A 200425-nucleotide genomic window follows, 5' to 3' on the forward strand; every position below is an offset into this window, starting at 1 on the left:
TTGCGGCAAGCCGTCCTCAAGCATCACCCAGGGCTGTTTCGAGGCGGTCCACATATGCATCTGTGGGCTGAAGAACGACGGGTCGTCCAGCGAACCGGTGGTCACGCCGATGATGCCGGCGGAGTCGCGCCGCGAAAACATCGTTGTGCCGCAGTTCGGGCAAAACCCGCGCTTGAGGTCCGGCGAGGTGTTGACCGTGGCCAACGGGCCCTCGACCGTCACATCGTCGATGCGGAACAGAACACGCGCATTGAAGGCCGCGCCGATCGCCTTCTGGCAGAGCCGGCAGTGACAGATGCGCTCGTTGATGGGGTCGGCGTCGGTGCGGTAGCGCACCGCCTTGCACAGGCATCCGCCTTCGTATTTTGCCATCGCCTGAATCCGTTGGTGGAGTGAACAGGCGGCAAGGTAGCGGCGACGCCGATTGGGTCAATTGAAAAGCTTTGATACAAGGTCATCGATTATCGTGATGCGGCAGGACCCTCATGACACCGGACATCGAAACAATCGGCATTGCGGACCTGTTCGGGCCGCCCTCGCCCGCCCGCGACCGCGCCGACGCCAGGATCATGGCTGCCGCGGCAGGCATCGGTTTCCTGGCGGTCCGGGATTTTCCCGGCGATGACTGGCTGACGCCGGAAAAGCGCGCGCGATTGCTGCGTATCTTTGCGCTTCCCGATGCCGGCAAGCAGGAATTGCTGCGCTGGAATTTCGATCACACGAAGAAGAATTTCTACCGCGGCTGGTTTCCGCTGCAGCCGCAAGACGTTTCCTACAAGGAAGGCATCGATATGGGGCCGGACCTTGCCGATGCGGCGCGAGTCTCGACCTCCGACGATCCCCTGTGCGAGCCGACACCACTACCGGCCGAAAATGCCCTGCCCGGCTGGCGCGCCGCCGCGGCCGACTACTATCGCGCGATGGAGACGGTCGGCACCATGCTGATGCGGTCGATCGCCCGCGGGCTTGGCCTGCCTGAGACGATCTTCGATGCCTATTTCGACGGTGGCATCTCGACGCTGCGGCTGATCCGCTATCCCCTGCGCGACGCCAGTGCCGGCGTCGAGACAAGCGGGCCGGAGTTTTCCGTGATCCACAATGGCGAGACGCGCACCATCATCGGCCGCGAACATGCCGATTCAGGCTTCGTCACCTTGCTGGCGCAGGACGGCGTCGAGGGCTTGCAGGCAAAGAACCTCGCCGGCGAATGGATCGACGTGCCTCCAGCCAATGGCACGCTGGCGGTCAATTTCGGCCAGTTGCTGGAGCGCTGGACCGGTGGTCGCGTGCGGGCGACACGGCACCGGGTCATTGCACCGAAAACGGTGCGGTTCTCGATCCCGTTCTTCTACGAGCCGCGCGTCGATGCGGAAATCTCGCCCCTGCCATTGGAGGGCGCCGAGCCGTTCGAGCCGTTTCTCTACGGCGACTATCTCTGGGAGTCGGCGACGAACTTCGTCGAGATGAGCGGCATCAAGCATCTGAGGCAGCCGCGCCGGGCCAAGGCTTCCTGAGCAGCACGCCGGCCGTCTCGCTGGAGACGGCCGGCGGCGATCGCAGGGTCATTCGGCTTCGCCGACCACCTCGTCCCAGCTCTTCACCTTGGTCTGGCCATCGAGGAAAGGCAGTGCGGCGGCCGTCAGTTCCGGAGCGAAGAAGACGTCGTAGTGGGTGCGGTTGGGCAGGATGGCGAGACGGTTCTGCGACAGGTTCTCACGCATCCAGCCGGCATCCTTCAGGCCGCCACCGAGCATCTGGTAGAACTTGATCTCATGCTCGGGCTTGTACATGTCGCTGTCGCCGTAAGCGAGCATGACGGGCATCTTCAGCTTGGGAACGTCGGCGGAGAAGTCGTAGTTCTGGCGCATGAAATTGCCGAGCGCGTCGAGCAGCTTCGGGAAGTCCTCTGGATGTGGCGCGACGGCGACGTAGGATTTGTACATCGGCGTATCCTTCATGAACGGAGCGGCGGCGGCACTCACCTGCGCCTGCTGCAGGCGCATCTCGTCATAAAAGCCGTCGGCGGCGTAGCCGGTCGAGACAAGGACCAGCCGGCGCACAACCTCGGGATGCTGGACCGCCATGCGGAAGGCAACGCCGCCGCCCAGCGAATAGCCCATGACGTCGACCTTGTCGTAGCCGAGTGTCTTGACGATACCAGCCATATCATCGCCGATCGCCTCCAGGGTGAATGGCCGGTCGCCAAGCGCGGTGCGGCCGTGCCCCTGCAGGTCGACCCCGATGACGGTACGGTTCTCGGCAAGCTTGGCCAGGATCGGCGCGAACATGTCGATGGAGCCGAGGCCGCCATGCAGCAGAAGCAGCGGCTCACCCTTGCCATAGATAGCGTAATAGTAGTTCACGCCGTTGATCGGCAGCAGGCCGGATTTTTGCGGCTTCGGACGAGCTTGGTGGCCACTATTTTCTCCTCGGGATTCGGCTTGATCTGGCTTCCGTCCCAAGGACGAGCCAATGCAACGCAACCCGACATGCCAGGTGAAAAATTCTGGAGATTGTGCGTGCTTCGGGCGAAGGCGCGCGTCAGTGGCGCTTGGCTTGCACCAGATAGGCGTCGATCTCTGACTCGCCGAGCCACTTGGCTGCTTCCAGACGATGCAGTCCTTCGACAAGTATGTGCCGCTTGCCATCGTGGCGGACCTGGATCGGCGTCTTCATGCCGTTTTCCAGGATATCCTCGGCGAGATGCCGGACGGTCTCGGGATGCAGCGTCTTCTTGCGTGCGGTGGGCACGTAGATGTCGTCGACCTTGACCTTTTGCACCCTGAGCATGCCTGTCCCCATGGCGGAACTGCCGCCGTCTTTCTGAGATAGTCGGTTTGCTCGGGAGGGCCAAGGGCCCGGCTAAGGAATGTCGACCTACAGGCCATCGCCGGCTCGAAAGCCCTCACCCAAGTCATCCGCCGGTTTGCCTGCAGCCACGTGTTTCGATAAGGCGTCTCGCGATCCAAACAAAGGCCACGGAACAATTCACATGAGCAAATCCCTCGTCACCTTCGTGGGCATCGCCCATCCCTGGATGTGCGACGTGATGGGGCACATGAATGTGCGCCATTACGCCGCGATGTTCGACGATGCCAGTTTCCAGCTCCTCGGCCATATCGCCGGACAGGAGGGCGGCCAGGGCTCCCAGAACGGATGGGCCGACGTGCGCACCGAAATCGACTACCGGCATGAAACGAAAGCCGGCTCGCTCCTCACCATCCGCTCGCATGTGGTCAAGGTCGGTCGCACCTCCATCACCTTCGAACAGGTGATGTCCGGATCGATCGATGGCATCGTCCATGCATCGAGCCGGACGACCAGCGTGCGCTTCGATCTCACCGCCAGGGCCTCGGTGGCGCTGGATGAGCCGATGCGCGACCGCGCCGCGGCCTTCCTTGTCGAATAGACCCGCGTCGACCCGTCAATCGCTGTAGATTCGATCCTGCAGGGGCGTTTCGGCGATCAGGGCCTGAATTCCGGACAAAAGCGCCTTCTCGGCCCGATTCATCGCCTTGTCGGGATTGGTCAGCAGGAAGATGTCGATGGCCGGCGGCGCATCGTAAGGCGGCAATCGCCACAGCATACCATCGGCCACGTCGCGCCGCGCGACATGCAGCGGCAGCGGGCCGATGCCGAGCCCTGCCACGATCATGCGCCGCACCTCCTCCAGGCTGGACGACACGCCGACGACATCGGCATTCAGCTTGGCCTCGCTGCGCAGCAACGCCACCGGCCGCAAGGCGTCCGAAATGTGATCGGTCTGGAAGGACACGGACGGCTCGCCCCGCAGATCCGCAAGCGTCAATCCGGTCTTCCCGAACAGCCTGTGCTGCGGGCCACAGAAGAAGCCGAAGAACTCGCGATAAACCATCGTGTAGTCCAGTGCCGGATCGCGCTGGCTGACCAGGCAGATGCCGAAGGAAGCGCGGCGCTCCCGCACCTGCTTGGCCACTTCCGTGCTTGCCGCGACCGAGATGGTGATGGAGCCGCGCGGGTAGTTGCGGTGGAATTCCGCAAGTGCCCGGTCAAACAGCGGCGACACGACATGGCTGGCGGTCGCGATCATGACGTGACCGGTGACGTCGTCGCTGATCCCGCGCATCAGCAGCGGCAGTTGCGATATGGTGCCGAACACCTCCACGCTCTGCTCATAGATCAGGCGCCCGACCTCGGTGAGTTCGAAGCGTGTCGCATCACGCTCGACCAGGCGCCGGCCAACGCGATCCTCCAGGCGCCGCAACGCGTTGCTGACGCTGGGTTGCTTGAGGTTCAGGCGCTCGGCTGCCCGGGTGATGCTTTTCACCTCCGCGATGACGACGAATGTGCGCAGCAGGTTCCAGTCGAGGTCCCAGACCAGCCGTTCGGGGCGAGGCAATGCCATTCCTGATATCTATGCTCCCTATTCCCATTATCTATTTGCGCAATGCTGGAGCAAAGGCAATCATTGACATCAGGAAAGCGCCCCAACGCCTCCCAAGAACAAGCCTTCGCGCTCCATCCAGAGGACAGAAATTCAGATGAACAAGGTATTTTCCGGCATCGCGGTTGCCGCACTGCTGCTTGCTTCGGCCTTCACCGCCGTTTCGGCCAGCGCCGACGATCTCGAAACGATCAAGTCGGCAGGCGAACTGAAGATTTCGATGAGCGGACAGTATCCCCCCTTCAACTTCGTCAACGACCAGAACGAGGTTGTCGGCTTCGACGCCGACATCGGCAAGGCCATCGCCGATCGCATCGGCGTCAAGGGCACCATCATCACCACCGCCTGGGACGGCATCATCGCCGGCCTGCTCGCAAACAAATACGACACCGTGGTCGGCTCGATGACGATCACGCCCGAGCGCGAGAAAGTCGTCGATTTCGTCGGCCCCTACTATCACGCCGGCCGCGCGGTCTTCGTGAACCAGGATTCCAAGGTGCAGAGCCTCGACGACCTCAAGGGCAAGACCCTTGGCGTGACGCTGGGCGAGACGCACGAGAAATGGGCGCGCGCGCAGGGTGGCTGGGATGTCCGCACCTACAAGGGCTTGCCGGAATTGTTGCTGGAATTGAAGGCGGGCCGTGTCGATGCCATCGTCGTCGACAACATTCCGGTCATGGTCGCCGTCAAGGAAACCGGCGAGAAGGTGCGCAAGCTCGACACGCCTGACATCGAAGGCGGCAGCGTCGCCATCGGCATAGCCATCCGCAAGGACAATCCGGAGCTCAAGGCCGCCATGCAGAAGGCATTGGACGGGATGATGGCAGACGGCACCTACGAGAAGATCTCCAAGCAGTGGGTCGGCACCGACATCCGCTAATCCATCCGGTTTTCAGGCGGCCAGGTCGCCTGAAAACCAAACGACATTCCTGCCGGGACGACCCCATGGATTTCTCCTTGATGAGCCGTGTCTTCCCGTTTTTCGCGGAAGCGGCGCTCGTGACGCTGGAACTGACAGTGCTGGCCCTGGTTCTGGGGCTGGCGGCCGCGGCGCTGGCGGCGGCCGCCCGGATGTCGAGATCGGCGATGCTGCGTGCCGTCGGCACTGTCTATGTCAGCCTGTTTCGCGGCACACCCTGCCTGATCCAGCTGTTCGTGTTCTATTTCGGCGGGCCGCAGATCGGCATCAATCTGGAGCCGTTCACGGCTGGTGTGATCGGCCTTGGCCTCAACATCGGCGCCTATATGGCGGAATCGATCCGGGGCGCGGTGATGGCGGTCGACCGCGGCCAGACGGAGGCTGCCCGCACCATCGGATTCAGCCGTTTGCAGACCTTGCGCAAAGTCGTGCTGCCGCAGGCCGCGAGGCTGATGATCCGCCCGCTCGGCGTCAACACGGTCGCCTTGCTGAAGGGGTCCGCGCTGGTGTCCACCATTTCGGTGGTGGAGTTGACCTATACGGCCCAGCGTTTCATCGGCTCCACCTACAAGCCGTTCGAGATTTTCGGCGTCGCGGCCCTGCTTTACATGATCATGGTCTACGCCATTGCCCGCATTGTCGACATGCTCGACAAGCGCTTTGCCATCATCTGATCGGGGAAGTGTGATGCAAGGTCTCGATTTCAGCGTCGTCGTGCCGTACTGGGACCTTCTTCTGACAGGCGCCTGGTGGACATCGGTGCTGACGGTCTCGGCTGGAGCCCTCAGTTTCGCCTTCGGCATCCTGTTCGCCGTCATCGTCCTCTACGCACCGGCGATGCTGGCCTACCCCGTGCGCGCCTTCATGTGGGTGTTCATGGGTACGCCGCTGTTGCTGCAACTTTTCCTGATCTATTTCGGGCTGGTGCAGATCGGCATCGACATCCCTGCCCTTGCCGCCGGCATCATCGGGCTTGGGCTGCATTTTGCCGTCTACAATGCCGATGTCATTCGCGCGGGCATCGTGGCGGTCGACGTCGGCCAAACGGAAGGCGCGCGCAGCATCGGCTTCGGCAAATGGCAGGCGCTGCGCTACGTCGTCATACCGCAAGCCATCCGCAACACGGCGCCGCCGATCGGCGGCAACCTGATCGCGCTGCTGAAGGAATCCTCCATCGTCTCGGTCATCGGTATCGCGGAGCTGGTCCACTCGGCGCAACTGGCGATCAGCGAAACGTTCCGCCCGTTCGAATTCTACATTACGGCTGCCGTGCTCTACTACATTCTCAACCTTGTGCTCGAGGCGGCCTTGCATCGGTTTGAACGGCATGTGGAGGTTTCCCGATGAGCACGCAGAGGCCAATGGTGGAGGTGCGCGGGGCACGCAAATCCTTCGGCGCCGTCGAGGTTCTCAGGGGCATCGACCTGTCGGTCGAGCGTGGGCAGATCGTGGCGATCATCGGGCCGAGCGGCTCCGGGAAGAGCACGCTGCTGCGCTCGATCAATCATCTCGAGACATTGAACGGTGGCGAAGTCTGGCTGGACGGCGTGCAGGTCAACCAGCCACTGCATGGCCAGGCCTTCGAGCGGCACATCAACAAGGTGCGCCAGCAAATGGGCATGGTGTTCCAGCACTTCAACCTGTTCCCGCATCTGACGGTGATCGAGAACATCACCATGGGGCCGGTGATCCTGAAAGGCATGCCGAAAGCCGATGCCAAGGCGCTCGCGCACGAGCTCCTCTCCAAGGTCGGGCTCGCCGACAAGATCGACGCCTACCCCTCACGGCTTTCGGGCGGCCAGAAGCAGCGTGTGGCGATTGCCCGTGCTCTGGCCATGCAGCCCAAGGTGATGCTGTTCGATGAAGCCACTTCGGCGCTCGACCCGGAACTGGTCGACGAGGTCAACGCGGTGATGAAACAGCTTGCCGCCGAACACATGACCATGCTCATCGTAACGCATGAGATGCGCTTTGCCGGCGAGGTGGCCGACCGAGTGCTGTTCATGGATGGCGGGGTGGTTGTCGAGGAAGGCCCGCCAGCCGAGATCTTTCGCGCGCCGCGAAAGGAACGCACGCGCGGCTTCCTCAAGAAATATCTTTCCGCCTGAGCATGATGATGACCAGATATCCCACGGAATTCCCCGATTTCGGACTGACGGCGGAGCAGCGCCGCCACGCGGTTCGCGGCCACTATTACGAGTGGCCAGGCATGGATGGCGAGCGCGGCGAGATCTGGTGCTACAGCGACCGGTTTTCGTATCGCGCCGGCGAGACGGTTACGCTGCATGTCAGTTCCACAGCTCCGTCATTCAGCATGACCATCACCCGAGACGGCGGCACCGAGGCGAAAGTGTTCGAGACATCCGGCATCGCGTCGCGCTGGCAGGACAGCCCGGACCAGTGCTCGGCCGAAGGCTGCGGCTGGGAATCCTCCTTTGAATTCCGTGTGGAAAACGACTGGCCGTCCGGCGCCTATCGCGTGACTCTGACCGCCGACGGGCGCGACGGCAAGCCGATCCGAAGTCACCACATCTTTATCGTCTCGCCCCAACCGGGCAAGAAGCCGGGCCGAGTGCTGCAGGTGGCGGCGACGGGCACCTGGCTCGCATACAACACCTGGGGCGGTTCCAACCATTATCAGGGCATTACCGGGCCCGACCGCGACCAGTACTCGCCCATCGTGTCGACGCAGCGCCCCTGGTGCCGCGGCTTTGCCGTGCTGCCTGCGGACGCGCCGCGCGTGCCGCTGGAAGTCGCGGTGCCGCCGAAGACGGTGCCGCGCTATCCGCACATGGAATGGGCGCTCGCCACCGGCCATTCGAAGAAATACGCCTCGTCGGGCTGGGCCAGCTACGACAGCCATTTTTTTCGCTTTGCCGAACGGGCGGGCTATGATGCCGATCTGACCAGCCAGCACGACCTGCATTTCTCGCCCGAGATTCTCGACGGCTACGACTGCGCGGTCTTCGTCGGCCATGACGAATACTGGACCTGGGAAATGCGCGATGCCGTCGACTTCTATGTCGAGCGCGGCGGCCATGCGGCGCGCTTTGCCGGCAATTTCATGTGGCAAACCCGGCTGGAGGATGAAGGCCGCCGGCAGGTTTGCTACAAATACCGCGCGCGGGCCGAAGACCCCGCCTATCGCGGCGGCGACGTGACACGCGCCACCAATTCCTGGGAAGCGCCCGAAATCGGCAGGCCGGGTGCCGCGACCTTCGGGCTCAACGCCACCCGTGGCCTTTACGCGGGCTGGGGCGGCTGCGCGCCGCGCGGCGTGCGCGGGTTTCCGGTCTACCGGCCAGAGCACTGGGCCTTTGCCGGGACCGGCATCTATTATGGCGACCTGCTGGGCGCCGACAGCCATGTCTATGGCTATGAGGTCGACGGGCTCGATTTCGAGATCCGTGGCGGCCTGCCCTACCCGACCGCGACCAGCGGCGCGCCCGATGGCTTGCAGGTGCTGGCCGTCGGCATGGCCAGCCAGGTCGAGGAAACCGCCGACATCCCGGTCGAGGACCAGTTCCTCACCGACGAGGATGGCCGCTTCAGCGCCGAGACGCTGTTCGGCGACAGGAGCGACGCCAATCTCGAAAAGGTCAAACGCAGCAATGGCATGATCGTCAATTTTCCACGCGGCAAGGGCGAGGTGTTCCACGCCGGAAGCTGCGAATGGGTCGCCGGCCTGCTAAGACAAGACCCGATGGTCGAACGGGTTACCCAGAATGTCCTCGATCGCTATCTTGGAAAGTCCTGACATGTCGAAAGTCCAGCATGCCGCCGAAACTCGGCGAGAATCGCATCTCTTCTATCTGTCCAGCCTACGCCGACCGCTCATCGATCGCGCCGAAGGCATCTACATGTGGACGCAGGATGGCCGCCGTTTCATCGACGGATCGAGCGGCCCGATGGTCGCCAATATCGGCCATTCCAACCGCAATGTGCTCGATGCCATGAAGCGGCAGATGGACCGCGCCACCTTCGCCTACCGGCTGCATTTCGAAAACGAGCCAGCGGAAGAACTGGCGCGAGAACTTGCCGGCAAGCTTCCGCAAGGCATGGACCGCATCTTCTTCGTCTCCGGCGGCTCGGAGGCGACGGAATCCTGCATCAAGCTGGCCCGGCAATGGGCCGTCGCCACCGGCCAGGCCGGCCGCTGGAAAGTGATCACCCGCTTTCCTTCCTATCATGGCGGCACGCTGGGTTCGCTTTCGATCACCGGCGACGATGCGCTGGCCGAGACTTTTACGCCGATGATGCGGGTGATGCCGACCGTGCCGGCACCAACCGCCTGGCGCGACCGCGACAATTTCTCGATGGAGCAGCGCGGCGTCCGCTATGCCGACATGCTGGAGGAAAAGATCCTCGCCGAAGGCCCCGAAAGCGTCGTCGCCTTCATCATGGAGCCGATCGGCGGCGCGGCGACCGCCGCGCTGGTGGCGCCCGACAGCTACTATGCGCGCATCCGCGAAATCTGCGACCGCTACGGCATCCTGCTCATCCACGACGAAGTGATGAGCGGTGCGGGCCGCACCGGCAAATTCCTCGGCGGCGACCATTGGAACTGCAAGCCGGACATCGTCGCGCTGTCGAAAGGGCTGGGATCGGGCTACGCGCCGCTCGGCGCGCTGGCGGCGCCGATGCGGCTGGTCGAGCCGCTGCTCGCCACCGGCGGCTTCCAGCACGGCCACACCTATGCCGGCAATCCGCTGGCCTGCGCCGCCGGGCTTGCGGTGCTGGGCGAAATGGACCGGCTCGACCTGATCGCCAATGCGGCTGCCATGGGCGATGTGCTGATGGACGGCCTGAAGGCACTTGCGAAACGCTTTCCATTCATTGCCGATGTGCGCGGCAAGGGGCTGCTTACGGGCGCCGAAATGGTCGCCGATCCGGAAACTCTGAAGCCGATCGACCAGCCCAAGAAAGCGACGCAACGGCTGCTCGACCTCGCCTATGAGCGCGGACTGATCATCTACGGCCGCAGGGTCAAGGGCGGCGTCGACGGTGACAATTTCATGGTGGCGCCGCCGATGATCGTCACCAGCGAGCAGGTCGGCGAGATCATCTCCATCATCGGCGACTCGCTCGAAGTCCTGGCCGGCGAACTGGACCTGCCGGTCGAAGGCCGAGGGTAGAAGAAATGGCGCCGCGAAAAGTCATCATCACCTGCGCCGTCACCGGTTCGGTGCATACGCCGTCCATGTCGCCCCATCTGCCGGTGACTCCGGACCAGATCGCGGCGCACGCCATCGCCGCGGCCGAAGCGGGGGCCTCGATCCTCCATCTGCATGCCCGCGATCCCAGGGATGGCCGCCCGACCGCCGACCCCGAAGTGTTCATGCAGTTCCTGCCGCGCATCAGGCAGGCAACCGATGCGGTGATCAACATCACCACCGGCGGCTCCTCTTTGATGACGCTGGACCAACGGCTGGCGGCACCGCTGCGGGCTGAACCCGAAATGTGTTCGCTCAACATGGGTTCGATGAATTTCGCGCTGTTCCCGATGCTCGACAAGCCAAGGGAATGGCAGCACGAATGGGAGCCGAAGCTACTCGAAGCAACCCGCGACACCATCTTCAAGAACACCTTTGCCGACATGGAAGGCGTGCTCGAGCGGCTTGGCAAAGGCTGCGGCACCCGCTTCGAGTTCGAGTGTTACGATGTTGGCCACCTCTATTCACTGGCGCATTTCCGCGACCGGGGGCTGGTGTCCGGGCCGCTGTTCATCCAGTTCGTACTTGGCATCCTGGGCGGTATCGGCGCCGACCCGGACAATCTCGTCCATATGAAGCGCATCGCGGACAAGCTGTTCGGCGACAGCTACCAGTTTTCGGTACTGGCCGCCGGGCGGAGCCAGATACCGCTGATCTCGATCGCCGCCGCGATGGGCGGAAATGTGCGTGTCGGGCTGGAGGACAGCCTCTACGACGGCCGCCAATTGGCGAAATCCAACGCCGACCAGGTGCGCCGCATCCGTGGCATTCTCGAAGGGCTGTCGCTGGAGGTTGCCACACCGGCGGAAGCGCGCGACATGCTGGCGCTCAAGGGCGGCGACCGCGTGGCTTTTTGAAAAGATGACTGAGATGCTTGCGCCCAGTCCCGCCCCCTCTGTCCCACCGGACCTACAATGACTATCCGTTCGCCCGAGATCATCCTCCGCCCCGGCACCATCGATGATGTCGAAACCATCCATGCGGCGATCCTGAAACTCGGCACCCATATCGGCGCGCCCGAGGAAATCATCTCGACGGCGGACGATCTCAGAACCTGGGGCTTCGGCGCAAAGCCCGCTTTCTCGACGCTGATCGCCGAAGTGGATGGCGAGTTCGCCGGATTGTGCCTGCATTTCCCGATCTTCTCGACCTGGATGGGGCGGCCTGGCGTCTATGTGCAGGACCTCTATGTCGAAGACCGGTTCCGTGGCCGCAAGATCGGCGAACGCCTGCTGCGCCGCGTGGCGGCGGAATGCCGCAGGGATGGCGGCGTTTATCTGAGGCTGTCCGTCGACACCGACAATGAGGGCGCCAAGGCTTTTTACGAGAGGCTGGGCATTGCCTGGTCGAGCTACGAGCAGACGCAGAAAATCATCGGCGAGGCGTTTTTCGCCTTCGCCGACACGCCGAAAAATGGGGACCAGCCATGAAAGCCTTCTACGCGCAGGAGCAGAAGCGGCACGACCCCAAGGCTTTCCTTTCCAGCGGTGCCGCGCAACCAAATCCTGAAAAACCGGAACGCGTCGAAAGATTATTAGCCGGCGCAAGGTCTGCGGGTTGCACCATCGAAAGACCCGGGAATCATGGGCTCGGCCCGGTCTCCGCCGTGCATACGCCCGAATATCTCGACTTCCTCGAACATATTTTCGAGCGCTGGCAGCGGATCGACGGAGCGTCGGCGGAGGTCATCCCCAATATCCACCCGATCGCCCGCAACGGCTCCTATCCGGCCTCCGCTGTCGGCCAGGCCGGTTATCATATGGCAGACACGGCCTGCCCGATCTCGGGCGAGACATGGCAGAGCGCGCTGTGGAGCGCCTGGAGCGCCGTCGAGGCGGCGGAAACGGTGATGGCAGGCGCTTCCGGCGCCTATGCGCTGTGCCGGCCGCCTGGCCATCACGCTTTTGCCGATGTCGCCGGCGGCTTCTGCTTCATCAACAATTCGGCCGTCGCGGCACAGGTGCTGCGTAGACAGGCGGCCCGCGTGGCGATCCTCGATGTCGACCTGCATCACGGCAACGGCACGCAAGGCATCTTCTATGCGCGGTCCGACGTGTTGACCGTCTCGCTGCATGCCGATCCGGTGCGCTTCTACCCGTTCTTCTGGGGCCATGCCGACGAGCGCGGCGAAGGTCCCGGCCTCGGCTACAATTTCAACCTGCCGCTGCCGCGCAAATCCGCGGATGCGGCATTTCTGGAAGCGCTCGGCGTGGCGTTCCAGCGCATCCGCGCCTTCTCTCCCGATGCGCTGGTCGTGGCGTTCGGCCTCGACGCGTTCGAGGGCGATCCGTTCGGCGGGCTTTCGGTGACGACGCCAGGCTTCTCGCGCATCGGCGAGGCGATCGCCGGGCTCGACCTGCCGACGGTCATCGTCCAGGAAGGCGGCTATCTCTGCGACGAACTCGGCGACAATCTCACCGCCTTCCTCACCGGTTTTGGCGGCAAGGCGCGCTGAGAGCTCAAGCCCGCGTCAGGACCGTTGCTGCCTGAGCATGGCAATCACTCGGTGTACGCTTTCCAGCGTCTCGTCGATTTCGGACGCCGTGTTGTAATGCGCGATGCCGATGCGCACGACGCCTTGCTCGGCCGGAATGCCGAGCAGGTGGACGATCTCCCAGGCATAGTTGTGACCCGACCACAGGAAGATGTTTTCGGCGTTCATCTGCCGCACGATCGTTTCGGGCACTATGCCGTCCACGGTGAAGGAAACAGTCGGCACGCGATCGCCGAGCCGGTTCGGATCGGTGATGCCATGGATCGCCAGCCCTGAAATATCGGACAGACCATCGATCAACCTTTGCGCCAGCGGGTTTTCATAGGCGATGGAGACTTCGAACGCCTTGGCAATCCTGCGCCTTCTCGATCCGCCCTCGCCGGCGCCGAGGTCGGCAAAATAGTCAATTGCGGCGGTGAGGCCGGCCATCAGTTCGATCTGCGGCGTGCCGAGTTCGAAGCGCTCCGGCAGACCGTTCGAGGAACAGCGGCACTTATAGGCCTTCAGACCTTCGAGGACGTCGCGCCGGCCCCACAGGATGCCCATATGCGGGCCGAAGAATTTGTAGGCCGAGCAGATCAAAAAATCGCAACCGAGCTCCTGCACGTCGATCAGGCCATGCGGCGCGAATTGCACGGCATCGACATAGACCAACGCTCCGGCCTTTTTTGCAAGTTGGGTCAAGGACTTGACCCGGTTGATCGAGCCGGTGAGATTGCTGGCGTAGTTCAACGCCACCAACCGTGTTTTCCCAGACAGCAGACCAGCAAGCGTCGCCTCCTCGACCTGCCAGGTCTTTTGATCGAACGGCAGCCAGCGCACGACGAGGCCGAGGTCCTCGGCCAGTTGCAGCCAGGGCGACACATTGCCCTCATGGTCCATGCGGGTCAGGATGATCTCGTCGCCTGGCTTCATCGTGCGGCCGAGCGTCCGCGACATGTGATAGGTCAGCGTCGTCATGTTGGCGCCGATGATGATTTCCTGGGGGCTCGCCGCGCCAAGGAAATCGGCCATCGCCTGGTGCGCCTCGTCGACGACCTGCTGTGCCGCGATCGTCGTTTCAAAATAGCCGCCTAGATTGGCGTTGGTCGTCAAAAGGCAGCGCGAGACCGCATTGGCGACGGCCTGAGGCACCTGCGTCCCGGCGGGATTGTCGAGATAGATGCGCCGGCGCCCTTTGTCGGTCAGCGAGAGAGCGGGAAATTTTCCACGCACGGCCTCGATCGAAAAGTCCACCACCGTCTCCACCCCTTTGCTGTTGCTCGACAATTCCGCACCCGGCCCGGTCACGGACAGGGATTGCCGACCCGCTGGTGAATGGCGTCCACCGCCTTCTGCATCTCTTCGGTCCAGACGACATCCACCGAGGACAGCGCCATCTCCAGCTGCGAAACGGTTGTCGCGCCGACGATGTTCGATGTGACGAAAGGCCGGCTCGATACATAGGCATTGGCAAACAGCGCCGGCTCCAGGCCGAAAGAGCGCGCCAGTTCATTGTATTCGAGCTGCGCTTCAGCGGCATTTGGCGTCTCATAGCGCTGACCGCGGTTGAAGAGCTGCGAGCGCGAGCCCTGCGGGCGGGCGCCGTGATCGTACTTGCCGGTCAGATAACCCTGCGCCAGCGGCGAATAGGCAAGCAGCGACACTCCTTCGCGTTCGCAGACCTCGGCGAGGTTCACCTCGAAGGTCCGGTTGACGAGGTTGTAGGCGTTCTGGATCGAGGCGACGCGCGGACCGATCCCTTTGTCGGCCTCGGCGAGGAAGCGCATCACGCCCCACGAACTCTCGTTCGACAGGCCGAAATGGCGGATTTTTCCTGCCTTCACCAGTTCCTCGAATACCGCAAGCGTCTCGGCGATCGGCGTCTCGCCGACTGGCGCGCCGACAGAATCGGCACGCCGCGCCACCGCGCCGACGCGCGTCGGGTTGGCGCCCCATGGGATGTCCCGTTCCGGCCAGTGGATTTGATAAAGGTCGAGATAGTCCGTGCCGAGCTTGGTCAGCGACTTGTCGATGGCATCAAAGATATCGGCCCGCACCAATTGCGAGGGTCGGTCGCCGCGAAACCAGCTGTTGGCGGTTCGGCCGACCACCTTTGAGGCAAGGATCACCTTGTCGCGATTACCCTTGGCCTTCATCCAGCTGCCGATGATCTTCTCGGTCCGCCCTTGCGTCTCCGCCTTGGGCGGGATCGGATAGAGTTCGGCGGTGTCGATGAAATTGACGCCACGCGAGAAGGCCAGGTCCATCTGGGCATGGCCCTCGGCCTCGGTGTTTTGCTGGCCCCAGGTCATCGAACCGAGGCAAATCTGGGTGACAAGAAGATCGGTCCGGCCGAGACGGCGTTTGTGCATGGAATTCTGCTCCGGAGGGAAAAACATGCGCGGCTGCGCGGGAGGAAACCGCATCTTATAGGAAAGCGGAGGCGCTCTCCAAGCCTTGCCAGGCCGACTTTTGCGTGAGCAGAGACGGTTAGCGGCGTGCGGCGGCCACGGCGCGGCGCTTGGCCTCGTCGATCAGCATGTTGGCCACTTGCATGCGGATCATCGCGCGCTGGCGCAAATGCGGGGCAACCCGGTCAGGATGGTTGGCAAAAGCAAAGCTGCGGCGCATGCGACTGAAATCGGCAACGACCTTGGGCTGATTCAGTCCCAGTTCGACCGCAATCGATTCAGGATCGATTGGCGGCAATTCGTCTTCCGGCTTCGGTTCTTCGCCAGCCAGGGCCAGCCTTGCCTGTTCAAGCAGGGCGGCAAATTCGCTGGCCAGATCAGCACCAGCCTCGCGATATTCCGCGGCGGATACCTTGATGCGGCCGGAATGGAGTTCATCGGCGACCGAAAGATAGTCGAACGGGATGGATGGGCGCGCGCCGGTCTCGTCGCCCTCGATGCCGTCGCCCTTGTCGGAGGCAACGAAGAGGTCGTCGAGCAACGAAGCGAAATCACGCTTGGCGCTGGTAGCGATGTCAGCCTCCCCCTTGCCTGACTGTCTGGACTACAGAGCATAGAACCGGCTCGTTAAAAATACATGCCACCGGTCTTAACGAATTTAGCCGTTGCGAGGATTGCTATCGAGGATCAATGGCTCCTCGACCAAAAGCCGGACTGCACTTTCATGCAGTCCGGAAATTCGCCAGGAGTGGCGAGGAAAAACTGGCCACGTGCCAGCGTCGAAGCCTACGAGTCGCGCTGCGCGAAAGTTTCACGGAGCCGAAAAAAAAAATTTATGAAAATCATTCGGACATGGCAGGCATGCAAATGCTGCACTGCACAATTGTCACGATTCACGTATATTGTGTGGTGTGGAGGACCAACCAGGAGCCTGAATCATGGGTTTCTTCACGGAAATGTTTGCCCGGCCGCGCCCACAGGAACATCAGAGATATCGTGCGGCGCTGGCGCTGCTTCATTCGATGAGCAGCGCCGAGCGTGCCGACATCGGCATCAAGCCCGCCGATTTCCCGCGTATCGCCCGCGAAATGTCCATCCGCTAGGCTGCATCCCGCGAGATGTCCCGCATCGATCCAGGACATCTCGAACCTCACGCCTCAACGCGATCCCAGGAACGTCGCCTTGCCCAACGGCACGCCATTGTGGCGAAGGATGTCGTAGGCGGTGGTGAGGTGGAAATAGAAGTTGGGCATGGCCACATGCAGCAGATACTGCATGCCGCTCAATGTGGTTTCCCGGCCCCCCAGCTTCAACTCGATCATCCTATCATCCGACCCGTCGATATCGGCGGCCGAAAAAGTCGCCAGATGGGCCAGTGTCTTGGCGATCCTCGCTTCGAGATCGGCGAAGCTTGCCTCATTGTCTTCGTATTTCGGCACTTCGCGGCTGGCTAGCCGTGAGGGTGCCCCCTTGGCATGGTCGGTGGCGATCTGCACCTGTCGGGTCAAAGCGAACATGTCGGGCGCAAGCCGCGCCGTCAAAAACACCTGCGGGTCGATCTTGCGGTCAAGCGCGTTTTGTTCGGCTGCCGCGAGCACATTGGAAAGTGCTTTCAGCCTGGCTGAAAACACGGGCACGGATGCCTCATACATCGATATCGTCACGTCAGATCTCCTGTCCGGCAGGAACGCCGGCGGGAGGACGTAGCGCCCTCAAGCGCGATTCTTCAAGCTGTAGCCGCACAGCGTCACCACGTCGCCGCAATCGCCATGGTAGAATCTTCGTTATCGAGCGGAGATTCCCGATGAGACGCGCCCTTCTCGCAGCGACAGCCCTTCTCTCCCTTGCCACAACAGCTCAGACGGCATTGGCCGCCAGCGATACGCCCGAAGCGCCTTACGTCGATGATCGCTCGAGCGCCGATGCGGTCGTCCACTCGCTCTATAGCGCCATCAACCGGCATGAATTCGCCCGCGCCTGGGGCTACTACGGCGATACAAAGCCGGCAAAGGATTTCGATACGTTCGTCAAAGGCTATGACGGCACCGATACGGTGGAGGTCAAGACCGGTCCGATTTCGGACGAGGGCGCGGCGGGCAGCATCTATTACAATGTCCCGGTCGCCATCCAGGCAACCGACAAGAAGGGCGAAGCGAAGGTCTTCGCCGGTTGCTACACGCTGCGCCAGGTCAATGCCCAGATCCAGGCGCCGCCCTTACAGCCGATCTTCATCGACAAGGGGGCGCTGAAGCCCTCCACCGTGGATTTCGACGATGCGTTGCCGCCAAGCTGCGGCGATGGTCCGCCGCCGCCGAAGAAGGATACCGCACTGGAACAAGTCAAGAAGGCCTTCCTGGCGACCTATGGCGACCAGTGCGACAAGCAACTCCTGGCCAATGAGCCGGAGGTCTTTTCGATCAAATACAGGGACAAGAATGCTCAGCCGGGCGACCCGGACAAGGAAACGCGGCTGTTCCATTTCTCCTGCTCGGCCGCCGCCTACAATGAAAGCTCGGTCTACTACATGACCGACGAGGTGGACGGCGTCCGGCAATTGCAATTCGCCGAGCCTGAGACCGATATACGCTACGAGAACAACGACAGCGACGGCAAGCTGTTGAGCGTGACGGTGATCGGCTTCCAGACCACAGGATGGGCGGTCAATTCCGACTATGACCAGGACACCCACACGATCACCACCTTCAACAAATGGCGGGGCGTCGGCGATGCCTCGGATTCCGGGACCTACCTGTTCCGCAACGGCGATTTCTCGCTGGTCCAGTATGACGTCGACGCGTCGTATGACGGCGAGGAAAATCCGCAGACGATTGTCGACTACAACACCGCGCCTTAGTCCAAATGGCGCGTCGGGCGCTATGGTGCCTTCGACAGCATCCAGTTGAGCGTGCCGCGCCAGTCGACCATGCGGATCGGCGTGCCATGCGTGCCGGTCTCGAAGCGGACGAAGCGGGTCGGATAGGTCTTCGACCTGGCTAGGATGGAGCGGAAGAACGCTTCCTGGTTGGCCACGGGAAAGACCACGTCATGGCTGCCCTGGCCGAAGAATACTGGCACGCGACGCTTGAAGGCGGGGCTAGCGAGAAAGCTCTCGTCCCACAGCGATCCGAGCAGCAGCAATCCATTGATGCGCCCGCCCGTATCCTTGCGGGCGGCAAGCTTCCAACACAGCGCACCACCCATCGAGCCGCAGGCGACGAAGATTTTCGCGCCCGGGGACTGTTCGGCATAATGGTCGATCAGGGCCGCGACCAGTGCTGCGCCCTTGTCCCCGAAATCAGGAAAATCCGGAGAGATATAGAGCCCGCCATTGCCGGCCATCAGGTTCTTGAGGCGGTTGAAATTCCCACCGAAGGTGAAGTCGTCGATGCCTTGCTTGCGGCTGCCGCCCTGCCCGTGCAGATAGAGCACGATGACGGCAGCCCCTTGCGTCTTGCCGACGGCGACATGCCTGACATCGCCGGCGTCCGTCTTCAGCATGAGATCCTGCTGCATCTTGCGCACGCCGGTGTCGGCATACTGGGCGTGCACGCGCTTTTCCGGCACCTCGTCACGCTGGTTGATGTCGCGCATTTCACGGTAGTCGAGGACCGTGTAGGCACCATTTGTGTCGGATGAGAGCGTCGCCGGATAGGCGAAGAGATCGTCCTTGAAGGATTTCAGTTCGAGCGCATTGGCGTGGGCGGCGGAAAACAGGAAAAGCAAGGCCATGAAGGCAGCGCGGCACGCCCCCCTCTGGCCTGCCGGCCATCTCCCCCTCAAGGGGGGAGATTGGACACGCGTTCGGCTTTCGCCATGCTCCAAAGTTGCACGGTGGACACCGTCATCGAAACTGCTGATCTCCCCCCTTGAGGGGGAGATGGCCCGCAGGCCAGAGGGAGGTAGAAGCGCAAACGCTGGTGAACTGAAAAACATCACTCAGGCATGCGTAATTCGGCTCGGGTTTGTCAATCCTGCAGCACGCCGCCAGCGTCTTCGAGAGCCTCCTGGGTGTCGACGTCGACGGACGCGCCTTCGCCGATCTCGACATCGATGACATCGAGCCCCTCGGCCTCGACCAGATGGCGTGCGCCGGTATCGCCTTCGAGGTGGGCGACGGCCGCTAACAGCGAACGCGGCAGAAGCACCGGATTGCCGCGTTTGCCTTCATGCGAGGCGCGGACCACTGAGTTGCCGCCGGCCTTGCGGAACGCATCGATCAGCCGGTCGAGGTCATCGGATGCGACGCCCGGCATGTCCCCAAGAACGATCATCGCACCCGCGACGTCTTGAGGCAGATAGGCAATTCCGGCCTTCAGGGAGGTCGACAGGCCATCGGCAAAGTCGGGATTGTCGGCGAAGGTGACGTCGAGGCCCGACAGTGCCGCGCGCACCCGCTCGCGCTGATGGCCGGTGACGACGATCGTGCCCGAAGCCTTCGAGGCGAGCGCGCGTTCGGCGGTGCGGCGCACCAGCGGCTGGCCGTCGAACAGCGCCATCAGCTTGTTCGGTCCGCCCATGCGGCTCGACCGGCCCGCCGCCAGAAGCACGATTGCAACCTTGAGCCGGTTTTTCGCCGGCAACGGCTCGCGCGGCTGCGGCCGCGTCGGTATCTCCATCAGCAGGCCGCCGACGCCCATGCCGGCGATGTCGCCGGCCGTAACGTCAAGGCCGGCAATCAACCGGTCGAGCACCCAGTCGAAGCCGTTCTCCTTGGGGCTGCGGGCGCAGCCAGGCGCGCCGATGACGCGCTTGCCGCCGAGTGTGCCGAGCACCAGAAGATTGCCTGGATCGACCGGCATGCCGGCACGGACAACAATCCCCCCGGCCCTCTCGATCGCCGCCGGAACGACATCGGCGAAATCGCTCATGGCGGAAGCGCCGAAGATCACCACCATGTCGTTGTCGCGCGCGAGCGCGATGGCGGCCTCGGCGACAGGGCCGATCTCATGCGGCGTGCGGCGCTCCGCCGTCAGCCTGCCGCCCGAGCGCGCGAGCCGGGCTTCGGTGACGCGCAAGGTCTTGTCGAGCACACCGGGCTTGGTGCCCGGCAGCACCGTCTGGATGACGCCGACACGCACCGGCCGATAGGCGTTGACTGCGAAGATTTCGCCGCCTGCGCAGATCTTCATCACGGCGTCGACCAGCGATGAGGCGACCGCGAAGGGGATGATCTTCACCGTCGCAACCATCTGACCCTTCTCGACCGCCGCATGCTGAGCCAGCGTGGCGATGGTGATGGCCGGATCGACGGCATTGATGGCGTCGATGACAGCGGCCTTGACCGTGAAGATACCGGCCGCCTTGGCGTGAAGATTGACCCGACCCGTGGCGGCGGGCCTTGCCTCGATGCCGCCAAAGGTCATGCTCTGCGCAATCGTTTGCGCGGCGGCGTCCTCGCCGAGATCGTCGGAGGCCAGCACGGCGGCGACAACCTGCAGGATACCCGCCCCTTTGAGCGTGGAGACATCTTCGGCGCTCAACCTGTGCGCCTTGCGAAACCGCCTTTCGCCGGCGGTGGTGGCATGGGCCAGCACAGCCCCCTCGGCCTGATCGATCGGAACCGGCCCGAATTTCACGCCGCGGCGCCCTTTGCTTCGAGGCCGCGCGAGCGGAAGGCATGGATGGTCTGCGCGAGAATGGCGACGGCGATCTCGGCGGGGCTTGCCGCCCCAATGTCCAGCCCGATCGGCGCGTGGATACGCGCGATCTGGTCGGCACTCGCGCCCAGCGCCAGCAGGCGCTCGACGCGCTTGGCGTGCGTCTTGCGGCTGCCGAGCGCCCCGACATAGAAACAGTTGGCGTCGAGTGCCGCCTTCAGCGCGAAATCATCGATCTTCGGGTCATGGGTGACGGCGGCGAGCGCGGTGTAAGCGTCGAGCGGCTGGCGCTCCAGCACATCCTGCGGCCAGTCCGCATGCAAGGCGACATCTGGAAAACGGTCTGATGAGGCAAAGGCGGTGCGCGGATCGATGATCTCCAGCGGATAGCCGGCGATCCGGGCCATCGGCGCAAGCGCCTGGCTGATATGGACGGCGCCGATCACCACAAGGCGCGGCCGCGGCAGATGCGCATTGAGAAAGAAGGTCCGACCTTCCGCCTCGACGGAGCCGGAATTGCCGGATCGAAACGCCTTGGCGATCGCCACTCCGAGATCGCCGGCGACGTTGTCCCCCTCGCGCACGATACGGTCGCGACCATCACCGAGATCGGTGACGAGGATCGCCGCGCGGCGGGCGCGCCGCTCGGCATTGAGCGTTTTCAGCGCATAGGGATCCATCCGAGGTCAGCCCAATCGCTCAACATAAACCTTGATGCGGCCGCCACAGGACAGGCCCACCTGCCAGGCCGTCTCATCGGCGACGCCGAACTCAAGCATCCTGGCCTTGCCGGAGCCGATGACGTCGACCGCCTCGGTCACGACGGCGCCCTCGACGCAGCCGCCCGAAACCGAACCGTGGAAATTGCCATCGGCATCGATGACAAGGTGGCTGCCGACCGGACGCGGCGCCGAACCCCAGGTCTCGACCACGGTCGCGATGGCGACATCCTTGCCGTCCTTCATCCAGGCTTCCGCGATGATCAGCGGGTCGCGGGCCTCATCGAGATAGATGCTGTCGCTCATCGTTGCTTCTCTCAGGGTCTGTTTTTTCAAGGAGCCGGGAAACATATGGCTATGCGGCGTGCCTGGCGCCAGCATCCATCCACCGCCGCGGATCGACCGAAAGCGCCGATTTCTTGTCCAGCGAGGCGCAGAGATCGGCGAGCGCGTCGAGATTGTGCACCGAGCGGAATTCGTCGACATGCGGCAGCATCGCCTTCACACCGCGGGGCCGCGCCTGAAAACCGTCGAAGCGCAGCAAAGGGTTCAGCCAGATCAGCCGCCGGCAGGATTTGTGCAGCCGCTCCATCTCTTCCGACAAGCCCACGACATCGTCACGCTCCAGCCCGTCGGTGATCAGAAGCACCACGGCGCCCTGCCCCAGCACGCGCCGCGACCATACAAGGTTGAACTCGGCCAGCGTATCGCCGATGCGCGTGCCGCCGGACCAGTCCTTGACCGCCGCCGAACAGTCGGCAAGCGCGGCATCGGGATCGCGGTGGCGCATCTGCCGGGTGAGATTGGTCAGCCGCGTGCCGAAGACAAACGTGTGCACGCGCCGGCGCTTTTCCGTCAGCGCATGCAGGAAATGCAGGAAGATGCGCGTGTACTGGCTCATCGAACCGGAAATGTCGGCCAGCACCACCAGAGGCGGGTGGACTTCGCGGACCGAGCGGAATTTCGGCAGGATCAATTCACCGCCGGTGCGCGCGGCCGCGCGCATCATGGCGCGCGGGTCAATGCGATGGCCGTGCGCATCGGCCTTGAAGCGCCTGGTCCGCACCATGTCCACGGGCAGCCGCAACGCCGCGATCGCCTTCCTGGCGTCGGCCATCTCGGCTGCGTTCATCTGCGCGAAATCCTTGCCCCGCAACAGCTCGTTGCCGGAGAAAGTGAAGCGGGCGTCGACCTCGATCTCCGGAATTTCCCGAGGCGGCTGGTTCTTCTGGTGACCCTCGAACATGGCCTGGCTGACACGGCTTTCGGCCGCCCGCGGCTTCTGCTTCTGCCTGACGTCAGGCGCCACCGGCGAAAACATCGCCAGCAGCTTCTCGATCAGTTCGCGCGATTTCCAGAACAGCCTGAAGGCTTCGTCGAAGATGGCATGATCCTCGTGCCGGGACACCAGCACGGCGTGCAGCGTCCAGTAGAAATCGTCGCGCGAGCCGATGCCGGAGACGAGTACCGCCTCGATGGCGTCCTTGACCGAGGCTGGCCCGACCCGCATGCCGGCCTTGCGCAAGGTGCGGGCGAAATAGACGATGTTGTCGGCGATCCGGCCGTCGGCCGTCGCCTCTCTGGGGTCGAGACGCGGCGCGTTCACTCTTGCTACTCCGCCGCCGCGAGCTCGGCCTTGACCTCGTCGAGGATGCGCCGGCCCTCGCCCGCACCGATGCGAGCAATGTCGTCCTGGTATTTCAGCAACACGCCGATCGTGTCGGACACGGTCTCCGGATCGAGCGCCACCTTGTCGAGTTCGGTCAGCGCCCCGGCCCAGTCGATGGTCTCGGCGACGCCCGGTACCTTGAACAGTTCGATCTGGCGCAGTTTCTGGATGAAGGAGACCACTTCTGCGGAAAGCCGCTGGTTGGCCCGCGGCACCTTGCGGCGCACGATCTCCAGCTCTCGTTCCGCATTGGGATAGTCGACCCAGTGGTAGAGGCAGCGCCGCTTCAGCGCGTCGTGAATCTCGCGTGTGCGGTTGGTGGTGATGATGACGATCGGCGGCTCTTCCGCCTTGATGGTGCCGAGTTCAGGCACCGTCACCTGGAAGTCGGAGAGGATTTCGAGCAGGAAGGCCTCGAAGGCTTCGTCGGTACGGTCGAGCTCGTCGATCAGGAAGACCGGGGCCGCATCCGTCTTGCCGGTCAGCGCATCGAGCACCGGCCGGCGGATCAGGTATTTTTCGGAGAAAACGTTACGCTCCATGGCGGAGCGCTCGACCTTGCCGGCCGCCTCCTCCATGCGAATCTCGATCATCTGCGCGGCGTAATTCCATTCATAGACGGCCGAGGAGACATCGAGCCCCTCATAGCACTGCAGGCGGATCAGCCGGCGGCCGAGCGCCTCGGCCAACACCTTGGCGATCTCGGTCTTGCCGACGCCGGCCTCACCCTCGAGGAAAAGCGGCCGTTTCATGCGCAGCGACAGGAAAAGCACCGTTGCCAGCGACCGGTCCGCGACATAGTCCGCGTCGGTCAGGAGATCGAGCGTCTCGTCGATCGTCCCCGGCACGGGGCGCGGTTTCAAGTCGCTCATTCCTTCTCCGTGGGTGCGGCCGCCCCACTTTCCAGGACGTGGTAACCGCGCGCGTGGTAAATCAGCGGCCGCAAATTATCGCCCATTCGCAGGCCTGTCACCTTGCCAAAAAGCACACGATGGGTGGCCAGGTCCTTGGTATCGATCAACTCGCAGTCAAACACGGCGAGCGCGCCCTTCAACGTCGGCGCACCGGTGGAAATCACATCCCATTCGCCGAGCGCGAAGCGCTCTTCGACCGGCAACCCAGTCATGCCGGAGAATCCAATCGACAGCGGCTCCTGGTGCGAAGCCAGCGTGTTCAGGGCAAATCTGCCGTTCTTCACGAACAGCTCATTCTTGGCATTTTCACGATTGAGGCAGACCAGTATGGTCGGCGGCGTGTCCGACACCGAACAGGCCGCTATCACCGTCGCCCCACGCTTGCCGGCGGGTCCGTCGGTGGTCACCACATGGACGTGACCGGCAAAATGGCTCATCGCGTCGCGATAGGCTTGCGGTCCAATATCGTTCTTCTTCAGCACTGGAAGTTTCCGTGGCCATTGTTCGCCTGACATATATGGCCAGACATGACATGCCACAAGCGAAGTGCTTGGCTCATATCCCGAATTCGCGTGTTGCACCAAGGCCGGACAGCCTTTAGGTCTTGGCGGGAATTGGTGCCCACGCGACGTCGCGGGCTTGGAGGGACGGTTCGGCAGGATGGGATCCGGGGCAACGATATCCATCGCACTGGCCTGGCTGTTGCTGACCGGTGCCGCTGGCGCACAGACGCTCACGATCGGGGTCGCCGCGCCCCTGTCGGGACCGTCGGCCATCCTGGGCAAGCAGATCGAGGCTGGCGCCGGACTCGCCGCGGAGGCGGACGGCATCCAGCTCAAGACCGTGGATGACGCCTGCACCGGCGACGGCGGCGCCGCGGCGGCCAGGGAGTTCGCGGCAGCCAAGGTCAATGTCGTGATCGGCTTTCTCTGCACGGAGGCGATCGAAGCGGCGATGCCTGTCCTGAAGGACGCCAACATCCCGGTCATCACCGTCGGCGTGCGAACCGAAAGCCTGACCGACCGCCGCGCCAAGACCGGCTGGCCGGTCTATCGCCTCGGGCCGCGCGGCGATGACGAGCGCAACGCCGTCGCCTCTAACCTGACCCGCCTGTGGCGTGATGAATTGTTCGCCATCATCGACGACGGCACCATCTATGGCCGCGAGATCGCCGAGACATTTCGCGCCGCGGCGGAGCAGGCAGCGTTGAAACCGGTCTTCGTCGACACGTTCCGGCCGCAGCTCGACAACCAGATCGGCCTGATCGGACGGCTGAAGAAGGCTGGCGCCACGCATGTCTTTGCCGGCGGCGACGGTGACGACATCGCCATCATGGGGCGCGATGCCGCCCAGCTCCAGGCCGGCATCGTCCTTGCCGGCGGCGAAAACCTGCGCACGCCGCCCGGTGACGTGCCCTATGCATCCGGTACGCTGATGATCGCCCAGCCGGAATGGGCGGATATCGCGAGCCCTAAAGTGCTGGAGAGCTTCGCCGCGCGAAAGATCGTGCCGGACGGCTATACCTTGTCAGGCTATGCCGCAGTTGAGATCGCCAAGGCGGCGGCAGCCTTGTCCGAAAGCTCCGGCAAGCCGCTGACCGACGCACTCACCGGGCATGATTTCACCACGGCGATCGGGCCGGTCCGCTTCGACGCCAAGGGCGACCTCAGCCGGAGCCCCTACCGTGTCTTCCGCTTCGACGGCACCCGCTTCGTGCCCTTGGAAAACAACTGATGTTCCGCACCGGCCCGCGCAATCTCATATCGGACGTTGCCGGCCTGCGCGTCGGCAACGCTTCCGATGCCAGGCTGAAGTCCGGCGTGACGACCGTGCTTTGCGACGAGCCGGCGGTGGCGGGTGTCCAGATCCTGGGCGGCGCGCCCGGCACCCGCGAGACGGATTTGCTGGAACCGCACAATTCCGTCGAGACAATCCATGCCGTTGTGCTGTCGGGCGGTTCGGCTTTCGGCCTCGATGCCGCGTCCGGCGTGCAGGCCGCGCTGCGCGAGCGCGGCATCGGCCTCGAGGTGGGCGGCTTCCGGGTGCCGATCGTGCCAGCGGCGATCCTATTCGACCTGCGCAATGGCGGCGACAAGGACTGGGGCCGTTATCCGCCCTATCGCGACCTCGGCTACGAGTCGGTGCAGGCTGCCGCTGCCGATTTCCTGCTTGGCACGGCCGGCGCCGGCACCGGCGCACTGACTTCGGGCCTGAAGGGCGGCCTTGGCTCCGCCTCGACGCTGCTGGACAATGGCATCACCATCGGCGCCCTGGCCGCCGTCAACCCGACCGGCTCTGTAACCGTTGGCCGCACCCGCCATTTCTGGGCGGCGCCCTTCGAAATCGGCGATGAATTCGGCGGGCTCGGCTATCCCTCGCCCATGCCCGAAGACGCCAAGCGGATCTTGCTGAAATACCGCGACAAGGAACACGGGCGGCAGATGGAAACCGGCGGCAACACGACCATCGCCGTCATCGCGACGGACGCGGTCCTCACCAAGGCCGCCGCGAAACGCCTGGCGATTGCGGCGCATGACGGCTTCGTGCGCGCCATCTGGCCGACCCATACGCCGGCCGACGGCGATCTGGTGTTCGCGTTGGCGACCGGCAAGAGCGGGATCGAACTCACCACCGACGCCGCGGTCGACCTCTACGCCGTGGCCGGCGCGACCATGGCACGCGCCATCAGCCGCGGGGTGTTTGCCGCGACGCCAGCCGATAATGATTTGTTCCCCGTCTGGTCGTCGCGCCCGGGCTAAGGCCTTCGATCAAACCGGATCGGATTTCTCTTCCTCGAACGTCACCGCGACATCGGAATTCGCCGACAGCCAAACCTTCTTGCCATCGACCTCGGCAACCAGGGCCAGGGAAATATAATGATGATGGCCCTTGTGAGCGCCCTCGCCGCTATCGGCCTTGGTCAGCTTGATGCGCTGGCCATCGACCTTGTCGACCGTGCCGATATGCACGCCATCGGCGCCGACGACTTCCATGTGCTCACGAATCTTGCTGGTGTCGGTCATGGTAGCTTCTCCATTGGGGATTGCCGACAATAACAAATGACGAGCGGATTGGATGCATCGGCTTTGGTCCGCACGACGTTTTGATTTCGTCGTGCTAGGGATTGAAACGATCACGGCTGCCGGGGTGAAAACGATGCGAATGCTTTTCCTGTTTGCCGTTTTCCTGGCAGCGCAGCTCGCGGCGTCGATCGCCGCCCAGGCCGGCGATGTCGCGGAACTTGAAATTCTCGGCTTCACCCGGGATGGCAGCGTCTTCGCCTTCGAGGAATACGGCGTCCAGGACGGGTCGGGCTTTCCCTATGCCAACCGCTATTACATCGACACAAGCAGCGACAGCTTTCTCAAGGGCACGCCGATCAGGGTCCGGCTCGACGATGAGAATGCAACGTTCGACGCTGCCCGCGTCCAGGCCCGGCAAAAGGGCGAAGCCATTGTCGGCCAGGCCGAGCTGAATGCCAATCGCGGCATCACCGCCGGTTTCAACCCGGTGACCGAGCTTTCAGCCGATCCGCATCGCATGGCGGTCAATCCGAGGCCGATCTTCTCCCCGGTCGATCAGCCGCTCGAGTTCCGGTTGGACGAGATCGGCATGAACAACACCGAAGGCTGCGACAGCCAGGGCGAGATCAATGGCTTCCGTCTGCTGCGAATCGAGGCGCAGGATGGCGGCACCACCAAATTGCTGCACGAGGACAAGGCGATCCCCAAGAGCCGGGGCTGCCCGAACGGCTACCGCATCGGCGCGGTGCAGACATTCTCAATGGACAGCCTCAGCGCCTATGCGGTTCTGATCGCGGTGCGCCAATATGGTTTCGAGGGGCCGGACTTTCGCTGGATCGCCGTGACCGGCCGCCTGTGACAGGGCTTGTCCGACCCGTCAGGCGCAATCGCGCCCTGCGCCGCCTTCGCGACGCGATGCCGAGACCGCGCGCGGCGCTTCTCGGCGCCCTGCTGTGGGCAGCCGCGATGGGCGCCAGCGCACTCGTCAACCTGTTTCTGGACAATTGGGTGACGCCGGGCAAGATCCGCACAGTGTCGCTGCTGTTCGCCGCAGGCGGCGCCTTGGCGTTTCCGGTTGGCCTATTCGCGGCGCGGCTGGTCTCGCTCGGAAGAGGCTCCGAGGTCGCCTTCGCCGCGGCATTGGTGTGCCTCGCCGCGGCGACGATTGGCCTGACCGCCGGGCTGTATGCAATGCAGTACCGGTCCTATTATGCCGAATGGCATGCGCCCGCATTCACCCTCACCTGGGGCTTTCAGCTTGTCTTCACGGTGGCGGTGGCGTCCTACCAGTTCGTGGTGCTGGGCATCCGGCTCTATTTTCCGCTTGGTTTTGTCGCCTTGTTCGCTGCCGGCCTCTGGTTTGCGCGGCATCAGCGTTGAGCATTTGGTCCACCTCTGGTAGGAGGCGGGCCAACCTGGAGCGGTTCAGCGTTTGATAGAATCGCCGATCCGCTCTAACTTTTTCTTTTTCGCAATTCCGGACGGAAAACCGCTGCGCACTTTTCCTGGAATTGCTTTAGACACATCAGGACAGACCGATGATCCCTCGCTACTCCCGGCCGGAAATGGTCGCCATCTGGTCGCCCGAAACCCGGTTTCGCATCTGGTTCGAAATCGAGGCCCATGCCTGCGACGCGCTGGCCGAACTGGGCGTCATCCCCAAGGAAGCGGCCAAAACCATCTGGGAAAAGGGAAGTGCTGCGGAATTCGACGTCGAGAAGATCGACGCGATCGAGCGCGTCACCAAGCATGACGTCATCGCCTTCCTCACCCATCTTGCCGAATTCGTCGGACCCGATGCGCGCTTCATCCATCAGGGCATGACGTCATCTGATGTGCTCGACACCTGCTTTGCGGTGCAACTCACCCGTGCCAGCGACATTCTGCTCGCCGACATCGATGCGTTGCTTGCAGCGCTCAAGCGCCGCGCCTTCGAGCACAAGGACACCGTCACCATCGGCCGCAGCCACGGCATCCATGCCGAGCCGACCACCTTCGGTATCAAGCTGGCGCAGGCCTATGCCGAATTCTCGCGCTGCCGCGAGCGGCTGGTGCACGCGCGCGAAGACATTGCCACCTGTGCGATTTCAGGGGCAGTCGGCACCTTCGCCAACATCGAGCCCTATGTCGAGGAACATGTGGCCCAAAAGCTGGGGCTGAAGCCGGAACCGGTATCGACGCAAGTGATCCCGCGCGACCGCCACGCCATGTTCTTCGCCACGCTCGGCGTCATTGCCTCCTCGATCGAGCGGCTGGCGATCGAAGTCCGGCATCTGCAGCGCACCGAAGTGCTGGAAGCGGAAGAGTTTTTTTCGCCGGGCCAGAAGGGCTCGTCGGCGATGCCGCACAAACGCAATCCGGTGCTGACCGAAAACCTCACCGGCCTTGCCCGCATGGTGCGCTCCATGGCGTTGCCGGCGATGGAGAACGTGGCCCTTTGGCACGAACGCGACATTTCGCATTCGTCGGTCGAGCGCATGATCGGCCCGGACGCCACCGTGACGCTCGATTTCGCGCTGTCACGTCTGACCAGCGTCGTCGACAAACTCGTCGTCTATCCCGAGAACATGCTGAACAACATGAACAAGTTCCGAGGACTGGTGCATTCCCAGCGCGTGATGCTGGCGTTGACGCAGGCCGGCCTGTCGCGCGAGGACTCCTACCGGCTGGTGCAGCGCAACGCCATGAAAGTATGGGAACAAGGCGCTGATTTCCTTGAGGAACTTCTGGCCGACAAGGAAGTGACCGCAGCGCTGCCAGAGGCGCAAATCCGCGAGAAATTCGACCTAGGTTATCACACCAAGCACGTCGACACGATTTTCAAGCGTGTGTTCGGGGAGGCGTGAGCTTTCCTTCTCCCCGTTCACGGGGAGAAGGTGCCGGCAGGCGGATGAGGGGCAGCGCCAACTTCGACGGGTAAAGCTACTCATCGCATTGTGTCAGAAGCGATAACCTTGCAACCTCGGCGCCGCCCCTCATTGCCCTGCCGGGCATTTCTCCCCGTAAACGGGGAGAAAGAAGCTGTGTTGACGCCAATCACGCCTTGCCAGGAACAGTCCTGATCACCGTGCCCCAGGGGTCCTCACGGGTCGTTTCACTCGCCACATTGTCCGAGCGCATTTCGACCCAGGCGAGGCCCGAACGAGACGGGTCGCGGCGACCGGCGCCGGCGCTCTGCCAGGCATTGGCGCCGATGTGGTGGTGGTAATGGCCTGACGACAGGAACACCGCCTGGCCGCCATATTTGGCGACCGTGTCGAAGCCGAATTCCTGGTTCCACCAGGCTTCGGCCTCTTCCGGCCTGCCGACGCGGAGGTGGACGTGGCCGACAATGCTGTTTTCCGGCGCGCCCTGCCAGCCCGCATCGCCGGCCGGCACTTCGGCAACGACAGAAGGAATGTTCATCCGCTCGGTCGCCATGGCGATCTTGTCGCCGCTCCATTTCCAGTCCTGCGGGCGGCGATCGGCATAGATCTCGATGCCATTGCCCTCGGGATCGGTCAGATACAGCGCTTCGCTGACCAGATGATCCGAAGCCCCCTCGATGGCGATCTTGTCTGATATGGCGTGGTTGATCCAACGGCCGAGATCGGCGCGGCTTGGCAGCAGGAAAGCCGTGTGGAAGAGGCCGGCGCTGCGCGGATCGTCCGGCTTGGCGGACGCGTCCGGCTCAAGAACCAGCAGCGGACGGTTGGCAGCGCCGAGCGTGATCGCGCCATCGGCACGGCTCAGTTCCTGCAGGCCGACAACCCGGCGGTAATAGGCCGCGAGGCTTTCGGCATCACGCGCCTTCAGCCCGACCCGGGCGACGCTCACCGGCGTGGTGGCGGCAAATGGCAGTTCGCTCATCATTGTCTCCGTTGCGGCGACGTTTCGCGAAGCCCCCAAAGCCAGGAGCCCGGCGCCACCAATCATTGTACGTCGTGTCAGCACCAAAATCCCGGCCCTCCACGGCTGTTTCTTTCCCCACAGAGATCGTCGATCGCCATCGTTCACACAAGACGGCGAAAAGCGAACATGGTGTTCACCATTGCGTGCAAAGAGCGCAGCCATCAACGGTTGCATGAGACAATCGCGCTCGCTATCTCAGCGCCATGAAAGTCAAAGACGCAGATATCCTGATCATTCCCGGATACACCAATTCCGGACCCGAGCATTGGCAGACCCGCTGGCAATCGAAGCTGTCGACCGCGCGCCGTGTGGAGCAGGCCGAATGGTCGAAGCCGGTGCGCGAGGACTGGACGGCGAGCGTCGCCAAGGCGGTCAACGAGGCCGAGAGACCTGTCGTTCTCGTCGCTCACTCACTGGGAGTGGCCGCGGCCGTACAGGCCATTCCGAAATTTCAGAAGCCGGTCGCCGGCGCCTTCTTCGTGGCACCGCCCGACGTCGCCAATGCCAAGATCAAGCCGAGGCATCTGATGACCTTCGGCCCCTATCCGCGCGAGCCGCTGCCATTTCCCTCCATCGTGATCGCCAGCCGCAACGATCCCTTCTGCCCCTTCGATGTTGCCGAGGACATCGCCGGCGCCTGGGGCTCGCTGTTCATCGACGCCGGCGAGACCGGTCATCTCAGCGAGGATTCAGGCTTTGGCCCGTGGCCCGAGGGATCGATGACCTTCGCCAAGTTCCTGACGGACCTGAAGGCTTAGCGTCCGTGGTCGCGCTGCATCAGGCGCCGATGGAATCCTTGATGCCCTTGAGCAGGGTCTTTGCCCCCAGCGAAATCAGCGCATGCTCGGAGCCCGTGGCGAGCAGGCGGTAGCCCATCGACACGACGCGGCCGGCGATAGCGGGTTCGACGACGTAGATCGCCGCATGCTTGCCGGCCTTGCGGGTGCGCTCGGCAACCGAGGCCACTGTCTCCATCATGCTTTCGAGCGTCGAGTTGACTGTCGCGCCGTTCGACCAGGCGATCGAGAAATCCGATGGGCCGAGGAAGATGCCGTCGATGCCGGGGGTATCCAGTATGCCGTCAAGCGCATCGAGCGCCGCGCGCGTCTCGACCATCGCAAAAGCCATGGTGCGCTGATTGGTGTCGCGCAGCCATTCGGCATAGTCGCCCTTGCCATGACGGGGAAAGGCATAGGTCGGGCCCCACGAGCGCTCTCCGAGCGGCGGATATTTCATGGCGGCGGCGAACAGCTTGGCATCGGCCACCGAGTTGACCATCGGGGCAATGACCGCTTCGGCGCCGAAATCGAGGGCACGGCTGGCCATGTCGAAACGGCCAACAGGGATGCGCACCAGCGCTGGCTTGCCCAGGGCCAGTACCGGCGCCAGGCCGCGCAGGACGCTGTCCTCGTGATGGCCGCCATGCTGCATGTCGAGTGTGACGGCATCGAAGTCCTGCCTGGCGAGGATCTCCACGGTCAAGGCGTCCGGCACGCCAGACCAGGCGGTGACCAGCGTTTCATCTGCGGCAAGACGGGACTTCAGGGACATCTAATCTCTTTCCTTATTGACGTCGCCAGTTTCAGCCGGAAACCGCCGCGAAGGCAAAGAAAAACCGCCCGGATCGGCCGGGCGGTCGATTGGTCCAGTAAGAGGCCGATCAGGTATTCCTGATCTGCTCGATCGCCTGCGCCATCAGTTCGTCCATGGTGCGGCGGATCTGATGATCGGACTGCTCCACGCCTGCAGCGTCGAAATCCTTGCGGATCTTGCGGAATACGTCATGGTCGCCGGCTTCCTCGATGTCGGAAACAACAACTTCCTTGGCGTAGGCGTCGGCGTCGGAACCGGATTTTCCGAGCTTTTCGGCGGCCCACAGACCAAGCGCCTTGTTGCGCCGCGCCGAAGCCTTGAACCGAAGCTCCTCGTCGAATGCAAATTTGCGCTCGAAGCCCTCTTCGCGGTCTTTCATGCTGCTCATGGCGTCCCTCCGGGTCAAATCCGATTCGTTGGCAGGTGAATATGTGTGTTGCCGAAGCACAAACCAAAAGGTCGCGGGCCGGTCAATATGCTTCGTCATATGCTGCGCTGCGGCATTTCAGTCCCGAAAGCGGTTGATTCGAAGGATTTGCCGATTGAGCAAACGATGTGATTGGGATAGACCCGGCATTGAACGTCACCGTCGCCGCGCTAATTCAGGCGGACGGACAGGAAGTGGTCCCTTACCGCCTGCCCGCAAATCCAGAGAAAAATTCAAATGAAAAATCGCCGCCGCATTTATGAAGGCAAGGCCAAGATCCTCTATGAGGGACCCGAGCCGGGCACGCTTATCCAGTTCTTCAAGGACGACGCCACCGCGTTCAACAAGAAGAAGCACGAGGTCATCGACGGCAAAGGCGTGCTCAACAACCGCATTTCCGAATACATTTTCAATCATTTGAACCGCATGGGCATTCCGACCCACTTCATCCGCCGGCTCAACATGCGCGAGCAGCTGATCAAGGAAGTCGAGATCATCCCGCTCGAAGTGGTGGTGCGCAATGTCGCCGCCGGTTCGCTGTCCAAGCGCCTCGGCATCGAGGAAGGCACCGTCCTGCCGCGCTCGATCATCGAATTCTACTACAAGGCCGACGCGCTCGACGATCCGATGGTTTCGGAAGAGCACATCACGGCGTTCGGCTGGGCAAGCCCGCAAGAGATCGACGACGTCATGGCGCTTGCCATCCGGGTCAACGATTTCCTCTCCGGCCTGTTCATGGGCGTCGGCATCCAGCTCGTCGACTTCAAGATCGAGTGCGGCCGCCTGTTCGAGGGCGACATGATGCGCATCGTCGTGGCCGACGAGATTTCGCCGGACTCCTGCCGCTTGTGGGACGTGGCGACGCAGGACAAGCTCGACAAGGACCGTTTCCGCCGTGACATGGGCGGCCTCGTCGAGGCCTATCAGGAAGTCGCCCGCCGCCTCGGCATCATGAACGAGAACGAGCCGCCGCGTCCTACCGGCCCGGTGCTGGTCGCCTCGACCGACGGCCTCAAAGGCAAGCCGCACTGATTGCGGCTTGCAACCCGACATTCAGAACAGGAGCATGTCCAGCGTGATCAAGGCCCGCATTACCGTCACCCTCAAGAATGGCGTTCTGGACCCGCAAGGCAAGGCAATCGAACACGCGCTGTCGGGGCTGGGATTCGATGGCGTCGGCGCGGTGCGGCAAGGCAAGGTGTTCGACGTCGAACTGGCGGAAAGCGACAGGGCCAAGGCTGAAGCCGATTTGAAGGCCATGTGCGACAAGCTGCTGGCGAATACGGTGATCGAGAATTATAGTGTGACACTTACCTGAGGTTGTGTCGGAGGCACTATGCCGGAAGTCACGAATGAGTTGATGTACGAGTTGCTGAAGCGCGTGCATCACGAAATTGGTGAGCTTCGTCAGGATGTTTCCGAAACGAAACGGGAATTGAATGTAATGCGAGGTCACATGGTGGCAACGCAAAGTGACATCCACAACATCTATGGCATTCTCGCCCGCCAGGATGATCGACTTGAACGCATAGAACGCCGTCTCGACCTGCGCGATCTTGCCGAAGCACAGAGGCCTTACGAACCAAAATGAAAACAGCCGTCGTCCTCCTGCCTGGCCTCAATCGCGACCGCGACATGATCGCGGCGCTGACCAAGATTTCCGGACAGGCGCCGGCAACCGTCTGGCAGACCGATACCGAAATCCCCGATGTCGATCTGATCGCCATTCCCGGCGGCTTTTCCTTCGGCGACTATCTGCGTTGCGGCGCGATCGCGGCGCGCATGCCGGTGATGCGGGCAGTGGCTGAGAAGGCGGCCAAGGGCGTGATGGTGATCGGTGTCTGCAACGGGTTCCAGATCTTGGTCGAGGCGGGATTGCTGCCGGGTGCGCTGATGCGCAACACCTCGCTGAAATTCGTCTGCCGGCAGGTCAAGCTCGAGATCGCCAACGCCAATACCATGTTCACCCGCCGTTACCAGCCGGGCCAGATCATCCGCTCGCCGGTGGCCCATCATGACGGCAATTACTTCGCCGACGCCGAGACGCTTGCCCGCCTCGAAGGCGAAGGCCAGGTGGTGTTCCGCTATGCCGAAGGCACCAACCCGAACGGCTCGATCAACGACATTGCCGGTATCATCAACGAACAAGGCAATGTGCTCGGCCTGATGCCGCACCCCGAGAACCTGATCGAAGCAGCGCATGGCGGCAGTGACGGCAGGGCGTTGTTCGAAGGCGCCTTGGGCATTGCCGCTTGAAGTTTGCAACCGCAACCTTAAGAATTGCGGCAATTCAAAATCATAGGGTGAGGGAGAGACGGTCATGAAACTCTATTCGCGGCCGTTGTCGCCCTACTCTTCGATCGTGCGCGCACTGGCCTATATCAAGGACGTGCCGCTCAAGATCATCGCGCCGCCGCCGGGTTTTCCGATCCCCGAAGAGTTTCGGGCCATCTCGCCGATGAACCGCATTCCAGTGCTGATCACCGGCTCGGGCGAAACCATCGTCGAATCGGTGGTCATCGCCGAATATCTCGAGGAGCGGTTTCCGGAACCGGCGCTGTTGCCGCCCGATTCCAAGGACCGCGCGCTGGTGCGCATGTTCGCCCGCATCACCGACCTCGACGTGTTGACGCCGACAATGAAGCTTTTCGAGCTGCATTTCATGCCGAAGCGCAACAATGCCGAGATCGAAGCCCAATTCGCCCGTCTCCACCATGGGCTGGCGGCCATCGAGGCGCGGATGGCGCAAGGCCCCTTCGCGCTCGGCAGCGACATCAGCTTTGCCGATGCCTGGCTGACGCCGACGCGGTTCATCTTCAACAATTTCCGCGCCATGACAGGTCGCCACGACCTGCTCGACGCCTATCCCAAATTCGATGCCTATGAGCAGATCGCCTCGCAGCATCCCGCATTGTCCAGGGTATGGGGCGAGATGACAGACGGCCTGAAGATCTTCCTGTCCGAACTCGAGATGGGTGCCGCTTGATCAAGAGCAAGACGGTCGCCTTCGTCGCCGCGGCAGGCTTTGCCCTGGCATCGTGCCAATCGACCCCGAAGAGCACGCCTGTGCCCTCGGGCAAGAGTGCTGCGCTGCTGGCCATGGAACAGGTCGCGATAGCAGCCCACAAATGCTGGATCGCCAGCAAGGATCCGGCTTTCAAGCAGTATCAGATGGCCAATGAGCTGAACTCGTTCAGCGGCACGCCGCGCTTCCTTCTGGTGCCGGCCAAGCACTATGGCGGCAAACCGTTGCTGGTCGTGCAGGCGCAGGGGAATTCAAGCCGTGTCGACGTCTTCGGACCGTTGATGAACGACCCGCTCGGCGCCCGCATCAGTTCTGATATCGCGCGCTGGCAGGCGGGCAATCCGACCTGCGCAGCCACCGCTTGAGCCAGCCATGGGCCGGTTCCTGCAGATCGCGGGATTGGTTGTTGGCCTGATCGCGCTCGTCCTGCAGTTCTCGATCACCATTCCGGCATCGATGGAAGCGGGCCGCGGCCTGCTCGGCTCGATCGTGTTCTATTTCAGCTTCTTCACCATCCTGACCAACATTGGCGCCGTGCTGGTCCACATCTCGCTGTTGTCATCCAGCGGCTATGCCTGGCTGCCTGCCTTTGCCGGCCCCCGGATGCGCGCGTGCGTCGCGGTCTCGATCACCCTGGTCTTCATCGTCTATGCCACGGTACTGGCGCGGCTCTGGCAGCCGCAGGGCCTGTTCCTGCTCTGCGACGTCCTGCTGCACTATGTGACGCCGGTGCTGTTCGTGCTGTGGTGGCTGATATCAGGCGCCGACGGCAGAACGCGATGGAGCGACGTCTCCTGGTGGGTTGTCTATCCCATCGCCTATCTGGTCTATTCGCTGGCGCGGGCGCCGCTGGCGGGCGAGGTGCCCTACCCCTTCCTCGATATCGCCAAGAACGGCGTCGGGAGCGTCACTGTCGCGGCGCTCGCCATCACCGCGCTGTTCCTGGTGATATGCGTCGTCGCCGTTTTCGTCGATCACGGTGTCGGGCGCCTCAGGAGAAAAGGCCACCGATAGACCGGTCGCTATTCCCACAGCGGCTTGATGCCCTCGCGGTGGGCGTCGCAGCGCGAGATGCCGATGTCCTTGAGCTGATCGTCGGTCATCTCCAGCAATGCCAGCCGGCCGCGCCGGCGCTCCAGCAGATGGCCGATCCATTTTGCCAGCGACCTGACCACTTGCACAAGCCGGCTGGCGAAGCCGCGCTGCCCGGACGGGCGGGTCGGCTGGCCGAGCAATTCGGTTGCCGAGTGGCGGAATGTTGCGATTGTATCCATTTTCTGTCTGCCAAAATTATCGATTGCACCCTTTTTAGTGCCTCATTGATATGTATTGACTCCCGAAACGGTGCAATATAGAAAATTGTCACCATGACAAATTGGATTCCAGATCTCACGGGTTCAGGTCCGCTGTATCAGCGCCTCGCGGATTCCATCGAGGCGGATATCGACCGGGGAGTGATCGGCGCGGGGGCAAAACTGCCGCCACAGCGCGATCTCGCCTACGACATCGGCGCCACTGTCGGCACGGTCGGTCGGGCCTATCAATTGTTGCGTGAGCGCGGCCTCGTCAGTGGCGAGGTCGGACGGGGGACCTATGTGCTCGGCGAAAACATTGCCATTACAAAGCCAGAGGCGCCCGACGCCAGCGTGGAAGGCACGCGTTATGTCGACGCCCCCACGGACAAGCTGCGGTTCGACAGCACGGCAGCCCCCGACATTGGCCAGGGCGCCATTGTCGCTGACGTGCTCTCGCGTGCCGCACAGGACCATCCGCATGAGATTTCGAGCTACACGCGCGATTTTCCTGATCGCTGGTACGAAGCCGGCGCCCGGTGGCTGTCACGAAACTCCTTCCGGCCAACGACCGATACAATCGTCCCCACCCTCGGCACCCATGCCGCGGTGATGGCCGCTATCGCGGCCCTGACCACGCCCGGCGACTATGTCGCCTTCGAGCACCTCACCTACTCGCAGATTTCCCGCAGCGCAGGCCTGATCGGCCGGCGCACCGCGCTGGTGGCATCGGACGATGAAGGCCTCGATCCGGCGGATTTCGAGCGCGTCTGCGCGCAAAAGCACCCCAAGATGATCTTTCTGATACCGACGGCGCAGAATCCGACCCTGGTGACCTTGTCACCGGCGCGCCGCGAAGCGATCGCGCGTGTCGCCCGTGAATACAACGTCATCCTGATCGAGGATGACCTCTACGGCCATCTGACCGACGACCCGACACCGCTGCTTGCCGAATTTGCGCCCGAACGCACCATCATTGCCGGCGGCCTGTCGAAATCGGTCGCCGCCGGTCTGCGTGGCGGCTGGCTGTCCTGCCCGCCCGCCTATCGCCATCGCATCCGCGTCGCCCACAAGATGATGACCGGCGGCATGCCGTTCCTGTTGGCGGAGGTGAATGCCCGGCTGGTGCTTTCCGGCCAGGCCAGCGAAATCCGCAAACGCAGCATCGCGGAGATCGGCGCCCGCATGTCCATTGTGCGCGAAAGCTTGGCAGGCTTCTCATTCAAATCGCACGACAAAGTTCCGTTCGTCTGGCTCACCCTGCCCGATCCCTGGCTTTCCGGCACGTTCAAGAATGCCTGTCTCGAGCACGGCGTGCTGATCGATGACGAGGATGAGTTCAAGGCGGGGCGCTCGGAGTGGGTTTTCCATGGGGTGCGCTTCGGCGTTTCGCAGCCGAGGCGGCGCGAGGATATTGCCGGCGGCGTCGCGGTGATCAGGCGGCTGCTGGACGAGGGCCGCGCGGGCTACGACAGTTTTTCCTGAACCGTTCGCGGCCACCCGCCCCTGCTTGCCTCAATATGCCGCCCTGCGAAACCGGGACTTGTCAGCACCGGACCCGGATCAGCCTTCGGCCTTGAAGTTCTTGGCTTCCTTCTCGGCCTTGTCCTTGCCGTGCTTCTCAGCCAATTCCTTGGCCTGCCGGGGCGAAACGTCGGTGGTCTCCGCGATATGGAGGGCCTCCTTGTCCGAGAGGCGATTGTCGTTCTTGCCTTGCTTGGTAGCCATCGTGCTGTCTCCTGGGTGATAGGGACCTAACGGCTGGGACATCATGGCGTTCCCCATTTGACTTTGCAGGGCTGCAATAGCTGGCGGCGTCTTTCGTCGCGTACGAAAGACCCATCGGGGTCATCACCCTGTTGCTTTCTGCCTTTTTCCTCCGCCGACGGGTGTATCGGCCGCAAAGCTTGCGATAAGAGGAGACTCAAAATCCCTGCTCCATGGACATAAATCGCCGCCCATGACCATTTCCAATTCCGTACCGATCACATCAGAGCTCATCGCCGCGCATGGGCTGAAGCCCGACGAATATCAGCGCATCCTCGACCTCGTCGGACGCGAACCGAGCTTTACCGAACTCGGCATCTTCTCGGCGATGTGGAACGAGCACTGCTCCTACAAATCCTCGAAGAAATGGCTGCGCACCTTGCCGACCACAGGTCCGCAGGTCATCCAGGGCCCGGGCGAGAATGCGGGCGTGGTCGACATCGGCGACGGCGACTGCGTCGTCTTCAAGATGGAAAGCCACAATCACCCCTCCTTCATCGAGCCCTATCAGGGTGCGGCGACCGGCGTCGGCGGCATCTTGCGCGATGTCTTCACCATGGGCGCGCGGCCGATCGCGGCGATGAACGCGCTGCGCTTCGGTGCTCCCGACCATCCCAAGACCAGGCATCTCGTCGCCGGCGTGGTTTCGGGCGTCGGCGGCTACGGCAATTCCTTCGGCGTGCCGACGGTTGGCGGCGAGGTCAATTTCGACGCCCGCTACAACGGCAACATCCTGGTCAACGCCTTCGCCGCAGGCCTTGCCAAGACCAATGCCATTTTCCTGTCCGAAGCCAAGGGCGTCGGCCTGCCTGTCGTCTACCTCGGCGCCAAGACCGGCCGCGACGGTGTCGGCGGCGCCACCATGGCGTCGGCCGAGTTCGACGACAAGATCGACGAGAAGCGCCCGACAGTGCAGGTCGGCGACCCCTTCACCGAAAAATGCCTGTTGGAGGCCTGCCTCGAACTGATGGCCTCGGGCGCCGTCATCGCCATCCAGGACATGGGTGCGGCCGGCCTTACCTGTTCTGCCGTCGAAATGGGTGCCAAGGGCGACCTCGGCATCGAGCTCGACCTCGACAAGGTGCCGGTGCGCGAAGAGCGCATGAGCGCCTACGAGATGATGCTGTCGGAAAGTCAGGAACGCATGCTGATGGTGCTGCGTCCCGAAAAGGAAAAGGAAGCCGAGGCGATCTTCCACAAGTGGGGCCTCGACTTCGCCATCGTCGGCAAGACCACCGACGATCTGCGCTTCCGCGTGCGGCACCAGGGCGACGAGGTCGCCGACCTGCCGATCAAGGACCTTGGCGACAAGGCACCGGAATACGATCGTCCGTGGGTCGAGCCGAAGAAGCGGGCGCCGCTTGCCGCCAACGATATCCCGCAGGCCGATCTCGCCGATGCACTGTTGAAGTTGCTCGGCGGATCGGACCTGTCGTCACGCCGCTGGGTGTGGGAACAGTACGACACGCTGATCCAGGGCAATTCGCTGCAGCTTCCGGGCGGGGATGCCGGCGTGGTGCGGGTCGAGGGCCATCCGACCAAGGCGCTGGCTTTCTCCTCCGACGTGACGCCGCGCTATTGCGAGGCCGACCCTTATGAGGGCGGCAAGCAGGCGGTGGCCGAATGCTGGCGCAACCTGACCGCCACCGGCGCGCTGCCGCTTGCCGCCACCGACAATCTCAATTTCGGCAATCCCGAACGGCCGGAGATCATGGGCCAGCTGGTCGGCGCGGTGAAAGGCATCGGCGATGCCTGCCGGGCGCTCGGCTTCCCGATCGTCTCCGGCAACGTCTCGCTGTACAACGAAACCAACGGCCAGGGCATCCTGCCGACACCGACCATCGGCGGCGTCGGCCTGATATCGGACTGGTCGAAGATGGCGCGGATCGGCTTTGCGGCGGAAGGCCAGATGATCCTGCTGGTCGGCGCACCGGCTTCCTGGGGCACGCATCTTGGCCAGTCGGCCTATCTCAGGGATATCCACGGCCGCAACGATGGCCCGCCGCCTCCGGTCGATCTCGAGCACGAGAAGCGCGTCGGCGACCATGTGCGTTCGCTGATCGCGTCCGGCATCGTCACGGCGGCACATGACGTCTCCGACGGCGGCATCGCGGTGGCCTTGGCCGAAATGGCGATGGCGTCCGGCATCGGCGCGACCGTCCCTGGGCTTGTCGGCACTGATCCGATCCCGGTCTGGTTCGGCGAAGACCAGGGCCGCTATCTCCTGACCCTGTCGATCGATCCGCATGGCGAAGAATGGGATGCTATCCGCAAGCAACAGGGCGAACTCGGCATCTTTGCGCCTTGGATCGGTTCGACGGGGGGCAACGCGCTGAAGCTCGGCGATGCCAGGGCAATTCCGGTCAGCGATCTGACCGCCGCCCATGAAGGCTGGTTCCCCCGCTTCATGGACCAGGCCAGTTGAGGAGAGCATGATCCAGAAAAGTGGAAACCGGTTTTCGGCAAAAGATCCTGCCCAACCATAACAAACTGGCCGTACGGGCGCTGCTTGCAGTCGTCTTCTGGCCGTCGCTGTTCTTCTTCTGGTGCCTCGGGCCGTTCGTCTTCTTCCTGCTGTCGACGACCTCGAGCGAGGTTTGTCCCAGGCTGGAAACACGCGCCGAGTTTCTCGCCGCGGCCAACGATACGCTTCCGATGCTTGTCCTGCAGGACCTCATCTATGGGGTTCCGATCGTTTGCCTGGTGCTTTGGAACCGGCTCCTGCCGGAACCAGCGCGGGCAAGGCACGTCGTTACCTGCATCAAGCTTTTCGCCGTCTCGGCTGTTTTGGGAGCCTTGTGGGAGTATGGTTCTTCGCTTGTCTGCGATGGTTACGGCCAGCCGTTCTTCTCGCCCGCCTGGCGAATGACCAGCTATCTGCCGATTGCCAACCTGGCGGTCAACATCCCGCTCTACGTGCTGGTCTTCAGCCTCGGCCGCGCCTTTTCGATGCGCGAGGACGAGCCGGCGCAGCGGCCGGGCGAAACCATCTCCTGAACGCCAACAGAACGGACACTGGACGGAACCGCTTCAATCCGGATTGGAAAGGCTCTAGGCTTGGCCGACTCTCATCGCACGGGCCGCCGCGCCGCCGCCCTCCCGAAACAGGAAATTCTGCAATGGCAATGGACGCGCACGACATCGAAAAACTGATCAAGGACGGCATCCCGGACGCTCGCGTGACGATCCGCGACCTCGCCGGCGATGGCGACCATTACGCGGCCGAAGTGGTGGCCGAGAGCTTTCGGGGAAAAAGCCGCGTTCAGCAGCACCAGATGGTCTATGACGCGCTGAAGGGCAATATGGGTGGCGTACTGCACGCGCTGGCGCTGCAGACCAGCGTTCCCGACTGAGGCATTTCCCGCCGACACGCTTGGCCCAAAACGGCCCATTCTTTGCGCCATTCGGGTGATGGCATGGCTAAAGTCTTGTTTCGGGCAACCTATGGGTTTATTTGAAAGACATGCTTCGAGCCTGACTCCCACGGGCGTGAAAGGATATTCCATGAGCGGTATCAACGACTACATCGACAATGAAGTGAAGGGCAACGACGTCGTCCTTTTCATGAAGGGCACGCCCGGCTTTCCGCAATGCGGGTTTTCCGGCCAGGTCGTCCAGATCCTCGACTATATCGGCGCCGACTACAAAGGCGTGAACGTCCTGGATTCCGCCGAATTGCGCCAGGGCATCAAGGACTATTCCAACTGGCCGACGATCCCGCAGCTCTACGTCAAGGGCGAATTCGTCGGCGGCTGCGATATCATCCGCGAAATGTTCCAGGCTGGCGAATTGCAGACCTTCCTCGTCGAGAAGGGCGTGAGCGTCAAAGGCGCCGCCTGACTTCGGTTTGGGCCATGTCGATATCGACATGCCCCCGACCACCAGGGCTGCCCCACCCCGGCAGTTTTTACATCCCGGATTCCGGGATCAGCACGAGCCAATGCGCCGGCCCGCCGGCGCGTTTTCGTTTGAGAGATCGGACTTGCCGTGGACCAGCAGAAATCAGCGCCGCAAGGGGCAAGCACCTTGCCCGGGGCAAGCCAATTGCCCATTCCGCGCTGGGAGTTCATCGCGCTCTGCGCGGCGCTGATGGCGCTCAATTCGCTGGCTATCGACATCATGCTGCCGGCGCTGCAGCAGATCGGCGCCTCGCTCGGCGTCGAGAATGAAAACCACAGGCAATATGTGGTCACCGCCTACATACTGGGTTTCGGCGGCGGCCAGTTGTTCTTCGGGCCGATCTCGGACCGTTACGGGCGCCGTTCGCCGCTCGTCGCCGGCCTGATCATCTACGTGGCGGCCGCCGCCGCGGCCGCAATCGCGCCGAGCTTCGAGACACTTTTGATATGCCGCGCCGTGCAAGGCATCGGCGCGGCCGCCACGCGCGTGATCGCGGTCTCGATCGTGCGCGATACATTCGACGGCCGGCGTATGGCCGAAGTCATGTCGCTGATCTTCATGGTGTTCATGGCCATTCCGGTCGTGGCGCCAGGCATTGGCCAGTTCATCATGCTGTTCGCGACCTGGCACTGGATCTTCGTCACCATGGCCGTCGGCGCGCTGGTCGTGTCGGCATGGTCGCTGCTGCGCCTGCCCGAGACGCTGCATCCCGAGTATCGCCGGCCACTGACGGTTTCCTCCATTCTCGGAGGCTTCCGCATCGTGCTCACCAACCGCATCGCGCTCTGCTATGCCTTCGCCAGCACGTTCATCTTCGGCGCCATGTTCGGCTTCATCGCCTCGGCGCAGCAGATCTATGTCAACATCTTCAACGTCGGCGAGATGTTTCCCGTCATCTTCGCCGGTGTCGCCGGCGTGCTCGCCTTCTCCAACTATCTCAACTCGCGCCTCGTCGGACGTATCGGCATGCGCCGCCTGTCGCAAGGCGCGCTGCTGCTGTTTCTGGTGATCAGCCTGGCCTGGCTCGTGGTTTCACTGGAAATGAAGATGCCGCTCTGGCTGTTCATCACTTTCTTTGCCGGTGCCATGCTGCCGTTTGGCTGCCTAGGCGCGAATTTCAACGCGTTGGCCATGGAGCCGCTCGGCCAACTGGCCGGCACGGCGTCGTCCATCCTGGGTTTCATGCAGACGTTTCTGGGCGGCATTCTCGGCACGCTGATTGGCCAGGCTTTCAACGGCACGGTGACGCCGCTGGCCGCCGGCTTCTGCAGCGTCTCCGTCGCGGCACTGCTGATGATCCTGATCGCCGAGCGCGGCAAGATGTTCCAGCCGCACAACGCCCCCGTCTCAGGGCACGTCACCGACCTGCACTGAATTGTCGGCGGCGTAGTAGCGGCACAAGACGCCCGTCTAGTCGGCAGACCAGCGATACTCAAATGCTTCAGGTGGCAAGGCAGTTGCGTCATTCAGCTTCTTCCTAATCTCGGTCCCGCTTGGCATCATCGGCAGCATGCTAAAATAATTGCGCACTGCGCCGTTGATACCAGCTAGGCAGGCTTTCGTTTTAATCCAGTTTTGCGGGCTAAATACTCTGTTGACCGCTTGAGGCTCATTGGCTGCGGCTTCAAGCGCCATGTTCAAACTTGTCCCGGCAACCTTTACAATCTCACCGATCATGTTGAATTTGTTAGCTGCCTCGAACGACTTGCTCGGACTAGGGACGCGCTCGGACTGGTTGTTCGAAATGGCAAAACACATCGCGACGGCATACAGGTGATGATATGGCGCGTAAGCTTTCATCGCCAATAGTGACTCATTCAAACTCAAAGGGTTTGTGGCAACCCAGGTTGCCTGAACCTCATGCATCCACGCGTTCAACGCAAAGATGCTTTCGGGCGGATAATCCTTGTTTTTAAACAGTGTCTCAAAATATTTGTCGAAAATTTTTGTTTCACCATATGACAGGTTTGGACGCAAAGTTTGCCAAGCAACAAGGTTCTTAGCGAATGATGACAGATCGATAACGTGATTTTTGTTCCTCTCGGCCGGCGCTATTTCACCACGCTTGGTGATGAAATAACCGGACGGATATTTGAGTTCATACGCCTTCTTGATCGCCAGAACCCTTTTGTCATTGCTACGAAGATCCCTTGCCTTCACCGCGCTTTGTGAGTTCGTATAAATCGATATTTTATCAGCCCTATCCCTTTGGGGGATTTCGTAAAACCGGAACAGGATGAAAGCGTCATCGACCTTCTTGACCGTTTCGCTGCATGACAGAATGGTGTTCAACGATTGGCATCCGTTGACGATACTAAGACCCGACAAAGACAGCGTGTCGCCATCCATTTGCATCTTGTTACAAAGCGCCGTCACGCCATTGTGAAAGAAAAAGAAGTCGCTACGCTTGTCGCCTAAAATCGAACTACGGATGCCCTTATTGACCGCATTGCTTGAGCCAAGACTTTGACGGACGTTCTTCTGGAAAAGCGTACCGTCTTTGATTCCCGGAAATTTAATGCATTCTTTCAATGGCAATGCGACAATCAGAACTGGCGTTCCGGCAATTTCATGAAACATATATCGCAGACCGGCAAGCTGGAACTTGTAATTGATGCTTGGATTATCTGTCTCAATTGCATAGTCATAACGCCGCTTCAATTCTTCTGCATCGATCACATGGATCGTGGCGTCGAAATCTTCATTTTCGCCGATCCTTGCTAATTCCTCCTGAAAAGCTCGAAGATCATGCTTAGCAGCTTCGGTTAGTTTCCCAGTTGTTATCAGCTCAAAGGAGATCTCATAATCCTCATCGAGAGCCGCCGCCAATTCTGACAATTTCCTTGCCAAACGCGGGTTGGAAACGTTTTGCAGTCGAGCCAGATCCTTGATCTGTATCCAGGATGAAAGAACTTCCCGCAATGGCTCCGCGTCAACCGTGCCACCTTGAGTAAATTTTCCCTGGACAATACGAACCAGGGATTTATCGTCATCTATGATGAGTGCATCAATTTGCTTGTCGTCCGCACCATCGGTGATGTCGTCGCGCGTTTCATTCATGTCGCGGAAAAGAATATTGCGCAAATACCATGCGACGAAGCGCTGGCCATCGTTAGAAAACCGCTGTTGAAAATAGTCGGTCGCGATCTGTTGCTTGATCGATTCGTACATATGCCCCCCCTATTGCCTAACCCCGTAAGGCGTCTATCAGCGCCGAGGGTCTAGCGATAGAGAAAATTGCGCCTCAACTTGCGCAGCACCGACACGTCGCGTTTGAAAGCGGGCCGCGCCTTCACGAAACTATCCAGAATAGTTTCAACGCCGAGGCACGCGCTCACCGTGAAGGGCGATCTTTAAGAAACAAAATGAATACCAATTTGAACTAAGACGACTCATAGTACACGTGCGACCCCGCACATTATCTACTCGGCCCACAGCTTGCGGCGGAGTTCCTGCCAGCTGTCCTGGTCCGGTGCGACAAGCAGGCCGCCATCGACATGCGACGGCAGATAGGCGCTGCCGTCGATGCGCGCGGCATGGCCGCCGGCTTCCTGGTGGATCAGCACGCCTGGCAGATGATCCCAGGGCATCAGCTTGTTGTAGACGACAAAATGCGCATGTCCGCTGGCCAGCAAGCGATATTCGTGGGCGGCGCAGCGATAGGCGAATTGCGACAGTGCCTTGGTCTGGTTGCGCGCGAGGCGTGAGCGCTCCGGCTCGTCGAGATATTGCCAGGAGACCGCGCCCGTCATTTGCGAGATCGGCACGGGCGCCGCCACATGCACTTTCTCCAGGCTGCCATGGGCATGCCTGATATGGCTGCCGGCACCCTTGGCGGCGATGAGCCAATCCTTGCCCACCGGATCATGGATGATGCCCGCGACCGTCTCGCCCTTGACCACGACGCCAAGCATGACGCCGAACAGCGGCACACCGGAAGCGAAATTGAAGGTGCCATCGACCGGGTCGATGACGAAGGCCAGGTCGACATCGCCCAAGCCATCGAGCAGCGCCGGATTGTCGGAGCAGGCCTCCTCGCCCACCACCATGGCCGAGGGATAGCGCTCGCGCAGCCTGGCGGTGATCAGCCGCTCGGCGTTGACATCGGCTTCCGTCACCAGATCGGCGGCGGATGTCTTCTGCCTGATATCGCCATCGCCCAATCGGCGAAAGCGCGGCATGATTTCGGCGTGGGCTGCCTCTGCCAGAATGCCGGCCAGCCAGTCGATCGCGGTATCGTCAAATGTCATCGGAAATGTCTTGCCTGATCGCGAGGGTTTCATTGAGGGCGGCGAAATCGAACAGCTTTCGGTCGAGCAGATGCGACGGCCTGGTGTTGGACAGCGCGCGCAGCATCGTGTCCTTGCGGCCGGGCATGCGCTTTTCGAGGTCATCGAGCATCGCCTTCATAGCGTTGCGCTGCAGCCCTTCCTGGCTGCCGCAGAGATCGCAAGGGATGATCGGGAATCGCATCGCGGCGGCGAATTTCCCCAGATCGACCTCGGCGCAGTAGCTCAGCGGCCGCAACACCATGACGTCGCCGTCATCGTTGAGCAGTTTTGGCGGCATGGCGGCAAGCCGGCCGCCGTGGAACAGGTTCATGAAGAAGGTTTCGAGGATGTCCTCGCGATGGTGGCCGAGCACCAGCGCCGAGCAGCCCTCCTCGCGCGCGATGCGGTAGAGATGGCCGCGCCGCAGCCGCGAGCAGAGCGAGCAATAGGTGCTGCCTTCGGGGAGCTTGTCGGTGACGACCGAATAGGTGTCTTGATATTCAATGCGGTGCGCAATGCCGTTAGCGTCGAGATAGTCGGGCAGGATGTGCTTGGGAAAATTCGGTTGGCCCTGGTCGAGATTGCAGGCCAGCAATTCGACCGGCAGCAGCCCACGCCATTGCATGTCGAGCAGCAAGGCGAGCAGGCCGTAAGAATCCTTGCCGCCGGACAGCGCGACCAGCCAGCGCTCGCCGGGCTTCACCATCGAAAAGTCCTCGATCGCCTGGCGGGTCTGCCGCAGCAGCCGCTTGCGCAATTTGTTGAACTCGACCGACGACGGCACCTCGGCGAACAGCGGATGGGAGCCGCCTTCGGCGGCTGGTTCAAGCGTTTCGATGTCTGGCTGCAAGTTCATGGCACGGCGGCCCCTGAATGTGACTTCCGCCCGGATTAGCGCATCGGCCGCAAAATCGAAACGGCAAAGCGGATGCCCGAAACAAAAAGGCCGCCTCGAAGGCGGCCTTTCCGATATCGCAGAAAGACGTTCGCTTAGCGCGAATAGAATTCGACGACCAGGTTCGGTTCCATCTGCACGGCGAACGGAACGTCCGCGAGGCCGGGGATGCGCGAGAAGGTCGCGACCATCTTGTTGTGATCGGCTTCGATGTAGTCCGGCACGTCGCGCTCGGCGAGGCCCACCGATTCGAGGACGATGACCAGCTGCTTCGACTTTTCGCGCACTTCGACGACATCGCCCGGCTTGCAGCGGTACGAGCCGATGTTGACGCGCTTGCCGTTGACGTTGACGTGGCCGTGGTTGACGAACTGGCGGGCGGCGAAGATGGTCGGCACGAACTTGGCGCGGTAGACGACCGCGTCCAGACGCGACTCGAGCAGGCCGATCAGGTTCTCGGAGGTGTCGCCCTTGCGGCGATCGGCCTCTTCATAGACCTTGCGGAACTGCTTTTCCGAAACGTCGCCATAGTGACCCTTCAGCTTTTGCTTGGCGCGCAGCTGCAGGCCGAAGTCGGAAAGCTTGCCCTTGCGGCGCTGGCCATGCTGGCCGGGGCCGTATTCACGTTTGTTGACCGGGGACTTCGGGCGGCCCCAGATATTTTCGCCGAGACGGCGGTCGATCTTGTATTTCGCGGATTCGCGCTTGCTCATCGCATTCCCTTTTCAAAACGACACACCCGGCACCTCATGGTCCGGGTGAAGGAAACGCGCCCTCCTCTGGCCTCCGTTTTCGAGACCTGACAGGATTTTCCCACGCAACGCGGCGGAAAACCCACGGGACACGTCAGTTCAAACAAGATCGGAAACAGCTATCGTGACAGATCTTGCGTATACAAAACAAACACCGGACATCGCTGCCCGGCGTTGGCGGCTGATTAAACCGAGATTTAACCGATGTCAAGTTCGTGAGTGGCGCGGCGCGGCGCAAACAGTATAGCGTTCAAGGCGTTGATGCGATGCCGGATGTGGCGGGAGGTTTTGCGCCAGCGGCACCAGGAAAGGACTGGAGCTAGAGAGCCTGATTGCATGAAGAAGTTCTTCCTTACCCTGGCAGGTGCCGCGGTGCTTGCAGGGTCGGTGGCGGTCGGCCCGGAACGGGCATGGCGCGCCACTGGCACGGCCACAAACAGGTCCGCCGGGTCATCGTCAACAAGCGAGTGGTGTGGCGGCATGGTCATCGCAGGGTGATCGTCGAGAGAATACCCGGCTGCCACCGCTGGCAGCTGCTCCAAACAACAATCCCACGGGCAGCGCATGTCGCTGGCCCTTTTTCATTCCAAGGTAGTCGAGCTCGAAGCGCTCAAGCCTAGGATTTTTTCTCCGGTAGTCCCTTGCGCTTCGTCTCGGCGAATTCCTCGAGCTGCTTTTCATTCATCGATTCATACATGCCCTTGGAAGCGCCTTTGAGCTCGCTTTTCTTGGTCTCGCCGCGCTTGGCGGAGAGTGCGGCGCCGGCGGCCTTCTGCTGGGCTTTCGAGGTGGCTGGCATGGCGAGGTCTCCTTTTGCTGTCAGGAGAAACGCCGCGCTTCGGCGGCGGTTCCAGCGCCAATGGCTCATTCCCGATCCGCTCGGCGCCAGCCGATGGACGCCCTTGGCGATTTTCGTTGGCAGCTTCCCGTGTCCGGAACCCCAGTGTAGGACGGCTGAATGAAATCTCTGACCGATCCCTCACAGGCTCTCTCCACTGGCCTGGCGAAAATCCGCACCGAATTGCACGTGCCGGCTGGATTTCCGGCTGATGTCGTTGCCGCAGCGGATGCGGCGGCCAAACGTGTGCCCGACCAGCATGCCGATCGAAGGGCGATGCCCTTTGTCACGCTCGACCCGGCTGCCTCCACCGATCTTGATCAAGCATTCTCGATCGAGGCGAGCGGCAGTGATCTTCTGCTGCATTATGCCATTGCCGACGTGGCCTGGTTCGTCGAGGACGGCGACACGGTGGATCTCGAAGCCTGGACGCGGGGCGAGACACTTTACTTGCCGGACGGCAAGGCCGGGCTCTACCCGCCGGTGATTGCCGAGGGTGCGGCAAGCCTGTTGCCTGATGGACCGCGTCCAGCTGTCATCTTCACGGTTCGGGTTGCGCAGGATGGTGCGACGAAGCTGGACGGCGCGGAGCGGGCAATCATTCAAAGCCGCGCCAAGCTCGCCTATGACAGCGTGAAGGCTTCCGACGTTCCGGCCGGCTTTGCCGAAATGGCGCGGCGCATGGCAATGAACGAAAAGCGTCGCGGGGCTTCCCGCGTCGATCCACCCGAGCAGGAGGTGGAAAGGCTTGCCGATGGCACATACCGGCTTTCGTTCAGACCGCTGCTGCAATCCGAGCAGGACAATGCCGCGCTTTCGCTGGCCGCCAACATGGCGATTGCCGATGCCATGCTTGCGCATCACACCGGTTTGTTCCGGGTGATGTCGGGGCCGGATGCGTTCAAGGTTCAAAGACTGCGCAACGCGGCACAGGCTCTCGGACTGTCCTGGCCGGCCTCCACCGGTTTGCGAGACTATCAGCGAACCCTCGATCCCACCGATCCGCGACAAGCAGCGTTGATGCTGGAAATCCGCCATGCAAGCCCCGGCGCGTCCTACCAGCCCTATCAGGACGGCGTTGTCCCCTGGCATGAGGCCATGGCCGCCACCTATGCCCATGCGACAGCGCCACTCAGGCGACTTGCCGATCGCTATGTCGTGCGCTGCGCGCTGGCGATCGCCAACGGCCAGCCCGTGCCCCAGGCTGTCACGGACGCGTTCGCCAGGTTGCCGAAGGCGATGGGACGTGCCGATAGCCGCGCTTCGCAGATCAACCACGCGGCCATCGACCTTGCCGAGGCGGTCATGCTGGAGGGGCGCGAGGGTGAGACGTTCAAAGCCGTCGTCACCGACGTCGTCGACCATGGCGTGCGCGTTCAGCTTGCCGACATGCCTGTCGTTGCAAACGTAAAAGCCTCGGGGCTCAGACAGGGCGAAAATCTGAAGCTAAGGCTGGTCCTGGCTGATCCGGATCAACGCAGCATCGTCTTCGAACCTGTTTGACAGGCAGACGTTGCCCACTGTCTAGCGCACGGTCAGTCCAAAGCCCTGCATCAGGCGGCTGACGGCGAAATCCGCCTTGCCCGAGGTGAACACCGCTATATCGGGTTCGCCTTGCGGCAGCGCCCCATCGATGGGCGGCAGCAGCGAGAGGGCTCGCCGTGCGATCGCTTCGGCCGGATCGATCCAGTCGACCGGCCAGGGCGCGGTCTTGCGCATGCGATTGACCAGAAAGGGATAGTGCGTGCAGGCCAGCACGACGATATCGGTGCGCATACCGTCGCGCTCGATGAAGCATGGCGCGATCTCGGCGCGTACGGCCTCCTCGTCGACGAAGCCCTCGCGCATATAGGCTTCGGACAGGCCCGCCAACCTGTCGCTGCCGACCAGGCGGACATGGCATTTCTGCGCCCATTTGCTGATCAGGTCGCGCGTGTATTGCCGCTTCACCGTGCCCGGCGTCGCCAGCACCGAGACCAGGCCGGATCGCGTGCGCTCGGCCGCCGGCTTGACCGCAGGCACGGTGCCGACGAACGGATGACCGGGAAATCTTTCACGCAGCGCGTCGATCACCAGCGTCGAGGCGGTGTTGCAGGCGATGACCGAAATCGCCGGCGCGAAGCGGTCGAGCAATTTGGCGAACAGCTCCAGTATATGGGTCCGCAGTGCCGGCTCTTCCCAGGCGCCAAAGGGAAAAGCGGCATCGTCGGCGACATAGATGAAGCGCCGGTCGGGCATCAGGACGCGCGCCTCGCGCAGCACGGTGAGCCCGCCGACGCCGGAATCGAACATCAGGATCGGCTGGTCAGTCATTGTCTGTTCCCTTGCCGCCCAGCGGCGGCGTGTCGGTATCGTCGCCATTGGCGTCGGGGAGTTGATCAGCCGCATCCACCTTGCGAGCACGCGCGGCCGCCGCCGGCAATCGCCGGGGATCGTCGCCCGGAGAGCCGTCGCCGCGCGGCATGGCCGGCGAGAACCTGTCCAGCGACGAGATGATGCCGCGCAGCACCTTGAGCTCCGGTTCGGCAAAGCCCGCCCGCGTCAGCACGGCGCGCAGATTGTCGACCATCTTCGGCTTCTTCGGCGCAGGGCGGAAATAACCGCGCGCTTCCAATGCGCCTTCCAGATAGGCGAACAGGCCGTGCAATTCTTCCTTGCTTGCCGGCTTCATCTCCGGCCCCGAAAAATTGGTCCTGGTTTCGTCCTCCAGACCCGACTTCATCCACTCATAGGACATCAGCAAGGCCGCCTGGGCGATGTTGAGCGAGGAGAAATCCGGATCGACCGGGAAAGTGACGATTTCGTCGGCGAGGCCAACCTCGTCATTGTAGAGACCGAAGCGCTCGCGTCCGAACAGGATGCCGGTGCGCTGCCCCATTCCGTGACGGGCACGGAGCACCTTGCCCGCTTCCACCGGGCCGCGCACGGATTTGAAGCCGTCGCGCTGCCTGGCGGTGGTGGCGAAGACGAAGTTCAGGTCGGCGAGCGCCGAGGCCAGATCCTCGTAAACGGTGACGGCGTCGATGACATGGTCGGCACGGCTGGCGGCGGCGCGCGCCTTCTCACTCGGCCAGCCGTCACGCGGATTGACCAGGCGCAGCTCGACCAAGCCGAAATTGGCCATGGCGCGGGCGACCATGCCGATGTTCTCGCCGAGCTGCGGCTCGACCAGGATGATCGCCGGGCCGACGGCTGCGGGGTTAGCGGAATCTTTGGAGATGGGCATGATTGTCAATGAACTGCTGTTTGCGGCATTTCAGCGTCCCCTGCCATATTCGGCCGCGAAAATGAAGCATTCGCAAATGACGGCGGCCATGCCCTTACATTCGTGACCGATCGCCGTTTGCGTGGCCAAAAGCGCTTTGATATACGGGCGGCATCCCCCGGCCAACGCCACGCGGGCAAGGCCGTCCCAATCCCAGCAACGAGGCATTCTTTCCATGGCGAAGATCAAGGTGGCGAACCCGGTCGTCGAACTCGACGGCGACGAGATGACCCGCATCATCTGGCAGTTCATCAAGGACAAGCTGATCCACCCTTATCTCGACCTCAAGCTCGAATATTACGACCTCGGCATCGAGCACCGCGACGCAACCAACGACCAAGTGACCATCGATTCGGCCAATGCCATCAAGAAATACGGCGTCGGCGTCAAATGCGCGACCATCACCCCCGACGAGCAGCGCGTCGAGGAATTCAAGCTGAAGAAGATGTGGAAGTCGCCGAACGGCACCATCCGCAACATTTTGGGCGGCACCATCTTCCGCGAGCCGATCATCATGAAGAACGTGCCGCGACTGGTGCCCGGCTGGACCAAGCCGATCATCGTCGGCCGTCACGCCTTCGGCGACCAGTACCGCGCCACCGATTTCCGTTTCCCCGGCAAGGGCAAGCTGACGATCAAGTTCGTCGGCGAGGACGGCCAGGTGATCGAGCACGACGTGTTCGACGCGCCCGGCGCCGGTGTCGCCATGGCCATGTACAATCTCGACGAGTCGATCCGCGAGTTCGCCCGGGCGTCGCTGAACTACGGCCTGCTGCGCAACTACCCGGTCTACCTGTCGACCAAGAACACCATCCTCAAGGCCTATGACGGCCGCTTCAAGGATATCTTCCAGGAGGTCTACGAGCAAGAATTCGAGGCCGAGTTCAAGTCGAAGAAGCTGTGGTACGAACACCGCCTGATCGACGACATGGTGGCGTCGAGCCTGAAATGGTCGGGCGGCTATGTCTGGGCCTGCAAGAACTATGACGGGGACGTGCAGTCCGACACGGTGGCGCAAGGCTTTGGCTCGCTCGGCCTGATGACCTCGGTGCTGATGACGCCGGATGGCAAGACCGTCGAAGCCGAAGCCGCGCACGGCACCGTCACCCGCCACTACCGCCAGCACCAGAAGGGCGAGGAAACCTCGACCAATTCGATCGCCTCGATCTTCGCCTGGACGCGGGGTCTCGCGCACCGCGCCAAACTCGATGACAATTCCGAGCTGAAGCGTTTTGCCGAGACGCTGGAAAAGGTCTGCATCCAGACCGTCGAGTCCGGCTTCATGACCAAGGACCTGTCGCTCCTGATCGGCCCCGACCAGCCCTGGCTCTCCACCACCGGCTTCCTCGACAAGATCGACGAGAATTTGCAGAAGGCGATGGCGTAAGTACCGCGGTTCCAAATGCCGAAGGCTCCGAAAGGAGCCTTTGCTTTTTGGGGCCGGCGCATGCGAAGGGCTGACAGCATGACCAAGCCAATCCTCTACGGCGCGGACTACAGTGTGTATGTGCGCATCGCGCGGATGGCGCTGGAGGAGAAAGGCATCGACTACGAGCTGGTGCCGCTCGATGTCTTCGCCACCGACGGCATTCCCGCCTGGTATCTGGAACATCACCCGTTCGGCCGCATCCCGGCCTTCGAACATGACGGGTTCCGGCTCTTCGAGACGAATGCGATCGCGCGCTATGTCGATGAGGCTTTCGAGGGGCCGGCGCTGCAGCCGGCCGATGCGCGGGGCCGAGCGAGGATGGGCCAGATGACAGGTATGCTCGATGCCTATGGCTACAGGTCGATGGTCTGGGATGTTGCCGTCGAGCGGCTGGAGAAGGAGGCGCCCGACGAGGCGCTGATCGCCGACGGGCTGCGCCAGGCCGAAACGGTGCTCGGGGTGCTGACGTCGCTGAAGGCACAAGGGCCTTGGCTGCTTGGCGACCAGCTGACGCTGGCCGACCTGCATGCGGCGCCGATGATTGGCTATTTCGTCAAGGTCATCGAGGGGCGGGACTTGCTGGCGCGGTTTGCACTGGTCCAGGAGTGGTATGCGCGCGTGGCTGCCCGCCCAAGCTTTGCCCACACCGAAAAGGTTGGTTGACAAGTATCGGGATAACCGCTGGACAGCACCCCTCGGTCCGGCAGGACAGAGGCAGGCGCTGTCCTGCCAGCCTCGGACTAGCTCGTTGGCACGCCTAGCGCCTACCTAAATTCGCTAGGCTGCTTCCAGCGCCGCCTTCACCGCCGCTATCGCATCATTGGCCTTCGAGGCATCCGGACCACCGGCCTGGGCCATGTCGGGGCGGCCGCCGCCGCCCTGCCCGCCCAATGCGGCGGAGGCAACGCGCACCAGGTCGACGGCGCTGAAGCGGCTGACGAGATCATCGGTCACGGCGACCACGACGCTCGCCTTGTTGTCCTCGCCGGCGCCAACGAACACGACGACGCCAGAGCCCAACGAAGTCTTGCCTGCGTCGGCCAGCGGCTTCAGGTCCTTCGGCGAGACCCCTGAAACCGCCTTGCCGAGGAAGCCGACGCCAGCCACGATCTCGTTGGCGGCCGGGGCATCGGCAGGCGACCCGCCGCCCAGCGCCAGCTTCTTGCGCGCTTCGGTCAGGTCCTTCTCGAGCTTCTTGCGCTCTTCGAGCAGCGCTTCGACACGCGCTGGCACATCCGCCGGCGAGATCTTCAGCGTGGCGGCGGCCGCTTTCAGCCGCCGGTCCTGCTCGTCGAGATGTTTGCGCGCGGCTTCGCCGGTCAACGCCTCGATGCGGCGCACGCCAGCGGCGACCGCACCGTCCGAGACGATGCGCACCAGGCCGATATCACCGGTCGCCCTGACATGCGTGCCGCCGCAGAGCTCGACCGAGTAGGGCCGGTTGGCCTTGGCGCCATGGACGCCCGTGCCCATCGACACGACCCGCACCTCATCGCCATACTTCTCGCCGAACAGCGCCATGGCGCCTTCGGCGATGGCGTCGTCGACCGACATCAGGCGCGTGGTCACCGGGCTGTTCTGGACGACGATCTCGTTGGCCATGCGCTCGACCTCTTCGAGCTCCTCGGCTGAAATCGGCTTGTTGTGCGAGATGTCGAAGCGCAGGCGCTCGGGCGCGACCAGCGAGCCTTTTTGCGCGACATGGGTGCCCAGCACCTCGCGCAGCGCCTCATGGATCAGATGTGTCGCGGAGTGATTGGCGCGCAGCCTGGAGCGCCTGGCATGATCGACCTTCAGTTCGACCGCGGCCCCCAACTTGACCGTGCCTCTCGCCACCTTGCCCAGATGCACGAACAGACCATCGGCCTTTTTCTGCGTATCGGAGATCTCGACCGAGAACCCCTCACCCGAGATGACGCCGGTGTCGCCCATCTGGCCGCCGGATTCGCCATAGAACGGGGTCTGGTTGACGACCACGACGACCGCATCGCCCTTGGCGGCGCTGTCGACGGTCTTGCCGTCCTTGACCAGCGCCTGAATGAGGCCTTCGGCCTGCTCGGTTTCGTAGCCGAGGAATTCGGTGGCGCCCGTCTTTTCACGCACGGAGAACCAAACCGTCTCGGTGGCGGCCTCGCCGGACCCGGCCCAGTGCTTGCGCGCCTCCGCCTTTTGCTGCTCCATCGCATTCGTGAACCCGGCAAGATCGACCGAAATGCTGCGCTGCCGCAGCGCGTCCTGCGTCAGGTCGAGCGGGAAGCCATAGGTGTCGTAGAGCTTGAATGCGGTCTCGCCATCCAGCATGTCGCCGGCGCCGAGCTTCTCCGTCGCCTCGGACAGCAGTCCGAGGCCGCGCACCAGCGTCTTGCGGAAGCGGGTCTCCTCGAGTTTCAGGGTCTCGGTAATCATCGTTTCGCCGCGGACCAGTTCCGGATAGGCCTGGCCCATCTCGCGCACCAAGGCCGGCACCAGTTTCCACATCAACGGATCGCGGGCGCCGAGCAGCTGCGCATGGCGCATGGCGCGGCGCATGATGCGGCGCAGCACATAGCCGCGGCCTTCATTCGACGGCAGCACACCGTCGGCAACCAGGAAGGAGGATGAGCGCAGGTGATCGGCAATGACGCGATAGGACGCAACCGTTTCCGCGTCGGGCGCGCGCCCAAGCGCGGAGGACGCCGCATCGATCAAATGACGGAACAGGTCGGTCTCGAAGACGCTTTCCACCCCTTGCAGGATGGATGCCATGCGCTCCAGGCCCATGCCGGTGTCGATCGACGGACGCGGCAGGTCGACGCGCTCCTCTTTCGTCACCTGCTCATACTGCATGAACACCAGGTTCCAGAATTCGAGGAACCGGTCGCCGTCCTCCTCCGGACTGCCGGGCGGGCCGCCCCAGATGTGCTCGCCACGGTCGATGAAGATTTCCGAGCAGGGGCCGCAGGGTCCCGTGTCGCCCATCGCCCAGAAATTGTCCGAGGTCGCGATGCGGATGATGCGATCGTCGGAAAAACCGGCGATCTTCTTCCAGAAGCCGGCCGCCTCATCGTCCGTGTGATAGACGGTGACCAGCAGCTTGTCCTTCTTCAGTCCGAACTCCCTGGTGATGAGGTTCCAGGCAAGCTCGATGGCGCGCTCCTTGAAATAGTCGCCGAAGGAAAAATTGCCGAGCATCTCGAAGAAGGTCAGGTGGCGCGCGGTATAGCCGACATTGTCGAGATCATTGTGCTTGCCGCCGGCGCGAACGCTTTTCTGGGCCGTGGTGGCACGCGAATAGGGCCGCTTCTCCAAACCGGTGAAGACGTTCTTGAACTGCACCATGCCGGCATTGGTGAACATCAAGGTCGGATCGTTGCGCGGCACGAGCGGGCTCGAGGCCACGACCTCGTGGCCTTCCTTGCGGAAATAGTCGAGAAAGGTCGACCGGATCTCGTTCACGCCACTCATGGATACTGCCTTTTCAAGAGAGCCGCCGGCCAGACCGGCGGGAGATGGCTCAGTGTTTTCTAGAAGATGGAGTTGGCCTTTTAGCCGTAGCTCTTGACCCTGTCCAGAAACACGGAATTGGGCCAATTCACGCTTCGCACCGGCATTTGCGCGGGCACGCAAACGAAAACCGCCGGCGCGAAGGCCGGCGGTTTTGAACGCGGTACTAAAGAACTCTGTTACTTAAGCATCGGATAATAGGCTGGATTTATGGCCAAACTCTGGCGCTGCCCTACATCGCGCCGGCTTCGTCCTCAAAACCGTCATCGCCATTGCCCTCTGAACCACCATTCTCGAGGAATTTTTCGGCGATCAGTCCGGCATTCTGCCTGAGCGCCAGTTCTATCTCGCGCGCAGTGTCCGGATTGTCGCGCAGGAACAGTTTCGCATTCTCGCGGCCCTGGCCGAGACGTTGCGAATTGTAGGAGAACCAGGCGCCCGACTTCTCGACCACGCCGGCCTTGACGCCGAGATCGACCAGTTCGCCGGTCTTGGAGACGCCCTCGCCATACATGATGTCGAATTCGACCACCTTGAAGGGCGGCGCCAGCTTGTTCTTGACCACCTTGACGCGGGTCTGGTTGCCGACGACTTCGTCGCGATCCTTGACCGAGCCGATACGGCGGATGTCGAGGCGTACGGAAGCGTAGAATTTCAGCGCGTTGCCGCCGGTCGTCGTTTCGGGCGAGCCGAACATGACGCCGATCTTCATGCGGATCTGGTTGATGAAGATGACCATGGTGTTGGAGCGCGAGATCGATGCGGTGAGCTTGCGCAGCGCCTGGCTCATCAGGCGGGCCTGCAGGCCAGGCAGCGAATCGCCCATCTCGCCCTCGATTTCGGCGCGCGGCGTCAGCGCCGCCACCGAATCGACCACCAGCACATCAATGGCGCCGGAACGCACCAGCGTGTCGCAGATCTCCAGCGCCTGCTCGCCGGTGTCGGGCTGCGAGATCAGCAGGTTTTCAAGATCGACGCCGAGCTTGCGGGCATAGACCGGATCGAGCGCGTGTTCGGCATCGACGAAGGCGCAGATGCCGCCCTTCTTCTGGGCTTCGGCCACGGTATGCAGGGCCAGCGTCGTCTTGCCCGAGCTTTCCGGCCCGTAGATCTCGATGATGCGGCCGCGCGGCAGGCCACCGACGCCGAGCGCGATGTCGAGGCCGAGCGAACCGGTAGGCACCGTTTCGATCTCGACGACCTGCTCGTTGGCGCCGAGCCGCATGATCGAGCCCTTGCCGAAAGCCCGCTCGATTTGCGACAGCGCCGCATCCAGAGCCTTTGATTTGTCCACTGCCTTATCCTCTACCAGCCGCAAAGAATTCTGAGCCATGATACATCACCCCTTGGTCGTCAATGAAGGCCGGACAATCCGTAATCCCTGGCATTTTGTACCTTTTTTGTTCTCATTTGGCAAGGGGTGACAACCAATTGAAAAACAATCGATATCCGGATTTGTTCTTTTTTTGTCTTGCCAAGCCGGTCAGGAACTGGCTCCGCATTGGGCCAGCCGGCCCCGGCATTCCGCCCGGCCGAATCGCCGTCTTGCGTGCGAAGCTCTGTCGCGCACTCCAGCGCTTGTGCGGCTACAACAACAAAGGTCATATCGCCGCCATGGTGAAATCAGCGAAGATACTGGCCGTGGGCGGCGCCCATATCGACCGGCGTGGCCAGGTATCCGGTCCTTACGTGCCGGCCGCCTCCAATCCCGGCACGATGCGCGAGGATGTCGGCGGTGGCGTCTTCAACGCCCTGCGCGGCATGGTGCGGCGCGGCCTCTCCGCGTCCCTGCTTTCGGTGCGCGGCGGCGATGCGGCGGGAGATACGGTTTCACGGGCCATCGCCGAGGCGGGCGTCGCCGATCTGTCGGCGGTGTTTCTCGACCGTACCACGCCGAGCTACACGGCTCTGATCGACCGCGAGGGCGAATTGATCGTCGGCTTTGCCGATATGGCGCTGTACGACCTGGCCTTTCCCAAACAGATCAAGCGTTCCAAGATCCGCCAGGAGGTGGCTGCCGCCGATGCCATCCTGTGCGACGCCAATCTGCCGTCGGCAGCGCTGGAGCGGCTGCTTTTGCTCGCCGCCGGCAAACCGGTTTTCGCCATCGCGATTTCGCCGGCCAAGGTGACGCGGCTGATACCGGTGCTCGACGGGCTGGCCCAGCTCTTCATGAACCGGCGGGAGGCCGTGGTGCTGGCTGGCGTCCATGCAGATGCCGCCGAGCGGGAGATGATCGACGGGTTGCGATGCAGCGGTCTTGCCAGCGGCGTGGTCACGGCAGGCGGTGGCCCTGTGCTGGGTTTCGACAGCACAGGCGCTTTTTCGATCATGCCTCCAGCTCCCAGAAAAGTCGCCGATGTCACCGGCGCCGGCGACGCGCTCGCGGGTGCGACGGTCGCGGCGCTGCTGCGCGGCCTGCCGCTGCGCCAGGCCCTGCGCGAAGGCGTCGCGGCGGCGACGCTGACCATCGAGAGCGCCAACGCGGTGCCCGAATTCTCCGCGGCGAGCTTCGCGGAAGCGCTGGCCCTTGTGCCGGATGCCAGGGAAGTGGCATGAGACCGGCAAATTCATGACGCAGCAAAGCTTGCGCTGTCCTGATGGATGCGCCGCATTCCGGATTGGAGATCAGAAATGACGCCAGAGACCGCCCGCCCTTTCATCGATATCCATGCACCGGTGGCGCAGGCCCTGGCCGCCGGGCGTCCTGTGGTGGCGCTCGAAAGCACCATCATCACCCATGGCATGCCCTATCCCGACAATGGCGCCATGGCGGCCAATGTCGAAAAAATCATCGCTGACGGCGGCGCCGTGCCAGCGACGATCGCCGTGGTCAACGGCCGCATCAAGGTCGGGCTTTCGGACGGCGAACGCGAATCGCTGGCGATGACGGGTGACGCCATGAAGCTGTCGCGCGCCGATCTCGGCTTCGCCGTCGCGCAAGGCCGCACCGGGGGCACCACGGTCGCCGCGACCATGATCGCGGCTGACATGGTCGGGATAAAGGTGTTCGCCACCGGCGGCATTGGCGGCGTGCACAAGGGCGCGGAAAAGAGTTTCGACATCTCGGCCGACCTCGACGAACTGGCGCGCACGCCGGTCATCGTCGTCTCGGCCGGCGCCAAGGCCATTCTGGACATCGAAAAGACGCTGGAAGTGCTGGAGACGCGCGGCGTGCCCGTCGTCGGCCATGGCTGCGAGACGATGCCGGCCTTCTGGTCGCGGCAGTCGCCGTTCCGCGCGCCATTGACCTTGCACAGGCCGGAAGACATCGCGCATTTCTACCAGACGCGCCTGGCTCTGGGACTTAGCGGCGGCTTGCTGGTCGCCAATCCGGTGCCGGAAAACCACGAAATCCCCGCTGAAGAAATGGCCGGCTACATCGAAGCCGCACAAAAGGCCGCCGAAGCCCTTAACGTCACCGGCAAGTCGGTGACGCCGTTCCTGCTGGGAAAAATCCTCGAACTCACGGGCGGCCGCAGCCTGAAGACCAACATCGCGCTGGTCGAGAACAATGCACGGCTGGCGGCGGAGATTGCGAAGGCGCTGTAGGTCAGCGCCGCGAAGATCCCCCTCAGCCGGATTGCCAAGACCGAATTGCCAAGAGAAATTCGGGGCAATCCTACCTCTCCCCGAGGGGAGAGGAGTTGGCGCCGCCGACGTCGACCTCTTCTCCCCTTGGGGAGAAGGTGGCCGCGAAGCGGCCGGATGAGGGGGCGGCCTGGTGCCCTGCCTATATCTACTTTCCCGCCCGTCGTCCGGCCTCGTAAGCCCGCCGCGCCCACACCGTCATCTCGTCGGGATCGTCGAAGGCACTGTCGGGAATGCTCCAGTAGGGCATGGCGACGAGCTTGCCGTGGCGCGTTCCGGTATAGGTCCATTGCCGGCAGCCGGCGGCCTCGAAATCGGGCACGCTCTGCTCGTCGGCTTTCAGCATTAATTCACCGCGAATGACAACGGCGATGATGACATCGTCGAAATAGATGCCCTTGCCGCCGAAGAGTTTGCGGATGCTGACCGGGCCCAGGCCTTCGAAAAGTTCGGCGATGCGTTCATTGTCCATGCCGCGATCATGTCACCGGCATTTGACATTGTCATCGCGCAGCCGAAATCATGCTGACAGGTTGTGAACATTCCGTCGGAGTCGTTTCGTCATGCCGCTTCTGCTCAAAGGATCCTGTCGCTGCAACGCCGTGCGTTTCGAGGTGGAAAGCCACACGCCCGTTCCGTTCATGCTCTGCTACTGCTCGATCTGCCGCAAGCAGCAGGGTGGCGGCGGTTTCGCCATCAATCTCGGCGCCGATTACGCAACGTTGAACATCCGGGGCAAGAGAAATCTTGGCGTCTACCGGGCCGAGATCGAGGACGATGAGCATCCCCGTTGCGAGGTCTCGACCGGCGAACGCAATTTTTGCCGCAAATGCGGGTCGGCGCTCTGGCTCTACGATCCGACCTGGCCGGAACTGGTGCATCCCTTCGCCTCGGCGATCGACAGCGACCTGCCCGTTCCGCCCGAGAAGGTGCATCTGATGCTGAAGTACAAGGCGAACTGGGTCGAGCCTGATGTTGGGCCGAAGGACAAAGTCTTCGACGTCTATCCCGAAGAATCGATCGCCGACTGGCACAAGCGGACAGGCATGTGGGGTGGATTAGCTTCCTTCACCCAGTTTAAGGGGCGAAGGGAAGATCAGGCCGAAGCGCGTGCTTCGGCCAGCGCCTTCAGATCGGCCGGCTTCAGTTCGACGGATTCACCGCAGCCGCAGGCCGAGCTCTGGTTCGGATTGTGGAAGGTGAAGCCGGTGCGCAGCGTCGTCTGCTCGAAATCCATTTCGGTGCCAAACAGGAACAGGGCGGCCTCGGGCGCGACATAGACATTGGCGCCGTCGCGCTCGATGTGGTCGTCCTTGGTGTTGGGCTCGGTCACCAGATCGACCGTGTATTCCATGCCGGCGCAGCCGCCCTTCTTGATGCCAAGGCGAATGCCATGCGCGTTCTCGCGAGTCGCGACGATCTCGCGCACCCGGTCGGCGGCCTTTTCGGTCATCGTAATGACGGCAAAGCGTCCCATGTTTTTCCTTCTCCATTCCATGCAGGTTCAAGGCCTGCCGAATGATTCCTCACCTAAAATGGTGAAGTTTTACCACTGGCGCAAGTGTACCAGGCTCAGCGCTAGTACCAGCCCACCGCGACCTGCGCCTCTTCCGACATGCGGTCGGGCGTCCAGGGCGGATCGAAAGTCATGTTGACCTCGACCCCGGACACGCCTTCGATGGCGCCCACCGCGTTCTCCACCCAGCCGGGCATTTCGCCGGCCACCGGGCAGCCCGGCGCGGTCAGCGTCATGTCGATCTTGACCGAGCGGTCGTCCTCGATGTCGATCTTGTAGACGAGGCCGAGCTCGTAGATGTCGGCCGGGATTTCCGGGTCGTAGACCGTCTTCAGGGCAGAGACGATGTCGTCGGTCAGTCGCGCCAGTTCGTCCGCGGGGATGGCCGAGGCGGAAACGACGCTGTTGCCGGCCGATACGGTCTCTGCGGTGGTGCTCACATCATCCATCGTCGTCACCCGAAAAACTTGCGCGCTTTTTCAAGCGCCTCGGCCAAAGCGTCGACTTCGGCCCTGGTATTATACATGCCGAACGATGCCCTGCATGTGGAGGTTACGCCAAAGCGTTTCAACAGCGGTTGCGCGCAATGGGTGCCTGCGCGGACAGCCACGCCTTGCCTGTCTATCACCATCGAGACGTCATGGGCATGAATACCTTGCAGCTCGAAGGAGATGATGGCGCCCTTGCCAGGCGCATCACCGAAGATGCGCAGCGAATTGATGGCGCGCAGCCGTTCGTGGGCATAGATCTTGAGGTCTTCTTCGTGCGCCGCGATGCGCTCGCGGCCGACAGAGTCCATGTAGTCGAGCGCCGCACCCAGCCCGATCGCCTGCACGATCGGCGGCGTGCCCGCCTCGAAGCGGTGCGGCGGATCGTTGTAGGTGACGATGTCTTCCGTGACCTCCTCGATCATCTCGCCGCCGCCCATGAAGGGCCGCATGCCGGCGAGACTATCCTTCTTGCCATAGAGCACGCCGATGCCCGAGGGGCCGTAGACCTTGTGGCCGGTGAAGACGAAGAAATCGCAATCGAGATCCTGAACGTCCACGGCCATGTGCACGGCGCTCTGGCTGCCGTCGACGAGTACGGGAATGCCGCGCGCATGCGCGATCCGGACAATCTCCTTGATCGGCGTCACCGTGCCAAGCGCATTCGACATCTGCGTGATGGCGACCAGCTTCGTCCTGTCGGTCAGGCGCTTTTCGAATTCCTCGATGTGGAAGACGCCGAGGTCGTCGACCGGCACCCAGACCAGCTTGGCGCCCTGCCGTTCGCGGATGAAATGCCAGGGAACGATGTTGGAATGATGCTCCATGATCGACAGCACGATCTCGTCGCCCTCGCCGATATTGGGCATGCCATAACCATAAGCAACGGTGTTGATCGCCGAGGTCGTGTTCGAGGTAAAGACGATGTTGTCGGTGCTTGGCGCGTTGAGGAAACGGCGCACCGTTTCCCGCGCCTTCTCATAAGCGTCGGTGGCGGCATTGGAGAGGAAATGCAGGCCGCGATGAACGTTGGCGTATTCCTGGGAATAGGCGTGCTGGATCGCATCGAGCACGACCTGCGGCTTCTGTGCCGAGGCGCCGTTGTCGAGATAGACCAGCGGCTTGCCATAGACTTCACGCGACAGGATCGGGAAATCATGGCGGATCGCCTCGACGTCGTAGAAATCTCCGATCTTGCCTGGAGCGTTCATCAGGATCACCCGTGCGTCACAAACCACTCATCAAGCCGCGCTTCCAGCGCCTCGACGATCGCTTCGTCGTCCAGCTCCTCGATCACTTCCGCCACGAAGGCTTTGACGAGCAACCCCCGCGCGCTCTTTTCGTCGACGCCGCGCGCCATCAGGTAGAACAAATGGTCGTGGTCGATCTCCGTGACAGTCGCGCCATGGCCGCAGATGACGTCGTCGGCGAAGATTTCAAGCTCCGGCTTGGTCGAGAACTCGCCATCGTCCGACAAAAGCAGCGTGTTGCAGGCCATCTTGGCGTTGGTCTTCTGCGCATATTGGTGAACGTTGATGCGACCCTGGAACACGCCCCGCGCCTTGCCCGTCACCACATTGCGGATGACCTCCGTCGATGTCGTATGCGGCACGGCATGGTCGAGCACCATGGTGACATCGGTATGGGTGTCGCCGGCCAGAAGATTGATGCCGCGCAGCTTGAAGTCGGCGCCTTCGCCCGTCGTCTTGATCATGATCTCCTGGCGCACCAGCCTGCCGCCGGCGTTCATGACGAACAGCGTCAGTTTCGCATTCTTGCCGATATGGGCCTTGAACTGCGCCAGGTGTGTCGCCGTCTCCGGCTGCTCCTGGACGATCAACCAGGTCACCTCGGCGCCCTCGCCGAGCACGAGCTGGCTGACCGAGCTCGTCAGCGCAGCGCCCTCGCCGGCCTGACGCTCGACGATGACCGCCTTGGCGCCGGCGCCGACACGCACCGGCAAGCGCACATGGGTCTGGCCACCCGCCTGCAGGTTCTGCAGCTCGACCGGCCTTTCCAGTTCGGCGCCATCGGCGATGTCGACGAAAAAGCCGTCGGCGACGAAAGCGGTGTTCAGCGCACCAATGGCATCGTCACTGCCATAGGGGTCGAGCCCCGGCGCGATGCTGCCGTCGGTCAGCTTTTCGGACAGACGCTGGACGCTGACACCCTCGACGTCCGGCGCCTTGGCGCTCGACACGCCGTTCAACAGAGCGAGAACCGTCGAACCGTCGACGATTGGCGCGATGGCTTTCGCTGCGGCGGCCGGATCGAAGTCCGGCACCGCATTCAAAAGCCGGCGCAGATCGGTGTAGTGCCAGGACTCGATGCGACGCGTCGGCAGGCCGTGCTTGATCGCTTCGATGGCGTCGTCGCGCTTCAGCATCACCGCGCCGTCGCCCGGCAGCAGCGACAGCCGGTCGCCGAAGGCGTCGATCAACGCTGTCTCGGCCGGTGTCCGCTGCGGTTGTGTGTGCATATTCATCAGTCTCGCCTGTCTTTTGGAACAAAATGACTTGGCATCTCAAGCGGCTTCGCCGATCACACCGGCATAGCCATTGGCCTCGAGGTCGAGCGCCAGCGACTTGTCGCCCGACTTGATGACCTGGCCCCTGTAGAGCACGTGCACGCTGTCCGGCACGATGTGTTCGAGCAGGCGCTGGTAATGGGTGATGACCAGGAAAGCCCGGTCCGGCGAACGCAGCGCGTTGACGCCATCCGAGACAATCTTCAGCGCGTCGATGTCGAGGCCGGAATCGGTCTCGTCGAGCACGCAGAGTTTCGGCTCCAGGAGCTTCATCTGCAGGATTTCGGCGCGCTTCTTCTCGCCGCCGGAGAAACCGACGTTGAGCGGCCGCTTCAGCATCGCCATGTCCATGCTGAGCGATGCGGCGGCTTCCTTCACGCGCTTCAGGAATTCCGGGATTTTCAGCGGTTCCTCGCCACGCGCCTTGCGCTGCTCGTTCATCGCTACTTTCAGGAATTCCATGGTGGCGACGCCCGGTATCTCCATCGGATACTGGAAGGCGAGGAAGATGCCTGACGTGGCGCGCTCGGCCGGATCCATTTCGAGGATCGACTGGCCGTTGTAGAGGATGTCGCCCTCGGTCACCTCATAGTCCTCGCGGCCGGCGAGGATATAGGACAGGGTCGATTTGCCCGAGCCGTTCGGCCCCATGATGGCGGCAACCTCGCCGGCTTTCACCGTCAGGTTCAAGCCACGGATGATTTCGGTGCCGTCATCGACGATGCGGGCATGCAGGTTCTTGATCTCAAGCATTTTCGTTTCCTGAATATTTGTCTGGGCCGGTCAGCCCACCGAGCCTTCCAGCGAGATGCCGATCAGCTTCTGCGCTTCGACCGCGAATTCCATCGGCAGCTGCTGGATGACGTCCTTGACGAAGCCGTTGACGATCAGTGCGATCGCCTCTTCCTCTGGGATGCCGCGTTGCATGACGTAGAACTTCTGGTCCTCGGAGATCTTCGAGGTCGTCGCTTCGTGCTCGAATTGCGCGGTCGAGTTCTTGGCTTCCATGTAGGGCACGGTGTGCGCGCCGCACTGGTCGCCGATCAGCAGCGAGTCGCAGTTGGTGAAGTTGCGGGCGTTGGTCGCCTTGCGGTGCGCCGAGACCTGGCCGCGATAGGTGTTCTGCGAGAAGCCGGCGGCGATGCCCTTGGAGATGATGCGGCTCGACGTGTTCTTGCCGAGATGGATCATCTTGGTACCGCTATCGACCTGCTGGTAGCCGTTCGAGACGGCGATCGAATAGAACTCGCCCGAGGAATCGTCACCGCGCAGGATGCAGCTCGGGTATTTCCAGGTGATCGCCGAGCCGGTCTCGACCTGCGTCCACGAAATCTTCGAACGGTCGCCACGGCAGTCGCCGCGCTTGGTGACGAAGTTGTAGATGCCGCCCTTGCCTTCGGCATCGCCGGGGTACCAGTTCTGCACCGTCGAATATTTGATCTCGGCATCGTCGAGCGCGACCAGTTCGACCACTGCGGCGTGAAGCTGGTTCTCGTCGCGCTGCGGCGCCGTGCAGCCCTCGAGATAGGAAACGTAAGCCCCCTCCTCGGCGATGATCAGCGTGCGCTCGAACTGGCCGGTGTTCTTCTCGTTCATGCGGAAATAGGTCGACAGCTCCATCGGGCAGCGCACGCCCTTGGGCACGAAGACGAACGAACCGTCGGTGAAGACGGCCGAATTCAGCGTGGCGTAGAAATTGTCGGAGGTCGGCACGACCGAACCGAGATATTTCTGCACCAGCTCCGGATGTTCGCGGATCGCTTCCGAGATCGAGCAGAAGATGACGCCGGCCTGCGCCAGTTCCTTCTTGAAGGTGGTGACGACGGAGACGGAATCGAACACGGCGTCGACGGCGACGCGGCCTGATTTGTAGACGTTGTCGCTGACTTCCTCGAGGTCCGAGGCGTCGGTCTTCTGCACGCCGGCGAGGATTTCCTGCTCCTTCAACGGAATGCCGAGTTTCTCGTAAACCTTCAATATCTCGGGATCGACGTCGCTGAGCGAAGTCGGTCCTGGCGTGCTCTTGGGCGCCGCGTAATAGTAGATGTCCTGGAAATCGATCTTGGGATAGTCGACGCGCGCCCAGGTCGGCTCTTCCAGCGTCAGCCAGCGGCGATAGGCTTCGAGGCGCCATTCCAGCATCCAGGACGGCTCGTCCTTCTTGGCCGAAATGAAACGGATGATGTCTTCGCTCAGGCCCTTGGGAGCCTTGTCGACGGCGATCTCGGTCTGGAATCCGTATTTGTATTGGTCGACGTCGATCTTTCGGACCCGATCGATCGTGTCCTGCACAGCAGGCATATGCGTTCTCCATCCACGCCGGGGTCAAGGCCCGACAGTTTTCAAACTATGGCACCACCAAATGAACGCCCGAGCAGCGTCCGCGGCAGCGTAAGTTCCATATAGTGCGCCTCGACCGGAAATTCACCCGGCCAATATGAAACGCACGGCTCTACCAGGCCGAAGCCCAAATCCGTTTTTCTCAAGCATCGGATTCCGATGCTCCAACCGCTACGCGGCCTTCTCTCTGCCCGCCCTCCGCGCGGCGATGCCTGCCAGCGCGGCGCGGAACAGTTCGATGTCCTCGGCGCCGGTCTCTGCACCGACCGATACGCGCAGGGCGCCAAGGCTGTCACCGTGCCCCATGGCCTTGAGCACATGGCTCGGTCCGACCTTGCCCGACGAGCAGGCGGAGCCGGCGGAAAGCGCCACGCCCGCCAGATCGAAGGCGATCTGGGCGGTTTCGGCTTTGACCCCGGGAATAGCGAAGAATGTCGTGTTGGCAAGCCTTGGTGCACCGGCTCCGAAGATTTCGACGTCCGGCACCAGGGTCTTGATGATGGTTTCAACCTCGTCGCGACGCTGACGCACGGCACCGATGGTGTTCAGCCGGGCCAGGGTTTCCCGCGCAGCGGCGCCAAAACCGACGATGCCAGGCAGGTTTTCGGTGCCGCCACGGTGGCTCTTTTCCTGGCCGCCACCATTGATCAGCGGCCTCGGCATCATCAGGTCGGCAGCGGCAACGAAGGCGCCAGCGCCCTTGGGGCCGCCGAGCTTGTGCGAGGACAGAATCACATAGTCGGCATATCCAGCCGACATATCGATGGAAACGCGGCCCGCGGCCTGGACCGCGTCGACGACAAGAATGCCGCCCGCCGCCCTGACGATCTCCGCGATGCGATCGGTCGGCTGGATGACGCCAGTTTCGTTGTTGGCGGCGTGGATCGCGACCAAGGGCAAGCCATCGGCCTTGTCGTGACCGGCCAACGCCGCCATCAAGGCGTCGAGATTGACGATGCCATCGGCGCCGACACCGATCCGCGTCACCAGGTCTGCCGGGAAGCGTCCACCATTCAGCAGGCACGGATGGTCGGCCTCGCACACGTAGAGCCGGCTCATGCGAATGGCGCCGCGCCCCATCTGCCAGTCCGGCCTCAGAAGCGTCGATGCGGCCTCGGTCGCGCCCGAAGTGAAGACGACATGTTCGGCCTTGCCGTTGACCAGCGCCGCCACGTCGCGCCTGGCATTGTCGATCAGCCTGCGCGCGGCGCGCCCTTCGGCATGGACCGACGAGGGATTGGCCGCATCAAACGCCGCGACCATGGCCTCGCGCGCCGCAGAAAGCAGCGGCGCACTGGCATTATAGTCGAGATAAGCGCGTATCGCGGCCATTTTCGTCCAGTTCTTCCCGTCAGAAGCCATTCCGCCGACGTATGGCGTTATTTCCTTGAAATTCCAAGGCAAGCCGTCCTATTTACGCGGCTTGCGGCGAGGCGATCGGGCGATTGCGTTTCGGCCACCCAGTTTTGAACAATTCTAAACTAGCTTCTAGGAAGACGCTCGCCCTGCGTCAAGGTCTGTGGAAGCGGAGCCAGAGGAAGAGTGTTCCGGGCGCCGCGCACTTGTATATGTCACGTGGAGTATTTCATGCCTGAGGTCATTTTCACCGGTCCTGCCGGCCGTCTGGAGGGACGCTACCAGCCCTCGAAGGAAAAGAGCGCGCCGATTGCCATCGTGTTGCATCCGCATCCGCAGTTCGGCGGCACGATGAACAACAAGATCGTCTATGACCTCTTCTACATGTTCCAGAAGCGTGACTTCACCACGCTGCGCTTCAATTTCCGCGGCATCGGCCGCAGCCAGGGCGAATTCGACCATGGCACCGGCGAGTTGTCGGACGCAGCGGCGGCGTTGGACTGGGTGCAGTCGCTGCATCCGGATTCCAAGAGCTGCTGGGTGGCCGGCTACTCCTTCGGATCCTGGATCGGCATGCAGCTCCTGATGCGCCGGCCCGAGATCGAAGGCTTCATCTCGATCGCGCCGCAGCCCAACACCTATGATTTCTCGTTCCTGGCGCCCTGCCCGTCCTCGGGCCTGATCATCCATGGCGATGCCGACAAGGTGGCGCCGCCGAAGGACGTGCAAGGCCTGGTCGACAAGCTGCACACGCAAAAGGGCATCACCATCACGCAGAAGACCCTGCCCGGCGCCAACCATTTCTTCGCCAACGACGCCGATGTGCTGATCGAGGAATGCGCCGACTATCTCGATCGCCGGCTAGCCGGTGAATTGTCCGATCCGCGACCGAAGCGGCTGAGGTAAGACATCGGGCGATCCGTATTCGCCGGGCTAAGGGCGGGCGGGCAATGCCCGCCTCCTCTGCGTAAGGCTGCCGCGGCGTGGTTTATCCGGCACCGACCTATTTTTCCGGGGCGACCAGCCGGAACGATGCCTTGCGGACCGGCAATCCTGAAGGTGCCGGCCGGAAGATGAAGCCGAGCCTGGCAAAGACCAGTCCGCACGCCAGCGCGAAGGCGCAGCCGAGGCCGAAGCCGGCAACGGTGTCGCTCGGATAGTGCGCGCCGACGAAGACCCTGGTCGAGGCGATGCAGGCCGTGACCACCAAAGCGATGTACCAACGCCGCGGAAACAGAAGCAGCAGGATACCGAACACGGCGCCCATCGTCGTGGCATGGCCGGAGGGAAAGCCGGCAAAGCGCGCATCGAAGGCAAAAGGGTGCAGCGCAAGGACGCCAAAATCCTGGAAGTAGAGCGGGCGGGCCCTGCCAATGGCATATTTCAGGACATTGACGGTGAGGCCGGACAGGCCAACCGCGCTCAGCACCAGGAAAGCCAGACAGGTCCAACTGTAGACCAGCATCAGCGCGCGCCGCGAAAGGCTTCGCCAATCCGTCAGGTTGGCCGCGACAAGCAGAAGCGCGGACGGAATAAGATACCAGCCGCCCAGCCCGAACTGCGTGAAGAACTCGGCAAGCCTGGCCACATCGGGCGACCATTGACCATGCGCCACCCCCGCCGGCGTATCGAGACGAACAAAGGCTGCTGCCGTCAGAAAGACCCAGACCAGGCCCCACGCCCACCATGAGATGTTGGGATAGCGAGCGGGGCGAACGGCAAGGCGCCGTCTTGCGAGTTGCAGGGTGTCGCGAAAATTGCCGAGGGATCGGCGTCCTATCCCGAGGAGCGAGCTGGAAACGGGTGGGCGCGATTTCACGAGCATTGGGAACACGACGCCATCATCGAAGTCATTGGCTCACACGATAAAGACCGAGCGACAGTTTGTCTCCCGATGAGTAGTTGAGGCCGTCGACTTCGGCGACGCGGTTGGCCGACTTGCCTTGCACGGACAGCATGCCATTCAATTTCTGTTCGTCACCGATCGGCACCAGGCCCAAGGAGCAAGCAGGATCGGCGAGCAGATGCTCCGCCACGCCACCGACATCGGTCAGCACCGTCTTCGTGCCGACCAGGAATACCAGGCTAGGCTCCTGATAGCGCGCCGAGGCCAGCACGGTCGTGTCGCAAGGTTTGTTGGCGCGCACGGCTTCCTTGATCGCCGGGCTCAGCCAGATCGGCTTCAGGGACGGGGCGATGACACCGAACAGCAAGGCATAGGTGATGCCCGCACAGGCGGCGGTTGCGCCGATGCGGGGCAGCGGCACCTGCAACTGTCGTGAGAAGGCGAGGTAGCCGGCGCAAAGCGCTGACGCTGCCGCCGGGATGCTCCACCACGAGAAGCTGTGCGTAAGGTAGATCGGTGCCCCGATGCAGACCGCCGCCAAGCCGAGGCTGACCACCACCAGACCGAATGCGGTCGACCACCACAGCCACTGCTGCCAGCGCTTGAGCGGCGCATTGGCGTCCTGCGGCTGCAGGGTCAACAGCCAGCCGATCAGCAGCGCCATGCCGGGATAGGCCGGCAGGACGTAGTGCGGCAGCTTGGTCGGGATGAGTTCGAACACGAGCCAGAACGGAATGTACCATGCCAGGCAAAAGCGCAGCCTGAAATCGTCGCGCACCCGATTGAGGGCCTGCAGCCCGGCGCCGACCGCGATCAGGCCGAACGGCCACATGAACAGCGAATAGGTCAACATGTAGAAACCCGGTGGCAGGCCGTGCGATTCCTCGCCCGAAGCGACCTTGTTCAGCATATCCTTGCCAACGGCTTCCTGGAAAAAGGCGCCACCGCTCTTCCAGCCGATAAAAGCGACCCAGGGCAGCACGATGAGCAATACCAGCGCCACGCCGCGCACGAATTTCAGCTTCAAAAGCCAGCGCCAGTCGCGTTCGAAAGCAAACAGGGCCGCCGCCGTCAGCAGCGACAGGAGCGGAGCCACGGGCCCCTTGATGAGGATCCCCACGCCTTGCGCGAACCAGAATATCCACGGCAGATGGCCCGCCACCGGCTCGTTGCGGCGCGCCGCCAGATAGACCTGCGCCAGCGCGCCCTGCGCGGCCACGCAGCAGGCCAGAAGCATGGCGTCGGTTTTGGCGTCGCGTCCCTCGAAGGCGGTCGCGAAAATCGCCGCCATCATCAGGCCGGCGGCAAGTCCGGCATTGGCGCCGAACATTTTTGTGCCCGTCCAGGCGATGCCCAGAACAGCGAGCGCGATTCCGAGCATCGAGACAAGGCGGTACACCCAGATCGGCGCGGCCGCGCCCTCGCCGCTCAATGCGACAGCTGCCGATTGTAGCCAGTAGATGCCGATCGGCTTCTTGTAGCGTGAGACATCCTGGAAGCGAATGTCGATATAATCGCCAGTTTCGACCATCTGCTTGGTCGCCTGGACAAAACGGGATTCGTCGCGGTCGATCGGCGGAAGGCTCGCCAAGCCGCTGAAACTCATTAGCAAGCTGAACAGAAAGAGGAAGAGGTAGTTTCTGTTCATCGCGGGAGCTTTCCGGATCTGATCTGCGGGACGACCCCGTCGCGGCGTGCGGGCGCTGCCCTTGCGCGGCGCCTCATTACGCCAGCGGCATGAATGAGGCAAGGATTCGCAATTGCCATCCGCGGGCAGCAAGACCAGGTTCCGCCTTTGCTGATCGCGAACTCTTGGTTGGCGCGCGATCCGGCGCAAAACCGGATTCCACTTTTGCTGATGCCACTTGAGTGCTAAACGCGCGCGTTCACATATGCCCGCGACGGACCGGGCGTACGCTTTCGGGAAAGAAAACATGCCTGCCTTCAAATCCGATTTCCTGCGCACGATGAGCGAGCGCGGCTTCATCCACCAGACCTCGGATGATGCCGGCCTCGACGCTATCTTCGCCAAGGAAACCGTGACGGCCTATATCGGCTTCGACGCCACGGCCAAGAGCCTGCATGCCGGCTCGCTGATCCAGATCATGATGCTGCACTGGCTGCAGCAGACCGGACACCGGCCGATCGCGCTGATGGGTGGCGGCACCTCGATGATCGGCGACCCGTCCTTCAAGGACGAGGCGCGCAAACTTTTGACGCCCCAGGACATCGACGACAACCTGGCCGGTATCCGCCGCAACTTCATGCCATACCTGAAGTTCGGCAGCGGTTCCAGCGATGCGGTGATGGTCAACAATGCCGACTGGCTGATGGAGATCAACTACGTCAATTTCCTGCGTGATGTCGGTCGGCATTTTTCGGTCAACCGGATGCTCGCTTTCGATTCCGTCAAGTTGCGGCTCGACCGCGAGCAATCGCTGTCGTTCCTTGAATTCAACTACATGATCCTGCAGGCCTATGATTTCGTCGAACTCTACAAGCGCCTTGGGTGCCGTCTGCAGATGGGCGGCTCCGACCAATGGGGCAACATCATCAACGGCATCGATCTCGGCCGCCGCATGGAGGATGCGCAACTCTACGCACTGACCACGCCGCTGCTCACCACCTCGTCCGGCGCCAAGATGGGCAAGTCCGCCTCGGGCGCGGTCTGGCTCGATCCAGAGATGTTGAGCCCCTACGAATTCTGGCAGTACTGGCGCAACACCGAGGATGCCGACGTTGGCCGTTTCCTGAAGCTCTACACCACGCTGCCGCTGGACGAGATCGCACGGCTCGAGCGGCTGGGTGGTTCCGAGATCAACGAGGCGAAGAAGATCCTCGCAACGGAGATCACCGCCCATCTGCACGGCCGCGCGGCCGCCGAACAGGCCAGCGAGACGGCGCGCAAGACCTTCGAGGAAGGCGCTCTCGCCGACACGTTGCCCACGGTCGAGACGGACAGGGCCGCGCTCGAATCCGGCGTCGGCATCCTGTCGCTATTGGTCAGCGCGGGGCTGGCATCGTCCAATGGCGAGGCAAGGCGGCACGTCCAGGGTGGCGCCGTGCGCCTGAACGACCAGCCGGTAAGCGACGACCGTCGACTGGTCACGCTTCAGGATTTGAGTCCGGAAAATGTCGTGAAGCTTTCATTGGGCAGGAAAAAGCACATCCTGGTGCGGCCGGCCTGAGGACCCTCACCGGTACTCGAAGATCGACCTGAATATGCCCGGCGCGATCACCGACAGCGGATTGACGTCGAGCACCGGCTTGTTGGCATTGCCCCTGAGCCGGTAGGTGACGCCGATCAGGCCGCGGTCGCGGCCATTGCCCAGAAGCGCGCCGACGATGGGCAGTTCGCCGAAAATACGGTTGAGGCCGTAGACCGGCATGAAGGTGCCGGTCATGTCCATATTGTTGTTCTGGTCGTAGAGGATGCCCTGGAACGTCGTGCCGATGCGCGGGCCACGCAGCACGCCATTGGTCAGCTTCAGGTAGCCGCTACCCTTGTCGATCTCGGCGTAACCCCGTTCGAACTTCACTCGCGACGTGTCGAGCTTGCCCTTCACCGCCTGGTTGAGGCTGCGGCTATCGCCGGCCGGCGTGGTCGAGACGATGGAGGCGAGTTTGGGTTCGTTGACGACGAAGAAGTTGCTGGTGTCGACCTTGCCCTTCATCGGTCCATCGCTGGCTCCCGACAGGGCCAATGTGATCGCGCCACCTTCCATGTGCTCATAAATGTTGAGGAACCGCAGGATGGCGCCGGCGTCCGCCGACTGCACGTTGAGCGAGCGTCTGTCGTCGCCGGTGGTGTTGCTGATGACGATGGCGGCGCCGGAACTCGCCGTCGCGCTCACCTTCAGTCCGTTCACCCTTGAACCGGCCGCACTGTAGTCGAGCTTCAGGTTGGACAGTTGCTCATCGTGGAAACCGGTCAGCTGATTGACATCGGCGCTGACGGAAATGTTGTCTGTTCCCGTCGTCTTCGTTGCGGTGTCCACATCGGACGTAAATTGCTTGATGAGCGAACGAGCGTCGAGCGCATTGCCATTGATGTCGACCGCGTAGCCCTTGCCCGATCGCTTGACCGAAACAGCCACGTCGTCGCCCCTGTTCAAGGTGACCTTGTTGAACTTGGCCGAAGACAAGGCGCCGTTGACCAGCACGATACTGCCGTCGACGGAGAACGTCTTGCCGTCGAGCTCGAAGTCGGACAGCGTCGTGGTGTCGCCGGACTTGGTCATGACGAATGTGGCGCTGGCGGGAACCCCCGCCCCCTTGCTCCAGCCGGCCCAGGGAATGTCCAGCCTGGCGTTGGTCAGGTCGGCCGAGACGTTCTGGTTGCCGTTGCCGCTCTTGTCGATCGCGACCTTCACCGTTCCGCCAAGCAGCGGCGTCAGGCCGGGCATGGCAACGGCGCGGATCTTGTCGTCGAGCACCAGGGCTACCTTGCGGCTGCGCGCCGGCCCGTCATCGGCCAGCGGCTCGACCAGATCGAGTTCGGCCGGAATGCCATTCAGCGATGCCTTAGCCGAAATGACAGCCTTTTGCGGGTCGACGGTGATCGAGCCATCGGCATTGGTTACGGCCTGTCCCTCGAACGGCTTGGCCAAGGACAGGCCTGTATAGTCGAGCGACACCAGCCAATCGAGCCTCGCGGTATCGACGCCCGACTGCAGCGGAATGTCCGCCTTGACGTGGCCGGTAACGCTGCCGGAAAGATCCTCCGGCAGAAGGCCGACATGGCGCATGGCATTGATCGGTTCATAGGATGCAAGTTCGGCGACAGCGGACGCATCGCCGGCAACGTCGATATCGAGAGCGCCGATGACCGGCGGGCGGTTGGCCGCCTTGACGGTCAATGTCCCGTTGCTGGCCGCAACCACGCGGCCACTGGGCATGAAGACGGTGCCCGAGGACAATGAAATGTCGACGTCGTTGCCGTGGAATCCGACGACGCCCACCGCGTCGCGGATCGGCGGAATGCGGCCGGCCGTGTCGAAGCGCGCCCCCTCGATCTGGAAGCGGCCGAAGACCTCGTCGGCGGAAAGCGGTACCCCATTGCCGAGGCGGTCCGGCACCACCTGGAACTGGAGATTGGCGTCGACCACGCGGCCGCCGAACAAATTGTTCAGCACCCAGAGCCGCGCATTGCGCGCCGAAAACCATGGCCAAAGCTGTTTGACGTGCGAGACCGGCATGTCATGGACGCTGAGCGCCAGATTGATCCCGGGAGCCTTGCCGTCAACGAATTCCACTGTTGAGGTACCAAGCACCTCGCCGGAACCAGAGGACCGAACCGCGATCTGCTCGGCCACCAGTTTACGGCTTTGCGGCTGGTAGACGCCGGCAATCCGCGCCAGGAAGATCAATGCGGGTTCAGGCGATTCCGACGGTGCCAAGGTCGAACCGTCGCTGGTCAGATCGTAACGGTAGGACGGTTCCTCACCCGCTACCCCGGTTGCCGGTTTTGGCCCGATCGAGCCGCCGAAATCGAATGAAGACCGGCCGGTTTTCAGCAGCAACCTGTCCACCTGGATCTTGTTGGAGCCGTAGACAAGCGTCGCATTGACATCGGCATCCGCCGGCAGCAGCCCGCGCGCGCCAAGATCGAGCACCGAGCCGGTGGATGAAAGGGCGGCGGCCAGGCGTGATGCGGTGGTGCCTGAGCCTTCCGATCCCGTCAGCTTCAACGCGACGGCACCAAGCTTCCCGGAGCCGGCAGCGGTGGCGCCGGCATCCGCCAGATTGATGCTGGCATCCAGGCTTGTTACCCGGTGCGCCGCGACATCGCGGATGGCGGCGGCGGCAACCGTGACTGTCCTGCCGTCGACATCCGCCTCGGCGGTGAACTTCATGCCCCCCGGCCCCGACTGAACCACGGTGGCGTCGGCGATCTTGACCAGCTTGATCGATCCGGCGTCGGGCAGCACGAACTCGACATTGCTGAGATCGATCCGGCGCATCGAATCTTCCCGCACGGCATCGAGCGCGCGATGGATATTGCCGAACACCGCGTCCGACAGTTTCTCCGGATCGACGAGGCCGTCCTGGTTGCGCAGCGCCGCGGTCCAGTCGCCGCCGGACGGCATCGCCGCCATGACGACACGGGCATCCGAGATCCTGGCACTGGTCAGCCGCACCTCACCCCATAGCAGCGGCACCAGACGCACGCCAAAGCGCACACGACCGGCATCCGCCATCGGCTTGCCGTCTGATGTCTTCAGGCTGACATCGCTGACCTGGAGGGCGACGAAGCTCGAACTGTCGAGCGTAATGCGCGCGGGCCCGACCGCGACATTGACGTCGACGCCCGCCAGCCTCTCTATGGCGCTCTCCGCCTCGACGCGCAGCCGGTCCGAGCCGATGCCGGAAAGGCCGATGAGATAGACGGTCACCGCGACCAGCAGCATGAACGCGACCAGGCCGGCAAACAGGCGTGAAAGGATGCGAACGCCGCGGCCGATGGCAGCCTGACCGAGAGGCGGGACGCGGCACGCGGACGGCAAAGCCCCCAGGTCGGTGATCTCGTCCCGCCTGAACCTGATCTTCTCGTGCTGCGGTTGCTCCTGATCCACGCAATCTTCCGTTGTACGAATTCGCTCGTGGACGAATCCCCGCTCGACACTATATCGGTGTGGCTTCGCGCGTAACCTCAAACAAGGGCATCGATATGGCCGACCTCGACGTAGGCGATCCCGCGCCGCAATTCGACCTGCCGCGGGACGGTGGCGGATCGCTCAGCCTGGCGGCATCCGCCAGCAAGCCGGTGGTACTCTATTTCTATCCACAGGACGACACGACAAGCTGCACGCAAGAGGCGATCAGCTTCTCACGGCTGAAGCCGGAATTCGAGAAGGCCGGCGCCGTCGTCATTGGCCTGTCGCCCGACAGCGCCAAGAAACACGACAAGTTCAAGTCGAAATACGATCTCACCATCGATCTTGCCGCCGACGAGGAGCGCAAGGTGATCGAGGCCTACCATCTGTGGGTCGAGAAATCGATGTATGGCCGCAAATACATGGGTGTCGAGCGCGCGACGTTCCTGATCGGACGCGACGGACGGATCGCCAGGATTTGGCGCAAGGTCCGCGTCAAGGGCCATGCCGAGGCCGTGCTGGAAGCCGTTCGCGCGCTCTGAACGTCGCCAAAGCCCACCAAAGCAATCGACAATTATGACGCTACTCGTCAGGGGCCTCAGCCTTCGGCTGCCGCCGCGTCCTCCAGGATTTCGAAGCATGGCTCACTTGATCGGCCAGCGCGGCAAGATGGCCACGCAAGCCGCGCGCGCCCATCATCGACGACAGCGTGACTGATTGCGTGGCGAAGCGCCGCTTGAAATCCTCGCCGCCGCAGAGAAAATCAATCGTGGCAAGGCCACGGTCGAACGACCACTGAATATAGTCCATCATCAGCACCATACCCGGCGAGGCGCGCTCGTATTCGGGATCATAGGTGGTGACGAAAGCCATCATCGTGCCGCGCTGCTCGAAATTGATCGAGACGGCGGCGATCTTGTCGTCAAGCTCCAGCACGAAGATGCGCAACAGCCCGAGGTCGGCCAGCACCGAAATAAGCGCGGCGAGAACGGGCGAGCCCTTGTCGAACAGATCCGAGGCGCGACCATGGCGGGCGAGCCAGAGGCGCTTCAACGTCGCGACCCGCTCGAGCACCGGTTCGCGCGGCTCATCCGGATCCAGCAGCCGGAAACGCAATGCGCCGCTTTCTTCCATGAACTTGCGGCCACGACGATAGTTCTGCCGGCCCTTCTTGGACAACGTCTCGAACCATTCCGCCCCACGCTGCCAGGAGCCGCCGACACGATAGCTGATTTCAGTGCGGTGGTTGGGCCGAAGCGCCTTGCCATGGGCCGGTTCCAGCAGGGCATGAACACCGGCATCCGGCAGCAGACGGTTGAGATAGATCAGGTCGAAGCCGCCCTGGTCAAAAACATGCTGCCAGAGGCGGGAGATCGCCCGCGGGTCGCTGTCAGGTGCAACCAGCGCGTCGCCATAGTCACTGTGATCCTTCGCTGCCCATTCGAGTATGCGGATGCCGGAGCGCCTGAAGGTCGCGAGCGCTATCACGCCGTCGAGCCGGTCGCCGTTCCAGGCAAGGCCAATCCTGAGCGCGCGCCGTTCCTGATGCGGGGTGGTTCGCCACCAGGCCGCGATCCAGTCCGGGTGCTGGAAGACAAGCCCGCCGGCCCGCTGCCAGAGCGCGCTCCAGGCCGGTGCGATCTCGGCCAGGCGCACCGCCGATGTCACGATTTCGAAGGTGCGTGTCCGCGGGATGGCGAGCACAACGGGAGCGTTCATGGCCGTGTCCCTTCCGAGGATCGCGAGGTGCGTGAGCGTGACTTTCCGGGCCGGATGCGCCTGGCGATATGCCCCCACATCCGCTTCAACGGCATGACGTAAAGGCCGGCGAGCGACTGGTAGTCACGTACATCGCGGTCAACCAGCCCGAACTTGAAGTCCTCGTCGGGCCTCGGCACACACAATGTCCCAAAGAGCCGATCCCAGAACGAGAAGAGCAGCCCGAAGTTCTTGTCGTAGTGGCGCGGATCGGTGCTGTGATGCAACTGGTGCCAATGAGGACACAGGATCAAATTGTTGAGCGGGCCGAACGAGATCTTGAAATGCGTGTGCCTGACGAAATCCATCATCAGGATGTTGCGCATGACATAGACGTTGACGCCAAAAACGGTCAGTTCGACAAGGTTCAGCGAAATCAGCGACCAGATGCCGAAGCAGAGCCCCACGATGAGGCCGTCCCAGGCCCGGTTCATCAACTCGTCGAGCGGATGGACCCGGTCCTTGGTGATCCCGACCATCACCTCGGCCGAGTGATGCACCTTGTGCAGTTCCCAAAGCAGCGGATAGCGATGCTGGGCGACGTGATAGAGATAATAGGAAATGTCGTAGGCAAGCAGCATGCTGACGGTGAAGATCAGCACCGTCACCGGCCCTGCCGGCCCCTCGATCAGAGGCGGCTGGAACTGGAACAGTGTGGAAAACAGCCAGTTGGTCCCGTAGCCCACCGCCGTGACGAAGACGATTCCGGCGGGCAGCATCAGGAAGGGCATCAGGGCCTTCTTCGTGACCCAGAACAGCAGGTCGGCCTTCGCGGACGGATGGGTGATGACCTCATGCGGGATGACGAACTCGAAAAACTCCTTCCAGCTCTTCTCCTCGACCGTGCGCCAATAGGCCACGAGGGCGCTGACAAAGGCCGTCAGCAGCAAAAGCCCGGTCGCCAGCAGACTGGTGCCCGAAATCTTGTCGAGGATCTTGCCAACCAGATCGTCCAGCATTCCTACCGCCACGGTGAATCCCAAATACCAACACGCCTTTACTCGAAAAGCGTCAACTAAATGCGATCGAAGACAGTTAAAAAACCCGAGCCTTGCTCTGCGAGCTACTGGATGCTCCCGACAGAACATGAGTGTTCATCGCCAACGATTCCGCGGCATAGGGTCCGTGTCCTGGAGATTTTCGCGCAACCTCGTGCCCGCGCTGCGTGCATTCGGCGCCGCGCGGCCGATAGGGCAATCCTTTGTTAACCCTAATAATGTGTAATCAAGCTCTCGTGGTGTCGTAAACGAAAGCTTGGTCCCGTGAACGCAACCGGTCAGTCCGCAGTCTTCGGCAGGCGCAAGGAACCACATACGGTCATCATCGCCCGAGGCAACGAGATCAGGCACTTCACGGTCCGCCCCTGGCTGGCGGCATTCATCGGTTCAGCACTCGCCGCCATTGCCATCGGCTACCTCCTGGCCACATCCTATCTCGTGCTGCGCGACGACCTGATCGGCGCCACCACCGCACGCCAGGCGCGGATGCAGCAGGCGTACGAGGACCGCATTTCGGCGCTTCGAGCCCAGGTCGACCGCATCACCAGCAGGCAGCTGCTCGACCAGCAATTGATGGAAACCAAGGTCAGCGAACTGCTTCAGCGCCAGACGCAGCTCAGTCAGCGGCATGGCCGTCTCGGCCCGCTGCTCCAACGCGCCGAAAACGACGCCGGAACGGTACCCGCCGACGATCCAGCCGCGGCCGCCAAGACGGACAAGCGCGCCGAGGTGACCGGCAGCATCAACCAGCCCGCGCAGACCTACGCGGTTGCCAGCCTGGGCGCCGACCTCGGCACCGCCGACACCAGGCCCTTCTCCTTGTGGTCGACCCGCACCGATCCGCTGCCCAGCGATTCAGCGGCAGATCGTGCCGACAAGCTGTTCGTCTCGATCAACCAGTCGCTGAAATCCATCGAGAATGAGCAGCTCAGCCGCATCAGCACGCTCGCGGACAATGCCTACAAAAGCGCGGATGCCATCCAGCAGGCGCTGCAGGCAGGCGGACTGCCGGTCGACAGTGATTTCGGCAAGAACGAAAGCGATGTCGGCGGACCGTTGATCCCGCTCGACTCGTCGATGATCTTCGACAGCAAGGTCAAGGAGCTGGACGAGGCGCTGGACACGCTCGACCAGCTGAAAAAGGAAGCGCGCCGGCTGCCGCTTGCCAATCCCGCCCCCGGCCACTCCGTCACCAGCCCGTTCGGTGTGCGCACCGATCCCCTTCTCGGCACGGCCGCGCTGCATTCGGGCATGGATTTCAGGGCGCCCATCGGCATGGCGGCGCGGGTGACAGCGCCCGGCGTCGTCACCAAGGCCGGCTGGAATGGCGGCTATGGCCGTATGGTCGAGATCGACCATGGCAATGGTTTTGCCACGCGCTACGGACATCTCAGCGAGATCGACGTGACGGTAGGCGAAAAAGTCGACGCCGGCGCCATCATCGGCAAGACCGGCAGCAGCGGACGCTCGACTGGCCCGCATCTGCACTACGAGGTGCGCCACAATGGCGAGGCGATCGATCCGCTGCGTTTCCTGACCGTCGGCAAGAAAGTCGCGCAATATCTGTAGTAGGGGCAACCGCTCGCCTGCCCGGTGAATCGGCGCCGGGTCCGGCGAAGCCACGCCTCCCCTCGCCAGACGCCGTTCCGCACCTCGTCCATCAAACCGGCAATCGCCATCCGTCATCGTAGCGGCTTGGCCGTCACACTTTGCCTGTTGACGATTTGACCGCGTCAACGCGGGTCCGTTGACTCCAATCAAGTTGTAGGATGATATGTATATCCCTACTCTTCAATCTCGCCAGGCATTGGAATGACGGTTCCCGGTATCGCCTCACCAGTTCTCGACGCGCTGCAAAACATAGTCGGCGCGAGGGGCGTGATCGCCGATACGTCCGGCATGGCGGGATATCTGCGTGACTGGTCGGGCGATTATCGCGGCACCGCGCTCGCGGTGCTGAGGCCAGGCACGGTCACCGAAGTCCAGGCGCTGGTGCGGCTTTGCGGCTCGCTCGGGCTCGGCATCATTCCGCAAGGCGGCAACACCGGCCTGGTCGCCGGCGCGATCGACATCAACGCGGGCAGCGCTGTGATCGTCAGCCTCGAGCGGCTGAATGCCATCCGCCTGGTCGACGCCGAGAATTTCATCCTGCAGGCCGATGCCGGCTGCGTGCTGCAGACGATCAAGGACGCCAGCGAGCAGGCAGATTGCCTGTTTCCGCTGGCGCTCGGCGCGCAAGGAAGCTGCCGGATCGGCGGCAATGCCGCGACCAATGCCGGCGGCGTCAACGTGCTGCGCTACGGCATGGCGCGCGACCTGATCCTCGGGCTGGAAGTCGTGCTTGCCGACGGCGAATTGTGGGACGGCTTCTGCGGCCTGCGCAAGAACAATACCGGCTATGATCTGAAGCAGTTGTTCATCGGCGCCGAAGGAACGCTCGGCATCATCACCGGCGTCGAGGTCAAGCTGTTCCCGAAACCGGCGCGCGTCGAAACCGCCTATCTCGGCCTTGCCTCGTTCGAAGCCGCGGTCGCGCTGTTTGGCCAGGCGCGGCGCGACTGTTCGGACCTGGTCTCGGCCTTCGAGATCATCGGCGACGAATGCATCGAGCTGGCGCGCCTGATCGACCCCGAGACGGTTGCGCCGGTGGCGGCGCCGGTCCAGGTACTGATCGAACTCTCTTCCAGCGCGCTGGTCGATCTCAACGCCGTCCTGGTTGGCTTCCTCGCCGGCGCGATGGAAAAAGGTCTCGTCAGCGATGCGGTTCTCGCCACCAGCGGCGCGCAGGCGAAGGGCTTCTGGGCGATCCGCGAGGGGCTGGTCGAAGGCCAGGCGAAACGTGGCTACCACGTACGTACCGACCTTTCGGTGCGCATCTCGGACATTCCCGCGCTGATCGAACGCGCCCGGCGCTTTGTCGCGGCGGAGCATCCCGGCTGGACCCCGCTCGCCTATGGCCATGCCGGCGACGGCAATATCCATTTCAACGTGCTGCCGCCACTCGATCTCCCCGATGCAAGGGCCCGCGCCCGGGGCGCCGGCATCACGGCAGGCCTCTACGACATCGCCGTCCGCCTCGGCGGCTCGATCAGCGCCGAACACGGCATCGGCCGCAGCCGCGGCCGGGAATTCTGGAGCGGCCTGTCGCCCGTCCATCGGCGGCTGGTGGCGACCCTGAAGGATGCCTTCGATCCGACGGGGCTGATGAATCCCGGCTGCCTGCTGCGTTCGACGGAGATGCACTCATGAAGCAAAGACTGGCCGCTATCGGCACCGTGGAGACGCTGCCGCACCGGGTTGCCGCGTTCATGAGCCGGGAGATCGAATCCGGCGAGCTCAATCCCGGCGCGCGGCTGCCGACGGAACAGGAGCTGTCGGCAAAATTCGGCGTCAGCCGCAACGTGGTGCGCGAAGCGATCGCCCAGCTCCGGGCCGATGGCATGATCGAGGCGCGGCAAGGCATCGGCGCTTTCGTGCTGGCGCCCGAGCAGCGGGCCTCGATCCGCATCGACCGCGAGGCGCTGAAAGACACGAACAATATGGAGCGGCTGTTCGAGCTGCGCTGCATTTTGGAAGCCGAATCGGCCGCACTTGCCGCCGCACGGCGCGGCCAGGAGCATCTCGACGCGATCAAGGCGGCACTCGACCGCATGGGCGGCGAAGAGCGCTGGGAAGACGGCAGCATCGACGCCGACCTGCTCTTCCATCGCGAGATCGCGCGGGCGACCGGCAACAGCTACATCCACACCTTCATTTCCTTCGTCTGCGAGCAGATCCGCCAGTCGATCCACTATGCCCGCCTGACCAACCCGCTGCATGACCTGGTCGAGGTCAATGTCGGCGAGCATGTGCGCATATACGAAGCGCTGGTCGCCGGCGACGCGGCAGCGGCGGAAGCGGCGATGCGCGCCCACATCATCGGCGCCGCCAACCGGGTCGGCGTCAGGCTGGCGCGCGGCGAACGCACCGACGGAGGACGATGACCATGCCGATCGCCAGCCTGAGCCGCATTTCCGACGTCTGCCTGCTGGTCGCCGACATCGAGCGGACCGTCGAATTCTATGTCGAGAAGCTTGGCTTCCGCCTGCGCCGCCGCGCCGAGGGCTTTGCCGATTTCCATGGCCAGGGCGTCACCCTGGCCGTCTGGGAACTCGACCACATCAACCGGCATACGGGCGTGTCGAATCTGAAATCGCCGCGCCATGCGCACAAGGTCTGCGTCGCCGTGCTGCTCGACAGCCCCGGCGAGATCGACCAGCTGCACGCGGAACTCAGCGCCAGAGGCGTGCCCTTCTATGGACCGCCCGAAAACTACGTCTGGAACGCGCGCTGCGCCTATTTCACCGACCCGGACGACACGCTCTGGGAACTCTACGCCTGGCTCGACGGCGGCCCTGGCGACTACCACGACGAACAGCCGTAGACGCCGCCGCCGCGCCGTGGGAGCGGCGCGCGAAAAGAAACAAGAAGTCTGCAACAGGAGCGAAAAATGAGTGGGAACCAGGATTTCAGTCTTAACCGCCGCACCTTCGTCAAAGGCGGCCTCGCCGCCGTCGCCGCGGCATCGGCGGGGGTACAGCTCGTGCTGACCCCGGGCGCGAAAGCCGCCGGCAAGGTCGTCATCCAGTATGACTGGCTGATATCCAACGGCCAGATCGGCGACATCGCCGCCGTCGCCAATGGCTATTTCAAGGACGCCGGACTGGAGGTGGAATTCAGCCCGGGCGGTCCCAACGCGTCGACCGTGCCGCCGGTGATCTCGGGCGCGGCACAACTCGGACAGTTTTCGGAGACGCCGCAACTCTACGCGGCGCGCGCCAGCGGCGTGCCGGTCAAGATCATCGCCTGCGGCTTCCGCACCGGGCCCTATGCGCTGACCTCCAAGGCCACCAATCCGATCAAGGGCGTGGCCGACCTCAAGGGCAAGAAGATCGGCATCCAGCCGACAGCGCGCTTCGTCATGGACGAAATCCTGTCGAAGAACGGCATCGATCCGTCCGAGGTGACGATCGTCAATGTCGGCTTCGACAAGGGACCGCTGGTGCGCGGCGATGTCGATGCCATCGGCGGCTGGATCACCAACACCCAGGCGCTGAGCGTCGTCGGCGACGACCGCACCGACCTTCTGGTGCGCGACCTCGGCCTCGCCTCCTACGCCGATGTCTATTTCGCCACCGACGCGGCGATCGAAAAGGATCCCGAGACGCTGGCGAAGTTCATCGGCGCCGTCGCCAAGGGCTGGGGCTGGGTGCACGCCAACCCGCAGGAAGCAGTGAAGAAGATGGTCGCCGCCTACCCCGAAATGGACCTCGGCTGGGAAGAAAAGACCGTCAATCTGGTGCTGAAGCTGTCCTTCGACGGCGCAACCGCCAAGGACGGCTGGGGCACCTTCGATCCCGCCTCGATCGAGGAGCAGCTGGCGCTGCTCGACAAGGTCGGCCAGTATCCGAACGGGCGCCCGAAGGCGGCCGACGTCTACACCACCAAGATTCTCGAACTTTCGGCCGCCGACCGGCCGAAGCTCGACGCGCCCGCCGCCTGATGGCGAACGCGATCGAAGCCACCAGGCTCGATGTCGGCTATGGCGGCCGGCAAGTGGCCGTCAAGGTGCTTTCCGGCCTCGACCTCACGGTCGAGACCGGCTCCTTCCTGTCTATCCTTGGACCGTCCGGATGCGGCAAGTCGACCTTGCTGCGCGTGGTCGCCGACCTGCTCGATCCGCTTGGCGGCACGATCAATGTTCTGGGCGATACGCCGCACGCGGTGCGTTCGCGCCGCGACGTCGGCTTCGTCTTCCAGGATTCGACGCTGCTGCCCTGGCGCACCGTGCGCGACAATGTGCGGCTGCCGCTCGGCATCGGGCAAGGCAGCCTGACGCGCAAGATCGAGGATCGCGGCGATGAATTGCTGGAGTTGATGGGGCTTGGCGGATTCGGCGGGCGGCTGCCGCACCAGCTTTCCGGCGGCCAGCGCCAGCGGGTGGCGATCGCCAGGGCGCTGCTCGGGCAGCCGAAACTGCTGCTGATGGACGAGCCGTTCGGGGCGCTCGACGAGATCACCCGCGACCGGCTCAATGACGAGCTTCTCAACCTCTGGCGGCGCACCGGCACGACGATCCTGTTCGTCACCCATTCGATCGCCGAAGCCGCCTATCTCGGCGAGCGTGTGATCGTTCTCGCCGCCAATCCCGGGCGGCTGGTCAAGGACCTCGACATGCGGCCGCTCAAACAGGACGGCAACCGCTGCACGCGCGAAGATCCGGGCATCGTCGCCGCCATGGCCGAACTGCGCACCGCGCTGGAGCGTGCATCGTGAGGCCGGCGCCGCTCTCTCCGCGATTGTCCGTCGCTTTGCCCGTTCTGGGTGCCGCTTCGATCCTGCTCACCTGGCAGTTCCTGCTGCCCTTGCTCGGTGTGCCGGCCTACATCGTGCCGACACCGACGGCCATAGCAGGCGTCTTCCAGAAGAACCTCGCGCTGTTGCTCGACAATCTGCGCCCCACTCTCATCGAGGCCCTGGCCGGCTTCGTCATCGGCAACCTTGCCGGCGTGCTGCTCGCCATCCTGTTCGTGCACAACCGCATCCTGCAGGCGGCCTATTTCCCGGTCGTGCTGTTCTTCAACACCATTCCCATCCTGGCACTGGCGCCGATCATCGTGCTGATTTTCGGGCTCGGCATGACGCCGAAGATCGTCATAGCGGCGGTGATCTGCTTCTTCCCGACGCTGGTAAACATGATCCGCGGACTGGATGGCGCCAGCGACAACGAGCACGAACTGTTCCGGGTGCTGTCGGCGACGCGGTGGGAAGTTTTCTGGAGCCTGCGCCTGCCGCGCGCGCTGCCGATGCTTTTCTCCTCGCTCAGGATAGCCTCGGCCACCGCGGTCATCGGCGCCATCGTCGGCGAATGGATCGGTTCGGACAAGGGGCTCGGCGCGCTGATCATCCAGGCGTCCTTCAATTATCAGTCGGACCGGCTTTACGCCGCCATCGTCTTGTCCTCGTCACTGTCGATCGCACTGTTCTGCGCCGTGGTGTTGGTCGAGCGCAGGATCATCAAATACTGATCCACTGAAGGCGAGACGCCACAGGATCGGCTCCGCCATCCGCATTCCGGATTATTTTTGAATTCCATTTGACTGAATAAATATTTGATGCGAACCTTACGTCACGTGAGGGCGCAAGGCATGGCATTGCGGGGGACCAATCAGGAGTTCGGGCGGCCGTACAACCGGCGCATCGTGCTGGAGTCCATCCGCCGTCATGGCCCGATCGCACGTAGCGACATCGCCAGGCATGTCGGGCTCACCGTCCAGACCGTGTCGACCATCGTTCGCGAACTGGAGGAACAGGGCTACATCCTTTCCGTACGCGAAGAGCCGAAGGGCCGTGGCCTGCCACCCGCGACGCTGCGCATCAACCCGGAAGGCGGCTATGCCGTCGGCATCCACCTGACGCCGCTTGGAATAGACGCCGCACTGATCAATCTCAGCGGCGACGTTATCGAGAGTTCACGCCGCGAAGCCCCCAACGCGGCGCCTGATCATGCGTTCGACCAGATTGGCGCCATGGTTCGCGACCTGACGGGCAAGCGGCCCGGCGGCCGCGTCATCGGCATCGGCATGGCGCTTCCCGGTCCGTTCGACGTGGACTCCATGAGCTTTGTCGGCCCGACCACGATGACCGGGTGGAAGCACGTGGCGCTGCGTGAACGGCTGACGGCCGCGACGGGATTGCCGGCGTTCTTCGAGAGCGACATGGCCGCCGCCGCGATGGGCGAGAGGCTTTATGGCATCGGAGCCCGCCATTCCGATTATTACTATCTCTATTTCGGCGTTGGGCTCGGCGGCGCCATGATGCATGACGGCAGCGTTCTGCGCGGCGCTTGGGGCAATGCGGGCGAGATCGGCCACATTCCCGTGGTCCCTGATGGCGAGCTTTGCCCCTGCGGCAACCGCGGCTGCCTCGAGCGATACCTCTCGCTCGAAGCGCGGGGCCGCCGGGCCGGCGGCGACGCCGATTGGGTGGCGCAGGTCGGCCCGATCTTCCGCAATGCCATCGCCATCATCGAGAACCTTTTCGACCCAGAGACGGTCGTGCTCGGCGGCCTGGCGGCGTCGGAGTTGCTCGAACGCCTGGCGGACGCGGCCGAACCGCTGCACAATTCGGTTTCGGCTCGCGCTGATCGCAAGACGCCGCGTGTCATCGTCGCCAGCGGCGGCCAGCATGCCGTGCTGCGCGGCGCGGCGGCACTCGCCGTCTCAGGGGTGTTGTCGCCACGCTTCGGCCAGATGTTCGCCGCCGAACGCGGGCGCGGCCGCGACATCCTTTCGGCCAGGGAGATTGCTGCATGAGCGAACCCCTGCTGGTGCTCGACAACGTGACCAAGAACTATGGCGCGATCGAAGCGCTGAAGGGGATCAGCTTTTCCATCGGCAAGGGCGAGGTGGTGGCGCTGCTCGGCGACAACGGCGCCGGCAAGTCGACGTTGGTCAAGATCATTGCGGGCGGTCTCGAACCGACATCCGGCCGCATGCTGTTCGAGGGCAAGGAGTTCCTGGCCCGTTCGCCGGCGGAAGCCAAGGCGGCCGGCATCGAGACCGTCTACCAGGACCTGTCGCTCTGCACCAATGTCGACGTGGTGGCCAATTTCTTCATGGGCCGCGAGATCACGAGGAAGGTGCTCGGCATTCCCGTGCTCGACGAACGCGCCATGGAGGCTGTCGTCGGCAAGGCGCTGGCCAGCGCCGGTACCCGCATTCCTTCACTGCGCACCAATGTCGAGCACCTCTCGGGCGGCCAGCGCCAGGCCATCGAGCTCAACCGCTTCGTCCACTGGGGCGGCAAACTCGTGCTGCTCGACGAACCGTTCGCCGCACTTGGCGTCGAACAGACGCGGCGCGGTCTCGACATGATCCGCCAAGTGGCGAGCCAGGGTATCGGCGTCGTCATCATAACCCACATCATGCAGCAGGCTTTTCAGGTCGCCGACCGGATCGTGGTGATCCGGCAAGGCGTCGTGGCGGGCGATGTCGCACGCAACAAGACAAGTCCCGATGCGGTGATCAACATGATCACCGGGGAGACGCTTGCCGGTGCCGGACCGGCGGGCTGAGGGACAAAGAGGGGTCCGGCTTAACAGGGAGCCAACGACATGAAGCGAATACTTCTTGCTGTCTTCGGTATCCTGGCACTGGCCTTTGCCACGCTCACGCCGGCATTCGCCCAGTCCAAGGGTATTGTCTACTACTTGGTGCCGACATTGCTCGACGAGTTCCAAACCGGATCGGTGAGCGCGCTGGAGCTGTTCCTGAAACAGACCGGCTACGAGATGAAGACGCTGAACGCCGACAACAAGACCGACGCGCAGCAATCGCAGATGAACGACGTGATCGCGCTGAAGCCGGCGGCGATCATCCTGGCCGCCGTCGATTTCAATGCGCTGAAACCATCGATCGAGGCCGCCCGCGCCGCCGGCATTCCGGTGGTCGAATTCGATCGCCAGATCACGTCGACACCGTCCGATTTCACGTCGGTCGCGGGTACCGTCGAGATCGGCTATGTCGCCGCCGATCAGGCCGAAAAGCTTCTGAAAGCCAAGAACGGCTCGGTGAAGGGCAAGGTCCTTCAGGTGCTTGGCGACCCCGGCGATCCTTACACGCTCGACATCCAGAAGGGTTTTGAAGAGAAGATGAAGGCGTTCCCGGACGTCAAGATCATCTCGCTGCCGGCCATGCAATGGGAGGCCAGCAATGCCGGCACCATCGTTGCCGACCAGATGCTGGCCAATCCCGACATCGACCTGATCTTCAGCCATGCCGCGCACCTGTCGGTCGCCGCCGTCGCTTCGCTAGAGGCCGCCGGCAAGAAGCCGGGCGACGTGATGCTGATGAGCTCGAACGGCGCGCCGGTCGGCCTCGACCTGATCCGCAAGGGCTGGCTCAATGTCGAAGTAGAGCAGCCGCTTTACGCACAGGCCGCGGCCGTCGCCATGTTCATGGACAAGGTCGCGAAGAAGCAAGAGATCAAGCCCGGCGAATACGACGTGCTTGGCCTGAAATCGACCGTCACCAAGGAAGCGTGGGGCCCGAACATCAAGATTCCGGGTGCCGCCATCACCAAGGAGAACGTCGACAACCCGGCCTTCTGGGGCAACCAGAAGCCGCCGACCGATACGGTCAAGTCGGTCGAATAGGCATGTCGCCTGAACGCTCCGGGCCATACCTGGCCCGGAGCCCATCCCTGCCCGCATGAAACGAGACGCAGACAATTCGCTGCGGCCTTGATTGCGCACGCCAACCGGATCGACACATGAACCCTCGCACGCGTCACGCCCTGGAGTTCGTCCTCGACAACCTCGTCTGGTTCATGCTGCTCCTTGTCCTGGTCGTCTTCTCGCTGTTCATCCCGAACTATTTCCAACTCGGCATCTTCGCCAACATCATCGAGGCGTCGAGCGTGCTCGGCGTCATGTCGATCGGCCTGGCGCTGGTCATCATTGCCGGCCACATGGACCTGTCGGTCGAATCCGTCGCCGCACTCAGCGCCATGGCGGTGGGCATCCTGTTTTGCTCCTCGGGCATCGGCCTCGGTGTTCAATTGCACCCGGAATGGCTGATGGTTCCGGTCTCGCTGCTGCTGGCGCTGGTCGTCGGCGGCCTCATCGGCGCCTTCAACGGCTATCTTGTGGTCAAGGTCAAGATGAGCGCCTTCATCATCACGCTCGCCTCCTACATCTGGGTACGCGGCCTCGTGCTGGTCATTTCGGGCGGCCGCTCGGCACAGGATCTGGCACCCGCCATCCGGTGGTTCGGCATCCAGCGCCTGATCGGCCTGCCGCTTACCGCCTGGATCGCGGTGGCCTGTTTCGTGGTCTTCTCGCTGATCATGGCCAAGACGCCGTTCGGCAGGCACCTGGTGATGATCGGCGGCAATGAAACCGCGACCTTCCGCGCCGGCATCCGGGTGAACCGCAACCTGATCATCGCCTTCGTGCTCGCCGGCGCCATCGCAGGGCTCGCCGGCTGGCTGCTGGCGATCCGCACCTCCGGCGCCACCGCCAATCTTGGCGTCGGCCTGCTGTTCAATGCCTTTGCAGCCGTGGTTATCGGCGGCGTCAGCCTGAAGGGCGGCGTCGGCACCTTGCCGGGCGTCTATGCCGGCGTGCTCCTGCTCTCGGCCATCAACACGGCGATCAACCTGATGGGCCTGCCCGCCAATTTCACCCAGGTCATCCACGGCCTGCTGGTTCTGGCCGCGGTGCTGCTCGACGCATTCAAGCAAACCATTCGCCAAAGACTGGCGTGAGAGGGCGTGAGGCGAGGATTGGCATGACAGGACGACTGAAAGACAAGGTAGCGCTGATCATCGGCGCCGCGCGCGGCATCGGCAAGGGCATCGCGCTGCGCTTTGCGGAAGAAGGCGCACGGCTCGTGCTGGCCGACAGCGAGGCGGAGGCGGGGCAAGCAAGTGCGGATGAACTGGGCGTCCCCTTCATCCGCACCGACATCTCGCAAATGAGCGACGCCGAGGCCGCGGTGGCACTTTCGCTGAAACAGCACGGCCGCCTCGACATCATCGTGCAGAATGCCGGCATCTATCCCTGGCAGTTGATCGAAAACACCAGCGCCGACGACTGGGACCGCGTCATGGCCGTCAACCTGCGCGGCACTTTCAATGCCAGCCGCGCCGCCCTCGTGCCGATGAAGGCGCAGCGCTCTGGCCGCATGCTCTACACCTCATCGATCACCGGCCCCCACGTCACCAGCCCTGGCCACGGCCATTATTCGGCGACGAAAGCAGGCATTAACGGCTTCATTCGCGCGGCGGCGCTTGAATTCTCCGGCTACGGCATCACCGTCAACGGCGTCGAACCCGGCAATATCCTCACCGAAGCCATCCAACAGCATCGCGGCGCCGCCTATATCAAGAACATGGAGGATTCGATCCCGCTCGGCCGGCTCGGCAGCCCGCGCGATGTGGCCAACGCCTTCCTGTTCCTGGCCTCGGACGACGCCAGCTACATCACCGGCACCACCATTGTCGTCGACGGCGGGCAATTGCTGCCCGAGGGCAAGGATTTCCGGATGGTGCCGCCGTGAGCGGGCAGCCATACGCCAAGAAGCGTGTGCCTGTTGAGTTGCGATTCGGGCTCCAGCGCTTCAGCGAATTCCAAGCGTCCGGCCGGCTTCATGCCCTTACGGATGGCTGAGAGCAGGCAAGGCTTTCGTCTTGCCGGACAATCTGGCTCCTAAGGTCAGGCTATTCGGGAACCAACCCACGAAAGTCTTCATCGCCGTATTAGAGTTGGGGAGGACGGCAATGCGCGCCAACAGTGCGGCGGCATGAATGCGAGTGGCGAATTGCCGGCTCCACGCTCTTGAATAGCGTTTGCCGACGGCGATGCGCGCCGTCCGGTCCCATTGTTCGAACCTTGCCAATTCGCCAGCGAGAAGCCAGCTGGACTGCAGGGCCATGGAGATGCCTTCAGCGATGATTGGATGAGACTCGCCGGCGATGTTGCCGACCCGAAATATGTCGTCGGCAAATCGTGGGCGCATCCCCGGACGTATGGGACCGGCGGCAAGCCATTCACCTTCGAGGCTGGCGTCGCCGATCGTGGAAACCGCGGCCGGACACGATGCCAGTATGTGCGCGTGAACGGCTTGGGCCGCGGACATCGCACCGCCCTCTTTGCGCAGCCTGGTCAACACGTCGCGGCGTATGCAGCACGACAGCGATATCCTGTCCTGATCCGCCCACACCATGCCACCATAGCCGCCCGGAAACACCAGGAGCGGCATGAGGTCTCGAGCGAGCGACGCTCCCCTGAAATGGGCCTTGAAGCCAAACAGATCGGATGCCGCGCTGCTCTTCGGGAGATTGGTTGGCAACCTGCCCTGCCCCCAGGAGCCATGCGCCGCAATCACCACCTGCCCGCTAAGACTTGTCTGACCCTCCCTGTTGGCAATCCGGACGATGGCACGATCGCCATTGCTGGCGATCTCCACCGCGCGCCACGGCTGAAAAACGTCGGCTCCGGCATTGCGCGCCGTGTCCAAGAGGATGCCATCCAGAACGTCCCGTCCAAGCGCCCGCCCGAAAGCATTTCCCGCGGCGCGCGGCATGCCCGCTAAGATGCCAGGGCCCGACGCGAACAAGCCAACCCGCTTGACTTCCGGCCCTGCCTTGGCACGAACCGCCACGCCCGCCTCCAGACGGTCCAACAGCTCCAGATTGACCGCCGACATGAATTCGCCGCAGACCTTGCGGCGTGGAAACTCGCTTGCTTCGATGATGGCCACAGAACGACCTTGGCCGCGCAAGGCCAATGCTGCCGACGAGCCGCTTGGGCCGGCACCTATGACGATGGCATCGTACATCGCGCAAGTCCTTCCTTGGGGAAAACGCGGAAGGCGTGGGTAAACGGGCCTATTCTGCGCTCTTCACACTGCTGCGCGGAACCGAGAGGCCACAAACCGGAAAGTTCCTTGCCAGCGAAACCTGCGCGGACGCTTGCCGCCGCATCGTGCATGGTGACCTGGTTTGCACCGACAAGGCGCAGGAGCGGGCATGCTTTTAAAGCGACAATGTTTCGGCTCGGCTCGGCGGCGAGGAATACCGGCGCCAGACGGCATAGGGCTTCGAACAGGATCTTTAAGGCGGTGTCGGAAAAATGGTGCAGGAACAGATTGGCCGAGACAACGTCGTAGGCGGCACCCCCGGGTTTTGCGATCCAGTCGAAGATATTGTCGGTAACGGTTTCAACCCGCCAGCCCAGAGCCGCGAAATCGGCGCGCCGCCGGTCGGTGACGAGGTCAACCTGGTCGAGCATGACCAGCTCCACGTCGATCCACTTCGTGGCGAGGCGCCTTGCAACCGAGAGCATGAATGCACCGTCGCCGGACCCGACTTCCAAGATTCTGATCGAACCCTCGCGCACGCTGGCCTTCAGGAGGTTGGACATGATCGCATGTTGAAACATCAGCGAATTTATCCAAATCAGATCACGTCGGGAGCCAATCGCCCTGGGATCGTCGGGAGGCAAATGATCGAGCAGTTCCGGCTGGATAAGACGGCTGTCGAGACCGGTGGCCATGTCAGGCACGGCCGGCCGTGTGGAACATCATCGTCTCGGCCGTGAGGCCGGGGCCAAATGCCATTGCACAGCCCACGTCATCATCCGTGAACCCGCGAAGCATCCGCTCCAGCACGAACATGACTGTGGCGGAAGACATGTTTCCGTTTTCGCGAAGCACATCGCGCGACGGCAACAGCGCATCGGGAGGAAGATCCAGCGCGCGCTCCACGGCGTCGAGAATGGAACGCCCACCCGGGTGAACAGCCCAAAGGTCGATGTTGGCGGCGATCCTGTTTCCCAAGATGGCGCCGATCCCTTTGCCAAGCGCATTCTGGACTGCAGCAGGAACTTGCCCCGACAGAACCATGTCGAAACCGTCGTCGTGCAAGCTCCAGCTCATCAAGTCGCGGGCGTCGGCGTCCACGATCGCGTGAAAACTGTCTAGGCCGATGCCGAACGGGCGGGAGGTCACCGACGCGGCCGCGCAGCCATCGCCCCAGAGGGAGAAAGATAGCAGTTTTTCGAGGTCGGCCGTCTCCTTGAGATGGAGCGTACAGAGTTCGATGCAGACGATCACAACATGGGCCGCAGGTTCCGACAGAACGATGTGCCGCGCCAGTTTGAGCGCATTGATTGCCGCATAACATCCCATGAAGCCGATGATCGTGCGCTCCACGGTGGTGGGCAGATTGCATCGGGCGATTATTTCCAGATCGATGCCGGGGGCGGAGAAGCCCGTACAGGTGGTGACAATCAGATGGGTGACACCTTTCCTGTCTTCGCCCACCAGGAGTCGCTCCAATGCTCGCTCGGCCAGCGCGGGCGCGGCAGTGGAATACATTTCCATGCGTTTGGCCGTACCCGGAAACGCTCCGCGCTTGAAAACACCCGCCAGGTCGACGCTCAGCCCCTCAGGATCACCAGCGGGTGCGAAGCAGGAATAGCGATGTTCGATGCCGCCCTTGTCGGCCATGCGATTGAAAATTGCACGGCGGCGGGGATCTGCCAGCTGGGAGCCCGCAAATTGAAGGAAGAATTCGTGAACGCCGTGATCAGAACGGCCGTGGCAATTCGGTTAATGAAAGCTTGAACGGGCATTTTCCCTTGACCTGCAGCCACAAACCCGCGGTCGCGAGCCGAGAGGCCCAGTTGCCCCCGGCGGGAGCTGTAGCTCCACGGCAATGGCTATCTCTATTGAGATAAACGCCCGAGGCCCAAAAACTTCCTGCGAAAATGCCGCTCACCCGTGAAAAAGCAATGCACCGCCCGCACGAAGGACAACAGGTGAGCTATTGCCCGTTGTCGACGTGGCGATTTCGTGGCGCCCGCAACCGGAAAACATCAACTGGGGGAAAGATATGGTGGGCGATGACGGGCTCGAACCGCCGACATCTTCGGTGTAAACGAAGCGCTCTACCAACTGAGCTAATCGCCCGCTCCGGGCCGGACCTTTAAGCGGTCGGGACTTGCTTCGCAAGGCCAAATGAGCGCGAGGCGCCCTGTTCGCAGGCCGGATTTGCGAACAAAATGCCGGCTGTCAAAAAACCTTCTCCTGTTTGGCGTTATGATGGTTTGGTGCGCTTGACACCCGGTAGCGAACCCCTTATCCAGCGCCCCAACGACGAACACGGCTGACACGTGCTCGTCAATGCGCGGGTGTAGCTCAGTTGGTTAGAGTGCCGGCCTGTCACGCCGGAGGTCGCGGGTTCGAGCCCCGTCACTCGCGCCATTTCTCTCAAGGGACACAAACCCTTGGCTTAGTAGAAATGTCGACGTTGTCTGTCAAAGATGCATGTATGCGGATGTGATCCAGAACCTTTCAAATCTGGGTTCGATCTGCCATGCATGGGCTTGCGGCCATGATCGTGGTGCCGGATGAGATTTGCCTCCTGTCAGCTCGGAACGTCGGCTGCCGGCCTGTTTCGGCTCCTGCGTTGACAGATATCTCCCTTGGCCTGACGTTTGCGCCAGGCAAACCGCTTGGGGCTTGCGCTTCCGCCTAAAAAAACGCTTGATTCACCTCTGAAATATCCTGGCCTGAGATAATCCGGCTACCATAACCATACAGCCTGAACGACCCGGGAGGACTTACAGTGTCTATCGCCTCAACCACCTCGATGAGCACGGTGTTCACGGCCATAAGCCTTGCTGGCCTTACAATGGTTGCTTCCACCATCTTTCCCGCCACTGCTTCGGCTGCTCGGCTTCAGCGATGCGCAAGGGAGGGCGGCATTTGCCGACTGCCATTTCCGGCTGAAGTGGTTTTTGGTGACGGGGGCCGCACTACATCGCGCTTTATCGACCGTGACGCGGTCCCCTGCTCAACTCGCGTTTTTGGCGACCCTGCGCCCGGCCACGAAAAGACGTGCTATATCGTGTTACGCGGTCGTGGCGAAGCCGATGGCGGTTACGATGAGCCTCGCCGCGAGAGATGGGTGGCCTGTGCCGACGAAGGCGAATTCTGCGATTTCTATGGCCGCAAGGTGGTCAGGTATGGCGCGCGCGGCCGGTTCACGCAGGACGTGTTCCGGGATGGCGTCGAATGCGACAATGAATCCTTCGGCGATCCCGCTCCCGATGCCGGGAAGCGTTGCTATATCAAGCAGTAGCTTCTCAACGCCCATCGAACGCGAGACATCGGAGGCCGAACAGTCCGGCCTCCGGGGTGGCCTGCGAGCCCCGTGCAATTGCCTCAGCTCTTGGCCAGCAGCGCCTCGACCTCCTGCACTGTCGGCATAGACGGTGCGGTGCCTGGACGGGTCACGGAAATGCCGGCAACGGCGCAGGCGAAGCGTACCGCCTCCAGAGGCTCCACGCCGCGCGAAAGTGCCGCGGCAAGGCCGCCATTGAACGCATCGCCAGCTCCCGTCGTCTCAACCACAGGCCCCGCGCTGATGGCGGAAACATGCTCGGAGCGATCCTTCGTGTGCAGGAGCGCCCCCTTGTCGCCGAGCGTGACGATGACTGTCCCAACGCCCTTTTCCAGCAGCTTGCCGGCGGCGGCGCGCGCTTCATCGACCGAGGAGACTTTCAGCCCGGTCAATTCCTCGGTTTCGGTCTCGTTCGGTGTTAGATAGTCGCAGAGCGTGTAGACGCGGTCGGGAAGCTTTGCCGCCGGTGCCGGATTGAGAATGGTCGTCACCCCTGCCCCGCGCGCGATCTCCAGCGCCCGCAGCGCGGCGTCGATCGGCTGTTCGAGCTGCGTGACGAAAACACCGGCACCACGGATCAGCTCGGCATTGGCTCCGATATCGTCCGGCGTGATCAGCATGGCGGCGCCGGGACTGACGATGATGGCGTTGTTGCCGCTCCCCTCCTCGACGAAGATGTAGGCGGCACCGGTATAGCTGTCCGGCGTATCGATGGCGGCGCTCTTCACGCCGGCATCCTTCCAGGTCCGCTTGGCCATTTCGGCGAAGGCGTCGACCCCGAGCCGGGTCAGGAACGTGACGTCGGCCCCCAACCTGCCGGCCGCCACCGCCTGGTTCGACCCCTTGCCGCCTGGTCCCAGCTTGAAGGAGTTGCCGAGGATCGTTTCGCCCATGCGCGGCTGGCGCTGCGCCCTGTAGGCCGTATCGGCGACGAAGACACCGAGGATGACGATCGGTTTGCCCGAGGCCATGCCGCTACTCCGCATCCGGCGGCACGACGCCCTTGCGGAAGGCAAAGCAGCCATAGAATCGGCGTTCGCCGGTCTGGATGACGCAATAAGCCTGCTTGGCGCGCTCGTAGAAGGCGTAACGCTCGACCGGCACCATCGGCCAGGACTTGCCCTCGGCGGCATCGATCTCCTTCTGCACTTCCTTTTGCACCGCTGGGATCTCGTCCGGCTTGCCGACGATCTCCATGCGGGCGGCCGAGTCGTCGACAAACGTGTCCAACGGGTAAAGCGACAGCACCGCCTTCACCACCTGTGCCGCCGAGGCATCGATGCGCAGCACCCGACCGAGCGCCGTCCGGCGCGCGACCGAATCGGACGGGAAGTTGGTGTCGGCGATGATCAGGTCGTCGCCATGTCCCATCGCCCGCAATGCCTGGAGCACGTCGGCATTGAGCAACGGATCGATCCCTTTGAGCATGATGGTCCTCGTGAAGTGCGTTGCGATCAGAGACGCTTGCCGGTCTCGGCGTCGAACAGATGGATATGGTCGAGCCTTGGCCGAAGTTTCAGCGTATCGCCGGGCTTGAAGTCATGGCGTTCGCGAAACAGCGCCACCATCTCGCCGTCACCAAAACGCAGGAAGACCAGGGTTTCCGAGCCGGTCGGCTCGACCACGGAAATCTTCGCCGGCACGCCATCGGGATGGATCTCGAGATGCTCGGGGCGCACGCCATAGACGACGGCGCGCCCCTCCTCGACGGGGTTGTTCGGAGCGACCGGGAACAGCGTCCCGGCGATGTCGACGCCGCCCTTGCGCCCGGTACCCTTGAGCAGATTCATCGACGGCGAGCCGATGAAACCGGCAACGAAAAGGTTCGCCGGCCGGTCAAAAAGTTCCAGCGGCGCGCCGACCTGTTCGATGCGGCCGTCGCGCATGACGACGATCTTGTCGGCCATCGTCATGGCTTCGATCTGGTCGTGCGTGACATAGATGGTGGTGGTCTTCAGCCGCTGGTGCAGTTCCTTGATCTCGGTGCGCATCTGCACGCGCAGCTTTGCGTCGAGGTTCGAAAGCGGCTCGTCGAACAGGAATACCTGCGGATTGCGCACGATGGCGCGCCCCATGGCGACGCGCTGACGCTGGCCGCCGGAAAGCTGGCGCGGATAGCGCTTCAGATAGGGGCTCAGGTCGAGGATGTCGGCGGCGCGCTTGACCCGCTCGGCCACCACGGCCGGGTCGGTTTTCCGCAGCTTGAGAGCGAAGGCCATGTTCTGCTCGACCGTCTTATGCGGATAGAGCGCATAGTTCTGGAACACCATGGCGATGTCGCGCTTTGCGGGCGGCAGGTGATTGACGACGCGATCGCCGATGGCGATCGTGCCGCCGGAGACGGTCTCGAGCCCCGCCACCATCCTGAGCAGCGTGGACTTGCCGCAACCGGACGGCCCGACAAGCACGACGAACTGGCCATCGGCAATGTCGACGCTGACTTCGTGCAGAACCTTGACGGTTCCAAACGCCTTGGCCACATTGCTGATCGCGACTTGAGCCATCGTTCCCCCATCGGCTCCAACTGGCCGTAGGCGCAGAAGCTAACCAACGCGACCGGTCAGGGCAAGTCGGTCCCTTATAGATAAAAACCCGTCCTCGTTGACACGGCGTTTGGTTGTGAGAATAGTGACGAGCGCCAATCCGAACGCCGGTACTCTATCCGACAAAACGGAACGCGAGGCGACGCAGGTTGGGGTCCTGGTTTCGCTTCTGAACACGGCCAGCGCCCGGCACGATTGGCACTTCGATTCACGACTAACGTTCTGGGAGGAATAGTCCATGCGAGTAGGTCTTTACGACAAACTGGTCCGTGCCGGCGCTACAAGGCGCGACATATTGAAGGGCGCGGCCTCGATGGCCGCGATCGCGGCCGCATCCGGCGCCGGGCTTGGCGCCCTGACGCGCCCGGCTTCCGCCGCAAGCGAACTGCGCTCGAAAATCCTGCAGATCCCCGGGGTTGGCAAAGGCCAGCCGACCGACGCCGACTTCCAGAAGGTCGGCGAGCTTTGCCTCGAGGCGACCAAGGCCAATGTCAAGGAAGGCGAGTTCGCCGGCGTCGAGCTCACCTTCATGGGCCTCAACAACCAGAACCTGCACAATGTGCTGTTCCGTGGTTTCCTGAAGCCATGGGAGACCTATACCGGCGCCAAGATCAGCTGGATCGATCTGGCGCAGGCCGACTACAACGCCCGGCTGCAGCAGTCGATCGCCACCGGCACCGTCGATTTCGACATCATCGAGATGGGCGCGCCGTTCGAGGGCGACGTCTGCGGCAAGGGCCTGACTTCGGAGATGCCCGACTGGGTCAAGAAACAGATCGACTTCGACGATCTCGTCAACTACCTCAAGCCGCCCGTCGGCACCTGGGATGGCAAGCAGTATCGGGTCACCATCGATGGTGACGCGCACAACTTCAACTACCGCACCGACGTGTTTGCAGACGCCGACCTCGCCAAGCAGTGGAAGGATAGCGGAGCGACGAGCGAATGGGGCGTGCCGAAGACCTGGCAAGAGGTTCAGGCCGTGACCAAGTTCCTCAAGGGCAAGAAGTTCAAGGGCCAGGATGTCTATGGCTATCTCGACGCGCCCAAGCCCTGGGGCGGTTTCGGCTTCTACTTCCTCGGCAGCCGCGCCACCGCCTACGCCAAGCATCCCGACGACAAGGCCTGGCTGTTCGACGCCGACACGATGAAGCCGCGCGTCAACAATCCGGCCTGGGTACGCGCCATCCAGGACGTCATCGATGCCCTGCCGTCGGAACCCGCCGACCAGATCAATGCCGATCCGAACACCACCGCCTTCCAGCAGTTCCTGGCCGGCACCGGCTCGATGATCCCCTGGTGGGGCGACGTCGGCTCGAACGTCAAGACCAACGATAGCTCGGTTATCGGCGACGTCACCGGCTTCTCGATCCTGCCGGGCTCCGACGACGTCTACAACTCCAAGACCGGCAAGTGGGAGAAGCTCGCCAGCGGCCCGAACTATTCGCCCAACTGCGCCTATCTCGGCTGGGGCGTCTATGTCATGGCCCGCGTCGATAGCGACGAGAAGAAGAAGAAGGCGGCATGGTCGGCGGCCGCCCATCTCGGCGGCAAGGACCTGTCGATCTGGACGGCGATGTATCCGTCGGGCTTCCAGCCCTATCGCAACTCCCATTTCGACATTCCCGAATGGGTGGCGGCCGGCTACGACGAGGCTTTCATCACCTCGTACCTGAAGTCGGAAGGCGACAGCTACAACCATCCCAACGCGGCAATCGAGCCGCGCATCCCCGGCATCTTCCAGTATTACAGTGCCGCCGAGGATATCCTGGCCAACACCTTCGCCGGCAAGATGAAGGCGCAGGAAGGCGCCGACGCCATCGCAGCCGCCTGGGAGAAGCTCACCGACCAGATCGGCCGTGACAAGCAGGTCAAGCTCTACAAGGCCTCGCTCGGCATGTAAGCTGCCCTTTGAACCGTGGTCCGGCGGCAACGCCGGACCACAGCCTTCCCTTCCAAACGGGCGAAATTTGTGGCTGACCAGACTTCGACCGCGACCCAGTGGCCGGCAGACGCCGCCCCCCATGATCTGATCCCGCCTGGCCGCCGGCGTTTGGGCTGGGCGCTGATGGCGATTGCCACGCTCGGCCTGCTGGCAACGATCGTGCTGCAGATCCTCTACAAGACCGAGGTCGATACGATCGGCTTTGAGACATGGCGGCCCGTGGTCTACGCCTATGTGCTGTGGGGCGTGGCGATCGGCATCGGCCAGGTTCTGACACGCGGCGAGGACGGCCAGCGCGCACTCTTCCTGCTGCCCGCCCTTTTGTTCACCATCGCCATGGTGATCTTCCCGACGCTGTTCGGCTTCTACATCGCGCTCACCGACTGGAACCTCAGCTCCTTCAGCGGTCGCAGGTTCAACGGGCTCGACAATTTCTGGCAGATGCTCGCCGACCCCTACTACCGCAACGCCCTGTTCAACATGGTGCTCTATGTGCTGGCGGTGCTGGTCGAATATGTCGTGGCCTTTGGCCTGGCGCTGCTGCTCAACGCGCAGATCCGTGCCCGAAAATTCTTCCGGGTGGTGTTCCTGATGCCGCTGATGCTGTCGCCCGTCGCGGTGTCGTGGATGATCGGCAAGTCGCTGATGGAATATCGCTTTGGACCGGCAGCGACGCTGGCGCGCCATCTCGGCTGGGAAGACCCGGCCTTCTTCTCGAACCCGATCACCGCCCGCATCTCGATCATGCTGCTGGACGCCTGGACCTTCATTCCGTTCATGATGATCATGCTGCTGGCGGGGCTGCAGGCGATGTCGCGCGAGGTGCTGGAGGCGGCACGTGTCGATGGCGCCACGGCCTGGCAGACCTTCTGGCAGGTCACTTTCCCGCTGATGCTGCCGGTGTCGGTAACGGCGGTGATCCTGCGCATCATCTTCAAGCTGAAGCTTGCCGACATCATCATCACGGTCACCTCGGGCGGTCCGGGCGGCGCCACCGATTCGGTGTCGAGCTTCATCTACCGCGAGTACCGCGACCGCTCGAATGTCGGCTACGGCACCATGCTGGCGATGGCCTATCTCGTCATCATCGTAGTGTTCGTGACCTGGCTGTTGAAATTCGCCAGCCGTTTCGTGCGCAATGTGAATTAGGGCAAGATGAGCGTTCAGACCACCGACTACGTCGCATCCGAAATCCGCTCGCCGGCGAGCTTCGTCGCCAGCCGCGTCTTCATTTACGGCGCGCTCGCCTGCTGGGGCTTCATCTGCCTGTTTCCGATTTATTGGACCATCACCACATCGTTCAAGACGGCGGTGGATGTCACCCAGGGCCACCTGATCCCGTTTGTCGACTTCCAGCCGGATTGGAAAGGCTGGCGATCGCTTGGCCTGTCGCCGGACTCGATCTTCCAGACATCGACCGTGCGTGACGAGTTCCTCAAGCGCTTCATGAATTCGGTCATCACCTCGGTTGGGGCGTCGAGCCTGGCGATCATTATCGGCAGCCTCGCCGCCTATGGCCTGACCCGCTATCGCTACCATTTCGCCTGGTTCAAGAACGAGGACATCTCCTTCTTCTTCCTGTCGCAGTTGATCCTGCCGCCGGTGGTGCTGGCCTTGCCGTTCCTGGTGCTCTACCGCGAAGTCGGGCTGCTCGATACGCGTATCGGGCTGATTCTGCTCTACACGCTGATGGTGCTGCCGATCGTCATCTGGATCATGCGTGACCAGTTCAATTCCATCCCCGTCGAGCTGGAGGAAGCAGCCCTCGTCGACGGCCTGTCGATCTGGGGCGCCTTTTTCCGCATCGTCATGCCGATCGCGCTGCCAGGCATGGTGGCAGCCTTCATCCTGGCGATGGTGCTGTGCTGGAACGAGTATTTCTTCGCCGCCCTTTTGACCTCGACGGACGCCAAGACAATCCCGGTCATGGTTGCCAGCCAGACGGGCTCGCAAGGCATCAACTGGTGGTCGATGGCGGCCCTTGCCACCGCCGCCATCGCGCCGCTTGCCGTCATCGGCATCGCGCTGGAGCGCTACCTGATCATGGGCATGACGGCTGGTGCGGTGAAGTAGCGTTTTTTCCTTCTCCCACAGGGGGACAAGCAAGAACCCGCGTTAGCGCCTCAGGATCGCCCTGAGGTGATCCATGATCATGGCGACACCCTTTTGCCCCAACTCCACTGACGCCTCCTTGGCACTCGCCGTATACCAGCCCGTATTGTCCTCGAAACGCGCGGCATCCACCGCCTCCGGACATAGCGCCAGCATCAGCGATGTCTCGCCGATGCCGGCATGGTCGAAAGGATATTTGCCGTTCATCGCGGCCGGCATCAGCGGATGCACCTGCACCCAGTTGAAGAAATTCTCGCCCGCGGCGTGCCCCGCATAGTAGTCGGCCATCGTCTCGGAGCCCCACCAGCCCTCGCCGCGCTGCTTCTCGAGGAAGCGGAAGATCGCCTGTCTGCCGGCGGTCTTGAAAGCGAGATCGGTCGGCATGCCGGCAGCGAAATTCTCGGTCTGGTGATGAATGATGGCGTGGATGTTGCGAAAGCCGATACGCAGCAGGCTGTAGAACAGCTCCTCGCCGAACGGCGCCAGTTGATTGCCGCCGACCTGCACCGAGCCGCTGCCTTCCGGCGGCACCACGGCATAGCTCGCCGCGCCATAGTAGAAGGGCGGCAGGATGACGATGTCGCTCTCCTTTTCGAACAGTTCCAGCGTCTTGATGACGGCCAGTGTGTCCATGCCGACAGCCATGTGCTCGCCATGATATTCCAGCACGCCGAGCGGCAGCGCGACCGGCCAATTCTGCGCGATCGCCTTGCGGATCTGGTGCGGCAGCATCAGTTCATAGCGCATGATCTATTCCATGTTGGTGTGGCGGGCGCGCATGGCTTCAGGCGAGGCCGCGGTCAATTCCCTGAGTTTCAGCACCATGATCTCGAACAGCAGGAACAACGCTCCCTCGAAAACCGAGCCCATCGGCAGCACCGACGTCTTTTGCGACCCCTGGTCGTTGGCCATGGTCTGCGCCGGCACCAGCAACGTCAGATCGGCCAGGCTTGCGGCGCTGCCGCCCGCCTGGGCGGTCAGGAGCACGACGGTCGCGCCTGCCTCACGCGCGATGCGCATCAGGGTGAGTACAGTCGAGGTTTCGCCGGGCCCGGAACTGACAAGGAAGACGTCGCCCTGCCCTACCGGCGGCGTGGTCATGTCGCCGACGGCCGAAACCGGCAGGCCCAGATGATAGAGCCGCATGGCGAAGCCCTTCACCTGCAAGGCCTCGCGGCCGCAGCCATAGACGACGATCTGCCTGGCACCAACCAGCATCCCGCAGGCGGCGTCGATCCGGTCGCCATCGACGCGCGCCAACACCGCGCCAAGCTCGTCGAGCGCGGTCTTGAACATCTGCGAGCCGGAGTTGTTCACGGCGGCGCCCCCGCCGTGCCGGCAATCGAAGTAGATTGGCAATTCCCGATCACGCTTTTCCCCGGAACAGCTTGATTTCGTTCATGCTAGCAACCGCGAAAATGCGTGTCCAACGCTCAGCGGTGCTTTTGCCGAGCCACGAGCATGATAGTGTCATGTCAGACAAATCAGCAAGGCAAACGGGCAGGACATGAAGACACGGCATTTCGACCGCATCGGCAATGGCGGCATCACCTTCACGGAGCTGGGCTTCGGCACGGCGCCGCTCGGCAATCTTTACCGCGCGGTCTCCGACGAGGACGCCAACGCGACGCTGGAGGCCGCCTGGGCGACCGGCTGCCGCTACTATGACACCGCGCCCCTCTATGGGCTCGGCCTGTCGGAAACGCGCCTCAATCCGTTCCTGCGCTCCAGGAAGCGCGACGACTATGTGCTGTCGAGCAAGGTCGGCCGCATCATGCGCGCCTGCCCGCCAGAGGAACGCACCGGCATCGGCAAGTTCTTCGACACGCCGTCGCGCAAGGAGGTCTACGATTACAGCTATGACGGCGTCATGCGCTCGTTCGAGGCCTCGCTGGAGCGGCTGGGCGTCGACCGCATCGACATCCTGTTCGTGCACGATGTCGACATCTTCACCCATGGCAGCAAGGAGGCATCCGACCAGCGCATCGATGAGTTCATGCGCTCGGGCTATTATGGCCTGCTCGCCTTGCGCGACCAGGGCGTCATCAAGGCATTCGGCGGCGGCATCAACGAGTGGCAGGTTGCGCAGGCCCTGGCCGAGCGCGGCGATTTCGACCTGTTCCTGCTTGCCGGGCGCTATACGCTGCTGGAACAGGAGGCGCTGACGTCTTTCCTGCCGCTTTGCCAAAAACGCGGCATCCGCATCGTTCTCGGCGGCCCCTACAATTCCGGCATCCTGGCGACCGGACCGAAGCCCGGCGCCTATTACAACTATTCCGAAGCGCCGCAGGATGTCATCGACCAGGTGACGCGCATCGAGGCCGTCTGCAAACGCCACGGTATCAGGCTGATCGAAGCCGCCCTGCAGTTCCCGCTGTTGCACCCTTCGGTGGTTTCAGTCATCCCTGGCGGTCAGCGCCCGGGCGAAGTCGAGAGCAATCGGTCGCTGCTGGATGCGAAAGTCCCCGCAGCGCTCTGGGCCGATCTCAAGCAAGAGGGCCTGATGCGCGCCGACGCCCCGACAGTTTGAGGAGCTTCCGACCGGGAGATACGTGTCCAAAAATGAAAAGCCGGGCAAGCCCGGCTTTTCTGGTTTTTTGAAATAAAACGCGCTTAGTTGACGGCGTCCTTGAGGCCTTTGCCGGCCGAGAACTTCGGCACGGTGCGCGCCGGGATCTTCACTTCGGCGCCGGTCTGGGGGTTGCGGCCGGTGGATGCAGCGCGCTTTGACACGGTGAAATTGCCAAAGCCGACAAGCCGTACATCGCCGCCCTTCTTCAGTTCGCCGGAGATGACAGAAAACACTGCATCGACCGCCGACTGCGCGTCACCCTTCGAAATGCTCGCGGCGTCGGCGACAGCGGACACCAGTTCGTTCTTGTTCATAAAAATTCCCTTCCATGAGAACACCGGAACTTACGACTCATCCGGCAGGAAACGGACTTTAGAAAGAAGCGTTCCCGCAACCAAGTCGAAAAGGCAGGAAAAAAGCGGAAAAAGCCCGGAATTCCGGGGTTTTTCACATGAAAAAGCCGGGCGCGAGGCCCGGCTTTCTGTTTGTGCGCTGCAACCTTAGAAAAAACTAATGCGCAAGCGACTTTCCGGCATCGTCGGCACTATCGGTCGCGGCCGGCGGATTGACCGGTTCGACCCATTCGATCGGCTCCGGCATCCGCACCAGCGCGTGGCGCAACACCTCACCGACGCGTGAAACCGGAATGATTTCCATGCCGTTCTTCACGTTGTCCGGAATCTCCGCCAGGTCCTTGGCGTTGTCTTCCGGGATCAGCACCTTCTTGATGCCGCCGCGCAGTGCGGCGAGCAACTTCTCCTTCAGGCCGCCGATCGGCAAGATGCGGCCGCGAAGCGTTATCTCGCCAGTCATCGCCACATCGGCCCGCACCGGAATACCCGTCAGCACCGACACAATGGCCGTGGCCATGGCCGCGCCCGCGGACGGACCGTCTTTCGGCGTGGCGCCTTCCGGCAAGTGCACGTGGATGTCGCGCTTGTCGAACAGCGGCGGCTCGATACCGAAATCGATGGCGCGCGAACGGACATAGGAGGCCGCCGCCGAAATCGATTCCTTCATCACGTCGCGCAGATTGCCGGTCACCGTCATGCGGCCCTTGCCGGGCATCATGACACCTTCGACCGTCAGCAGCTCGCCGCCGACTTCCGTCCAGGCAAGCCCGGTGACGACACCGACCTGATCGTCAGCCTCGACCTGGCCGAAGCGGTAGCGCTGAACACCGAGATAGTCGGCGAGATTCGCCGCCGTGATGCTCACCGTCTTCTTCTTCGTCTTCAGGATCTCGGTCACCGCCTTGCGCCCGAGCTTCATCAGCTCGCGCTCCAGGCTTCTGACGCCCGCTTCGCGGGTGTAGGTCTGGATGATGGCGCGGATCGCGTCCTCACCGACGGAGAACTCCTTCGGCTGCAGCGCATGATCGCGGATCACCTTCGGCATCAGGTGCCGCTTGGCGATCTCGATCTTCTCGTCCTCGGTGTAGCCGGCGATACGGATGATCTCCATGCGGTCCATCAAGGGCGCAGGGATGTTCAGCGTGTTCGCCGTCGTCACGAACATCACGCTCGACAAGTCGTATTCGACCTCGAGGTAATGGTCCATGAACGTCGAGTTCTGTTCGGGGTCGAGCACCTCGAGCAGCGCCGATGACGGGTCGCCACGGAAGTCCTGGCCCATCTTGTCGATCTCGTCGAGCAGGAAGAGCGGGTTGGACTTCTTTGCCTTCTTCATCGACTGGATGACCTTGCCGGGCATCGAGCCGATATAGGTGCGCCGGTGGCCACGGATCTCGGCCTCGTCACGCACGCCGCCGAGCGCCATGCGGATGAATTCGCGGCCGGTTGCCTTGGCTATCGACTTGCCGAGCGAGGTCTTGCCGACGCCGGGAGGGCCGACGAGGCACAGGATCGGCCCCTTCAGCTTCTTCTGGCGGCTTTGCACGGCAAGGTACTCGACGATGCGGTCCTTGACCTTGTCGAGGCCGAAGTGATCGGTGTCGAGGACGTTCTGCGCGTAGGCCAGGTCCTGCTTGACCTTGGAGTTCTTGCCCCACGGTATCGACAGCAGCCAATCGAGATAGTTGCGCACGACGGTCGATTCAGCCGACATCGGCGACATCGTCCTCAGCTTCTTCAACTCGGCTTCCGCCTTTTCGCGGGCCTCCTTGGAGAGCTTGGTCTTCTTGATGCGCGCCTCGATCTCGGCGGCTTCGTCGCGGCCGTCCTCGCCCTCGCCGAGCTCCTTCTGGATCGCCTTCATCTGCTCGTTGAGGTAGTATTCGCGCTGCGTCTTCTCCATCTGGCGCTTGACGCGCGAGCGGATGCGCTTCTCCACCTGCAGGACGGAGATTTCGGCTTCCATGAAGCCCATCGCCTTTTCCAGCCGCTCCTTGACGGAAAGCGTGGCCAGCATTTCCTGCTTTTCAGGAATCTTGATGGCGAGATGCGAGGCAACCGTGTCGGCGAGCTTGGAATAGTCGTCGATCTGGCTGGCGGCGCCCACCACTTCGGGCGAGATCTTCTTGTTCAGCTTGACGTAGTTCTCGAAGTCGGTGACGACCGAGCGGGCCAGAGCCTCGACCTCGACCTCTTCCTCTTCCGGCTCGACCAGCGCCGTGGCTTTGGCCTCGTGGAAGTCGGGACGGTCGGTGAAGGAGACGATTTTCGCACGCGAGGCGCCCTCGACCAGAACCTTGACGGTGCCGTCGGGCAGCTTCAGCAATTGCAGCACGTTGGCGAGCGTGCCGATGTCGAAGATCGCATCGGGCTCGGGATCGTCATCGGCGGCATTCATCTGGGTGGCGAGCAGGATCTGCTTTTCCTGACCCATCACCTCTTCCAGCGCCTTGATCGACTTTTCACGCCCGACAAAGAGCGGAACGATCATGTGCGGGAACACCACGATGTCGCGCAGTGGGAGGACTGCGAAGACGCCGTCGCTGGGAGCCTTGGATATTTTGGCCATTGTCCAACCTTTCATGTCGCGGCCACCATCAGGCCAACCGCGAATCTTATATTAACGACCGGGGATCGTTCCGCCTACCACCGTTTGTGACGGGAGTTTTACAGCACAGAAATCGGGCACCTCGGCCTTCTCGTGTTAGGTGGATGCAAGCGGGGCAAAGATCAAGAGTTAACATCGTCCGCAAATCCACTCCATCGCTCAGGCCGTATACCCGTCACAGCAAAACGGCGCCGCAAGGGCGCCGTTCCACAAAAATATAGGGCCAAGTGCCATATCATGCGCTGACATTGCCCTTCTTTTCCTTCTGTTCGGAATAGATGTAGAGCGGCCTGGCGCTGCCGGTCACCACTTCTTCCGAGATCACCACCTCGCGCACGCCTTCGAGCGCGGGCAGTTCGAACATCGTGTCGAGCAGGATCGCTTCCATGATCGAACGCAGGCCGCGCGCGCCGGTCTTGCGCTCGATGGCGCGCTTGGCGATCGCCGAAAGCGCGTTCTCGTGGAAGGTTAGGTCGACATTTTCCATTTCGAACAGGCGCTGATACTGCTTGACCAGCGCGTTCTTCGGCTCGGTCAGGATCTGGATCAATGCCGGCTCGTCAAGATCCTCCAGCGTCGCCAGGACCGGCAGACGACCGACGAACTCCGGAATGAGGCCGAATTTCAACAGATCCTCGGGCTCGACCAGACGGAAAACGTCACCCGTGCGGCGATCCTCCGGCGATGCGACGATGGCGCCAAAACCGATCGAGGTCTTCCTGCCGCGATCCGAGATGATCTTGTCCAGGCCGGCAAAGGCGCCGCCGCAGATGAACAGGATGTTGGCGGTGTCGACCTGCAGGAACTCCTGCTGAGGATGCTTGCGGCCGCCCTGCGGCGGCACGGAAGCGACGGTGCCCTCCATGATCTTCAACAGCGCCTGCTGAACGCCCTCGCCCGACACGTCGCGGGTGATAGAGGGATTGTCGGACTTGCGCGAAATCTTGTCGATTTCGTCGATGTAGACGATGCCGCGCTGGGCGCGCTCGACATTGTAATCGGCCGACTGCAACAGCTTGAGGATGATGTTCTCGACGTCCTCGCCGACGTAACCGGCCTCGGTCAGCGTCGTGGCGTCGGCCATGGTGAAGGGCACGTCGATGATGCGGGCCAGCGTCTGCGCCAGCAGCGTCTTGCCGCAGCCGGTCGGGCCGATCAGCAGGATGTTGGACTTGGCCAGCTCGACATCGTTGTTCTTGCCGGCATGCGCGAGGCGCTTGTAGTGGTTGTGCACGGCCACAGACAGCACGCGCTTGGCGTAAGGCTGGCCGATGACGTAGTCGTCGAGAACCTTCAGGATCTCCTGCGGGGTCGGCACGCCCTCGCGCGACTTCACCATCGAGGTCTTGTTCTCCTCGCGGATGATGTCCATGCACAGCTCGACGCACTCGTCGCAGATGAACACCGTTGGGCCGGCGATCAGCTTGCGCACCTCGTGCTGGCTTTTGCCGCAAAACGAGCAATAAAGCGTGTTCTTGGAATCACCGCTGTTGTTGCCGACCTTGCTCATTTTCATGTCCTTTCATGGCCGCCCGCCGATGGTCTGGCTGAAAGGGCGCATACTCTATTTATCGCGGGAATCCGCCGCCGCCAGTCTTCCGGGTCCCCGCAACGTATTCCGTACGAAACACAAATCAGAAAACGTGGCAATGATTCGCAGCTTCCCCACGCAAAGCTAAGCCGTCGAAAATCAACATAGCCTTAACGTAGGCAATCCCGACCTCCGAGGGAACAGCCAATTGTGGCCGAAATGACGCAAGACACGCCAAAAGCGCGTGATGGTGCCATCCAACTGCCACCCAGCCTTTATGCCAACGCCCCCTCGGCCGCCTCGCGCGACGAAATGACCTTGTCGATCAGGCCGAAATCCTTGGCCTCGTCGGCGGTCATGAAATGGTCGCGGTCGAGGGTCTTCTCGATCTCGTCATAGCTCTTGCCGGTGTGCTTGACATAGACCTCGTTGAGGCGACGCTTCAGTTTGATGATGTCCTGGGCATGACGCTCGATATCCGACGCCTGGCCCTGGAAGCCGCCGGACGGCTGGTGAACCATGATGCGTGCGTTCGGCGTGGCAAAACGCATGTCCTTGTGGCCCGCGGTCAGGAGCAGCGAGCCCATCGAGGCCGCCTGGCCGATGCACAGCGTCGACACGGCCGGCTTGATGAACTGCATGGTGTCGTAGATCGCCATGCCCGAGGTGACGACGCCACCCGGCGAGTTGATGTAGAGGTTGATTTCCTTTTTCGGGTTCTCGGCTTCGAGGAACAGGAGCTGCGCGCAGACCAGCGTCGCCATGCCGTCCTCGACCGGACCGGTGATGAAAATGATGCGCTCCTTGAGGAGGCGCGAGAAAATGTCGTAGGCCCGCTCGCCGCGATTGGTCTGTTCGACCACCATCGGAACGAGGTTCATGTAGGTTTCGACGGGGTTCTTCATTCGATATCTCTTGTCTCGCGGTGGGATTCCGGCGCCGGACAGGCTGGCAGCTCGGGCAGAATCGGTTCTGGATCGTCAAGATGTAAATAGGATGCCGGCTCATCCTTCTGCAAGGCCGACCCGTCCTAGCCATCTGGGTAAGTCGAATCAAGCTTCCGGGCAAGGATTAGCAGCAGCTGATGCCGCGCCGGCCCGAAATACCGAGCCAGCCCCGACAGGTAGCAGTTTCTTAACCTCGTCGCTTAACGAAATGCGCCGAAACCGCTTTTCTCCGCAACGGCTTCCCCTACAATTCTGCGTTGAACTTTTGCCTGCAGTCAAACGGGGGAGTGCCATGTCTGGGAAAACCGCACGCTTCGCCATTGCCGGGCTGACCCTGCTCGGCTCGATTTCGCAAACGGCGGCCGGCGGCCGCGCCGTCGAATGCTACGAGCCCGTCCGCACACCTGACGTCTATGACACGGTCTACGAGGACGTCATGATCAGCCCTCCCGGCCAGCAGGTCGTCGACTATGACCCGCCGATCTATGGCACGCGGGAGCGCGTGGTGATGACCGTGCCGGCCCAGGTTCGGTATGAAGTGGTGCCGGCAATCAACCGGACCGTCTACCACACCGTCAGGGCCGATGGCGGCGGCTATTCCTGGGAATGGCGCGTCATCCATGGCCGCCGCGTGCTGTGCAAGGTCTGGCACAAGGCACGCTACGAACGCGTCGCCGAGACGGTGGTGATCCAGCCCGAACGCACGCGCCGCGTCGTCATTCCGGCGCAATATGACAGCATCGCCGAGGAGGTGCTGGTGCGGCCCGAGCAAAGGCGCGTCATCGATGTTCCCGCTTCCTACCAGACCGTCGCGCGCCGCGTGCTGGTGCGCCAAGGTTCGTCCGGCTGGCGGCGCGTGCATATTCCCAGGCACTGCCAGGACTAGGGTTAGGCCACCTCGGCCCGCAGCCAGGCCTTGAGACCGGCGATATCGCCATCGCCAATGGCTTTGGCAACACGGCGCCCCACTGCCGCGCCGAATTTGTAGCCGTGACCGGAACAGGCAGAGACGATCAGGCACTTGCCGGTCTCATGCGCCAGGAATTTCTCGTCATCGGTGAAGGTGTAGGCGCAGGTGACCACTTCGGTCACCTTGTACTCCTCGATGCGGGCGATCGGCGGCGAAAACAGGTTGCGGATCGCCTCGCCCTCGCCCGGCACCGGCTCGCGGTTCCAATCGGCGTTGCTGGTCGGCACCTTGTGCAGGCCCGAACCGAACTTCATGCCGGCGCCCCGGGTGAGCGGGATCATGTAGCCGTCGGTCTTGCCGCCGACATCGAGAATGACGGGCGCAGCCTCCCATGCCGCCTTGAGATCGGCAGGCGGTTCGACATAGGCGAGCGCGGTGCGAAAGGTCCTCAATTCGCCGCCGAGCTCAGGGAATAGCTTCAGCACCCAGGCGCCAGCGGCTACGACGATGCGGTCGGCCTGCATCGTCTCGCCGCTTTCCAGCACGATATGGCCGGCCTCGGCATCGATCTCCGTCACCTTGCTGTGCTCGTAGACATTGGCTCCGTTGGCACGCAACCATGTGGCCAGCCCGGCTGCTATCTTGCGGCAATGCAGTGCGCCGCCTTCCGTCGAGAAATAGGCATAGCGGAACGAGCCAGCCTCGAAGAACGGCCAGCGCTCGACGGCTGCGTCCGGTTCCAGCAGTTCGAAAGGGAAATTTCCCTCTTCCAGACCCTCGCGGTATTCCTCGGCCTCATCGCCGGGCTCGCGCGAAACGCAGACGAAGCCACGCGCATCGAGGTGGTTCTCGCCGAGATCGGCCCACATTTCGTCCCAGGCCTCATAGGCTTCGGTGATCAGCCGCCCATAGCCGGTTCCAGCGCGATAGGCCCGGCGGATGATGCGGTGGTGGTCGCCGGATGCCGCCAGCGGATTGGGGATCGGCCCCTGCTCGACGATCGACACGCCGTGGCCGGCCTTGACCAGCGACCAAGCCGTGGAGAGACCGGCGATACCCGCGCCGACAACGATCACATTCATCCGTTCAGACCTTCCGCCGCCCTAATGGCTGGCTCAATCAATCGGGCTGCCGCACGCAAGATACGGTCTGGAACCGGGCTGGCAAGCCGCGCTATGGGTCTGGCATGACCAAATCGACGCTCTCCTATCTGGCCTTTGATCCGGCCACTCGCCGGCTTAGGCTCGACCCGCGCGAACCAGCCTTCTTCCTCAATCCGTACGAGGCCTACGCCTTCCTGCACAACGCATCGAATGCGTTTTTCTGGGAAGAATTCGGCTTCTGGTGCTTTGGCGGCTTCGGCGACGTCAACAGACTGCTGCGCGACCGCCGTTTCGGCCGCCAGAACCCGGCCGGCATTCCCGACAGCCGCGGTGCCGGCCAGGATAGGACCCATCTCAAGGCATTCGACGGTATCGAAGCCAATTCGATGCTGGAGCTGGAGCCGCCGGTACACACGCGCCTGAGGACATTGGTCAACCGTGCCTTCGTCTCGCGTCAGGTCGAACGGTTGCGGCCGCGTGTCGAAGCGCTCGCCAAGGAATTGATCGACCGTTTCGAACCAGGCAAGGCCGTCGACCTCCTGCCGGCCTTCGCCTCCCCCTTGCCGATCACCATCATCGCCGAAATGCTCGGCGTGCCGGTCGAGATGGGGCCGCAACTGCTCGACTGGTCGCATCAGATGGTCGCCATGTACATCCACGGCCGCACGCGCGAGACCGAGGAGACGGCCAACCGGGCGGCGGGCGAGTTCTCCAACTTCCTGCGCGCCTACGTGACCGAGCGCCGCAAGAGCCCGGGCGACGACCTGCTGTCGCTGCTGATCTCGGCCCAGGAAGACGGTGAGAGGCTGTCTGAAGACGAGCTGGTCTCCTCGGCCATCCTGCTGCTCAATGCCGGCCATGAAGCAACCGTGCACCAGACCGGCAATGCCGTCCATTCCATCCTGGCGCAAGGCGGTGACCCGCGCCGCTTCTTCACCTCCCCTGAAGCGACAGCGGCCACGGTCGAGGAATGCCTGCGTTTCGACGCGCCGCTACACATGTTCATGCGCTATGCCTATGAGGAAATCGAAATCGCGCCCGGCATCGTCGTCCGGCCGGGCCAGACGATCGGGCTTTTGCTCGGCATGGCCAATCATGACCCGCACGCCTTCGCCGAACCCCTTGCCTTCCAGTCCGGCCGACCGGACCAAAAGAACGTGTCGTTCGGTGCCGGCATCCATTTCTGCATCGGCGCGCCGCTCGCCCGGCTCGAACTGCAGGTTTCGCTCAAGACTTTGTTCGAGCGGTACCCGCAACTGCATCTTGCCGAACAGCCCCGCTTCCGCGACACTTACCACTTCCATGGGCTGGAGGCGCTCTCCGTGCGCTTCTGACCATAGTGGGCTGGGGCTTGCTATGAGATTGTTTTCGAGAGGCGCGATCGCGCTCGCCGTGACGATTCTGCTCGGCTGCATGGCTGGCGCCGTGGCCCAGCAGACGGAGAATATCCCGCAGCAAAACAGTGACGCCATCGCCAGGAAACTGGCCGGCGTGCTGCTCGAACGCCAGATTGGCGCGAAAGTGCCGGCGGAGAGGTTCGGCGCCTATGAGGTCGATTTCAACCTCGACGGATTTTCCGAGATCTATGTCTATGTGCAGGATCCCGCCTGCGACGGGGTCAAGTGCGGGTTGTTCCTGTTCGTGCTGGAGGGCGACGGCTATCGCGAGGTGCTGGGCGACATTCCGGGCGCCAGGCTGACGGACCCGGCCAAGGTCGGGCTCGGCGCCTTCAAGCGCAAAGGCTTTATTGACCTGCAGCTCAACCAGACGCTGGCCAGTTGGAACGGTGAGCGCTATGCCGACAGCTCGACTTTTCCGGCTTCTTCGCTCGACGGCACTGCCTTTATCGCGGCCTGCCGAAAAAACAAATCGAGCGAACAGCCCGAAGAGGGTGAGGCTGAACGGGTGACCAGCGAATGCCAGTGCCAGTTCAACCGGTTCCAGACGATCGGCTTTGCACAGGCCGATCTCGACACCTATGCGGCCTCTTTCAGTGAAAATTTTGCCTATCCGACCGGTGATAGGGAAAAGCCGTGGCAGGCTCTGGTCAAGGACGCGGAGGATGCCGGCACCGGCTGCGACGTCGCCAGCGGCAAAACCCAGTGGCAGCCGGCCTATTTCAACCATGGCGACCAGCAGCAGCAGCGACTTGACTTCGATGCCTTCCTCGACGCCTGTCCAGCGCAGGATTTCATCCTGACCAACCGCAAGACCGGTTCGCCGGACCGCGCGCTTGGCCTGTGCGGCTGCCTTGCCCGCGAGCTGCCGACGCAAGGCGTCACGCAAACAGGGATGGATCTCCTGACGCAATATTATCGCGACGAGATATCGGACGCGGACATCGATGCGCAGGACAGCGAATTGCTGGCCGCTCACGACAAGGCCTCGGACGCGTGCCTCGCCCAGTTCCCGGCGAAATGATCAAAGCTTGATCACATACTCCTTGCGAGTCGTTTCAAGCACTTCCCAGCTTCCCCTGAAGCCCGGCCGCAGCACGAAGCTGTCACCGGCTTTGACCGTGCGCGCCTCTCCGCCCTCTTCCGCGATCACCGAGACGCCTGAGAGAATGTGGCAGAACTCCCATTCGTCATAGACGATGCGCCATTTGCCGGGAGTCGATTCCCAGATGCCGGCATAGAGGCCGCCGTCGCGCTCCTCGACATTCCAGGTGCGGAATTTCGGATCGCCGGAGATCAGACGATCCGGCGCGGGCGCGCCGGATTCGGGCTCGACGCTTTTGGTGTCGACGGAAAGAAACGCGGTCATATCAGGTCAGACCTTGGCGAGTGCCTGTTCGAGGTCGGCGACGATGTCGGAGACATCCTCGATGCCGATGGACAGCCGCACCGTGTCCGGGCCAGCGCCGGCCTTGACCTTCTGCTCGTCGGAAAGCTGGCGGTGCGTGGTCGATGCCGGGTGAATGACCAGCGACTTGGTGTCGCCGACATTGGCCAGATGCGAAAAGAGTTCGAGTGCCTCGACGAATTTGATGCCCGCCTCGTAGCCGCCCTTGAGGCCGAAGGTGAACACGGCGCCCGAGCCCAGCGGCGAATATTTCTTCTGCAGCGCATTGTTCTTGTCGCCGGGCAAGCCGGGATAATTCACCCAGGCGACCTTGGGGTGGTTGGACAGCCAGCCGGCGACCGTGATCGCGTTGTCGCAGTGGCGCTGCATGCGCAGCGGCAAGGTTTCGAGGCCGGTCAGGATGAGGAAGGCGTTGAAAGGCGAGATTGCCGGGCCGAGATCGCGCAGGCCGAGCACGCGGGCGGCGATGGCGAAAGCGAAATTGCCGAAAGTCTCGTGCAGTACGAGGCCGCCATATTCGGGGCGCGGTTCCGACAGCATCGGGTACTTGCCCGATTTCGACCAGTCGAAAGTGCCACCATCGACGATCACGCCGCCGATCGAATTGCCGTGCCCGCCGATAAACTTGGTCAGCGAATGGACGACGATATCCGCGCCGTGCTCGATCGGGCGGATGAGATAGGGCGAAGCCAGCGTATTGTCGACGATCAATGGCAGGCCGTGCTTGCGGGCGATGTCGCCGATCTTCTCGATATCCACGAAGGTGCCGCCCGGATTGGCCAGGCTCTCGATGAAGATCGCCTTGGTCCTGTCGTCGATCTGGTTCTCGAAGGTCGAGAGATCATTGGTGTCGGCCCAGCGCACCTCCCAGCCATAATTCTTGAAGGCATGACCGAACTGGTTGATCGAACCGCCGTAAAGCTTGTTGGCGGCAACGAAATTGTCGCCCGGCTGCATCAGATTGTGGAACACGATCACCTGCGCGGCGTGGCCGGATGCCACAGCAAGGGCAGCCGTGCCGCCTTCGAGTGCGGCGACGCGCTCTTCAAGCACCGCCTGCGTCGGGTTCATGATGCGGGTGTAGATGTTGCCGAAGGCCTTCAGGCCGAAGAGAGAGGCGGCATGGTCGGCATCGTCGAAGACGAAGGACGTGGTCTGGTAGATCGGCGTGGCGCGCGCGCCGGTGGCCGGATCGGGCTTGGCGCCGGCATGGACGGCGAGCGTATTGAAACCGGGCGTACGGGTCACGGAAACCTCCCTCAAGAACTTTCTCAAAATTCGCCGGGCATTCTTGGCGAAGCGCGGCCTGGAATGCAAAGAAGAAAATACCTTTCGGCGTGCGATCCGCGATGAACGCGCGGGAAACTCAATCGCTTCCCGGAAAAATTTTTGCGCGCCGGCAGTGGACTGGAATCTCTTGCCAAAAAGCAATCCCGGATCACGTCACTTCTGGCGGACGCCAAAACTCTGGAAGCCCTGGCGCATCAGCGGCTTCTTCGACGACAGCACCCCGGAATTGACCCCGGTCCAGCCGATCTCGCCGGAGAGCTTGCCGTATTCGATCTTGGGGCAGCGGTTCATCACCACCTTGATGCCGGCGGCCTCGGCGCGCGCGGCTGCCTCGTCATGGCGCACGCCAAGCTGCATCCAGATGACTTTCGGCAAGGGAACGAGCCGCAACGCCTCGTCGACGATGCCTGGCACCGCCGCCGGCGCGCGAAAGATGTCGACCATGTCGATCGGCTCCGGAATGTCGGCCAGCCTGGCATAGGTCATCCGGCCAAGGATTTCCTTGCCGGCCTGGCCAGGATTGATCGGAAACACCGAAAACCCCTTGGCCAGCAGGTATTTGAGCACGAAATAGCTTGGCCTGACGTCATTGGCCGACGCGCCGACCATGGCGATGGTCTTCACCGAATTGAGGATGCCGCCGATGTAGGTGTTGTCGTAGCTATCGTGATTCATGCCTCGTCCTCATACAACGCCTCGGTGAGAAAACCATCCGGGTCATTGCTGAAATCGCGCAGCATGCGGAAATGGTCCGTATCGCGAAAGTCGGCGGGCTCAAGCCCGAACCTGCTGATGCGGAACAGCCGCGCGCCGGGACAGGCCATCAGCAGCGGCGAGTGCGTCGCCATGATCACTTGCGCCGTGCCCGACTGGTCCATGCGCCGCAGCATCTTCAGAAGCTCGATCTGGCGCGACGGCGAGAGCGCGCTTTCGGGCTCGTCGAGGATGTAGATGCCTTGCCTGCGGCAGCGCTCCTCGAAGAAGCGGATGAAGCCTTCGCCGTGTGACCAGGACAGGAAATCGGGTGGCGCACCGCCAGAATCCAGCGCGGCCTGGTCGAGGTAGCGGGCGATGGAATAGAAGGATTCGGCGCGAAAGAACCAGCCAGCGGTGACTTTTGGCAGCCAGTGGCCCCGGAATGTGTCCGCCAGGGCGGCGCCGCTCTTGTCGATGGCGCTGGAATGGTCGACCGGGCGGTAGCCCTTGCCGCCACCTGCCTCGTCATAGCCGGCCAGCGCGCCAATCGCCTCGAGCAGGGTGGATTTGCCGGTGCCGTTCTCGCCGACGATCACGGTGATGGGCGTGGTGAATTCGAGCTCGAACTCGCGGCCGCGAAACAGCGGCAGGTTCCACGGGTATTTTTCCCAATCGTTCACGCGCTCGGGGTCGAGCAGGATGCGTTTGAGATAGGGTGCCTTCAGCCGCGTCAGCTGCTTGCGGTGGGCCATCACTTGGTCAGCATCGCCGGGGCTGCATCATTCGGGCAGCGAAATCGTGCCGTCTTCCGCGATTGGAAAGGCCGGATTGTGCGCCACTTCCCAGACATGGCCGTCGGCGTCGGCAAAATAGCCGTACCAGCCGCCCCAGAAAGCGCGGCCAGCCGGCTTGATGATGCGGCCGCCGGCTTTTTCTGCCATGGCGAGCACTTCGTCGACCTCGGCATCAGAGCGGGTGTTGTAGGCGAGATAGACGGCGGACGGCGCCCCGGTGAAGGCGACGCCGGAATCCTCCTCGGCGCTGGCGCGCGGGAACAGGCCGAGGATGGCGCCGCCCATCTGGAAGAAGGCGACACCATCGGTGATCCCGGCATGACGTTTCAGGCCCATCGCCTCGTAGAAACGCACCGCGCGATCGAGATCGTCGGTGGCGATGGTGATGATGGAGATGCGCGGTTCCATGCTCCCGTCCTATTCGTCCGTCCATTCCGGCTTGCGCTTGCCGATGAAGGCGCCGATGCCCTCTTCCGCGTCCCGCGCCAGCATGTTCTCGACCATGACGCGGCCGGTATAGGCATAGGCATCCGCCAGCCCCATTTCGGCCTGCGCGTAAAAGGCTTCCTTGCCGGTCTTCACGACCAAGGACGATTTGGACGCAATGGTTTGCGCGTATTTGGTGACAATCTGATTCAGGTACTCACGCGGCACGACGCGGTTGACGAGGCCGAATTCCTTGGCCGTTGCCGCATCGATCGTCTCACCGGTCAACAGCATCTCCATCGCCTGCTTGCGCGAGACGTTGCGCGACAGCGCCACCATCGGCGTCGAACAGAACAGGCCGATGTTGACGCCCGGCGTGCAGAAGGTCGCCTCATGCGAGGCGATGGCCAGGTCGCAGCTCGCGACCAGTTGCAGGCCGGCGGCTGTCGCCAGGCCATCCACCTCGGCGATGACAGGCAGGGGGTGGCGCACGATCGTCTGCATCAGCGTGGCGCAAGCGGCAAAGGTCTCTTCGAAGAAGGCCTTGCCGCGATCGGCGTCGGCGCGCCGCGCGGTCATTTCCTTGAGGTCATGGCCGGCGCAGAACACCTTGCCGGCCGCCGAGAGTACGATGACACGAACGGCCTTGTCGGCCCTGGCGCGGTCGAGTTCCGCCGTCAGCGCCGCCATGACCGCCAGCGACAAGGCGTTGGCGGGCGGATTGGCAAGCGTCAGGCGCAGCACGCCCTTGTCCAGCCTCGTCGTGACCGGGCCCTCTTCGGCGGCAGCAGGCTTGATGGCAAGGATTTCGGCCATGGCTAAGGTCTCCGCGATTCCGGTCGTGCCGGCAGGGTATCTAATATCGCATCGGGTTTCGTCCAACACCCATCGCTTGCGCCAGGGCGATGTATATGTTGCCAGAAACGTCCGCCTGCGCCCATACAAGCATGCGCAGAACGAGAGACCGACATGCCCGCCCAGACCAATCTCAAGCCGGTGCTGACCGCAGTGCAGATCAACGTGTTGATGGAGAGCGTCTTTCCGCAACTCAATGAGAGTTCCGCCGCCTATGAGGCCATCGACGTGTTTCCCGGCGGCTGTATCGTGCGGCTCAATGCCGGCGAGCGGCATTTGCGCCCCGGCGGCACGGTGTCCGGCCCTGCCCTGTTTACGCTGGCCGACATTGGCGGCTATGTCTGCGTGCTCAGCCATGCCGGGCCGGATGCGCTCTCGGTCACCACCAACCTCAACATCAACTTCGTCCGCAAGGCCGAGGCCGGGCCGATCGATGGCCATTGCCGCATCCTGAAGCTCGGAAAGAGCCTGATGGTGTTCGACATCGACATCGTCGCCGGCCCGGATGGACACACGATCGCGCATGCCACGGGTACCTACTCGATCCCGCCGAAGCGCACCAGCGATGTGGTAAAATAATACCTTTTACCTAGGTCGTTGTTTTTGCTATTGTTTCTTCGCCGTAGAGCTTTTTGATCTGCTTGACGTGCAGTTCCCCCTCGCCTATAAGCCCTCACGAAGCAGCGGCCCGCAAAAGGCCGCCGTTTTGTTATTGGCTGATGACAAGCGTCGTTCGCCAATCCAAGCAACAAGAAACGCCTTCCCCGTGAAGGTCAAAACCGAGAGCAGAAAACATGACAACCTTTTCGCAGAAGCCTGCGGATGTGGTGAAGAAGTGGATCCTGATCGACGCCGAGGGTCTCGTCGTCGGCCGTCTTGCCACTGTCATCGCCAATCATCTTCGCGGCAAGCACAAGCCGACCTTCACCCCGCATGTCGACGACGGCGACAATGTCATCGTCATCAATGCCGACAAGGTGGTGTTCACCGGCAAGAAGTTCACCGACAAGGTCTATTACTGGCACACCGGCCACCCCGGCGGCATCAAGGAGCGCACCGCGCGCCAGCTGCTCGAGGGCCGTTTCCCCGAGCGTGTCGTCGAGAAGGCCGTTGAGCGCATGGTTCCGCGTGGCCCGCTCGGCCGTCGCCAGATGAAGAACCTGCGCGTCTATGCAGGCGCGGAGCATCCGCATGTCGCCCAGCAGCCAGAAGTCCTCGACGTGGCCAAGCTGAATTCCAAGAACAAGAAGGTCGCATAAGATGGCTGAGCTTTCCTCGCTCGCAGAACTGGGCGCCGCCACCGGGAACACGAACACCCAGGCCGCGGCCCCCGTCCATGTCCAGAAGCTCGACAAGTCGGGCCGCGCCTATGCCACCGGCAAGCGCAAGAACGCCATCGCGCGCGTCTGGGTGAAGCCGGGTTCCGGCAAGATCGTCGTCAACGACAAGGAATTCGCGACCTATTTCGCGCGTCCGGTCCTGCAGATGATCCTCAACCAGCCGATCATCGCGTCCAACCGTTCGGGCCAGTACGACATTGTCGCCACCGTCGTCGGTGGCGGCCTCTCCGGCCAGGCCGGTGCCGTTCGTCACGGCATCTCCAAGGCGCTGACCTATTACGAGCCGGCGCTGCGTGCCGTGCTCAAGAAGGGTGGCTTCCTGACCCGCGACAGCCGCGTCGTCGAGCGCAAGAAGTACGGCAAGGCCAAGGCCCGTCGCTCCTTCCAGTTCTCGAAGCGCTAAGCGTTTCGAATTTCCGATATCAAAGGCCGCCTCCGGGCGGCCTTTGTTTTTCGGGCCGCAGATTTCAGTGATCGACAGGTTGTGGGACGGCGCCCCTCCGACCTGCCGGGCAACAGTCACGAGAGGGAGATCGGCAGCTTCAGCCCTAATTGATGCTGGCCGTATGCGCCGGTTCGGCCGGCCGCTTCTCGTCGGCATAAGGCACACGATAGCCGTTCGCCGCCAGCCAGGCGATCGCCGCCTTCGGCTCGTCGGTCTGGATGATGGTGGCGCCGCGATCGGCCCAGAAGCCCCAGGCTTCGCGCGGCGAGCTGGCCTGGACCGCCAGTTCGTCGCCGCGGCCGCCGGCGAGGAAGCCGCCCGGCTTGTTGACGATGGCATAGGTGTCGGCCCAAATATGCCAATCGCCCCTCACCGCCTCGGCGCGCATACGCGTGCTAAACAGCGGCCCGCCGGTTTCGGTCAACGTCTCCGCGCCCGCCCGCCAGTTGATCAGCTCGATCGCGCCCGGCGCGAAAGCGTGGTCGACCGTCGAGGCGAAGCCGGCATCATGCACGGCGTCATCGGCAATGATCGGCATGAACTGAAAGCCACCGCCTGCCGCGGCCATGGCGGCTTTCACCGTGATGATCCTGTTCTGGTTCCAAAGGTTTTCCTTGACGATGACCTGCTCGGCCATGCCGAGATCGCGAGCCACCGCGATCATGCCCGGGAGGTCGCCGACTTCGAGCTTGTTGTCGAGATTGATGAGGATTCTGTCCCTAGTCGTCATCAGCATTTCGCGCAATGTCGAGACGGTCTCGTTGGTGACGGCATGGGTGCCCTCGATCACCAGCCGGCATCTCTTCAATTCGGCCAGCGTGTAGTTGATGACTTCGCCCTTGCAGGTCGTCGTACGGTCGAGCCAGCTGTCATGCATGACGATGAGCTCGCCGTCCTTCGAGCGCCTGATGTCGACCTCGACGATTTCGGCGCCGATCGCGATCGAACCTTCAACCGCCGCGAGCGAGTTTTCCGCATAGAGCGTCTTGCCGGCCTGCATGCTGCCGGCTCTGTGCGCGGCCACCATGACATGGTCGCGCCACTGGTTGGCATGTTCGAAGCGGTCGAGGATCTGCCTGGCGCGTGTTTCGCCGGCCAAGGCCTGGCCGGCGGAGGCCGCCAGCGCGGTGGAAAGCAGAAGGTTCAGCCAGATCGTCCGCATCGAGAATCGCTCCTTGCCGGATCGAGCCGGGGATAGGCGACCTCGGTGACATCCAGGTGAACGAAGCCGGCTAGCGGTTGGCCGGCGATGCGGGTCAGATGCGTTTCGAGAGCCGGCGGAACCAGGCCATTGCAGGCATTTCGACCAGGCGCCATGTGATCCACGACACGGCGATGGTGGCGGCGAGCATGACGACGATCGCTACAGTCCCTGTCCAGCCGGGCCCAAAGCCTGTCGCGGGCCCGCCACGCAGCACGATGTCGCCAATCAAGCCGAGGCCGAGCTTGCGCTCGACGAGCCCGGCGACGTTGATCAGGCGCGCCTGGACGAAGATGTGGACCATGTAGATCGAATAGGACAGCGCGCCGAGCGTCAGCATGAAGGGCGTCCTGAGCAAGGCGCTGATCCAGCCGCCTTCATGGGCGAACAGAAACAACGCCAGGGCGAACACCAGGGGCGCGGCGATGCCGAAATCATTGTCGCCCGCCAGCGAGACAAAAAGAACGATGACGGCCACCATGACGATTTCGGCAAGAGTCCAGCTCACCCGCGGGCCGTTTGTGACCAGGACCTGTCGCGCCCCTGCAATGGAATCATGCTGAAACCAGGCCAGCAGGGCGCCGAGCGAGAAGCCGTAGAGGCAGCGGATGAAGCCGAAATCGTAGGACACATCCATATGATGCGTGGAGAAGCCGAGCAGGAACAGCGACGCGGTGACGGCGGCGGCGACAAACCATATCCAGGCGCGTGCGCCGGCGATGAAGACCACGCCGGCAAACAGGAGATAGGCGAAAAACTCGGCCGAGATGCTCCAGCTTGGCGCATTCCACGTCAACCGATCCTCGAAGCCGACACCTTGCAGCAGAAGGAGATTGGCAGCCAGGCTCTTGAGGTCGAAGCCGCCGGTGAAGGGAGCGGCCCCCGTGCCATGCAATTGCGGCAGCATCAGCCGCAACAATTCGAAGGCGGCAAAGGCGGCAAGCATGACCAGATGCAGCGGATAGATGCGGCCGAAACGGACCAGGGCAAAGCGGGCGACCTCTTCCGGCCGGCCCAGCCGATTGGCATAGCTGGAGGCGATGACGAAGCCGGAAAGGACGAAGAAGAAGTCGACGAAAAGATAGGACGAACCGATAAAGCTGCTCTGCGAGATCACTGATGCGGTCGGGAAATGAAACAGCGCCACCAGCAACGCGCAGATGCCGCGCCACGAATCGAGAACCTGGAAGCGATCGCCGGCGATCGTGCCGGCGTGGGTCGACACCACGGCATCCGACGGATTAAGAAACGCGGTCTGCGTCATGATGATACAAATCCTGTCTTGCCGTGGCGCCCGGGCGGCGCGGTTTCGTCTCCCCAAGCTGTGACTGGCATCTTCCATGCCGGTTCTGTAGTTGTTGCACCCCGATGAAAACGAGGACCCGTAATGGCGACCAAGAACATCGACCATGCCTTCACCGCCCGCTCCAAAACGGGTGGCGCCCTTGAGCCGACCTATTCGGGCGCGCTGTCTTTCATGCGGCGCAAATACACCAAGGACGTGAAGGGCGCGGATGCGGTGGTGTGGGGCATTCCCTTCGACGCCGCCGTCACCAACCGGCCGGGCGCCCGGTTCGGGCCGCAGGCGATCCGCCGCGCCTCGGCGATCCTCGACAACGACCCGCAATACCCGTTTTCGCGCGATCTGTTCGAGCACCTCGCCGTGGTCGATTATGGCGACTGCCTCCTCGACTCGGGCAACCATCAGAAGACGCCCGCCACGATCGAGCGCGAAGCGGCCAAGATCCTGAAATCGGGCGCCTTCCTGCTGACGCTGGGCGGCGACCATTTCGTCACCTGGCCTCTGCTCAAGGCGCATGCCGCTATCCACGGACCGCTGGCCTTGGTGCAGTTCGACGCCCACCAGGACACATGGCCCGATGACGGCAAGCGCATCGACCACGGGTCCTTCGTCGGCCGAGCGGTCAAGGAAGGCATTATCGATCCCGACCGCTCGATCCAGATCGGCATCCGCACCCATGCGCCCGACACGTTCGGCATCAAGATTCTCTATGGCCATGAGATCGAGGAGATGCGCGCCTCCGACATCGCCTACGCCATCGTCGATCGCACCGGCGGCAAGAAGACCTATCTGACCTTCGACATCGACTGCCTCGATCCGGCCTATGCGCCTGGAACCGGCACGCCAGTTTCGGGCGGCCCGTCCTCGGCGAAGATCCTGTCGACGCTGCGTCAGCTCAACCAGGTCGATATCGTCGGCGCCGATGTCGTGGAGGTTGCGCCGGCCTATGATCACGCCGATATAACGGCGATCGCCGGTTCGATGGTGGCCATGCAGTATCTCGGCCTGCTGGCCGAGCGAAAGGCCCGGCTCGAGGAGCTGAACACCGGCAACCACAATGGCGCCGCGGTCAACCACGGTAACGGCATATAGTCTTGGTATATCAGGGAATTTGATCAGGCAATGAAACCGAAAATCTTCATCGACGGCGAGCATGGCACCACCGGCCTCCAGATCCGGGCGCTGCTTGCCGAGCGCGGCGATCTGGAGATCATTTCCATTCCTGTCGAGCGCCGCAAGGAAACGGCCGCGCGCGCCGAATTCCTCAACGCCGCCGATATCGCAATCCTGTGCCTGCCCGACGATGCCGCCAAGGAAAGCGTCTCGCTGATCACCAACGACACCACCAAGGTGATCGATGCGTCGACCGCGCATCGCGTGGCCGAAGGCTGGGAATATGGCTTCGCCGAACTGGACAAGGAGCAGGCGAGGAAGATCGCCACGGCCAAGCGCGTCGCCAATCCCGGCTGCTGGCCGCAGGGACCGATAGCGACGCTCAGGCCACTGGTCACCGCAGGCCTGCTGCCGGCCAATTTCCCGATCGCGGTCAACGGCATTACGGGCTATTCGGGCGGCGGGCGTCCGATGATCGAAGACTATGTCACCAAGGGCGAGGACGCCTCGGAGTTCCTGCCCTATGGCCTGACCCTGCAGCACAAGCACGTGCCGGAATTGAAGGCCTATGCGAAGCTGTCGCATGATCCGATCATGCAGCCGGCGGTGGGCAATTTCGCCCAAGGCATGATCACGGTGGTGCCGTTGCAGCTCGGCGGCCTCGACCGCGTGCCGACGGGTGCCGAACTTCACGCCGCCATTTCGGACCATTTCGCCGCGATCAAGGGCGGTGTGGTCGAGGTGGCGCCCTATGCGCATCTGGAGCGCGTGCCGGACATCGATCCGGAGATCTATAACGGCACCAACCGCATGAGGGTCTATGTCTTTGCCAACGACAGCAGAGCCCAGGCGCTGCTGCTGGCGGTCTACGACAATCTCGGCAAGGGCGCCTCGGGCGCGGCCGTCCAGAACATGGACCTGATGCTCGGTCTGTGATGGACGCACCGGCCTTTCCAGCGCGCTGGCAAGTCAGCGAACCCGAACTCATTGCCGAAACATTCTCGAGCCGCATCTGGAAGGTGCGGCGCGAGGACGGCTCACCGGCGATCGTGAAGGCGCTGAAGCCGTTCGACGACGTTGCCGACGAGTTGCGCGGCGAGCATTTCCTTGCCTGGCGGCGCGGCGAAGGCGGCGATAAGACGACGCAGTCCAACGAATTCTGGATGTGATCGGCCGCGCTCAGCGTCCGACGGCAATCTCGTTGGGCAAGGGATAAGCGCCCTTGGTGCCCCGCCAATGGGCGGCGGCAAAGCCCAGCACAACAAGCGCAAACGCCTGATGGGTCAGCGCCATATGCAGGGGCACCTGCATCAGCAGCGTGCCGATACCGATCGAAGCTTGCACCAATACCAGAACGAACAACAGCGTCGCGCGTCGCGCATGCGTCGAGCCTGGCAGCCGCCGACGCGTGGCGATCATGTGCCAGAGCGCGACGGCGAAGACCGTATAGGCGCCGAGCCGGTGGATGAACTGCACCGTCTTCGGGTTCTCGAAGACGTTGCGCCACGCCGGATCGAGGATGAGCAGATCGCCGGGAACGATCCTGCCGTCCATCAGCGGCCAGGTGTTGTAGCTCATGCCGGCGTCGAGACCGGCCACCAGACCGCCGAGATAAATCTGGATCAGCGCCAGAAGCACGATGAAACCGGCCAATCTCTGCGTCGAGCGATCGGCCGCAGGCTCGGAGTGAGGAGCGAGACCCCGCGCGACAACCATGGTCGCGGTGAAGATCAGGGCCGCCAGCGTCAAGTGCGTGGCGAGCCTGTACTGGCTCACCGACACGCGGTCGACCAGGCCGGAGGCCACCATCCACCAGCCGATGGCCCCCTGCAGCCCGCCGAGAAGCAGAATGCCGACCAGCTTCGGTCCAAGGCCGCGCTCGATGCGGCGCGTCGCCCAGAAGACCAGAAGCGGCAAGGCAAAGACCAGGCCGACACTGCGCGCGAGCAGGCGATGCGCCCATTCCCACCAAAAGATCGACTTGAACGCCTCGATGCCCATGCCCTTGTTGAGCTCTGTGTATTGCGGGATCTGCTGGTAGCGTTGGAATTCCTCCTGCCACTCGGCGTCGTTGAGCGGCGGGATGACGCCATGGATCGGCTGCCATTCGGTGATCGACAGGCCGGATTCGGTCAACCGCGTGGCGCCGCCAACCAGCACCAGCGCGAACAGCACCAGGAGCACGACGTACAGCCAGCCGCGCACGAGTACCCGGTTGTGCAGGTCGCGGTCGCGGGCCTGATAGGGCGCGGCGGCGGTGATGGCGGCCATGGCTATATCCCGGCAGGTTGAATGTCGCGGATTGGTGAACCATCGCACTCCTGCTGGCAAGACTGCGCAGCGCGGCACGCCGTCGCGCCTGATGTGGTAGGTTGCGCGCGTCCCGCGTTCGGCCTAAGCGGTAGCCATCAACGAGGCCAAGCCATGCCCATTCGACTGAAAAAGCTTATCGGAATGTTCCTGCTTTTGGCGCTGGTCATCATCTACGCGCTGGTCGCGTCGATCTTCGCGGTCGCCCGCCTGTCGGAGTCGGGCGCGCTGGTGCAATTCCTGTTCTTCCTGCTTAGCGGTCTGCTCTGGGTGCTGCCGGCGATGGGCATCATCAAATGGCTGATGCTGGAGCCGAGGGCCAAGCGCTGAGCCCAGCCCGGACCGGGCAGTCCGTCAGATCGTGACGAGCATCTTGCCGGCGTTGGCGAGCGGCGTCGTCACGCCCGACAGCATCGTGCGGATATGGTGCAGGCTCTGGTAGCGGCCATTGACCGAAATGCGCGGCAAGGCATGCAGGAAACCGGCATGTTCGGCGCGCAGCACGCCGTGGCGGGTGGTCACGGCGGAAGCATAGCCGGCGTCGCGCGCGAAGCCCACTTCGCGGCAACCGACGGCGCTGGCGTAGCCGTAGGGATAGGCGAAATGGCGGGGTTCCTCGCCAAGCTCAGTTCGCAGCATGTCGTTGACGGCGCCGATCTCGCGCCGCGCATCGGCCTCGGAAAGCCGCTTCAGATTGCTGTGGTTGACCGTATGGGCGCCCATCGTCACCAGCGGATGTGCGGCGACGGTACGGATCTCATCCCAGTTCATCAGCGTGCGCAGGCGTGGGGCGTCCGCGTCGACCCCATTGGAAGCGGCCAGATCGCGCAGCACGCTCCGCAGGTCCTCCTCGCCGACCTCGGTGGTAAAATAGGCATGCAGGCGGGCGATGGCCTGATGTTTCCTGACGGGGGTCGCGCAATCGATCACGGTCGGGCCGTTCGGTGTGGTCAGGGTCAGGCGATCGCAGGCATTGACGATGTCCTCGACCACATCCCACCAAAGGTGGGCGGTGCCATCGATCAGCCCTGGAGCGACATAGATGGTGAGCGGCGCGCCATGCTTCTCCAGCACCGGCAAGGCCTCGGTCATGTTGTCGCGATAGGCATCGTCGGCGGTGATGGTGGCGAACCGGCCGCCCTTGCCGCCTGCCTTGATGCGCTCCACGGCTTCGTCCATCGAGACGAAGGCATAGCCGTCCGCTCTCATGTCGGCGATCACGGCATCGAGGAAACTGGGCGCGATGTTGAGGTGCCGGTTGACGCTGTCGGGCTTTTCGGGTGTCGCCGTCACGCGGTGCAGCATCAGGATGGCGCCGATGCCGCCGACAAACGGCCTGGCCAGCGGTGCGAGGCCGGTATAGCGGGCGACGTTGAGCGCCAGTTTCCGGATTGCCTCCCCACCGTCGATCATTCATTCACCTTTTGCGCCTAGGCTATCCAAGCACGGAATACGCCCGAGCGCCCCCCAAATCGGGATCAGTACGCCTTAAGGATTGAGGTATGGTTGACGCAACCGCGTCATTTGATGGCAAGCGGCTCGCGACGATCCAGGCTTCGTCACGCGCACTGCCCGGGCATACCGCGGGGCTGTCGGTTTCAGTTGCCGCCGCCGAAGGACTCGCGGCGTATGCGGCGTTCTGTCGTTCGGCACTCCATGCGCCGGCGCAAAGTGCGGCATGGGTCTTGACCTGGGCCGCCGAGGTCAAGCCCGATCTGCTCATCGCCACGCTCGAACTGGAGGGCAGGCCGGCTTTCGCAGTGGCGCTGGAGGTGGTCAAGCGCGGCCCGTTGCGGGTCGCCCAGTTCATGGGCGGCCGCCACGCCAATGGCAATTTCGCCGCCGCCGAACCGCAATGGCTGGCGAGCGGCGACATCACAGCCATCCGCTCAATGCTCGCGGCGATCGCCGGGTCCCGGCCCGATATTGATCTCATCGCGCTGGAAAGATTGCTGCCCGATCTCGACGGCATTGCCAATCCGCTGGCATCGCTCGATCATTTCGCCAGCCCCAATCTTTCGTTGGCCGTCGACCTCAGCGGTGGATTCGATGCGCTGCTGCTGCGTGCCAGCGGCAAGCGCAAACGCAAGAAGCATCGTTCGCAGACGCGCAAGTTCGAGGCCGTCGGCAGCCACCGGCGCATCGAGGCGCGCAGCGCCGACGAGGTGGAGAGGCTGCTCGACGCGTTCTTCGAGATGAAGGAACAGCGCTTCCGCAAGATGGGCATTGCCAACGTCTTCGGTGACGACCGGACACGCGCCTTCTTCCGGGGGCTGTTTACGCAAGCGCTTGCCGAGGACAAGCCTTGCTTCGTGCTGCATGGGCTGGAGGTCGCCGGCAAGTTGCGCGCCGTCACCGGATCGAGCCGCTCGGGCCGGCGCCTGATCTGCGAGTTCGGGGCGATCGCCGAGGATGAACTCGCCAACACCAGCCCGGGCGACTTCCTGTTCTTCGACAACATCCAGAACGCCTGCCAGACCGGGTTCGCGGTCTATGATTTCTCCGTCGGAGACGAGCCCTACAAGCGGCTGTGGTGCGATATCGAAACGCAGCATTTCGAGGTCCTGGTTCCGCTGACGCTCAAGGGCCGTGCGCTGGGACAGGCACTTCGCCAGGGCGCGCGGCTGAAGGCCTTTGTCAAGAACAGCCCGACGATCTGGAAGCTAGCCAAGATGCTGCGCCGCAAGGCAGCCGGACAGACGCCCCCCCTTCCCACCGAAGACGAACACTAGACCTCAGAAATTGAGAGCCTCGCGGAGCGCTGGGCCTGCCCTGACGCGGAGATCGAGATCAGCCTCGATGTGGTCGATGTGGTGCAGCATCAAGCGGCTCACCAGCCCGGAGTCGCGGCTTTCCAGCGCACCGACAATACCCGTGTGCTCCGTGTGGCCGCAGGCCGATACGCCAGACCGTCCGTAAAGCGCAATGACAAGCGACGAGCGCGCAACCAGTTCCTCCATGAAGCGCTGCAGGATGGCATTGCCGGCGACCGAGGCGAGCAACAGATGGAAATCGCCGGACGCCTTGATTTCGGAACGCCGCGCCGTCGGACCGCGCTCGGCGATGAAGCGGCCCTCCTCGTCGAGTTGCGCCCTGAAGGCGACAATATCGGCTGATGTGACCCGCTCGCAGGCGGCAGTGGCAATGCCCGGCTCGATCAGCCGGCGCGAGGCGAACACCTGGCGCGCTTCCTCGGGCGATGGATTGGCAACGAAGGCGCCTCGATTGCGCTCGGTTCGCACCAGCCCTTCGAAAGACAGCATCTGCAGCGCCGCGCGAGCGACGGTGCGCGACACGTCGAACAGCGTGCCGACCTCGCCTTCCGACAGCTTGGTGCCCGGCGCCAGCCTCCGGTCGACTATGGCGTCGCGCAGACTGTCGCGAATCGCCTGGGCGCGATCCTGGTTGGCGCTGTCTGCGGCGGAATAGACCTGATCGGTGATGTTCATGGCGATGATGGTTCCCGCCCTCTTCTAACGCGAGTCCTCGCTCGTGCACGAGAGGGAAAGTGAACACGAAGTCGAAAAAGATTGCATACGATTTTTGTGCAGATCGCGCGCGATAGCTCATAATTTGTGCAATGCACAAAGTAGCCTCTAAGGTAGGCAACCGGCAAGAAGCCTGATTTCTTTAAACGATTCAAACGCTTGGCCCCACATCCCCAGATTGGCACGCATGATGCTTTGGTTAATGCACCAAACGGGGAAGCCTGAATGTCCAAAGCCGCCGAGATCGACATCGTGTCCGTTTCGAAAGTCTATGGAACGACGACCGCCGTCGAGGACATCAGCCTGAAGATACCGGCGGGCACCTATTGCTGCCTGCTCGGCCCTTCCGGCTGCGGCAAGACCTCGACGCTGCGGATGATCGCCGGTCACGAAAGCATCTCGTCAGGCGACGTACGGCTCGGCAACATTGTTGTCACCGACCTGCCGCCGGCAAAACGCGGCACGGCAATGATGTTCCAATCCTATGCACTGTTCCCGCATCTGGATCTCGTCGACAATGTCGCTTTCAGCCTGAAGATGAAGGGCGTCGACAAGGAACAGCGCCGTGCCAAGGCGCTCGACATGCTGAAGCTGATGCAGATGGAGGCCTATGCGACGCGCCGGCCCGCGCAGCTTTCCGGCGGCCAGCAGCAGCGCGTGGCGCTCGCCCGGGCTTTGATCACCGATCCGGAAGCGCTGCTGCTCGACGAGCCGCTGTCGGCGCTCGACCCGTTCCTGAAGATCCGCATGCGCGCCGAGCTAAAGAAACTGCAGACCTCGCTCGGCATCACCTTCGTCCACGTCACCCACAGCCAGGTGGAGGCCATGGCCTTGGCGGACCTGATCGTGGTGATGAATGAGGGCCGTATCGAACAGGCGGCGCCTCCGCGCGACGTCTTCGAACGGCCGGCCACGGCCTTCGTCGCGCGCTTCATGGGCGACCACAATGTCATCTCCGGCCGGGTCACCGGCGAGCATGACGGCATGGTCGTCTTCGACGTCAATGGCGGCGGCTCGCTCGCCGCCTGCGGTCACGGCCGAGAGCCGGGCGCGCCGATCGATATCGCCATCCGCACCGATCATGTGCGCATCGGCGACGCGCCTGCGCCCGGCCTCGGCTTCACCGGCATCGTTTCCAACGTCGAATATCGCGGCCATTCGGTAAAGTTGTCGGTCAACGGCGCCGGCATCGATGACTTCACGGTGATCGTCGACGATTCGGATTTCTTCGCAAAGCCTGTCGCCGTCGGCGACGCCGTGCCGCTCGCCTGGGACCGGCAGGACGCGGTCGTTCTTGGCCGTCTCAATTGATGACCGCCTTCATTCAACACTCAATGACCAAACCAAAACAAGACAGGGGAATGAACATGACAAAGACGACTGAAACAAAAACGGGAATTTCGCGCCGCTCGCTGCTGAAGACGGGGGCTGCCGCCGTCGGCTTCGCCGCCGGTTCCGGCGTCATCACAGGCTTTCCGACCATCTGGGCGCAGTCCAACATCACGCTACGCCAGTTCGGTACCGGCGTGTCGAACCTCAATGCCATCGCCGACAAGTGCAAGGCCGATCTCGGCATCACGCTGGAGATGACGGCGACCGATTCCGATGCCGCCGCCCAGCGCGCCGTGACCCAACCCGACAGCTACGACATCGCCGACATCGAATACTGGATCTGCAAGAAGGTGTTCCCGAGCGGCGTGCTGCAGCCGATGGATGTCAGCAAGCTGAAATATTACGACGAACTGGTGCCGCTGTTCAAAACCGGCAAGCTGACGCCCGACAGCGTCATTGCCCAAGGCACGGCGCCGCACACGGTCGGCTTCGTCGAGGCGCAAGACAGCAAGACCTTCGCCAAGGCACCGACCAACTGGTTCACCATGGTGCCGACCATCTACAACGCCGACACGCTGGGCATCCGCCCCGACCTCGTTGGCCGCGACATCACCACCTGGGCCGACATCATGGACCCGGCCTTCAAGGGCAAGACCGCGATCCTCAACATCCCGTCCATCGGCATCATGGACGCTGCGATGATCATGGAAGCTACCGGCAACATCAAATATGCCGACAAGGGTAACATGACCAAGGACGAGATCGACAAGACGATCGACTTCCTAATCAAGGCCAAGCAAGCCGGCCAGTTCCGCGCCTTCTGGAAATCCTTCGACGAGAGCGTCAATCTGATGGCGTCGGGCGAGGTGGTGATCCAATCGATGTGGTCGCCGGCGGTGGCCGCCGTGCGCTCCAAGGGCATTCCCTGCCGCTTCCAGCCGCTCAAGGAAGGCTACCGCTCATGGGGCGGCGGCCTTGGCCTCGCCGCCCATCTCAAGGGCGCCGAGCTCGACGCCGCCTATGAATACATCAACTGGTACACTTCCGGCTGGGTCGGCGGCTATCTCAACCGCCAGGGCTACTACTCGGCCAACATGGTCTCGGCCAAGAAGTTCATGTCGGAGGACGAGTGGGGCTACTGGATCGAAGGCAAGCCGGCCAAGGGCGAGATCAAGGCGCCCGACGGCACCGTCATGGAAAAGGCCGGCGCCGTGCGTGACGGCGGCTCCTTCGAAGAGCGCATGGGCAAGGTCGCCTGCTGGAACTCGGTCATGGACGAGGATCGCTACATGGTGAAGCGCTGGAACGAGTTCATCGCGGCGTAAAGGGAACAAGCGCCCTCCTCTACCCCTTCTCCCTGGCGGGAGAAGGGGTACACGGCCCAGCCGTATCGCCAAACCCGAGAGCATTGATGACAGTCGCGCTCGAACGCCCCGCAATCGCCGCCGCGAAACCAGCCCGACGACGCCGGTTCTCCATCGGCGCCGTCGCGCCCTATCTGCAGTCGGCACCTCTGGCACTGATCCTCGGCGCGTTCTTGCTGCTGCCCATCATCATGATCGTCGTCGTGTCCTTCTGGGACTATGACTTCGCCGCTATGTACCCGGACTTTCTCACCACCAACTATTCCGACGTTCTCGGCTCCTGGGTCACCTGGAAAACCTACCTCAACACCGTCAAATTCGCATTCATCGTCTGGGGGCTGACCCTGTTCATCGGCTTCTGGGTCGCTTATTTCCTCGCCTTCCACATTCGAACGACCGCCATGCAGATGGTGCTGTTCCTGGTCTGCACGGTGCCGTTCCTGACCTCGAACATCATTCGCATGATCTCGTGGATACCAGTGCTCGGCCGCAACGGGCTGATCAACTCGACGCTCGTGCATCTCGGGCTGGTGCCGAAGCCCATCGAATGGCTGCTCTATTCGGAATTCGCGGTCGTGCTGGCCATGGTCCACCTCTACACGCTGTTCATGGTGACGCCGATCTTCAACACGCTGATGCGCATCGACCGTTCGCTGGTCGAGGCCGCGCGCGATGCCGGGGCTTCGGGCGGGCAGGTGCTGTGGAACGTCATCATCCCGCTGGCCAAACCCGGCATGGCGATCGGCACCATCTTCGTCGTCACCCTGGTAATGGCCGATTTCTCGACCGTGCAGGTGATGTCGGGCGGCCAGAGCGCATCCGTCGCGCTGATGATGAAGAACCAGATGTCGCTGCTGCAATATCCGGCCGCCGCCGCCAACGCCGTGGTGCTGCTAGTGCTGGTGCTGCTGATGGTCGCCGGCATCCTGCGCATCGTCGACATCCGCAGGAAACTGTGACGTGAACCACGAAAAACGCACTCTTGAATTCTACGCGCTGGCGGTGTTCTTCGCGCTGTTCGTGCTGTTCCTCTATGGCCCGCTGTCGGCGATCCTGATCCTCTCCTTCCAGGGCGAGACCGGCGGCCTCACCTTCCCGCTCAACGGCGTGTCGCTGCATTGGTTCGCCAATCTGTTCGAACGCCAGGCGGTCGGCGATTTCGGCGGCAGCTTCAAGCGCTCGCTGGTTCTCGGCCTTATGGTGATGGTCGTCACTGTCGTCGTCTCGCTGCTGGCCGGGCTGGCCTTCCGCCAGAAATTTCGCGGCGCCACCGCTTTGTTCTACCTGGCGGTCGCCAGCCTTGTGGTACCCTCCATCATCATTTCGCTGGGCATCGGCGTTGTCTTTCAGCAGGTCGGCTTCCGACCAGCCTGGTATACGTCAGCCTTCGGCGCGCATTTGACCTGGACCTTGCCGTTCGGCGTGCTCATCATGTTCGCCGTCTTCAACCGCTTCTCGCCTGCCTATGAGGAAGCCGCACGCGACCTTGGCGCCTCGTCCTGGCAGACCTTCGCCCATGTCGTGCTGCCGATGATCGCGCCAAGCCTGATCGGCGTAGGCCTGTTCGGCTTCACGCTGTCCTACGATGAGTTCGCCCGCACACTGATGACCTCGGGAACCTTCAACACACTGCCGCTCGAGATCTACGGCATGACCACCAATGTCACCACGCCGGTTCTCTACGCGCTGGGCACGGTGACCACCGTGTTTTCCTTCCTGGTGATCATGGCGACGCTAGGCGCCATCCTCTATGTCGGCCGCCGCCGGACCAGGGCGTGATCGTGCGGATACTGGTGGTAAATCCCAACACGACGGCGAGCATGACCGAGACGATCGCGGCGGCCGCGCGCAGTGTCGCCGGAGCCTGGACCGAAATCGTCGCCGTCACGTCGTCCATGGGGCCGGCCTCGATCGAAGGTTATTATGACGAGGCACTGGCGGTGCCCGGCCTGCTAATGGAAATCGCCGCCGGCGAACGTGCCGGGGCGCAGGCCGCGATCATTGCCTGCTTCGACGACACCGGGCTTGATGCCGCCAGGGCCATGGCCGCCATTCCCGTCATCGGCATTTGCGAGGCAGCCCTCAGCATGGCCTGCTTCATTGCCCAGCGTTTCACTGTCGTAACCACCACCGAACGCTCGCGTGTGCCTGTCGAGGGGTTGGTGCAACGCTATGGCATGTCGGGTCGGGCGCGCGTGCGAGCCGCCGATATTCCGGTGCTGGCACTCGATGACCCGGCATCGGGAGCGGTTGGCAAGCTGCGCGATGAGATCGCCCGGGCCGTGGAGGAGGATCGCGCCGAGGCCATCGTGCTTGGCTGCGCCGGCATGGCGGATCTTGCCCACAGGTTGCAGAGCGAGTTCGGTCTGCCTGTCGTTGACGGCGTCGGAGCCGCTTTGAAGCAAGCCGAGGCCCTGGTGGCTCTTGGCCTCGCGACATCGAAGCGCGGTGCTTATGCGACCCCGCTCGCCAAACCCTATCGTGGTATGCTGAAATCGTTCTCTCCAGGAGCAGTCGCTGCCGAGTAAGCACCATGAAACCGATCACCCGCCCGCTGTCGCTGGGAGAATTGGCTGACCTCATCGACTGGGCGGCCGCGGAGGGCTGGAACCCTGGCGTTGACGATGCGGCGATGTTTCAGGCAGCGGATCCCATGGGTTTCATCGGCGCCTTTGCCGGCGGCGAAATGGTCGCCGGGATCTCGGCCGTGGCCTATGGGCACGATTTTGGTTTCGTCGGTCTCTACATCTGCCGGCCGGATATGCGCGGCAAGGGTTACGGCAAGGCGGCATGGACCGCGGGCATGAACAGGCTGGCCGGGCGCACCATCGGGCTCGATGGCGTCGAAGAGCAACGAGCCAACTACGAGAGCAAAGGGTTCAGGCCGCTCTACGAGACCATCCGTTACAGCGGGCGCCCTGCGGCCCTGACCATCGGCGCCAAACGGCCTCGCATGGTGACCGCGCAATTGGTGCCCGACATCATGAGATATGACGCGCTCTGCTTTCCCGCCTCCCGCCATTCTTTCCTGCAGCGATGGCTGCTGCCGCCGCACCGCGCGGTGGCAGCGATCGGGCCACGGGGAACGGCCGGCTACGCGGTAGCGCGATCCTGCCGCAGCGGCTTCAAGATCGGCCCGCTCTTCGCCGACGACATGCAGACCGCACTGGGATTGCTCGAAGACCTGGCAGGCGCCTGCGAAGGAGGCGACCTTCACATCGACGTTCCGGCCAGCAAGGTGGACTTCATCGCGGCGCTGGTGGCGGCAGGCTTCTCACCGACCTTCACCACCACGCGCATGTACAAAGGCCCGCCGCCGAGGCTTGACGCCAACAGGATATTCGGCGTGACGACGCTGGAACTGGGATAGGCCAGGCGTGCCTTTGAGCGGCGGCTCTTTCAGGCTGCTGAACGCCGCCCTGGCACCGGATTGCCTGGCGGCTCGTGGCCGAGCGGCGTCACCAGCGTCAGGTCGGGATAGCCGCTCTCGATCAGCTTGACCGCGGCCTGCGTCACCTCGTCGTCGGCCTCCAGCATCGACAGGAACACCTCGGTGGCCTCCCCGCCCAGACGGCTGATGCCTTGCGCATCGGCCGGCCCGCACTCGACCACCACCAGATCATAGGCTGTCGTCAGCGACTGCATGATGATCGGCAGCCGGTCGGCGGCACGCATGGCACGCACCGGATCGGCGGTGCCCACCGGGATGACATGGCAGTCGGAATAGAGGTCGGCATGGATCACGTCGCTGAACTGCGCCTGCGACGCCAGCAGATTGGTGATGCCGGGGAAAAGCCCGCTGTCCAGCATCGGCCGCGAGGCAGCCCCCGAGGCCGTGAGGTCGAGCAGCAGGACGCGCAGGCCGGCATCGGAAACCTCGCGCGCCACCAGGATCGCCGACGCCGCCGCTTCGTCGCCCTCGGGGGAAACGAATATGGCGCGCGCCGCCCCGCTGGCGATCAGCTTCTCGGCGGCCTTCTCGACGTCGATCTCGCCGAGCACGGAGCGCGGTCGCCGAACCTCCACGACGGGTTCAGGCTCGGCCATAGGTTCAGGTTTGGCCACGGGTTCAGGTTTCGCCAAGGATTCAGGCTCGGCGGCAGGCTCCGCTTTGGCGACAGGCTCGACCTCGGCGGCAGGTTGCGGCTGCGCCGGTGTTTGCGCGACCGTTTCGGGCCGTGATGCCTCGGAGGCGCGATTGGCGAATTCGTCGGCGATCGCCGGCTCCAGGCGGTTGGATGGCTCCTGATAAGCGGCTGGCGACATTGCCACCTCGTCGATCGGTTCAAGCCGCGCGCCGCTTGCCGGGCGCATGGCGCGGCCCGAGAAAAGTTCCCGCAGCAGCGTGAACACCGCCGCCAGCAGAAGGGAAGCCGCCGCGGCAGCGCCGACGATCGGCCCGACCTTGGGGAAGTACGGTTCGGAGGGGACCGAGGCCGGCGAGGCGATGCGAGCGTCGACCGGAACATAGTTGCGATCCTGACGCGACGCCGCCTCGCGATAATTGGTCAGGTAAAGTTCGAGTTGCTGGCGCTTGGCGGCGGCATCGCGCTGCAGCGCGTCGAGACCGACCTGCTGTTCGCCGGCCTGTGCCGAAGCAGCCTTGAGCGTGTTGACGTCGGCGACGAGTTGGTTTTCGCGCGACTTGGCGGCATCGGCCTGCATCGCCAGGCCCTTCATGATCTTCTGGGCTTCGCTGCGGATCTGCGCATCGAGATCGGCCAGCTGTGATTTGGCCGCGCGAATACGTGGATGATTGTCGAGCAGCGTCGTCGACAGATCGGCGATGTTGGCGCGCAGTTCGACCTGCCGTTCCCGCAAACGCTGGATCAGATCGGAAGACAGCACTTCCGGCAGTGAATCCAGCGATCCGCCATTTTGCAGTGCCTTGCGCACGCTCTCGGCCGTGCCTTCGGCCGCGGCGCGGTTGGCTCGCACCCGCGACAACTCGGTCGACAACTCGGCCAATTGCTGGGTGGCCAAGGTGGAATTGTTACCGCCCATCAGGAGGTCCGACTGGGCGCGGTAAGCCGCGACCTTGGCTTCGGCATCCCTGACCTGCTTGGACAGGTCGGCGATCTCGGGTGCCAGGAAGTCCGCGGCGGCGGTGTTCGATTCGCTCTTGGCCGCGCCCTGCCCCGCAATATAAGCCGCGGCAATGGCATCCGGGATGGCGGCGGCAAGCTTCGGATCCTCCGAAGAGAACTCGATGGCAATGATGCGAGTCTTTTCAACGCCGTAGACGTTGAGCTTCTCGCGCATTTTCTTCAGCACGCGTTCGTCGGCCGGAACATCCATCGGGTCGTTCTTCAGGCCAAGCAGGATCAGCACACGGCTCAGGGACGACATGTTGATCGTCTCGTCGAACTCAGACAATCGCGACAGGCCGAGTTTCTGGGCGACCTGCTTGAGGATTTCGTTGGACGAAATTATCTGGACCTGGGTGGCAACGCCTTGCTCATCGAGGATCGGCTTGTCGCTGTCCGGGTTGCTGCTGGCGGGCCGCGTGTAGACGGATTCTCGCGGGGCGATCTCCACCTGGGTCTGGGCCTTGTAGTGCCGGGTCGCGAACGACGCGGCCGCGAAGGCAAGTCCCGTCACCACGAGAACGAAGACCAGAATCCGCAGCCAGTTCCGCCCCAGGCTGGCGAAGAGCTGCCTGAGATCAACGTCGACGTCTGCGGCCGCGGACTGAACGGACATGCATCCCTACTCCGAAACTGGGTCGGGACGCACCGTAAACAACTATGGTAACTCAGCCGTTAAGATCACGGTAAGCTTCCATTAGGGTTTACTGGCGGGCGATCGAAAAAATCGATAAAATCGCAAAACCTGCCCGTAAGAACGGCTATCGGCGCACTCCTTTACCGGCCATTAACCCTAACAGGATGATAACGGACCCGATCCCAGATGTTTGCTGCGACGCCGCAGCGGCCAGTCGAAGGTACCTGTCCGGTCATGAAAAGCACTGCTTCCCTCTTTCGCGCACTGCTTGCCGTGTCGATGCTCGCGGGCTGCTCCAGCTATCGGCCGACGCCGGCCGCCTTTCACGAGGTCCTCGACCAGCCGTATCGTCTCGGCGCCGGCGACCGTGTTCGCGTCACCGTGTTCGAGCAGGAGGGCCTGACCAATAGCTATAGCGTCGACCAGTCCGGCTACATCTCCTTCCCACTCGTCGGCGCCATTCCGGCACGTGGCCACACCGCGCAGCAGATGGAAAAGGAGATCGCCGACAAACTGCGGCAGGGCTATCTGCGCGACCCCGATGTCTCGGTCGAGATCGATCGTTACCGTCCGATCTTCGTCATGGGCGAAGTGGGCGCCGCCGGCCAGTATTCCTATGTGCCCGGCCTGACTGTGCAGAAGGCCATCGCCATCGCCGGCGGCTTCACGCCACGCGCCAACCAGGAGAGCGTCGACATCACCCGCGACATCAACGGCAAGGTGATAACCGGCCGCGTGGTCACTTCCGATCCGCTGCTGCCGGGAGATACCGTCTACGTCCGCGAACGCCTGTTCTGAACAGACACCTCGTGGCGGGCAAGCTCAGGATCGTCCACTGCTTTCGCTCACCCGTCGGAGGAATTTTCCGGCACGTGCGCGACCTGACGGAAGCGCAGGTCGCCGCCGGCCACATGGTCGGCATCGTTTGCGACTCCACCACCGGCGGCGAACTCGAGGAACGCCTGTTCGAGCAGATGAAGGGCACGCTGGCGCTCGGCATCCATCGCACGCCAATGCAGCGCCATGTCGGCCCGGGCGACGTGACCTCGGCGCGGCGCACCTACAGGATCATCAAGGAATTGCGGCCGGACGTGCTGCACGGGCACGGCGCCAAGGGTGGCGTCTATGCCCGTCTGTTCGGCTCATTGTTGCGGGTATCAAGGTCTCGCGTAGCCCGCCTCTATTCGCCGCATGGCGGCTCTCTCCACTATGACGAGAACACAGCCACCGGAAAGCTGTTCTTCGCGCTCGAGTATCTCATGGCGCGCTTCACCGACAGCCTGCTGTTCGTCTCCGACTACGAGCGGCGGACCTATCGCAGGAAGGTAGGCGAGCCGCCGATCCCGAACACGCTGGTCTACAATGGACTTCGCGCCACCGAATTCGAGACGGTGACCGCCGGGTCCGATGCGGCTGATTTGCTCTATATCGGCATGATGCGGGACCTCAAGGGCCCAGATATCTTCATCGATGCGCTGGCCGCCGTCGCTTCCCGGCTTGGCCGAGCACCGAGTGCCGTGATGGTCGGCGATGGCGACGACCTGCCCCGCTACCACGAGCAGGTGAAGCGCCTGGGGCTTGAAGGCAATGTCCGCTTCCTGCCGCCTATGCCAGCCCGGGAGGCCTTTGTCCTGGCGGCGCTCGTCGTCGTTCCCTCGCGTGCCGAGGCCATGCCCTATACCGTGCTGGAGGCACTTGCCGCGGCAAGACCAATGATTGCGACCTCGGTCGGCGGCATACCGGAGATTTTCGGTTCAGGCTCCCCCGCCCTGATCCGGCCGGATCCGGCCGAACTCGCCGATAAGATGAGCCAGGCACTGGGCGACCTCGCCGCCTATCGCAAATTGATGCCCGATGAATCCACGCTCAGGGCGCGCTTCGGCGCCGACGTCATGGCCGCCGAAATCGAGAAGGCGTATTTCGCCGCGCTGGCAAACTAGTCCCAAGCTCTTCCAAAGCCATGGGTTGTTTCAAGGGTTTCTTAGCTCTCTTTTGCTAATCACCCTGGGGAAGCTTGCGGACTGTTCCATGAACGAGATCGACCCCGCGCACCGCTTTTCATCAGAAGCGGTCCGTAAATTCGACGGCCCTGCCGAAGGCGACAAGCCCGGCGGCATGAACGACGTTGCCCGACAGGTCGCGTCGCAATACCGGCGCGATACAATGTCGCCGATCATGGTCAGCGGCGTGCTGCGCATGGTCGAATTCGCGGTGCTGCTGGTCTCGGGGCTTTGCGTCTATTTCTACTATGTCGGATTCTTCAATTACCTGGCCTGGCAATATCCGCTGACGATCGCCGCCGCGTCGTTCCTCGCCGTGGTGCTGCTCGATGTCACGGATTGCTACCAGGTCGTATCCCTGATGCGGCCGATCGCCAATTTCGGGCGCATCCTGCTGGTCTGGGCCGGGACCTTCGCCCTGATGGCGTTGACGGCATTCGTCATGAAGATGTCGCAAGACTATTCGCGCCTGCTGTTCGGCACCTGGTTCGTCGTTGCCTTTGTCTGCCTCTTCGGCCTCAGGCTGGTGATGTCGAAGCTGATCCGGCGCTGGGCGCGCGATGGCAGCATGGAACGGCGCGCCGTCATCGTCGGTGGCGGCAAGGCGGCGGAAGTGCTCATCCGCTCGGTGGAAAAGCAGCCTTACAATGACATCCGCATCTGCGGCATCTTCGATGACCGCAACGACAAGCGTTCGCCAGCCCTCGTCGCCGGCTATCCCAAGCTCGGCACCATTTCGGAACTGATCGAATTCGCCCGCATCGCCCGCATCGACATGCTGATCGTGTCGTTGCCGCTGACCGCCGAATCGCGCGTGCTGCAATTGCTGAAGAAACTGTGGGTGCTGCCGGTCGACATCCGACTGTCGGCGCATTCCAATGCGTTGCAATTTCGTCCGCGCGCCTATTCCTACATCGGCTCGGTGCCGATGCTCGATATCTTCGACAAGCCGATCAACGACTGGGATTCGGTCGCCAAGCGCGCCTTCGACATCATCTTCAGCCTCATCGGCATCGTCGCGTTCTCACCTGTGATGCTTGCCACCGCAATCGCCATCAAGCTCGACAGCAAGGGGCCGGTGCTGTTCAAGCAGAAGCGGCACGGCTTCAACAACGAGGTGATCGAAGTCTACAAATTCCGCTCTATGTACACCGACAGGTCGGACCCGACCGCCAAGCAGACGGTGACCAAGAACGATCCGCGCGTCACCCGTGTCGGCCGCTTCATCCGCAAGACGTCGATCGACGAGCTGCCGCAATTCTTCAACTCGCTGCTCGGCTCGCTCTCGCTCATCGGTCCGCGCCCGCACGCCATTGCCGCGCAGTCACACAATTTGCTCTACAACGAAGTGGTCGATGGCTATTTCGCGCGCCACAAGGTCAAGCCAGGGGTCACCGGCTGGGCCCAGATCAATGGCTGGCGCGGCGAGATGGACACCAATGAAAAGATCCGCATGCGGACGGAGTATGACCTCTATTACATCGAGAACTGGTCGCTGCTGTTCGATCTGCGGATCCTGTTCCTGACGCCGATCCGGCTGCTCAATACGGAAAACGCCTATTGAGCGCGATCAGCCATGATCTGCCGCGCGCGGCGATCAACGCCAAGCTGATCACGCTGATTTCATCGAGCGCGGTCGTGCTCGGCATTCTTCTGTCGGGCTTCGTCATCAGCGAGCCGGCGCCTTACGAAATTTACATGGCCGCGCTTATCGCCATCTGGGCCCTGTTCGGCCTGCGGATTTCGCGCGCGGCCATGCCGCTGCTGGTGCCGCTGGTGACCATGAACATCGGCGGCATGATCTCCATGACGCAGATGGCGGACCTCGCCTATACGCCGCTCTATCTCGCCGTGTCGCTGTTTCTCGCCTTCAGCGCGGTGTTCTTCGCATCGGTCACCGCAACGCAGCCGAACCTCTACCGGCTGATCTTCAATGCCTATGTCGTCTCGGCCGTGGCCACGTCGCTGCTTGGCATAGCAGGCTATTTCCACGCCTTCCCCGGCGCGGAAATGTTCACCAAATACGACCGCGCCGCCGGTGCCTTCCAGGACCCGAACGTGTTCGGGCCGTTCCTGGTGCTGCCCGGCATCTACCTGCTCTATCTGCTGTTGACCGGACCGGTCACGCGCATGCCGCTGCTGGCCGTGCCGCTGCTGATCATCAGCGCCGGTATTTTCTTCTCGTTCTCGCGCGGCGCCTGGGGCATGTTCGCGGTCTCGGCCATCCTGCTCACCGGCTGCCTGTTCCTGCAGAGCGCCAGCGGCATGTTCCGGCTGCGCGTGGTGATCATGACCATCGCCGCCCTGTCGCTGCTTGCCGTCGCCATCATCGTCATATTGCAATTGCCTGGGGTGGCGGAGATGTTTTCCAGCCGCGCCCACCTCGAACAGAGGTACGACACCGCCCGCCTCGGCCGCTTCGCGCGCTACTCGATCGGTTTCCAGATGGCCATGGAGCACCCGTTCGGCATCGGGCCGCTGGTCTTCGGCACGATCTACGGCGAGGACACACACGACATCTGGCTGAAAATGCTGATGGATTATGGCTGGCTCGGCTTCGTCTCGTTCCTGACGCTGGTCGTCTGGACGATATCGGCCGGATTCCGCATCCTACTGCGCGACCGGCCGTGGCAGCCCTACCTGCTGTGCGCCTACGTCGCCTTTATCGGCAATATCGGGCTCGGCACCTTCATCGACATCGACCACTGGCGCCACATGTACCTGCTGCTCGGCTTGATCTGGGGCGCCATCGCCCTGGAATACCGCCACCAGCGGCTGTTGAGGCCGGTCTTGCCGGCCTCATTCAAACCAGCGATCGCGGCAAGATAATTATCGCGGAAATCGGTTGACCCGAGCCGGGTTATCACGATACATCGCGACCGGTCCGGAGTGTAGCGCAGCCCGGTAGCGCACTTGACTGGGGGTCAAGGGGTCGTCGGTTCGAATCCGGCCACTCCGACCATTACGAAGCAGGACTTGCCCCCAAAAGTCCGCCCTGCCGCATCACCTAATTCTCGAATTGCCCGTTTTGCCCAGATAGGATCCGGCGCTAACCTTGGCACACATCCACCCATTGCGCGCCAGTAAGCTCAACCATGCGCTGCGGTGCAACGCGCACCGCAGCGTTGGTGGCGCCGGCGGCGGGTACCACCTCGGCGAATTCGCGCAGCGAGACGTCGCAATAGACCGGCAGTGGCGCCGGCAGGCCGAACGGGCAGACACCGCCCACCGGATGGCTCGTGGCAGCGACAACCTCTTGCGCGTCCAGCATGCGCGGTTTGCCGCCGAACTGGTCCTTGAACTTGCGGTTGTCCAGCCTGGCGATGCCGCTGGTCACGACCAGCATGGTGCGCTCGCCGACGCGAAGGCAGATCGTCTTGGCGATCTGCGCCGGCAACACGCCATGCGCCTCCGCCGCCAGCGTCACCGTCGCCGAACTTGCTTGCGTGACAATGACCTCGATGTCAGGCGCGTGAGCAGCAAAGAAGGCACCAACGGAATCCAGGCTCATATCGAAAAACTCACGGTTCCCGCTGCATGGCAGATGCGATCGGCGCGGATTTGGATGTCGCACCTATAAACACGTGCGATTTGCAGATCGGCAAGCCCGGCCTGCCGGAGAATGCCGGCATCGACAAGAAACCCGCCAAGTGGGCTTGGCGGGTTTCTTGGGCATGCCTGCCGCCGACCTATGCCTGGGGCCGGCCTTGTGCGGCCAGTGTCGGTGCGGAAGCAATGGGAGCGTCCTGGGGCAGACGAAGCGCGGACGCAATACGACGCAGCTTCGCCGGGTCGGCCGTTCGGCCGCTCTCGATGTCCTCGATCTCGTCGACTGAGAGGCCGCAGGTCAGGGAAAGCGCTTCGAGGCTGTATCCGCGCGTTTCCCGCATTGCCCTGAGGGTATTGTAATCGGGCCCGATCTCGTTGGCTAATGGTTCGGAGAGGGCGTGGCTTTTTGCATTGTTGGGCATTGGCAACTCCGTTGGCTGAAAGCGTTTGATCAAAATGGGATGTTGCCTGAGACGAGCAGGAAGATGCCCTCTCGCCGGCGATTTGCCAAGCGCCAAACCGACCGTCACGGGATCGTGAAGCGGATGTCCATGCGGCTGCCTCGTCCTGTCCCGATCAAGTTGTTTTGAACGCGTGAGCGGCTTTTGCCCGGCAGTTTCGCTCCATCCGGTCGTTATCTCGATGTCGCCGGCGTGAAACCATCCCGTTCCAGCCAGCCTTTCCCAAAAGGATACCCCTAATGAACCTCAAGACATCCCTCTTCGTGCTCGGCACGATTTCCATGCTTTCCGGCGTCGGTGTGGCCAGCGCGCAGGCGGCGGACGCATTGCGCGTGCGCGGCACGGTGGTCAGTTTCGAGCCGTCGCTGCTGACCGTGAAAACCCGTCAAGGCGATACTTCCGCGATCAAGCTGAAAGACGGCTGGAAGCTGTCAGGCGTTGCCAAAGCGTCTGTAAACGACATCAAGCAGGGCGATTTCCTCGGCATCGCCTCTGTCTCCAAGGCCGACGGCGGCAGCGGCGCGCTGGAAGTGGTGGTCTTTCCGGCTGCCTTGAAAGGCACTGGCGAGGGGGACCGCCCCTGGGACCTTGAGCCGAACAGCCGCATGACCAACGGCACCGTCGCCGACGTCACCGACATAAACGGGCGGGCGGTGACGTTGACCTATGACAATGGTCAGACGAAGAAGATCTCGATACCCGACGGTACGCCCGTCGTCACGTTCGCGCCGGCCGCGGCGGCCGATCTCAAGCCAAGCGCGACGGTTTTCGTACCGCTCAGCGCGAGGCTGACGGCACGCTGAGTGCCAGCCGCGTCGTTGTGGGAAACAAAGGTGTGGTCCGGCCTATGTAGGCCAAAACGGACGACACGGCTTTCGGCCTGCGCCCTCGCAACGGTGCAGGCCCTCCGGCTTGCCCGGCAACAGTCCAGAAACAAAATTCTACAGTCGGGAAATACTGACGAAAAAATTCAGGAGCGTAATTCCATTCGCGGCGATCGGGATATCGGCCCGATTGATACCTGCCTGCGAAAGAAGGAAACGATCCAATGAAGAAGTCCCTCCTCTCGGCCCTCGGGCTTGCAGCTGCAATCGCTTTCGCGGTGCCGGTGGTCGGCGCGACGAGAGCGGACGCGGCCCCGATGGCAAAGCATCATCATCATCATCACCATCACCATCACCATCACCATCACCATCATCGCCACCACCATCGCTATCACCACCATCACCACCACCATCATCACCACATGAAGAAGATGACAAAGAAGACCTACTAAGCATACCAGACTGCCAGACAAGACCGGTCTTGGCTTCCTGTTCGAGGCCGGTCTTCTCCGGTCATGCAATGCCTGGCCCGGACGACCCGGGCTAATCCGACTGCCGGATGGCGGCGACGGTCCAGCTGTAGCGACAACAAGCAAGTGCCTTTGACGCGACGCCAAACCGCGATACGGCAAGGGGTACTTCCAACCGGCACGCTGCGCCGGATAAGGCTTCGCCAACAAGGCCAGGGTATCCCCGATGACGGCCAAGGCCGATCTTTCCCGGACAGACCGCATTGTCCTGTCGGTCGCGCGATTGTGGCTGACGCTGCGCCATCCTGTCCTTGTCGTACGATTTGTCATGAAACTGGGCTATCTGCCCAATCCGGCCGCGCCCGTGCGCTATAACGAGCTTTTGCTCTGGCGAAAGATCCTCGATCGCAACCCGCTATTCGTGACGCTGACCGACAAGCTCGCGGCCAAGGCTCATATCCGGGAAACCTGCCGCGATGTCGCCGTGCCAAAGACGCTCTGGTCCGGGCGCGACCCTGCCGACCTTCCACCTGACCTGCTGACCGGAGACGTCGTGGTCAAGGCAAACCATGGCTGCGCCATGAACATTTTTGTCTCCAACGGCGAACCCGATCGCGCCGCCATCGTGCGCAAGGCCAGCCGCTGGCTCAAAAAACGCTACGGCCGGCGCAATGGCGAATGGGCCTATTGGCCTGTCGTACCGGCCGTTTTCGTGGAGGAGCCGCTGGCACTCAGCGGCGGGACAATCGCCACCGACATCAAGGTCCATCTCTGCAGCGGGGTGATATCCCATGTCTGGGTGGAGGATAAGCACGCCAAGCGCTCGCTGCTGTTCGACCGCGACGCCAATCCGTTGCCCGGCCGCGATCCAGACTATCCCGGGGAGGACCAGGCCTTGCCTGTCAATGCGCGGCTCGTCGCCTATGTCCGCCAGGCGATCTCGATCGCGCCCGGCATAGCCGGCGACCTCGATTATATCCGTATCGATTTTCTGGTCACCGACGATCGTCTCTATGCCGGCGAGGTCACCGTCTACTCGGCCGCCGGATATGGCACATGGACAAACCCGGCGATCGCCGGGGAAATCGAACGGCTGTGGCGGCTCGATCAATCCGCATTCTTGCGTCGGAAGCACAAACGGGCCGTACGCCTCTATGCCGACGCGCTTCGTGCCAGATGCCGGAGCGGCACTACAAATCGCTGATATGAATGAGAATGGCGGCCGGCCTGGAAAGGCGAGCCGCCATTTCTCCGGATTCCTTGTCCTGGGGTGGCAGTCAGCGCCGGCTAAACAGCAGGCTGGCGACGAGACCGAGCACGACAAGGCCGACCGCAGCGGCGGCCGCCGGATGGTCGCGTGCCGATTTCTCGATCACCCTGCCCTGTCTGCGGATTGCCGGCATGGCATCTCGCAGGCGCTCCGCAAGATCCGAATATGTATCAAGAGCAGCATCACGGCTGTCTTCATAATAAGCGCCACCCCGCTTTGACACTGCCTTGCGCAACGCCGCGAGTTCCCTCGAGAGAGCCGCGACCTGCTTTTCGAGGTCGATGTCCGAAAGGGTCGAAAATGAAGCCATCATGCGTTTCCTTGTCTTGCAGAAGGAAACGTAACGCCTCACCCGACCGCCGGTTCCGGTTTCAAGGCGTCAAAGCACCCGGTACTCGCGGTCAGCGCACCTGGTCAAGCAGACGCTTGCATTCCAGGAGGTCGAACAGCGCCTCCTGCAGCAGCGCGCGATTGTCACGCGAGAGTTTCGACGCGTCCGGCGCGACCGGACCTTCCTCGTCGCTCTTGCCCAGGCCGAAGAAGCGGCGGCTGGGCTTGACCCTTGGCTGGCCAACCAGTTCGTCATCTCCGCCGCGCGGCTGTGCAGCCGGCGTCAGCGGCACCTGGTCGGCCTGCTTGCGTTGCGAGATCGCCTCGACCGCGGCCATGTCGCCATTGCCGATGGCGACCAGGAAATGATTGCCGTTTTCGCGCAGCAGCTTCTGCACGCCCTTGATGGTGTAGCCCTGGTCATAGAGCATGTGGCGGATGCCCTTGATCAGTTCGACATCCTGCGGCCGGTAGTAGCGGCGGCCGCCGCCGCGCTTCATCGGCTTGATCTGGTTGAAGCGCGTCTCCCAGAAACGCAGCACATGCTGCGGCAGGTCGAGATCTTCCGCGACCTCGCTGATGGTGCGGAAGGCGTCGGGGCTCTTGTCCATGGGCGAAATCCTCACGCTGGAGCGTGGCCCGGAACGGTCTTCAGACGAGATCGCGCCCAACGAGGAGAAGAGCTTGTTCCGCCAGCGCGGAACAGATCATACGCCAGAACACCAATCCGGCCATACCGCCGAATCGGGCCTTATTTCAGCGGTTTGTGAAGCAATATTCAAGCCCGCCGTCATCGCCGCGCCGGTTTTCAACCGGGCAATGAAGGCTATTTGCCGCCCTTGGCCTTGCTGTTCTGGTGAGAACGCAAGATGCGGTTCTTCAACACGTTGGACGATTTGAAGGTCATCACCCGACGCGGCAGGATCGGAACTTCCTCGCCGGTCTTGGGATTGCGTCCGATGCGCTCATTCTTGGAGCGGACATGAAATGTCGCGAAGGACGACAGCTTCACTGTCTCGCCGCGCACGATCGCTTCACAGATTTCGTCCAGCACGGCCTCGACGAGTTCGGCGGACTCAGTGCGCGACAGGCCGACCTTTCTGTAGACGGCCTCGGCCAGGTCGGCGCGAGTAAGTGTTTTTCCCCCCATGCGACCGTCCCATCAGTTCAAACGTAAAATCGGCACAACAGCGGCAGAGCCTAAGTAATTGATCCGGCAAGGTCAAGGACCGAAACCGGGCCGTTCTCCACTTACCAGCGAACCAGAACGGCGCCCCAGGTGAAGCCGCCGCCCATCGCCTCCAGGAGCACCAGGTCACCCTTCTTGATGCGGCCGTCGGCGACGGCCACCGACAGCGCCAGCGGTACGGAAGCAGCCGAGGTGTTACCGTGCAAATCGACGGTCACCACCACCTTTTGCTCTGCTATCCCGAGCTTTTTGGCTGAAGCGTCAATAATCCGTTTATTGGCCTGGTGAGGCACGAACCAATCAAGGTCTTCGGCGGTAATCCCAGCGGCCGAGAAGGTCGCCTCGATGACATCGGTGATCATGCCGACCGCGTGCTTGAAGACCTCGCGGCCTTCCATGCGCAAATGACCGACCGTTCCCGTCGTCGACGGTCCGCCGTCGACGAAGAGCTTCTCCTTGTGCGCGCCGTCGGAACGCAGGCTGGCCGCCAGCACGCCCCGGTCGGCGATCGTCCCGGCCCCCTCGCCCGCTTCCAGAACCAGCGCACCGGCGCCGTCGCCAAACAGCACGCAGGTCGAGCGATCGCTCCAGTCGAGAATGCGCGAAAAGGTTTCCGAACCGATCACCAGCACGCGCTTTGCCAGGCCACCGCGGATATAGAGGTCGGCTGTCGCCACCGCATAGACGAAGCCGGAGCACACCGCCTGCATGTCGAAGGCAAAACCGTGATGCATACCGAGCCGGTTCTGGATTTCGACGGCAGTGGCGGGGAAGGTGTTGTTTGGCGTCGAAGTCGCCAGCACGATCAGATCGACGTCGTCCGGGGTCAATCCGGCATCGGCAAGGGCGGCGCGCGCCGCGGCCTCGCCCAGGGAAGCCGTCGTCTCGTCGTCAGCCGCGATATGGCGCTGGCGGATGCCGGTGCGCTGGGCGATCCACTCGTCGGAGGTCTCGACCATGCCTTCAAAATCGGCATTCTTCATGATGCGGCGGGGCAGCGCGGAGCCCATGCCGCGCACAACTGATCTGATCAAAATTCTTTCCTATTCCTTTGCGTCGGTAACGACGTCGGATTTCCTAGATGTCAGGGCATGCGGGTTGCGCGCATGGAACAGATCGAGGTCGGCCTCGATGCGGTCGAGCAGATTGTTGCGCACCATGTCGTAGCCGAGTTCGATCGCCGCGGCGAAACCATCCGAATCGGCGCCGCCATGGCTTTTGACGACGATGCCGTTCAGCCCCAGGAACACGCCGCCATTGGAGCGGCCGACATCCATCTTTTCGCGCAGGCGGTCGAAGGCGCCCTTGGCGAAGACATAGCCGATCTTGGCCATCAGCGTGCGGCTCATCGCGGCCCGCAGATAGCCGCCTATCTGGCGGGCGGTGCCTTCAGCCGTCTTCAGCGCGATGTTGCCGGCGAAGCCTTCCGTCACCACGACGTCGACCGTCCCCTTGCCGATGTCGTCGCCTTCGACGAAGCCATGGTAGTTCATCGAGGCCATGTTGGCTTCGCGCAACATGCGTCCCGCTTCCTTGACCTCTTCCTGGCCCTTGATCTCTTCCACGCCGACATTGAGCAGGCCGACCGTGGGCCGGGCGATGCCGAATACGGAACGCGCCATGCCGGTGCCGAGAATGGCAAAATCGATGAGTTGGTGCGCATCGGCGCCAATGGTGGCGCCCACATCCAGAACCACGCTTTCGCCACGCAATGTCGGCCACAATGCCGCAATCGCCGGGCGTTCGATGGTGGCCATGGTGCGCAGGCAGAATTTCGACATCGCCATCAGCGCGCCGGTGTTGCCGGCGGAAATGCATGCATCCGCGGCGCCCGATTTGACCGCCTCGACCGCCTTCCACATCGACGATTTCCAGCGGCCGTGGCGCAGCGCCTGGCTCGGTTTGTCGTCCATCCTGACCGCGATCTCGCAGTGGAAGAACTCGCTGACCTCGGCCAATTTGGGGAACTTGGCGAGTTCGGGGCGCACCAGTTCCTCACGTCCGTAGATGACGAAGCGGATGTCGGGACGGCGGGTCGCGACCGTCATGAGCGCTGGAATGACCACGGTTGGTCCGTGATCGCCGCCCATGGCATCGATGGAAATCCTGATCACGCGGTATTCATCTCACGGTTAGGCGGCAAGTCGTTTTAGTGATCGCAAAGGCTCGGCGAAAATAGCGGTTTTAGGCTGTCGCACAACCGACTTTTCCGTCGCGGGCGAGGTTTTCAGGATTTTCCCAGCAAGGATCGCAGTTTTTGCTGAAATTCATTCTCCGCCGATCCGGTGTCGTCACCGGCATCAAGCGACGCGCCGGGCTTGCGCGGATAGGGGTCGATCGCCAATCCGAAGAACTGTTCGGCAAGCGCCCCGACATCGATGGTGTCGCCTGAAAATGTCTCGGGGCTATCGGGCCCATCCGCGTCGAGCAGAATTTCGCCGCCGCCATCGAATCCCTGCCGTCCGAGCTTGGAGTCCTCGGGCAAGAGCAGCGCCTCGACCGGCTCATCGATATGTGCCTGGACGGGGTCGAGCGTGACGATGCAGGCCTGGGTGATGTCTGCCTCGACACGGCCGCTGAGCTTGACGCCATTGCGCTTCCACGACGCAACGAGCAGTTCGGCGCGATAGGCTTCGACCGACAGCAGCCCGTGCGCCTCGGCGAGTGCGGCGCGTTGCGCGGGGTCGGCCTCGATCACCACGGGCAGCCCCTTCTGTGGCAGCCGGGCGACATTGGCGAAAAAGGATACCGGACTTTGCATATCGGCGTGTTTCATCGATCAGCCTCCGTTGGCTCTGGAAATGCCACAGTGCCGGCAACGATCGATTCGGTCGGCTGCGCGTTCAGTTGCCGGCTGGCGTCGGCGACATACCCTGCCAAACGCGATGCTTCCGACCAGGCGTCGGCGTCGGGACGGACATTACGGGCAAGTGCCGCGGTCAGACCATCATGATCGCCTCGTTCCAGCGCATCATCATAGGCGGCGGTGCGGCCATAGAACATCTTCGCCAGTTTCTTCATGCGTTTTGGCACACCGACGTCGCCAATGCCCAGTTCCCGCAGCGAATGATCGACATCGAGGAAGAACTCGTCGATCAGCACCTGCGCGATCTCCTGGGCCACACCGTCCTCGCCGCGCAAGCGGTGCTGGACCAGGAACATGTGCAGCGAAAGCATCTCGAAACGGCCGAGCGGCGTGTCCGGCACATTCCAATGGGAATAAAAAACAGTCTGCCGCGCCGCCGCCACGATTTGTGCGTAAAGCGCGTCGGTGATGGCGCGGTTGGCGTGGCGTTCGCGGCCAAAAAGGCGCTGGAACATGGGGATGGTCTCCGGGGACCGTTTGTTGAATTGGCCTTGTTGCATCGGCAAGCAAGCTGGTTTACCGGTTTTGCGGCCCAGCGCAAGTTGCGGCGATATAATGGAGAATTGTTGTTGCGCGCGCTGAATTTCAAGTCGACCTTCTCGTCCAGGCCCGCCGGCGCGATCTCGCTGCTGGTTGTCATATCGGCGCTCTCGGCATGCCACACCAACAAGATGATCGGTGACCTCAGTCCGAGCGAAACGTTCACGCAAGGGTATGTCTATGACCAGCAGGCCGTCGATTCGGTGCCCGTCGGTTCCAGCCGCGAACAGGTGCTTCTGGCGCTTGGCACACCATCGACGACGGCGACGTTCGACAACGAGGCGTTTTATTACATTTCGCAAACCCGCAAACGCTATGTCGCCTTCGACAAGCCCAGGCTCGTCGACCAGAAAGTGCTCGCGGTCTATTTCGGTGCGGACGGCCGCGTCACCCAGATCGCCAATTACGGCTTGAAGGACGGCAAGATCTTCGACTTCATCTCGCGCACCACGCCGACCGGCGGCAAGGACCAGAACTTCCTCAGCCAGATCATCAACGGCGCCAGCAAGCTGGCCCCCAGCATGCCCGGCGGCACCCCCTGATTTCTAGATTCCTGCTTCCCTAGAATCCTGCTTCCCTGACCTTGGGGAACGGAAATGTCTCAGGCGACCGAAAACCCGTGGGAGCGATCTCACGGGTTTTTGTTTGGCCAATGAGGAGCCGGCTTGTCAGGGATGTGGCAAACCCATATCAACCGGCCAGGCTTGGGGCTTGGACATGAGCGGTGACGACCGTGCGGTGCCGGATGGCTGGATGACGACGGGGACACCCGACCGGCAGACAGTGACATCGGACTGGCTTGCCATCGATCCGCCGCCGATCGACGGCGTCAGGATCAAGGAAATCAGGCCGGTCGCAACGTCCAACCCGCGAGGATCGCTCCTCGCGGGTTCTTGATTTCAAGCGTTGAGCTATTTCAAGTTTCCGGGCTTCCGCTCAGCCGTGCGCGAGCACCGCCAGCAGCAGCAAGGCCACGATGTTGGTGATCTTGATCGCCGGGTTGACCGCCGGGCCGGCGGTGTCCTTGTAGGGATCGCCGACGGTGTCGCCGGTCACCGACGCCTTGTGCGCCTCGGAACCCTTGAGGTGCTTGACGCCGTCCTTGTCGGTGAACCCGTCCTCGAAAGATTTCTTGGCGTTGTCCCAGGCGCCACCGCCCGAGGTCATCGAGATGGCGACGAACAGGCCATTGACGATGACGCCGAGCAAGGAAGCGCCAAGGGCGGCGAAGGCGGACGCCTTCGAGCCCGAGATCAGCAGCACGCCGAAATAGACGACGAGCGGCGCCAGCACGGGCAGCAGCGACGGGATGATCATCTCGCGGATCGCCGCCTTGGTCAGGAGATCGACGGCGCGCGCATAGTTGGGCTTCGAGGTGCCGGCCATGATGCCCGGATCCTCGCGGAACTGCTTGCGCACTTCCTCGACGATGGCACCGGCCGCGCGGCCGACGGCCGTCATGGCGATGCCGCCGAACAGGTAGGGAATGAGGCCGCCGAAGATCAGGCCGGCGACGACGTAAGGGTTGGAGAGATCGAAGGAGATTTCGCCCATGCCCTGGAAGTAAGGATACTTGTCGCCATTGGCGGCAAAGAACTTCAGGTCGTTCGAATAGGCGGCGAACAGCACCAATGCGCCGAGGCCGGCCGAACCGATGGCGTAGCCCTTGGTCACCGCCTTGGTGGTGTTGCCGACCGCGTCGAGCGCGTCGGTGGAGTGGCGCACTTCCTTGGGCAGGCCGGCCATTTCGGCAATGCCGCCGGCATTGTCGGTGACCGGGCCGAAGGCGTCGAGCGCCACGATCATGCCGGCGAGGCCGAGCATGGTGGTGACGGCGATCGCCGTGCCGTAGAGGCCGCCGAGCTGGTAGGTGGCGATGATGCCACCGACGATGACGATCGCCGGCAGCGCCGTCGATTCCAGCGAGACCGCGAGGCCCTGGATGACGTTGGTGCCATGGCCGGTCACCGATGCCTGGGCAATCGAGTTGACCGGACGCTTGTTGGTGCCGGTGTAGTATTCGGTGATCACCACGATAAGGCCGGTCACCACGAGGCCGATGAGGCCGCAGATGAACAGGTTCTTGCCTGTGATGACGATGCCGGCGACGGTGCCGACCTCGCCCCAGCCGAGCGTGGCCGAAGTGGCGACGCCGAGGCCAACGACCGACAGCAGGCCGGTCACGATCAGCCCCTTGTAGAGCGCGCCCATGATCGAGCCGTTGGAACCGAGCTTGACGAAGAAGGTGCCGACGATCGAGGTCAGGATGCAGGCGCCGCAGATGGCGAGCGGATAGAGCATCGCCGCACCAAGGATGGCGGTGCCGCCAAAGAAGATGGCGCCCAGCACCATGGTGGCGACAACCGTCACCGCATAGGTCTCGAACAGGTCGGCGGCCATGCCGGCGCAGTCGCCGACATTGTCGCCGACATTGTCGGCGATGGTGGCGGGGTTGCGCGGATCATCCTCGGGAATACCGGCTTCGACCTTGCCGACCAGATCGCCGCCGACATCGGCACCCTTGGTGAAAATGCCGCCGCCGAGGCGGGCGAAGATCGAGATCAGCGAGGCGCCGAAGCCGAGCGAGACCAGCGAGTCGATGACGATGCGGTCGTTTGGCTGGAGGCCGAGGAACTGGGTGAGGATGAGATAGTAGATCGAAACGCCAAGCAGGGCCAGGCCAGCCACTAGCATGCCGGTGATGGCGCCCGACTTGAAGGCGATGTCGAGGCCGGCGGCAAGGCTGTTGGAAGCCGCTTGCGCGGTGCGCACATTGGCACGCACCGAAACATGCATGCCGATGAAGCCGGCGGCGCCCGACAGAACGGCACCGATCAGGAAGCCTATTGCGGCGGTGATCGACAGCAGCCACCAGGCGAGCACGAGCACGACCACGCCGACGATGGCGATGGTGGTGTACTGGCGTGCCAGATAGGCCTGCGCGCCTTCGCGAATGGCGGCGGAGATTTCCTGCATGCGCGCGTTGCCCTGATCGGCCGCAAGGACCGAACGTGTCGCCCATATGGCGTAAAGGACAGACAGCAAGCCGCAGGCGATGACGGCGGAAATTATGGTCATTGCCGGGTTTTCCTCGATTGTTGGCCCAAAAGAACCCCTCCCTGGGCCGTTGAGACAAAGACGGAATCCCGTGCATGGAATCCCCCTCTTCGCATCGGTGTATGCGAAACAGGGCTGCGAACGTCAAGATATTGTTCGATTTTTGCCCGGCTTTCGCCCAAAAGGTCCAGGCGGGCGAGTGTGGGTCGCGATCGCCCGGCGGTTAGATCGATTGAAATCGATCCCGACCATCGGGCATGGTCAGTCCGCTTCCCTGCCCATGCGCCGCGCCGCGTAGCGCTCGACCGCGGACAGTCCATCATAGATCAGCACGGCAAGCGCCGCGACGATCAGACCGCCCTGCAGGATGAAGGCCAGATTGTTCGACAGCAAGCCGGCGATGATCACTTCGCCGAGCGTCCTGGCGGCCACCGTAGAGCCGATGGTGGCGGTGGCGAGGCTGATCACCACCGACAGCCTGATGCCGCCAAGGATGATCGGCGCGCTGAGCGGCAGTTCGACCTTGGTGAGCCTTTGCCAGCCGGTCATGCCGGCGCCACGCGCCGCCTCGACGACATTGGCCGGCAGCGTCGTCAGCCCGGTCAGCGCGTTCTCGAAGATCGGCAGCAGGCCATAGAGAAACAGCGCGATCAACGTCGGCTTCTCGCCGAAGCCGACGGCCGGCACGGCGAGCGCCAGCACCGCCACCGGCGGAAAGGTCTGGCCGATATTGACCAGGCTGCGCGACAGCGGCAGGAATTCAGCGCCGGCAGGCCGGGTCACCAGGATGGCAAGCGCCACAGCGACGATGGTGGCCGCGACGGTCGCGATCAGCACGGTGCGCAGATGCAGCAGCGTAAGCGTCAGCAGGCTGCCTTGATTGTAGATCGCGGGAGCGTTGTTTTCGGTCAGCGGCTTCAGCAACGGCTCGAACCAACCCGGGCTGGTGATGAAGGCAACGAGCAACACCACCAGTGCAAGCCTGAGCAGCAGAGGCAGCCAGGCTTTCATGCCGGCCTCGCCGCCCGCTTGATCAGGCCATCCACGGTGACGCGACCGAGCGGCTTGCCGTCGGCGCCCTTCACCGGCAGCGCCGGTCTGCCGGACCAGAGAAGTTCCGCGAGCGCGTCACGCTGGCTGGCGTCGCCGGGGATCGCCTCGCCTTCGGCCCCGCCCTGCTCCACGGCGTCGCGCACTCGCCCGAGCGACAGCAGCCTGAATGGCCTTTCGCTGGCGCCAACCAGCGTCTCGACAAAGGCGTTGGCCGGCCTCGCCAGGATCTCCGCCGGCCTTGCATATTGCACGAGCTTGCCGGCATCCATCACCGCGATCCTGTCGCCCATATGCACGGCCTCCTCCATGTCATGGGTGACGAGGATGATGGTGGTGCCGAAGCGCTTCTGGATCGCCAGCAGATCCTCTTGCGCCTTGGTGCGGATGATCGGGTCGAGCGCGCCGAACGGCTCGTCCATCAAAAGCACGTTGGGCTCGGCGGCGAGCGCGCGGGCAACGCCAACGCGCTGCTGCTGACCGCCGGACAGTTCGTGCGGATAGCGCGGCCCGAACTCCTGGGGGTCGAGCTGGTAGAGCGTCATCAGTTCATTCACGCGGGCCTTGATGCGCGCCTTGTCCCAGCCAAGCAGCACCGGCACGGTGGCGATATTCTGCGCCACGGTGCGATGCGGAAACAGGCCGTGGCCCTGGATGGCGTAGCCGATGCTGCGGCGCAGTTCGTAACCGGGCACCGATCGATTATCGGCGCCGTCGAGCTTGATGACGCCTGACGTCGGTTCGACCAGCCGGTTGATCATACGCAGCAGCGTCGTCTTGCCGGAACCCGAGGTGCCGACAATGACGGCGATGGTGCGCGGCTCGATGACCATTGAAACGTTGTCGACGACCGTCGTCGCGTCATAGCGCTTGGTGATGCCTTCGATCTCGATCATGCCGTTTCTACCCTGCGCTTGGTGGCGGTCATTTCGATCACCGCGTCGAGGATGATGGCGGCGGCAAAGGCGAGCGCCACGGTCGGCACCGCGCCGAGCAGCACCAGGTCCATCGCCGTCTGACCGACGCCCTGGAACACGAACACGCCAAAACCGCCGCCGCCGATCAGCGCGGCGATGGTGGCAAGACCGATGTTCTGCACCAGGACAATGCGGATGCCGGTCAGGATCACCGGAAAGGCCAGCGGAAACTCGACACCGAACAGGCGCTGGCGATCGGTCATGCCCATGCCCCGCGCCGCGTCATTGGCGGCACGCGGCACGCCGGCGAGACCGACCACGGTGTTGGCCACCACCGGCAGCAGCGAATAGAGAAACAGCGCGACGAAGGCGGGGGCGGTGCCGATGCCCCTGATACCGAGCGCGGCCGCGCCCGGCACATGGGTTGCGACCCAGCCGAGCGGCGCGATCAGCAGGCCGAACAGCGCGATCGAGGGGATGGTCTGGATGATGTTGAGAACATTGAGGACGCCAGCCCGCAGGCTTTCGACGCGGTGGCACAGGATGCCGAGCGGCAGGCCGACGATCACCGCGGCAAGCAGCGAGCCGAGCGCCAGGGTCAAATGTTTGGAGCCTTCGGCCCAAAAGCTGTCGGCGCGGTTGGAATATTCCTTGAGGATCGAGAGGCTGTCCCAGCGTCCCGACATCAGCAGCAAGCCGATGGCTAGCGCCGCAACGACAAGCACGCCAACGCGCGCCGAGGGCGGCAGGTTGAGCCGGGTCAGCACGTCGGCGAGCAAAAGCGTGAAGGCGAAGATGAGAATCCAGAAGCCGGAGGCCGGCGAGACCCTGGCAAAGGTGTTGCCGGCCGGAGTGAGGTATGTTCCGGCGACGCCGATGAGCAGCGCCAGCGCGACAAGCGCCACGACGCTGGCTGCAAGGCGCAAGATCAGCGGCGTCCTGAGCAGGGCGACAAAACCGGCCAGGACGAGGATCGCCAAAAGCAGCGGACCGGTCGTTGCCGGCAGTGCGTCAAGGATCGAACGTGCCTGACCGGGAACGATGCGGTTGGCGCGGAAGGTGGCGAACGGTGCGAGAAACGCGGCGTAGGCAGCGAGCGCGGCGATGACGACGCCGAGCTTGTCGAAACGGGGGCTCATAAGGCGCCTCGCACTGACGTCACTTATCGACGCGTAGCTACTTCAAGAACCCGTTCTTCTTCAAAAAGTCCTCGGCGACGCCCTTGACCGGCTCGCCGCCCACCTGCACGCGTCCATTGAGCTCCTGCAGGGTGACGAGATCGAGCTTGGCGAAGACCGGCTTCAGCAGCGTCTCGATCTCCGGATGCTCCTTCAGCACGGATTCGCGGATGATCGGCGCCGGCTGGTAGACCGGCTGCACGCCCTTGTCGTCGGTCAACACGACGAGGCCCGATGGTCCGATGCCGCCATCGGTGCCGTAGACCATGGCGGCATTGGCGCCGCTGGTCTGGTTGGCGGCCGCCGCGATGGTCGCGGCCGTGTCGCCACCCGAGAGGGTGATCAGCTGGTCAGGCTTCAGCGTGAAGCCATAGGTGGTCTGGAAGGCCGGAAGGGCTGCCGCCGAATTGACGAACTCGGCGGAGGCGGCCAGCACCACCTTGCCGCCGCCGGCGACATACTTGCCGAAGTCCGAGAGCGTGCCGAGTTTGTTCTCGTCGGTCACTTCCTTGCGCAGGGCGATCGCCCAGGTGTTGTTGGCCGGCGCCGGCGACAGCCAGACGATCTTGTTGGCGTCGTAGTCGAGCTTCTTGGCCGTCTCATAGGCCTTGGCGGCATCCTTCCACACGGGATCATCGGCCTTCTCGAAGAAGAAAGCGGCATTGCCGGTGTATTCGGGATAGATGTCGATCTCGCCGGCGGTGATCGCCTTGCGAACCACCGGCGTGCCGCCGAGCTGGATGCGATCCGTGGTCTTGATGTTGTTGGCGTTGAGAACGAGCTGGATAATGTTGCCGAGCACGCCACCCTCGGTGTCGATCTTCGAGGAGACGACGACCTGAGCGCTCGCGGAAGCCGCCGTGATGGCGAGCGCGATTGCCGCGCTGGCCAGAACCTTGACTGAAAACATTATGAGAATCCCTTGCTGTGAACCGGAATGCGGTGGCCGCATATGAGCATGGCTTCAACGGCCAGTCGGGGCACACGGTTTCATAAGAAAGGGGATCGACGCAATATTTTTGTTCCGTACGCGCCGATGTCGGCCCGGCGGCAACAGCGGGCTGGCGGTCGGCCGCCATCGGGTGGATAATGCCGCGGGGGTGCGGGGGCAAACACGGAGAGCGTGTCATGGCCATACACAAGGTCGGTTATCTCATCGGCAGCCTCGCCCGGGAGTCCATCAACCGCAAGCTCGCGAAGGCACTCGTTCAACTTGCCCCTCCCGAGCTCGAAATGACGGAAATCGGCTTCAAGGATCTGCCGCTCTACAGTTACGACTATGACGCCAATTTCCCACCGGCCGCCCAGGCTTTCAAAAAGGCGATCGCCTCGGTCCAGGCCGTGCTGTTCGTCACCCCGGAGTACAACCGCTCGATCCCTGGCGGACTGAAGAACGCAATCGACTGGGCCAGTCGCCCCTACGGCAAGAATTCATTCGCGCGCAAACCGTCCGCCGTCATCGGAACATCGCCGGGTGCCATCGCGACCGCTGTCGCGCAACAAAGCCTGCGCAGCGTTTTGAGTTTCTGCAACTCGCCGCAGATGAATGCGCCCGAAGCCTATATCCAGTTCACGCCTGGGCTGATCACGGATGAGGGCGAGGTGACGGTTGAATCCACCGAGGACTTCCTGCGCAACTATATGGCTGAGTTCCACATGTTCATTGCGCGGGTGCTTCAGGTTTTGCCGCCGGACGCATAGCTGTCAGCCGGCCGTAAGCTCTTCATCTTCAGCGCGCCGAGTGCCACGAAGCAAAGCGCGGCGACCGGAAAGATCATCCAGTTGAGCATCGTCCAGCCCCAGGCGTTGTAGACCATGCCCGACATCAGTGACGCGCAGGCGACTGAGCCGAACAGGACAAAGTCGTGGAAGCCCTGCACCTTGCCCTTTTCGGAAGGGTGGTAGCTGGCCGCCACCATGGCGGTGGCGCCGATGAAGGCGAAATTCCAGCCGAGACCGAGCAGGATCAACGCTGTCCAGAATTGCCACAGCGCCAGGCCCGACAAGGCAACGACGGCACAGCCGATTAGCAACAGCAGGCCGGTGGCGACAACGCGCTCGGCGCCGAAGCGATGGATCAGCGAGCCGGTGAAGAAGCTGGGCCCGAACATCGCCATGACGTGCCAGGAGATGCCCAGCGTCGCATCGTCCTCGGACAGGCCGCAGCCGACCATGGCAAGCGGTGCGCCGGTCATGACGAAGCTCATCAGCGCGTAGCTGCCGACCGCGCAGAAGAGCGCCGCGACGAAACGCGGCTTTGTGACGATTTCGGAAAGGGGTCTGGCATCGCCGTCGGCAACGTCCACCTTGCTCGCGGTCTTTGCCGGCAAGCGCAGGAACGACAGGATGATGGCGCCGACCGCCGCCAGCGGCAGGATCGAGGCGAAAGAGCCGGCAAACATGACAGGCGCGAACAATTCGCGGGTGAAGATGACGATCTGCGGCCCGAGAATGGCGGTGATGATGCCACCGGCGAGCACGAAGGAGATGGCGCGCGCCTTGAACGCCGGCGGCGCGTTGTCGGCCGCGGCAAAACGGAACTGCTGCACGAAGGCGCCGCCGACGCCGATGACGAGCAGCGCGAACGCGAACAGCCAGAAGCTGCCATGGAACAATGCCAGGGTGGCGACCAGCCCGCCGAGCGCTGTGACGACGGTTCCGGTCATGAAGCCGCCGCGCTGCCCCAGCCAACGGATGATGGCCGCAGCCGGCAAGGCACCGAGCGCCACGCCGAGGTTGAAGCCGGTGATGGGCGCCGTCGCCAGGGATTTGTCGGCTCCCAGCAGATATTGCCCGGCCAATGCGCCCATGGAGATGGCGATGGGGGCCGCCGAGCCGATGATCGCTTGCGAGGCGGCCAGGATCAGCGCGGTCCGCCGCGCCTCCCTGCCCGCCTCGACGGCGATGGCGGTCACGAAGCGTCCTTGCCGCGACCCTCGCCACGCACGCGGCGTGACACACGGTCGAGCACGGCATTGACCAGCTTCGGCTCGTCTTCCTCGTAGAAGGCCTTGGCGATATCGACATATTCGGTGACGATGACCGCGACCGGCACGTCATCGCGCTTCATCAACTCATAGACGCCCGCGCGCAGAATGGCACGCAGCGTGGAATCGAGACGCGACAGCGGCCAGTCGTCGGTCAGCGCCTGGCGGATGATCGGATCAATGGTCTTCTGGTTCTCGACGACGCCGGTCAGGATGGCGCGAAACCACTGCGCGTCGGCCTCGCGGTAGAGCGCACCGTCGACTTCCTTGCCGAGGCGGAACGCCTCGTACTCGGCGGTGATCTCGAACACGCCACTGCCGGCGACATCCATCTGGTAGAGCGCCTGCACGGCGGCCAGACGGGCAGCACCGCGCTTGTTGGCGTGGCGCACCGCGGGCTGTCCTGGCGAAGCGGGTTCGCTCACGATCGCGCTCCCAATTGTTCCTTCAGCGCGATCATGGTCAGCGCCGCACGCGCGGCAAAGCCACCCTTGTCGCCTTCCGAGCGCTTGGCCCGCGTCCACGCCTGCGCATCGTTCTCGGTGGTCAGGATGCCGTTGCCGATGCAGACCGACTCCTGCACGGACAGGTCCATGAGCGCACGGCTGGATTCATTGGCGACGATATCGAAATGATAGGTATCGCCGCGGACGACGGTGCCGAGCGCGACGAAGCCGTCATAATGCGTGCCGCCTTCGCCGGCGCCGTCCAGCGCGAAGGTGATGACGGCCGGAATCTCGAGCGAACCGGGAACCGTGACGACGTCATAGCTGGCGCCGGCTTCGTCCAGCGCGTTGGTGGCGCCGTCGAGCAAGGCGTCGGCCAGATCGTCATGGAACCGCGCTTCGATGATGAGCAGGTGCGCCTTCGTCTTGGGACGGATGAACGCCTTGCCGTGTTGGGATGTGCCAGCCATAAATGTCTCCGGGGGTTGCCGGTGACTTAGGCCGAAGCCGGATTGATCGCAAGCGGAAGATTGCCTGTGGGTAGTCGTCCTATCGATCCTCTCGCGTGTGCCATAGGCGCAGCAACAGAATCGTGGTGTTCGCTATCTCATAGCGAATCTCGTAGTTGCCGACCAAAATGCGGCGAACTTCGCGCGGCTCAAACTCTTCCAGCTTCTCCCCGATACGATTAGCCGCGCTGGCACGGCAACTAGCGACCGCACTGCGCTGGCGGCCGCCTGGTTGTTTACGGGCGCAAGAAAGTCATGAAGCCTGACCAGATCGGACAAAGCCCTACTGGTCCACTTCAGCTCCATCAACGTGGCACAGGCAACGGCTTTTCAGTACCAAGACTATCGGCCCAGGCCTGAACGGCCTGATGGTCTATAATCCGACCAGCGTCGACATCGGCCAGCGCCTCAAGCGTAAGCCGTCGACGCTCCTCCTCCAAATCGACCCAGGCAGAAAGGGCCTGTTTGACGGTCCAACCGCGCGGACGCTCAAGTCGAGCAGCCAGTTGGTCCACTTTCTCCGCAAGCGGCAGCGGGACATGGGCGGTGATAACTTTTGTGTCCATTCGACCCTCGCAATCAAGTTTAATCATAGCGATTAAAGTTGATTAAATCGAGGTGAGATTGGGGCTGTACCTACAGCCCCTCTTTCGCCGCCTCCGCCAGCCGGGCGGCGTACCGTGCCATGGTGTCGATCTCGAGATTGACGCGGTCGCCTGCCTTGCGCTCGCCCCAGGTGGTGACGGTCAGGGAGTGGTGGATCAACAGCACGTCGAAACGGGTTCCCTCGACCCTGTTGACGGTGAGCGAGGTGCCGTCGAGCGCAACGGAGCCTTTCGGCGCGATGAATTTCGCCAGATCGCGTGGCGCTTCCAGCGTGAAGCGCACCGCGTCGCCCTCATCCTTGCGCTCGACGATCTCGGCGGTACCGTCGACATGGCCGGAAACGATGTGGCCGCCGAGCTCGTCGCCGATCTTCAGCGCCCGCTCCAGATTGATCCTGGTGCCCGATTTCCAACCCGCCGCCGTCGTCAGCCTGAGCGCCTCCTCCCAGGCCTCGACCTCGAACCAGCGCGCGTTCGACCCGCTGTCGGGCAAGGCAGTGACCGTCAGGCAGACGCCACCGCAGGAAATCGAGGCGCCAATGGCGATGGTCTTGGGATCATAGGCGGAGTCGATGCGCAGTCCCACCCCTTCCCGCAGCGGCTTGACGGCGGCCACGGTGCCGATATCGGTGACAATCCCGGTAAACATCGATCTCTATCCCTGAAAATCCCTGATCCATTCGGCGTAGCCGTCTTCGCCGAACCGCATCTCGCGCAGCTTGCGAAAACCTGCCGGGATATGGTCGGCGTCGATGGGCGACGCAATGCCGTCACCGCCGATCGCTTCCGGTCCCTGGAACAGCACGATGCGGTCGACCAGCCCGTCGGCCAGGAAAGCGCTCGCCACCTTGGCGCCGCCCTCGACCAGCACGCTTGCCATGCCGAGCGCCGCCAGATCCTCGAGCAGTTCCGGCAATGCCACGCCGCCGTCGTGCGTCTCCGTGCCGATGAAGCGCACGCCGGCGCGCTCGAGCGCCGCCCGGCGCTGCGGATCGGCCTCCAGGCAAGCCGCAACGTAAAGCGGTACGCGATCGACGCCCGACACCAGCTTCGAGCCCTCCGGCAGCCTGATCTGGCGGTCGAGGACGATGCGCGCCGGTGAACGGTTCTCCAGCCCGGGCAAACGCACTGTCAGCGCCGGATCATCTTCCAGCGCCGTGCCGATGCCGACCAGAATGGCGTCCGCCTCGGCGCGCATCAGGTAGACTTCGCGGCGCGCCATGTCGCCTGTTATCGCGACTTGGCCGGCGCCTTCCCTGCCGATCTTGCCGTCGCTGGAAAGCGCAATCTTCAGAATCACTTCCGGGCGTTTTTTCAGAGAGCGAATCAAATAGCCCGCCATTTGTTCGGCCGCTTCGCCGGCCAGGACCTTTTCAACCACTTCGACGCCGGCGGCGCGCAGAATGGCATAGCCCTGGCCGGAGACCCGCGGATCGGGATCGCTCGCAGCTCCCACGACGCGCGCAACGCCGGCGTTGACCAGCGCATTGGCGCAAGGCGGCGTGCGGCCGTGATGGGCGCAAGGCTCCAGCGTGACATAGGCGGTGGCGCCGCGCGCGAGTTCGCCGGCCTCCGCCAGCGCCTCGGTCTCGGCGTGCGGCCGGCCACCAATCGCGGTCACGCCGGTACCGACGATCATCGGGCCTGAGCCGTCGTCACGCACGATGATCGTGCCGACGGATGGATTGGTCGAGGTGCGGCCGGCGTGCTTGCGCGACAGCCGCAAGGCCGCGGCCATGAAACGGCGGTCAAGGGCCGCTTGTTCGGCCTCGCTGCGTTGCGGTGCTGCCATGCTCAGCCGGCGTCCTCTTCGCTCTTGTCCTCGTCCCCCTTCAACTCGCCGAGCAGTTCGTGGAAATCCTTGGCCTCACGGAAATTGCGGTAGACCGAGGCGAAGCGCACATAGGCGACATCGTCGAGCGACTTCAGTGCATCCATGACCAGCCGGCCGACCTCACCCGAGGCCACTTCCGTCTCGCCCGAGCTTTCGAGCTGGCGCACGATGCCGGTCACGGCGCGATCGATGCGTTCGGGGTCGACGTTGCGCTTGCGCACCGCGATCTCGACGGAGCGCAACAGCTTGTCGCGGTCGAACGGCACTTTTCGCCCCGATTTCTTGACCACCACGAGATCGCGCAACTGCACGCGCTCGAACGTGGTGAAACGGCCGCCGCAATCGGGGCAGACACGCCGCCGGCGGATCGCCGCGCCGTCCTCGGCGGGACGCGAATCCTTCACCTGCGTATCTTCGGACTGGCAATAGGGACAGCGCATGGAGAGCCTTGGGTTCGCGAATCTGGTGAGGTGAAAGGCTTAGAGCCTTTCCGGTGCGGATTGAAGCAGTTCTGTTTCTTCGATCGCCTGCCGCGCCTCAGAGATAGCGAGGCGCGAGGAAGATTGCCAGCGCGGCAAGCAGCCAGACGGCAATGCCGCCGGCAACAGCCAGGCGATAGTCGACCTTGTCGATGAACAGCCAGCAGGCGCCGAGGAAGGCGAGATAGGCCGGAATCGTCTTCATTCCGGCAAGGCAGGCATCGCGGAACCCGCCCGGATCACCCTTGGCGCCGACGGCGAGCAACGCGATGACGGCAAAGGTCGGCGCCAGCGGCAGGATGCCGGGCAGGACATTGCCCCGCTTGGACGCCCAGACGATCAGGGCCGTCACCAGTCCGCCGACCACGCCTTTCCAGACGATATCCATGAGCAGCGCCTATGCCGATCCGGTCGTCCGCCTCACGGCGCCACATCCTTGGTTGGGAAGCCGCAGGACGTTCCGAGATTGCGGTAGGCCTTGGTGAAGCCGTCCATCGGAATGCTGGCGACAGCCTGCTTGCCGAAGGTCACGTCGAGCGAGGTGGCCTGGCGCATGGCACGCAGCAGCGCGAGACTGGTCTTAGCCTGATTGTCGACCGTCCAGCTGGGGCGGCCGATGACGCCATCGTTGGAGTAGACCGTGGCCGAAACCTTGACACCGGGATCGCCGAAAGTCGCCGCGATCTTCTTGCCGGTTGGCAGGGTCTTGTTGTCGATGGTGATCAAGATCGCCGGATAAGCATCGGGCGGCAGCGCATCGCCGGTCGAGATCGACAGTGTCAGCGTGGCCGAATTGCCGCTCGCATCGAAGAATGCCGTGGAGGCCGCGCAGGTCTTGTGCGCGTCCTGGCCGGTGTCGAGCGTATCGACCATAGTCGTCCAACGGCCGAAAGTGCTGGTGGCGGGCATGTCCGGAGCGGGCTGCGTCTGCGCCAAGGCAGGCCCGCAAGCAGCCAGCCAGCCGAAGGCGCTGAGTGAGGCAAGACAAAAATCGCGCATCATCAATCTCCAGTTCCATGCGTCACCCGATCAGGGGTGACGCACCGCCGGTGGATAAAAGATGACGCTTCGCGCCCGGTCAACCGAGATAAGGATGGTCAACCGAGATAGGGATAGAGCGGGAACCGATCGGTCAATGCAACGACCTTGGCCTTGACCGCCGCTTCGACCGCCGCATTGCCTTCGTCGGAATTGGCGACCTTGAGCCCATCCAGCACCTCGGCGATCAGCTTGCCGATCTCACGGAATTCGGCCTGGCCGAAGCCGCGCGTGGTGCCGGCCGGCGTACCCAGCCGCACGCCCGAAGTGACGAAGGGCTTTTCCGGGTCGAAGGGGATGCCGTTCTTGTTGCAGGTGATGTTAGCGCGGCCAAGGGCCGCCTCGGCGCGCTTGCCGGTGGCGTTCTTGGGCCTGAGGTCAACCAGCATCAGGTGGTTGTCGGTGCCGCCGGAGACGATGTCGAGACCCGTTTCCTTGAGGCTGGAAGCCAGCGCCTTGGCATTGGCGGCGACGCTTTCGGCATAGACCTTGAAGCTCGGCTTCAGCGCCTCGCCGAAGGCCACTGCCTTGGCGGCGATGACATGCATCAGCGGGCCGCCCTGCAGGCCGGGGAACACCGCCGAGTTCATCTTCTTGGCGATATCCTCGTCATTGCACAGGATCATGCCGCCGCGCGGACCACGCAACGATTTATGCGTGGTGGTCGTCACCACATGGGCGTGCGGCAAGGGCGAGGGATGGACGCCGCCAGCGACGAGGCCCGCTATGTGCGCCATGTCGACCATGAGATAGGCGCCGACGGCGTCCGCGATCTCGCGAAAACGCTTCCAATCCCAGACACGCGAATAGGCGGTGCCGCCGGCCAGGATCAGCTTCGGCTTGGTCTCGTGCGCGGTCTTTTCGATCGCGTCCATGTCGAGCAGGTGGTCGTCCTTGCGCACGCCATAGGAGACGACCTTGAACCACTTGCCGCTCATGTTGACCGGCGAGCCGTGAGTGAGATGGCCACCGGAATTGAGGTCGAGGCCCATGAAGGTGTCGCCGGGCTGCAGCAGCGCCAGGAACACCGCCTGGTTCATCTGGCTGCCGGAATTCGGCTGGACGTTGGCGAAATTGCAGCCAAACAGCTTTTTGGCGCGCTCAATGGCCAGTTCCTCAGCCACGTCGACGAACTGGCAGCCGCCATAGTAGCGCTTGCCAGGATAGCCCTCGGCATATTTGTTGGTCATGATCGAGCCCTGCGCCTCGAGCACGGCGCGCGAGACGATGTTTTCCGAGGCGATCAGTTCGATCTCGTGGCGCTGGCGACCGAGTTCGTTGCGGATGGCGCCGAAGATCTCCGGATCGGCATCTTCCAAAGTGGTTTCGAAGAAGGATTCGAATCTGTTCGACGCCGCCGCTGCTGTTGCCATGGCCTGAGTTCCCCTGGGGTTGGAAGGGTAAATTCGTGCATGCCGTCGTCCCAAACCACTGGACGGTTCCGGGCGACATGCATTGCGTTCGCCGGGCCATTAACACAGTTGTTTTAGCCTCGCCACGTTTGCGGCGCGAAATTTGCTGGCCGGTTTGCGGCAAACGATCGGGCGGACCGCTATTTCCTGTCCCGCCGCTGCTTCAGCAAGGCCTCGGTCAAGGTGATTTCGGAAAATAGCGCGCGCATCGTGTGATCATTGATCTCTTGGCTCCGGAACATGTCGCGCAGCGCGGAGCGTTCGGCTTCGATGCCCGCCGCCCTGAGTTCCAGCTCCAGCCTGCCGGCCTCGCGGGCCTCGGCGCGGGCCTCGGCGGCCTCGTCGGAAGCCGCGATGCGTCTACGGTAACCTGCCACGATGCTGTCGGCGACGGCGAGCCGGGCCTCGACCGCCTCGCCCTCGCCTTGCTCGTTGGCGATGCTCTCGATCCTGGCGATCGCCGCATTGGCGGCGCCGACGCGCGCGCGGCGCTCCTCCGCGGCGGCCGGATCCTCGCCCGGCTCGACCAGCCCCCGCGCGATCCTGGGCAAGGCAAAGCTGGCAATGACGAGCGAGCAGATGATGACGCCGGCGGCAAGGAAGATCACCACATCGCGTGCCGGAAAGGGCGAGCCATCCTGCAAAGCCAGCGGCAATGACAGGATGCCCGCCAATGTGATGGCGCCGCGCACGCCGGCTACCGAGCCGGCGAGCCGGACGCGAAATCCGAACGGCGAGGCCTCGCGCTTGCCGAGGCGCGCCGCGATCGCCTGGGCGATGTCGCCGACCCAGATCCACAGGAAGCGCAGCCCGATCAGGCAGAGCGTCAGGATCAGCACCGTCGCCACCGGCTCGATCAGCCAATGCCGGCTGGACAATTCCGGCGGAACCTTGCGGATGATGTCGGGAAGCTGCAGGCCGAGCAGAATGAACAGAGCGCCATTGAAGACGAAAGTGAGCGTCGCCCAGAGCGACAGGGTCTGCATGCGCGCCGACACGCCGAGGTGGCGGTACATGCCGGAGACCCCGGTCAGCAGGCCGGCGGTCACCGCCGCCAGGATGCCCGAAGCTCCGACATGCTCGGCGCCGAGATAGGCAACGAAAGGCAGCAGGATCATGACGAGAACCTGCGCCTCGGCCGGCACGCCGCCGATGCGGTTGAGCAGTTGCAGCGTCTTGGCGGCGATGAACAGGGCCGCGAGGCCGGCCAGGATGCCGGCGGCGACGGCATAGAGGAAGCTGAGCGAGGCTCCCGCGAGGGAGAAGCTGCCGGTCAATGCCGCAGCCACCGCAAAGCGGAACATGACCAGGCCCGACGCGTCGTTGAGCAGCGACTCGCCCTCCAATATATGCATCAGTCGGGACGGAACCACATTCCTGTCAACGATCGAGGACACCGCCACGGCGTCGGTCGGCGACAGCACGGCGGCGAGCGCGAAAGCGACGACGAGCGGAATGCTCGGCACCAGCCAGTGCAAAGCATAGCCGAAGCCGACAATGGTGAAGAAGACGAGCCCGATGGCGAGGTCGAGGATCGGTCCGCGCAAACCGATGAGCTCACGTTTGGGCGCCGCGAAGGCGTCACCGAACAGAAGCGGCGGGATGAACACCAGCAGGAAAAGTTCGGGATCGATCTCGACATGCAGGCCTCTGGCCGGCCAGGCAAGGGCCGCGCCGATGGCGATCTGCAGCACCGGCAGCGGCACCCGAACCAGCCGGACGAGCGCGCCGGACAGTGCCACGAAGACGAGCACGACGAGAATGAAGAGAGCGACGTCCATGGCACGATTCCGGCTGTTTGCCGACCATGGCCAATGGCTGGAACTTCGTCCAGCCGGTCGAAGGCTCGATCTGACGGCGTCCGCAACAAAAAAGCCGCTCTGAGAGCGGCTTTTTTTCAAAAGTATCAGCCAGTTAGAGAGAAGACGTGATCTGCAGCTCGCTGGCGCCATCGAGCGCATAGACGTCGTCGCGGAACTGGACGACGCCAGGTCCCGTCGACCATGCCGAGAGATAGAGGAAATGCACCGGCACCGGGTTGGTGACCTGGATCGGTGTGTTCTGACCAGTCTTGATAGCCGCCTCGAAATGCTGGCGATCCCAGCCGGGCGTGTCGCGCAGGATCCAGGTGACGAGATCGCGCACGTTCTGGACGCGCACGCAGCCCGAGGAATCGAAGCGCATCATCTTGCCGAACAGGCTCTGCTGCGGCGTGTCATGCATGTAGACTCCGTCCGGGCTCGGGAAATTGATCTTGACCGAGGCCATGGCGTTTTCCGAACCGGGATCCTGGCGGAAACGGTACTTTTCGGCATCGTCCGTCGACCAGTCGACATTCATCGGATCGACTTCACTGCCATCGGGCGCGAACAGGCGGATGTGGCTGTTCTTGAGATAATCGGGATTCTTCCGCATCAGCGGAATGATGTCCTTGCGCACGATCGAGACCGGTGCGTTCCAGTACGGATTGACGATGATCTCGTTGATCTTGGAATTGACGATCGGCGTCTGGCGATCGATCTTGCCGACGATCGCGGTGTGGCGAAGCACGACGCGGTCGTTCTCGACCGCTTCGATCTGCGCGGCCGGAATGTCGACCAGCACGTAGCGGCTGCCCAGCGTACCGGCCTTCTCCTTCAGGCGCTGCAGATTGGTCTGCAGCTGGCCAAGCCGGATCTGCGCCGACACGTTCATCGCGGCGTAGGTGTATTTGCCCATCGAGCCGTCAGCCGGCAGGCCATGGCGCAACTGGAAGCGCTTGACCGCCGAATCGACATAGGAATCGAAGGCCGTCGAAATGCCGGCACTCTGCGACAGGTCGCCAGCAACCATCAGGCGCTTGCGAAGCGGCACCACGTCCGGATCGTCGACGCCGAGCTGAAGCTTCTTGGTCGCGGGTACGTCCGTCCAGCCGCCCTGCGAGACGATGTTCTGATACTGCGCGACCGCCTGCTCGGTGAAGGCGACGGTCTGCGGGCTGAAGATTGGCAGCGTCGAGGCCACCTTGCCGCCTTCGCTGGCGCGCGCATCGAACTGATCATCCCAGTTGCCGCGGGCCGAGGATTTCAGGATATCCCCGATCACATCCTGCGCATTCGCACGGCCGGCCACCATGGCGGCTGCGAGCGCGGAGGCTCCGGAAAGGAAAAAACGGCGGCTGGTTCTCATGGACGTTCCAGACATTCTTGTAGCGTTCGATCACTTGCTGCGTCGATCATCGCGCGATCTCGCCCGCACTCTAAAATCGGCAATCTTAACAATTAGCCAACCATGGTCCGTATCACATCGGCGACAAAGGCATAGGCGCGACACGGTTGCGGGTGGACGCATGGTCTTCACCACAGCATCACTGCCACTCTCGGTTCCATTGGAATATGGCGGCAACGTGGCCTTGGCCCGTAATTTGCTTTGGCCGGACGCAAGAAAGAAAAGACCGGTGCTTTTCGGCACCGGCCCTGACTGGAGGTCGCTGTTTCGGCCGCGCTTCTGCGGCGCGGCTCGGTTTCCTGGGTGGTCTTACATCCGATAGGCAATCGTGTCGTTCCAAAAGCGGTCGAGGCGCTGCAGGGCGCGGTTCATCTGCTTGAACTCGTCGGTGTTGATACCGCCGACCTGTTCGATCGAGCCGACATGACGCTCATAGAGACCGGCGACCACATCAGCCACTTCATTGCCCTTCGGCGTCAGCGAAACGCGGACCGAACGGCGGTCGATGCGCGAGCGCTGGTGGTTGATGAAGCCGAGATCGACCAGCTTCTTCAGATTGTAGGAGACGTTCGAGCCGAGATAGTAGCCACGCGAACGCAGCTCGCCGGCGGTCAGCTCGGAATTGCCGATGTTGAAGAGCAGCAGCGCCTGGATGGCGTTGATGTCGGAACGGCCGTTGCGGTCGAATTCGTCCTTGATGACATCAAGCAGACGGCGGTGCAGGCGCTCGACCAGCTGCAGCGATTCCATGTACAGGGAACGGATAGCCTCGCGGCGATCGTCGGAAACGTTGGCGGTCTTCGCCGCCGGACGCGAATTGATCATTGTCTTTGCCTCTCGTTTGTCGCCCTGGTGATTTTTTGTTTTTCACCTTGATCGCGACACTATCGAATACTCATAAAATTCGACTTAAACGCTAGGGCTAACAAGAGCTTACCGGTAAGAGGTTTCGGAAGAGGCTTAACGAACGGTCACCCGAGCAAGGATGATTAACCTAAAGATTTAGGCAATGACCGCGGGGCCGGATAGAGGCGATCGCCAAGTCGCCAACGCGCACAATGGCTTAGTGCCGTGCCGGCCGTTTCTGCAGGTAGATGACGACGCGAAAGACGATGTAGAGCAGCGCCACGCAGGCATGCGAGACGAGGATCAGGAGACGATGGCCGAAAAGCTCGGGAAAGCCGGCATACATGACCGTCTCGGTGACCGCGCATATGAACCAGATCACCGGCCCCCAGGACGCCAGCATCCACAAGCCGGCCGCGGCGAAGGGAAAGAACACGGCGAGCATCACCGCCGCCACCTGCCAATGCACCGGCATAAGGTCGAAGCGCCACAGCGAGCCCGGATAGAATCCGATCAGCTTGATCCAGTACAGGACGCCGAACATCAGGCAGTAGCCTGCAATGACGCGCTGGAACCAGGCGAAGATCACCTCGACCGCCGAGGGCTGCAGGACGACGCGTCTCGATGTCGCCTCGCTCACAGCCCAAGCTCCCGATCGCCGAGCGGAGCGAAATAGGCCTCGACGTCCGCCTCGGCGACCGCATCGATCTTTGCCGGCCGCCATTGCGGCTTCGAGCCCTTGTCGATGATGGCGGCACGGATGCCTTCGTAGAAATCGTGGCCGGCCAGCATGCGGTTCAGGATGCGGAACTCCATCCTCATGCAGTCGTCCATCGACAATGTCTGCCCGGCGCTGATCTGCCGCCAGGCGACGCGAAGGCTGGTCGGCGAGCGCATGCGGATCGTCGCCAGAGTTTTGGCTGCGAACTCGTCCTTGCCGGCGCGATCCAGGCTGTCGATGAGATCCGGCAGCGACGGCTGGGCGAAATGACGGGCGATCGCCTCCAGGATCGGCCTGTCCGTCTCCCGCTTGGCTGGGACAAAGAAACCGCGCAGCACCGATTCCGGATCGCCCGTCAGCGCCAGCCGGTCGAGGAAGCTTGCCTGGTCTTCGGTCTTGATGGTGTGGGTGGCCAGCCCCGACCACAGGGCATCGCCATAGCGGATGCGGTTGCCTGTCAGCGCCAGGTACATGCCGAAGGAACCACCGAGATCGGGCAGCAGATGACTGGCGCCGACATCGGGGAAAAAGCCGATGCCGACCTCAGGCATCGCGAACTGCGCATTTTCGGTCATCACCCGATGCGAGCCGTGAAAGGAAATGCCGACTCCGCCGCCCATGACGATGCCATCGATGAGGGCGACATAGGGTTTCTTGAAACGCGCGATATAGGCGTTGAGCCGATACTCGTCGGCGAAGAACTCGACCGGCGGCTTTCCGGCCCGGCCGGCTTCGTAGATGTGCAGGATGTCGCCTCCAGCCGAAAACGCCCTGCCCTCGGCCTTGACGGCGACGACGTCCACGCCGTCGTCGCGCTCCCAGGAACGCAAGGCCTTGTCCAGCGCCTTGACCATGCGATGGGTGACGGCATTGAGTGCCTGCGGCCGCGTCAGCGTGACGACGCCGGCCCTGCCCATCCTTTCGAAGCGAATTTCGTCGCCTCCACCAAAATCCATCGCCAGAGAATCCTTGTCCCCGCGCCTGCGGGACTGAAGTGCTAAAGGCGGCGCATGGGTGCGTCAATGGCAGCAGCCTGTCGGCCGCGGTCTTGGCGGCACGCGGTGGCCGATGCTAGACGTTGGCAGCCATTACGACAGGCTGAGAGCCGGATAGTGAGCCATATGCCGCAGTTTTTGCGCCTTGTCCTTGTACTGAGTTGCCTGTCTGCGTCGTGGGCAAGCAATGTCCCCGCCAAGGCAACCGACCTCGGCGATCTTTACCAATCGCAGACCATCGTCACCGGCCAGGGTGAAGAAAACCGTCAGCTCGGCTTCAGGACTTGCCTCGACAAGGTCCTCGTCCGTGTTTCGGGCGATCAGCGGCTGCTTGCCAGACGCGAAATGGACGCGCTGCGCGACAAGGCCGGCAGCTTTGTCGACTCGTTCCGGTACCGCGACCGGCTGGAAGGCATTCCGATCCATGACGAGCAAGGCACGCATGACCGGCCGCATGACCTCACCTGCCTCTACAAGCCTGATGTGATCGACAAGGTGCTGGCGTCGCTCGGCAGCAAACCCTGGCTTGGCGAGCGGGCGACGCTCACCGTCTTTCTCACGACCGAACAGGGCGCTCAGCATTTCGCACTGACGGCCGAGGAAAAGCGTGGCGAGACGATGCGCGAATCCTTCGTCAATGCCACCGGTCCAACACTGATGCATGTCGTCTTTCCGAAGGCCGCGCAGCTTGGGGACCTGAGCGAAGAAGCGTTGCGCGCGGCCGGCATGGCAAGGCTCGATCGGCTGGCCAAACAGGCCGGTGGCGCCAGAGCGCTCGCCGGCAGCATCGTATGGAGCGACAAGGAATTCGGCTGGATCGCCGATTGGCGGCTGGCCGATCACGGCAAGACCTATCGTTGGCAGGTGCGTGGGGTCAGCTTCGACGAGGCGTTCCGTGTCGCCATCGGAGGCGCGGCGCAGATCCTTTCGGGTAATGGGCAGCCCTGACCCAATAGGCGTGGTGGGACAGCGCTGTGGCAGCTTTGACCCCTGGCACAAACGTGTCGCATTGGTCAGCACCAGGGGCTCGTGGTAAAAGCCGTCGATCCGGAGTTTTGGCCATGAACAAATTCACCCCAGCAAAACCTGCCGGCGCGCGCAGCGTCGACGACGTCACCGGCAGCCGCCGCCTGCGCCGCATGCGCAAGGCCGACTGGTCGCGCAGGCTCGTGCAGGAGAACCGGCTTTCGGTCGACGACCTGATCTGGCCGATCTTCGTCGTCGAGGGCAGAAATGTCCGCGAACCGATCGCCGCCATGCCCGGCGTTTTCCGCCTTTCGGTCGACCTTGCCGTCAAGGAAGCCGAACGCGCTGCCAAGCTCGGCATTCCGGCACTAGCCACTTTCCCCAATGTCGATCTCGGCCTGCGCGACCAGACAGGCTCGCACATCCTCGACCCGGAAAACATCATCAACCGCGCCACCCGCGCGATAAAGGACGCGGTGCCCGAGATCGGCATCATCACCGATGCCGCGCTCGACCCGTTCACCAGCCATGGCCATGACGGCATCCTGCGCGACGGCATCATCGTCAATGACGAAACCGTGGAACAGGTCGCGGCGGCTGCCGTCATCCAGGCGGCGGCCGGTGCCGACATCATCGCGCCTTCGGACATGATGGACGGCCGTATCGGCGCCATCCGCGACGCGCTCGACGCCAACGGTTTTCAGGACGTGGCGATCATGTCCTACGCCACCAAATTCGCCTCGGCCTTCTACGGCCCCTATCGCGAGGCGGTCGGCACCGCCGGCCTGCTCAAGGGCGACAAGAAGACCTACTATATCGACCACGCGAATTCGGACGAGGCGGTGCGCGAGGCCGAACAGGACATCGCCGAGGGCGCCGACATGCTGATGGTCAAGCCCGGCCTGCCCTATCTCGACATCATCCGCCGGCTGAAGGACGAATTCCAGATGCCGACCTTCGCCTACCAGGTGTCGGGCGAATATTCGATGATCAAGGCGGCGGGTGCAAATGGCTGGATCGATGGCGAGAAGGCGATGCTGGAATCGCTGCTCGCCTTCAAGCGTGCCGGCTGCGATGGCATCCTGACCTATTTCGCGCCCGAAGTGGCTGTGATGCTGAAGGGCTAGCCCCGACTTCCCGGGCAATGCCTTTCAGTAGGTGTCACCACTCTTTCGATCGGTCGGCGGTTCCTTCGAATTCCCGCTGACAAAAACCGGCAGCCGCGGCTATGATAGTCGCACGGCCGGAGGCGGCCGGCAGCCCGCACCTCGGACAAAGAGGTATGGCGAACGCCTCCAGAGGATGCTCCCTGACCCGTTTCACCGTCGGGCGAAGGCGTCGGCAATGCGGGCACTGACGAAGGCTTCGCCGTGACCCGAGGAAACGGACATGCTTGCCTATCGCGATGCCAAGACCATGGCGAAAGCCATGCGGGAGGCGCTTGCCGCCCGCGACCTGACGATCAGCCACAGTGACGCCCTGGAGATCGTCGCGCGCCAGTTTGGACTGGCGAGCTGGAATATTCTGTCGGCGAAGATCGAAGCGCCGCCTGCCGGCCAAGACAAGATCGTCTTTGAGCGAACTGCGCCGATCGTTCGCATCTTCGACGTCGCCAAGGCGCACGAATTCTACCTAGGCTTCCTCGGCTTCACCGTGGACTGGGAGCACCGCTATGGGGAAAGTTCCCCTCTCTATACCCAAGTCTCGCGTGGCAACCTTGCACTGCACCTGTCCGAACATGCGGGCGACGCGACGCCTGGCGGCAACATGGTCGTTTATATGGCAGGCATCCGCGACTTCCACAAAGAGCTTGCCGGCAAGGAGTACCGCTACATGAATCCCGGCCTGGAGCATGAAGACGGCCGGCTGACGGTGGAGGTCATCGACCCGTTCAGCAACCACATCCGCTTCATGGAACTGACGGGCGAATGAGCTGATATCGCGGCGGCCTGGGCGGCCGTCACTGGCCGTCCGGGCCGATCGCTAAAAACAGTCCCGACATCGCCTGGCGGCAAAGGTCCGGATACATACTTTCGATCCGAAAATACCGCTTGCCATTCGCAATCAGTTTGCTAAAAGAAAACCACTTGCAAATTACAACTGGTTATCGAGGAGGTCTTCATGTCAAAACTTCGTGTCAACGCGTTTACCCTCTCGCTCGACGGCTATGGCGCCGGTCCTGATCAGGATCTGCAAAATCCGCTCGGCATCGGCGGAGGATCCTTGCACAAGTGGTTTGTCGACACCCGCACCTTCCGCAAGATGGTGCTCGGACAAGATGGCGGCACCACCGATACCAACGAGGCGTTCGCGGCGCGCAGCTTCGAGAATGTCGGCGCCTGGATCCTGGGTCGCAACATGTTCGGGCCGATCCGCGGAGAATGGCCTGACGACAAGTGGAAGGGCTGGTGGGGCGACAACCCGCCCTACCATGTGCCGGTTTTCGTGCTGACGCACCACAAGCGGGCGTCTATCACCATGGAAGGGGGCACGAATTTCCATTTCGTCACCGACGGCATCCATTCGGCGCTCGAGCAGGCGAGATCGGCGGCTGGCGGCAAGGACGTGCGGGTCGGCGGCGGCGTCGATACGATCCGCCAGTATCTCCAGGAGAAGCTGATTGACGAGATGCACCTGGCGATTTCGCCTGTGCTGCTTGGCCGGGGCGAGAACCTTTTTGCCGGCCTTGACATGCCCAAGCTTGGCTACGCGTGCACCGAACAGGTGGCGACGGCGCTGGCCACGCACGTGGTTATCAATCGGGCTTAAGCTCGGCGCCGCCCCTCATCCGCCTGCCGGCACCTTCTCCCCGTATAGTGACGGGGAGAAGGAAGGGTCACTCAATATTTCTCCGGCACGTAAAGCTCGCGCGGCAGGACCTGGCGTTCGTATTCCGGGTTGAAAACGCGCTCCGGCAGCGTGATCTCCTCGTGCGGCACCTCTTCATATGGCAGTTGCTTGAGCAGATGGTCGATGCAGTTCAGGCGTGCCCGCTTCTTGTCGTTGCCCTCGACGATGTACCAGGGCGCTTCGGGAATGTTGGTGCGGGCGAAGGTTTCTTCCTTGGCCTTGGTGTACTGCTCCCAGCGCACCCGCGACTGTAGGTCCATCGGCGACAGTTTCCACTGCTTCATCGGATCGTGGATGCGCATCAGGAAGCGCATCTGCTGTTCCTCATCGGTGATCGAGAACCAGTATTTGACCACGGTGACGCCGGAGCGCACCAGCATGCGCTCGAACTCCGGCACGTCGTGGAAAAACTCCTCGACCTGATCGGGGCTGGCGAAGCCCATCACCCGCTCGACGCCGGAGCGGTTATACCAGGAGCGGTCGAACAGCACGATCTCGCCGCCTGCGGGCAAATGCGGGACATAGCGCTGGAAATACCATTGCGACTTCTCGCGTTCGGTCGGCGCCGGAAGCGCCACGACGCGACAGATACGCGGATTGAGCCGCTGGGTTATGCGCTTGATGACGCCACCCTTGCCGGCGGAATCGCGGCCCTCGAAAATCACCACCAGTTTCTTCTTGTGATAGGCGACCCAGGATTGCAGCTTGATCAATTCGGACTGCAGGGTGATCAAGTCGCGAAAATACTGCATGCGATCGATCGAAGGCGGATGCGAGTTCTTGTAGATCTTGGCGATCTCCATCGACAGCGCCGGTTCCGACAATTCGAGTTCATAATCTTCGTCGAGCGTGTCGGCGAGTTCAGCTTCAAGCCAGTCCTTGGCAGGGGAATTCTGTCTTAGCTCGGTCATATCAACTGCTCCGCTTGCAAGCCTGTCGGTTCCCTGGGGCGTCCCCAAATTGCTGCCAGCGGCCGGGAATGGAAACACCTGAGCCGACTTCAATATAGGCCGGCGGTGACGGTTTTATTGCAGCCCGGGCGCGATTTGCCGCCGGTGCAAATTTCGCGACGCATGATCGATCGGCGTCATCGCATGGCGACAAGCCGACCGAATTGTCCTACAAATCCCCGGTCGCGTTCCAGGCCTGCCCCTTGGCGGCACGCCTCTTCAACAAAATCGTGAGGATCTGACATGGAATACCGCACCCTTGGCCGTTCCGGCCTGAAGGTTTCGACACTGACGCTTGGCACAATGACCTTCGGCGGCGCCGGGCCTTTCGCCGCGGTCGGCAACAGCGATCTCGCCGAAGCAAAGCGGATGATCGACATGTGCATCGACGCCGGCATCAACCTCATCGACACCGCGAATGTCTATTCGAACGGCCTGTCGGAAGAGATCATAGGCGAAGCGCTCGGCGGCAAGCGCAAGAACGACGTGCTGATCGGGTCCAAGGCCCGGATGCGGATCGGCAAGGGCCCGAACGACGAGGGCCTGTCGCGCCATCATCTGATCCGTGAATGCGAGAGAAGCCTGAAGCGATTGAAGACCGATGTCATCGACATCTATTTCGTCCACCAGTGGGACGGCCTCACCCCGCTCGAGGAAACCGTTGCCGCGCTCGACACTTTGGTCAGCCAGGGCAAGGTGCGCTACATCGGCTGCTCCAACTATTCGGGCTGGCAAGTGATGAAGGCGCTTTCCATCAGCGACAGCCGCCACCAGCAACGCTTCGTCACCCAGCAGATCCACTATACGCTGGAAGCGCGCGAGGCCGAGTACGAACTGCTGCCGATCTCGATCGACCAGGGGCTGGGCGTGCTGGTCTGGAGCCCGCTCGCCGGCGGCCTGCTGTCGGGTAAATACCGCCGCGACAGCCCGACCGCCCGCCAGCTCGCCGGCTGGTCCGAGCCGCCGATCCGCGACGAGGACCGGCTCTGGCGGATCGTCGATGTGCTGGTCGAGATCGGCAGGGATCGTGGTGTTTCGGCGGCACAGGTGGCGCTCGCCTGGCTGCTCGGCCGCCCTGCCGTCTCCTCGCTGGTGATCGGCGCCCGCAATGACGTCCAGCTGAAGGACAATCTCGCGGCCGCCGCCCTGGAGCTCGGCACCGAGGAACGCCAGCGTCTCGACGCCGTAAGCCGGCCGCCCCTGCTCTACCCCTACTGGCACCAGCAACTGACAGCGAAGGATCGTTTCGGCCCCGCCGATCTGGTTCTCGACCGCAGCGATATCTGATCAGCGTCAGGTCGAGAGCGAGAGCTAGCTCTCGATGAACCGCCAGAGTTCGGGATCGGGTTCGATCTGGCCGCCGAGCACGAAATATTTGTAGAGGACGAGCAGGGAGATCGCCTGCTCGTCCAGTTCATTGGAAAATTTGCGGCAGTAGGCATTGGCCGTGGCGATGATGCGCTCCGCCGCGGCCGGATGCCGTTCGAAATAATCTACCTTTTCACGGAGATCGGAGAAGTCCGGGTCGAGCGGCGCATAGTGGACTCCAGCCTCGAGCTGGCTCTCGCCAAACCATGTCTCGTAGGTCGGCGGCGGCATCAGACAGAGCGAGTTGGAGTTCATGATCCATTTGAGGTTGGTCGCCACGTCATTGCCCTCCAACGAGACGATGTAGCGATAGCGCAGGTGCTGGCTGATGCTGAGGAAGGGCTTGCTGTACGCAGCCGGTGCATTGCGCTTGTGCGAACCGACGTCGCAGAACGGCAAGTCGCGCGCGACATCCAGGAACCGTGTCCGGATCGGATTGTTGAGGTCGCCGCGCCAGACCACAGCCGGGCGTTTGTCGGTGAAGACGACGGCGTCGGTGGGCATGTGAAAATGGCGGAACTTATTGAACTTCATGACGACGGCGTTGCCGTTGTCGGCGCGGATCGGCCGGTCCTTGACGAGCGTCGGCAGCTCGGGCACGCCTTTTACGTCGCCGAACTTCAGGTCGATGAGCAGTGACGGATCGAAATAGCGGGCAAATTCCTTCAAGTCGTAATAGTACATGCTCGGTTCAAAAGGCAGCTGGTCGATACGCACGGCATCCGCGCTTGGCGTAAAAGCGTCCTGCAGCTTGTTGTAGTGATTCAGCCGTCGGCGCACGGCCTCATCCGAGAGCCTGGCCTGTTCCAGGCGGCCCGCCAACCGTCGTCGGAAGATCGCCTGGGGTGCGATATCGCGGATCACGTTTCGCGCGTAGTAAAAGACCTTTGCGGTCGTTCGTTTTATGGTGGCCATCGTTCTTTTGATCAGAGATAAACGCGATTAAACAAATGACGGCCGGGACGGTTCCCTCGGCATGATCGCATGATTGGGCCACGCAATCCAGCGCTGCCCGAACACGTGGCAGCCGGCCGAGACGAGGTGCCCGGCAACTAGCCCGTTATGTAGCGCCACACCTCGGCATCAGGTTTGATCTGGCCCGAGAGCACGAAGTATTTGTAGAGCACCAGCAGAGAGATCGCCTGTTCGGTCCGCTCGTCGTCGAAAGTCCGGCAATAGGCATTCGCGGCGGCGATGATGCGCTCCGCCTTGGCCGGATTCCGCTCGAAATAGGCCACATGGTCCGCAAGGTTCGAGAAATCCGCCTCGAGCGGCACATAGTGTACATTGGCTTCGAGCTGCCGCTCCGCGAACCATGTCTCATAAGTCGGCGGTGGCATCAGGCAAAGCGACTTCGAGTTCATGATCCATTTGAGGTTGGTCGCTACATCATTGCCTTCGAGCGAGACGATGTAGCGGTAGCGCTGGTGCTGGCTGATGCTGAGAAAAGGCTTGGCGTATTCGGCCGGCGCGTTCGGCTTGTGCGAGCCGGCATCGCAGAACGGCAGGTCGCGCACTGCCTTGAGGAATCTTGTCCTGATCGGGTTGTTGAGATCGCCGCGCCAGACCACGGTCGGCAGCTTGTCGGCGAACGCAATGGTGTCAGCCGGCATCTGGAAGTGACGAAACTTGTCGAGCTTCATGATGACGGCGTTCCGGTCGTCATCGCAGATTGGCCGATCCTTGACGATAGCGGGCACCTTAGGCACGTTCCTGACGTCGCCGAATTCGAGGTCGATGAACAAATCCGGATCGAAATAGCGGGCGAATTCCTTCAGGTCGTAATAGTACATGGTCGGCGTGAACGGCAGCTTGCTGATGCGCTTGGCATTGGCGCTTGGCGCGAAACAATCCTGCAGCTTATTGTAGTAATTCAGCCTGCGGCGCGCCGCCTCACCGGAAAGCCTCGCCCTTTCGAGCCGGTCGGCCAGCCTTGCGCGAAACAGCGTTTGCGGAGCGACATCGCGCACGACGTTTCTCGCATAATAGAAAACTCTTGCTGCGGTCCGCGAAATTGTGGCCATCGGTCACTTGATCAAAACAAACAGGCAGCTCTCAATTCATTGGCGCCCCGCATTTCCTACATCATTGTGGCGCCCATCTGGCAAGCCCCCGCATCTCTTCCAGCAAGCACCCAGGCATTGTCGCTTCAGCTGTTGTGTTTGACGGCTAATGCTCCTAGGCAGGTTCAGGGCCGCAAGGCAGTGATAAAAGGAGCCGATATGGCGCGAGCACCCAACTACGATCAGGAACGCAAGGAGCGTGACCGCCAGAAAGCGGCCAAGAAGGCTGAAAAGCTGGCGGCCAAGGTTGCCGCCCGCGAACGTTCGAAGCCCGAGACCGAGACCGAGACGGAGACCAAAACCGAGGAGTAACGGCATGCGGCCCGCGAATGCGGGCCGTGCCTCAATCCGAATTGTCGGTATCAGCCTATGTCAGGCTGGCGCCTTGTCACTGATGAAAACATCCACCTCCCGCGCCGCGGCGATGAAAGCGCGTCGGGCATTCATCGCCGGCTTGTCGCCGGCGAGTGCGTCGTGGCAGGCCTGCAGCGCCGCACGATGCTTGGCGCTGCGCTTGCCGGGCCAGCTGTTGAGCAGGTAATCGGAAGCTTCCCTTGCCGAACGCAAGAGCTGAGTGCTTCCCGCCGTGACGGACTTGACGGTCACGGGTGTTTCAAACCGATTGTTTTCCATCGCCGCTCTTACGCCATCGGCTTGCTTGAAGCGAGGCCGAAAGTGCGCTTCGCGTCAGATGCCGCCTGTTTTCCGGCGAATGCTGCGCTGCATAGACCGCACTAGGCGGCGACGACGGCAAACCCCCTGGCGCGAAGGCCACGTCGGTCGTTGGCAAGCGACGTCACCAGCCGATCACGGCTGCCGACGATGTGGGCCGACAGCAGCCGCGCGGCTTCATCGGCCTGGCCAAGGCGTGTCGCGGCAAGGATGGCGCGATGTTCGAGCCAGGCACGGCCAAGGGCCGTTTCGTCACGCACTTCCAGCCAGCGGGCGCGCGACAGCCGCGTCATGGCGTCGCGAACCGCCCGGAACAGGAATTCGTTGCCGGAGAGCCGCGCCAGCTCGATGTGAAAATCCATGCCGACACGATGCCATTCCTCACGCGGGGTACTTTCGTCGCAGGAATCGAGCATCGCCTCGATGACATCGATGGCGCTCTTGTCTGCCTGCCCGCACGTCAGCCGCAGCGCCGCGACCTCGACCGCCTCGCGATAGACCGCGATCTGCTCGAGTTCGGCCAGGTTGATTGGCGAGACCGTCCAGCCGCGCCCGTCCCTGCCGACCAGCCCCTCAGTCTCCAGCCGCAGAAGTGCCGCCCTGACCGGCGTGCGCGAGGCGCCGAAACGGCCTTCGATCCAGCGTTCGGTCAGCCGCTCTCCCGGGCCGACCTCGAGCGCCAGAATCATCTCGCGAAGCTGCCGTTCGACATTCTGCATCTGCGACATCGCGCATCCTTTCCGAAGCCGCATTGACAGCTGCGGGCTTGAAGTTCATGACGGATACCAGGTTGGTATCCCAAAATGGTATCCGCAACAAGCGCCGATACCAGGCAGGCAGGACATGACACAGAAAGACACGCGGCAGAGCGGCTACAACATTCACTGGCGGCGCAATCTTGCCGTCTGTTTCGCGGGCTCGTTCAGCACGCTCATCGCCATGACCCTGCTTTTGCCCTTCCTGCCGCTCTATGTCGAACAGCTCGGCGCACAGGGTCATGCCGCGATCGTGCAGTGGTCCGGCATCGCCTATGGCGCCACCTTCTTCGCCGCGGCAATGGTCGCGCCGCTGTGGGGACGCCTGGGCGACCGCTACGGCCGCAAGGTGATGCTGGTCCGCGCCTCCTTCGGCATGGCGATCTGCATGTCGCTGACAGGTATGGTCGAGACGGTCTGGCAATTGGTTCTGCTGCGCCTGCTGATCGGCTTCGCCGGCGGCTATTCCTCGGGTTCAACCATATTGGTTGCCATGCAGACGCCGAAGGAGCGCTCCGGCTGGGCGCTTGGCGTCTTGTCGGCGGGCATCACGGCGGGCTCGCTGGTCGGCCCGTTGCTCGGCGGCGTGCTGCCGCCGGTGATCGGCATTCGCGCCACCTTCCTCTTGTCGGGCGGCGTGATCTTCCTCGCCTTCCTGGCGACGACCTTCCTCATCAAGGAAAGCCCGCGCCCAAGGCCGGCCGAGGCCGCGCCGGCGGCAAAGCCGAAAAGCGGCTGGTCGCAGATCCCGGACAAGCGCCCGGTGGCGGCCATGCTGACCACCGGCATGCTGCTCGCCTTCGCGACGATGTCGATCGAGCCGATCATCACCGTCTATGTGCAGCAACTCATCGAGGACCAGAGCCGGGTGACGCTCGTCGCCGGCGTTGTGATGTCGGCGGCCGCGCTCGGCACCATCCTGTCGGCGTCCTGGCTCGGCAAGCTCGCGGACCGGATCGGACACTGGAACGTTGTCGTGGGAGCCCTGGTCGTCTCGGCGCTGCTGCTCATCCCGCAGGCTTTTGTCACCAACAGCTGGCAGCTTATCGGCCTGCGTTTCCTGATGGGTCTGGCGTTGGGCGGCCTCCTGCCCTGCATCACCAGTGTCATCAGGCACAATACCCCCGACGGCGTTGGCGGCAACGTGCTTGGCCTGGCGATCTCGGCGCAGTATGTCGGGCAGGTCGCGGGACCGCTGGCCGGCGGTTTTGTCGGCGGCCATTTCGGCATGCCGTCGGTGTTTCTCGGCACATCGGTGCTGATGGCGCTCGGTGCCGTCTACAATTGGATTGTCCAGTCGCGCCGGACGCGGCATATGGCGCTGGAAGCGGGCAAGCCCTGACGCTTGCCCGACCTGCAAAAAGAAGGAGCACGCCGACCATGAACCTCGCCGATCCAAACGGCAGCCGCCTTCTCGTGCTTGCCGGCGGCCTCGTCGGCGCGGCGGGCGTGGCGCTGTCGGCAGCGGCGGCGCACCGAGGCGGCGCCTTCACCGGCACGGCCGCATCGTTCCTCCTGATGCATGCGCCGGCCTTTCTCGCTATTGGCCTTGTCGGCGCGAACCGCTGGCTGCGAATGGCCAGCCTGGCGTTGCTCGTCGGTCTCGTGCTTTTCACGGGCGATCTTCTCGCCCGCGATTTTCTGGGATCGAGACTGTTTCCGATGTCGGCGCCAATCGGCGGCACCTTGCTCATCTTCGGCTGGCTGGCGATTGCAATTTCTGCCCTGGCTCGCCCACGTTCCTGAGGTTCAAGCCAGCAGGATCAGCGCCGACGTTCGGGTCGGATCAGCAGATCACGATTGCGCGCGGCCGGCTTCCTCAGGCGTCTTGCCTCTGGCCGCTCGGTGGCGGGCGTGATGCCCCAGTAGTTGCGGTAAATGTCGTCGAACAGATGATGGATGGGGTGCATGTCTTTTCTCCTTCCAATTGAATCGATCCAATCGCGAGCACAAAAAAGCAATGCCGATCAGCTCCGCTTGCGCCCTACGAGGAAGCGCAAGTCACGAATCCACGGACCGGTTCTGTCGCGGCGCTTCTGGCTGTTGTTCGCCGACCCGATATTCCAGTCGTTGCGATAGACGTCTTCGAACAGATAGTTGATGGGATGCATCGCTCCCTCCGAGGTCATCAAACGGGCCAAATCCGTCATCTTGGATCGATTCAAATATAGATCAACCATTAGCGCCGGTCAAGCAAAATTTGAATCGATCCAACGAAAGTGCTAGATGCAGCCCGAGAACGTGCTAAATGCATGTCAGGAGACCCGCGCAAATGGCGTCACTCACCGCAGGCAATCGACGACCCGTCCGGCTGGCCGACATCGCCAAGGCAGCCGGTGTTTCGCACGGCACCGCGTCGAATGTATTCAGCCGCCCCGAGATCGTGCGCGAGGAAGTTCGCGAACGGGTTCGCGCAGCCGCCGAGGCCATGGGGTATGGCGGCCCCGATCCAAAGGGCCGGCTGCTGCGGGCCGGCAAGGTCAACGCCATTGGCGTTGCCACCGCAGAGCCCCTCTCCTACTTCTTCGACGATCCGTTTGCGCGCGTCATGATGGCAGGCATCTCACAGGCTTGCGATGCGACCGGAGCCGGCATCTCACTGGTCTCGGCCGCCAACAACGAACAGCTTGCCTGGAACATCCAGAGCGCGCTGGTCGACGGCTTCATCGTCTTCTGCATCGAAGGCGGCTCGCGCCTGGTGGAACTGGCACGCGAGCGCAAGCTGCCCTTCGTCGCGCTCGACCTCGATTCCGAGGACGGATCGGTCGCCGCGATCGGTGTCGACAACATCGCCGGTGCCGGCATGGCGGCCCGCCACCTCACCGATCTTGGACATCGCCGCTTCGCCGTCCTCGCGCTGCCCTTCGCCGACGACAGGACTGGCATTGTTTCAGCCGACCAGGTCCGGGCCGCTACCTATGCAGGGACGCGCAATCGCCTCACGGGCTATCTCCGGGAGCTTTCGCGTGTTGGCGTCGACATATCCAAAGTGCCCGTCTACGAAACCGCCAACGACGTGGCGAGCACGAAGGCGGGGCTCGAAACCATCTTCGCCTCCGAGGCGCCGCCCACCGCCATCCTTGCCATGTCGGACAGAACGGCCCTGGTGGCGCTCGAATGGCTGAGCGCACGCGGGCTCAGCGTGCCCGACGATGTTTCCGTCGTCGGGTTCGACGATGTTCCGGAAGCAGCGGTGTCCAAGCCGCCATTGACCACCATCGCCCAGCCGATTGCCGAGATAGGCCGCCTTGCCGTCAGGGCGATCCTGGAGAGCGATGGGCCGGTCAGCCGGCATCAACTGCCGGTCGAACTGATCGTGCGTGGCTCGTCGGGTCCGCCCCGCCGTTGAACCGCCGCCGAACCACCTATCGATTGGCTCTTGCCATGGCGGAGAGGCCCAAAGGCGCACGAACCGGCGCGGGATCCTTTTGGGCCGTGCGGGCCTTGGTCGAGCCGCCGATGGTCGACAGCCATTCGAGATAGAAGGCGAGCGCGAACTGCATGGCGATGGCGGCCGATATCAGCAGGCTGTCATAGACGAACCCGCCTGGATTGATCAGCTTCATCACCTGAGCGACCATGGCGATCACCGTGCCGGCGATGAAGACCGGCAGCGATCGTTTGCCCAGTATCGCCAGCGGATGATCAGGGCTGGTGCGGAACAGGCTGGAGAGCGCCGGCAGAGCGACGACGAGGTAGCTGACCGCCAGGATGTGCAGCAGCCGCGGCAGCGACAGGAAGGTCTTGTCGAAGCCGCCGATCACCACCGGCAGGTTGAACCAGGTTATCTGCCCCCAGAGCGGGCTGTGCACCCAGACCAGCGCCGCCAGCACATAGGCGGCGGCCGCGCCGACCAGCCAGCGGTTGACCGGAATGACACCACCGCGCCTGACATGCAGCATGGCGACAAGGCCGATGTTGAACAGGAACTGCCAGGACAGCGGGTTGAGGAACCAGAAACCGGGCTCGGGATAATTGGGCGGCGCGATCTGCCAGATTCCTGCAACGAGCCACAACGTACCGGATGCGACAAGGGCCGCGACGGGCCGGTAGCTGACGAACAGGACAAAGGCCGGCGCCATCAAAAGCAGAGCCGCATAGACCGGCAGGATGTTGTTGTAGCCGAGTTGGTGGCCGAGCGTGACGATGCCGACCAGCACTTGCGGCGGGTTCTTCATCAGCGGCTCGATGTTGATCAGCTTCACCAGTTCCGGCCGCTTGGCAAACACCGCCACGGCGCAGAACAGGGCCATCACCACCATCGTCGTGACGATATGGGCGACATAGAGCACGCCCGCCCGCCGCCACATCTTCAAGGTCGCGAGAAGCCGGCCACCCGGGCGGAACTTCGTGCCGTAGGCGAGCGCGACCGAGATGCCGGAAATCAGCACGAATGCCTCGGCCGCGTCCGAGAAACCGAAATTCTTATAGGTCAGCGCCTCGAAAGCCGTGCCCGGCACATGGTCGATGAAGATCGTGAGCAGGGCCAGCGCGCGCAGTACATCGATACGCGTGTCGCGTTCGGGGATACGCAAATTGCGATCCGGGAAAACAGGGGTAGTCATCGACAAAAGGCCTCAAAGCTGGTTGTTCATGTCCAGCAATGCGACCCCCGACGCACCGCTTCGATTCCTCCCACCGGAGTGTATCGGCGCAGAAACGGGCTGGAATGCGCCTGGTTCGATCAACTTTCGCGGAGCATGAAAATATTGCGTTTTGAAGCCGGCAAATTGAGCGGAACCTCATATAATCAAAGGGATGCGAGATGACCGGCGACAATGTCGAAAGCGGCCCGCTAACGCTGGATCTGACCTTTCCGTATCGCCTCCTCCGCCCCGGCGAAAAGAGCCGTGAATGCCTGTTCCTGCTGCATGGATCGGGCGTCGGCGAGACAAGCATGGTGGCGCTGGCGAGACGCTTGGCGCCCGATGCCGTCCTGATCGCGGTGCGTGGCCGTGTCCCCCAGGAGGACGGTTTTCGCTGGTTCGAGCGAATCACGCCGACCACTTTCGACCAGGAAAGCATCCATTTCGAAACCACCGCCTTCGCGGCCTTCGCAAACGAAGCCGTCGCGCGCCATGGGCTTGATCTCGATCACGCGACATTCCTTGGCTATTCGAACGGCGCCAATCTGGTTTCGAGCCTGATGCTGCTCCATCCCGGCATCGTCCGCAGCGCTGCGCTGTTGAGGCCGATGCCCGTGCTCGACGAGGTCCCGGCGACGGACCTTGCGGGAACGCGAACGCTGATCATTGCCGGAGCCGCCGACGAGACCTACGGGTCTTTCGCGCCGGCGCTGGTGACGCTGCTTAGCCGGCACGGCACCGAGATCGACGCCCGGATTGTTCCATCGGGCCACGAAATCGGCGAGCCGGACGCCGCGATCGTCGGGCGATGGCTGCCGGGATCGGCGTGGACGCGCGCGCCATCGCGATAGGCAATCAGGGCAGGCGGTGCTGCCGATGCCATCAGCCGACGTGATGCTGGCTTTGCTCGCCCAGATGGCGGGAGCCTACCCCCTCCCCATCCGGTTCCAGGCATCCAGCCCGGCGATCTTGTAGGCCTCGGCCAGCGTTGGGTAGTTGAAGGTGTTGTTGACGAAGAAGTCGACCGTGCCGCCGAGATTGATCACCGCCTGGCCGATGTGAATGAGTTCGGTGGCGCCCTCGCCGACGATGTGCGCGCCGAGCAGGCGCCGCGTCTCGATCGAGAACAGCAGCTTCAGGAAGCCGGTGTTGACGCCCATGATGTGGCCGCGCGATGTCTCGCGAAAGCGCGCGACGCCGACCTCATAGGCGGCGCCGCTCTCGCGCACTTGCTCCTCGGACTGGCCGACGGTGGAAATCTCCGGCACCGCGTAGATGCCATAGGGGAACGTCTCCGGCGGCGGCGGCAATGACACGCCGAAGGCATGACAGGCAGCCACCCGGCCCTGCTCCATCGAGGTGGAGGCAAGGCTCGGAAAGCCGATGACGTCGCCGGCGGCGTAGATATTGGGCACGCTGGTCTGAAACGTCTGCGGATCGACCTTGATGCGGCCCCTGGAGTCGGCCTCGATGCCGACCACGTCGAGGCCAAGGCTGCCGACATTGCCGGTGCGGCCGGCGGCATAGAGCACGACCTCGGAGCGGATGGTGCGGCCATCGGCCAGCTCCACCTCGGCGGCTTCCGGCTTGGAGCGGATTTCCTTGACGGCACTGCCCAGCCTTATGGTCATGCCACGGTCGCGCATCTGGTGGATGAAATCGTCGACGATCTCGCGGTCGACAAAATCGAGGATGGAGTTGCGCGGCTCGACCAGCGTCACCGGTACGTCGAGCGCGGAAAAGATCGTGGCGTATTCGACGCCGATGACGCCGGCGCCGATCACCGTCAGCGTGCGCGGCAGCCGGTCGAGTTCGAGCATCTCGTCGCTGTCGAAGACACGGGTCTTGTCGAAGGGCACGTCGCGCGGCCGATGCGGCCTGGTGCCGACGGCGATCAGCGCATTGGCGAAGCCGACTTCGCTGTAATCGCCATTGTCCGATGTCAGGCTGACCTTGTTGGGGCCGAGAAATTTTACCGCCGCGCGCGCACTTTTGACCGTGTTGCGCATGAACTGGTGTTGCAGCACCTCGACCTCGTGGTCGAGCGTCTTGTGCAGGCGCTCGATCAGGTCGCCGACCGAGATGTCCTGCTTGACCCGGTAGCCGCGTCCATAGAAGCCGCGCTCGCGCCAGCCCGAGAGATTGAGCACCGTTTCGCGCAGCGTTTTCGAGGGAATGGTGCCGGTGTGCACCGAGACGCCGCCAAGACGCCGGCCGCGGTCGACCACCAGCACCGATTTGCCGAGTTTGGCCGATTGCACCGCCGCGCGGCGGCCCGAGGGGCCGCTGCCGATGACCAGCATGTCGTAATCCATATGTCCCCGTCCCTCGGCGCCCATTTTGTTGCGCCGCAACAAGCTAACGCCATCCGCGCCGCGAATTCAACCGATTCGGACTGTCGGCCGTCTGGCTCCGCCGTGCGAGCCGGCGAAAGGCCCAATCTTGATTCCGCGGCGAGCCTTCACCATTTCATCATCGAGCGGTCCGCACCCTATGTCGGACCCTGTTACGAGGAAATGACATGAACGCTCGCGTTCTCGACGGCGAAATCATCAACACCCGGCTCGACGATGTCAGGGCTTATGAAGGCGTGCGCACACGGCGCATCCTGGCCTTCGTGCTCGACTATATCATGGTTGCCCTGCTCACCATTCCGTTCGCCATCCTGGTGTTCTTCCTCGGGCTTTTGACCCTCGGTCTTGGCTGGATGCTGTTCGGCGTCCTGGTGCCGGCAGTCGCCATCCTCTACATCTGGAACACGCTGGGCAGCGCCGACCAGGCCACCACGGGCATGAAGATGATGGGCATCCGCCTCGATCGTCTCGACGGCAGGCCGATCGACGGCCTCACCGCGGTCGTCCATTCCGTATTGTTCTGGGCCGGCAACGTCATCCTGTCGCCGCTGGTCCTGCTGGTGACGCTATTCTCGGACCGCAAGCGCACGCTGCACGATCTTTTGCTCGGCACCGTGGTCAGCCGCACCGGCCGCTAAAAACCGGCCCTCAAGAGAAGTCGCAGCCCCTTGAGCGCAAATGTGAAGGTGTTCAGGCAACCACACCTTCACAATCCTGTTGAATTTTTCGCCGCCCGAGCCAAAGGTAGAGCGATTCGAAGGAGTGTTTCCAAGGCTCGATGACGCAGCATCCGACCCAGTCGCCGCAGTTCTTCCTGACCGCGCCGTCGCCGTGCCCCTACCTCGACGGCCAGTTCGAGCGGAAGGTGTTCACACATCTGGTCGGCGACAAGGCCTCGGAAATGAACGACCTGCTCACCCAAGGCGGCTTCCGGCGCTCGCAGAACATCGCCTACAGGCCAGCCTGCGAAACCTGCCGCGCCTGTGTATCCGTGCGCATCCTGGCCCAGGAGTTCACCGCCAGCCGCAACATGAAGCGCGTGCTGCAGCACAATTCCGATCTCGTCGGCGCCATGCACAATGCCGAGCCCTCGACCGAACAATATTCGCTGTTTCGCGGCTATCTCGATGCCCGCCACCGCCGCGGCGGCATGTCCGACATGACGGTGCTCGACTACGCCATGATGGTCGAGGATACGCATGTCGACACCAAGGTGATCGAATACCGGCGGCGCGGGCCCGATACCTTCATCACCGGCAAGGGTCAGGGCGAACTCATCGCGGTGGCGCTCACCGACAAGATGGCCGACGGCCTGTCGATGGTCTATTCCTATTTCAATCCCGATTTCGAAAGCCGCTCACTCGGCACGTTCATGATCCTCGACCATATCGCCCGTGCCAAGGCGATGGGACTGCCCCATGTCTACCTTGGCTACTGGGTCAATGGTTCGCGCAAGATGAATTATAAGATGCGCTTCATGCCGCAGGAGCATCTCGGCCCGAAAGGCTGGGAGCGCTATACAAACGAAGCGGTCTGACGCTGAGTTTTCCCACGATCCACGCTTAAACTGTTTCAAGGCAGGGGATGCTGGTCTTTCGGCCGCTCGGTTGGAGAGAGTGCGCGCTTGCGCCGATCGGCCACCGCCTGCAATTCAATTGCGAAAGTTCCTGCATGTCCTCTCACCACGATCACCAGAAGGGCCTTTTGATAACCGCCATCGGCGGACTGATACTGACTGTCGACATACCGTTGATCCGCCTTGCGGATGGCGGCGCGTGGACGATCCTTTTGCTGCGCACCGGAACCACTTTCATCGCCGCGATGATCATCTGGTCGGTCTGGCGCGCGCTGAGCCGCAATGCACCGCCGCTCATCCCCGGTTGGGACGGGCTGATCGTGGCGATATGCTATGGGCTGACCTCGATCACCTTCGTCACCGCGGTCTTCCACACCTCGACCGCCGATCTGGTGTTCATCCTCGCGTTCAACACCGTGTTCGCGGCGCTTCTGTCGTGGATATTCCTGCGGGAAAAACCGCGGACGGTGACCATCGTGGCCATGCTGGTGATGATCCTCGGCGTGCTGGTCATCGTCGGCGGTTCGGTCGGCACCGGCAAGCTGTTCGGCGATTTCATGGCGCTCTGCTCGGCCTTCTTCATCGCGGTCGCCATCACCATCTCGCGCGCCAGCGGAAAGGATATGGGATTCACCTCGCTCATCGGCGTCCTTCTGCCGCTTGGGCTGGCCGCCTTCATGGTGACGGGCGAAGGCTTCCACGTGAACGCGCCATGGTGGATCATCTTCAACGGCGCCGTCATCATGCCGATCTCGTTCTTCTGCCTCGCCGCCGGGCCGAAGTATATTTCAGGACCGGAAGTGGCGATGTTCTACCTGCTCGAAACAGTGCTCGCGCCGATCTGGGTGTGGATGATCTTCGCCGAGACGCCGACCCGCAACAGCCTGATCGGCGGTGGCATCCTGATCGTCACGCTGATCGCCCATTCGCTCTGGCAGCTGCATGATGGATGCAAGCGTCGCGGCGACCTTGCGGTGCATCATCCGGCGTAGGGTTCGAGGTCAGGCGCTGGCCTTCTTCGCGGCGCCTGGTTCGGGCAGGACCTCGATCCGCCGACCGGCCTCGATCTCGGCGGCCGATCCGGCCGCCGTCTCATCGGCCAGTTCCACCTCGCGCAGCCACTCGCGCCAGATCGCGACCAGCAGCGCCATCAGCACCGGACCGATGAACAGGCCGAGAAAACCCATGGTCTTGACGCCGCCGATCAGGCCGAAAAAGGTCGGCAGGAAGGGCAGTTTTATCGGTCCGCCGACGAGCTTCGGCCGCAAGGTCTTGTCGACGATGAACAGCTCGACCGTCCCCCATATGAACAGCGCCAGGCCGGCCATCGGCGAGCCGCTGGCCGCGAGGTAGATCGACACCAGCGTGAAGGACAGCGGCGCCCCGCCGGGGATGAGCGCCATCACGCCGGTCAGCGCGCCCAGCGTCACAGGTGACGGCACCCCGGCGAGCCAGTAGGCGACACCCAGCACCAGGCCCTCGCCGATGGCAATCACGGTCATGCCGGTCACGGTCGAGGAAATGGTCGCCGGCACGACGCGCGAGATCCGCTCCCAGCGGGTCGGCAGGATGCGTTCGCCGAGGCGGTCGATCTGGCCGGCGAAATTCTCGCCATCACGATAGGCGAAAAACAGGGCGATCATCATGAACAGCAGCGTCAGAAAGAGGCTGAAAGCGCTGCCGCCGGCGGCGAGCGCGCCTCGGTAGATGCTGCCGATATTGGCGCCGCTGACCAGCTGGATCAGTTCGCCGATGCCGCCGGGATGGCCGAGATTGGTCGTCCACTGCTCGTTGAGCCACTCACCCACGACAGGCATGGTGGCGATCCAGTGCGGCGTCACCGCACCGTGGCGGTTGGTCTCGATCGCCCAGCCGACCCATTCGCGCACCTCGTTGATGGCATAGGTGCCGGCGAGCGCGATCGGTATGACCAGGAAGGCGAGGATGAACAGGATGGCAAATGTGGCGGCGATGGTGCGGTTGCCGCCAACGCCGACCAGCAGGCGACGGTAGAGCGGCCAGCTGGCGAAGGCGATGACGAGCGCCGCCAGCACCGGGAACAGGAAACCGTGGAAGAAATAGACGCCGGCGGCGACGATCAGCACCAACAACCAGCGCGCCGCCGACAGCGGCGGGATGACAGCCGAACGGAGCGGCGTCGACAGCCCGAACAGGCGCTGCTGCCGTTCCGGTTTCTGGATCTTTGCTTCCTTCAAACGCGCTGTTCTCCCCGACCATCCGGTCAGTTATGCGCCGATATAGTGCAGCAATCGTGACGATAGTCCAAATGTTTGGCTGATCTCCCCCCTCGTGGGGGAGATGTCCGGCAGGACAGAGGGGGGGCGCGAAGGATCGCGGCTTTCCTAATCTGTCCTGACGAAAAGTACGGAAGCTGCTCGGTGTCGAAGTAACAGGCCGGCGGGACAGCGCTCCCCTCTGGCCTGCCGGCCATCTCCCCCACGAGGGGGAGTTCGGCAGCTTCAACCGAACTTCCCAGTCCTCGGGAAACCTTTCGGCACCATACGCCCTGCCGATGCCCTCGCGCCGATCCACTCGGCCAGTTCCTCGCGCGACCGGGTGAAAGTACGGTCGGCTGAATCCTGCCAGGAAAGACCGGTCTCCATCGTGAACGGCTTGAGGTCGAGAAGGCCGCCGTCCTTGTACTTCTGCAGCCGCACACCCTTGCCGCGGCCCATCTCCGGAATTTCCGAGAGCGCGAACACCAGCATCTTGCGGTTCTCGCCGACGATAGCGAGATGATCGCCGACGACCGGCACGCAGCGTTTGGCTTCGTCGGGGGCCTTGACGTTCATCACCTGCTTGCCCTTGCGGGTGTTGGCGACCACCTCTTCCTCCGGAACGATGAAGCCGTTGGCGTCGAACGAGGCGAGCAGCAGCTTGCGTTTGGGATCGTGGACGAAGGCGGTGACGATGTCCTGGTCATTGTCCATGTCGACGATGATGCGGATCGGCTCGCCATGGCCACGGCCGCCCGGCAGCCGGTCGGCGCCGATCGTGTAGAACTTGCCGCCCGTGGTGAAGACCAGCACCTTGTCGGTCGTCTGGGCATGGAAGGCGAGCTTGAGGCTGTCGCCCTCCTTGAAGGTCAGCGTCGAGAGATCGGCCAGATGCCCCTTCATCGCCCGCAGCCAGCCCTTTTCCGAAACCACCACGGTGACCGGCTCGCGCTCGATCATGGCGTGGGCGATGTCGGTCAGGTCGTGCTCTGGCGCATCGGCGAACTGGGTGCGGCGCTTGCCGAGCTCGGTCTCCGGGCCGAATTTGTCGCGAACCTGGGTGACTTCCCACTTGATCGTCGACCACTGCTTGGCGTCGGACGCCAGCAGCGCCTCAATCTGCTTCTTCTCGGCGGTCAGGCCATCGAATTCCTTGCGGATCTCGAATTCCTCCAGCTTGCGCAAAGCGCGCAGCCGCATGTTGAGGATCGCTTCGGCCTGGGTGTCGGTGAGCGACCAGCGGGCCATCATGACCTGTTTGGGCTCATCCTCCTCGCGAATGATCTTGATCACCTCATCGATGTTGAGATAGGCGATCAGGTAGCCGGCGAGGATTTCCAACCGCCTCTCGATCTCGCCGAGGCGATGTTTCGAGCGACGGATGAGGACGTCGCGGCGGTGATCCAGCCACTCCTGCAGCACGCCTTTCAGCGACAGCACATTGGGCACCTTGCCGCGCGACAGCACATTCATGTTGAGCGGGAAACGGCTTTCGAGCTCGGTCAGCTTGAACAGCGATTCCATCAGGATGCCTGGGTCGACGGAACGGCTCTTGGGCACCAGCACGACGCGGATGTCCTCGGCACTTTCGTCCCTGATATCCTCGAGCAGCGGCAGCTTGCGAGCCATCAACAGCTCGGCGATCTTCTCGATCAGCCGCGCCTTCTGCACGCCATAGGGGATTTCGGTGACAACGATGCTCCAGGTGCCCCTGCCCTGGTCTTCCTGGCTCCACTTCGACCGCACGCGAAAGCCGCCGCGACCTGTCTCGTAGGCTTCGAGGATGGAGGCGCGGCTGTCGACGATGATGCCGCCGGTCGGGAAATCCGGGCCCTGGACGAAATCCATCAGCTTCGCCACCGGCGCATCGCGATGCTCGATCAGATGCAGCGCGGCGTCGCAAAGCTCGGCCGCGTTGTGCGGCGGGATCGACGTCGCCATGCCGACCGCGATGCCGGACGAGCCGTTGGCCAAGAGATTGGGGAAGGCACCGGGGAGCACGACCGGCTCCTCGTCCTCTTCATTGTAGGTCGGCCGATAGTCGACCGCGTCCTCGGTGATGCCGGCAAGCAATTCGGTCGCCACGTCGGTCATGCGCACTTCGGTGTAGCGCATGGCGGCCGCGTTATCGCCGTCGATGTTGCCGAAATTGCCCTGGCCGTCGACCAGGGGGTAGCGCATCGAAAAATCCTGCGCCAGCCGCACCAGCGCGTCATAGATCGACTGGTCGCCATGCGGGTGGAACTTGCCCATCACCTCGCCGACGATACGGGCGCATTTGGCAAAACCCTGATCGGGATTGAGGCGCAGCAGGCGCATGGCGTGCATGATGCGGCGATGGACCGGCTTCAGCCCGTCACGCACGTCCGGCAGCGCCCGGTGCATGATGGTCGACAGCGCATAGGCCAGATAGCGCTCTTCCAGCGCCTTCTTCAGATCGACCGGTTCGATATGATCGCCACCGCCATTGTCAGGCGGCAAAAGCCTTTTTCCCATGGGCTGGGACTAGCCGAGCGGGTGATTCGCGGCAAGAGGCGCGCACCCGACCAGTCGATTTGCACTCGTTTCCGCAACAGGAACCCGCAAGGTCGAGCCTGCCGCCCAACATCAATCTGTTACATGCCGCATCTATTGCGAAGCACGCTTGCGGCCCGACCTTCATGCCAAATTCACTGCATTCTCCAATAGCGCTCGGATCGGGTTTGCCTTTCACCGCGATTTTGGACCATTGTGCCGGAACACGCCTTTTTCCCGTCCAGTTCGTCACGGAATGGTGATGGCGCAAAGAATTGAAAAACAATTTCAGGACACTCTCAGGGACCTTGCGATGACAATCAAACGCTCAACTCTCCGGAAATTCGCTCTTTCGACCTTCTTGCTCACACTGCCGCTGAATGCGGCCCTTGCCCAGGACGCCGCGGTCGCGGACCGGCTGAAGGCAGCACTCTCCGCACAGGGTGTCGACATCTCCTGGACCGGCGTGACCGGCGACAACACCAGCATGGTGCTGCAGGGCGTGTCGGTGAAACCGGCCGCGGAAAAGGAAGCGCTGGCGATCGGCGACGTCAAGCTCGAGAACGTCACCGAAGCCAATGGCGGCTATGATATCGGCACCGTGTCGACCTCGGCCTTCGAACACAGCAAGGACGGCGTCACCCTCGATCTCAGTCCCTTCGTCATCCACGACATGACGGTACCGGCCGACGGCTCCACCAGCCCGCTTGGTTCGCTGATGATGTACAAATCCGCCGAACTGTCGAACATGACGGTCAAGGTCGCCGACAAGACCGCCTTCTCGATGGACGGCCTTGCCATCGAGATCACGCCGCCCGCCGACGGCAAGGCGATGGAATTCACCGCCAATACCGAGAAGTTCACCGCCGATCTGTCGCTGGTCGACGACCCCAAGTCCAAGGAAGTCATCGACGCGCTGGGCTACCAGAACATCTCGGGCAATCTCGAAATGGCCGGCACCTGGCAGCCATCGGACGGCAAGATGGAACTGTCGAAATACGACATCTCCGTCGAGAACGCCGGCACGCTCGGCATGACCTTCGACCTTGGCGGCTACACGATCGATTTCATCAAGTCGCTGCAGGAAATGCAGAAGAAGATGGCGGCACAGCCGGAAGGCGCCGACAATTCGGCACAAGGCATGGCCATGCTCGGCCTGCTGCAGCAGCTGTCTTTCAACAGCGCCTCGATCCGCTTCGACGACGATTCGCTGACCGGCAAGGTGCTGGACTATGTCGGCAAGCAGCAGGGCATGTCGGCCAAGGACATCGCCAACCAGGCCAAGGCGATCGTGCCGTTCGGCATGGCACAGCTCAACAATCCGGAACTGACGGCTCAGGTGACCGCGGCGGTCAGCAAATATCTCGACGATCCGAAGAGCCTCGAAATCTCGGCCGAGCCGCCGGCATCGGTGCCCTTCGCGCTGATCATGGCGGGCGCCATGTCCAACCCGCTCGATCTGCCGAAGACACTCGGCGTCAGCGTCAAGGCGAACGAGGACTGATTGGAGTTAGCTACCTTCTCCCCGTCATTATACGGGGAGAAGGTGCCGGTGTCCGAACCGGATAGATAGGTAACAGAATGGACCGATAGCATGGGTGACAGTTTTCTTGTCCGCCGGGAGGACCGGCGATGGTTTGGCGAGAAACTGGGATCATGGACGAGCGGCTGCGGTTTGTTGTGGATTGCCTTTCGGGTGAAGAGA

The 200425-nt window shown here is 62.8% G+C and carries 205 protein-coding genes, 3 tRNA genes and 4 pseudogenes (1 of these 212 only partly in view); 100 read left to right on the forward strand and 112 right to left on the reverse strand.

The genetic code is table 11. From position 1 onward, the window contains the following. Positions 1-372 carry the 5' portion of a GFA family protein gene (locus EN804_RS03835; protein ID WP_135918683.1) on the reverse strand. 24 nt of this gene lie to the left of the window's left edge, so the window shows 372 of its 396 coding nt (coding positions 1-372); it begins with the start codon at positions 370-372; its stop codon lies off the left edge, out of view. Positions 373-485: 113 nt separating this feature from the next. On the opposite strand from EN804_RS03835, the gene EN804_RS03840 reads away from it, so the two are divergent. Continuing rightward, on the forward strand, positions 486-1514 hold the full coding sequence (locus EN804_RS03840; protein WP_135918684.1) for a 2OG-Fe(II) oxygenase family protein: 1029 nt from the start codon (positions 486-488) through the stop codon (positions 1512-1514). A gap of 48 nt (positions 1515-1562) precedes the next feature. Here the strand turns inward: EN804_RS03840 and EN804_RS03845 are convergent, their stop codons facing one another. Next, positions 1563-2462, reverse strand: coding sequence for an alpha/beta hydrolase (locus EN804_RS03845; RefSeq protein ID WP_135918685.1), 900 nt, complete (start codon positions 2460-2462; stop codon positions 1563-1565). 79 nt (positions 2463-2541) lie between these two features. Continuing rightward, the gene (locus EN804_RS03850; protein WP_127276129.1) at positions 2542-2790 is read right to left on the reverse strand and encodes a ParB N-terminal domain-containing protein; all 249 of its coding nucleotides are present in this window, start codon (positions 2788-2790) and stop codon (positions 2542-2544) included. A gap of 202 nt (positions 2791-2992) precedes the next feature. Between EN804_RS03850 and EN804_RS03855 the strand changes: the two genes are divergently transcribed. Further along, positions 2993-3409, forward strand: coding sequence for an acyl-CoA thioesterase (locus tag EN804_RS03855; RefSeq protein WP_135918686.1), 417 nt, complete (start codon positions 2993-2995; stop codon positions 3407-3409). 15 nt (positions 3410-3424) lie between these two features. Here the strand turns inward: EN804_RS03855 and EN804_RS03860 are convergent, their stop codons facing one another. Beyond that, positions 3425-4384 carry a LysR family transcriptional regulator gene (locus tag EN804_RS03860; protein WP_127869530.1) on the reverse strand — a complete coding sequence of 320 codons (960 nt, stop codon included), beginning with the start codon at positions 4382-4384 and terminating at the stop codon, positions 3425-3427. 136 nt (positions 4385-4520) lie between these two features. Here EN804_RS03860 and EN804_RS03865 point away from each other — a divergent pair, with 136 nt between their 5' ends. The 9 genes from EN804_RS03865 (at position 4521) to EN804_RS03905 (ending at position 13010) form a co-directional block, all read left to right on the forward strand. Further along, positions 4521-5303: an ABC transporter substrate-binding protein gene (locus EN804_RS03865; RefSeq protein ID WP_127279715.1), complete on the forward strand. Its 783-nt coding sequence runs from the start codon at positions 4521-4523 to the stop codon at positions 5301-5303. A 65-nt stretch (positions 5304-5368) separates the two neighbouring features. After that, complete coding sequence (locus EN804_RS03870; RefSeq protein WP_135918687.1) at positions 5369-6016, forward strand: amino acid ABC transporter permease; 648 nt, start codon at positions 5369-5371, stop codon at positions 6014-6016. Between the two features lie 13 nt (positions 6017-6029). Further along, positions 6030-6689, forward strand: a complete 660-nt coding sequence (locus EN804_RS03875) for an amino acid ABC transporter permease (RefSeq protein WP_127869533.1) — start codon at positions 6030-6032, stop codon at positions 6687-6689. After that, a complete protein-coding gene (locus EN804_RS03880) occupies positions 6686-7450 on the forward strand; it encodes an amino acid ABC transporter ATP-binding protein (protein ID WP_127869534.1) in 765 nt (254 codons plus the stop codon). Before EN804_RS03875 ends, EN804_RS03880 begins: the two co-directional genes overlap by 4 nt. Before the next feature lie 8 nt (positions 7451-7458). Further along, on the forward strand, positions 7459-9099 hold the full coding sequence (locus tag EN804_RS03885; RefSeq protein WP_135918688.1) for a N,N-dimethylformamidase beta subunit family domain-containing protein: 1641 nt from the start codon (positions 7459-7461) through the stop codon (positions 9097-9099). A 1-nt stretch (position 9100) separates the two neighbouring features. Continuing rightward, positions 9101-10477, forward strand: a complete 1377-nt coding sequence (locus EN804_RS03890; protein WP_135918689.1) for an aspartate aminotransferase family protein — start codon at positions 9101-9103, stop codon at positions 10475-10477. 5 nt (positions 10478-10482) lie between these two features. Further along, on the forward strand, positions 10483-11412 hold the full coding sequence (locus EN804_RS03895; protein WP_135918690.1) for a 3-keto-5-aminohexanoate cleavage protein: 930 nt from the start codon (positions 10483-10485) through the stop codon (positions 11410-11412). Between the two features lie 57 nt (positions 11413-11469). Continuing rightward, positions 11470-11985: a GNAT family N-acetyltransferase gene (locus tag EN804_RS03900; RefSeq protein ID WP_135918691.1), complete on the forward strand. Its 516-nt coding sequence runs from the start codon at positions 11470-11472 to the stop codon at positions 11983-11985. Next, the gene (locus tag EN804_RS03905; RefSeq protein ID WP_135864169.1) at positions 11982-13010 is read left to right on the forward strand and encodes a histone deacetylase family protein; all 1029 of its coding nucleotides are present in this window, start codon (positions 11982-11984) and stop codon (positions 13008-13010) included. The genes EN804_RS03900 and EN804_RS03905 overlap by 4 nt, the downstream gene beginning before the upstream one ends. A gap of 15 nt (positions 13011-13025) precedes the next feature. Here EN804_RS03905 and EN804_RS03910 read toward each other — a convergent pair whose 3' ends face one another. The 5 genes from EN804_RS03910 to EN804_RS03930 form a co-directional block, all read right to left on the reverse strand. Further along, positions 13026-14288, reverse strand: coding sequence for a cysteine desulfurase-like protein (locus EN804_RS03910; protein ID WP_189524443.1), 1263 nt, complete (start codon positions 14286-14288; stop codon positions 13026-13028). A gap of 47 nt (positions 14289-14335) precedes the next feature. After that, on the reverse strand, positions 14336-15403 hold the full coding sequence (locus EN804_RS03915; protein ID WP_135918693.1) for an aldo/keto reductase: 1068 nt from the start codon (positions 15401-15403) through the stop codon (positions 14336-14338). Between the two features lie 118 nt (positions 15404-15521). Beyond that, complete coding sequence (locus EN804_RS03920) at positions 15522-15983, reverse strand: hypothetical protein (protein ID WP_127280964.1); 462 nt, start codon at positions 15981-15983, stop codon at positions 15522-15524. Positions 15984-16335: 352 nt separating this feature from the next. After that, positions 16336-16584, reverse strand: a complete 249-nt coding sequence (locus tag EN804_RS37110) for a hypothetical protein (protein WP_189524434.1) — start codon at positions 16582-16584, stop codon at positions 16336-16338. 15 nt (positions 16585-16599) lie between these two features. Then, positions 16600-17106: a DUF1993 family protein gene (locus tag EN804_RS03930; RefSeq protein ID WP_135915492.1), complete on the reverse strand. Its 507-nt coding sequence runs from the start codon at positions 17104-17106 to the stop codon at positions 16600-16602. A 140-nt stretch (positions 17107-17246) separates the two neighbouring features. Here EN804_RS03930 and EN804_RS03935 point away from each other — a divergent pair, with 140 nt between their 5' ends. Beyond that, complete coding sequence (locus tag EN804_RS03935) at positions 17247-18296, forward strand: DUF1176 domain-containing protein (protein ID WP_135918694.1); 1050 nt, start codon at positions 17247-17249, stop codon at positions 18294-18296. Between the two features lie 20 nt (positions 18297-18316). Here EN804_RS03935 and EN804_RS03940 read toward each other — a convergent pair whose 3' ends face one another. From EN804_RS03940 to EN804_RS03975, 7 genes are all read right to left on the reverse strand, one after another. Continuing rightward, positions 18317-19171 (reverse strand): alpha/beta hydrolase, encoded by an 855-nt coding sequence (locus EN804_RS03940; RefSeq protein ID WP_127280089.1) that lies wholly within the window; start codon positions 19169-19171, stop codon positions 18317-18319. Positions 19172-19407: 236 nt separating this feature from the next. Beyond that, a complete protein-coding gene (locus EN804_RS03950; RefSeq protein WP_135918695.1) occupies positions 19408-21018 on the reverse strand; it encodes a molybdopterin-binding/glycosyltransferase family 2 protein in 1611 nt (536 codons plus the stop codon). After that, positions 21015-21719 (reverse strand): XdhC family protein, encoded by a 705-nt coding sequence (locus EN804_RS03955; protein WP_135918696.1) that lies wholly within the window; start codon positions 21717-21719, stop codon positions 21015-21017. The genes EN804_RS03950 and EN804_RS03955 overlap by 4 nt, the downstream gene beginning before the upstream one ends. Positions 21720-21725: 6 nt before the next feature. After that, positions 21726-22064, reverse strand: a complete 339-nt coding sequence (locus EN804_RS03960) for an XdhC family protein (protein ID WP_127280086.1) — start codon at positions 22062-22064, stop codon at positions 21726-21728. A gap of 49 nt (positions 22065-22113) precedes the next feature. Continuing rightward, positions 22114-23364, reverse strand: coding sequence for a VWA domain-containing protein (locus EN804_RS03965; RefSeq protein ID WP_135918697.1), 1251 nt, complete (start codon positions 23362-23364; stop codon positions 22114-22116). 5 nt (positions 23365-23369) lie between these two features. Continuing rightward, positions 23370-24299 carry a MoxR family ATPase gene (locus EN804_RS03970; protein WP_135918698.1) on the reverse strand — a complete coding sequence of 310 codons (930 nt, stop codon included), beginning with the start codon at positions 24297-24299 and terminating at the stop codon, positions 23370-23372. After that, entirely contained in the window at positions 24296-24823 is a 528-nt protein-coding gene (locus EN804_RS03975; protein WP_127279373.1) for a flavin reductase, read from the reverse strand. Before EN804_RS03975 ends, EN804_RS03970 begins: the two co-directional genes overlap by 4 nt. A gap of 178 nt (positions 24824-25001) precedes the next feature. Here EN804_RS03975 and EN804_RS03980 point away from each other — a divergent pair, with 178 nt between their 5' ends. Next, on the forward strand, positions 25002-26075 hold the full coding sequence (locus EN804_RS03980) for an ABC transporter substrate-binding protein (RefSeq protein WP_135918699.1): 1074 nt from the start codon (positions 25002-25004) through the stop codon (positions 26073-26075). Beyond that, positions 26075-27100 carry a P1 family peptidase gene (locus EN804_RS03985; protein WP_127869551.1) on the forward strand — a complete coding sequence of 342 codons (1026 nt, stop codon included), beginning with the start codon at positions 26075-26077 and terminating at the stop codon, positions 27098-27100. Before EN804_RS03980 ends, EN804_RS03985 begins: the two co-directional genes overlap by 1 nt. Positions 27101-27109: 9 nt before the next feature. Here EN804_RS03985 and EN804_RS03990 read toward each other — a convergent pair whose 3' ends face one another. After that, positions 27110-27364, reverse strand: coding sequence for a DUF2171 domain-containing protein (locus EN804_RS03990; protein ID WP_023773164.1), 255 nt, complete (start codon positions 27362-27364; stop codon positions 27110-27112). A gap of 133 nt (positions 27365-27497) precedes the next feature. Between EN804_RS03990 and EN804_RS03995 the strand changes: the two genes are divergently transcribed. The 3 genes from EN804_RS03995 to purB all read left to right on the forward strand — a co-directional run bounded on the left by EN804_RS03995 (position 27498) and on the right by purB (position 30210). Further along, on the forward strand, positions 27498-28223 hold the full coding sequence (locus EN804_RS03995; protein ID WP_135918700.1) for a DUF2259 domain-containing protein: 726 nt from the start codon (positions 27498-27500) through the stop codon (positions 28221-28223). A gap of 56 nt (positions 28224-28279) precedes the next feature. Then, positions 28280-28744 (forward strand): hypothetical protein, encoded by a 465-nt coding sequence (locus tag EN804_RS04000; protein WP_189524435.1) that lies wholly within the window; start codon positions 28280-28282, stop codon positions 28742-28744. Between the two features lie 158 nt (positions 28745-28902). After that, on the forward strand, positions 28903-30210 hold the full coding sequence (gene purB / locus EN804_RS04005; RefSeq protein ID WP_127279377.1) for an adenylosuccinate lyase: 1308 nt from the start codon (positions 28903-28905) through the stop codon (positions 30208-30210). A gap of 190 nt (positions 30211-30400) precedes the next feature. Here purB and EN804_RS04010 read toward each other — a convergent pair whose 3' ends face one another. After that, positions 30401-31213 (reverse strand): VOC family protein, encoded by an 813-nt coding sequence (locus EN804_RS04010; RefSeq protein WP_127280661.1) that lies wholly within the window; start codon positions 31211-31213, stop codon positions 30401-30403. A 245-nt stretch (positions 31214-31458) separates the two neighbouring features. Between EN804_RS04010 and EN804_RS04015 the strand changes: the two genes are divergently transcribed. After that, the gene (locus tag EN804_RS04015) at positions 31459-32013 is read left to right on the forward strand and encodes an alpha/beta hydrolase (protein ID WP_127280660.1); all 555 of its coding nucleotides are present in this window, start codon (positions 31459-31461) and stop codon (positions 32011-32013) included. A 19-nt stretch (positions 32014-32032) separates the two neighbouring features. Here EN804_RS04015 and EN804_RS04020 read toward each other — a convergent pair whose 3' ends face one another. Together EN804_RS04020 and EN804_RS04025 are read right to left on the reverse strand one after the other, a co-directional pair. Further along, a complete protein-coding gene (locus EN804_RS04020) occupies positions 32033-32806 on the reverse strand; it encodes an HpcH/HpaI aldolase/citrate lyase family protein (protein WP_127280659.1) in 774 nt (257 codons plus the stop codon). A 109-nt stretch (positions 32807-32915) separates the two neighbouring features. Continuing rightward, positions 32916-33236, reverse strand: coding sequence for a DUF1476 domain-containing protein (locus tag EN804_RS04025; RefSeq protein ID WP_127280658.1), 321 nt, complete (start codon positions 33234-33236; stop codon positions 32916-32918). A gap of 276 nt (positions 33237-33512) precedes the next feature. Here EN804_RS04025 and purC point away from each other — a divergent pair, with 276 nt between their 5' ends. From purC to EN804_RS04060, 7 genes are all read left to right on the forward strand, one after another. Further along, on the forward strand, positions 33513-34307 hold the full coding sequence (gene purC / locus EN804_RS04030) for a phosphoribosylaminoimidazolesuccinocarboxamide synthase (RefSeq protein WP_013532127.1): 795 nt from the start codon (positions 33513-33515) through the stop codon (positions 34305-34307). Between the two features lie 43 nt (positions 34308-34350). Next, a complete protein-coding gene (gene purS, locus EN804_RS04035) occupies positions 34351-34593 on the forward strand; it encodes a phosphoribosylformylglycinamidine synthase subunit PurS (protein WP_127280770.1) in 243 nt (80 codons plus the stop codon). 18 nt (positions 34594-34611) lie between these two features. After that, complete coding sequence (locus EN804_RS04040) at positions 34612-34866, forward strand: hypothetical protein (RefSeq protein WP_127280765.1); 255 nt, start codon at positions 34612-34614, stop codon at positions 34864-34866. Beyond that, on the forward strand, positions 34863-35531 hold the full coding sequence (purQ, locus tag EN804_RS04045; protein ID WP_127280766.1) for a phosphoribosylformylglycinamidine synthase subunit PurQ: 669 nt from the start codon (positions 34863-34865) through the stop codon (positions 35529-35531). Before EN804_RS04040 ends, purQ begins: the two co-directional genes overlap by 4 nt. 64 nt (positions 35532-35595) lie before the next feature. Beyond that, positions 35596-36261: a glutathione S-transferase family protein gene (locus tag EN804_RS04050; protein WP_135880198.1), complete on the forward strand. Its 666-nt coding sequence runs from the start codon at positions 35596-35598 to the stop codon at positions 36259-36261. Beyond that, the gene (locus EN804_RS04055) at positions 36258-36665 is read left to right on the forward strand and encodes a hypothetical protein (RefSeq protein WP_135880197.1); all 408 of its coding nucleotides are present in this window, start codon (positions 36258-36260) and stop codon (positions 36663-36665) included. The genes EN804_RS04050 and EN804_RS04055 overlap by 4 nt, the downstream gene beginning before the upstream one ends. Positions 36666-36672: 7 nt before the next feature. Continuing rightward, positions 36673-37314, forward strand: coding sequence for a Pr6Pr family membrane protein (locus tag EN804_RS04060; protein ID WP_135918701.1), 642 nt, complete (start codon positions 36673-36675; stop codon positions 37312-37314). A gap of 8 nt (positions 37315-37322) precedes the next feature. Here the strand turns inward: EN804_RS04060 and EN804_RS04065 are convergent, their stop codons facing one another. After that, entirely contained in the window at positions 37323-37574 is a 252-nt protein-coding gene (locus tag EN804_RS04065; protein ID WP_127279750.1) for a DUF1127 domain-containing protein, read from the reverse strand. Between the two features lie 93 nt (positions 37575-37667). Here EN804_RS04065 and EN804_RS04070 point away from each other — a divergent pair, with 93 nt between their 5' ends. Continuing rightward, entirely contained in the window at positions 37668-39077 is a 1410-nt protein-coding gene (locus tag EN804_RS04070) for a PLP-dependent aminotransferase family protein (RefSeq protein WP_135918702.1), read from the forward strand. 78 nt (positions 39078-39155) lie between these two features. On the opposite strand, the gene EN804_RS37115 is transcribed toward EN804_RS04070, so the two are convergent. Further along, positions 39156-39320, reverse strand: coding sequence for a hypothetical protein (locus EN804_RS37115; protein ID WP_167531216.1), 165 nt, complete (start codon positions 39318-39320; stop codon positions 39156-39158). 232 nt (positions 39321-39552) lie between these two features. Here EN804_RS37115 and purL point away from each other — a divergent pair, with 232 nt between their 5' ends. From purL to EN804_RS04095, 5 genes are all read left to right on the forward strand, one after another. Beyond that, positions 39553-41784, forward strand: a complete 2232-nt coding sequence (gene purL, locus EN804_RS04075) for a phosphoribosylformylglycinamidine synthase subunit PurL (protein ID WP_135918703.1) — start codon at positions 39553-39555, stop codon at positions 41782-41784. Positions 41785-41804: 20 nt separating this feature from the next. Continuing rightward, positions 41805-42356: a hypothetical protein gene (locus tag EN804_RS04080; RefSeq protein ID WP_246693363.1), complete on the forward strand. Its 552-nt coding sequence runs from the start codon at positions 41805-41807 to the stop codon at positions 42354-42356. Between the two features lie 122 nt (positions 42357-42478). Next, positions 42479-42712, forward strand: coding sequence for a BolA family transcriptional regulator (locus EN804_RS04085; RefSeq protein ID WP_015318146.1), 234 nt, complete (start codon positions 42479-42481; stop codon positions 42710-42712). A 151-nt stretch (positions 42713-42863) separates the two neighbouring features. Then, entirely contained in the window at positions 42864-43199 is a 336-nt protein-coding gene (gene grxD / locus EN804_RS04090; RefSeq protein WP_013895877.1) for a Grx4 family monothiol glutaredoxin, read from the forward strand. Positions 43200-43409: 210 nt separating this feature from the next. Continuing rightward, complete coding sequence (locus tag EN804_RS04095) at positions 43410-44633, forward strand: multidrug effflux MFS transporter (protein ID WP_189524445.1); 1224 nt, start codon at positions 43410-43412, stop codon at positions 44631-44633. Between the two features lie 36 nt (positions 44634-44669). Here the strand turns inward: EN804_RS04095 and EN804_RS04100 are convergent, their stop codons facing one another. The 5 genes from EN804_RS04100 to EN804_RS04125 all read right to left on the reverse strand — a co-directional run bounded on the left by EN804_RS04100 (position 44670) and on the right by EN804_RS04125 (position 49976). After that, the gene (locus tag EN804_RS04100) at positions 44670-46430 is read right to left on the reverse strand and encodes an AIPR family protein (RefSeq protein ID WP_135880192.1); all 1761 of its coding nucleotides are present in this window, start codon (positions 46428-46430) and stop codon (positions 44670-44672) included. Between the two features lie 251 nt (positions 46431-46681). Continuing rightward, positions 46682-47509 (reverse strand): inositol monophosphatase family protein, encoded by an 828-nt coding sequence (locus EN804_RS04105; protein ID WP_135880191.1) that lies wholly within the window; start codon positions 47507-47509, stop codon positions 46682-46684. Beyond that, positions 47499-48386 carry a tRNA 2-thiocytidine(32) synthetase TtcA gene (gene ttcA, locus EN804_RS04110; RefSeq protein WP_135880190.1) on the reverse strand — a complete coding sequence of 296 codons (888 nt, stop codon included), beginning with the start codon at positions 48384-48386 and terminating at the stop codon, positions 47499-47501. Before ttcA ends, EN804_RS04105 begins: the two co-directional genes overlap by 11 nt. Before the next feature lie 134 nt (positions 48387-48520). Then, positions 48521-49138 (reverse strand): 30S ribosomal protein S4, encoded by a 618-nt coding sequence (gene rpsD / locus EN804_RS04115; protein WP_013895883.1) that lies wholly within the window; start codon positions 49136-49138, stop codon positions 48521-48523. 655 nt (positions 49139-49793) lie between these two features. Then, positions 49794-49976 carry a DUF3008 family protein gene (locus EN804_RS04125; protein ID WP_015318153.1) on the reverse strand — a complete coding sequence of 61 codons (183 nt, stop codon included), beginning with the start codon at positions 49974-49976 and terminating at the stop codon, positions 49794-49796. Between the two features lie 159 nt (positions 49977-50135). Between EN804_RS04125 and EN804_RS04130 the strand changes: the two genes are divergently transcribed. Next, positions 50136-51518, forward strand: a complete 1383-nt coding sequence (locus tag EN804_RS04130; protein WP_135918704.1) for an RNB domain-containing ribonuclease — start codon at positions 50136-50138, stop codon at positions 51516-51518. Between the two features lie 21 nt (positions 51519-51539). Here the strand turns inward: EN804_RS04130 and murI are convergent, their stop codons facing one another. Together murI and EN804_RS04140 are read right to left on the reverse strand one after the other, a co-directional pair. Beyond that, a complete protein-coding gene (gene murI, locus EN804_RS04135; RefSeq protein ID WP_127279224.1) occupies positions 51540-52328 on the reverse strand; it encodes a glutamate racemase in 789 nt (262 codons plus the stop codon). Continuing rightward, a complete protein-coding gene (locus EN804_RS04140; RefSeq protein ID WP_135918705.1) occupies positions 52321-53241 on the reverse strand; it encodes an RNA methyltransferase in 921 nt (306 codons plus the stop codon). The genes murI and EN804_RS04140 overlap by 8 nt, the downstream gene beginning before the upstream one ends. A gap of 214 nt (positions 53242-53455) precedes the next feature. Between EN804_RS04140 and EN804_RS04145 the strand changes: the two genes are divergently transcribed. Together EN804_RS04145 and EN804_RS04150 are read left to right on the forward strand one after the other, a co-directional pair. Further along, entirely contained in the window at positions 53456-54667 is a 1212-nt protein-coding gene (locus tag EN804_RS04145) for an NADP-dependent isocitrate dehydrogenase (RefSeq protein WP_127869559.1), read from the forward strand. 78 nt (positions 54668-54745) lie between these two features. Then, positions 54746-55372, forward strand: a complete 627-nt coding sequence (locus EN804_RS04150) for a glutathione S-transferase family protein (RefSeq protein ID WP_127279227.1) — start codon at positions 54746-54748, stop codon at positions 55370-55372. Positions 55373-55486: 114 nt separating this feature from the next. Here the strand turns inward: EN804_RS04150 and alaS are convergent, their stop codons facing one another. The 3 genes from alaS to EN804_RS04165 all read right to left on the reverse strand — a co-directional run bounded on the left by alaS (position 55487) and on the right by EN804_RS04165 (position 59797). Next, entirely contained in the window at positions 55487-58153 is a 2667-nt protein-coding gene (alaS, locus tag EN804_RS04155) for an alanine--tRNA ligase (protein ID WP_135864141.1), read from the reverse strand. Positions 58154-58424: 271 nt separating this feature from the next. Further along, complete coding sequence (recA, locus tag EN804_RS04160; protein ID WP_013895892.1) at positions 58425-59525, reverse strand: recombinase RecA; 1101 nt, start codon at positions 59523-59525, stop codon at positions 58425-58427. 20 nt (positions 59526-59545) lie between these two features. Further along, positions 59546-59797, reverse strand: a complete 252-nt coding sequence (locus EN804_RS04165; protein ID WP_127278942.1) for a hypothetical protein — start codon at positions 59795-59797, stop codon at positions 59546-59548. 9 nt (positions 59798-59806) lie between these two features. On the opposite strand from EN804_RS04165, the gene EN804_RS04170 reads away from it, so the two are divergent. Together EN804_RS04170 and EN804_RS04175 are read left to right on the forward strand one after the other, a co-directional pair. Beyond that, positions 59807-60751 carry a carbohydrate kinase family protein gene (locus tag EN804_RS04170; protein ID WP_127278941.1) on the forward strand — a complete coding sequence of 315 codons (945 nt, stop codon included), beginning with the start codon at positions 59807-59809 and terminating at the stop codon, positions 60749-60751. A 75-nt stretch (positions 60752-60826) separates the two neighbouring features. Further along, the gene (locus tag EN804_RS04175) at positions 60827-61744 is read left to right on the forward strand and encodes a pseudouridine-5'-phosphate glycosidase (protein ID WP_135864139.1); all 918 of its coding nucleotides are present in this window, start codon (positions 60827-60829) and stop codon (positions 61742-61744) included. 187 nt (positions 61745-61931) lie between these two features. Here the strand turns inward: EN804_RS04175 and EN804_RS04180 are convergent, their stop codons facing one another. Continuing rightward, the gene (locus EN804_RS04180; protein WP_127278939.1) at positions 61932-62255 is read right to left on the reverse strand and encodes a TfoX/Sxy family protein; all 324 of its coding nucleotides are present in this window, start codon (positions 62253-62255) and stop codon (positions 61932-61934) included. 91 nt (positions 62256-62346) lie between these two features. Between EN804_RS04180 and EN804_RS04185 the strand changes: the two are divergent. Further along, positions 62347-62835: pseudogene (locus EN804_RS04185) on the forward strand (GFA family protein); the annotation flags it as partial. Between the two features lie 44 nt (positions 62836-62879). On the opposite strand, the gene sufA reads toward EN804_RS04185, so the two are convergent. From sufA to EN804_RS04220, 7 genes are all read right to left on the reverse strand, one after another. After that, the gene (gene sufA / locus EN804_RS04190; protein ID WP_135864137.1) at positions 62880-63260 is read right to left on the reverse strand and encodes a Fe-S cluster assembly scaffold SufA; all 381 of its coding nucleotides are present in this window, start codon (positions 63258-63260) and stop codon (positions 62880-62882) included. Positions 63261-63361: 101 nt separating this feature from the next. After that, on the reverse strand, positions 63362-63748 hold the full coding sequence (locus EN804_RS04195; RefSeq protein WP_127278937.1) for an SUF system Fe-S cluster assembly protein: 387 nt from the start codon (positions 63746-63748) through the stop codon (positions 63362-63364). Positions 63749-63753: 5 nt separating this feature from the next. Continuing rightward, on the reverse strand, positions 63754-64998 hold the full coding sequence (locus EN804_RS04200) for a cysteine desulfurase (RefSeq protein WP_135864136.1): 1245 nt from the start codon (positions 64996-64998) through the stop codon (positions 63754-63756). Positions 64999-65003: 5 nt separating this feature from the next. Then, entirely contained in the window at positions 65004-66272 is a 1269-nt protein-coding gene (gene sufD / locus EN804_RS04205; RefSeq protein WP_127869567.1) for a Fe-S cluster assembly protein SufD, read from the reverse strand. A 39-nt stretch (positions 66273-66311) separates the two neighbouring features. Next, complete coding sequence (gene sufC, locus EN804_RS04210) at positions 66312-67067, reverse strand: Fe-S cluster assembly ATPase SufC (protein WP_127279011.1); 756 nt, start codon at positions 67065-67067, stop codon at positions 66312-66314. 30 nt (positions 67068-67097) lie between these two features. After that, on the reverse strand, positions 67098-68615 hold the full coding sequence (gene sufB / locus EN804_RS04215) for a Fe-S cluster assembly protein SufB (RefSeq protein ID WP_127279010.1): 1518 nt from the start codon (positions 68613-68615) through the stop codon (positions 67098-67100). A 210-nt stretch (positions 68616-68825) separates the two neighbouring features. Beyond that, entirely contained in the window at positions 68826-69986 is a 1161-nt protein-coding gene (locus EN804_RS04220; protein ID WP_127279009.1) for a cysteine desulfurase family protein, read from the reverse strand. 255 nt (positions 69987-70241) lie between these two features. On the opposite strand from EN804_RS04220, the gene EN804_RS04225 reads away from it, so the two are divergent. Then, on the forward strand, positions 70242-70916 hold the full coding sequence (locus EN804_RS04225; protein WP_027028091.1) for an alpha/beta hydrolase: 675 nt from the start codon (positions 70242-70244) through the stop codon (positions 70914-70916). Positions 70917-71013: 97 nt separating this feature from the next. On the opposite strand, the gene EN804_RS04230 is transcribed toward EN804_RS04225, so the two are convergent. Both EN804_RS04230 and EN804_RS04235 read right to left on the reverse strand, forming a co-directional pair. Then, the gene (locus EN804_RS04230) at positions 71014-71835 is read right to left on the reverse strand and encodes a phosphatase PAP2 family protein (RefSeq protein ID WP_127279007.1); all 822 of its coding nucleotides are present in this window, start codon (positions 71833-71835) and stop codon (positions 71014-71016) included. A gap of 25 nt (positions 71836-71860) precedes the next feature. Continuing rightward, positions 71861-73504 (reverse strand): glycosyltransferase family 39 protein, encoded by a 1644-nt coding sequence (locus EN804_RS04235; protein WP_135918706.1) that lies wholly within the window; start codon positions 73502-73504, stop codon positions 71861-71863. 286 nt (positions 73505-73790) lie between these two features. Between EN804_RS04235 and tyrS the strand changes: the two genes are divergently transcribed. Continuing rightward, the gene (tyrS, locus tag EN804_RS04240) at positions 73791-75044 is read left to right on the forward strand and encodes a tyrosine--tRNA ligase (protein WP_127869572.1); all 1254 of its coding nucleotides are present in this window, start codon (positions 73791-73793) and stop codon (positions 75042-75044) included. Between the two features lie 6 nt (positions 75045-75050). Here the strand turns inward: tyrS and EN804_RS04245 are convergent, their stop codons facing one another. Next, positions 75051-78431 (reverse strand): DUF3971 domain-containing protein, encoded by a 3381-nt coding sequence (locus EN804_RS04245; RefSeq protein WP_135918707.1) that lies wholly within the window; start codon positions 78429-78431, stop codon positions 75051-75053. Positions 78432-78526: 95 nt separating this feature from the next. Between EN804_RS04245 and EN804_RS04250 the strand changes: the two genes are divergently transcribed. Continuing rightward, on the forward strand, positions 78527-78994 hold the full coding sequence (locus EN804_RS04250) for a peroxiredoxin (RefSeq protein ID WP_127280654.1): 468 nt from the start codon (positions 78527-78529) through the stop codon (positions 78992-78994). Between the two features lie 40 nt (positions 78995-79034). On the opposite strand, the gene EN804_RS04255 is transcribed toward EN804_RS04250, so the two are convergent. Both EN804_RS04255 and EN804_RS04260 read right to left on the reverse strand, forming a co-directional pair. Next, positions 79035-80171 (reverse strand): GNAT family N-acetyltransferase, encoded by a 1137-nt coding sequence (locus EN804_RS04255; RefSeq protein WP_135918708.1) that lies wholly within the window; start codon positions 80169-80171, stop codon positions 79035-79037. After that, the gene (locus tag EN804_RS04260) at positions 80168-81169 is read right to left on the reverse strand and encodes a sterol desaturase family protein (protein ID WP_127280699.1); all 1002 of its coding nucleotides are present in this window, start codon (positions 81167-81169) and stop codon (positions 80168-80170) included. Before EN804_RS04260 ends, EN804_RS04255 begins: the two co-directional genes overlap by 4 nt. 303 nt (positions 81170-81472) lie before the next feature. On the opposite strand from EN804_RS04260, the gene EN804_RS04265 reads away from it, so the two are divergent. The 12 genes from EN804_RS04265 to EN804_RS04320 all read left to right on the forward strand — a co-directional run bounded on the left by EN804_RS04265 (position 81473) and on the right by EN804_RS04320 (position 93309). Beyond that, positions 81473-82777, forward strand: coding sequence for a M23 family metallopeptidase (locus tag EN804_RS04265; RefSeq protein ID WP_135918709.1), 1305 nt, complete (start codon positions 81473-81475; stop codon positions 82775-82777). Between the two features lie 243 nt (positions 82778-83020). Continuing rightward, complete coding sequence (locus tag EN804_RS04270; protein WP_135880168.1) at positions 83021-84457, forward strand: FAD-binding oxidoreductase; 1437 nt, start codon at positions 83021-83023, stop codon at positions 84455-84457. Next, on the forward strand, positions 84454-85191 hold the full coding sequence (locus tag EN804_RS04275; protein ID WP_135880167.1) for a FadR/GntR family transcriptional regulator: 738 nt from the start codon (positions 84454-84456) through the stop codon (positions 85189-85191). The genes EN804_RS04270 and EN804_RS04275 overlap by 4 nt, the downstream gene beginning before the upstream one ends. Further along, positions 85188-85631, forward strand: coding sequence for a VOC family protein (locus EN804_RS04280; RefSeq protein WP_135918710.1), 444 nt, complete (start codon positions 85188-85190; stop codon positions 85629-85631). The genes EN804_RS04275 and EN804_RS04280 overlap by 4 nt, the downstream gene beginning before the upstream one ends. Positions 85632-85697: 66 nt before the next feature. Then, positions 85698-86750: an ABC transporter substrate-binding protein gene (locus EN804_RS04285; protein ID WP_135880165.1), complete on the forward strand. Its 1053-nt coding sequence runs from the start codon at positions 85698-85700 to the stop codon at positions 86748-86750. After that, positions 86750-87523, forward strand: coding sequence for an ABC transporter ATP-binding protein (locus EN804_RS04290; protein ID WP_135918711.1), 774 nt, complete (start codon positions 86750-86752; stop codon positions 87521-87523). Before EN804_RS04285 ends, EN804_RS04290 begins: the two co-directional genes overlap by 1 nt. Beyond that, complete coding sequence (locus EN804_RS04295) at positions 87520-88275, forward strand: ABC transporter permease (RefSeq protein WP_135880163.1); 756 nt, start codon at positions 87520-87522, stop codon at positions 88273-88275. The genes EN804_RS04290 and EN804_RS04295 overlap by 4 nt, the downstream gene beginning before the upstream one ends. A 120-nt stretch (positions 88276-88395) precedes the next feature. Beyond that, entirely contained in the window at positions 88396-89562 is a 1167-nt protein-coding gene (locus EN804_RS04300) for an ROK family transcriptional regulator (protein WP_135918712.1), read from the forward strand. After that, positions 89559-90323, forward strand: a complete 765-nt coding sequence (locus tag EN804_RS04305; protein WP_135864119.1) for an ATP-binding cassette domain-containing protein — start codon at positions 89559-89561, stop codon at positions 90321-90323. The genes EN804_RS04300 and EN804_RS04305 overlap by 4 nt, the downstream gene beginning before the upstream one ends. 39 nt (positions 90324-90362) lie before the next feature. Continuing rightward, positions 90363-91403 carry a sugar ABC transporter substrate-binding protein gene (locus EN804_RS04310; RefSeq protein ID WP_135864116.1) on the forward strand — a complete coding sequence of 347 codons (1041 nt, stop codon included), beginning with the start codon at positions 90363-90365 and terminating at the stop codon, positions 91401-91403. 116 nt (positions 91404-91519) lie between these two features. After that, positions 91520-92515 carry an ABC transporter permease gene (locus EN804_RS04315; protein ID WP_135880162.1) on the forward strand — a complete coding sequence of 332 codons (996 nt, stop codon included), beginning with the start codon at positions 91520-91522 and terminating at the stop codon, positions 92513-92515. A 23-nt stretch (positions 92516-92538) separates the two neighbouring features. Beyond that, entirely contained in the window at positions 92539-93309 is a 771-nt protein-coding gene (locus EN804_RS04320; RefSeq protein ID WP_135880161.1) for an SDR family NAD(P)-dependent oxidoreductase, read from the forward strand. Positions 93310-93405: 96 nt separating this feature from the next. Here EN804_RS04320 and EN804_RS04325 read toward each other — a convergent pair whose 3' ends face one another. The 4 genes from EN804_RS04325 to EN804_RS04340 all read right to left on the reverse strand — a co-directional run bounded on the left by EN804_RS04325 (position 93406) and on the right by EN804_RS04340 (position 96723). Further along, positions 93406-94590 carry an FAD-dependent monooxygenase gene (locus tag EN804_RS04325; protein WP_135918713.1) on the reverse strand — a complete coding sequence of 395 codons (1185 nt, stop codon included), beginning with the start codon at positions 94588-94590 and terminating at the stop codon, positions 93406-93408. After that, complete coding sequence (locus EN804_RS04330) at positions 94569-95306, reverse strand: methyltransferase domain-containing protein (protein ID WP_127278875.1); 738 nt, start codon at positions 95304-95306, stop codon at positions 94569-94571. The genes EN804_RS04325 and EN804_RS04330 overlap by 22 nt, the downstream gene beginning before the upstream one ends. Before the next feature lies 1 nt (position 95307). Further along, the gene (locus EN804_RS04335) at positions 95308-96297 is read right to left on the reverse strand and encodes a type III polyketide synthase (RefSeq protein WP_348642029.1); all 990 of its coding nucleotides are present in this window, start codon (positions 96295-96297) and stop codon (positions 95308-95310) included. Between the two features lie 350 nt (positions 96298-96647). Next, positions 96648-96723, reverse strand: a tRNA-Val gene (locus EN804_RS04340). Between the two features lie 217 nt (positions 96724-96940). Here EN804_RS04340 and EN804_RS04345 point away from each other — a divergent pair. Together EN804_RS04345 and EN804_RS38800 are read left to right on the forward strand one after the other, a co-directional pair. Further along, a tRNA-Asp gene (locus EN804_RS04345) sits at positions 96941-97017 on the forward strand. 706 nt (positions 97018-97723) lie between these two features. After that, the gene (locus EN804_RS38800) at positions 97724-97897 is read left to right on the forward strand and encodes a hypothetical protein (RefSeq protein WP_348629813.1); all 174 of its coding nucleotides are present in this window, start codon (positions 97724-97726) and stop codon (positions 97895-97897) included. Positions 97898-97980: 83 nt separating this feature from the next. On the opposite strand, the gene rbsK is transcribed toward EN804_RS38800, so the two are convergent. Genes rbsK through ugpC form a run of 3 tightly spaced genes read right to left on the reverse strand, consistent with a single transcriptional unit; the run spans position 97981 to position 100443 of the window. Beyond that, positions 97981-98910 carry a ribokinase gene (rbsK, locus tag EN804_RS04355; protein WP_135918714.1) on the reverse strand — a complete coding sequence of 310 codons (930 nt, stop codon included), beginning with the start codon at positions 98908-98910 and terminating at the stop codon, positions 97981-97983. Between the two features lie 4 nt (positions 98911-98914). Continuing rightward, positions 98915-99367, reverse strand: coding sequence for an RbsD/FucU family protein (locus EN804_RS04360; protein WP_127278878.1), 453 nt, complete (start codon positions 99365-99367; stop codon positions 98915-98917). Positions 99368-99393: 26 nt separating this feature from the next. After that, positions 99394-100443 carry a sn-glycerol-3-phosphate ABC transporter ATP-binding protein UgpC gene (ugpC, locus tag EN804_RS04365; RefSeq protein WP_135918715.1) on the reverse strand — a complete coding sequence of 350 codons (1050 nt, stop codon included), beginning with the start codon at positions 100441-100443 and terminating at the stop codon, positions 99394-99396. A gap of 277 nt (positions 100444-100720) precedes the next feature. Between ugpC and EN804_RS04370 the strand changes: the two genes are divergently transcribed. The 3 genes from EN804_RS04370 to EN804_RS04380 all read left to right on the forward strand — a co-directional run bounded on the left by EN804_RS04370 (position 100721) and on the right by EN804_RS04380 (position 104500). Continuing rightward, complete coding sequence (locus EN804_RS04370) at positions 100721-102385, forward strand: sugar ABC transporter substrate-binding protein (protein WP_127869587.1); 1665 nt, start codon at positions 100721-100723, stop codon at positions 102383-102385. Between the two features lie 69 nt (positions 102386-102454). After that, complete coding sequence (locus EN804_RS04375) at positions 102455-103576, forward strand: sugar ABC transporter permease (protein WP_127279482.1); 1122 nt, start codon at positions 102455-102457, stop codon at positions 103574-103576. Positions 103577-103582: 6 nt separating this feature from the next. Beyond that, complete coding sequence (locus EN804_RS04380; RefSeq protein ID WP_027143632.1) at positions 103583-104500, forward strand: carbohydrate ABC transporter permease; 918 nt, start codon at positions 103583-103585, stop codon at positions 104498-104500. Between the two features lie 42 nt (positions 104501-104542). Here the strand turns inward: EN804_RS04380 and EN804_RS04385 are convergent, their stop codons facing one another. Together EN804_RS04385 and EN804_RS04390 are read right to left on the reverse strand one after the other, a co-directional pair. Beyond that, positions 104543-105286, reverse strand: coding sequence for a creatininase family protein (locus EN804_RS04385; protein ID WP_135918716.1), 744 nt, complete (start codon positions 105284-105286; stop codon positions 104543-104545). 3 nt (positions 105287-105289) lie between these two features. Further along, positions 105290-105856 (reverse strand): SIS domain-containing protein, encoded by a 567-nt coding sequence (locus tag EN804_RS04390; RefSeq protein WP_245520703.1) that lies wholly within the window; start codon positions 105854-105856, stop codon positions 105290-105292. Between the two features lie 190 nt (positions 105857-106046). On the opposite strand from EN804_RS04390, the gene EN804_RS04395 reads away from it, so the two are divergent. Then, positions 106047-107069, forward strand: a complete 1023-nt coding sequence (locus tag EN804_RS04395; protein WP_135918717.1) for an aldo/keto reductase — start codon at positions 106047-106049, stop codon at positions 107067-107069. A gap of 83 nt (positions 107070-107152) precedes the next feature. On the opposite strand, the gene EN804_RS04400 is transcribed toward EN804_RS04395, so the two are convergent. The 4 genes from EN804_RS04400 to clpP form a co-directional block, all read right to left on the reverse strand. Continuing rightward, positions 107153-107425: an HU family DNA-binding protein gene (locus EN804_RS04400; protein ID WP_015318196.1), complete on the reverse strand. Its 273-nt coding sequence runs from the start codon at positions 107423-107425 to the stop codon at positions 107153-107155. A 196-nt stretch (positions 107426-107621) separates the two neighbouring features. Further along, positions 107622-110033: an endopeptidase La gene (lon, locus tag EN804_RS04405; RefSeq protein ID WP_127869591.1), complete on the reverse strand. Its 2412-nt coding sequence runs from the start codon at positions 110031-110033 to the stop codon at positions 107622-107624. Positions 110034-110307: 274 nt separating this feature from the next. Then, positions 110308-111582 (reverse strand): ATP-dependent Clp protease ATP-binding subunit ClpX, encoded by a 1275-nt coding sequence (gene clpX / locus EN804_RS04410; protein WP_023759839.1) that lies wholly within the window; start codon positions 111580-111582, stop codon positions 110308-110310. Positions 111583-111878: 296 nt separating this feature from the next. Next, positions 111879-112508: an ATP-dependent Clp endopeptidase proteolytic subunit ClpP gene (gene clpP, locus EN804_RS04415; protein WP_027028064.1), complete on the reverse strand. Its 630-nt coding sequence runs from the start codon at positions 112506-112508 to the stop codon at positions 111879-111881. A 334-nt stretch (positions 112509-112842) separates the two neighbouring features. On the opposite strand from clpP, the gene EN804_RS04420 reads away from it, so the two are divergent. Then, positions 112843-113436, forward strand: coding sequence for a hypothetical protein (locus EN804_RS04420; protein ID WP_135918718.1), 594 nt, complete (start codon positions 112843-112845; stop codon positions 113434-113436). A 2-nt stretch (positions 113437-113438) separates the two neighbouring features. Here EN804_RS04420 and EN804_RS04425 read toward each other — a convergent pair whose 3' ends face one another. Next, positions 113439-114542 carry an FAD-dependent oxidoreductase gene (locus EN804_RS04425; RefSeq protein WP_135918719.1) on the reverse strand — a complete coding sequence of 368 codons (1104 nt, stop codon included), beginning with the start codon at positions 114540-114542 and terminating at the stop codon, positions 113439-113441. Positions 114543-114646: 104 nt separating this feature from the next. Here EN804_RS04425 and EN804_RS04430 point away from each other — a divergent pair, with 104 nt between their 5' ends. Further along, on the forward strand, positions 114647-115897 hold the full coding sequence (locus EN804_RS04430) for a cytochrome P450 (protein WP_135918720.1): 1251 nt from the start codon (positions 114647-114649) through the stop codon (positions 115895-115897). A 22-nt stretch (positions 115898-115919) separates the two neighbouring features. Continuing rightward, positions 115920-116984 (forward strand): hypothetical protein, encoded by a 1065-nt coding sequence (locus EN804_RS04435; RefSeq protein ID WP_135918721.1) that lies wholly within the window; start codon positions 115920-115922, stop codon positions 116982-116984. On the opposite strand, the gene EN804_RS04440 is transcribed toward EN804_RS04435, so the two are convergent. The 6 genes from EN804_RS04440 to EN804_RS04465 form a co-directional block, all read right to left on the reverse strand. Then, positions 116985-117329: a cupin domain-containing protein gene (locus tag EN804_RS04440; protein ID WP_127281240.1), complete on the reverse strand. Its 345-nt coding sequence runs from the start codon at positions 117327-117329 to the stop codon at positions 116985-116987. Positions 117330-117335: 6 nt separating this feature from the next. After that, positions 117336-118616, reverse strand: coding sequence for an O-acetylhomoserine aminocarboxypropyltransferase (locus EN804_RS04445; protein WP_135918722.1), 1281 nt, complete (start codon positions 118614-118616; stop codon positions 117336-117338). Between the two features lie 195 nt (positions 118617-118811). Next, on the reverse strand, positions 118812-119333 hold the full coding sequence (locus EN804_RS04450) for a CoA-binding protein (protein WP_135915446.1): 522 nt from the start codon (positions 119331-119333) through the stop codon (positions 118812-118814). Beyond that, positions 119330-120106, reverse strand: coding sequence for an AAA family ATPase (locus EN804_RS04455; protein WP_135918723.1), 777 nt, complete (start codon positions 120104-120106; stop codon positions 119330-119332). The genes EN804_RS04450 and EN804_RS04455 overlap by 4 nt, the downstream gene beginning before the upstream one ends. 27 nt (positions 120107-120133) lie before the next feature. Continuing rightward, entirely contained in the window at positions 120134-120556 is a 423-nt protein-coding gene (locus EN804_RS04460) for a VOC family protein (protein WP_135918724.1), read from the reverse strand. A gap of 9 nt (positions 120557-120565) precedes the next feature. After that, positions 120566-121390: an enoyl-CoA hydratase gene (locus EN804_RS04465; RefSeq protein ID WP_127869601.1), complete on the reverse strand. Its 825-nt coding sequence runs from the start codon at positions 121388-121390 to the stop codon at positions 120566-120568. 153 nt (positions 121391-121543) lie between these two features. Here EN804_RS04465 and EN804_RS04470 point away from each other — a divergent pair, with 153 nt between their 5' ends. The 3 genes from EN804_RS04470 (at position 121544) to rpsI (ending at position 123172) form a co-directional block, all read left to right on the forward strand. Beyond that, positions 121544-122008 carry a PaaI family thioesterase gene (locus EN804_RS04470; RefSeq protein ID WP_127280156.1) on the forward strand — a complete coding sequence of 155 codons (465 nt, stop codon included), beginning with the start codon at positions 121544-121546 and terminating at the stop codon, positions 122006-122008. A 215-nt stretch (positions 122009-122223) separates the two neighbouring features. After that, entirely contained in the window at positions 122224-122688 is a 465-nt protein-coding gene (gene rplM / locus EN804_RS04475) for a 50S ribosomal protein L13 (protein ID WP_010915638.1), read from the forward strand. Position 122689: 1 nt separating this feature from the next. Further along, positions 122690-123172 carry a 30S ribosomal protein S9 gene (rpsI, locus tag EN804_RS04480; RefSeq protein ID WP_010915637.1) on the forward strand — a complete coding sequence of 161 codons (483 nt, stop codon included), beginning with the start codon at positions 122690-122692 and terminating at the stop codon, positions 123170-123172. A gap of 145 nt (positions 123173-123317) precedes the next feature. Here the strand turns inward: rpsI and EN804_RS04485 are convergent, their stop codons facing one another. Together EN804_RS04485 and EN804_RS04490 are read right to left on the reverse strand one after the other, a co-directional pair. Next, positions 123318-124376, reverse strand: a complete 1059-nt coding sequence (locus EN804_RS04485) for a glycerophosphodiester phosphodiesterase family protein (RefSeq protein ID WP_135915445.1) — start codon at positions 124374-124376, stop codon at positions 123318-123320. A 94-nt stretch (positions 124377-124470) separates the two neighbouring features. Next, positions 124471-125679 (reverse strand): acyltransferase, encoded by a 1209-nt coding sequence (locus tag EN804_RS04490; RefSeq protein ID WP_127869604.1) that lies wholly within the window; start codon positions 125677-125679, stop codon positions 124471-124473. A gap of 123 nt (positions 125680-125802) precedes the next feature. Between EN804_RS04490 and speB the strand changes: the two genes are divergently transcribed. The 3 genes and pseudogenes from speB to EN804_RS04505 all read left to right on the forward strand — a co-directional run. After that, positions 125803-126810 carry an agmatinase gene (speB, locus tag EN804_RS04495; protein ID WP_127869605.1) on the forward strand — a complete coding sequence of 336 codons (1008 nt, stop codon included), beginning with the start codon at positions 125803-125805 and terminating at the stop codon, positions 126808-126810. 30 nt (positions 126811-126840) lie between these two features. Next, positions 126841-127767 carry an N-acetyl-gamma-glutamyl-phosphate reductase gene (gene argC / locus EN804_RS04500; protein WP_135880072.1) on the forward strand — a complete coding sequence of 309 codons (927 nt, stop codon included), beginning with the start codon at positions 126841-126843 and terminating at the stop codon, positions 127765-127767. Further along, positions 127764-127961, forward strand: a pseudogene (locus EN804_RS04505) (aminoglycoside phosphotransferase family protein); the annotation flags it as partial. The gene argC and the pseudogene EN804_RS04505, both read left to right, overlap by 4 nt. 49 nt (positions 127962-128010) lie before the next feature. On the opposite strand, the gene EN804_RS04510 reads toward EN804_RS04505, so the two are convergent. Beyond that, on the reverse strand, positions 128011-129102 hold the full coding sequence (locus tag EN804_RS04510) for a COX15/CtaA family protein (RefSeq protein WP_135918725.1): 1092 nt from the start codon (positions 129100-129102) through the stop codon (positions 128011-128013). A 153-nt stretch (positions 129103-129255) separates the two neighbouring features. On the opposite strand from EN804_RS04510, the gene EN804_RS04515 reads away from it, so the two are divergent. After that, positions 129256-129471, forward strand: coding sequence for a DUF2842 domain-containing protein (locus EN804_RS04515; protein ID WP_027143610.1), 216 nt, complete (start codon positions 129256-129258; stop codon positions 129469-129471). 24 nt (positions 129472-129495) lie between these two features. Here the strand turns inward: EN804_RS04515 and EN804_RS04520 are convergent, their stop codons facing one another. After that, entirely contained in the window at positions 129496-130554 is a 1059-nt protein-coding gene (locus EN804_RS04520) for a polysaccharide deacetylase family protein (RefSeq protein WP_127279126.1), read from the reverse strand. Between the two features lie 89 nt (positions 130555-130643). On the opposite strand from EN804_RS04520, the gene EN804_RS04525 reads away from it, so the two are divergent. Then, complete coding sequence (locus EN804_RS04525) at positions 130644-131873, forward strand: GNAT family N-acetyltransferase (protein ID WP_135918726.1); 1230 nt, start codon at positions 130644-130646, stop codon at positions 131871-131873. Between the two features lie 3 nt (positions 131874-131876). On the opposite strand, the gene EN804_RS04530 is transcribed toward EN804_RS04525, so the two are convergent. Then, positions 131877-132590, reverse strand: coding sequence for a GntR family transcriptional regulator (locus EN804_RS04530; RefSeq protein ID WP_127869609.1), 714 nt, complete (start codon positions 132588-132590; stop codon positions 131877-131879). Positions 132591-132854: 264 nt separating this feature from the next. Between EN804_RS04530 and EN804_RS04535 the strand changes: the two genes are divergently transcribed. The 6 genes from EN804_RS04535 (at position 132855) to EN804_RS04560 (ending at position 138695) form a co-directional block, all read left to right on the forward strand. After that, a complete protein-coding gene (locus EN804_RS04535; RefSeq protein WP_135918727.1) occupies positions 132855-133940 on the forward strand; it encodes an ABC transporter ATP-binding protein in 1086 nt (361 codons plus the stop codon). Between the two features lie 56 nt (positions 133941-133996). Then, positions 133997-135286 (forward strand): PotD/PotF family extracellular solute-binding protein, encoded by a 1290-nt coding sequence (locus tag EN804_RS04540; protein WP_127279658.1) that lies wholly within the window; start codon positions 133997-133999, stop codon positions 135284-135286. Positions 135287-135372: 86 nt separating this feature from the next. Next, on the forward strand, positions 135373-136284 hold the full coding sequence (locus tag EN804_RS04545) for an ABC transporter permease (RefSeq protein ID WP_135918728.1): 912 nt from the start codon (positions 135373-135375) through the stop codon (positions 136282-136284). A 1-nt stretch (position 136285) separates the two neighbouring features. Further along, positions 136286-137104 (forward strand): ABC transporter permease, encoded by an 819-nt coding sequence (locus tag EN804_RS04550; RefSeq protein WP_135880065.1) that lies wholly within the window; start codon positions 136286-136288, stop codon positions 137102-137104. Positions 137105-137106: 2 nt separating this feature from the next. After that, positions 137107-137853 carry an aspartate/glutamate racemase family protein gene (locus EN804_RS04555; RefSeq protein WP_189524446.1) on the forward strand — a complete coding sequence of 249 codons (747 nt, stop codon included), beginning with the start codon at positions 137107-137109 and terminating at the stop codon, positions 137851-137853. A 5-nt stretch (positions 137854-137858) separates the two neighbouring features. Next, a complete protein-coding gene (locus EN804_RS04560; protein ID WP_135864065.1) occupies positions 137859-138695 on the forward strand; it encodes a GNAT family N-acetyltransferase in 837 nt (278 codons plus the stop codon). Positions 138696-138724: 29 nt separating this feature from the next. On the opposite strand, the gene EN804_RS04565 is transcribed toward EN804_RS04560, so the two are convergent. Continuing rightward, complete coding sequence (locus EN804_RS04565) at positions 138725-141028, reverse strand: Wzz/FepE/Etk N-terminal domain-containing protein (RefSeq protein ID WP_127869614.1); 2304 nt, start codon at positions 141026-141028, stop codon at positions 138725-138727. Between the two features lie 255 nt (positions 141029-141283). On the opposite strand from EN804_RS04565, the gene EN804_RS04570 reads away from it, so the two are divergent. From EN804_RS04570 to EN804_RS04590, 5 genes are all read left to right on the forward strand, one after another. Continuing rightward, entirely contained in the window at positions 141284-141847 is a 564-nt protein-coding gene (locus EN804_RS04570) for a polysaccharide biosynthesis/export family protein (RefSeq protein ID WP_127279587.1), read from the forward strand. 11 nt (positions 141848-141858) lie between these two features. After that, positions 141859-142989: a glycosyltransferase gene (locus EN804_RS04575; protein ID WP_135915437.1), complete on the forward strand. Its 1131-nt coding sequence runs from the start codon at positions 141859-141861 to the stop codon at positions 142987-142989. An 88-nt stretch (positions 142990-143077) separates the two neighbouring features. Continuing rightward, the gene (locus EN804_RS04580; protein WP_127869616.1) at positions 143078-144613 is read left to right on the forward strand and encodes an undecaprenyl-phosphate glucose phosphotransferase; all 1536 of its coding nucleotides are present in this window, start codon (positions 143078-143080) and stop codon (positions 144611-144613) included. Beyond that, a complete protein-coding gene (locus EN804_RS04585) occupies positions 144610-145878 on the forward strand; it encodes an O-antigen ligase family protein (protein WP_135918730.1) in 1269 nt (422 codons plus the stop codon). Before EN804_RS04580 ends, EN804_RS04585 begins: the two co-directional genes overlap by 4 nt. A gap of 56 nt (positions 145879-145934) precedes the next feature. Beyond that, positions 145935-146011: transfer RNA gene (locus EN804_RS04590), tRNA-Pro, on the forward strand. Between the two features lie 87 nt (positions 146012-146098). Here the strand turns inward: EN804_RS04590 and EN804_RS04595 are convergent. Next, positions 146099-146560, reverse strand: coding sequence for a YbaK/EbsC family protein (locus tag EN804_RS04595; protein WP_135918731.1), 462 nt, complete (start codon positions 146558-146560; stop codon positions 146099-146101). Positions 146561-146738: 178 nt separating this feature from the next. Further along, positions 146739-147020, reverse strand: coding sequence for a helix-turn-helix transcriptional regulator (locus EN804_RS04600; protein ID WP_127281021.1), 282 nt, complete (start codon positions 147018-147020; stop codon positions 146739-146741). A gap of 278 nt (positions 147021-147298) precedes the next feature. Between EN804_RS04600 and EN804_RS04605 the strand changes: the two are divergent. From EN804_RS04605 to EN804_RS04615, 3 genes and pseudogenes are all read left to right on the forward strand, one after another. Beyond that, positions 147299-147912: pseudogene (locus EN804_RS04605) on the forward strand (hypothetical protein). Between the two features lie 226 nt (positions 147913-148138). Then, complete coding sequence (locus EN804_RS37120; protein WP_189524436.1) at positions 148139-148309, forward strand: hypothetical protein; 171 nt, start codon at positions 148139-148141, stop codon at positions 148307-148309. A 270-nt stretch (positions 148310-148579) separates the two neighbouring features. Then, on the forward strand, positions 148580-149557 hold the full coding sequence (locus EN804_RS04615) for an ATP-grasp fold amidoligase family protein (protein WP_135864055.1): 978 nt from the start codon (positions 148580-148582) through the stop codon (positions 149555-149557). A gap of 73 nt (positions 149558-149630) precedes the next feature. Here EN804_RS04615 and EN804_RS04620 read toward each other — a convergent pair whose 3' ends face one another. From EN804_RS04620 to EN804_RS04650, 7 genes are all read right to left on the reverse strand, one after another. Beyond that, positions 149631-149933: a hypothetical protein gene (locus EN804_RS04620; protein ID WP_135918733.1), complete on the reverse strand. Its 303-nt coding sequence runs from the start codon at positions 149931-149933 to the stop codon at positions 149631-149633. Positions 149934-150024: 91 nt separating this feature from the next. After that, positions 150025-150564, reverse strand: coding sequence for a MerR family transcriptional regulator (locus EN804_RS04625; RefSeq protein ID WP_127280880.1), 540 nt, complete (start codon positions 150562-150564; stop codon positions 150025-150027). A 215-nt stretch (positions 150565-150779) separates the two neighbouring features. Then, positions 150780-151103, reverse strand: coding sequence for an integration host factor subunit alpha (locus EN804_RS04630; RefSeq protein WP_010915609.1), 324 nt, complete (start codon positions 151101-151103; stop codon positions 150780-150782). 101 nt (positions 151104-151204) lie between these two features. Further along, the gene (locus tag EN804_RS04635) at positions 151205-152176 is read right to left on the reverse strand and encodes a beta-ketoacyl-ACP synthase III (protein WP_135918734.1); all 972 of its coding nucleotides are present in this window, start codon (positions 152174-152176) and stop codon (positions 151205-151207) included. 9 nt (positions 152177-152185) lie between these two features. Beyond that, a complete protein-coding gene (gene plsX, locus EN804_RS04640; RefSeq protein ID WP_127869623.1) occupies positions 152186-153256 on the reverse strand; it encodes a phosphate acyltransferase PlsX in 1071 nt (356 codons plus the stop codon). Positions 153257-153369: 113 nt separating this feature from the next. Next, positions 153370-153918: a DUF177 domain-containing protein gene (locus tag EN804_RS04645; protein WP_135880056.1), complete on the reverse strand. Its 549-nt coding sequence runs from the start codon at positions 153916-153918 to the stop codon at positions 153370-153372. Further along, the gene (locus tag EN804_RS04650) at positions 153915-154463 is read right to left on the reverse strand and encodes a ubiquinol-cytochrome C chaperone family protein (RefSeq protein WP_135918735.1); all 549 of its coding nucleotides are present in this window, start codon (positions 154461-154463) and stop codon (positions 153915-153917) included. Before EN804_RS04650 ends, EN804_RS04645 begins: the two co-directional genes overlap by 4 nt. 114 nt (positions 154464-154577) lie before the next feature. On the opposite strand from EN804_RS04650, the gene EN804_RS04655 reads away from it, so the two are divergent. Both EN804_RS04655 and EN804_RS37890 read left to right on the forward strand, forming a co-directional pair. Further along, the gene (locus EN804_RS04655) at positions 154578-155090 is read left to right on the forward strand and encodes an outer membrane protein assembly factor BamE (RefSeq protein WP_127276589.1); all 513 of its coding nucleotides are present in this window, start codon (positions 154578-154580) and stop codon (positions 155088-155090) included. A gap of 175 nt (positions 155091-155265) precedes the next feature. Next, positions 155266-155445, forward strand: coding sequence for a hypothetical protein (locus EN804_RS37890; protein WP_245464284.1), 180 nt, complete (start codon positions 155266-155268; stop codon positions 155443-155445). Positions 155446-155484: 39 nt separating this feature from the next. Here EN804_RS37890 and EN804_RS04665 read toward each other — a convergent pair whose 3' ends face one another. The 5 genes from EN804_RS04665 to EN804_RS04685 form a co-directional block, all read right to left on the reverse strand. After that, a complete protein-coding gene (locus EN804_RS04665) occupies positions 155485-157626 on the reverse strand; it encodes a sodium-translocating pyrophosphatase (protein WP_127869624.1) in 2142 nt (713 codons plus the stop codon). Positions 157627-157866: 240 nt separating this feature from the next. Next, entirely contained in the window at positions 157867-158616 is a 750-nt protein-coding gene (locus tag EN804_RS04670) for an ABC transporter permease (RefSeq protein WP_127279858.1), read from the reverse strand. Further along, positions 158613-159551 carry an ABC transporter ATP-binding protein gene (locus EN804_RS04675; protein WP_135918736.1) on the reverse strand — a complete coding sequence of 313 codons (939 nt, stop codon included), beginning with the start codon at positions 159549-159551 and terminating at the stop codon, positions 158613-158615. Before EN804_RS04675 ends, EN804_RS04670 begins: the two co-directional genes overlap by 4 nt. Beyond that, on the reverse strand, positions 159548-160711 hold the full coding sequence (locus EN804_RS04680; protein ID WP_135918737.1) for an ABC transporter permease: 1164 nt from the start codon (positions 160709-160711) through the stop codon (positions 159548-159550). Before EN804_RS04680 ends, EN804_RS04675 begins: the two co-directional genes overlap by 4 nt. A 37-nt stretch (positions 160712-160748) precedes the next feature. Next, positions 160749-161660, reverse strand: coding sequence for an ABC transporter substrate-binding protein (locus EN804_RS04685; protein ID WP_135880053.1), 912 nt, complete (start codon positions 161658-161660; stop codon positions 160749-160751). A 218-nt stretch (positions 161661-161878) separates the two neighbouring features. Between EN804_RS04685 and EN804_RS04690 the strand changes: the two genes are divergently transcribed. Beyond that, positions 161879-162451: an NADPH-dependent FMN reductase gene (locus EN804_RS04690; RefSeq protein WP_127279854.1), complete on the forward strand. Its 573-nt coding sequence runs from the start codon at positions 161879-161881 to the stop codon at positions 162449-162451. On the opposite strand, the gene EN804_RS04695 is transcribed toward EN804_RS04690, so the two are convergent. The 16 genes and pseudogenes from EN804_RS04695 to EN804_RS04770 all read right to left on the reverse strand — a co-directional run bounded on the left by EN804_RS04695 (position 162427) and on the right by EN804_RS04770 (position 175790). After that, positions 162427-163665, reverse strand: a complete 1239-nt coding sequence (locus tag EN804_RS04695; protein WP_135918738.1) for an MFS transporter — start codon at positions 163663-163665, stop codon at positions 162427-162429. The two genes, EN804_RS04690 and EN804_RS04695, sit on opposite strands and share 25 nt — an antisense overlap. Next, a complete protein-coding gene (nusB, locus tag EN804_RS04700; protein WP_127281214.1) occupies positions 163662-164162 on the reverse strand; it encodes a transcription antitermination factor NusB in 501 nt (166 codons plus the stop codon). The genes EN804_RS04695 and nusB overlap by 4 nt, the downstream gene beginning before the upstream one ends. Continuing rightward, complete coding sequence (ribH, locus tag EN804_RS04705) at positions 164159-164653, reverse strand: 6,7-dimethyl-8-ribityllumazine synthase (RefSeq protein ID WP_135880052.1); 495 nt, start codon at positions 164651-164653, stop codon at positions 164159-164161. Before ribH ends, nusB begins: the two co-directional genes overlap by 4 nt. Positions 164654-164732: 79 nt before the next feature. Beyond that, positions 164733-164998: pseudogene (locus EN804_RS04710) on the reverse strand (type II toxin-antitoxin system RelE/ParE family toxin). Then, complete coding sequence (locus tag EN804_RS04715; protein ID WP_135918739.1) at positions 164998-165258, reverse strand: ribbon-helix-helix domain-containing protein; 261 nt, start codon at positions 165256-165258, stop codon at positions 164998-165000. The pseudogene EN804_RS04710 and the gene EN804_RS04715 overlap by 1 nt, the downstream one beginning before the upstream one ends. Before the next feature lie 70 nt (positions 165259-165328). Continuing rightward, complete coding sequence (locus EN804_RS04720) at positions 165329-165946, reverse strand: riboflavin synthase (protein ID WP_127869632.1); 618 nt, start codon at positions 165944-165946, stop codon at positions 165329-165331. Between the two features lie 6 nt (positions 165947-165952). After that, positions 165953-167089, reverse strand: a complete 1137-nt coding sequence (gene ribD, locus EN804_RS04725; RefSeq protein ID WP_127869633.1) for a bifunctional diaminohydroxyphosphoribosylaminopyrimidine deaminase/5-amino-6-(5-phosphoribosylamino)uracil reductase RibD — start codon at positions 167087-167089, stop codon at positions 165953-165955. A gap of 2 nt (positions 167090-167091) precedes the next feature. Further along, a complete protein-coding gene (gene nrdR, locus EN804_RS04730) occupies positions 167092-167571 on the reverse strand; it encodes a transcriptional regulator NrdR (RefSeq protein ID WP_127281280.1) in 480 nt (159 codons plus the stop codon). Between the two features lie 97 nt (positions 167572-167668). Then, positions 167669-167998 carry a GlpM family protein gene (locus EN804_RS04735; protein ID WP_127281281.1) on the reverse strand — a complete coding sequence of 110 codons (330 nt, stop codon included), beginning with the start codon at positions 167996-167998 and terminating at the stop codon, positions 167669-167671. 32 nt (positions 167999-168030) lie between these two features. After that, complete coding sequence (locus EN804_RS04740) at positions 168031-168609, reverse strand: hypothetical protein (RefSeq protein WP_135864024.1); 579 nt, start codon at positions 168607-168609, stop codon at positions 168031-168033. A 98-nt stretch (positions 168610-168707) separates the two neighbouring features. Then, the gene (gene glyA, locus EN804_RS04745) at positions 168708-170021 is read right to left on the reverse strand and encodes a serine hydroxymethyltransferase (protein ID WP_127279284.1); all 1314 of its coding nucleotides are present in this window, start codon (positions 170019-170021) and stop codon (positions 168708-168710) included. 179 nt (positions 170022-170200) lie between these two features. Continuing rightward, on the reverse strand, positions 170201-171841 hold the full coding sequence (locus EN804_RS04750; RefSeq protein WP_127279283.1) for a Na+/H+ antiporter: 1641 nt from the start codon (positions 171839-171841) through the stop codon (positions 170201-170203). 133 nt (positions 171842-171974) lie between these two features. Further along, positions 171975-173228 carry a L,D-transpeptidase family protein gene (locus EN804_RS04755; protein ID WP_127279282.1) on the reverse strand — a complete coding sequence of 418 codons (1254 nt, stop codon included), beginning with the start codon at positions 173226-173228 and terminating at the stop codon, positions 171975-171977. Between the two features lie 348 nt (positions 173229-173576). Next, complete coding sequence (locus EN804_RS04760) at positions 173577-174092, reverse strand: winged helix DNA-binding protein (RefSeq protein WP_013896002.1); 516 nt, start codon at positions 174090-174092, stop codon at positions 173577-173579. 238 nt (positions 174093-174330) lie between these two features. Continuing rightward, on the reverse strand, positions 174331-174753 hold the full coding sequence (locus EN804_RS04765; RefSeq protein WP_127279281.1) for a DUF6163 family protein: 423 nt from the start codon (positions 174751-174753) through the stop codon (positions 174331-174333). Then, entirely contained in the window at positions 174750-175790 is a 1041-nt protein-coding gene (locus tag EN804_RS04770) for an enoyl-CoA hydratase/isomerase family protein (RefSeq protein WP_135915424.1), read from the reverse strand. Before EN804_RS04770 ends, EN804_RS04765 begins: the two co-directional genes overlap by 4 nt. A gap of 165 nt (positions 175791-175955) precedes the next feature. Between EN804_RS04770 and EN804_RS04775 the strand changes: the two genes are divergently transcribed. From EN804_RS04775 to EN804_RS04790, 4 genes are all read left to right on the forward strand, one after another. Further along, the gene (locus tag EN804_RS04775; protein ID WP_135918740.1) at positions 175956-176777 is read left to right on the forward strand and encodes a DUF2066 domain-containing protein; all 822 of its coding nucleotides are present in this window, start codon (positions 175956-175958) and stop codon (positions 176775-176777) included. A gap of 113 nt (positions 176778-176890) precedes the next feature. Then, positions 176891-177922: a porphobilinogen synthase gene (gene hemB / locus EN804_RS04780; RefSeq protein ID WP_127280910.1), complete on the forward strand. Its 1032-nt coding sequence runs from the start codon at positions 176891-176893 to the stop codon at positions 177920-177922. 262 nt (positions 177923-178184) lie between these two features. Then, on the forward strand, positions 178185-178727 hold the full coding sequence (locus EN804_RS04785) for a glyoxalase superfamily protein (RefSeq protein ID WP_135918741.1): 543 nt from the start codon (positions 178185-178187) through the stop codon (positions 178725-178727). 189 nt (positions 178728-178916) lie between these two features. Next, the gene (locus tag EN804_RS04790; protein WP_135918742.1) at positions 178917-179564 is read left to right on the forward strand and encodes a dihydrofolate reductase family protein; all 648 of its coding nucleotides are present in this window, start codon (positions 178917-178919) and stop codon (positions 179562-179564) included. 71 nt (positions 179565-179635) lie between these two features. On the opposite strand, the gene ppk2 is transcribed toward EN804_RS04790, so the two are convergent. Further along, on the reverse strand, positions 179636-180556 hold the full coding sequence (ppk2, locus tag EN804_RS04795) for a polyphosphate kinase 2 (protein ID WP_127280737.1): 921 nt from the start codon (positions 180554-180556) through the stop codon (positions 179636-179638). A 282-nt stretch (positions 180557-180838) separates the two neighbouring features. Between ppk2 and EN804_RS04800 the strand changes: the two genes are divergently transcribed. Beyond that, the gene (locus tag EN804_RS04800) at positions 180839-181882 is read left to right on the forward strand and encodes an aldo/keto reductase (RefSeq protein ID WP_135918743.1); all 1044 of its coding nucleotides are present in this window, start codon (positions 180839-180841) and stop codon (positions 181880-181882) included. 24 nt (positions 181883-181906) lie between these two features. Here EN804_RS04800 and EN804_RS04805 read toward each other — a convergent pair whose 3' ends face one another. Together EN804_RS04805 and EN804_RS04810 are read right to left on the reverse strand one after the other, a co-directional pair. Continuing rightward, positions 181907-182878 (reverse strand): glycosyl transferase family 90, encoded by a 972-nt coding sequence (locus EN804_RS04805; protein ID WP_135918744.1) that lies wholly within the window; start codon positions 182876-182878, stop codon positions 181907-181909. A 137-nt stretch (positions 182879-183015) separates the two neighbouring features. Then, on the reverse strand, positions 183016-183987 hold the full coding sequence (locus EN804_RS04810) for a glycosyl transferase family 90 (protein WP_135918745.1): 972 nt from the start codon (positions 183985-183987) through the stop codon (positions 183016-183018). A gap of 198 nt (positions 183988-184185) precedes the next feature. Here EN804_RS04810 and EN804_RS04815 point away from each other — a divergent pair, with 198 nt between their 5' ends. Further along, a complete protein-coding gene (locus tag EN804_RS04815; RefSeq protein ID WP_127281008.1) occupies positions 184186-184338 on the forward strand; it encodes a hypothetical protein in 153 nt (50 codons plus the stop codon). 60 nt (positions 184339-184398) lie between these two features. Here the strand turns inward: EN804_RS04815 and EN804_RS04820 are convergent, their stop codons facing one another. Both EN804_RS04820 and EN804_RS04825 read right to left on the reverse strand, forming a co-directional pair. Beyond that, complete coding sequence (locus tag EN804_RS04820) at positions 184399-184659, reverse strand: DUF982 domain-containing protein (protein WP_027146689.1); 261 nt, start codon at positions 184657-184659, stop codon at positions 184399-184401. Positions 184660-184760: 101 nt separating this feature from the next. Next, positions 184761-185426: a GntR family transcriptional regulator gene (locus EN804_RS04825; RefSeq protein ID WP_135918746.1), complete on the reverse strand. Its 666-nt coding sequence runs from the start codon at positions 185424-185426 to the stop codon at positions 184761-184763. A gap of 115 nt (positions 185427-185541) precedes the next feature. On the opposite strand from EN804_RS04825, the gene EN804_RS04830 reads away from it, so the two are divergent. Together EN804_RS04830 and EN804_RS04835 are read left to right on the forward strand one after the other, a co-directional pair. Then, positions 185542-186795, forward strand: a complete 1254-nt coding sequence (locus tag EN804_RS04830) for an MFS transporter (protein WP_135918747.1) — start codon at positions 185542-185544, stop codon at positions 186793-186795. 38 nt (positions 186796-186833) lie between these two features. Continuing rightward, positions 186834-187199, forward strand: a complete 366-nt coding sequence (locus EN804_RS04835) for a DUF423 domain-containing protein (protein WP_135918748.1) — start codon at positions 186834-186836, stop codon at positions 187197-187199. A gap of 17 nt (positions 187200-187216) precedes the next feature. Here EN804_RS04835 and EN804_RS37125 read toward each other — a convergent pair whose 3' ends face one another. Together EN804_RS37125 and EN804_RS37130 are read right to left on the reverse strand one after the other, a co-directional pair. Further along, positions 187217-187363, reverse strand: a complete 147-nt coding sequence (locus tag EN804_RS37125; RefSeq protein ID WP_189524437.1) for a hypothetical protein — start codon at positions 187361-187363, stop codon at positions 187217-187219. A gap of 57 nt (positions 187364-187420) precedes the next feature. Then, positions 187421-187564 carry a hypothetical protein gene (locus tag EN804_RS37130; protein WP_189524438.1) on the reverse strand — a complete coding sequence of 48 codons (144 nt, stop codon included), beginning with the start codon at positions 187562-187564 and terminating at the stop codon, positions 187421-187423. A 161-nt stretch (positions 187565-187725) separates the two neighbouring features. Here EN804_RS37130 and EN804_RS04845 point away from each other — a divergent pair, with 161 nt between their 5' ends. Continuing rightward, positions 187726-188802 (forward strand): substrate-binding domain-containing protein, encoded by a 1077-nt coding sequence (locus EN804_RS04845; RefSeq protein ID WP_135918750.1) that lies wholly within the window; start codon positions 187726-187728, stop codon positions 188800-188802. Positions 188803-188818: 16 nt separating this feature from the next. Here EN804_RS04845 and EN804_RS04850 read toward each other — a convergent pair whose 3' ends face one another. Then, complete coding sequence (locus EN804_RS04850; protein WP_135918751.1) at positions 188819-190018, reverse strand: OpgC family protein; 1200 nt, start codon at positions 190016-190018, stop codon at positions 188819-188821. A 200-nt stretch (positions 190019-190218) separates the two neighbouring features. Here EN804_RS04850 and EN804_RS04855 point away from each other — a divergent pair, with 200 nt between their 5' ends. Continuing rightward, the gene (locus tag EN804_RS04855) at positions 190219-190890 is read left to right on the forward strand and encodes an alpha/beta hydrolase (protein WP_135880035.1); all 672 of its coding nucleotides are present in this window, start codon (positions 190219-190221) and stop codon (positions 190888-190890) included. A 75-nt stretch (positions 190891-190965) separates the two neighbouring features. Here the strand turns inward: EN804_RS04855 and sthA are convergent, their stop codons facing one another. Further along, the gene (gene sthA, locus EN804_RS04860; protein ID WP_127869649.1) at positions 190966-192354 is read right to left on the reverse strand and encodes a Si-specific NAD(P)(+) transhydrogenase; all 1389 of its coding nucleotides are present in this window, start codon (positions 192352-192354) and stop codon (positions 190966-190968) included. Between the two features lie 206 nt (positions 192355-192560). Here sthA and EN804_RS04865 point away from each other — a divergent pair, with 206 nt between their 5' ends. The 3 genes from EN804_RS04865 to EN804_RS04875 all read left to right on the forward strand — a co-directional run bounded on the left by EN804_RS04865 (position 192561) and on the right by EN804_RS04875 (position 194961). Beyond that, positions 192561-193031, forward strand: coding sequence for an RDD family protein (locus tag EN804_RS04865; protein WP_127280407.1), 471 nt, complete (start codon positions 192561-192563; stop codon positions 193029-193031). Between the two features lie 140 nt (positions 193032-193171). Next, the gene (locus EN804_RS04870) at positions 193172-193930 is read left to right on the forward strand and encodes an arginyltransferase (RefSeq protein ID WP_015318275.1); all 759 of its coding nucleotides are present in this window, start codon (positions 193172-193174) and stop codon (positions 193928-193930) included. Positions 193931-194064: 134 nt separating this feature from the next. Beyond that, positions 194065-194961, forward strand: a complete 897-nt coding sequence (locus tag EN804_RS04875) for a DMT family transporter (RefSeq protein WP_135918752.1) — start codon at positions 194065-194067, stop codon at positions 194959-194961. Positions 194962-194970: 9 nt separating this feature from the next. On the opposite strand, the gene EN804_RS04880 is transcribed toward EN804_RS04875, so the two are convergent. Both EN804_RS04880 and parC read right to left on the reverse strand, forming a co-directional pair. Next, on the reverse strand, positions 194971-196185 hold the full coding sequence (locus EN804_RS04880) for an AI-2E family transporter (RefSeq protein ID WP_127869651.1): 1215 nt from the start codon (positions 196183-196185) through the stop codon (positions 194971-194973). Positions 196186-196449: 264 nt separating this feature from the next. Continuing rightward, a complete protein-coding gene (parC, locus tag EN804_RS04885) occupies positions 196450-198702 on the reverse strand; it encodes a DNA topoisomerase IV subunit A (protein ID WP_135918753.1) in 2253 nt (750 codons plus the stop codon). 331 nt (positions 198703-199033) lie between these two features. Between parC and EN804_RS04890 the strand changes: the two genes are divergently transcribed. Next, positions 199034-200224: a hypothetical protein gene (locus EN804_RS04890; protein ID WP_127279453.1), complete on the forward strand. Its 1191-nt coding sequence runs from the start codon at positions 199034-199036 to the stop codon at positions 200222-200224. Positions 200225-200425 lie beyond the last annotated feature (201 nt).

The sequence above is a fragment of the Mesorhizobium sp. M8A.F.Ca.ET.161.01.1.1 genome, from assembly GCF_004792105.1.
GTDB lineage: Bacteria > Pseudomonadota > Alphaproteobacteria > Rhizobiales > Rhizobiaceae > Mesorhizobium.

Excerpts from the sequence above, each read along its gene's own strand:
- EN804_RS03840 (WP_135918684.1), top strand. The coding sequence starts at position 486 with ATGACACCGGACATCGAAACAATCGGCATTGCGGACCTGTTCGGGCCG.
- EN804_RS03850 (WP_127276129.1), bottom strand. The coding sequence starts at position 2,790 with ATGCTCAGGGTGCAAAAGGTCAAGGTCGACGACATCTACGTGCCCACC.
- EN804_RS03855 (WP_135918686.1), top strand. The coding sequence starts at position 2,993 with ATGAGCAAATCCCTCGTCACCTTCGTGGGCATCGCCCATCCCTGGATG.
- EN804_RS03860 (WP_127869530.1), bottom strand. The coding sequence starts at position 4,384 with ATGGCATTGCCTCGCCCCGAACGGCTGGTCTGGGACCTCGACTGGAAC.
- EN804_RS03865 (WP_127279715.1), top strand. The coding sequence starts at position 4,521 with ATGAACAAGGTATTTTCCGGCATCGCGGTTGCCGCACTGCTGCTTGCT.
- EN804_RS03870 (WP_135918687.1), top strand. The coding sequence starts at position 5,369 with ATGGATTTCTCCTTGATGAGCCGTGTCTTCCCGTTTTTCGCGGAAGCG.
- EN804_RS03875 (WP_127869533.1), top strand. The coding sequence starts at position 6,030 with ATGCAAGGTCTCGATTTCAGCGTCGTCGTGCCGTACTGGGACCTTCTT.
- EN804_RS03880 (WP_127869534.1), top strand. The coding sequence starts at position 6,686 with ATGAGCACGCAGAGGCCAATGGTGGAGGTGCGCGGGGCACGCAAATCC.
- EN804_RS03885 (WP_135918688.1), top strand. The coding sequence starts at position 7,459 with ATGACCAGATATCCCACGGAATTCCCCGATTTCGGACTGACGGCGGAG.
- EN804_RS03890 (WP_135918689.1), top strand. The coding sequence starts at position 9,101 with ATGTCGAAAGTCCAGCATGCCGCCGAAACTCGGCGAGAATCGCATCTC.
- EN804_RS03895 (WP_135918690.1), top strand. The coding sequence starts at position 10,483 with ATGGCGCCGCGAAAAGTCATCATCACCTGCGCCGTCACCGGTTCGGTG.
- EN804_RS03900 (WP_135918691.1), top strand. The coding sequence starts at position 11,470 with ATGACTATCCGTTCGCCCGAGATCATCCTCCGCCCCGGCACCATCGAT.
- EN804_RS03905 (WP_135864169.1), top strand. The coding sequence starts at position 11,982 with ATGAAAGCCTTCTACGCGCAGGAGCAGAAGCGGCACGACCCCAAGGCT.
- EN804_RS03915 (WP_135918693.1), bottom strand. The coding sequence starts at position 15,403 with ATGCACAAACGCCGTCTCGGCCGGACCGATCTTCTTGTCACCCAGATT.
- EN804_RS37110 (WP_189524434.1), bottom strand. The coding sequence starts at position 16,584 with ATGTCCTGGATCGATGCGGGACATCTCGCGGGATGCAGCCTAGCGGAT.
- EN804_RS03935 (WP_135918694.1), top strand. The coding sequence starts at position 17,247 with ATGAGACGCGCCCTTCTCGCAGCGACAGCCCTTCTCTCCCTTGCCACA.
- EN804_RS03940 (WP_127280089.1), bottom strand. The coding sequence starts at position 19,171 with ATGGCCTTGCTTTTCCTGTTTTCCGCCGCCCACGCCAATGCGCTCGAA.
- EN804_RS03955 (WP_135918696.1), bottom strand. The coding sequence starts at position 21,719 with ATGGATCCCTATGCGCTGAAAACGCTCAATGCCGAGCGGCGCGCCCGC.
- EN804_RS03960 (WP_127280086.1), bottom strand. The coding sequence starts at position 22,064 with ATGAGCGACAGCATCTATCTCGATGAGGCCCGCGACCCGCTGATCATC.
- EN804_RS03970 (WP_135918698.1), bottom strand. The coding sequence starts at position 24,299 with ATGAGCGACTTGAAACCGCGCCCCGTGCCGGGGACGATCGACGAGACG.
- EN804_RS03980 (WP_135918699.1), top strand. The coding sequence starts at position 25,002 with ATGGGATCCGGGGCAACGATATCCATCGCACTGGCCTGGCTGTTGCTG.
- EN804_RS03985 (WP_127869551.1), top strand. The coding sequence starts at position 26,075 with ATGTTCCGCACCGGCCCGCGCAATCTCATATCGGACGTTGCCGGCCTG.
- EN804_RS03990 (WP_023773164.1), bottom strand. The coding sequence starts at position 27,364 with ATGACCGACACCAGCAAGATTCGTGAGCACATGGAAGTCGTCGGCGCC.
- EN804_RS03995 (WP_135918700.1), top strand. The coding sequence starts at position 27,498 with ATGCGAATGCTTTTCCTGTTTGCCGTTTTCCTGGCAGCGCAGCTCGCG.
- EN804_RS04000 (WP_189524435.1), top strand. The coding sequence starts at position 28,280 with ATGCCGAGACCGCGCGCGGCGCTTCTCGGCGCCCTGCTGTGGGCAGCC.
- purB (WP_127279377.1), top strand. The coding sequence starts at position 28,903 with ATGATCCCTCGCTACTCCCGGCCGGAAATGGTCGCCATCTGGTCGCCC.
- EN804_RS04010 (WP_127280661.1), bottom strand. The coding sequence starts at position 31,213 with ATGAGCGAACTGCCATTTGCCGCCACCACGCCGGTGAGCGTCGCCCGG.
- EN804_RS04015 (WP_127280660.1), top strand. The coding sequence starts at position 31,459 with ATGAAAGTCAAAGACGCAGATATCCTGATCATTCCCGGATACACCAAT.
- EN804_RS04020 (WP_127280659.1), bottom strand. The coding sequence starts at position 32,806 with ATGTCCCTGAAGTCCCGTCTTGCCGCAGATGAAACGCTGGTCACCGCC.
- EN804_RS04025 (WP_127280658.1), bottom strand. The coding sequence starts at position 33,236 with ATGAGCAGCATGAAAGACCGCGAAGAGGGCTTCGAGCGCAAATTTGCA.
- purC (WP_013532127.1), top strand. The coding sequence starts at position 33,513 with ATGAAAAATCGCCGCCGCATTTATGAAGGCAAGGCCAAGATCCTCTAT.
- EN804_RS04040 (WP_127280765.1), top strand. The coding sequence starts at position 34,612 with ATGCCGGAAGTCACGAATGAGTTGATGTACGAGTTGCTGAAGCGCGTG.
- purQ (WP_127280766.1), top strand. The coding sequence starts at position 34,863 with ATGAAAACAGCCGTCGTCCTCCTGCCTGGCCTCAATCGCGACCGCGAC.
- EN804_RS04050 (WP_135880198.1), top strand. The coding sequence starts at position 35,596 with ATGAAACTCTATTCGCGGCCGTTGTCGCCCTACTCTTCGATCGTGCGC.
- EN804_RS04060 (WP_135918701.1), top strand. The coding sequence starts at position 36,673 with ATGGGCCGGTTCCTGCAGATCGCGGGATTGGTTGTTGGCCTGATCGCG.
- EN804_RS04065 (WP_127279750.1), bottom strand. The coding sequence starts at position 37,574 with ATGGATACAATCGCAACATTCCGCCACTCGGCAACCGAATTGCTCGGC.
- EN804_RS04070 (WP_135918702.1), top strand. The coding sequence starts at position 37,668 with ATGACAAATTGGATTCCAGATCTCACGGGTTCAGGTCCGCTGTATCAG.
- EN804_RS37115 (WP_167531216.1), bottom strand. The coding sequence starts at position 39,320 with ATGGCTACCAAGCAAGGCAAGAACGACAATCGCCTCTCGGACAAGGAG.
- purL (WP_135918703.1), top strand. The coding sequence starts at position 39,553 with ATGACCATTTCCAATTCCGTACCGATCACATCAGAGCTCATCGCCGCG.
- EN804_RS04085 (WP_015318146.1), top strand. The coding sequence starts at position 42,479 with ATGGCAATGGACGCGCACGACATCGAAAAACTGATCAAGGACGGCATC.
- grxD (WP_013895877.1), top strand. The coding sequence starts at position 42,864 with ATGAGCGGTATCAACGACTACATCGACAATGAAGTGAAGGGCAACGAC.
- EN804_RS04100 (WP_135880192.1), bottom strand. The coding sequence starts at position 46,430 with ATGTACGAATCGATCAAGCAACAGATCGCGACCGACTATTTTCAACAG.
- EN804_RS04105 (WP_135880191.1), bottom strand. The coding sequence starts at position 47,509 with ATGACATTTGACGATACCGCGATCGACTGGCTGGCCGGCATTCTGGCA.
- ttcA (WP_135880190.1), bottom strand. The coding sequence starts at position 48,386 with ATGAACTTGCAGCCAGACATCGAAACGCTTGAACCAGCCGCCGAAGGC.
- rpsD (WP_013895883.1), bottom strand. The coding sequence starts at position 49,138 with ATGAGCAAGCGCGAATCCGCGAAATACAAGATCGACCGCCGTCTCGGC.
- EN804_RS04125 (WP_015318153.1), bottom strand. The coding sequence starts at position 49,976 with ATGCCAGCCACCTCGAAAGCCCAGCAGAAGGCCGCCGGCGCCGCACTC.
- EN804_RS04130 (WP_135918704.1), top strand. The coding sequence starts at position 50,136 with ATGAAATCTCTGACCGATCCCTCACAGGCTCTCTCCACTGGCCTGGCG.
- murI (WP_127279224.1), bottom strand. The coding sequence starts at position 52,328 with ATGACTGACCAGCCGATCCTGATGTTCGATTCCGGCGTCGGCGGGCTC.
- EN804_RS04140 (WP_135918705.1), bottom strand. The coding sequence starts at position 53,241 with ATGCCCATCTCCAAAGATTCCGCTAACCCCGCAGCCGTCGGCCCGGCG.
- EN804_RS04145 (WP_127869559.1), top strand. The coding sequence starts at position 53,456 with ATGGCGAAGATCAAGGTGGCGAACCCGGTCGTCGAACTCGACGGCGAC.
- EN804_RS04150 (WP_127279227.1), top strand. The coding sequence starts at position 54,746 with ATGACCAAGCCAATCCTCTACGGCGCGGACTACAGTGTGTATGTGCGC.
- alaS (WP_135864141.1), bottom strand. The coding sequence starts at position 58,153 with ATGAGTGGCGTGAACGAGATCCGGTCGACCTTTCTCGACTATTTCCGC.
- recA (WP_013895892.1), bottom strand. The coding sequence starts at position 59,525 with ATGGCTCAGAATTCTTTGCGGCTGGTAGAGGATAAGGCAGTGGACAAA.
- EN804_RS04165 (WP_127278942.1), bottom strand. The coding sequence starts at position 59,797 with ATGACCTTTGTTGTTGTAGCCGCACAAGCGCTGGAGTGCGCGACAGAG.
- EN804_RS04170 (WP_127278941.1), top strand. The coding sequence starts at position 59,807 with ATGGTGAAATCAGCGAAGATACTGGCCGTGGGCGGCGCCCATATCGAC.
- EN804_RS04175 (WP_135864139.1), top strand. The coding sequence starts at position 60,827 with ATGACGCCAGAGACCGCCCGCCCTTTCATCGATATCCATGCACCGGTG.
- EN804_RS04180 (WP_127278939.1), bottom strand. The coding sequence starts at position 62,255 with ATGGACAATGAACGCATCGCCGAACTTTTCGAAGGCCTGGGCCCGGTC.
- sufA (WP_135864137.1), bottom strand. The coding sequence starts at position 63,260 with ATGGGACGCTTTGCCGTCATTACGATGACCGAAAAGGCCGCCGACCGG.
- EN804_RS04195 (WP_127278937.1), bottom strand. The coding sequence starts at position 63,748 with ATGGATGATGTGAGCACCACCGCAGAGACCGTATCGGCCGGCAACAGC.
- EN804_RS04200 (WP_135864136.1), bottom strand. The coding sequence starts at position 64,998 with ATGAACGCTCCAGGCAAGATCGGAGATTTCTACGACGTCGAGGCGATC.
- sufD (WP_127869567.1), bottom strand. The coding sequence starts at position 66,272 with ATGAATATGCACACACAACCGCAGCGGACACCGGCCGAGACAGCGTTG.
- sufC (WP_127279011.1), bottom strand. The coding sequence starts at position 67,067 with ATGCTTGAGATCAAGAACCTGCATGCCCGCATCGTCGATGACGGCACC.
- sufB (WP_127279010.1), bottom strand. The coding sequence starts at position 68,615 with ATGCCTGCTGTGCAGGACACGATCGATCGGGTCCGAAAGATCGACGTC.
- EN804_RS04220 (WP_127279009.1), bottom strand. The coding sequence starts at position 69,986 with ATGGCCGCGATACGCGCTTATCTCGACTATAATGCCAGTGCGCCGCTG.
- EN804_RS04225 (WP_027028091.1), top strand. The coding sequence starts at position 70,242 with ATGCCTGAGGTCATTTTCACCGGTCCTGCCGGCCGTCTGGAGGGACGC.
- EN804_RS04230 (WP_127279007.1), bottom strand. The coding sequence starts at position 71,835 with ATGCTCGTGAAATCGCGCCCACCCGTTTCCAGCTCGCTCCTCGGGATA.
- EN804_RS04235 (WP_135918706.1), bottom strand. The coding sequence starts at position 73,504 with ATGAACAGAAACTACCTCTTCCTCTTTCTGTTCAGCTTGCTAATGAGT.
- tyrS (WP_127869572.1), top strand. The coding sequence starts at position 73,791 with ATGCCTGCCTTCAAATCCGATTTCCTGCGCACGATGAGCGAGCGCGGC.
- EN804_RS04250 (WP_127280654.1), top strand. The coding sequence starts at position 78,527 with ATGGCCGACCTCGACGTAGGCGATCCCGCGCCGCAATTCGACCTGCCG.
- EN804_RS04255 (WP_135918708.1), bottom strand. The coding sequence starts at position 80,171 with ATGAACGCTCCCGTTGTGCTCGCCATCCCGCGGACACGCACCTTCGAA.
- EN804_RS04260 (WP_127280699.1), bottom strand. The coding sequence starts at position 81,169 with ATGCTGGACGATCTGGTTGGCAAGATCCTCGACAAGATTTCGGGCACC.
- EN804_RS04270 (WP_135880168.1), top strand. The coding sequence starts at position 83,021 with ATGACGGTTCCCGGTATCGCCTCACCAGTTCTCGACGCGCTGCAAAAC.
- EN804_RS04275 (WP_135880167.1), top strand. The coding sequence starts at position 84,454 with ATGAAGCAAAGACTGGCCGCTATCGGCACCGTGGAGACGCTGCCGCAC.
- EN804_RS04280 (WP_135918710.1), top strand. The coding sequence starts at position 85,188 with ATGACCATGCCGATCGCCAGCCTGAGCCGCATTTCCGACGTCTGCCTG.
- EN804_RS04285 (WP_135880165.1), top strand. The coding sequence starts at position 85,698 with ATGAGTGGGAACCAGGATTTCAGTCTTAACCGCCGCACCTTCGTCAAA.
- EN804_RS04290 (WP_135918711.1), top strand. The coding sequence starts at position 86,750 with ATGGCGAACGCGATCGAAGCCACCAGGCTCGATGTCGGCTATGGCGGC.
- EN804_RS04300 (WP_135918712.1), top strand. The coding sequence starts at position 88,396 with ATGGCATTGCGGGGGACCAATCAGGAGTTCGGGCGGCCGTACAACCGG.
- EN804_RS04305 (WP_135864119.1), top strand. The coding sequence starts at position 89,559 with ATGAGCGAACCCCTGCTGGTGCTCGACAACGTGACCAAGAACTATGGC.
- EN804_RS04310 (WP_135864116.1), top strand. The coding sequence starts at position 90,363 with ATGAAGCGAATACTTCTTGCTGTCTTCGGTATCCTGGCACTGGCCTTT.
- EN804_RS04315 (WP_135880162.1), top strand. The coding sequence starts at position 91,520 with ATGAACCCTCGCACGCGTCACGCCCTGGAGTTCGTCCTCGACAACCTC.
- EN804_RS04320 (WP_135880161.1), top strand. The coding sequence starts at position 92,539 with ATGACAGGACGACTGAAAGACAAGGTAGCGCTGATCATCGGCGCCGCG.
- EN804_RS04325 (WP_135918713.1), bottom strand. The coding sequence starts at position 94,590 with ATGTACGATGCCATCGTCATAGGTGCCGGCCCAAGCGGCTCGTCGGCA.
- EN804_RS04330 (WP_127278875.1), bottom strand. The coding sequence starts at position 95,306 with ATGGCCACCGGTCTCGACAGCCGTCTTATCCAGCCGGAACTGCTCGAT.
- rbsK (WP_135918714.1), bottom strand. The coding sequence starts at position 98,910 with ATGGCCTCGGGCAAACCGATCGTCATCCTCGGTGTCTTCGTCGCCGAT.
- EN804_RS04360 (WP_127278878.1), bottom strand. The coding sequence starts at position 99,367 with ATGCTCAAAGGGATCGATCCGTTGCTCAATGCCGACGTGCTCCAGGCA.
- ugpC (WP_135918715.1), bottom strand. The coding sequence starts at position 100,443 with ATGGCTCAAGTCGCGATCAGCAATGTGGCCAAGGCGTTTGGAACCGTC.
- EN804_RS04370 (WP_127869587.1), top strand. The coding sequence starts at position 100,721 with ATGCGAGTAGGTCTTTACGACAAACTGGTCCGTGCCGGCGCTACAAGG.
- EN804_RS04380 (WP_027143632.1), top strand. The coding sequence starts at position 103,583 with ATGAGCGTTCAGACCACCGACTACGTCGCATCCGAAATCCGCTCGCCG.
- EN804_RS04385 (WP_135918716.1), bottom strand. The coding sequence starts at position 105,286 with ATGCGCTATGAACTGATGCTGCCGCACCAGATCCGCAAGGCGATCGCG.
- EN804_RS04395 (WP_135918717.1), top strand. The coding sequence starts at position 106,047 with ATGAAGACACGGCATTTCGACCGCATCGGCAATGGCGGCATCACCTTC.
- EN804_RS04400 (WP_015318196.1), bottom strand. The coding sequence starts at position 107,425 with ATGAACAAGAACGAACTGGTGTCCGCTGTCGCCGACGCCGCGAGCATT.
- lon (WP_127869591.1), bottom strand. The coding sequence starts at position 110,033 with ATGGCCAAAATATCCAAGGCTCCCAGCGACGGCGTCTTCGCAGTCCTC.
- clpX (WP_023759839.1), bottom strand. The coding sequence starts at position 111,582 with ATGAGCAAGGTCGGCAACAACAGCGGTGATTCCAAGAACACGCTTTAT.
- clpP (WP_027028064.1), bottom strand. The coding sequence starts at position 112,508 with ATGAAGAACCCCGTCGAAACCTACATGAACCTCGTTCCGATGGTGGTC.
- EN804_RS04420 (WP_135918718.1), top strand. The coding sequence starts at position 112,843 with ATGTCTGGGAAAACCGCACGCTTCGCCATTGCCGGGCTGACCCTGCTC.
- EN804_RS04425 (WP_135918719.1), bottom strand. The coding sequence starts at position 114,542 with ATGAATGTGATCGTTGTCGGCGCGGGTATCGCCGGTCTCTCCACGGCT.
- EN804_RS04430 (WP_135918720.1), top strand. The coding sequence starts at position 114,647 with ATGACCAAATCGACGCTCTCCTATCTGGCCTTTGATCCGGCCACTCGC.
- EN804_RS04435 (WP_135918721.1), top strand. The coding sequence starts at position 115,920 with ATGAGATTGTTTTCGAGAGGCGCGATCGCGCTCGCCGTGACGATTCTG.
- EN804_RS04440 (WP_127281240.1), bottom strand. The coding sequence starts at position 117,329 with ATGACCGCGTTTCTTTCCGTCGACACCAAAAGCGTCGAGCCCGAATCC.
- EN804_RS04450 (WP_135915446.1), bottom strand. The coding sequence starts at position 119,333 with ATGAATCACGATAGCTACGACAACACCTACATCGGCGGCATCCTCAAT.
- EN804_RS04455 (WP_135918723.1), bottom strand. The coding sequence starts at position 120,106 with ATGGCCCACCGCAAGCAGCTGACGCGGCTGAAGGCACCCTATCTCAAA.
- EN804_RS04460 (WP_135918724.1), bottom strand. The coding sequence starts at position 120,556 with ATGGAACCGCGCATCTCCATCATCACCATCGCCACCGACGATCTCGAT.
- EN804_RS04465 (WP_127869601.1), bottom strand. The coding sequence starts at position 121,390 with ATGGCCGAAATCCTTGCCATCAAGCCTGCTGCCGCCGAAGAGGGCCCG.
- EN804_RS04470 (WP_127280156.1), top strand. The coding sequence starts at position 121,544 with ATGCCCGCCCAGACCAATCTCAAGCCGGTGCTGACCGCAGTGCAGATC.
- rplM (WP_010915638.1), top strand. The coding sequence starts at position 122,224 with ATGACAACCTTTTCGCAGAAGCCTGCGGATGTGGTGAAGAAGTGGATC.
- rpsI (WP_010915637.1), top strand. The coding sequence starts at position 122,690 with ATGGCTGAGCTTTCCTCGCTCGCAGAACTGGGCGCCGCCACCGGGAAC.
- EN804_RS04485 (WP_135915445.1), bottom strand. The coding sequence starts at position 124,376 with ATGCGGACGATCTGGCTGAACCTTCTGCTTTCCACCGCGCTGGCGGCC.
- EN804_RS04490 (WP_127869604.1), bottom strand. The coding sequence starts at position 125,679 with ATGACGCAGACCGCGTTTCTTAATCCGTCGGATGCCGTGGTGTCGACC.
- speB (WP_127869605.1), top strand. The coding sequence starts at position 125,803 with ATGGCGACCAAGAACATCGACCATGCCTTCACCGCCCGCTCCAAAACG.
- argC (WP_135880072.1), top strand. The coding sequence starts at position 126,841 with ATGAAACCGAAAATCTTCATCGACGGCGAGCATGGCACCACCGGCCTC.
- EN804_RS04510 (WP_135918725.1), bottom strand. The coding sequence starts at position 129,102 with ATGGCCGCCATCACCGCCGCCGCGCCCTATCAGGCCCGCGACCGCGAC.
- EN804_RS04515 (WP_027143610.1), top strand. The coding sequence starts at position 129,256 with ATGCCCATTCGACTGAAAAAGCTTATCGGAATGTTCCTGCTTTTGGCG.
- EN804_RS04520 (WP_127279126.1), bottom strand. The coding sequence starts at position 130,554 with ATGATCGACGGTGGGGAGGCAATCCGGAAACTGGCGCTCAACGTCGCC.
- EN804_RS04525 (WP_135918726.1), top strand. The coding sequence starts at position 130,644 with ATGGTTGACGCAACCGCGTCATTTGATGGCAAGCGGCTCGCGACGATC.
- EN804_RS04530 (WP_127869609.1), bottom strand. The coding sequence starts at position 132,590 with ATGAACATCACCGATCAGGTCTATTCCGCCGCAGACAGCGCCAACCAG.
- EN804_RS04535 (WP_135918727.1), top strand. The coding sequence starts at position 132,855 with ATGTCCAAAGCCGCCGAGATCGACATCGTGTCCGTTTCGAAAGTCTAT.
- EN804_RS04540 (WP_127279658.1), top strand. The coding sequence starts at position 133,997 with ATGACAAAGACGACTGAAACAAAAACGGGAATTTCGCGCCGCTCGCTG.
- EN804_RS04545 (WP_135918728.1), top strand. The coding sequence starts at position 135,373 with ATGACAGTCGCGCTCGAACGCCCCGCAATCGCCGCCGCGAAACCAGCC.
- EN804_RS04560 (WP_135864065.1), top strand. The coding sequence starts at position 137,859 with ATGAAACCGATCACCCGCCCGCTGTCGCTGGGAGAATTGGCTGACCTC.
- EN804_RS04565 (WP_127869614.1), bottom strand. The coding sequence starts at position 141,028 with ATGTCCGTTCAGTCCGCGGCCGCAGACGTCGACGTTGATCTCAGGCAG.
- EN804_RS04570 (WP_127279587.1), top strand. The coding sequence starts at position 141,284 with ATGAAAAGCACTGCTTCCCTCTTTCGCGCACTGCTTGCCGTGTCGATG.
- EN804_RS04580 (WP_127869616.1), top strand. The coding sequence starts at position 143,078 with ATGAACGAGATCGACCCCGCGCACCGCTTTTCATCAGAAGCGGTCCGT.
- EN804_RS04595 (WP_135918731.1), bottom strand. The coding sequence starts at position 146,560 with ATGAGCCTGGATTCCGTTGGTGCCTTCTTTGCTGCTCACGCGCCTGAC.
- EN804_RS04600 (WP_127281021.1), bottom strand. The coding sequence starts at position 147,020 with ATGCCCAACAATGCAAAAAGCCACGCCCTCTCCGAACCATTAGCCAAC.
- EN804_RS04615 (WP_135864055.1), top strand. The coding sequence starts at position 148,580 with ATGACGGCCAAGGCCGATCTTTCCCGGACAGACCGCATTGTCCTGTCG.
- EN804_RS04620 (WP_135918733.1), bottom strand. The coding sequence starts at position 149,933 with ATGGCTTCATTTTCGACCCTTTCGGACATCGACCTCGAAAAGCAGGTC.
- EN804_RS04625 (WP_127280880.1), bottom strand. The coding sequence starts at position 150,564 with ATGGACAAGAGCCCCGACGCCTTCCGCACCATCAGCGAGGTCGCGGAA.
- EN804_RS04630 (WP_010915609.1), bottom strand. The coding sequence starts at position 151,103 with ATGGGGGGAAAAACACTTACTCGCGCCGACCTGGCCGAGGCCGTCTAC.
- EN804_RS04645 (WP_135880056.1), bottom strand. The coding sequence starts at position 153,918 with ATGAAACACGCCGATATGCAAAGTCCGGTATCCTTTTTCGCCAATGTC.
- EN804_RS04650 (WP_135918735.1), bottom strand. The coding sequence starts at position 154,463 with ATGTTCCAGCGCCTTTTTGGCCGCGAACGCCACGCCAACCGCGCCATC.
- EN804_RS37890 (WP_245464284.1), top strand. The coding sequence starts at position 155,266 with ATGAGCGGTGACGACCGTGCGGTGCCGGATGGCTGGATGACGACGGGG.
- EN804_RS04665 (WP_127869624.1), bottom strand. The coding sequence starts at position 157,626 with ATGACCATAATTTCCGCCGTCATCGCCTGCGGCTTGCTGTCTGTCCTT.
- EN804_RS04670 (WP_127279858.1), bottom strand. The coding sequence starts at position 158,616 with ATGAAAGCCTGGCTGCCTCTGCTGCTCAGGCTTGCACTGGTGGTGTTG.
- EN804_RS04675 (WP_135918736.1), bottom strand. The coding sequence starts at position 159,551 with ATGATCGAGATCGAAGGCATCACCAAGCGCTATGACGCGACGACGGTC.
- EN804_RS04680 (WP_135918737.1), bottom strand. The coding sequence starts at position 160,711 with ATGAGCCCCCGTTTCGACAAGCTCGGCGTCGTCATCGCCGCGCTCGCT.
- EN804_RS04685 (WP_135880053.1), bottom strand. The coding sequence starts at position 161,660 with ATGTTTTCAGTCAAGGTTCTGGCCAGCGCGGCAATCGCGCTCGCCATC.
- EN804_RS04690 (WP_127279854.1), top strand. The coding sequence starts at position 161,879 with ATGGCCATACACAAGGTCGGTTATCTCATCGGCAGCCTCGCCCGGGAG.
- ribH (WP_135880052.1), bottom strand. The coding sequence starts at position 164,653 with ATGGCTGGCACATCCCAACACGGCAAGGCGTTCATCCGTCCCAAGACG.
- EN804_RS04715 (WP_135918739.1), bottom strand. The coding sequence starts at position 165,258 with ATGGACACAAAAGTTATCACCGCCCATGTCCCGCTGCCGCTTGCGGAG.
- EN804_RS04720 (WP_127869632.1), bottom strand. The coding sequence starts at position 165,946 with ATGTTTACCGGGATTGTCACCGATATCGGCACCGTGGCCGCCGTCAAG.
- ribD (WP_127869633.1), bottom strand. The coding sequence starts at position 167,089 with ATGGCAGCACCGCAACGCAGCGAGGCCGAACAAGCGGCCCTTGACCGC.
- nrdR (WP_127281280.1), bottom strand. The coding sequence starts at position 167,571 with ATGCGCTGTCCCTATTGCCAGTCCGAAGATACGCAGGTGAAGGATTCG.
- EN804_RS04735 (WP_127281281.1), bottom strand. The coding sequence starts at position 167,998 with ATGGATATCGTCTGGAAAGGCGTGGTCGGCGGACTGGTGACGGCCCTG.
- EN804_RS04740 (WP_135864024.1), bottom strand. The coding sequence starts at position 168,609 with ATGCGCGATTTTTGTCTTGCCTCACTCAGCGCCTTCGGCTGGCTGGCT.
- glyA (WP_127279284.1), bottom strand. The coding sequence starts at position 170,021 with ATGGCAACAGCAGCGGCGGCGTCGAACAGATTCGAATCCTTCTTCGAA.
- EN804_RS04750 (WP_127279283.1), bottom strand. The coding sequence starts at position 171,841 with ATGGACGTCGCTCTCTTCATTCTCGTCGTGCTCGTCTTCGTGGCACTG.
- EN804_RS04755 (WP_127279282.1), bottom strand. The coding sequence starts at position 173,228 with ATGAGAACCAGCCGCCGTTTTTTCCTTTCCGGAGCCTCCGCGCTCGCA.
- EN804_RS04760 (WP_013896002.1), bottom strand. The coding sequence starts at position 174,092 with ATGATCAATTCGCGTCCGGCGGCGAAGACCGCCAACGTTTCCGACGAT.
- EN804_RS04770 (WP_135915424.1), bottom strand. The coding sequence starts at position 175,790 with ATGGATTTTGGTGGAGGCGACGAAATTCGCTTCGAAAGGATGGGCAGG.
- EN804_RS04775 (WP_135918740.1), top strand. The coding sequence starts at position 175,956 with ATGCCGCAGTTTTTGCGCCTTGTCCTTGTACTGAGTTGCCTGTCTGCG.
- hemB (WP_127280910.1), top strand. The coding sequence starts at position 176,891 with ATGAACAAATTCACCCCAGCAAAACCTGCCGGCGCGCGCAGCGTCGAC.
- EN804_RS04785 (WP_135918741.1), top strand. The coding sequence starts at position 178,185 with ATGCTTGCCTATCGCGATGCCAAGACCATGGCGAAAGCCATGCGGGAG.
- EN804_RS04790 (WP_135918742.1), top strand. The coding sequence starts at position 178,917 with ATGTCAAAACTTCGTGTCAACGCGTTTACCCTCTCGCTCGACGGCTAT.
- ppk2 (WP_127280737.1), bottom strand. The coding sequence starts at position 180,556 with ATGACCGAGCTAAGACAGAATTCCCCTGCCAAGGACTGGCTTGAAGCT.
- EN804_RS04800 (WP_135918743.1), top strand. The coding sequence starts at position 180,839 with ATGGAATACCGCACCCTTGGCCGTTCCGGCCTGAAGGTTTCGACACTG.
- EN804_RS04805 (WP_135918744.1), bottom strand. The coding sequence starts at position 182,878 with ATGGCCACCATAAAACGAACGACCGCAAAGGTCTTTTACTACGCGCGA.
- EN804_RS04810 (WP_135918745.1), bottom strand. The coding sequence starts at position 183,987 with ATGGCCACAATTTCGCGGACCGCAGCAAGAGTTTTCTATTATGCGAGA.
- EN804_RS04815 (WP_127281008.1), top strand. The coding sequence starts at position 184,186 with ATGGCGCGAGCACCCAACTACGATCAGGAACGCAAGGAGCGTGACCGC.
- EN804_RS04820 (WP_027146689.1), bottom strand. The coding sequence starts at position 184,659 with ATGGAAAACAATCGGTTTGAAACACCCGTGACCGTCAAGTCCGTCACG.
- EN804_RS04825 (WP_135918746.1), bottom strand. The coding sequence starts at position 185,426 with ATGTCGCAGATGCAGAATGTCGAACGGCAGCTTCGCGAGATGATTCTG.
- EN804_RS04830 (WP_135918747.1), top strand. The coding sequence starts at position 185,542 with ATGACACAGAAAGACACGCGGCAGAGCGGCTACAACATTCACTGGCGG.
- EN804_RS04835 (WP_135918748.1), top strand. The coding sequence starts at position 186,834 with ATGAACCTCGCCGATCCAAACGGCAGCCGCCTTCTCGTGCTTGCCGGC.
- EN804_RS37125 (WP_189524437.1), bottom strand. The coding sequence starts at position 187,363 with ATGCACCCCATCCATCATCTGTTCGACGACATTTACCGCAACTACTGG.
- EN804_RS37130 (WP_189524438.1), bottom strand. The coding sequence starts at position 187,564 with ATGCATCCCATCAACTATCTGTTCGAAGACGTCTATCGCAACGACTGG.
- EN804_RS04845 (WP_135918750.1), top strand. The coding sequence starts at position 187,726 with ATGGCGTCACTCACCGCAGGCAATCGACGACCCGTCCGGCTGGCCGAC.
- EN804_RS04850 (WP_135918751.1), bottom strand. The coding sequence starts at position 190,018 with ATGACTACCCCTGTTTTCCCGGATCGCAATTTGCGTATCCCCGAACGC.
- EN804_RS04855 (WP_135880035.1), top strand. The coding sequence starts at position 190,219 with ATGACCGGCGACAATGTCGAAAGCGGCCCGCTAACGCTGGATCTGACC.
- sthA (WP_127869649.1), bottom strand. The coding sequence starts at position 192,354 with ATGGATTACGACATGCTGGTCATCGGCAGCGGCCCCTCGGGCCGCCGC.
- EN804_RS04865 (WP_127280407.1), top strand. The coding sequence starts at position 192,561 with ATGAACGCTCGCGTTCTCGACGGCGAAATCATCAACACCCGGCTCGAC.
- EN804_RS04870 (WP_015318275.1), top strand. The coding sequence starts at position 193,172 with ATGACGCAGCATCCGACCCAGTCGCCGCAGTTCTTCCTGACCGCGCCG.
- EN804_RS04875 (WP_135918752.1), top strand. The coding sequence starts at position 194,065 with ATGTCCTCTCACCACGATCACCAGAAGGGCCTTTTGATAACCGCCATC.
- parC (WP_135918753.1), bottom strand. The coding sequence starts at position 198,702 with ATGGGAAAAAGGCTTTTGCCGCCTGACAATGGCGGTGGCGATCATATC.
- EN804_RS04890 (WP_127279453.1), top strand. The coding sequence starts at position 199,034 with ATGACAATCAAACGCTCAACTCTCCGGAAATTCGCTCTTTCGACCTTC.